Source organism: Streptomyces sp. NPDC015171, from assembly GCF_043079545.1.
Classification (GTDB): Bacteria; Actinomycetota; Actinomycetes; order Streptomycetales; family Streptomycetaceae; genus Streptomyces.
Window position 1 is genome coordinate 229,178 of sequence record NZ_JBIBUO010000008.1, and the last position, 198,032, is coordinate 427,209.

Annotated in this window: 195 protein-coding genes, 13 pseudogenes and 1 riboswitch; of the genes and pseudogenes, 99 read left to right on the forward strand and 109 right to left on the reverse strand. The window is 69.9% G+C overall.

All coding sequences use genetic code 11. The annotated features are described in order from the left end of the window. Window positions 1-328: 328 nt before the first annotated feature. The gene (locus tag ACF073_RS23000; RefSeq protein ID WP_392072792.1) at window positions 329-1,162 is read left to right on the forward strand and encodes a PIG-L family deacetylase; all 834 of its coding nucleotides are present in this window, start codon (window positions 329-331) and stop codon (window positions 1,160-1,162) included. Window positions 1,163-1,490: 328 nt separating this feature from the next. On the opposite strand, the gene ACF073_RS23005 is transcribed toward ACF073_RS23000, so the two are convergent. Further along, complete coding sequence (locus tag ACF073_RS23005; RefSeq protein ID WP_392072794.1) at window positions 1,491-1,868, reverse strand: MerR family transcriptional regulator; 378 nt, start codon at window positions 1,866-1,868, stop codon at window positions 1,491-1,493. A gap of 116 nt (window positions 1,869-1,984) precedes the next feature. On the opposite strand from ACF073_RS23005, the gene ACF073_RS23010 reads away from it, so the two are divergent. Then, complete coding sequence (locus ACF073_RS23010) at window positions 1,985-3,058, forward strand: alkene reductase (protein WP_392072796.1); 1,074 nt, start codon at window positions 1,985-1,987, stop codon at window positions 3,056-3,058. A gap of 355 nt (window positions 3,059-3,413) precedes the next feature. Here ACF073_RS23010 and ACF073_RS23015 read toward each other — a convergent pair whose 3' ends face one another. After that, window positions 3,414-4,430: a hypothetical protein gene (locus ACF073_RS23015; protein WP_392073160.1), complete on the reverse strand. Its 1,017-nt coding sequence runs from the start codon at window positions 4,428-4,430 to the stop codon at window positions 3,414-3,416. A gap of 299 nt (window positions 4,431-4,729) precedes the next feature. Next, complete coding sequence (locus ACF073_RS23020) at window positions 4,730-5,194, reverse strand: DUF3592 domain-containing protein (protein ID WP_392072798.1); 465 nt, start codon at window positions 5,192-5,194, stop codon at window positions 4,730-4,732. A gap of 387 nt (window positions 5,195-5,581) precedes the next feature. On the opposite strand from ACF073_RS23020, the gene ACF073_RS23025 reads away from it, so the two are divergent. Continuing rightward, window positions 5,582-6,664 carry a helix-turn-helix domain-containing protein gene (locus ACF073_RS23025; protein ID WP_392072800.1) on the forward strand — a complete coding sequence of 361 codons (1,083 nt, stop codon included), beginning with the start codon at window positions 5,582-5,584 and terminating at the stop codon, window positions 6,662-6,664. An 89-nt stretch (window positions 6,665-6,753) separates the two neighbouring features. On the opposite strand, the gene ACF073_RS23030 is transcribed toward ACF073_RS23025, so the two are convergent. The 4 genes from ACF073_RS23030 to ACF073_RS23045 all read right to left on the reverse strand — a co-directional run bounded on the left by ACF073_RS23030 (window position 6,754) and on the right by ACF073_RS23045 (window position 11,703). Then, complete coding sequence (locus ACF073_RS23030; RefSeq protein WP_392072802.1) at window positions 6,754-7,776, reverse strand: calcium-binding protein; 1,023 nt, start codon at window positions 7,774-7,776, stop codon at window positions 6,754-6,756. Window positions 7,777-8,172: 396 nt separating this feature from the next. Beyond that, on the reverse strand, window positions 8,173-8,472 hold the full coding sequence (locus ACF073_RS23035; protein ID WP_392072804.1) for a DUF4387 family protein: 300 nt from the start codon (window positions 8,470-8,472) through the stop codon (window positions 8,173-8,175). Beyond that, the gene (locus ACF073_RS23040) at window positions 8,469-9,410 is read right to left on the reverse strand and encodes an NAD-dependent protein deacetylase (RefSeq protein ID WP_392072806.1); all 942 of its coding nucleotides are present in this window, start codon (window positions 9,408-9,410) and stop codon (window positions 8,469-8,471) included. The genes ACF073_RS23035 and ACF073_RS23040 overlap by 4 nt, the downstream gene beginning before the upstream one ends. Window positions 9,411-10,299: 889 nt before the next feature. After that, on the reverse strand, window positions 10,300-11,703 hold the full coding sequence (locus ACF073_RS23045; RefSeq protein ID WP_392072808.1) for a glutamate decarboxylase: 1,404 nt from the start codon (window positions 11,701-11,703) through the stop codon (window positions 10,300-10,302). A gap of 507 nt (window positions 11,704-12,210) precedes the next feature. On the opposite strand from ACF073_RS23045, the pseudogene ACF073_RS23050 reads away from it, so the two are divergent. Next, window positions 12,211-12,549, forward strand: a pseudogene (locus tag ACF073_RS23050) (cytidine deaminase). Window positions 12,550-12,581: 32 nt separating this feature from the next. Here the strand turns inward: ACF073_RS23050 and ACF073_RS23055 are convergent. After that, on the reverse strand, window positions 12,582-12,797 hold the full coding sequence (locus ACF073_RS23055; protein WP_392072810.1) for a hypothetical protein: 216 nt from the start codon (window positions 12,795-12,797) through the stop codon (window positions 12,582-12,584). Window positions 12,798-12,810: 13 nt separating this feature from the next. Then, window positions 12,811-13,092 (reverse strand): annotated as a pseudogene (locus tag ACF073_RS23060) (oxidoreductase); the annotation flags it as partial. Between ACF073_RS23060 and ACF073_RS23065 the strand changes: the two are divergent. After that, entirely contained in the window at window positions 13,085-13,486 is a 402-nt protein-coding gene (locus tag ACF073_RS23065) for a hypothetical protein (protein ID WP_392072812.1), read from the forward strand. The pseudogene ACF073_RS23060 and the gene ACF073_RS23065 overlap by 8 nt on opposite strands. Here the strand turns inward: ACF073_RS23065 and ACF073_RS23070 are convergent. From ACF073_RS23070 to ACF073_RS23090, 5 genes are all read right to left on the reverse strand, one after another. Continuing rightward, window positions 13,443-13,802 (reverse strand): hypothetical protein, encoded by a 360-nt coding sequence (locus ACF073_RS23070; RefSeq protein ID WP_392072814.1) that lies wholly within the window; start codon window positions 13,800-13,802, stop codon window positions 13,443-13,445. The two genes, ACF073_RS23065 and ACF073_RS23070, sit on opposite strands and share 44 nt — an antisense overlap. A gap of 365 nt (window positions 13,803-14,167) precedes the next feature. Beyond that, a complete protein-coding gene (locus ACF073_RS23075) occupies window positions 14,168-15,685 on the reverse strand; it encodes an alpha/beta hydrolase (protein ID WP_392072816.1) in 1,518 nt (505 codons plus the stop codon). A 144-nt stretch (window positions 15,686-15,829) separates the two neighbouring features. After that, window positions 15,830-17,335: an MFS transporter gene (locus tag ACF073_RS23080; RefSeq protein ID WP_392072818.1), complete on the reverse strand. Its 1,506-nt coding sequence runs from the start codon at window positions 17,333-17,335 to the stop codon at window positions 15,830-15,832. A 268-nt stretch (window positions 17,336-17,603) separates the two neighbouring features. Then, window positions 17,604-17,963 carry a nuclear transport factor 2 family protein gene (locus ACF073_RS23085; protein ID WP_392072820.1) on the reverse strand — a complete coding sequence of 120 codons (360 nt, stop codon included), beginning with the start codon at window positions 17,961-17,963 and terminating at the stop codon, window positions 17,604-17,606. A 24-nt stretch (window positions 17,964-17,987) separates the two neighbouring features. Then, on the reverse strand, window positions 17,988-18,782 hold the full coding sequence (locus ACF073_RS23090) for an SDR family oxidoreductase (RefSeq protein ID WP_392072822.1): 795 nt from the start codon (window positions 18,780-18,782) through the stop codon (window positions 17,988-17,990). Between the two features lie 115 nt (window positions 18,783-18,897). On the opposite strand from ACF073_RS23090, the gene ACF073_RS23095 reads away from it, so the two are divergent. Beyond that, window positions 18,898-19,377, forward strand: coding sequence for a winged helix-turn-helix transcriptional regulator (locus ACF073_RS23095; protein WP_392072824.1), 480 nt, complete (start codon window positions 18,898-18,900; stop codon window positions 19,375-19,377). 126 nt (window positions 19,378-19,503) lie between these two features. Beyond that, window positions 19,504-20,184, forward strand: coding sequence for a class I SAM-dependent methyltransferase (locus tag ACF073_RS23100; RefSeq protein ID WP_392072826.1), 681 nt, complete (start codon window positions 19,504-19,506; stop codon window positions 20,182-20,184). 137 nt (window positions 20,185-20,321) lie between these two features. On the opposite strand, the gene ACF073_RS23105 is transcribed toward ACF073_RS23100, so the two are convergent. Beyond that, entirely contained in the window at window positions 20,322-21,851 is a 1,530-nt protein-coding gene (locus ACF073_RS23105; RefSeq protein WP_392072828.1) for an SDR family oxidoreductase, read from the reverse strand. Window positions 21,852-22,384: 533 nt separating this feature from the next. Between ACF073_RS23105 and ACF073_RS23110 the strand changes: the two genes are divergently transcribed. Then, window positions 22,385-24,769 carry a phosphoketolase gene (locus ACF073_RS23110; RefSeq protein WP_392072830.1) on the forward strand — a complete coding sequence of 795 codons (2,385 nt, stop codon included), beginning with the start codon at window positions 22,385-22,387 and terminating at the stop codon, window positions 24,767-24,769. 69 nt (window positions 24,770-24,838) lie between these two features. Here ACF073_RS23110 and ACF073_RS23115 read toward each other — a convergent pair whose 3' ends face one another. Together ACF073_RS23115 and wrbA are read right to left on the reverse strand one after the other, a co-directional pair. Further along, window positions 24,839-25,375 (reverse strand): DUF937 domain-containing protein, encoded by a 537-nt coding sequence (locus ACF073_RS23115; RefSeq protein ID WP_392072832.1) that lies wholly within the window; start codon window positions 25,373-25,375, stop codon window positions 24,839-24,841. Between the two features lie 144 nt (window positions 25,376-25,519). After that, a complete protein-coding gene (gene wrbA, locus ACF073_RS23120; protein WP_392072834.1) occupies window positions 25,520-26,122 on the reverse strand; it encodes an NAD(P)H:quinone oxidoreductase in 603 nt (200 codons plus the stop codon). A gap of 290 nt (window positions 26,123-26,412) precedes the next feature. Between wrbA and ACF073_RS23125 the strand changes: the two genes are divergently transcribed. After that, window positions 26,413-27,270, forward strand: a complete 858-nt coding sequence (locus ACF073_RS23125) for an NmrA/HSCARG family protein (RefSeq protein ID WP_392073162.1) — start codon at window positions 26,413-26,415, stop codon at window positions 27,268-27,270. Window positions 27,271-27,385: 115 nt separating this feature from the next. On the opposite strand, the gene ACF073_RS23130 is transcribed toward ACF073_RS23125, so the two are convergent. Next, complete coding sequence (locus tag ACF073_RS23130; RefSeq protein WP_392072836.1) at window positions 27,386-27,886, reverse strand: GNAT family N-acetyltransferase; 501 nt, start codon at window positions 27,884-27,886, stop codon at window positions 27,386-27,388. 79 nt (window positions 27,887-27,965) lie between these two features. Continuing rightward, window positions 27,966-28,646, reverse strand: a complete 681-nt coding sequence (locus tag ACF073_RS23135) for a TetR family transcriptional regulator (RefSeq protein ID WP_392072838.1) — start codon at window positions 28,644-28,646, stop codon at window positions 27,966-27,968. Between the two features lie 60 nt (window positions 28,647-28,706). Here ACF073_RS23135 and ACF073_RS23140 point away from each other — a divergent pair, with 60 nt between their 5' ends. Continuing rightward, complete coding sequence (locus ACF073_RS23140) at window positions 28,707-29,606, forward strand: SDR family NAD(P)-dependent oxidoreductase (protein ID WP_392072839.1); 900 nt, start codon at window positions 28,707-28,709, stop codon at window positions 29,604-29,606. Between the two features lie 50 nt (window positions 29,607-29,656). On the opposite strand, the gene ACF073_RS23145 is transcribed toward ACF073_RS23140, so the two are convergent. The 5 genes from ACF073_RS23145 to ACF073_RS23165 all read right to left on the reverse strand — a co-directional run bounded on the left by ACF073_RS23145 (window position 29,657) and on the right by ACF073_RS23165 (window position 35,487). Next, entirely contained in the window at window positions 29,657-30,091 is a 435-nt protein-coding gene (locus ACF073_RS23145) for a VOC family protein (protein ID WP_392072841.1), read from the reverse strand. Window positions 30,092-30,198: 107 nt separating this feature from the next. Further along, window positions 30,199-31,716, reverse strand: a complete 1,518-nt coding sequence (locus ACF073_RS23150; protein ID WP_392072843.1) for an FAD-dependent monooxygenase — start codon at window positions 31,714-31,716, stop codon at window positions 30,199-30,201. A 445-nt stretch (window positions 31,717-32,161) separates the two neighbouring features. Beyond that, on the reverse strand, window positions 32,162-33,202 hold the full coding sequence (locus ACF073_RS23155) for a vWA domain-containing protein (protein WP_392072845.1): 1,041 nt from the start codon (window positions 33,200-33,202) through the stop codon (window positions 32,162-32,164). A 151-nt stretch (window positions 33,203-33,353) separates the two neighbouring features. Further along, the gene (locus ACF073_RS23160) at window positions 33,354-34,181 is read right to left on the reverse strand and encodes a maleylpyruvate isomerase family mycothiol-dependent enzyme (RefSeq protein WP_392072847.1); all 828 of its coding nucleotides are present in this window, start codon (window positions 34,179-34,181) and stop codon (window positions 33,354-33,356) included. A gap of 154 nt (window positions 34,182-34,335) precedes the next feature. Continuing rightward, window positions 34,336-35,487 carry an FAD-dependent oxidoreductase gene (locus ACF073_RS23165; protein ID WP_392072849.1) on the reverse strand — a complete coding sequence of 384 codons (1,152 nt, stop codon included), beginning with the start codon at window positions 35,485-35,487 and terminating at the stop codon, window positions 34,336-34,338. Window positions 35,488-35,659: 172 nt separating this feature from the next. Between ACF073_RS23165 and ACF073_RS23170 the strand changes: the two genes are divergently transcribed. After that, the gene (locus ACF073_RS23170; RefSeq protein WP_392072851.1) at window positions 35,660-36,265 is read left to right on the forward strand and encodes a TetR/AcrR family transcriptional regulator; all 606 of its coding nucleotides are present in this window, start codon (window positions 35,660-35,662) and stop codon (window positions 36,263-36,265) included. Between the two features lie 264 nt (window positions 36,266-36,529). On the opposite strand, the gene ACF073_RS23175 is transcribed toward ACF073_RS23170, so the two are convergent. Next, window positions 36,530-37,072: a hypothetical protein gene (locus tag ACF073_RS23175; protein WP_392072853.1), complete on the reverse strand. Its 543-nt coding sequence runs from the start codon at window positions 37,070-37,072 to the stop codon at window positions 36,530-36,532. A 231-nt stretch (window positions 37,073-37,303) separates the two neighbouring features. Between ACF073_RS23175 and ACF073_RS23180 the strand changes: the two genes are divergently transcribed. After that, window positions 37,304-37,927, forward strand: a complete 624-nt coding sequence (locus ACF073_RS23180; RefSeq protein ID WP_392072855.1) for a TetR/AcrR family transcriptional regulator — start codon at window positions 37,304-37,306, stop codon at window positions 37,925-37,927. A gap of 112 nt (window positions 37,928-38,039) precedes the next feature. After that, window positions 38,040-38,204, forward strand: a complete 165-nt coding sequence (locus tag ACF073_RS23185; RefSeq protein WP_392072857.1) for a hypothetical protein — start codon at window positions 38,040-38,042, stop codon at window positions 38,202-38,204. Window positions 38,205-38,220: 16 nt separating this feature from the next. Here ACF073_RS23185 and ACF073_RS23190 read toward each other — a convergent pair whose 3' ends face one another. The 3 genes from ACF073_RS23190 to ACF073_RS23200 form a co-directional block, all read right to left on the reverse strand. Continuing rightward, window positions 38,221-38,946 carry a dienelactone hydrolase family protein gene (locus ACF073_RS23190; RefSeq protein ID WP_392072859.1) on the reverse strand — a complete coding sequence of 242 codons (726 nt, stop codon included), beginning with the start codon at window positions 38,944-38,946 and terminating at the stop codon, window positions 38,221-38,223. A gap of 141 nt (window positions 38,947-39,087) precedes the next feature. Next, window positions 39,088-39,486: a DUF5959 family protein gene (locus ACF073_RS23195; RefSeq protein ID WP_392072861.1), complete on the reverse strand. Its 399-nt coding sequence runs from the start codon at window positions 39,484-39,486 to the stop codon at window positions 39,088-39,090. A gap of 156 nt (window positions 39,487-39,642) precedes the next feature. Further along, window positions 39,643-40,074 carry a MarR family winged helix-turn-helix transcriptional regulator gene (locus ACF073_RS23200; RefSeq protein WP_392072863.1) on the reverse strand — a complete coding sequence of 144 codons (432 nt, stop codon included), beginning with the start codon at window positions 40,072-40,074 and terminating at the stop codon, window positions 39,643-39,645. A 130-nt stretch (window positions 40,075-40,204) separates the two neighbouring features. Between ACF073_RS23200 and ACF073_RS23205 the strand changes: the two genes are divergently transcribed. Further along, window positions 40,205-41,038 (forward strand): SDR family oxidoreductase, encoded by an 834-nt coding sequence (locus tag ACF073_RS23205; protein ID WP_392072865.1) that lies wholly within the window; start codon window positions 40,205-40,207, stop codon window positions 41,036-41,038. 264 nt (window positions 41,039-41,302) lie between these two features. On the opposite strand, the gene ACF073_RS23210 is transcribed toward ACF073_RS23205, so the two are convergent. Beyond that, entirely contained in the window at window positions 41,303-42,007 is a 705-nt protein-coding gene (locus ACF073_RS23210) for a DUF4097 domain-containing protein (protein ID WP_392072866.1), read from the reverse strand. Window positions 42,008-42,236: 229 nt separating this feature from the next. Continuing rightward, window positions 42,237-42,617, reverse strand: a complete 381-nt coding sequence (locus ACF073_RS23215; protein WP_392072868.1) for a winged helix-turn-helix transcriptional regulator — start codon at window positions 42,615-42,617, stop codon at window positions 42,237-42,239. Between the two features lie 74 nt (window positions 42,618-42,691). Between ACF073_RS23215 and ACF073_RS23220 the strand changes: the two genes are divergently transcribed. Further along, window positions 42,692-43,357 (forward strand): NADPH-dependent F420 reductase, encoded by a 666-nt coding sequence (locus tag ACF073_RS23220; RefSeq protein ID WP_392072870.1) that lies wholly within the window; start codon window positions 42,692-42,694, stop codon window positions 43,355-43,357. 46 nt (window positions 43,358-43,403) lie between these two features. Here ACF073_RS23220 and ACF073_RS23225 read toward each other — a convergent pair whose 3' ends face one another. The 3 genes from ACF073_RS23225 to ACF073_RS23235 form a co-directional block, all read right to left on the reverse strand. Next, the gene (locus ACF073_RS23225; protein ID WP_392072872.1) at window positions 43,404-44,510 is read right to left on the reverse strand and encodes a hypothetical protein; all 1,107 of its coding nucleotides are present in this window, start codon (window positions 44,508-44,510) and stop codon (window positions 43,404-43,406) included. Window positions 44,511-44,951: 441 nt separating this feature from the next. Continuing rightward, window positions 44,952-45,446 carry a DUF4265 domain-containing protein gene (locus ACF073_RS23230; protein WP_392072874.1) on the reverse strand — a complete coding sequence of 165 codons (495 nt, stop codon included), beginning with the start codon at window positions 45,444-45,446 and terminating at the stop codon, window positions 44,952-44,954. 313 nt (window positions 45,447-45,759) lie between these two features. Continuing rightward, a complete protein-coding gene (locus ACF073_RS23235; protein WP_392072877.1) occupies window positions 45,760-47,664 on the reverse strand; it encodes a condensation domain-containing protein in 1,905 nt (634 codons plus the stop codon). Window positions 47,665-48,211: 547 nt separating this feature from the next. On the opposite strand from ACF073_RS23235, the gene ACF073_RS23240 reads away from it, so the two are divergent. After that, complete coding sequence (locus ACF073_RS23240) at window positions 48,212-48,685, forward strand: carboxymuconolactone decarboxylase family protein (protein WP_392072879.1); 474 nt, start codon at window positions 48,212-48,214, stop codon at window positions 48,683-48,685. Window positions 48,686-48,814: 129 nt separating this feature from the next. Here the strand turns inward: ACF073_RS23240 and ACF073_RS23245 are convergent, their stop codons facing one another. From ACF073_RS23245 to ACF073_RS23260, 4 genes are all read right to left on the reverse strand, one after another. Next, on the reverse strand, window positions 48,815-50,287 hold the full coding sequence (locus ACF073_RS23245) for a hypothetical protein (RefSeq protein ID WP_392072881.1): 1,473 nt from the start codon (window positions 50,285-50,287) through the stop codon (window positions 48,815-48,817). Then, window positions 50,284-51,198, reverse strand: a complete 915-nt coding sequence (locus ACF073_RS23250) for a hypothetical protein (RefSeq protein WP_392072882.1) — start codon at window positions 51,196-51,198, stop codon at window positions 50,284-50,286. Before ACF073_RS23250 ends, ACF073_RS23245 begins: the two co-directional genes overlap by 4 nt. 514 nt (window positions 51,199-51,712) lie before the next feature. Then, a complete protein-coding gene (locus tag ACF073_RS23255) occupies window positions 51,713-52,615 on the reverse strand; it encodes an NADP-dependent oxidoreductase (RefSeq protein ID WP_392072884.1) in 903 nt (300 codons plus the stop codon). 87 nt (window positions 52,616-52,702) lie between these two features. Further along, window positions 52,703-53,773 (reverse strand): alkene reductase, encoded by a 1,071-nt coding sequence (locus ACF073_RS23260; RefSeq protein ID WP_392072886.1) that lies wholly within the window; start codon window positions 53,771-53,773, stop codon window positions 52,703-52,705. A 249-nt stretch (window positions 53,774-54,022) separates the two neighbouring features. On the opposite strand from ACF073_RS23260, the gene ACF073_RS23265 reads away from it, so the two are divergent. Together ACF073_RS23265 and ACF073_RS23270 are read left to right on the forward strand one after the other, a co-directional pair. After that, entirely contained in the window at window positions 54,023-54,607 is a 585-nt protein-coding gene (locus ACF073_RS23265) for a MarR family winged helix-turn-helix transcriptional regulator (RefSeq protein ID WP_392072888.1), read from the forward strand. Between the two features lie 299 nt (window positions 54,608-54,906). Continuing rightward, on the forward strand, window positions 54,907-55,242 hold the full coding sequence (locus ACF073_RS23270; RefSeq protein WP_392072890.1) for a hypothetical protein: 336 nt from the start codon (window positions 54,907-54,909) through the stop codon (window positions 55,240-55,242). Window positions 55,243-55,307: 65 nt separating this feature from the next. Here ACF073_RS23270 and ACF073_RS23275 read toward each other — a convergent pair whose 3' ends face one another. Beyond that, window positions 55,308-55,898: a GNAT family N-acetyltransferase gene (locus tag ACF073_RS23275; protein WP_392072892.1), complete on the reverse strand. Its 591-nt coding sequence runs from the start codon at window positions 55,896-55,898 to the stop codon at window positions 55,308-55,310. A gap of 234 nt (window positions 55,899-56,132) precedes the next feature. On the opposite strand from ACF073_RS23275, the gene ACF073_RS23280 reads away from it, so the two are divergent. Beyond that, complete coding sequence (locus ACF073_RS23280; protein WP_392072894.1) at window positions 56,133-56,879, forward strand: S1 family peptidase; 747 nt, start codon at window positions 56,133-56,135, stop codon at window positions 56,877-56,879. A gap of 54 nt (window positions 56,880-56,933) precedes the next feature. Here ACF073_RS23280 and ACF073_RS23285 read toward each other — a convergent pair whose 3' ends face one another. Beyond that, a complete protein-coding gene (locus tag ACF073_RS23285) occupies window positions 56,934-57,527 on the reverse strand; it encodes a TetR/AcrR family transcriptional regulator (protein ID WP_392072896.1) in 594 nt (197 codons plus the stop codon). 70 nt (window positions 57,528-57,597) lie between these two features. Here ACF073_RS23285 and ACF073_RS23290 point away from each other — a divergent pair, with 70 nt between their 5' ends. The 3 genes from ACF073_RS23290 (at window position 57,598) to ACF073_RS23300 (ending at window position 59,683) form a co-directional block, all read left to right on the forward strand. Next, window positions 57,598-58,491, forward strand: coding sequence for an NADP-dependent oxidoreductase (locus ACF073_RS23290; RefSeq protein WP_392072898.1), 894 nt, complete (start codon window positions 57,598-57,600; stop codon window positions 58,489-58,491). A 239-nt stretch (window positions 58,492-58,730) separates the two neighbouring features. Beyond that, a complete protein-coding gene (locus ACF073_RS23295; RefSeq protein ID WP_392072900.1) occupies window positions 58,731-59,471 on the forward strand; it encodes a class I SAM-dependent methyltransferase in 741 nt (246 codons plus the stop codon). After that, window positions 59,468-59,683 (forward strand): hypothetical protein, encoded by a 216-nt coding sequence (locus ACF073_RS23300; RefSeq protein ID WP_392073173.1) that lies wholly within the window; start codon window positions 59,468-59,470, stop codon window positions 59,681-59,683. The genes ACF073_RS23295 and ACF073_RS23300 overlap by 4 nt, the downstream gene beginning before the upstream one ends. A gap of 354 nt (window positions 59,684-60,037) precedes the next feature. Here ACF073_RS23300 and ACF073_RS23305 read toward each other — a convergent pair whose 3' ends face one another. Beyond that, window positions 60,038-60,517 (reverse strand): MarR family winged helix-turn-helix transcriptional regulator, encoded by a 480-nt coding sequence (locus ACF073_RS23305; protein ID WP_392072902.1) that lies wholly within the window; start codon window positions 60,515-60,517, stop codon window positions 60,038-60,040. Window positions 60,518-60,620: 103 nt separating this feature from the next. Here ACF073_RS23305 and ACF073_RS23310 point away from each other — a divergent pair, with 103 nt between their 5' ends. Then, complete coding sequence (locus tag ACF073_RS23310; protein ID WP_392072905.1) at window positions 60,621-61,448, forward strand: alpha/beta fold hydrolase; 828 nt, start codon at window positions 60,621-60,623, stop codon at window positions 61,446-61,448. Between the two features lie 68 nt (window positions 61,449-61,516). Here the strand turns inward: ACF073_RS23310 and ACF073_RS23315 are convergent, their stop codons facing one another. Together ACF073_RS23315 and ACF073_RS23320 are read right to left on the reverse strand one after the other, a co-directional pair. Beyond that, entirely contained in the window at window positions 61,517-61,855 is a 339-nt protein-coding gene (locus tag ACF073_RS23315) for a VOC family protein (RefSeq protein WP_392072907.1), read from the reverse strand. A 240-nt stretch (window positions 61,856-62,095) separates the two neighbouring features. After that, window positions 62,096-62,521, reverse strand: coding sequence for a DUF6003 family protein (locus tag ACF073_RS23320; RefSeq protein ID WP_392072909.1), 426 nt, complete (start codon window positions 62,519-62,521; stop codon window positions 62,096-62,098). A 215-nt stretch (window positions 62,522-62,736) separates the two neighbouring features. Here ACF073_RS23320 and glgX point away from each other — a divergent pair, with 215 nt between their 5' ends. Continuing rightward, complete coding sequence (glgX, locus tag ACF073_RS23325; RefSeq protein WP_392072911.1) at window positions 62,737-64,878, forward strand: glycogen debranching protein GlgX; 2,142 nt, start codon at window positions 62,737-62,739, stop codon at window positions 64,876-64,878. Window positions 64,879-64,937: 59 nt separating this feature from the next. Here glgX and ACF073_RS23330 read toward each other — a convergent pair whose 3' ends face one another. Continuing rightward, on the reverse strand, window positions 64,938-65,513 hold the full coding sequence (locus tag ACF073_RS23330; RefSeq protein ID WP_392072913.1) for a GNAT family N-acetyltransferase: 576 nt from the start codon (window positions 65,511-65,513) through the stop codon (window positions 64,938-64,940). A 175-nt stretch (window positions 65,514-65,688) separates the two neighbouring features. Here ACF073_RS23330 and ACF073_RS23335 point away from each other — a divergent pair, with 175 nt between their 5' ends. The 3 genes from ACF073_RS23335 to ACF073_RS23345 all read left to right on the forward strand — a co-directional run bounded on the left by ACF073_RS23335 (window position 65,689) and on the right by ACF073_RS23345 (window position 69,689). Further along, complete coding sequence (locus tag ACF073_RS23335) at window positions 65,689-66,081, forward strand: STAS domain-containing protein (RefSeq protein ID WP_392072915.1); 393 nt, start codon at window positions 65,689-65,691, stop codon at window positions 66,079-66,081. Window positions 66,082-66,088: 7 nt separating this feature from the next. Next, window positions 66,089-68,368, forward strand: a complete 2,280-nt coding sequence (locus ACF073_RS23340) for a SpoIIE family protein phosphatase (RefSeq protein ID WP_392072917.1) — start codon at window positions 66,089-66,091, stop codon at window positions 68,366-68,368. A 244-nt stretch (window positions 68,369-68,612) separates the two neighbouring features. Continuing rightward, the gene (locus tag ACF073_RS23345; protein ID WP_392072919.1) at window positions 68,613-69,689 is read left to right on the forward strand and encodes a glutamate--cysteine ligase; all 1,077 of its coding nucleotides are present in this window, start codon (window positions 68,613-68,615) and stop codon (window positions 69,687-69,689) included. Window positions 69,690-69,777: 88 nt separating this feature from the next. On the opposite strand, the gene ACF073_RS23350 is transcribed toward ACF073_RS23345, so the two are convergent. Beyond that, window positions 69,778-70,245 carry a winged helix-turn-helix transcriptional regulator gene (locus tag ACF073_RS23350; protein WP_392072921.1) on the reverse strand — a complete coding sequence of 156 codons (468 nt, stop codon included), beginning with the start codon at window positions 70,243-70,245 and terminating at the stop codon, window positions 69,778-69,780. 93 nt (window positions 70,246-70,338) lie between these two features. Between ACF073_RS23350 and ACF073_RS23355 the strand changes: the two genes are divergently transcribed. Further along, the gene (locus ACF073_RS23355) at window positions 70,339-70,839 is read left to right on the forward strand and encodes a PaaI family thioesterase (RefSeq protein ID WP_392072923.1); all 501 of its coding nucleotides are present in this window, start codon (window positions 70,339-70,341) and stop codon (window positions 70,837-70,839) included. A gap of 49 nt (window positions 70,840-70,888) precedes the next feature. Beyond that, on the forward strand, window positions 70,889-71,662 hold the full coding sequence (locus tag ACF073_RS23360; RefSeq protein ID WP_392072925.1) for an HAD hydrolase family protein: 774 nt from the start codon (window positions 70,889-70,891) through the stop codon (window positions 71,660-71,662). Between the two features lie 128 nt (window positions 71,663-71,790). Here the strand turns inward: ACF073_RS23360 and ACF073_RS23365 are convergent, their stop codons facing one another. Beyond that, complete coding sequence (locus ACF073_RS23365; RefSeq protein ID WP_392072927.1) at window positions 71,791-72,432, reverse strand: molybdopterin-dependent oxidoreductase; 642 nt, start codon at window positions 72,430-72,432, stop codon at window positions 71,791-71,793. Between the two features lie 450 nt (window positions 72,433-72,882). Continuing rightward, window positions 72,883-73,032: a hypothetical protein gene (locus ACF073_RS23370; protein WP_392072929.1), complete on the reverse strand. Its 150-nt coding sequence runs from the start codon at window positions 73,030-73,032 to the stop codon at window positions 72,883-72,885. A 327-nt stretch (window positions 73,033-73,359) separates the two neighbouring features. Beyond that, window positions 73,360-73,427, forward strand: a riboswitch (guanidine-III (ykkC-III) riboswitch). Between the two features lie 12 nt (window positions 73,428-73,439). On the opposite strand from ACF073_RS23370, the gene ACF073_RS23375 reads away from it, so the two are divergent. From ACF073_RS23375 to ACF073_RS23385, 3 genes are read left to right on the forward strand one after another with little or no spacing between them, the layout of a single operon-like run. Then, complete coding sequence (locus tag ACF073_RS23375; RefSeq protein ID WP_392072931.1) at window positions 73,440-74,330, forward strand: MBL fold metallo-hydrolase; 891 nt, start codon at window positions 73,440-73,442, stop codon at window positions 74,328-74,330. Window positions 74,331-74,388: 58 nt separating this feature from the next. Continuing rightward, entirely contained in the window at window positions 74,389-74,727 is a 339-nt protein-coding gene (locus ACF073_RS23380; RefSeq protein WP_392072933.1) for a metalloregulator ArsR/SmtB family transcription factor, read from the forward strand. Continuing rightward, on the forward strand, window positions 74,724-75,470 hold the full coding sequence (locus ACF073_RS23385; protein ID WP_392072935.1) for a DUF2071 domain-containing protein: 747 nt from the start codon (window positions 74,724-74,726) through the stop codon (window positions 75,468-75,470). Before ACF073_RS23380 ends, ACF073_RS23385 begins: the two co-directional genes overlap by 4 nt. A 74-nt stretch (window positions 75,471-75,544) precedes the next feature. Here ACF073_RS23385 and ACF073_RS23390 read toward each other — a convergent pair whose 3' ends face one another. The 5 genes from ACF073_RS23390 to ACF073_RS23410 form a co-directional block, all read right to left on the reverse strand. Then, window positions 75,545-76,474, reverse strand: a complete 930-nt coding sequence (locus tag ACF073_RS23390; RefSeq protein ID WP_392072937.1) for a tyrosine-protein phosphatase — start codon at window positions 76,472-76,474, stop codon at window positions 75,545-75,547. Window positions 76,475-76,782: 308 nt separating this feature from the next. Then, window positions 76,783-79,002, reverse strand: coding sequence for a PQQ-binding-like beta-propeller repeat protein (locus tag ACF073_RS23395; protein WP_392072939.1), 2,220 nt, complete (start codon window positions 79,000-79,002; stop codon window positions 76,783-76,785). Window positions 79,003-79,125: 123 nt separating this feature from the next. Continuing rightward, entirely contained in the window at window positions 79,126-79,623 is a 498-nt protein-coding gene (locus ACF073_RS23400; protein ID WP_392072940.1) for a nucleoside deaminase, read from the reverse strand. A gap of 88 nt (window positions 79,624-79,711) precedes the next feature. Continuing rightward, complete coding sequence (gene cynS, locus ACF073_RS23405) at window positions 79,712-80,182, reverse strand: cyanase (protein WP_392072942.1); 471 nt, start codon at window positions 80,180-80,182, stop codon at window positions 79,712-79,714. Between the two features lie 132 nt (window positions 80,183-80,314). Continuing rightward, the gene (locus ACF073_RS23410; RefSeq protein ID WP_392072944.1) at window positions 80,315-80,899 is read right to left on the reverse strand and encodes a carbonic anhydrase; all 585 of its coding nucleotides are present in this window, start codon (window positions 80,897-80,899) and stop codon (window positions 80,315-80,317) included. Between the two features lie 125 nt (window positions 80,900-81,024). Here ACF073_RS23410 and cynR point away from each other — a divergent pair, with 125 nt between their 5' ends. After that, window positions 81,025-81,933 carry a transcriptional regulator CynR gene (gene cynR, locus ACF073_RS23415; RefSeq protein WP_392072946.1) on the forward strand — a complete coding sequence of 303 codons (909 nt, stop codon included), beginning with the start codon at window positions 81,025-81,027 and terminating at the stop codon, window positions 81,931-81,933. A gap of 178 nt (window positions 81,934-82,111) precedes the next feature. Then, window positions 82,112-82,279 (forward strand): annotated as a pseudogene (locus ACF073_RS23420) (molybdopterin-binding protein); the annotation flags it as partial. 103 nt (window positions 82,280-82,382) lie between these two features. Here the strand turns inward: ACF073_RS23420 and ACF073_RS23425 are convergent. After that, window positions 82,383-82,817: a hypothetical protein gene (locus ACF073_RS23425; RefSeq protein WP_392073175.1), complete on the reverse strand. Its 435-nt coding sequence runs from the start codon at window positions 82,815-82,817 to the stop codon at window positions 82,383-82,385. 302 nt (window positions 82,818-83,119) lie between these two features. Here ACF073_RS23425 and ACF073_RS23430 point away from each other — a divergent pair, with 302 nt between their 5' ends. The 4 genes from ACF073_RS23430 to dhaK all read left to right on the forward strand — a co-directional run bounded on the left by ACF073_RS23430 (window position 83,120) and on the right by dhaK (window position 86,710). Continuing rightward, window positions 83,120-83,980, forward strand: a complete 861-nt coding sequence (locus ACF073_RS23430; RefSeq protein WP_392072948.1) for a ketose-bisphosphate aldolase — start codon at window positions 83,120-83,122, stop codon at window positions 83,978-83,980. 2 nt (window positions 83,981-83,982) lie between these two features. Next, entirely contained in the window at window positions 83,983-84,960 is a 978-nt protein-coding gene (locus tag ACF073_RS23435; protein ID WP_392072950.1) for an HAD-IA family hydrolase, read from the forward strand. Between the two features lie 22 nt (window positions 84,961-84,982). Next, window positions 84,983-85,639, forward strand: coding sequence for a dihydroxyacetone kinase subunit DhaL (dhaL, locus tag ACF073_RS23440; RefSeq protein ID WP_392072952.1), 657 nt, complete (start codon window positions 84,983-84,985; stop codon window positions 85,637-85,639). A 75-nt stretch (window positions 85,640-85,714) separates the two neighbouring features. Further along, the gene (gene dhaK / locus ACF073_RS23445) at window positions 85,715-86,710 is read left to right on the forward strand and encodes a dihydroxyacetone kinase subunit DhaK (RefSeq protein WP_392072954.1); all 996 of its coding nucleotides are present in this window, start codon (window positions 85,715-85,717) and stop codon (window positions 86,708-86,710) included. Between the two features lie 153 nt (window positions 86,711-86,863). On the opposite strand, the gene ACF073_RS23450 is transcribed toward dhaK, so the two are convergent. Continuing rightward, window positions 86,864-88,549 carry a CocE/NonD family hydrolase gene (locus tag ACF073_RS23450; protein WP_392072956.1) on the reverse strand — a complete coding sequence of 562 codons (1,686 nt, stop codon included), beginning with the start codon at window positions 88,547-88,549 and terminating at the stop codon, window positions 86,864-86,866. Between the two features lie 93 nt (window positions 88,550-88,642). Here ACF073_RS23450 and ACF073_RS23455 point away from each other — a divergent pair, with 93 nt between their 5' ends. Beyond that, window positions 88,643-89,359 carry a TetR/AcrR family transcriptional regulator gene (locus tag ACF073_RS23455; protein ID WP_392072958.1) on the forward strand — a complete coding sequence of 239 codons (717 nt, stop codon included), beginning with the start codon at window positions 88,643-88,645 and terminating at the stop codon, window positions 89,357-89,359. A gap of 68 nt (window positions 89,360-89,427) precedes the next feature. After that, window positions 89,428-89,796 (forward strand): DUF6479 family protein, encoded by a 369-nt coding sequence (locus ACF073_RS23460; protein ID WP_392072960.1) that lies wholly within the window; start codon window positions 89,428-89,430, stop codon window positions 89,794-89,796. A 119-nt stretch (window positions 89,797-89,915) separates the two neighbouring features. On the opposite strand, the gene ACF073_RS23465 is transcribed toward ACF073_RS23460, so the two are convergent. After that, on the reverse strand, window positions 89,916-90,140 hold the full coding sequence (locus tag ACF073_RS23465) for a hypothetical protein (RefSeq protein WP_392072962.1): 225 nt from the start codon (window positions 90,138-90,140) through the stop codon (window positions 89,916-89,918). Between the two features lie 325 nt (window positions 90,141-90,465). Between ACF073_RS23465 and ACF073_RS23470 the strand changes: the two genes are divergently transcribed. Beyond that, entirely contained in the window at window positions 90,466-91,404 is a 939-nt protein-coding gene (locus ACF073_RS23470) for an Ig-like domain-containing protein (protein WP_392073164.1), read from the forward strand. A 152-nt stretch (window positions 91,405-91,556) separates the two neighbouring features. On the opposite strand, the pseudogene ACF073_RS23475 reads toward ACF073_RS23470, so the two are convergent. Continuing rightward, a pseudogene (locus ACF073_RS23475) lies at window positions 91,557-91,874 on the reverse strand (iron chelate uptake ABC transporter family permease subunit); the annotation flags it as partial. A gap of 292 nt (window positions 91,875-92,166) precedes the next feature. On the opposite strand from ACF073_RS23475, the gene ACF073_RS23480 reads away from it, so the two are divergent. The 3 genes from ACF073_RS23480 to gap all read left to right on the forward strand — a co-directional run bounded on the left by ACF073_RS23480 (window position 92,167) and on the right by gap (window position 95,049). Next, a complete protein-coding gene (locus ACF073_RS23480; protein WP_392072963.1) occupies window positions 92,167-92,793 on the forward strand; it encodes a hypothetical protein in 627 nt (208 codons plus the stop codon). A gap of 193 nt (window positions 92,794-92,986) precedes the next feature. Continuing rightward, entirely contained in the window at window positions 92,987-93,943 is a 957-nt protein-coding gene (locus ACF073_RS23485; protein ID WP_392072965.1) for a GlxA family transcriptional regulator, read from the forward strand. 107 nt (window positions 93,944-94,050) lie between these two features. Further along, window positions 94,051-95,049, forward strand: a complete 999-nt coding sequence (gap, locus tag ACF073_RS23490) for a type I glyceraldehyde-3-phosphate dehydrogenase (RefSeq protein ID WP_392072967.1) — start codon at window positions 94,051-94,053, stop codon at window positions 95,047-95,049. Between the two features lie 133 nt (window positions 95,050-95,182). Here the strand turns inward: gap and ACF073_RS23495 are convergent, their stop codons facing one another. The 7 genes and pseudogenes from ACF073_RS23495 to ACF073_RS23525 all read right to left on the reverse strand — a co-directional run bounded on the left by ACF073_RS23495 (window position 95,183) and on the right by ACF073_RS23525 (window position 100,709). Next, a complete protein-coding gene (locus tag ACF073_RS23495; RefSeq protein ID WP_392072968.1) occupies window positions 95,183-95,797 on the reverse strand; it encodes a hypothetical protein in 615 nt (204 codons plus the stop codon). Between the two features lie 75 nt (window positions 95,798-95,872). Next, window positions 95,873-96,356 (reverse strand): annotated as a pseudogene (locus ACF073_RS23500) (transposase family protein); the annotation flags it as partial. 234 nt (window positions 96,357-96,590) lie between these two features. Beyond that, window positions 96,591-97,103 (reverse strand): hypothetical protein, encoded by a 513-nt coding sequence (locus ACF073_RS23505; RefSeq protein WP_392072970.1) that lies wholly within the window; start codon window positions 97,101-97,103, stop codon window positions 96,591-96,593. A 9-nt stretch (window positions 97,104-97,112) separates the two neighbouring features. Further along, entirely contained in the window at window positions 97,113-97,625 is a 513-nt protein-coding gene (locus ACF073_RS23510; RefSeq protein ID WP_392072972.1) for a hypothetical protein, read from the reverse strand. Between the two features lie 54 nt (window positions 97,626-97,679). Beyond that, entirely contained in the window at window positions 97,680-98,978 is a 1,299-nt protein-coding gene (locus ACF073_RS23515) for a hypothetical protein (RefSeq protein ID WP_392072973.1), read from the reverse strand. Window positions 98,979-99,758: 780 nt separating this feature from the next. After that, window positions 99,759-100,196, reverse strand: coding sequence for a hypothetical protein (locus ACF073_RS23520; protein WP_392072975.1), 438 nt, complete (start codon window positions 100,194-100,196; stop codon window positions 99,759-99,761). Between the two features lie 72 nt (window positions 100,197-100,268). Then, window positions 100,269-100,709 carry a DUF4333 domain-containing protein gene (locus ACF073_RS23525; RefSeq protein WP_392072977.1) on the reverse strand — a complete coding sequence of 147 codons (441 nt, stop codon included), beginning with the start codon at window positions 100,707-100,709 and terminating at the stop codon, window positions 100,269-100,271. Between the two features lie 605 nt (window positions 100,710-101,314). Here ACF073_RS23525 and ACF073_RS23530 point away from each other — a divergent pair. Both ACF073_RS23530 and ACF073_RS23535 read left to right on the forward strand, forming a co-directional pair. Beyond that, a complete protein-coding gene (locus tag ACF073_RS23530) occupies window positions 101,315-101,680 on the forward strand; it encodes a hypothetical protein (RefSeq protein WP_392072979.1) in 366 nt (121 codons plus the stop codon). Between the two features lie 277 nt (window positions 101,681-101,957). Beyond that, window positions 101,958-102,596, forward strand: a complete 639-nt coding sequence (locus ACF073_RS23535) for a LysE family translocator (protein WP_392073166.1) — start codon at window positions 101,958-101,960, stop codon at window positions 102,594-102,596. Between the two features lie 7 nt (window positions 102,597-102,603). Here the strand turns inward: ACF073_RS23535 and ACF073_RS23540 are convergent, their stop codons facing one another. Continuing rightward, the gene (locus ACF073_RS23540) at window positions 102,604-102,849 is read right to left on the reverse strand and encodes a hypothetical protein (protein WP_392072981.1); all 246 of its coding nucleotides are present in this window, start codon (window positions 102,847-102,849) and stop codon (window positions 102,604-102,606) included. A 224-nt stretch (window positions 102,850-103,073) separates the two neighbouring features. Here ACF073_RS23540 and ACF073_RS23545 point away from each other — a divergent pair, with 224 nt between their 5' ends. Further along, window positions 103,074-103,619: an EF-hand domain-containing protein gene (locus tag ACF073_RS23545; protein WP_392072983.1), complete on the forward strand. Its 546-nt coding sequence runs from the start codon at window positions 103,074-103,076 to the stop codon at window positions 103,617-103,619. Window positions 103,620-103,936: 317 nt separating this feature from the next. Here the strand turns inward: ACF073_RS23545 and ACF073_RS23550 are convergent, their stop codons facing one another. Further along, window positions 103,937-105,469, reverse strand: coding sequence for a gamma-glutamyltransferase (locus ACF073_RS23550; protein ID WP_392072985.1), 1,533 nt, complete (start codon window positions 105,467-105,469; stop codon window positions 103,937-103,939). A 280-nt stretch (window positions 105,470-105,749) separates the two neighbouring features. Beyond that, on the reverse strand, window positions 105,750-106,739 hold the full coding sequence (locus ACF073_RS23555; protein ID WP_392072986.1) for a translation initiation factor 2: 990 nt from the start codon (window positions 106,737-106,739) through the stop codon (window positions 105,750-105,752). A 55-nt stretch (window positions 106,740-106,794) separates the two neighbouring features. Between ACF073_RS23555 and ACF073_RS23560 the strand changes: the two genes are divergently transcribed. From ACF073_RS23560 to ACF073_RS23570, 3 genes are all read left to right on the forward strand, one after another. After that, window positions 106,795-111,315: a peptidase C14 caspase catalytic subunit p20 gene (locus tag ACF073_RS23560; RefSeq protein ID WP_392072987.1), complete on the forward strand. Its 4,521-nt coding sequence runs from the start codon at window positions 106,795-106,797 to the stop codon at window positions 111,313-111,315. A 57-nt stretch (window positions 111,316-111,372) separates the two neighbouring features. After that, a complete protein-coding gene (locus ACF073_RS23565) occupies window positions 111,373-112,782 on the forward strand; it encodes an esterase/lipase family protein (RefSeq protein WP_392072988.1) in 1,410 nt (469 codons plus the stop codon). Between the two features lie 241 nt (window positions 112,783-113,023). Then, a complete protein-coding gene (locus tag ACF073_RS23570) occupies window positions 113,024-114,790 on the forward strand; it encodes a pentapeptide repeat-containing protein (RefSeq protein ID WP_392072990.1) in 1,767 nt (588 codons plus the stop codon). A gap of 72 nt (window positions 114,791-114,862) precedes the next feature. Here the strand turns inward: ACF073_RS23570 and ACF073_RS23575 are convergent, their stop codons facing one another. From ACF073_RS23575 to ACF073_RS23585, 3 genes are all read right to left on the reverse strand, one after another. Continuing rightward, window positions 114,863-115,210, reverse strand: a complete 348-nt coding sequence (locus ACF073_RS23575) for a hypothetical protein (RefSeq protein ID WP_392072992.1) — start codon at window positions 115,208-115,210, stop codon at window positions 114,863-114,865. 224 nt (window positions 115,211-115,434) lie between these two features. Then, complete coding sequence (locus ACF073_RS23580) at window positions 115,435-115,602, reverse strand: hypothetical protein (protein WP_392072994.1); 168 nt, start codon at window positions 115,600-115,602, stop codon at window positions 115,435-115,437. Beyond that, on the reverse strand, window positions 115,599-116,060 hold the full coding sequence (locus ACF073_RS23585; protein WP_392072996.1) for a MerR family transcriptional regulator: 462 nt from the start codon (window positions 116,058-116,060) through the stop codon (window positions 115,599-115,601). Before ACF073_RS23585 ends, ACF073_RS23580 begins: the two co-directional genes overlap by 4 nt. A gap of 113 nt (window positions 116,061-116,173) precedes the next feature. Here ACF073_RS23585 and ACF073_RS23590 point away from each other — a divergent pair, with 113 nt between their 5' ends. Then, complete coding sequence (locus ACF073_RS23590; RefSeq protein ID WP_392072998.1) at window positions 116,174-116,962, forward strand: amidohydrolase family protein; 789 nt, start codon at window positions 116,174-116,176, stop codon at window positions 116,960-116,962. A gap of 120 nt (window positions 116,963-117,082) precedes the next feature. Here the strand turns inward: ACF073_RS23590 and ACF073_RS23595 are convergent, their stop codons facing one another. The 6 genes and pseudogenes from ACF073_RS23595 to ACF073_RS23620 all read right to left on the reverse strand — a co-directional run bounded on the left by ACF073_RS23595 (window position 117,083) and on the right by ACF073_RS23620 (window position 121,902). Beyond that, window positions 117,083-118,024, reverse strand: a complete 942-nt coding sequence (locus tag ACF073_RS23595; RefSeq protein ID WP_392073000.1) for an ADP-ribosylglycohydrolase family protein — start codon at window positions 118,022-118,024, stop codon at window positions 117,083-117,085. 220 nt (window positions 118,025-118,244) lie between these two features. Further along, window positions 118,245-118,517: a hypothetical protein gene (locus ACF073_RS23600; protein ID WP_392073002.1), complete on the reverse strand. Its 273-nt coding sequence runs from the start codon at window positions 118,515-118,517 to the stop codon at window positions 118,245-118,247. A 111-nt stretch (window positions 118,518-118,628) separates the two neighbouring features. Then, window positions 118,629-119,675 (reverse strand): zinc-binding dehydrogenase, encoded by a 1,047-nt coding sequence (locus ACF073_RS23605; protein ID WP_392073004.1) that lies wholly within the window; start codon window positions 119,673-119,675, stop codon window positions 118,629-118,631. Continuing rightward, window positions 119,675-119,846, reverse strand: a pseudogene (locus ACF073_RS23610) (ATP-binding protein); the annotation flags it as partial. The gene ACF073_RS23605 and the pseudogene ACF073_RS23610, both read right to left, overlap by 1 nt. 152 nt (window positions 119,847-119,998) lie before the next feature. After that, complete coding sequence (locus ACF073_RS23615; RefSeq protein ID WP_392073005.1) at window positions 119,999-120,892, reverse strand: hypothetical protein; 894 nt, start codon at window positions 120,890-120,892, stop codon at window positions 119,999-120,001. Further along, the gene (locus ACF073_RS23620) at window positions 120,889-121,902 is read right to left on the reverse strand and encodes an SPFH domain-containing protein (protein WP_392073007.1); all 1,014 of its coding nucleotides are present in this window, start codon (window positions 121,900-121,902) and stop codon (window positions 120,889-120,891) included. The genes ACF073_RS23615 and ACF073_RS23620 overlap by 4 nt, the downstream gene beginning before the upstream one ends. A gap of 430 nt (window positions 121,903-122,332) precedes the next feature. Between ACF073_RS23620 and ACF073_RS23625 the strand changes: the two genes are divergently transcribed. Further along, window positions 122,333-122,938 carry a dihydrofolate reductase family protein gene (locus ACF073_RS23625; protein WP_392073008.1) on the forward strand — a complete coding sequence of 202 codons (606 nt, stop codon included), beginning with the start codon at window positions 122,333-122,335 and terminating at the stop codon, window positions 122,936-122,938. 116 nt (window positions 122,939-123,054) lie between these two features. Here ACF073_RS23625 and ACF073_RS23630 read toward each other — a convergent pair whose 3' ends face one another. Continuing rightward, the gene (locus tag ACF073_RS23630) at window positions 123,055-123,210 is read right to left on the reverse strand and encodes a hypothetical protein (RefSeq protein ID WP_392073010.1); all 156 of its coding nucleotides are present in this window, start codon (window positions 123,208-123,210) and stop codon (window positions 123,055-123,057) included. Between the two features lie 74 nt (window positions 123,211-123,284). On the opposite strand from ACF073_RS23630, the gene ACF073_RS23635 reads away from it, so the two are divergent. After that, entirely contained in the window at window positions 123,285-124,649 is a 1,365-nt protein-coding gene (locus ACF073_RS23635) for a flavin monoamine oxidase family protein (protein ID WP_392073012.1), read from the forward strand. A 111-nt stretch (window positions 124,650-124,760) separates the two neighbouring features. Here the strand turns inward: ACF073_RS23635 and ACF073_RS23640 are convergent, their stop codons facing one another. Continuing rightward, the gene (locus ACF073_RS23640) at window positions 124,761-125,327 is read right to left on the reverse strand and encodes a TetR/AcrR family transcriptional regulator (RefSeq protein ID WP_392073014.1); all 567 of its coding nucleotides are present in this window, start codon (window positions 125,325-125,327) and stop codon (window positions 124,761-124,763) included. Between the two features lie 146 nt (window positions 125,328-125,473). Here ACF073_RS23640 and ACF073_RS23645 point away from each other — a divergent pair, with 146 nt between their 5' ends. Next, window positions 125,474-126,925, forward strand: a complete 1,452-nt coding sequence (locus tag ACF073_RS23645) for an MFS transporter (RefSeq protein ID WP_392073016.1) — start codon at window positions 125,474-125,476, stop codon at window positions 126,923-126,925. A 26-nt stretch (window positions 126,926-126,951) separates the two neighbouring features. Next, window positions 126,952-127,605 carry a CatB-related O-acetyltransferase gene (locus ACF073_RS23650; protein ID WP_392073018.1) on the forward strand — a complete coding sequence of 218 codons (654 nt, stop codon included), beginning with the start codon at window positions 126,952-126,954 and terminating at the stop codon, window positions 127,603-127,605. A 55-nt stretch (window positions 127,606-127,660) separates the two neighbouring features. Here the strand turns inward: ACF073_RS23650 and ACF073_RS23655 are convergent, their stop codons facing one another. Then, window positions 127,661-128,521, reverse strand: a complete 861-nt coding sequence (locus ACF073_RS23655; protein ID WP_392073020.1) for an SDR family oxidoreductase — start codon at window positions 128,519-128,521, stop codon at window positions 127,661-127,663. Window positions 128,522-128,608: 87 nt separating this feature from the next. Here ACF073_RS23655 and ACF073_RS23660 point away from each other — a divergent pair, with 87 nt between their 5' ends. After that, the gene (locus ACF073_RS23660; RefSeq protein WP_392073022.1) at window positions 128,609-129,337 is read left to right on the forward strand and encodes a TetR/AcrR family transcriptional regulator; all 729 of its coding nucleotides are present in this window, start codon (window positions 128,609-128,611) and stop codon (window positions 129,335-129,337) included. Window positions 129,338-129,644: 307 nt separating this feature from the next. On the opposite strand, the gene ACF073_RS23665 is transcribed toward ACF073_RS23660, so the two are convergent. Further along, entirely contained in the window at window positions 129,645-129,818 is a 174-nt protein-coding gene (locus tag ACF073_RS23665; RefSeq protein WP_392073023.1) for a CsbD family protein, read from the reverse strand. A gap of 415 nt (window positions 129,819-130,233) precedes the next feature. Then, on the reverse strand, window positions 130,234-130,632 hold the full coding sequence (locus tag ACF073_RS23670) for a VOC family protein (protein ID WP_392073026.1): 399 nt from the start codon (window positions 130,630-130,632) through the stop codon (window positions 130,234-130,236). Between the two features lie 94 nt (window positions 130,633-130,726). Between ACF073_RS23670 and ACF073_RS23675 the strand changes: the two genes are divergently transcribed. The 3 genes and pseudogenes from ACF073_RS23675 (at window position 130,727) to ACF073_RS23685 (ending at window position 133,547) form a co-directional block, all read left to right on the forward strand. Then, window positions 130,727-131,728, forward strand: coding sequence for a helix-turn-helix transcriptional regulator (locus tag ACF073_RS23675; protein ID WP_392073028.1), 1,002 nt, complete (start codon window positions 130,727-130,729; stop codon window positions 131,726-131,728). Between the two features lie 62 nt (window positions 131,729-131,790). After that, window positions 131,791-132,397: pseudogene (locus ACF073_RS23680) on the forward strand (SulP family inorganic anion transporter); the annotation flags it as partial. A 277-nt stretch (window positions 132,398-132,674) separates the two neighbouring features. Then, window positions 132,675-133,547 carry a ribosome-inactivating family protein gene (locus ACF073_RS23685; RefSeq protein ID WP_392073029.1) on the forward strand — a complete coding sequence of 291 codons (873 nt, stop codon included), beginning with the start codon at window positions 132,675-132,677 and terminating at the stop codon, window positions 133,545-133,547. A 295-nt stretch (window positions 133,548-133,842) separates the two neighbouring features. Here the strand turns inward: ACF073_RS23685 and ACF073_RS23690 are convergent, their stop codons facing one another. The 3 genes from ACF073_RS23690 to ACF073_RS23700 all read right to left on the reverse strand — a co-directional run bounded on the left by ACF073_RS23690 (window position 133,843) and on the right by ACF073_RS23700 (window position 135,398). Beyond that, complete coding sequence (locus ACF073_RS23690; RefSeq protein ID WP_392073031.1) at window positions 133,843-134,388, reverse strand: hypothetical protein; 546 nt, start codon at window positions 134,386-134,388, stop codon at window positions 133,843-133,845. Window positions 134,389-134,646: 258 nt separating this feature from the next. Further along, window positions 134,647-134,907 carry a helix-turn-helix domain-containing protein gene (locus ACF073_RS23695; protein ID WP_392073032.1) on the reverse strand — a complete coding sequence of 87 codons (261 nt, stop codon included), beginning with the start codon at window positions 134,905-134,907 and terminating at the stop codon, window positions 134,647-134,649. After that, the gene (locus ACF073_RS23700) at window positions 134,907-135,398 is read right to left on the reverse strand and encodes a DUF2975 domain-containing protein (protein ID WP_392073033.1); all 492 of its coding nucleotides are present in this window, start codon (window positions 135,396-135,398) and stop codon (window positions 134,907-134,909) included. The genes ACF073_RS23695 and ACF073_RS23700 overlap by 1 nt, the downstream gene beginning before the upstream one ends. A 327-nt stretch (window positions 135,399-135,725) precedes the next feature. Here ACF073_RS23700 and ACF073_RS23705 point away from each other — a divergent pair, with 327 nt between their 5' ends. Next, window positions 135,726-135,953: a hypothetical protein gene (locus tag ACF073_RS23705; RefSeq protein ID WP_392073035.1), complete on the forward strand. Its 228-nt coding sequence runs from the start codon at window positions 135,726-135,728 to the stop codon at window positions 135,951-135,953. A gap of 1,343 nt (window positions 135,954-137,296) precedes the next feature. Next, window positions 137,297-138,940: a M4 family metallopeptidase gene (locus ACF073_RS23710; protein ID WP_392073036.1), complete on the forward strand. Its 1,644-nt coding sequence runs from the start codon at window positions 137,297-137,299 to the stop codon at window positions 138,938-138,940. Between the two features lie 105 nt (window positions 138,941-139,045). Here the strand turns inward: ACF073_RS23710 and ACF073_RS23715 are convergent, their stop codons facing one another. Next, window positions 139,046-140,773, reverse strand: coding sequence for a serine/threonine-protein kinase (locus ACF073_RS23715; protein WP_392073038.1), 1,728 nt, complete (start codon window positions 140,771-140,773; stop codon window positions 139,046-139,048). A gap of 316 nt (window positions 140,774-141,089) precedes the next feature. On the opposite strand from ACF073_RS23715, the gene ACF073_RS23720 reads away from it, so the two are divergent. Genes ACF073_RS23720 through ACF073_RS23730 form a run of 3 tightly spaced genes read left to right on the forward strand, consistent with a single transcriptional unit; the run spans window position 141,090 to window position 141,760 of the window. After that, window positions 141,090-141,275 carry a hypothetical protein gene (locus tag ACF073_RS23720; RefSeq protein ID WP_392073039.1) on the forward strand — a complete coding sequence of 62 codons (186 nt, stop codon included), beginning with the start codon at window positions 141,090-141,092 and terminating at the stop codon, window positions 141,273-141,275. After that, window positions 141,272-141,541: a hypothetical protein gene (locus tag ACF073_RS23725; RefSeq protein ID WP_392073040.1), complete on the forward strand. Its 270-nt coding sequence runs from the start codon at window positions 141,272-141,274 to the stop codon at window positions 141,539-141,541. The genes ACF073_RS23720 and ACF073_RS23725 overlap by 4 nt, the downstream gene beginning before the upstream one ends. A 36-nt stretch (window positions 141,542-141,577) precedes the next feature. Further along, entirely contained in the window at window positions 141,578-141,760 is a 183-nt protein-coding gene (locus tag ACF073_RS23730; protein WP_392073042.1) for a hypothetical protein, read from the forward strand. On the opposite strand, the gene ACF073_RS23735 is transcribed toward ACF073_RS23730, so the two are convergent. Both ACF073_RS23735 and ACF073_RS23740 read right to left on the reverse strand, forming a co-directional pair. Beyond that, on the reverse strand, window positions 141,738-142,523 hold the full coding sequence (locus tag ACF073_RS23735; RefSeq protein ID WP_392073168.1) for a pentapeptide repeat-containing protein: 786 nt from the start codon (window positions 142,521-142,523) through the stop codon (window positions 141,738-141,740). The two genes, ACF073_RS23730 and ACF073_RS23735, sit on opposite strands and share 23 nt — an antisense overlap. Window positions 142,524-142,956: 433 nt before the next feature. Then, complete coding sequence (locus tag ACF073_RS23740) at window positions 142,957-143,253, reverse strand: hypothetical protein (RefSeq protein WP_392073044.1); 297 nt, start codon at window positions 143,251-143,253, stop codon at window positions 142,957-142,959. Window positions 143,254-143,481: 228 nt separating this feature from the next. On the opposite strand from ACF073_RS23740, the gene ACF073_RS23745 reads away from it, so the two are divergent. Continuing rightward, window positions 143,482-143,772, forward strand: a complete 291-nt coding sequence (locus ACF073_RS23745; RefSeq protein WP_392073046.1) for a hypothetical protein — start codon at window positions 143,482-143,484, stop codon at window positions 143,770-143,772. 317 nt (window positions 143,773-144,089) lie between these two features. Here the strand turns inward: ACF073_RS23745 and ACF073_RS23750 are convergent, their stop codons facing one another. Genes ACF073_RS23750 through ACF073_RS23760 form a run of 3 tightly spaced genes read right to left on the reverse strand, consistent with a single transcriptional unit; the run spans window position 144,090 to window position 148,851 of the window. After that, window positions 144,090-145,478, reverse strand: coding sequence for an MFS transporter (locus ACF073_RS23750; protein WP_392073048.1), 1,389 nt, complete (start codon window positions 145,476-145,478; stop codon window positions 144,090-144,092). Further along, window positions 145,475-147,481: a PEP/pyruvate-binding domain-containing protein gene (locus ACF073_RS23755; RefSeq protein WP_392073050.1), complete on the reverse strand. Its 2,007-nt coding sequence runs from the start codon at window positions 147,479-147,481 to the stop codon at window positions 145,475-145,477. The genes ACF073_RS23750 and ACF073_RS23755 overlap by 4 nt, the downstream gene beginning before the upstream one ends. Continuing rightward, window positions 147,478-148,851 (reverse strand): acetyl-CoA carboxylase biotin carboxylase subunit family protein, encoded by a 1,374-nt coding sequence (locus ACF073_RS23760; RefSeq protein ID WP_392073052.1) that lies wholly within the window; start codon window positions 148,849-148,851, stop codon window positions 147,478-147,480. The genes ACF073_RS23755 and ACF073_RS23760 overlap by 4 nt, the downstream gene beginning before the upstream one ends. 308 nt (window positions 148,852-149,159) lie before the next feature. Here ACF073_RS23760 and ACF073_RS23765 point away from each other — a divergent pair, with 308 nt between their 5' ends. The 4 genes from ACF073_RS23765 to ACF073_RS23780 all read left to right on the forward strand — a co-directional run bounded on the left by ACF073_RS23765 (window position 149,160) and on the right by ACF073_RS23780 (window position 152,107). Next, on the forward strand, window positions 149,160-150,191 hold the full coding sequence (locus ACF073_RS23765) for a helix-turn-helix transcriptional regulator (RefSeq protein ID WP_392073169.1): 1,032 nt from the start codon (window positions 149,160-149,162) through the stop codon (window positions 150,189-150,191). Window positions 150,192-150,568: 377 nt separating this feature from the next. Next, a complete protein-coding gene (locus ACF073_RS23770; RefSeq protein ID WP_392073054.1) occupies window positions 150,569-151,240 on the forward strand; it encodes a helix-turn-helix transcriptional regulator in 672 nt (223 codons plus the stop codon). 47 nt (window positions 151,241-151,287) lie between these two features. Continuing rightward, window positions 151,288-151,797, forward strand: coding sequence for a DUF3291 domain-containing protein (locus ACF073_RS23775; protein WP_392073056.1), 510 nt, complete (start codon window positions 151,288-151,290; stop codon window positions 151,795-151,797). A 7-nt stretch (window positions 151,798-151,804) separates the two neighbouring features. After that, window positions 151,805-152,107 (forward strand): hypothetical protein, encoded by a 303-nt coding sequence (locus tag ACF073_RS23780; RefSeq protein WP_392073058.1) that lies wholly within the window; start codon window positions 151,805-151,807, stop codon window positions 152,105-152,107. Window positions 152,108-152,407: 300 nt separating this feature from the next. On the opposite strand, the gene ACF073_RS23785 is transcribed toward ACF073_RS23780, so the two are convergent. Further along, entirely contained in the window at window positions 152,408-153,301 is an 894-nt protein-coding gene (locus ACF073_RS23785) for a LysR family transcriptional regulator (protein WP_392073060.1), read from the reverse strand. Window positions 153,302-153,400: 99 nt separating this feature from the next. Between ACF073_RS23785 and ACF073_RS23790 the strand changes: the two genes are divergently transcribed. Together ACF073_RS23790 and ACF073_RS23795 are read left to right on the forward strand one after the other, a co-directional pair. Then, a complete protein-coding gene (locus tag ACF073_RS23790; protein ID WP_392073061.1) occupies window positions 153,401-154,147 on the forward strand; it encodes an SDR family oxidoreductase in 747 nt (248 codons plus the stop codon). A gap of 108 nt (window positions 154,148-154,255) precedes the next feature. Next, window positions 154,256-154,444, forward strand: a pseudogene (locus tag ACF073_RS23795) (leucine zipper domain-containing protein); the annotation flags it as partial. Between the two features lie 315 nt (window positions 154,445-154,759). On the opposite strand, the gene ACF073_RS23800 reads toward ACF073_RS23795, so the two are convergent. Beyond that, window positions 154,760-155,593, reverse strand: coding sequence for a hypothetical protein (locus tag ACF073_RS23800; RefSeq protein ID WP_392073063.1), 834 nt, complete (start codon window positions 155,591-155,593; stop codon window positions 154,760-154,762). 210 nt (window positions 155,594-155,803) lie between these two features. On the opposite strand from ACF073_RS23800, the gene ACF073_RS23805 reads away from it, so the two are divergent. Beyond that, window positions 155,804-155,929, forward strand: coding sequence for a hypothetical protein (locus ACF073_RS23805; protein ID WP_392073065.1), 126 nt, complete (start codon window positions 155,804-155,806; stop codon window positions 155,927-155,929). A gap of 826 nt (window positions 155,930-156,755) precedes the next feature. Here ACF073_RS23805 and ACF073_RS23810 read toward each other — a convergent pair. Then, window positions 156,756-158,006, reverse strand: coding sequence for an FAD-dependent monooxygenase (locus ACF073_RS23810; protein ID WP_392073067.1), 1,251 nt, complete (start codon window positions 158,004-158,006; stop codon window positions 156,756-156,758). A 79-nt stretch (window positions 158,007-158,085) separates the two neighbouring features. On the opposite strand from ACF073_RS23810, the gene ACF073_RS23815 reads away from it, so the two are divergent. Next, window positions 158,086-158,685: a TetR/AcrR family transcriptional regulator C-terminal domain-containing protein gene (locus tag ACF073_RS23815; RefSeq protein WP_392073069.1), complete on the forward strand. Its 600-nt coding sequence runs from the start codon at window positions 158,086-158,088 to the stop codon at window positions 158,683-158,685. 507 nt (window positions 158,686-159,192) lie between these two features. Here ACF073_RS23815 and ACF073_RS23820 read toward each other — a convergent pair. The 3 genes from ACF073_RS23820 to ACF073_RS23830 all read right to left on the reverse strand — a co-directional run bounded on the left by ACF073_RS23820 (window position 159,193) and on the right by ACF073_RS23830 (window position 163,802). After that, a complete protein-coding gene (locus ACF073_RS23820) occupies window positions 159,193-160,362 on the reverse strand; it encodes an aromatic acid exporter family protein (RefSeq protein ID WP_392073070.1) in 1,170 nt (389 codons plus the stop codon). Between the two features lie 332 nt (window positions 160,363-160,694). Further along, window positions 160,695-160,865, reverse strand: a complete 171-nt coding sequence (locus tag ACF073_RS23825) for a hypothetical protein (RefSeq protein WP_392073072.1) — start codon at window positions 160,863-160,865, stop codon at window positions 160,695-160,697. Between the two features lie 657 nt (window positions 160,866-161,522). Next, entirely contained in the window at window positions 161,523-163,802 is a 2,280-nt protein-coding gene (locus ACF073_RS23830) for a catalase (RefSeq protein WP_392073074.1), read from the reverse strand. A 447-nt stretch (window positions 163,803-164,249) separates the two neighbouring features. Here ACF073_RS23830 and ACF073_RS23835 point away from each other — a divergent pair, with 447 nt between their 5' ends. Then, on the forward strand, window positions 164,250-164,399 hold the full coding sequence (locus ACF073_RS23835; protein WP_392073076.1) for a hypothetical protein: 150 nt from the start codon (window positions 164,250-164,252) through the stop codon (window positions 164,397-164,399). Between the two features lie 188 nt (window positions 164,400-164,587). Then, window positions 164,588-165,022 (forward strand): ASCH domain-containing protein, encoded by a 435-nt coding sequence (locus tag ACF073_RS23840; RefSeq protein WP_392073078.1) that lies wholly within the window; start codon window positions 164,588-164,590, stop codon window positions 165,020-165,022. A 561-nt stretch (window positions 165,023-165,583) separates the two neighbouring features. On the opposite strand, the gene ACF073_RS23845 is transcribed toward ACF073_RS23840, so the two are convergent. The 4 genes from ACF073_RS23845 to ACF073_RS23860 all read right to left on the reverse strand — a co-directional run bounded on the left by ACF073_RS23845 (window position 165,584) and on the right by ACF073_RS23860 (window position 169,526). Beyond that, window positions 165,584-166,459, reverse strand: a complete 876-nt coding sequence (locus ACF073_RS23845) for a hypothetical protein (RefSeq protein WP_392073080.1) — start codon at window positions 166,457-166,459, stop codon at window positions 165,584-165,586. 57 nt (window positions 166,460-166,516) lie between these two features. Further along, window positions 166,517-167,440, reverse strand: a complete 924-nt coding sequence (locus ACF073_RS23850) for a hypothetical protein (RefSeq protein ID WP_392073082.1) — start codon at window positions 167,438-167,440, stop codon at window positions 166,517-166,519. Window positions 167,441-168,171: 731 nt separating this feature from the next. Continuing rightward, window positions 168,172-168,981 carry a hypothetical protein gene (locus ACF073_RS23855; RefSeq protein WP_392073084.1) on the reverse strand — a complete coding sequence of 270 codons (810 nt, stop codon included), beginning with the start codon at window positions 168,979-168,981 and terminating at the stop codon, window positions 168,172-168,174. Between the two features lie 11 nt (window positions 168,982-168,992). Beyond that, a complete protein-coding gene (locus tag ACF073_RS23860) occupies window positions 168,993-169,526 on the reverse strand; it encodes an RNA polymerase sigma factor (protein ID WP_392073086.1) in 534 nt (177 codons plus the stop codon). 1,326 nt (window positions 169,527-170,852) lie between these two features. Here ACF073_RS23860 and ACF073_RS23865 point away from each other — a divergent pair. Both ACF073_RS23865 and ACF073_RS23870 read left to right on the forward strand, forming a co-directional pair. Continuing rightward, complete coding sequence (locus ACF073_RS23865; protein WP_392073171.1) at window positions 170,853-172,382, forward strand: ISL3 family transposase; 1,530 nt, start codon at window positions 170,853-170,855, stop codon at window positions 172,380-172,382. A 468-nt stretch (window positions 172,383-172,850) separates the two neighbouring features. Then, on the forward strand, window positions 172,851-173,105 hold the full coding sequence (locus tag ACF073_RS23870; RefSeq protein WP_392073088.1) for a hypothetical protein: 255 nt from the start codon (window positions 172,851-172,853) through the stop codon (window positions 173,103-173,105). Window positions 173,106-173,289: 184 nt separating this feature from the next. On the opposite strand, the gene ACF073_RS23875 is transcribed toward ACF073_RS23870, so the two are convergent. Then, window positions 173,290-173,418: a hypothetical protein gene (locus ACF073_RS23875; RefSeq protein WP_392073089.1), complete on the reverse strand. Its 129-nt coding sequence runs from the start codon at window positions 173,416-173,418 to the stop codon at window positions 173,290-173,292. Between the two features lie 236 nt (window positions 173,419-173,654). Here ACF073_RS23875 and ACF073_RS23880 point away from each other — a divergent pair, with 236 nt between their 5' ends. Continuing rightward, on the forward strand, window positions 173,655-173,849 hold the full coding sequence (locus ACF073_RS23880) for a hypothetical protein (RefSeq protein ID WP_392073091.1): 195 nt from the start codon (window positions 173,655-173,657) through the stop codon (window positions 173,847-173,849). Between the two features lie 12 nt (window positions 173,850-173,861). Further along, window positions 173,862-174,371, forward strand: coding sequence for a hypothetical protein (locus ACF073_RS23885; protein ID WP_392073093.1), 510 nt, complete (start codon window positions 173,862-173,864; stop codon window positions 174,369-174,371). A 52-nt stretch (window positions 174,372-174,423) separates the two neighbouring features. Here ACF073_RS23885 and ACF073_RS23890 read toward each other — a convergent pair. Together ACF073_RS23890 and ACF073_RS23895 are read right to left on the reverse strand one after the other, a co-directional pair. Continuing rightward, a pseudogene (locus tag ACF073_RS23890) lies at window positions 174,424-175,063 on the reverse strand (HAD family hydrolase). 88 nt (window positions 175,064-175,151) lie between these two features. Continuing rightward, a pseudogene (locus ACF073_RS23895) lies at window positions 175,152-175,415 on the reverse strand (transposase); the annotation flags it as partial. A gap of 139 nt (window positions 175,416-175,554) precedes the next feature. Between ACF073_RS23895 and ACF073_RS23900 the strand changes: the two are divergent. Continuing rightward, window positions 175,555-176,106 carry a hypothetical protein gene (locus ACF073_RS23900; protein ID WP_392073095.1) on the forward strand — a complete coding sequence of 184 codons (552 nt, stop codon included), beginning with the start codon at window positions 175,555-175,557 and terminating at the stop codon, window positions 176,104-176,106. A 175-nt stretch (window positions 176,107-176,281) separates the two neighbouring features. On the opposite strand, the gene ACF073_RS23905 is transcribed toward ACF073_RS23900, so the two are convergent. Beyond that, the gene (locus tag ACF073_RS23905) at window positions 176,282-176,548 is read right to left on the reverse strand and encodes a hypothetical protein (protein WP_392073097.1); all 267 of its coding nucleotides are present in this window, start codon (window positions 176,546-176,548) and stop codon (window positions 176,282-176,284) included. Between ACF073_RS23905 and ACF073_RS23910 the strand changes: the two genes are divergently transcribed. The 3 genes from ACF073_RS23910 to ACF073_RS23920 all read left to right on the forward strand — a co-directional run bounded on the left by ACF073_RS23910 (window position 176,547) and on the right by ACF073_RS23920 (window position 178,364). Continuing rightward, the gene (locus ACF073_RS23910) at window positions 176,547-177,899 is read left to right on the forward strand and encodes a hypothetical protein (protein ID WP_392073098.1); all 1,353 of its coding nucleotides are present in this window, start codon (window positions 176,547-176,549) and stop codon (window positions 177,897-177,899) included. The two genes, ACF073_RS23905 and ACF073_RS23910, sit on opposite strands and share 2 nt — an antisense overlap. Next, on the forward strand, window positions 177,892-178,158 hold the full coding sequence (locus tag ACF073_RS23915; RefSeq protein ID WP_392073100.1) for a hypothetical protein: 267 nt from the start codon (window positions 177,892-177,894) through the stop codon (window positions 178,156-178,158). Before ACF073_RS23910 ends, ACF073_RS23915 begins: the two co-directional genes overlap by 8 nt. Before the next feature lie 71 nt (window positions 178,159-178,229). After that, window positions 178,230-178,364, forward strand: coding sequence for a hypothetical protein (locus ACF073_RS23920; protein ID WP_392073102.1), 135 nt, complete (start codon window positions 178,230-178,232; stop codon window positions 178,362-178,364). 25 nt (window positions 178,365-178,389) lie between these two features. On the opposite strand, the gene ACF073_RS23925 is transcribed toward ACF073_RS23920, so the two are convergent. Further along, complete coding sequence (locus ACF073_RS23925; RefSeq protein WP_392073104.1) at window positions 178,390-179,001, reverse strand: TetR/AcrR family transcriptional regulator; 612 nt, start codon at window positions 178,999-179,001, stop codon at window positions 178,390-178,392. Between the two features lie 45 nt (window positions 179,002-179,046). On the opposite strand from ACF073_RS23925, the gene ACF073_RS23930 reads away from it, so the two are divergent. The 3 genes from ACF073_RS23930 to ACF073_RS23940 all read left to right on the forward strand — a co-directional run bounded on the left by ACF073_RS23930 (window position 179,047) and on the right by ACF073_RS23940 (window position 181,255). Beyond that, on the forward strand, window positions 179,047-180,357 hold the full coding sequence (locus ACF073_RS23930) for an MFS transporter (protein ID WP_392073106.1): 1,311 nt from the start codon (window positions 179,047-179,049) through the stop codon (window positions 180,355-180,357). 36 nt (window positions 180,358-180,393) lie between these two features. Next, window positions 180,394-180,675: a hypothetical protein gene (locus tag ACF073_RS23935; RefSeq protein ID WP_392073108.1), complete on the forward strand. Its 282-nt coding sequence runs from the start codon at window positions 180,394-180,396 to the stop codon at window positions 180,673-180,675. Between the two features lie 67 nt (window positions 180,676-180,742). After that, entirely contained in the window at window positions 180,743-181,255 is a 513-nt protein-coding gene (locus ACF073_RS23940) for a hypothetical protein (protein ID WP_392073110.1), read from the forward strand. Between the two features lie 287 nt (window positions 181,256-181,542). On the opposite strand, the pseudogene ACF073_RS23945 reads toward ACF073_RS23940, so the two are convergent. After that, a pseudogene (locus ACF073_RS23945) lies at window positions 181,543-181,611 on the reverse strand (hypothetical protein); the annotation flags it as partial. Between the two features lie 179 nt (window positions 181,612-181,790). Continuing rightward, window positions 181,791-182,471, reverse strand: a pseudogene (locus tag ACF073_RS23950) (transposase); the annotation flags it as partial. A gap of 555 nt (window positions 182,472-183,026) precedes the next feature. On the opposite strand from ACF073_RS23950, the gene ACF073_RS23955 reads away from it, so the two are divergent. The 3 genes and pseudogenes from ACF073_RS23955 to ACF073_RS23965 all read left to right on the forward strand — a co-directional run bounded on the left by ACF073_RS23955 (window position 183,027) and on the right by ACF073_RS23965 (window position 184,628). After that, window positions 183,027-183,395, forward strand: a complete 369-nt coding sequence (locus ACF073_RS23955; RefSeq protein WP_392073112.1) for a MarR family transcriptional regulator — start codon at window positions 183,027-183,029, stop codon at window positions 183,393-183,395. After that, window positions 183,392-183,702 (forward strand): annotated as a pseudogene (locus ACF073_RS23960) (replication initiation protein, RepL2). The gene ACF073_RS23955 and the pseudogene ACF073_RS23960 overlap by 4 nt, the downstream one beginning before the upstream one ends. 117 nt (window positions 183,703-183,819) lie before the next feature. After that, a protein-coding gene (locus ACF073_RS23965; protein ID WP_392073114.1) for an IS5 family transposase occupies window positions 183,820-184,628 on the forward strand; the annotation gives its coding sequence in 2 pieces (ribosomal slippage) (window positions 183,820-184,171 and window positions 184,171-184,628; 810 coding nt in all). A 91-nt stretch (window positions 184,629-184,719) separates the two neighbouring features. Here the strand turns inward: ACF073_RS23965 and ACF073_RS23970 are convergent. Both ACF073_RS23970 and ACF073_RS23975 read right to left on the reverse strand, forming a co-directional pair. Continuing rightward, window positions 184,720-186,537: a UvrD-helicase domain-containing protein gene (locus ACF073_RS23970; RefSeq protein WP_392073116.1), complete on the reverse strand. Its 1,818-nt coding sequence runs from the start codon at window positions 186,535-186,537 to the stop codon at window positions 184,720-184,722. 265 nt (window positions 186,538-186,802) lie between these two features. After that, the gene (locus tag ACF073_RS23975) at window positions 186,803-187,873 is read right to left on the reverse strand and encodes an IS701 family transposase (RefSeq protein WP_392073118.1); all 1,071 of its coding nucleotides are present in this window, start codon (window positions 187,871-187,873) and stop codon (window positions 186,803-186,805) included. 100 nt (window positions 187,874-187,973) lie between these two features. Here ACF073_RS23975 and ACF073_RS23980 point away from each other — a divergent pair, with 100 nt between their 5' ends. From ACF073_RS23980 to ACF073_RS23990, 3 genes are all read left to right on the forward strand, one after another. Further along, window positions 187,974-188,294, forward strand: a complete 321-nt coding sequence (locus tag ACF073_RS23980) for a hypothetical protein (RefSeq protein WP_392073119.1) — start codon at window positions 187,974-187,976, stop codon at window positions 188,292-188,294. Continuing rightward, window positions 188,291-188,761 carry a hypothetical protein gene (locus ACF073_RS23985; RefSeq protein WP_392073121.1) on the forward strand — a complete coding sequence of 157 codons (471 nt, stop codon included), beginning with the start codon at window positions 188,291-188,293 and terminating at the stop codon, window positions 188,759-188,761. Before ACF073_RS23980 ends, ACF073_RS23985 begins: the two co-directional genes overlap by 4 nt. Window positions 188,762-188,879: 118 nt before the next feature. Beyond that, entirely contained in the window at window positions 188,880-189,365 is a 486-nt protein-coding gene (locus ACF073_RS23990; RefSeq protein ID WP_392073123.1) for a hypothetical protein, read from the forward strand. A gap of 48 nt (window positions 189,366-189,413) precedes the next feature. Here ACF073_RS23990 and ACF073_RS23995 read toward each other — a convergent pair whose 3' ends face one another. After that, window positions 189,414-190,343, reverse strand: coding sequence for an ADP-ribosylglycohydrolase family protein (locus ACF073_RS23995; RefSeq protein ID WP_392073125.1), 930 nt, complete (start codon window positions 190,341-190,343; stop codon window positions 189,414-189,416). Beyond that, the gene (locus tag ACF073_RS24000; protein ID WP_392073127.1) at window positions 190,340-190,639 is read right to left on the reverse strand and encodes a hypothetical protein; all 300 of its coding nucleotides are present in this window, start codon (window positions 190,637-190,639) and stop codon (window positions 190,340-190,342) included. The genes ACF073_RS23995 and ACF073_RS24000 overlap by 4 nt, the downstream gene beginning before the upstream one ends. A 773-nt stretch (window positions 190,640-191,412) precedes the next feature. On the opposite strand from ACF073_RS24000, the gene ACF073_RS24005 reads away from it, so the two are divergent. From ACF073_RS24005 to ACF073_RS24035, 7 genes are all read left to right on the forward strand, one after another. Further along, window positions 191,413-192,387, forward strand: a complete 975-nt coding sequence (locus ACF073_RS24005; RefSeq protein ID WP_392073129.1) for an ankyrin repeat domain-containing protein — start codon at window positions 191,413-191,415, stop codon at window positions 192,385-192,387. A gap of 584 nt (window positions 192,388-192,971) precedes the next feature. Further along, a complete protein-coding gene (locus tag ACF073_RS24010) occupies window positions 192,972-193,322 on the forward strand; it encodes a hypothetical protein (protein WP_392073131.1) in 351 nt (116 codons plus the stop codon). Beyond that, window positions 193,319-193,855: a DUF4240 domain-containing protein gene (locus ACF073_RS24015; protein ID WP_392073133.1), complete on the forward strand. Its 537-nt coding sequence runs from the start codon at window positions 193,319-193,321 to the stop codon at window positions 193,853-193,855. The genes ACF073_RS24010 and ACF073_RS24015 overlap by 4 nt, the downstream gene beginning before the upstream one ends. A 201-nt stretch (window positions 193,856-194,056) precedes the next feature. Continuing rightward, entirely contained in the window at window positions 194,057-194,398 is a 342-nt protein-coding gene (locus ACF073_RS24020) for an ankyrin repeat domain-containing protein (protein ID WP_392073134.1), read from the forward strand. A 365-nt stretch (window positions 194,399-194,763) separates the two neighbouring features. Beyond that, window positions 194,764-196,119: an FG-GAP and VCBS repeat-containing protein gene (locus ACF073_RS24025; RefSeq protein ID WP_392073136.1), complete on the forward strand. Its 1,356-nt coding sequence runs from the start codon at window positions 194,764-194,766 to the stop codon at window positions 196,117-196,119. 483 nt (window positions 196,120-196,602) lie between these two features. Next, on the forward strand, window positions 196,603-196,989 hold the full coding sequence (locus ACF073_RS24030; protein ID WP_392073138.1) for a hypothetical protein: 387 nt from the start codon (window positions 196,603-196,605) through the stop codon (window positions 196,987-196,989). A 1-nt stretch (window position 196,990) separates the two neighbouring features. Then, window positions 196,991-197,989, forward strand: a complete 999-nt coding sequence (locus tag ACF073_RS24035) for a hypothetical protein (RefSeq protein WP_392073141.1) — start codon at window positions 196,991-196,993, stop codon at window positions 197,987-197,989. Window positions 197,990-198,032 lie beyond the last annotated feature (43 nt).

Sequence of the window (198,032 nt, forward strand, 5' to 3'; positions counted from 1 at the left end):
GCCGCGCACGTCGCCCGGTCGCCGGCCCGCTCGTGGTCCTCGCGGTGGGCGCGAGGGCAAACGCTTCGTCCGTGTCCTGCGCCAGGTCGCGCCCGCGCCCGTGCCCGTACCTCGCTCGAATGGCAACGCCGACGTCCGGAAGGCCGAGCGGCCGCGGCGGGAACAGGCGGTACGGCCGTCACTGTTGCATCGACCGGGGGACCGGCGCCGCATGGGCGGGGAACACGGAGGCCACAAGGTCGTCCGCCCCGGCAGGATCCGGGCCCTGGGGTCGCGGTACGTTCGCCGCGCAATCGAACAAAGACGCCTATCGCAGGAGGACTGTTTCATGACTGACCGGCCGTTGACGCTCATGGCAGTGCATGCCCACCCCGATGACGAGGCCACCAGCACCGGAGGGGTCCTCGCGCAGTACGCGGCGGAAGGCATCCGCACGGTGCTCGTGACGTGTACCGACGGCGGTTGCGGTGACGGTCCGGGGGGGGTCAAGCCGGGCGATCCCGGGCACGATCCGGCGGCCGTCGCCTTGATGCGACGTCAGGAACTCGAGGCGAGTTGTGAGGTCCTGAAGATCAGCGATCTGGAGATGCTGGACTATGCCGACTCCGGGATGATGGGCTGGCCGAGCAACGACGCCCCCGGATCCTTCTGGCAGACCCCCGTGGCGGAAGGCGCCGCCCGGCTCGCGGAACTCATGCGGCACTACCGACCCGACGTGGTCGTCACTTACGACGCGAACGGCTTTTACGGCCACCCCGACCACATCCAGGCCCACCGCATCACGATGGCCGCGCTGGAGATGACGGACCTGACACCGAAGGTGTACTGGACGACGATGCCCCGCTCGATGATGCAGCGGTTCGGCGAGATCATGCGCGAGTTCCAGGAGGACATGCCGGAGCCGGATCCTGCCGAGGCCGCCGCGATGGCCGAGATCGGCCTCCCCGACGATGAGATCACCACGTGGGTGGACACCACCGCGTTCAGCGGCCAGAAGTTCGACGCGCTGGCCGCGCATGCCAGTCAGGGCGAGAACATCTTCTTCCTCAAGATGGGCAAGGAGAAGTTCGCCGAGTTGATGGGCATGGAGACCTTCGTACGAGTCCAGGACGCCACCGGTGCGGCCGTACCCGAGAACGATCTCTTCGCCGGCCTGCGCTGATCCGTCCGTCCGGCTGGGCCCGGGAAAACCCATCGGCCGTCCGGTTCGATCGAGCGCCTCACACACCTGGAGGGCCGTGCACGCGGAATCTGCTCCGGCGGGCCGCGGCCAGGCCCCCAGGCCATGGCGGACGGCGTCGACCACGCCGTTCGGTCGTGAGAGAAGCCGCTTCGGCTGACCACGGGAGCCCGGGGCGGCCCCCCCCCATGGAGGGGACGGCCCGCGGTCACGGGACAGCCTTTGGTGAGGAGCGAGAGCACCACCCCCGCTGAGGCGCCATTCCGCCTGCCGACAGGACGGTCGGCAGGCGGTGCCCGGGACCTGTCCGTCAGCCGGCCGCGCCCGTCCCCAGCCGTTCCCTGTACGCCCGCGCCGAGGCCATCACCCTGTCGAGTGTGTCCCTGGTCCGCACGAGGTCGGCAATGTGCGAGGAGAGCCGCTCGCGCTCCAGCCCCATCCGCTCCAGCGCGGAGTCGGAGTGCTCCTCGCTGGGCGCGTCCACGCAGGGCAGCAGCTCGACGATGGTGCGACTGGACAGGCCCGCGGCGTACAACCGCTGGATGAACGCGACCCGTTCGACCTCGTCGTCCGTGTAGTGCCGCTGCCCGCTGGGGCTGCGGGTGCTGGTGAGCAGCCCCTGCTCCTCGTAGTAGCGCACGGACCGGACACTGACTCCGGCCCGTGACGCGAGCTCCCCGATCCGCACAAAGCCCTCCCGGCCGAGTCCTGCGTCACAGACACTTGCCTCTGACGTCAGCGTGAGGTTTTAGCGTAACCGTCGTGCCCGAGGCGCGGGTACGACGGAACGCAAGGAGTCCTGGCATGACGACGCTCTTCACCAGCTACCGGCTCGGCGGCCTCACGCTGCCCAACCGGATGGTCATGGCCCCGATGGGCCGGGTCCGGGCCGCGGCCGGGGGCCTGGCGACGCCGTCGATGGCGGCCTACTACGCCCAGCGGGCCACAGCCGGGCTGATCGTGAGCGAGGGAGTGCAGCCGAGCGTGATCGGACAGGCCAACCCGGGTACACCGGGGCTGCACACCGACGAGCAGGTCGCGGCGTGGCGCCCCGTGACCGCGGCCGTCCACGCCAACGGCGGACGGATCTTCGCCCAGCTCATGCACGGCGGCCGGGTCTCGCATTCCGACACCACCGGACTGCAGCCGGCCGGACCCTCAGCCGTCCCCGCCGTCGGTGACGTGTTCACCCCGACCGGGCCGCAGCCCGCTCCGATGCCGCGCGCGCTGGACACCGCCGAGGTGCCAGAGCACGCACAGTCCTACGCCCGGGCCGCCCGCCGCGCCGTCGACGCGGGCTTCGACGGCGTGGAACTGCACGGCGCCAACGGCTACCTGATCTCCCAGTTCCTCTCGTCCAACGCCAACCTGCGTACGGACCGCTACGGCGGGCCGATCGCCAACCGGATCAGGTTCGCCGTCGAGGCCGTCGCCGCGACCGTCGAAGCCGTCGGCGGGGACAGGACCGGCATCCGGCTCTCGCCCGGCGGGACGTTCTGGGGCGTCGAGGAGACCGACGTCCGGGAGCTCTACACCGCGCTGCTCACCGAACTGGCCCCCCTCGGACTCGCGTACGTGCACCTGGAAGCCACCGCTGACGAAGAGGTACTCGTCGCCCTGCGGCGGACGTGGCCGGGCACCCTCGTCATGAACCCCGTGCTTCCGCTGGGACCGAAGCAGACCGGCCGGGACGACGCCGAGCACTGGCTCGGCCTTGGCGCCGATCTCATCAGCTTCGGCCGCGCCTTCCTCGCCAACCCCGACCTGGTCGAGCGGCTGCGGGCCGGACTGCCGATCGCCCCCGTCGACGAGGCCACGTACTACCAAGGCGGTGACGCGGGCTACCTGACCTACCCGGCCTACCAGTACGCGGGCTGACTCGAACGCGCAGAGATCGCCGAGGGCGGCTGTCGCGCTGTCACGCCCACCGGTGTCACCGGCCTCGCGGCGGCTGGCGCACCGCTGATCCGGCCTGGAACCACGGCCCCTCCCCCCTGGGGGGGCGAGGCCGCGCGCCGATCAGCGCGGCACGCACACCTGCCAACCCGGCTAAGGTCCGAAACCGACGGGCCGGCGTGCTGCTCCTCGCGTCCTGACCCGGCGGTCGGCTTCGCGTCCACGAAGGAACCGGCCGCGGGCCCCGGACGCACGGTGTGCGCGGGAGCCGCGGCCGGCGGCCCTTCGCCCTTGGGGAACGTGGGCCAGGGCTGCCCAGCGGATCACTCTCGCGCGATCAGAGGTCGTCCGGAGGGGAGTCCTGAGCGTCGAGGCCACTGAGGTCGCTGTCGCCGAACTCGGCGTCGTTCATCCCGGCACCGAAGAAGCCCTGCGCGAGTTCCTTGAGGTCCAGCTCCGTGGCGCCGGCCGGCGCGGTGGGCTTGGTGCCGTCGCTCATCCGCAGCGTCAGGCCCAGCTTCCTGACCTTGGAGTTGTCGGCGAGCTTGGCGAGGTCCACTCCGACCGCGGACAGCTCACCGTTCTTGAGCGTGAAGTCCGCCGTCACCTTGGTGTCGGGAGCGTCCTTCAGGTCCTTGTCGGTCGGCAGCTCCACGCCCGGCGGCAGGTCCTTGGCCAGCGGGCGGATCTCGCCCAGCAGGTCGGTGACCAGCGTGCGGAACGGAGCCGTGGCGGTGATGTGCTCGGTGCCGTCCCCGCCGCCGGCCGTCTTGAAGCGCACCTCACGGGCGATCACCTCGCCAACGGCCTTCACGAGCTTCTTCTGCGTCTTGGCGTCGAGGGACGGTGCCGGTGCGGGACTCTTCTCGGCGCCCGGGCCCCCGGTGGCGTTCCTCCCCATCTCCTTGGTGTTGAACTTCACCCACTTGCCCTCCAGGACGTCCTTGAGCGCCCCGGCCTCCGGAGGCAGGTCCTCGGCGGCAGGCGCGGGGCTGCCCATCAGCTTGCCGATGGCGTCGTGGTCGGCACGGAGGTAGGTGTAGTCGCCGATCACCCGGTACTCGGTGAGGTCGCCGTCCGGACCGCTGATCTTCAGGGCCGTACCGACGAGGTCCTTCTCGCCGGACTCGTTGATCGGCTTCTTCGACTGCACGGTGACCTTGATCTTCGCCCCGCTGAGCATCTCCGCGGCCTCGTCCGGCATCTCCTCGCCGGGCTGGGGATCGGACTCGGCGTCCAGCGCCTTCAAGGACGCGGCGTCGGTGTCCAGGTCGAGCTCGAAGGAGAGTGTCTTCTTCTCGCCGAGCTTCTCGAAGGCTCGGTCGAGCTTCTTGCCGGCGGAGAGCTGCTCCACCGTCCCGCAGGCGGCGGCACCCGTGAGGACGACACCGGTGACGGCGACGGTGGTCAGGGTCTTGTGTATGGCGCTGATGATGGTCTCCTCGTGGATCTGATCACGATGTGATCGATCAGGAGACTCACAACCTGCCCACAAGGTTGCACGCCCGCCTCGCGAAAGCGGGGCGACGCCTGTCCCGGCATCGGTGAGGGGACCCACCCTGCCCGGCGTATGCCACGAATCATCAGATTACGGACCACGTTCCTGCCCGAAGGCATTCCTGCTCGTAGGAAAGGCTGCGTCGTCTCGTCCGGTCAGCGCCCCCTCGACAGGGCTCCGATGAGGAACCCCAGCCCCATCACGGCGAAGAGCGCGCCGAGTGCGAGGAAGAGCCACCACAAGCCGTTGCCCTCGGCCGGGAGCGTCCAGCGCGACGGATTCGCCGGGTCGTAGCGGACCTCGACGCGGGCACCGACGGGAAGGGTCCTGTTCTTGGGGCGGGCTATGTCCGCCCTGGTCTCCATGGCTCGGCCGTCGCCCGTGCTCCAGGCGACGACGGGGTAGTACACGGTCGTCCCGGAGCTGCGGCGGACGCTCGTGGTGTCCGCGGCCGGTGCGATACGGGTCTGCTCATGGCGGGTGACCACACCCCGCGCCGTCGCGCCTTCTCGAAGCAGGCGCCGGACCCGCCGGACCTTGAGCAACGCGACGCCGCCGCCGGCAGCTCCGACGGGCGTGAAGACCGACGCGAAGAGCCAAAGGATCTGGGAAGGAGACACGAGCGAGATCTTCTCGATTCTTGGAGCAGAGAGCCAACGGGTGGGAGGGCGGCCAGATGTAGGCCTCATGATCGCGCACTGCCGGTCCAGGCGGTGGCCCTCACCGCCAGGCCGAAGGACAGCAGGGCGAGGGCCGAGATCACCGGGCGGATCGTGGGCTGCCCGAGCACCCACCGCACGCCCCCGGTGATGTCCCGCCCGAGACCGCCGACTCCTCGGCGGCCCCGGTGAGGTGAGTGCGCGGCTCGCGAGTGCGGATGCGCCAGGCCGCCCCCACCTCCCCGTATCTCCGCTCCGCATCCCCGATCTAGCGGATTCACGCGATGTGTCATCACGGGTACCGCTGGCACGGTATCCACAGAGCACACTGGCTGAAGGGCGGAGATCATGTCGTCGGACGCGTTGACGAAGGGGACGGGGGAGCGGCCCGCGGGCATCTTCTACACCACGGACTCGGTACCCAGGGGGCGAAGACGCGTCTACTGGCGTGAGGCCGTGGCCCGTACCTTCGGAGCCGTGGACATCGAACTCTCCGAGGAGGTGTTCTCCGGCACGATCCATGCGTCACCGATGGGTCGGACACGAGGCGTCACGGTGGACGGCGACGCCATGCAGACCGTCCGCACACGGCGGCTCATCGCGGGGTCCACCGACGACGACCACGTGGTGGTGATGCTGCTGAGCAGCGGGGCGGCCCGGGTCGAGCAGGACTCGCGCGAGGCACACGTGGGTCCGGGGCAGCTCTTCGTCTACGACCGTGCGCGTCCCCTGCGGCTGACCTTCCCCGGAACCTTCCAGACGAAATCCCTCGTCCTGCCACGGAACGTCCTGAGCCTGAAAGAGTCGGACCTGTGCCGGATCACGGCCTCCCCCTTCGACTCGGGTTCGCCCCTCGGGGGACTGCTGTCGCCCTTCCTGTCCCGGTTCGTGGACACCGCCGGCGCGTATCCGCAGCACGTCGGCGAACTGGTCGCCCGTAACGTCCTGGACCTGGTCACGGTGCTGGCCGACGAGCGGCGCGGCGGTGACACCACGGGTACACCGAGCGCCGCCCGCGTGCTGCTGATGCGCGTCGAGGCTTACATCGACCGGCACTTGACGGATCCGGGCCTGACCCCGGAGGCCATAGCCCGGGCTCACCAGATATCCCTGCGCTACCTGCACAAGCTCTTCCAGAACGAGGGCACCACTGTCTGCCGGTGGATCCAGGGCCGCCGGCTGGAGCAGTGCCGACGCGAGCTGGCCCGCTGGGACGCGACGAGCCGGACCATCGCCGCGGTGGGCCGACGGTGGGGCTTCACCAGCGCCGCCCACTTCAGCCGGGCGTTCCGGGCCGCCTACCAGATGTCCCCCGTGGAGTGGCGGGACGCCGCGGCACACGAGCGTCGTACGCACATGTCGCCCTCCGAAGCCCAGAGCCGCCGCACGGTGCCGGACACTCAAGACGGTCACTTCCGGGCAATGCGCTGAGCTGGAGCGGCATCTGGTTGACGAGCCAGCGGCTACGACGTGCGTCATGGCCGGTCCGCAGGGGGGGCGGAGTCGCTTCGGAGTGGCGATCAGCGCTCGCAGCCTTCTTTGATCTCGCCGACGCAGGTGTCGGTGTTGTCACCGCCGCGGAGGTGGTCCAGACCGGCCTCACCGTAGAGGCCGTCGAGGCCGGGTCCGCCCCAGAGATCGTCGTTGCCGTCCCCGGCCATGAGGTCGTCGTTGCCACCACCGCCGTAGAGGTGGTCATCGCCGCCCCCGCCCTCGACGCGATCGTTGCCGACGCCAGCCATCAGAGCGTCGTCGCCGTCCCCGCCGGTGACATAGTCGTCGCCGGCTTCGGCGTAGACGTAGTCGAGACCGGCGCCGCCCGAGAGGTTGTCGTTGTCCTTCCCGCCCTCCAGGCGGTCGTTGCCGTCCTCGCCGTAGAGGTAGTCGAAGCCGTCCCGGCCGTACAGCTGGTCCGCGCCGTCCCCGCCCCAGAGGATGTCGGTGTCGGTCCCGCCGTCGATGCGGTCGTCGCCGATGCCGCCCATAAGGATGTCGCCGCCCGGCAACCCGGAGAGGTCGTCGTTGCCGGACCCACCCTCAAGGCGGTCGGGTTGGGGTCCGCCGGAGAGGAAGTCGTCGCCGTCCCCGCCGAAGAGCTGGTTGCGGTCGAAACCGCCGATGACCGTGTCGTTGCCGGCGTCGCCGGAGAGGAAGGCTTCGCTGGACCCGGCAAGGATCGTGTCAGCGCCGTTCCCTCCGTACACTGCGGTGAACAAGCGGACGTTCCTGTCGATTGCGACATCGTCGTCCCCGTCTCCCGCGTGGACGGCGACACGCAGGATCCCGGCCGCCGGGCAGCGCACCTCGGCAGCCCCCGCACAGCCGGTACCGGCGCTGAGGGTGTCTCCCGCGTCCGTGACGACGAAGTCGGATCCTGATGCGGTCACGTTGATTTTGTCGATCGCCGCACCTGCGGTGATCAGCAGCGTCTCGTTGGCCACGCGCACGCCCGTGGCTGCGTACGCGGTCCCGGCGAAACCCAGCACATGCGTGGGCACCAGGAGCAACGACGCGGCCGCGGCCGCGACCCAGAACCTCTTCATGACACAGGCTCCCGACCCGGCCGCTGTCGGCCGTACTACGCCGGATGCTTCGGCGTACCCGCCCGTCCAGTCATGTTCCTGCTTCAGCCGTTCAGGAACCACAGGTGCTGAGGCCGCAGGCGTCGAGTGACGACACGGGCGCGATCCGCCCTCCCTCTACCTTCAATAGTGCTGCGCATCTCGCCGCGGCGACAACTCGAGAGGAAAACCGCCGGGGAGGGCGCGACTTGCGCTGGTGGCAGGACGCGGCCCAGGTGCGTGCACCGTCGCCACAGCGTGTCGTGGTCCGAGGCCGTGATCGATACCCTCTGCCGCAGTCGGCGGTCGTGCCGCCCGAGCGGTGCAGACCCGCCAACTTCCCACTACGCGCTTCGCCACGCGCGGTGTTGAGGCACGTCATGCCGAGGGGATGTCCATGTCCATGAGCGGGGCGTACTGCTGGCCGGCGTAGCAGTCGGTGTCGTGCAGGTCGCCCTGGACCGTCGGCCGGGGCAGTGAGACCTTGACCGCGAGGGCGCGGGGGTGGTTGACGACCAGAACCTGTTCGGGGGTGGTGTCGTAGAGCGCCGCGAACAGCTCCTCGTTGAGGAAGCCGGTGGCGACTAGGGCGCTGCCGGTGAGGACAGCCCCGTTGCGGTACAGGCGGTAGTCGATGTCGATGTCGGCCGGATGACGGGCGCTATGGCAAACAGTCAATGGTTCGGTTGCGAAGTGGGTTGAGAAGGCGGTCGAGGACTCGGTTGGGAAGTCGTTTCGACAGGGACGTCCAGCCGGCCGGCCACGGTGGCGAGGGCCGCTCCCAGGGGTAGCGCGACCCGGGTGAGGGCGTGCGAGTCGCCCCGGGTCGGGTCGCGGTTCACGATCAGCACCGGCTTTCCGGCCTGTGCCGCCTGGCGGACGAACCGGAGGCCGGACATCACCGTCAGCGAGGAGCCGAGGACCAGCAGTGAGGCCGCCTCGCGGACCAGCCCGCGGCAGTCCTCGACCCGCTGCGGCGGAACGGCCTCGCCGAAGAAGACCACGTCCGGTTTGAGGATGCCGCCGCAGTTCGTGCAGGGCAGGACGTGGAAGTCCGCGACCTGTTCGTCGGTGAGGTCGGCGTCACCGTCCGGGTTGATGCCGGCGGCCACCGGCTCGAAGCCCGGATTGGCCGCCTCCAGCCGCTGGGCGAGTTCGCGGCGCGGGGTGACGGCACCGCAGGACAGGCACAGGACCCGGTCCAGGCTTCCGTGGAGTTCCACGACGCCCTCGCTCCCGGCGGACTGGTGCAGGCCGTCGACGTTCTGGGTGATCACGCCGGCGAGCAGTCCGTGACGCCCGAACGCGGCCACGGCCCGGTGCCCGGCGTTGGGGCGGGCGCGGCCGAACGTGCGCCAGCCGAGGTGGCTGCGCGCCCAGTACCTGCGCCGGGCCTGGGCGCTCGCGGTGAAGTCCTGGTAGGTCATCGGGGTGTGCCGGCTCAGGCTCCCGCCCTCGCCCCGGTAGTCGGGGATGCCCGACTCCGTGGAGATGCCCGCCCCGCTGAGCACCAGCACACCTCCGGTGCTCAGCGCATCGACGACCGGCCCGACATCCGTGGTGCCCGGCGGCAGGTCCTCGGCAGGGGTCCAGCTCAGGGTGGGGCGCATACGCATGCCACCAGGGTACGGAACGGGCTGCCAACACCTGTTCGCACCGGTCAGCGCGCGTTCGAGGTGGCGCGTCGTCACGCCTTGCGCCTGCGGATCCCAGGCCAGGAGCTGATCGAAGACACGCCGGTCGCAGTCGGGCCCAGGTCGGGCTCAGGGAGTCCATCGGGATACGGCCGTACCGGGCCAGGACCAGCTCAGCGGCCGTCCCCCGGAGAGATGGCGTCGGCCGTGCCCGGGCCCGCGTCGGGGCTGGTGCCGAGCGCGGGGGATACGGGAGGCCCGTGCGCCGTCGGCCGAGAGCGAGAGGCATTAGGCCGTACGACCTGACGCGCGGCCGGATCGGGTTCCGGTACCGGAACCAGCGGCGATCGGGCCCCTCCGCGGTAGCTGATCCTGGGGCCCCGGTCACGGTGATTCCGTGACCGGGCCCGATGACGGCTCGCACGGCCGCGGTGGCCGCCGCTCCGGCCGCCGCCGGCAGGTTCCGGCCGCGCCGAACACTGGCCCCCAGGGCAGTAGTTGTCCAGCGGGGCCGTCGTGCGGCACGTACAGGCAGGATGCCCCGTGAGCACAGCCGGTCCGACGCGGGCCGCGGGCCAGGAGCCTCCTCGGGCGAGGGCGGCAGCGGCGGCGCGGTCCGTCCCCTGATCGTCGCCGCCCTCCACGCCCGGATGGTCCGCCGTCCCGAACGGCCGAATCGTCACATCGGGCATGCCGACGCCGCCCAGGAGCAGGGTCGGCTGACGTCCGTCAGCACCGTCGCCGTGCGGATGAAAGAGGGTCGGAGCGGGGCGGAGGGAAGCGGGCGGGCTGCCCCCTGGGGCCGTGAGCGGGCCCCACGGGACGATCCTCGTCCTCCGCGCGGACGGTCAGGGGGCCGTCGGCACCCGGACTAGGTCGCGGGGGAGGGGTGGAGAACCCGTGGGAGCGTGCGCGGACTCTGCGCACGGAGTTGCCTGGTGACCTGGGCCAGGTCGGAGAGGAACAGCCGGGCGAGCTCGGTGGTGAAGCCGGTGCGCACGACCAGGCGCAGGACGGAGACGTCCTGGCACGGGGCGGGGAAGGTGTAGGCGGGCAGCTGCCAGCCTCGCGCCCGCATGGCCTGGGACACGTCGAAGACGGTGAAGTCCGACGTCCCCGGAGCCAGCCGGAACGCGAACGCGGGAAGCTCGGAGCCGTCCGTGATCAGCTCGTACGGCCCCATGCTCTGTACCTGGGCGGACAGCGCGCGGGCGGTCGCACGGCTCCGTTCCGCCAGGTCCCTGAACCCCTCGAAGCCGTACCGCAGGAAGTTGTAGTACTGGGCGACGACGTGGGCGCCGGGGCGGGAGAAGTTGAGGGTGAAGGTGGGCGAGCGGCCACCCAGGTAGTCGACCTCGAAGACCAGATCGTCGGGGAGGGCCTCCGCGTTGCGCCACAGGGCCCAGCCGAGGCCGGGGAAGACGTGGCCGTACTTGTGCCCCGAGGCGTTGATGGACGCGATGCGTTCGAGCTGGAAGTCCCACAGGAGGCCGGGGTCGAGGAACGGGGCCACCAGAGCACCGGAAGCGCCGTCGACGTGCACGGGGATGTCGGTTCCGGTGGCGGCCTGGTATCCGTCCAGGGCCATGCAGATGTCCGCCACCGGATCGTAGGAACCGTCGAGAGTGGAGCCGAGGACGGCTACGACACCGATGGTGTTGTCGTCGCAGTAGGCGGTGAGCGTGTCCGCGGTGAGGTGGTAGCGGCCCGGCTCCATGGGCACGTACCGGGGCTCCACCTCGAAGTAGTTGGCGAACTTCTTCCAGCACACCTGGACGTTCGCGCCCATGACGAGGTTCGGGCGTCCGGTGTCCTTGCCCTGTGCCCGGCGCCGGGCCTGCCAGCGGCGCTTGAGCGCGAGGCCGGCGAGCATGGCCGCCTCGCTCGACCCGGTGGTGGAGCAGCCGCGCGCCTGGTCCGGGTACGGCGCGTGCCACAGCCGGGCCAGCATCCGCACGCAGCGGTCCTCCATCGCGGTGATCTGTGGGTACTCCGCGCGGTCCGCGAGATTCTTCTCGGCGGTCTCGGCCATGAGCTGGCGTGCCTGCGGCTCCATCCAGGTCGTCACGAAGGTGGCGAGGTTGAGTCGTGCGTTGCCGTCCAGCATCAGCTCATCGCGTACCCGGCGGCTGATGACGTCGGGTGATGATGCCGAATGGGGCAGCTCGTCGGTCGGCAGGAGGAGGTCGTCGTCACTCTTGCGGAGGGCGGGGGAGGAGAGGATCGGGGTGTCGTGCTCTGTGTCCGGCAGGACGCCGGTATGCGGGATGGCCATGGGAGCGTGGATGCCTTTCTGGTCCGTGTGCGACCCACGTACATCTCGGACGCTAGATCCTCCGGCGACCCGGCATCGCTGCCGATTACACCGATCCAGCGATCGATTTGCATACTAATGAACTGGATTTTTCCCGTGTCAGTCCTTGTCATGGGTTCGCTGTGGCATTGGCGGCGCGGCCGGCGCGTTCATCGGCCGACGGCAGGGCGGGCCTGCCGCGCGCTCCGCCCGGCGGCCTCTCACCGGGGCGTGAGCAGCGTTTCCGCACCGCTGCCCGGGCGGCAGAAGGGGTGCCCGTCCGCGACATCGCGGACGGACATCGCAGACGACGAGGGGGCAGCGCCTGTCCGGATCACCCGTGGAGGCCCCGTCGCGCACCTGTACGCCATCGCCAACGGCGGGGCCGTACCCGTACCCGAGGACGGCAAGCCCGGCACTGTCGATATCCGCTTGCGCTCCCTCGTCACTCAGGTCAACGTCGCCTGACACCGGACGAAGGCGGAGAAGATGACCACGCGGGCCCAGCCCGTCGACCACGAACTCATCCAGGCCGCGGCACACGTCGCGCGCACTCGCTGCCGGGGCGACAACCACACCATGACGGCCGCGGCCCGCGCCCAGGGCAGCCGCCCAGGGCGCCTATGAGCTGGACACGATCTTCGCCGTGGGTGACCGCGACAGGGGTGTCGTCCCCCCCCGTGCGGCCGATGCCGTCAGGTCCTTCTCGACTGCTTCCCCGCCCTCAAGGCCATCGTCGGCGAACCCGACCGCGTCCGAACCGTCCCCGTCGCCGACTTGCTCCCCGAAAGCTATGTCTGGGCCGACCGCCAGCCCGACGCCGAGTAGACCGTCCCACTCGGCGCCGGCCGGCAGTCCGGCTACACCATCGCGGACACCGTGCCCCGGATACCGAACAGTGACTTGCCGTAGAGCTCGGTGGCCACGTCGGGGTTGAGGACGGCGTGCCGGCTGCCGGTCTCGATGTCACGCCAGATGCGCTGGAGCGGGTTCGACTCGCCGAAGCCCGAAGCCCGAAGCCCGAAGCCCGAAGCCCGAAGCCCCTTGGGCCGAGCACACGAGACGGACCGCCTCACGCGCGTGGACCGCCGCCCTGCCCGCGTCCATCCGCATCCGAGCCCGGGCATCGTAGGAGGGGAACACGCCTGTCCGCGCGGCGTCGTCGATGTCGGCGGCCGCGCGACAGGCATGCAACCGGGCCGAGTCGGAGTGCGACGCAGCCCTTCCGGCGGCGAGTTGGACGGTGGGAGCATCGGCCTGGAGTGCGTAGCTCGTCAGGGCCAGGCCGCGCCGGGGAGCGCCGGCCACGAGGAGGTCGACAGCGGCGGCGGCGGGAGAGCCGAGTCTGCTGCCGGTCTTCGGCTTGTTCATCGTGCGGGCCGCGGTACTGGAGCGCTGTCTTTCGCTGTTCGGCGGACCGGAGACGTACGTACTCTGCGATGACCTCGTGGAGCTGTCCAAACGGCTCGACCGGGAAGCGAGCGTGAACCGGTGGCTCCTGCTGGCCGGTCTCGTGCTGTCCGTGGCAGCACCGGCCCTCTCACGCGTACGCCGCGGAAGGGTCCTTCCCGTGCTCATGCTGTGTTCGGTTCTGGGCCTGGCGGTACTGGCGGACGACCATGCGGCGCGCGCGGATGCCGTCGCCCTGCGGATCTCGACATCCCAGACGTGCGACGAACCCAAGAACCTCAAGACGGAGCCTCGACGCGTCGCGCGGGGCGTCAGCCGGCGGTCTCGCTTCGCGAAGCCCGGTATCTGGCGATGAGCGCCGTGAGCTGCGGGTTGAAGCCTTCCGCTTCCTGGAGAGCTGCATCGGGCAACGGGTTGTCGGCGGAATACCCGAGGGCGGGTCTGCCGGCGATGTGCTCGCACAGCGCGTCCAGACGCTCCAGGAGCGCGGCGTGGCGGGCCTGCTCGGGGGTCAGGGAGCACAGCCAGGAGTGGCGTTCCTCGGCCGTACCGGGGCACGGGGGCAGGGTCCGGCGGATGGCGTCGGCTCGTCCGGAGAGGGTTTTCCACACGGGCAGGCGCAGTGCCGCCCCCAGCGGGTCGGGTGCGGCTTCCGCGGTGGTGGGTGTCATGTCCCTACGGTCGCAGGGGGCACTGACAATGCGGCATACCGCCGTTGCCGGGTGCGCTGTCCGGGTGCATACGGCACGCGATCGGACCAGCCGGTCCCGGTGTGGCAGGGCCCCGTCCGAAGCGGCGTTGCGCGGGACCCGCAGTGTCGCGCCGGTCCTGGACGTGGACCACGAGCAGTTCGACGCCGTCCTGATGACGCTTGGACCGTCCGCACAGCCCCACGGCGTGCGACGCATCGCGGGGCTCATCGGGTGCCACCTACGCAAGGACGGCATGCGACGCACCGACGGGCGAGCCCGACCGCGCTCGCGGCCGGACTCCGCGGGGACCGCACCGGACGATCCCCGCGCCGCCGGAAGGTGACTCACCGGCAGTAACGATCCCGCGCGGGTCGCTCGCCGGTGGCCAGGAACCGGGAGACGATACGGTCGCCGCACGCGGTGCCGTTGTCGAGGTACGCGTCGTGCCCGGCGGAGTCGTTGACGACCATGACGGCCCGGTCGCCGAACGCGGTGCGGAGTTTGCGGGCGCCCGCGAGCGGAGTGGCCACATCACGCTCGTTCTGGATGAGCAGGACGTTGGCGGGCCCCTGGTCGGTGATCCGCACCGGTGCCTGCTTCGGTGCGTAGGGCCAGGCGGCGCACAGCATCGCGTTGCGGGGCATACCCGCCGTCAGCGGGTACCGCGCACGGCTCTTGTCGACCGCCTTCTGGTAGAAGGCCGAGGAGGTGGGCCAGGCGGCGTCGTTGCAGATGGTCGCCGCGCCCACCGCGCTCACGTTCTGCAGTACGGACTCCGGCGGCCCCGCCGGAACCGGCGGCACCTCGCCCTTCTGTGCGGCCAGGATCAGCTGAGCCAGCATCGGGTAGTCGTCCGGGTCGTAGAAGGCGTTCAGCATCGTCTGGCGCAGCACATTGCCGTTCAGCTCCTCGGGGTTGGCGCCCGGCCAGGGCAGCGGATCGCGGTCCAGCCGGGCTGCCAGCCGCAGGACGAGCGGACGCACCTCGGCGGCCGTATCGGCGAGCCGGTACCGGTTGCCGGGCTTGGCGGCCCAGTCGGCGAACACCGGGAAGTTGTCCTCGACGCCCCTCTCGAACGCGCCGAGCCAGGCGCGCTCGACCCGCACCGGGTCGGGGTTGTCATTGCTGTCCAGGACGACGCGGTCGGTGCGCCGCGGGAACAACTGGCTGTAGACGGACCCGACGTACGTCCCGTACGACACCCCCCACACCGACAGCTTGCGCTCGCCGAGCGCGGCCCGGACGCTGTCGATGTCGCGGGCCTCGTCCACGGAACTGATGTGCTTCATCAGCTCGCCGCCGTTGCGCGCGCAGGCTTCGGCGGTGCGCCGCGCGGTGGCGAGGTTCTCCGTCACGGACCCGTCGGGCGCCGGCCACGGCCGCAGCCGCGTCAGCGCCAGGTCGTCGTGGTCGAGCCCGCAGCTGACCGCCGTCGACGGCGCCTGGCCGCGCGGCGCGAAGCCGATCAGGTCGTAGCCGTCGCGGACGTCCTGCGGCAGTTTCTGCCCCTTCCCGGAGGGGTCGGCGAGGCTGTCCCCGCCCGGGCCGCCGGGAATCATCAGCAGCGCGCCACGACGGGCGGACGGCTTCTCGCTCCGGATCCGGGAGATGACGAGGTCGACCGTGCGCCCGTCGCCCGGGTGGGCGTAGTCCATGGGGACGGTGACGGTGGCGCACTGCTGCCGCTCGTCGAGCCCGGGGCGTCCGCAGTCGGCCCACTTGAGCGTTCCCGTAGCACCGGAGGCGGCGGTGGGCACGGCGGATGCGGCGGCCGATGCGGTCGAGGTGGCCGGGGTGCCGAGACCGAGGACGGCGGCGGACGCGGCGATCAGGGTTGCCGTGCTCTTCTTGATCTGCTTCATGTGCAGCAGCCTGCCGGAGCTTGACTGGCCGTCACATCCGGGTGGCGACCCATTGGGCACGGGGGAATACCCCACCCTGTGCGTTCGCCGCCCGTGTCCATAGGGCTGACGGTCGTCGGTGCCTACTGGGTGCCTACTCGGTGCCTACTCGGTGCCGGCATCCGGGGCAGACGACGCAGCCGCGTTGTCGCCGGCGCGGGCACGGGCGATGCCCCAACCGACGAGTGCCGCGGCCACGACGCTCAGCACGAGGCCGGCGCACGTGACCGCCTCGCGGAACTCCGCGGTCTGACGGGTGCTCCAGTCGGGGGCGGCGATGTCGCCGGTGAAGAGCGCGGCGAGGATGGTGCCGCTGACGGCGATGCCGATTCCGGTGGTGACTTCGCCGGCGGTGTCGACCAGAGCCGCTCCGGTGGTGGTGCGGTTCCGCGGGAGGCCGCGCATCACATTGGTCCCGGCGACGACGCCGACCACGCGCATCCCGGCGGCGCCGAGCACGAGCGCGACGGCGACCCACGGGTACCCGTAGCGGCTCAGCAGGCCGTAGACGGCCAGTGCGCACACGACCGCTCCGGCGCTGAGCCAGGCGGCCTTGTCGAGACCGACGCGTTTGACCAGCGGACCGATGGCGGCGCCGCCGAGGATGAGAACAATGACCTGCGGGAGCATCCCGATGGCCGCCCGGGCGGGCGTCCAGCCCCAGTCGAGCTGCAGTTGCAGTGTCACCAGGTAGCCGAGGCCGGCGGTCGCCACTCCGGCAGCGCCTTTGAACGCCAGGCCGCTCGACACCAGGGGGCGCGTGACGAGCTCGACGTCGAGGAGCGGGTGGCGGATCGAGCGCTGGCGCACCACGAAGAGGACGCCCAGCACGGTGGCCGCCGCCGTGGTCAGCCAAGGGAGATACGACTCGGTGCCCGCCTCGACGAAGAGCGTCGGCGCGATCAGCGTGAGCACGATCGCCGCCGTGCCGAGCAGCGCACCCACGGCATCGATCGGCGCACGGTGCAGATCGTCCGCCTGGTCGGCGGGGATACCGTTGCGAACGCCGGCGAACGCGAGCGCGGCGACCGGCACGTTCACCAGCAGCAGGGCCTGCCACGGGGCGAAGGCGAGTACGAAGCCACCCGCCGTAGGTCCGATCGCGAGCCCGGCCAGGCCCACCGTCGATATGAGCGTGGTCGCCCGGACGCGGAGCCCGTCGTCGTCGAACAGGCGGAACGCCAGGGCGAGTGAGCCCGGCGTCGTCATGGCGGCCGCGACGCCCGTCGCCGCCCGGACGGCGATGAGCTGCCCCGCCGTGCTGACGAACGCGGTGGTCAGGCTCGTCACGCCGAGCAGCACCAGCCCGAGCAGCATCATCTTGCGTCGGCCGACCCGGTCGGCGAGTGCGCCGAGGGCCAGCATGAGCCCGCCGAACACGACGGCGTACGCGCTGGTGACCCACTGCAGAGCGGTCGCGGACGCGGACAGCTCGCGTCCGATGGTGGGCAACGCGACGTTGAGGATCGAGTTGTCGAGCATCTCGAACAGGAAGACGGCTGACAGCCCGGTGAGGGCCGGCCACGCCTCGCGGAGGGTCCGCGGCGAGCGAGAAGGTTCTGTGGGTGCTTCGAGGCTCTGGACGACTTCACGCTGTCGACGGGGATTCACTGCGCACTCCTTCGATGGGAAGAAGTGGCGGCTCGTCGGATGCCGCGTGTGCCCGCGAGTCGGCGATGGACCCGCGATTTTACCTCTGGTGGCCTGACGATAACACGCGGCTTGGGTGGGCCTCGCGACGGCGCCGCACACATCGATCTGTACGACAAGGACGAGTACGTCACCCGCGCCGTCACCAGGCTCACCGCATGCTTCGGCGAGCACCTGGCCCGCTGACCGCGCCGTGCCGCACCGGCGCGGTCATGGGTGTGGCCGCCGGTCAGGGTTCGATGACGAGGGCCTCGATGAGGCCGCCGCTGAGGGTGAAGCGGTAGTGCAGGTCCACCGCACCGCCCGGGAAGTCGCCCTCGAGGTGGTGTGTGGCGACGTAATGGTCCGGGTCGGCCTTCCGGGCGCCGGTGAGTTCGGTCGTGTAGGTGTACTCGCCGGCGGAACGGGTCAGCCAGGCCGCGATGGCCGGGGCTCCCCGGTGGGTCCTGCCCTCGTCGGTCACGGTGGCGTCCGGGTGGAAGGCGCCGAGTGCGGTGGCGGTGTCATGGGCGCGGTGGGCGTCCAGATAGCGGGTGATCACCTCGGGCAGGGCGTCGGGAGCGATGTCCTGGGGCTGGTCGATGTGCATGAGGGATTCCTGACGGTGGTGGGTTCACACGGTGGGGATGGTGCCGCCGTCGATGACGTGCTCGGCGCCGACGATGGCCGAGGCCCGGTCGGAGGCGAGGAAGGCGACGAGTTCGGCGACTTCTTCGGGGCGGTTGGGGCGGCCCAGCGGGATACCGCCGAGGGAATCCATCAGCTGCTTCAGCGCCGCCTCCCGGGTGATGCCGGCGGCATCGGCGATGCGGGCGACGAGGTTGTCGGCGGCGGTGGTCCGGACGAAGCCGGGGGCGACGGTGTTGACGCGGACGCCGTGCGGGGCGACCTCGTTGGCCAGGCCCTTGCTGTAGGTGGTCAGCGCGGCCTTGGCGGCGGCGTAGGCGAGGGTGCCGTTCCACAGGGGCATGCGGCGCTGGATCGAGGAGACGTGGATGATGACGCCCCGGCCGGCCTCGATCATGCCGGGCAGCAGGCCGCGGTCCAGGCGGACGGCGGCGAGGAGGTTGACGTTCAGCTCCCTGGCCCAGTCGTGCTCGTCCAGGGCCGCGTATCCACCCGATGGCGCGTCCGATCCGCCCACGTTGTTGACCAGGATGTCGATGCGGCCCGCGCGGCGGAGGGCTTCCTCGACCACGGTCGCGGCCCCCTCGGGGGTGGCCAGGTCCGCGGTGATCATGTCCGGAGCCGCGACGTCGTCGGGCCGGCCGCGCGCGGTCACCAGTACGGTGGCACCGGCCTGGGACAGGCGTCGGGCGACGGCCGCCCCGACCCCCTTCGTACCGCCGGTGACCAGGGCGGACCGGCCTTTCAGGGATTCGCTGACTGCTGTGACGGAGGTGGTCATGGGGGGTGTGTTCCGTTCCTGGGCGGGGACAGGCGAGGTCCCGCTCCTGTCGATACTGCTAAAATAGAAGCTAGTAACTTCGACATTAGCAGTAACTCTCTTGGGGTGGTCCACCGTGGCAAGCCGAATCAGGGCAGAAGACCTCGAATGCCCGCTGTCCACGACCGTGCGACACGTCGGCGAGTGGTGGACGCTGCTGATCCTTCACGACGCCTTCGACGGCTACACCCGCTTCGACCAGTTCCAGGAGAACCTCGGCATCTCCACCAGCATGCTCACCGCACGCCTGAAGACCCTCGTCGCCGACGGCCTGCTGGAACGCCGCCCCTACCAGACCAGTCCGGTCCGCCACGAGTACGTCCTGACCGAACTCGGCCGCTCCCTACGACCGGTGATCATCACACTCGCCGCATGGGGCAACTCCCGCCTCACTCCCCAGCAGCGCAGCATGATCCTCGTCGACGCCGACAGCGGTGAAGAGGTCGAACCCGTGGTCGTCGACGCCAAGACCGGCCGCCGCCTGGACGACAGCCACGCGTACGTGTTCAATGCCGGCCCCGCCGCCAGTCGCGCCATGCGCGCCCGCTACAGCTGAACCACGCGGACCACACGACACGGCCGGACCCACGGGCAGCGCATCGCTCCCCACCGCGTGAGCGACGATTTGCCGGACCGGCAAAAGGAATGGTGTCACCCAAGGGCGATCGGCAACGGTTGCCCCATGACCGACAACATCGCGGCAGGATCGCCGACGTCCGACACCTCCTTTCCCGCCGACGCATATGTCGGAGACCCCGGGGTGCGCGAGGAGTGGGACAACCGCTACGCCGATCGACACCGACTGTGGAGCGGACAGCCCAATGGCGCACTCGTGGCGGAGGTCGCCGGGCTCACTCCCGGACGAGCGCTCGACGTCGGCTGCGGCGAGGGCGCGGACGCCGTCTGGCTCGCGCGCGAGGGCTGGGACGTGACCGCGCTCGAAGTCTCGGGCATCGCGCTGGAACGGGCGGCCGGACACGCACGGGACGCGGGCCTCGCCGTTCGCTGGGTACACGCGGCGCTGACGGAGGCGGCACTCCCGCCGGCCTCGTACGACCTGGTCTCCGCTCAGTACCCGGCCCTGCTGCGCACCCCCGACGGCGCGGCCGAGCGAGCGCTGCTCGCGGCCGTCGCACCCGGCGGCGTACTGCTGCTCGTCCACCATGCGGGGATGGAGACCCGGGAGGCGCACGACAGCGGATTCGACCCGGCCGACTACGTCTGGCCCTCGATGGTCGCGGCTCTGCTCGACGGCGACTGGGAGGTGGAGGTGGACGAGCAGCGGCCCCGGGCGGCCCCTGACGGAGGTGCCGGCGCCCACCATACGGACGACGTGGTCCTGCGCGTGCGCCGCCTGCGCTGAGCCGAGCGGACGTCAGCCGTACGCCGGGTTGGGCCCCTGCCGTGACGGCCGCCCGGCTCCGCCCCGCGCCCGCGAGCACACCGGCTCCGGCGTACTGGGGCACGAGGCCGAGCCCGGTACCGCCCCCGTGCGGGGTGTCAGTGCGCGGATGTCCGTTCCGGCTTGCGGGGGAGCGTGGTCCCGGCGGCGGTGCGGGCGATGTTGCGTGCCATTCCGCCGAACACGATCGCGTGGAAGGGGGAGACGCTCCACCAGTAGGCCTGGCCGAGCAGTCCGCGCGGGTGGAACAGCGCACGCTGCCGGTAGCGGCTGCGCCCGGCTCCGTCGTGCTCCGCGTACATCTCCAGCCAGGCCAGACCGGGCAGCCGCATCTCCGCGCGCAGCCGCAGCAGGTGGCCGGGTTCGATCTCTTCCACGCGCCAGAAGTCGAGTGAGTCGCCGACGCGCAGCCGTTCGGCGTCCCTGCGGCCGCGGCGCAGGCCGACCCCGCCGGTGAGGCGGTCGAGCCAGCCGCGTACCGCCCAGGCCAGGGGGAAGGAGTACCAGCCGTTGTCACCGCCGATGCCCTCGATGACCCGCCACAGGGCCTCGGGCGGTGCGTCGACCTCGGTCTCCCGTAGATCCGTGTACAGGCTGCCGCCCGCCCAGTCGGGGTCGGTGGGCAGCGGGTCGCTGGGGGCTCCGGGCAGCGCCGCCGACGACCAGCGGGTGAGGACCCGGGCCTCGCGGACGCGCTGCAGGGCGAGCCGTACCGCTTCGTCGAACGGGAAGGGGCGGCCGGGCGGGCTGGGCACGTACGTCTCGATGTCGTGCTCGTGACAGACCACCTCGTGGCGCAGCGACTCCGTCAGCGGACGGGCGATCGACGCGGGAACGGGCGTGACCAGGCCCACCCAATGGCTGGACAGGCCCGGGGTGAGGACCGGTACCGACAGGATGACCCGGCGGGGCAGTCCCGCCACCGCCGCGTACCGGACCATCATCTCCCGGTACGTCAGGACGTCCGGCCCGCCGATGTCGAAGGCGCGGCTGACCTCCGGCGGCATCCCGGCGCTGCCGACCAGGATCCGCAGCACGTCTCGTACGGCGATGGGCTGGATACGGGTGTGCACCCAACTGGGGGTGACCATCACGGGCAGGCGCTCGGTGAGATAGCGCAGCATCTCGAAGGAGGCCGAGCCCGATCCGATGATCACCGCCGCGCGCAGCACCGTGGTGGGCACGCCGGAGTCCAGCAGGATGCGGCCGACCTCGGCGCGGGAGCGCAGATGCGGTGACAGTTCGTGCTCGGGTACGCCCCGCGGGGTGAGACCCCCCAGGTAGACGATGCGGCGTACGCCCGCCGCCCGGGCCTGCTCGGCGAAGACACGGGCCGCCGTGCGGTCGGTCTCCTCGAAGTCCTTGCCCGTGCCGAGGGCATGCACCAGGTAGTAGGCCACGTCCACGCCCCGCATGGCGTCACCGAGGGACTCCGCGTCGGTGACGTCTCCGCGCATCACCTCGACATCGCCGGCCCAGGGGTGGTCGCGCAGCTTGCCGGGGGAGCGGGCCAGGCAGCGCACCCGGTGGCCCGCGTCCAGCAGCTCCGGAACGAGCCTGCCGCCGATGTACCCGGTGCCGCCCGTCACGAGGCAGAGCGGGCCGCCCTTGCTGTCGTCACCGTGCATCGGATCGTGTCCTCCGTGTCGCGGGCCGGGGATGTGTGCCGGGTTCCCCCGGGGGATCTCTTCCACACGGGGGCGTCGTCCGGATGCGGGAGTACGGGACGGGCGTCGAGCTGCGTTTCCCCGCCATCACGACCTCGCCGCAGTGGGGGCGTGATGCCGCCGCCCACTCGATCAGCGAACACGAGGGACACGGCCGGCGGGGGAGGCCCCGTCGTCATCGGCCGGCAGTGGTCGTCACCGCCGGCGCCGGCGGGAGCCGCCGCCCCGGATCGGTCCGTGACTCGGCGCTGCCGTCCCCCGTGGAGGTGTTCGTACGCGTCCGTCCGGAGCCGGTCGCCGGGCGCGAGCCGGCCGGAGGAAAGAGGCTCGACCCGGTGGACCCCGAGCCGTGGGAGCGGCCGGTCACGGACTGTCCGGCCCGCGGCGGGGCCGAACGGGCCCTGTCGGGCACCGGCCGGTTCGCCGGAAGGTGGGTCCTGTGCTCTTCGGCACACGTCACGCCCGATCGCCGCCCGAACCGGGAAGGACCACCGATGTCCCTCGACACGCAGCAGGTGCCGGCCGAGCTCACGGACGAGGAGCTGGCAGCCCTGGACGCCCACTGGCGTGCTGCGAACTATCTGTCCGTGGGCCAGATCTACCTCATGGCCAATCCCCTGCTGACCGAACCGCTGCGGCCCGACCACGTCAAGCCGCGTCTGCTCGGCCACTGGGGCACCTCGCCGGGCCTCAACCTGGTGCACACCCACCTCAACCGCGTGATCAAGGCCCGCGGCCTGGACGCCGTATGCGTCTGGGGACCCGGCCACGGGGGCCCGGCCGTGCTGGCGAACTCCTGGCTGGAGGGGTCGTACACCGAGACCTATCCGGACATCACCCGGGACGCGGCCGGCATGGCCCGGCTCTTCAAGCAGTTCTCCTTCCCCGGCGGAGTGCCCAGTCATGTCGCCCCCGAGACCCCGGGCTCGATCCACGAGGGCGGTGAGCTGGGCTACTCCCTGTCCCACGCCTACGGCGCCGCCCTCGACAACCCCGCCCTGCTGGTCGCCTGCGTGATCGGCGACGGTGAGGCGGAGACCGGCCCGCTCGCCGCGTCCTGGCACGCCAACAAGTTCCTGGACCCGGTCTGCGACGGCGCCGTGCTGCCGATCCTGCACCTCAACGGCTACAAGATCGCCAACCCGACGGTGCTGGCCCGGCTGCCCGAGACGGAACTGGACGACCTGCTGAGGGGCTACGGCCACGAGCCGACCCATGTCACCGGCGACGACCCGGCCGCCGTCCACCGTGCGATGGCCGCGGCGATGGACAGCGCCGTGGACCGGATCGCCGCCTTCCAGCGCGCCGCGCGTCAGGACGGGGTCACCGAGCGGCCCCGCTGGCCCGTGATCGTACTGCGCACCCCCAAGGGCTGGACCGGTCCCGCCGAGGTCGACGGTCTGCCGGTGGAGGGCACCTGGCGCTCCCACCAGGTGCCGCTCGCCGCCGTACGGGACAATCCCGAGCATCTGCGGCAGCTGGAGGAGTGGATGCGCTCCTACCGGCCCGAGGAACTCTTCGACGAGGACGGCGCCCCGCGCGCGGGCGTGCTCGCCTGCGTCCCGCGGGGAAGGCGCCGGCTCGGCGCCACCCCGCACGCCAACGGCGGGCTGCTGCTGCGTGAACTGCCCCTGCCGCCGCTGGAACGCCACGCCGTGGCCGTCGACAAACCCGGCGCCACCCTCCACGAACCGACCCGGGTGCTCGGTGACATGCTCCAGGACGTCATGGCGGCCACCGCCGACCGGCGGGACTTCCGGCTCGTCGGGCCCGACGAGACCGCCTCGAACCGGCTCCAGGCGGTCTACGCGGCCAGCGGCAAGGCCTGGCAGGCCGCCACCCTCCCGGTCGACGAACACCTGGACCGGCACGGCCGCGTGATGGAGATCCTCTCCGAACACACCTGCCAGGGCTGGCTCGAAGGCTACCTGCTCACCGGCCGGCACGGGCTGTTCTCCTGCTACGAGGCGTTCGTGCACATCGTCGACTCGATGGTCAACCAGCACATCAAATGGCTGCGCACCACCCGCCGCCTGCCGTGGCGCGCTCCCATCGCCTCCCTCAACTACCTGCTGACCTCCCATGTGTGGCGGCAGGACCACAACGGCTTCTCCCACCAGGACCCCGGCTTCGTCGACCACGTGCTCAACAAGAGCCCGGAGGCGGTACGGGTCTACTTCCCACCGGACGCCAACACCCTGCTGTCCGTGGCCGACCACGTGCTGCGCAGCCGCGACTACGTCAACGTCGTCGTCGCCGGCAAACAGCCCTGCTTCGACTGGCTCTCCATGGAGGAGGCGCGGGCCCACTGTGCCCGCGGTGCCGGAATCTGGGAGTGGGCCGGCACCGAGGACGGCACGCGTGCACCGGACGTGGTGCTGGCCTGCGCGGGTGACGTGCCGACCCAGGAGGTGCTGGCCGCGGCCCAGTTGCTCAGGCGTCAGCTGCCGGAAGTGGCGGTGCGGGTGGTGAACGTCGTGGACATCGCCCGGCTCATGCCCAGCGAGGAACACCCGCACGGCATGAGCGACTTCGAGTTCGACGGACTGTTCTCCGCGGACAAGCCCGTGATCTTCGCCTACCACGGCTACCCCTGGCTGATCCACCGCCTCGCCTACCGACGCGCCAGCCACCACAACCTGCATGTGCGCGGCTACAAGGAGATCGGCACCACGACCACGCCGTTCGACATGGTGGTCCGCAACGACCTGGACCGCTACCGCCTGGTCATGGACGTCATCGACCGCGTGCCCGGACTTGCGGTACGTGCGGCGGCCGTACGCCAGCGCATGGCGGACACCCGGCAGCGCCACCATGTCTGGATCCGCGAGCACGGCATGGACCTGCCGGAGGTGGCGGACTGGACCTGGGACGGCTGAACCTCATCGCCGGCACGCGCCGGCCGCTCCTGCCGCCCGATCCTCACCGCGGTCACTGCTTGTCGCCGGTCACTTCTTGTCGCCGCCGAGGATCTGGGCGAGCAGGTCACTGAATCCGCCCGAGCCCGAGGCCGCGCCGGCTGCCGTGTCCGGGGTCGCGTCGCCCGCGGTGCCGGCCCCGGGGCCTGAGCCCTTGGCGGCGGCCGCACGTCTGGCGAAGACGGCCAGGACCACGGGGATGAGCATCTCGATGACACGCGTGACGGTCGCGGCGGGGATGCCGGTCTTCCTCGACACGGCGTTGGCCAGGGGCTTGCTCATCTTGGTGAGCACCCCGGCCATCATGCCGCCGCCGAGCAGGCCGCCGAAGGCGGCCACGCCCTGGAGCGGAGGGTCGGTCACCTCGGCGACGGCCTGGCGCACCTCCGCGCCGTCGCCGTCGTCGGTGTCGGCCTTCTGGCGCAGGTCACCGCTCATCGCCCCGACGGTCTCGGCGACCACCGAACGCGCGCTGCCCGTGTCGGTGGACAGGAGCGCGGCGATCTCGGCCAGCTTGTCGTCGCCGAGTTCGCCGAGTACCTCGTCCTGGAATGAAGATTCGCTCATGCCGCACACGCTAATGTGGCGATTCGGCGGCCTCCCGCGCCACGCCGCAGACCCCTCCGGTAGCAGGAATGCATGGCTCCGGATGTGTGTGCGCCCCTCGGAGGCCGCTGGCGCGGTCCTGGCCTGTCGGCTGGGGTGGCGCGGTCAAGCGCGGAGCCGCTCGGCGATCTCCACCAGGTGCCTTCCCTGGTAGTCGGCCGCCGCGAGCGTCGCCTGATCAGGGCCTTCCCCGGTGGGGCTCGGCCAGCTGGTGCCGTAGGGGTTACCGCCGGCCGCGTAGAGCAGCGGATCGGTATAGCCGGGCGGCACGATGATGCAGCCCCAATGGTAGAAGACGTTGTTCAAGGACAGCAGGGTCGATTCCTGCCCGCCGTGACGGTTCATGGCCGAGGTGAAGCTCGTGGCGGGCTTGCTGTTGAAGACTCCGGCCTGCCACAAGCGGCCGGTCCTGTCGATGAACTCCTTCAGCTGGGCCGACACGTTGCCGAAGCGGGTCGGTGTGCCGAACGCGTAGGCGGTCGCCCATTCAAGGTCGCCCAAGGCGGCCTCCTGCACGGAGTCCTTGGTGGCGTCGACGTGCGCACGCCAGGCGGGATTCCCGTCGATGGCGGTGTCGGGCGCGAGTTCGGCGACCCGCCGCAGCCGGACCTCCGCTCCCCGGCCCGCGGCACCCTGCGCCACGGCTCGGGCGAGCTGGTGGACGTTGCCGGTAGCGCTGTAATAGATCACCGCAACACGAACGCTCACAGGTGCTCCTGCTTCTGGAGGCCGGAGATGTAATAAGGAAGGCTTTTCCGTTCTACGGGGTCCGGTCACGCGCGTCGACAGGACACTCGCCGTTCCCGACTTCGAATCGCGGCCCGCCCACTCGATTGGCCCACCATCCTCGGGACAGAACGCCGGTCCAGGTGCGGCGGCGGGCGGGGCACCGGTGTGAATGCTTACCTGGGCGTGCACATGTGCTGCTGACCGGACGCGCGGCCCTCGCAGCGCATTTCGAAGTGGTGCGTCGTACGTCGTCGCAGTGGAGGAAATCAATGCAGCCAGTAGCAGTCCTGGGCGCCACGGGGGGACAGGGCGGAGCCGTCGCCGACGCTCTGCTGGCAGCCCGCTTTCCGGTACGAGCCGTGGTCCGCTCGCCTCGTTCGGACCGAGCGGTGCGACTGAGTGAGAAGGGGGCCGAAGTCGTTGCCGGCGACTTGGCCGACGTCTCAAGCCTGACCGCTGCCTTCACGGGAGCGCAGGCGGCGTTCGCCGTGACCACGCCGTTCGAGGAGGGGGTGGACGTGGAGGTCGGACAGGGGCGGAACATCATCGACGCCGCCGGACAAGCGCGCCTTCCCCACCTCGTGTTCTCATCGGTCGCGGGAGCCGACCGGATCACCGGCGTACCGCACTTCGACAGCAAGCACACCGTGGAGCAGGAACTGGGCCGGGCCGGTCTGAACTGGACGGTGGTGGCTCCGACCTATTTCTTCGACAACCTCTTCGGAAGCATCGCCGAACTGCAACAGGGCACACTCTCCCTCCCTCTCTCCAGCAAGAAGAAGCTGCAGCAAACCGCCCGCGACGACCTGGGCGCTTTCGTCGCCGAAGTGGTGAAAAACCCGGAGCGGCACCTCCACCAACGCATCGAGTTGGCTTCCGACGAGCTCGACCTGGAGCAGATGGCCAAGGTCCTCAGCGAAGCGCTGAGATTCGACATCAGGCCGAATCCGGAGCCCGTCGGACCAGAAGTTCCCGCTGACTCGGACATGGGAGCCATGTGGCGATTTCTGGAGGGGCACGGGTATCAGGTCGACATCCGTGCCCTGCACGACTCCTGCCCGGATGTGCCATGGACCAGCTTCGCAGCATGGGTCGAAGCACAGTTCACCCCCGGCCCGCACGCGTAGCCTCGCCGGGCCGCCGCTGCGCCCGAGGCCGCCGCACGGCCTTCGGTCCTCGCACACCAGACGATCAGAGAGGGCTGCGGCCGTCTCGCGGCAGGTCCGCCGGTCGGATCACGCTCTACTGCTGGAGCGCCAGGTTCCGCTCGTACCACGTGCCGGGCTTGCCGCCGACGTCGGCCGGGTCGGCCGGGCCGACCGGCAGGAATCCGGCTTTTGCGAGGACTCTCCGGGACGCGGCATTGTCGAGGGAGGCGGCCGCCCGCAGCGTGCGCAGCCCGTGCCGCGCCGCCGCCAGCCGGCACAGTTCCAGGACGGTCGCGGTCGCCAGGCCGCGGCCGGCGACGTGCTGCGCGACCCGGTAGCCGAGCTCAGCGGTGCCGTCCTCCAAGTCGTAGAGGTTGAACCGGCCCAGAACCGAGTCGTCCTCCGCGACGAGTACGTAGAAGACGCTGATGCCGGCCTCTTGCTCGGCAAGCAAGGCACTGTGCCGGTCCGCGAAGTGCTCGAAGAAGTCGTCACCACGGTCGGAGACCGCCGCAGCGAAGTAGGCGCGGTTCGCCAGCTCGAAGGCCAGGACCGCCGGGGCATGGTCGGCACGCAGCCGCTTCAGCTCGGGCACCGCACGACTCTACGCAGCCGCCGCACGGAGATCACCTGGATTTCCGCCGCGGACCGTTGTGCCGGTGCCCGGCCGCGGGTCAGTGCCGCGGCGCCCCACCCCGGCGCCGTGCCACGACCCCCTCCAGCAGCGCCGCCAGAATCCGCGCCAGCCGCGGCTCCACGTCCACGATCGCGTGCGCCAGCCGCGGATCGCCGCGATACAGCGCTGCGACCTCGGGTCCCGGCGTCGCGATGTTCCAGAACGAGCCGGCCATCGACGTCGCGGCGGCCATCAGGTCCACGCCGTCGGCCTCGGTCAGCTCCGGCAGCCGCGCGCGGACCGCGGTGACGATCGCCTCGACCGCGGCCAGGGTCACCAGCTTGAACTCCCGCACCGCCTCGACGGAGACGTTGCGCTCGAGGTTCATCGGGGCCTGCGCGAGCAGGTCGCAGAACATGCCGCGGGCCGCGAGGGTGCGGGCGAAGGCCGCGGCCACCCCCGCCGCGTCGCCGTCGGCGACACGGCCGATCTCGGCGCACAGGACCGGCGCCCACTCTTGCCAGTCGGCCGCGGTCAGGCGCAGGAAGATCTCCTCGCGCGTCTCGAAGTAGCGCAGCAGCGCGGACTTGTGCATGCCCACGGCCGCGGCGATGTCGGTCAGCGTGACCTGCCGGATGCCCCGCTCGGCGCCCAGAGCGCGCGCGGCGTCCAGGATGGCGGCCTCCCGCTGCTGCTTGGCCTGCGGGGACCGGGCGCGCTGGAAGTCGGTGGTGTCCACGCACCACAGAGTAGCGCAACAAGGTTGCGCTATTAACGAAACGGTGTTTCACTAAGTGGCATGACCGAGAACGAGAACACGACCGAGAACACGCAGCAGACCTGGTTCATCACCGGCTCCTCCCGCGGCTTCGGCCGTGCCCTCGTCCGCGCCGCCCTGGAGGCCGGCGACACCGTGGCGGCGACGGCCCGCCGACCCGAGCAGCTCGAAGACCTGGCCGCGGAGTTCGGTGACCGGATCGCCCCGATCGCGCTCGACGTGACCGACCCCGGTGCCGCGAAGGCGGCGCTGGAGGAGGCCAGGAAGCGCTTCGGGCGGATCGACGTGCTCGTCAACAACGCCGGCTACGCCAACGTCTCCCCGATCGAGACCACCGACGACGATGACTTCCGCGCCCAGTTCGAGACGAACTTCTGGGGTGTCTACAACGTCACCAAGGCGGCGATCCCCCTGCTCCGCGAGCAGGGCGGCGGCCTGGTCGTCCAGTTCTCCTCCATGGGCGGCCGTGTCGGCGGCTCCCCGGGGATCGCCTCCTACCAGGCGGCGAAGTTCGCGATCGACGGCTTCAGCCGGGTGCTGCGCGCGGAGGCCGCGCCGTTCGGGGTCCGGGTTCTGGTCGTCGAACCGAGCGGGTTCCGCACCGACTGGGCCGGCTCCTCGATGACCGTGCACGACGTGCCCGAGGGCTACGAAGACACCGTCGGCGCGATCAACCGACGCATCCGGCAGAGCACCGAGGGCCCGGCCGGCGACCCGGTGCGCGCGGCGGAGATCCTGGTGCGGGTGGCGAAGCGTCGCGACATCCCGACCAACCTCGCGCTCGGCGTGACGGCGTCGGAGGGGTCCATCGCCCAGGACCGGCGGCTGCTGGCCCAGGACGAGAAGTGGAGCGCCGTCGGGCGGTCCGCGGACTTCGCCGAGCCCTACCCCGTGAAGTTCCCCGAGGATGCGGCGGCCTAGCGCCCGACCACCGCGGCCCACCCGCCCGGAAGGGAAAGCACGACGGATCCTCAGTCGAGGCAGAACTCGTTGCCCTCGACGTCCTGCATGGAGATGCACGATTCGTTGTCGTCATCGGCCGGCAGCAGCTGCACGCGCACCGCGCCGAGCGCGATCAGGCGTGTGCACTCGGCCTCAAGCGCGGCCAGGCGCTCGTCCCCCGTGAGTCCGGTGGCCACCCGCACATCGAGATGAACCCGATTCTTGGCGACCTTGCCCTCCGGAACCCGCTGAAAATACAGTCGCGGACCCACACCTGAGGGATCGATGCAGGCGGACCACGAACCCTGTTCCTCGGCCGGCTGCGAGCGACGGAACTCGTCCCAAGTGGCAAACCCCGTCGGTGGCGGCGGTGCGACGTACCCCAACACCTCGCACCAGAAGCGGGCGACGCGCTCAGGTTCCGCACAGTCGAAGGTGACTTGGAACTGCTTGATCGATGACATCGACGCACCATAGCAGGGAGGTCTCTCCTGCTCATCTCCCTTTGACCGTATGCATGTTGACGGGCGGATGACCCATGCGTACCCGACGAAGACGCGGGACCTGGACCTCAGCAGCCCGCCGGGCCGAACCAATGGCCGGCGGTCTGCTCGAAAGCTGCGCGATCAGGGGTGCGATCGCCTGCCCAGGCGACTATGCCGTCGGGTCGGACCAGCAAGGCCCCCAGACCGAGGTCGTTCGTCGCAGGCCCGGCCGCGTACCGTATCTGACCCTCCCAGCGCGTCGCTGAAGCGCGCAGGTCTCGGCCAGCGCTGAAGTCGAGGGCAACGCCCCGCCCGTCCTGCATGAGGTCGCCGAGGCGGGAGCCGTCTTCGAGGCGGAGGTCCGGGGCGCTGCGGCCGATCAGCGGGTGCTCGCCGCCGAGGTCGTAGCGGAACGACGCTCCCGACAGCCTCTGGAACACGTACGTCGTTCCGTCACGGGTCCCGAGCAGGTCACGAACCACCGCTTGGATCGCCTGGGCGTGAGGGTCAGGGTTCATGATCGCCACTTGGGCGCGGGACCAGTCGAGCACCTTCGCGCCGATCGGATGGCGTTCGCGGGTGTAGGTGTCGAGGAGTCCGTCGGGTGCGTTCCCGTGCACGGTCGCCGCGAGCTTCCAGCCCAGGTTCACGGCGTCGCCGATGCCGGTGTTGAGTCCCTGCCCGCCCAGGGGGGAGTGGATGTGAGCGGCGTCGCCCGCGAGCAGGACGCGTCCCTGCCGGTAGGTCGTCGTCTGCCTCGCCCGATCGGTGAAGCTCGAGGCGAGATGGACATCGGACAGCGTAGCGTCGGTGCCGGACACATGACGCAGAACCGTCTGGAGATGCTCGCGCGTCGGCGGCTGCGAACGGTCGTACGCGCCGCCGTCGAAGTCCATCATGCTGATGTGCCCTTCGGAAAGCTGGAGGTACATGCCCGTCCGCGTCAGGTTGAACCCGCGGTTCAGCTTGCCGGGATCGGCGAGTGTGGCGTGCAGGGCGTAGCCGGTGAACCGCGGCTCGGTGCCGACGAAATCGAAGCCCGCGAGCCCGCGCACGACACTGCGTCCGCCGTCGCAGCCGACGAGCCAGCGCGCCGGGTACTCGCGCTCACCGGCTTGAGCGACCACGCTCTCGGCGCCTTGGGCGATGCCTGACACCGTGACACCGCGCCTGACGTCCACGCCGAGCTTGGCTGCCCGCTCGGACAGCAGCGTCTCGACCGCTTCGAGGCTTGTCAGTACGCCCTCCAGCGCCGGGCTGGGAAGCCGGTACGGCAGGGCGGCGACATCGACCTGGGCCGGATCGAGCACCATGCCGGCGAAGTGGCCCACGGCCCGAGGGGGTGACGGCTCGTCGACGTCGGTGTGCGCACCGGCATCGTCGTCGACGCCCGATGCGGTCAGCAGCTGGTGCAGCATCCCGCGACGGTAGAACGCCTCGACCGACGCGGCGGACAGGCCCCGTAACCCGAGCGGCTTCGCCTTGAAGGGCGATGTGGGCCCCGGCTCGCGCTCAAGGACCAGGACAGAGCAGCCCGCGAGGCCAAGCTCGCAGGCGAGGAACAGACCGACCGGGCCGGCGCCCACGATCACTACGTCATGCATGAGAGATCCCTTTCTCAGAACATCCCCTCGGATGGGCATCCGGAGGCTCTCTGGAAAGGTGCCAAACCTCACCGACATCGGACCGACAGCCTCCGACAAATGACCGACACCACGGCTCAGCCGCGCGATTCCTCCGGCCGAAGGGCTGAGCTGCTGGAGGCAGGGTTTGGCACCACCCGCTCTCCGAGGCGCGAACCAGCAACGACCCTTCCGCTCGAAGTAACCTCAGGGCGCATGGCGTCCCTGTGGGGTGTCGAGGAGGAGGCCCTCGCAGCCGGCCCGCTGAGCTGTCATCGGCATCGCGGCGTCGACCGCCGCCCACGGGGCCGGAACCGTGTACGGGCTCGCCTTCACGAACCCGCTTGACGTGTGCGGGTACAAGACCGGCGCCGCGCTTCGCGGGTGGATGCGCGGCACCGGCTCGCCCAGTGGCGATTCCGGGGTGTCAGTGCATCAGCAGTAGCCGTGTGTTCGGGACCAGCTTCCGGTTCACGCTGGTGCTCTGGACGAAGATCGTGAAGTTGTCGTTGTGGTCCGGCTTGATGCGAATTTCCACGTCGGGCAGGCCGAGCAGGGCCCGGGCCTCGGGTCCGGAGTACACCCGGTCCGTCTTCTTCTCCAGTACCGCGATCTGCTTCCGCGCCTGGATCTTCTCCGACTTGCTCAACTGGTAGAACGCGCCACCCGTGCGGTAGGTGTGGCCGGACTCGTTGACCCAGTCCCGGATCACGGCCTCGCGGGTCACCGGAAGCAGCTGGTACTGCGACGGATCCACCGGGGCGAGGCCGGCCGCCTTGATGGTGTCCTTGTTGACCGCGTCCGCACCGGTGGAGAACACGGCCCGCGAACCCCGGATGCCTTGGGTGCGGCCCACCATGAACTTCTCGGTGGCCTGCTGGATGACCTGGCCGGCCTCTTCCAGGCCCTGGGTGCTTGTGGCGTCCCAGATCGCGATGTTGTCCTTCGGGAAGCCGCACTGCATGGCCTCGCGCTTGCCCATCTGGTCCGGCACGAGGACGGCCAGTGTCCAGTTGACCTCCTGTGTCTCGATCATCTCGGCCACGGCCTGGACCAGATCCCGCGGATCCGTGGAAGGAGCGTCGGGGCAGCGGTGACTCGCGTTCTCCTGCCCGTCGGTGAGTATGAACGTCAGGAAGCTGTGGTCGCCGTAGAGCTGAGCGGTCTGCGCCAGTTCCCGCTGTGACTTCAGCGCGGCCGCCAGCAGGGCAGTCATGCCACCGACCCGGTACAGCTGCTTCAGCGACGGCATCCGCAGTACGTCCTTGTCGTAGATGACGCACTCCACCTGGTTGGCGAAGACGTACACCGTGACCCGGGTCTCCTGGTCCAGTTCCCTCGATCGGCGGGCAAGGTAGGCGATCTGCTGGTCGGCGACTTCGACGACCTTGCCGCTCAGACCTGACATGGATGAACTGGCATCCAGCACAAGAGCGACGTGATTGATGTAGTTCTGGCTACCGGACAAGGCGGCTCCCCCTCCTGCGGACTTGATGTTCCTACCGTCTCACCCACCACTGACAATCGACCTTGAACGCGAAGTCGCTGCGGGGACCGGTGAGGGGACCGGTGCGGTCGGTCCGTGGTGGTGACCGGGGTGCTCAGGCCCGCGGTTGGGCTCAGGGAGCGGTGAACAGGTTCGGGAAGCGAGGGGCGAGCCACGGCCGGGCGCCCCAGGCGAGGACCTGTCCCTGAGCGATGGCACGCCAGGGGTTCAGCCGACCCAGCGCGATGAGGAGGAAGGCGACGGGTTCGAGCAGGATGGTGCAGTCCGCGCGCTGTGCAGGTGCCCCGGGTGTCACCTCTACGGAGCCCGCCGCCAGCTGCACGCCGAACGTCTCGCCCCCGCGCAGCCGGATCCGGTAACGGGCCGTGAGCCCGGCCGTGGCCGCGGGGTTCGCGACCCGCGGCATGACCGAGAGCATGAACGGCATACACAGGCCCACCCGCCGCCGGTCGACCATGTGCGCGCGCTTCAGGGCGCGAGCCAGGTCGTAGCCATGGCCGAGCATGTGTGTGAGCAGGTACGACGCGAGAACGGACCGGTTCATCGGGCCCAGAGGTGTGGCGAGTGCCGCGCCGTCGCCCGCGGTGCGCGACACGGCGTCCAGGAATGCCTCCGCCTGATCCACGATCATCGCCGCGAGCGGCTCCGACCGGCGCTCCGCGAAGACGGCGAGAGACTCCGCGTTGGCCCCGGCGAGGCTCTGCGGCGTTCCGTCGCCGTAGGGCCGCTCCCGTCCGGCTGCCAGGTCCGCCATCAGTTCGTTGGCCATGGCCAGGTGGGCGGCCGCCTCACCGATCGTCCACTGCGACCCCGGCACGGCGAGCGCCGTATCGCGCGTGCCCCGCACCAGCGCGGCGATCTCCTCAGCGGTCTCCTGGATCGCCTGCCCCAGCCCGTCGGGCAGGGACCTCGTGCCGTCCCGCCCTGCCGTCGTGTCCACGTCGCTCGCTCCACTCCCCACCCACCAGGCACGCCAGACGTGCCTGCGGCGCTGGTACCCAACCAGACCCGGAGGGCGCACGGCAAGCCCCCGCGCGCCCCCATCCGCATCTCAGTCAGCTGACCGCTCGGTGCCGCCGCCGCTGCCAGTGTTGTCAGTGGACTCGGGACATGTGGGCGAGGGTCTGGGTGGAGCTGTCGGGAGCGAAGGCGCCCGCAATCCCCTCGGCGGCGCCCTCGGCTGCTTCCGCGGAGCGGGGCAGCATCAGGTTCTCGTAGGCGCGGACGGCGTCGTCGATGTCGGTGTCGTTGATGAGGGCGCGGGCGAGATCGGCGCCGTCGAGCATGGCGAGATTGGCGCCCATGCCGGAGAACGGCGACATGAGATGGGCGGCGTCGCCCAGGAGGGTGAGGCCGGGGGTGTGCCGCCAGGTGTGGGGGACGGGCAGCGCGTACAGCGGCCGGTTGACGTACCCGGTGTCGGTGTCGGTGATGTAGCCGAGCAGCTCTCGGCTCCAGCCGGCGAATTCCTTGAGCAGCGCTTCGCGTACGGCGGCGACGTCGGTCAGGTCGAGCCCCGCTCGCTGGTGCCAGTTCTCGTCGGTGCGCATGCCGATGTAGACGCGGATGTGCTGGTGGCTGTTGCGCTGGGCGATGAAGCCCTGGTTGTTGTCGAGGGCCATCATGGTGCCGTCGCCGGTGAGGGAGGCGAGTGCGGGGTGGCGGGTGTCGGCTTTGTCGAGACCGGTTTCGACGAAGGTGACGCCGGTGTAGACGGGCGTCGCGTCGGAGAGCAGCCGCCGGACCTTCGACCAGGCGCCGTCAGCCCCGATGACGAGGTCGGCCTCGGTGGTGGTGCCGTCGGCGAAGTGCATCCGGTGGGCACCGCCGGTGACGGATTCCAGGTGGGTGAGCTTGTGGCCCCAGCGCACCGTGCCGGGTTCGAGGGAGTCCAGCAGGAGATCGCGGAGCCGGCCGCGGTCGATCTCCGGGTTGCCGTCCTCCGGGGCTGCCTCGGGCGGAGCGGCGTCGAACAGGACGCGGGCGTCGCGCCCGACCAGACGCATCTGCTGGCCCTCGGGGCGGGCCAGTGTCAGGAAGTCCTCCAGGAGTCCGGCTTCGCGCAGGGCGTTCTGGCCGGAGTCGGGGTGCATGTCGAGGGTGCCGCCCTGGTCGCGGGCGGTGCGGGAGGCGTCCTGGTCGTGGACGGTGACGGTGATGCCGTGTCGTTGGAGGACGCGGGCGCAGATCAGGCCGCCGGGGCCGGCGCCGATGACCGCGATGCGGGACTGGGCGGAGGTGCTCATGGGTGTGCTCCGTTCCGGGGGACTGGCAGACAGGTGAATTGCCAGGCAGAGAAAGGGAATTGCCGCGGCCGGGCAGTGCCGGGTGGCCGGCCGTTCCAGAAGAGCACGCCCGATCCAAAAGTGCAACAAGCCAACTTTTGTAGTTGCTCAACCAAGGGGGTAGGATCGAGGCATGAGCGAGACGACTGCGCAGGGTGCGCCGATGGGGCGCCGCGAGCGCAAGAAGGCCGCCACGCGGCAGTCCCTGGCCGATGCTGCTCTGCGCCTCTTCCTTGAGCGCGGCTACGACCAGGTGGGTATCCGGGACATCGCCGATGCGGCAGATGTGTCCACGACCACTCTGTTCAAGCACTTCCCCGTGAAGGAGGCGCTCGTCTTCGACGAGGAGGGCGACCAGGAAGCCCGGCTGCTGGACGCCGTGCGGGAGCGGCCCGAGGGGCAGTCCGTCGTCGCGGCCCTGCGTGAGCACGCACTGCGCCACCGGGTCGACGCCGGGGACAGTGGCGCGAACTTCGCCGCTTTCGCCGAACTCGTCGAGAACACCCCCGCCTTGCGTGACTACGCCCAGCGCATGTGGCTGCGCCACGAGTCCGCGCTCGCGCACGCCCTCGCCGAGGCCACCGGAGCTCCCGCCGACGATCCGCACTGTGCGGCGCTGGCCCACTTCGCCTTGGAAGCACCCCGCATCGCCCAGGGACATGCCGACGGCCGCGAAAGGGTTGCCCGCGCCTTCGACCTACTCGAACGAGGTTGGAACGGCGTCGGCCCTGGCGCCTGAGGCTCGTAACGGCGCGACGGTCCCCCCAAGTTCCCGGCCGCGCAAGACAAAGCGGCCTCGGGCGGCTTCAGGGCGGGCACCCAGTGGTGGCTCGGGCACAGCACCGATGGCGTGCCCGCCGCGCTCGCGACCGTCGAGGACCGTGCCGGCCGTATTCGCCCGTACGCCGGGGGAGGGGGGACTTGGCCGCCGGTGCGAAGGTGTCTCGGCGCGGGCAGGTGTGCATCGGGCCCTCCGCAGACCATCGCCTCCGGCAGCGTACGGTCACGGGCCCGTGTTTCCCCCGAAGCCGCCCAGGTTGATCAGGGTCACTCGGTGGTCCCAGGCGTCCCACTTCACATTTTTCTGCGCACCCCAGTAGTAGTTGTCGTAGCCCATGAGTTCGCCGTATGCCTCGTTCTCCTGCGCCCGGTCGGGTCTGCCGAACGCGATCAGGAATTCCTCGTACGAGGTCAGGTGGGCGAAATGAGACGACAGGCGCGGCCCACGGATCGCGAAGCCGACGACCGTCCCGGCGCTCACCTTGTAAGTGAGCTGGTCGGCGCAGTACAGGAAGCCGTCCGACCGGGTCGTGTGGTCGATGACCTCGTCAAGGGTCAACTGCCGCCCGCCGGAGTCGAAATACTCGCTGTCGATGTCGGTCCCGCCCCGGTACCGGGCGACCAGGGAGGACTGGGCCTCGGTGATGCTCCGACGTGGAACGCTGGTGGCCGCTGCTCCCAGGGCTACGCCGCCCAACTCGACAGTCGTGAGGTCGAGCCGTGGCCGGGACAGTATGTCCAGGTTGTCGAGGATCTCTATCATCATCGGAGTCTAGGCTCGTCGTCCTGGGCCAGTGTCGTACACCGCTTGAGCGAAAGTCTCCCTACCGGGCGTACGCCGTGGCGTGCACCCTGAGGTGTGTGGTTCAGCCGGCGGCCGACGGCCCGTAATCTCCGAGATGTCGGAGTGCGGGGTGCTGCGGTACCGGGCCGGAGTGGATCGCTTCCGAGGAGCCCGGCGCTCGTGGCGCGTCCTGCGTCAGAAGGGTGCGTGGTCATGAGGACGTACGGCGGCCTGACCGCGGAACAACGGGTCGCGCTGCGCCGGCAGCGCCTCATGGACAGTGCCTTCGAGCTGTTCTCCACCCAGGGGTACGCCCACACGAGCATCAGGGCGGTCCTGCGCCACTCGGGGCTCCAGGACCGGTACTTCGCGGAGAGTTTCGCCTCCCTGGACCACCTCATGGCGGCCGTCATCGAGAGCATGTGGGACGACCAGCTGGCCCGGATCGGGGCCGGCGTCGGTAGCGGCCGTCCGCGCGACGAGCGGGCCAGGGAGGCCATTCGCATCCTGGTCGACAACATGATGTCCGATCCGCGCAGGGGCAGACTGCAACTGATCGAGGCGCTGGTCGCCGGCCCCGCCACCGCCCGCGTCCGGCAGCAGGGCCTGAAACGGATGAGCGGAATCGTGCAGTCGCTGCTCCAGGCGAGCCCGGCAGATCCGCCGACCGACACACTGGCGAAGTCCATCGCCGTCGTGGGCGGCATGAGCCAGCTGCTGCGCAGCACGATCGACGGCACGCTCGACCTGACCCAGGAAGCCCTGGTCGACGAGGGATGCTTCCTCTTCGAGGCAGTCGCGAACCACATCGCCCCAGGGACCGGCGGCCAGTACTGACCGCCGCCGAAAGGATCTCCATGGGTGGGACTACGAGTCCGTCCTCCCCTACTTCCTCCAGGCCGAGAACCACAGCCGTCTCACCGGTCCGCTGCACGGGACGGCCGCACCGGTGTACGTAGAGGACCGGTTGTTCACCCACGAGCTGTCGCAGACCTCGGCCGAGGCCGCGGTCGCCTGGGGCCTGCCTCCTGCCGACGACTTCAACGGCGCCTCCCTGCTCGGGACAGGCAGCTACCAGGTCACCTGCCACCGCGGCGTGCGGTGGTCGGCCTGATCCGTTGCCGGCCCGGTCACTCCGTCAGGGGCAGGCACTCGGCGAGCAGGCCGACGATGTCGCGCCAGGCTCGCTGTGCGTGGCGTGGGTGGTAGCCGACGCCGGGACGCACGGTGTGCTCGACCGGCGGGTGATGGAAGGCGTGCAAGGCGCCGCCGTAGACCACGAGACGCCAGTCCACGCCCGCGGCCTGCATCTCGGCGGTGAACGCGTCCCGTTGTGCGGGCGGCATGATCGGGTCCTCGGACCCGACCCCGGCCCACACCGGGCAGCGGATGCGGGCCGCCTCGCCCGGTCGGCCGGTGGTCAGCGCGTTGACTGTGCCGATCGCGCGAAGTCGCGCGCCGTCGCGGCCGAGTTCCAGCGCGATCGCGCCTCCGGTGCCGTACCCGACAGCGGCGATCCGGTCGGGGTCGGTGCGTGGTTCGGCGCGCAGCACGTCGAGTGCCGCGTGACCGATGTCCCGCATCCTGCCGGGATCGGCGAGCAGGGGCGTCACATGCGCCAGCATCTCTGCGGGATCGGTGAACCAGCGGCCGCCGTTGATGTCGAAGGCCAGCGCCACGTAACCCAGTTCGGCCAGGAGGTCGGCCCGTCGGCGCTGGAAGTCGTTCAGCCCCGGACCCTCGGGGCCGACCAGGACCGCGGGCCGACGGTCGGCTCCGGCCGGGAGCGCGAGGTGTCCGATCATCGTCAGGCCATCAGCCGGGTACTCGACCGTGCGGGTCGTAACCGTTGTCATGAGACAGGACCGTAGTGCTCGTCGAGCCTGGCCGGCCCGCAATTCTGCCGCCGGCAGAGCAGCGCGAATGCACCTCTGACATGCGGTGATCGATGACATGACCTGTCACGGGCCGCGTTGGTGCTCCCCTGCCGGCGGCGGTCACATCCGGCGGACGCGGTCGAGATGCCCGCGCTGTTCGTCGACCCAGCCGCCCGGCAGCTGCACGGGTACGGCCATGGCGGTGCAGGAGCCTCGGACATCCTCGACCGTGATCAGCGGAATCGAGAACTGGGTGTGGAACTCGATGTTGATCTCGGGGTTGCGCATGTCGGTCATCCAGCAGACGTCCCGTTCGACGGCCAGGTCATCGAGGGCCTTCGCCCAGTCGTCGAGGTCTTTGGACGAGAGGCAGAGGTCGAGCCGTCCGTTGCAGAAGGTGCTCGAGATGACAACCTCGGCGTCGAGCTCGTCCGGTCCGCGCCGGCCCAGCACTCTGACCACAACGCTGTTCTCGCGGTCGGCCAGGTGGATCAGCTCCACCGCTTTGTCTTCGTTCATGTGCGCCCCTCGGATGGAAGATCCTTCCGGCCCATCATCCAGGAATCAGCGGATTCCCCTGGCCAGGTCATTTCGGCAGGGGTTCCCAGGGGCGTCAGACCTCAGGGGGTTCCCAGGGACGTCAGACGTCAGGGGGGTTCCCAGAACGTCAGACCGTCACGGCACCTCGGCGATCAGTGCCAGGAGCCGAGCGAGCGTCTCACGCTGCTCCCGGTCGAGCGCTCCGAGGGGGTCGGAGGCGAAGGGCATTGCCGCACGCAGCTCGGCGATCTTCTGCCGGCCGGCGTCGGTGGCGGCGACCTGCTTGACCCGGCGGTCCTCGATCCCGGGGCGCCGCTCGACCAGGCCGCGCTCCTCCAGCCGGTCGACCAGCGGTGTGAGGTTGGACGGCTCGGCGTGCAGCCGTTGCGCCAAGGCCCGCATCGGCACCGGCTCGGCGCTGTACAGCAGCGCTTTGGCCTGGAGTGGGGTCAGGTCCTGCGCGTTGGCGGCGGCCTCGGACTCACGCGCGTATCTGCGGTTGATGGCGGCGAACAGGCCGACCACGCGCGCGTCGAGCTCGTCTGCCTCGCCTGCGGGGTAGGTCATGCCGCCCAGTCTAGCCAGGTACTTGACAACGGAAAATATTGGGGTACATGACTATGCTGGCATATAGTTATGCTTCATAATGACTGTTCTTCATAAGTATTCCTCGCACCGCCTCAGAGAGGGGCTCCCCATGTCCACCAAGGTCGTCCTCATCACCGGCACCTCCTCCGGTATCGGCCTGGCCGCCGCCGTCTCCGCCTCCCACGCCGGCTTCACCACCGTCGCCACGCTGCGCGACCCGGCGCGCGCCGACGCGCTGCGCAAGGCGGCCGAGGCGGCCGGTGTCGAGCTGGACATCCGACGCCTGGACGTCACCGACGCCGCCTCCGTCGAGGAGTGCGTCGCCGGCGTGATCGCCGACCACGGCCGGCTGGACGCCGTGGTCAACAACGCTGGCGCCGGCCATGTCGGGACGATCGAGAACGAGTCGGTGGACGAGGTCCGCAGGGTGATGGAGGTCAACTTCTTCGGCGTGGTCACCGTCACCAGGGCGGCCCTGCCCCACCTGCGGGCCACCGGCGGACGGCTCCTCACCGTGACCAGCGTCGGCGGCGTGGTCGGCCAGCCGTTCAACGAGGCGTACTGCGCGGCCAAGTTCGCCGCCGAGGGCTTCATGGAGAGCCTGGCCCCGGTCGCCGCCTCGGTGGGCGTGGCAGTCGGGGTCATCGAGCCGGGTGCTGTGGCCAGCGAGTTCGTCGCGAACGTGGGCGTCAAGGAGGACGCGGCGGCCGAGGCCGGCGTCTATGGTCCGGCGCTGGCGAACTACATCAGCCGCACCCGGGGCGCTTTCGCCAACGCCCAGACCTCGGAGGAGGCAGCCGCAACGATCATCGAGGCACTCACCGCCGACCGGCTGCCGTTCCGGATGCAGACCTCGGACGTGGCCCGTGCCTTCGCCGGCGGGAAGCTGGCGGACCTGGACGGCTCCCGGATCCAGACGATGACCTCGGCCTGGGTGGCCTGAGCGGTTCGGTCATACGGCGGCCCGCCCGCGATGAACCTGCCCGGCCCTGGTCGACGGCGACGGCGGCGTTGCCGGCTCAGGCGTCGGGAGCGGGAACGCCAGAAGCCGGCCCGCCATCTCGCCCGCAGCCGGCCCGGCCGCGTAGACGTAGTCGTCGGGGCGGAAGCTGTCACCGGTTGTTCGCGGTGCCGGGCCCGCTGTGTTGGTCCGTGAGCGTTCGCCGGGGGGTGCGGACGGCACATGCCCCCCGGCTCCGGCCCGGGGCTAGCCCGCCGACTTCACCGTCAAGTCGCCGTTCGTCGTCGCCAGGTCCAAGAGGTACTTGCCCGAGGGGTCGTTCTTGAACGCCACGCTCTGGTCGCCGTGGGCGTCTTCGGCCGAGATCCGGTACCGGGCGGGCGGCGCCTTGACCGTGAGGTTGCCGCTGGTCGTGCGGGCCTTGATGTTCTGCGGGACGGCCGTCTGGATCGTCACCTCGCCGTTCGACGTATGGGTGTCGATGCCGCCGTCTTTGACGTCGGTGACATGGACGTCACCGTTGGACGTACGCAGTTTCACGGGACCCGCCGCGCGGGTCACCGCGATCTCGCCATTACTCGTGCGCACGTCGACCGTGCCGGCGTCCGTGAGTGAGAGGTTCCCGTTGGAGGTGCCCCCCGTCACCGGAAGACCGGCAGGCACCTTGACGACGTAGCTGACATCGCAGTCGTCGCCGCAGTCGGAGAGCATCAGGACGCCGTTCTCGACGCGGAAGGAGGTGCCGGTCGGCCTGTCACCGCGATAGTCGACCTTGCGGTGCACGGAGATCGTGGCGGCGTCGGCCGACGCGCTCACCTTCACGTCTCCGTTCTCGTTGGCGAGGCGTATCGAGGTGATTTTCCGGGCCACCTTGGCGTCGTCCTGGAAGGTCTTCTGGTCCAGGGCGGAGCAGGCGGAGAGCCCGCTGACGGTGAGAGCAGCCAGAGCCACTGCGGAAAGAAAGCGCGTGCGTGCGCGTCGCATGAAGGTCCCCCGTACGGAACGAATTGCATCGATGATCATCAGTCACCGCGATTCTACGTAGCCACACTGCCGCCTCCACTGGGGAAAACCCCCCAATGCCAGCACTGGGTCGGCCTGCACGGCGGCGACGATCGCTGCGGGAAGTCACGCCCGTCATCACCCGTTGACGTGCCGTGACCGTGAGGACGGACCAGGTCTATCGGGCCTGAGGAGGGGACTGTGGGGTGAGGGTGCCTTCGGCTTCCTGAGCGGCCATGACCTCGTCGCCGTGCTCGAAGGCCCATGCTCCGACGGCATCGATGGGTGCCAACAAGGTCCGCCCCAGGGGTGTGAGTCGGTACTCGACCCGAGGTGGTGCACCGGGATGTGTGTGTCGTGCCACGAGTCCGTTGAACTGCAGGCGACGCAACGTCTCGGTGAGGACCTTGGAACTGATGCCTCCGATCCGCTCCCGCAGGTCCACCGGGCGCAGGGGGCCGTCGCGCAGCGCCCAAAGCACCACGGGATTCCATGTGTTGGACAGGAGGTCGAAGGCAAGGCGCGCGCGGCAGTCAGCGAGGAAAGGGTCGGTCGTCACGTACCAAATGGTGCCCGACAGGCCCCCTAGCGTTGTCTCGAACGGTCGAAACCGGCATGGAGAGGGAACGCGTGATGAGAATCGGCGTACTGGGAACCGGCAACATGGCGGACGCGCTCGCCACCCACTGGGCGCGAGCCGGTCACGAGGTGACCATCGGCGGACGGGACGCACACAAGGCGGAGCGGCTCGCGAGGCGCATCGGACATGATGCGAAGCCTGCCACTCTGCGTACGGCGGCCGAGTCCGGTCAGGTGGTACTGGCCGCGCTGCCCTTCGGCCCCGGGGCGGAGGTGGTACGGGAGCTGCGGGCGGCCCTGGACGGCAAGGTGCTGCTCGACTGCTCCAATCCGGTCGGGCCGGGCTTCCGACTGCTGACGGAAGGCGGCCCCTCGGCGGCGCGGCAGCTGGCAACGGCGGCCCCTGGAGCCCATGTGGTCAAGGCGTTCAACCTCTGCCACGAGGACGTATGGCGGATGAGGCCACCCGTCTTCGACGGACGGCCCCTGGCCGTTCCGGTCTGCGGAGACGACCAGGCGGCCCTGGCACGCGTACGTGAGCTGGTGCGGGATGCCGGCTGCGATCCCATAGCCGGCGGCGGACTCGAACGAGCCGGACTCCTGGAGGCCACCGCCGCCTTGTTCATCGCATTGTGGGTCGGAGAGGGAGCGGACGCCCAGGCGATCGCCCCTCCGCTCGCCTTTGCGGCCGGGCCGGGGCCCGACCGAGCGGAAGAATGACAGGAAGGCATTCCTGCAAGGAGTTCCAAGGAATGACCGCGCGAGGTCAGCGGCCCAACGTTCGCTTGGCCTGCTGGGCCAGTTGCACCAGGCCGTGGGCCTTCGCCTCCATCACCCTGCGATCAGTGCCACCGAAGTAGTGCAGCTCGACCTTCCCGCCCGAGCGCAGCGTGAACTCCGCCTTGTAGCTGTACGAGTGGAAAACGCTGCTGCCGGACCGCCCTGGGTGGTTCGTGTCGGTGAGCACGTCCTGGACCGCGCTGATGTCCGACCAGGCTATGGCACGGACACCGGCGGGCCGGGCGCGGACGAATCCGCCCTCGTACCGATAGACACTCCCGCCCGATTTCCGTACACCCGCCACCAAGAGGGCGAGCCCGCCGGCCAGGAACAGTGCCGCGATCAGCAGACCGCCCAAGCTGGCCCCTCGGGTCGGCACGAACACCACGACGAGCAGGATGAGCAGCCCGGACAGACCGATACCGGACCCCGCCAGCACCACGGGCCACGCAGGGTCGGCCGCGGCACCGTAGGGGCTGAGTGGGCCCTGGGGCACATCGACCAAGGCGCCGAGCCGCCTGTTCGCCGCGGCCCGGACCACCCTCTCCGGGAGGACGGTCTCATCGGGCAGGGCCCCACGCGTCCCCGGCCGTGCCTGGGAAACCTCGGTGCGCCGGGCCTCCTCGCTCGGAATGTTCCGCAGGGCCCGCAACAGGGCCTCGGATCCTAGGAGATCCTTCACACCCTCGGACAGGGCCGCGTCAACCTCCGCCTTCTGGCCGGAGAACCGGCGCATCAAGCTGTCCGTCTCGGCTCCGGTCAGCGGACGGGGCCAGCCGTCCTCCAGGGGCCCGGCGAGCACCACAGGCCCGGTGACCGGCCCGAGCCCGTAGGCGCGGACGAGACGGTCCGCGAGGGGGTTACGGGATCGCTGGACCTGGTGCCCCGGCGCACCGGCCTTCGGCACCAGCAGCACGAACTCCGCACCGAGCGCGATGAATTCGACGTCCGGTGCTTCCAGCAACTGCGCCGCACGCCCTACCAGGACAGCACCGCCGGCCTGTCCCGCGTCCATGAGGCGGGCCCCCAAGACCGACAGCAGTACGATCCCGCCGCGCCCCGCACTCTCGCCCCTGCCCAACTGGTCAGCCATCACAACCCCCGTCGTTCATCCTCCGGCGGCCGCAGAGCCACGGCCTCGCGAATGGCGGACCGGCATGCCCTCACTGCGGCGCTGTACCCAACTCGCCTACCCGGCCCGTCGCTTACTGCGCTGGTCAGACGCATGCGACGGAGCGGGCCATGCACGTGCAGGGTACAAGGCCCTACTGACACCCCCAGAGGTCCAGCGGGGGTCCGCCAACTCTTTCCGGCCGAAATCCGACGGCAACCGCGAGCGGTGCCCCAGCCCAGGGCGGCCGGCCGGCACCGGCTCTCGTACCGGGAGAGGGGAGGTCGTGGTGGGCGGCTGCACGTTGCACTCGTTCGGCGGTCTCCCTCCCGTCGGTGCGCGACCCGGCGTATCGCTGCGCCCGCGACGGCCGCGAAGGACCCCTTCGGTGCGTGGTGCGGCGACATCGAGGCGTTGGCCGGACTACGCGTTGCGCCACGCATCGGTGACACAACCGACTTCGAAGTGCCACCACCCATCTTCTTGGCCGCGGACGAGCAATGCCTTGATCCCGCCAAGGTCCGCATCGGCCGGCACCGTGACGGCGACCAACGGGAACTCCTCGCTGAAGACCTCACCGCCCAGGCCGAACGGCGACAGCCGCTCGTGCACAGCCCGAGCGCTTCTCCCCAGTGGGCCGGAGGGAACGGGCAACACCCGGACCGTGCAGTTACCTGATGCCTCCACCCGTTCCTTCGCCCAGTGGAGTCCGTCGGCGTCTGTCACGAACCGCACGACATCGCCCTCAGCCACCCCGTCTTGCAAGAAGGGGACGTTCTCCACCCTGGCGGTGTCTCCGCTCAGGCGAGTGGCCCAGAGCCCTTCAGTGTCGTGGGGGATCCAGCCTTCGCGCGGCACAAACCGGTACCACACCTTGATCCGATTGCTCTCAGTAGCGCTGGGCTCGGATGGAGTCATAGAGGTCACGATTCAGATGATCCCGCACTCACCCCGCACACATCGAACGCAGGTCCGGGCTGCCCTTGGTCCGGAAAGGCCGACTGCGCGGGCGCATGGCCACCTCTGCCGTCGCGCCGTGAATACCTCAACATCGTCTACCCGGCTCCCCGACGCTTTACGTCGACGGCCCCACGCTGGTGGGCGCCATCGTTCAACCCCTGGAGCGGTGGGTTCGTGCCGGCGGGTGGCGCGGCCGCCGCCCGAGAGGCGCGCGTCGAAGCCGGACCAGCGGTGCGGCCGGTCGTCCGGTCGACCCCGGCAGGTAGCACGTTCAACTTGATACCCGTTCGCTTCGTCGCTCGGCTGCGAGCATCCTCAGTGAATGGTGCCCGGCCAGGTCCTGGACGCTCAGCCGGCACCATCCCAGTTGACGCAGCCGGGAGACAAGCGCCGGAATGAGCTCCAAGGGCCCCCCGAGCTGCAAGTAGCTCGCGTCGAGCGTCACCGTGTCGAGGCCGGTGATCTGCTTGATGATGTCGGCGAAATCCTGTGGAGTTCCAGCCGTCGGCAGGGGGAGTTCGACGCCCCCTGCTGGGCTGGCCGGAGGTGATGGCGGCGCCGATCGAATCATGGTGATCCGCTGCGGGCAGACGCCGCTCGGGTAGTACTGGAACAGCTCGAGCAAACGCCGGCGAATCTCGATCGTGTCGATCGGCCGAGTGACCCAGACGCTCGCCGAGAGCAGCATCCGGCCGTTCTCATCCACGCAGGAGACCAGCGCTTCCGTGACACCGGGAATTTGGAGCATCAGCTTCCGAACGGCTCGCGGACTCACCCAGGAACCGTCGACGTGAACCAACCCGTCACGGGGAATCTGCTTGATGCCCGCGTTCTTCGCGATCTCCGAGAACCTGAGATCTCCCTCGCTCCGCACATGAAGCAGCACTGCGGCCACTCCATCCAGGAGGTCTGTCAAGTGCGTGGCCCTCGGTCCGGCGTCCTCACTGATCAGCGAAAGGTGGAGAGTCCCTCTTCTTCTCTGCGCTTCGAGTGTTATTTCCCCGCCGAGCTGGACCTTTTGGCGCTCGCGCACAGTTTTGCCCAGGTCCCAGGAGTGGCTCCACAGGTCGGGTCCGTCGCCGGTGTCGTCGACGTAATTGACCTGGACCATGTGCCCACGGCCGCGCCACAGTCGCACGCCCCGCGTGAAGCTCACTTCATGGAGGAGGCGCAGGTGGTCGAAGTGGGAGTACCGGCCGTGCTTCATCGCTTGCATGAGTTCGCGATGAGTGTGCCGCACGATCTCGGTGAAGGTGGGGTCGGTTGTGAAGTCGGTCAACCAGGCTGACTTCTGTGTGACTGACGAGCGAGCCGCCGCGAGGTCGCTGAAGTGGCGATTCGCCAGCTGGACCCCAAGTGGAATCCGTGCGTGTCCAGAATGGATTGACAGGGCTGTGGAGAAAGCCGAAATAAGCACCACGGGATACAGCGTGCGCGTCTGTGACGCTATGCCGCGGATCGCGGAGTCGAGGGAAGAGGATTCCAGTGACCGCACCACCGCCGGATGATCACCGATCGGTGTCCGTGACGGCTCTCTGTGGTAGATCCGCGGTGGCATCTCCGTGGCCAGACGGCGCCAGTGATCAAGGGCCGACTCGTTGACCGCGACCACCGCGGGCGAAGACTCCCGCGAGGCAATGCAGGACGGCGAAGTCGCTGGAATAGGGAAGGAATGTTCTTGCCCGTCGAGCGCGCCCTCGACCAGCGCGTTGAATTCACGCTCGAACGACGCCAGTCCGTACGCGTCCAGAGCGATGTGATGAACGCATGCGATCAGACCGAAAAGGTCGCTGCCCACGGAAACGATGCCGAATTTCGCCGGGAAATCCTGTTCGATGTCGAAGATGTGGTTCCCGAGCTTGTTCCAGAGCGCCGATCCTGCCGCTTGCGCCTGCTGATCGCTCCGCACTGTACGCTCGATCAGATACCGCCTTGAGAATGTTCCGAACGAGCTGGCCGGCGACACATGCTGGGCTGGATGAAAGGTGGTACGAAGGACTTCGTAACGCCGTGTCATCTCTGCGAGTAGCCTCTTGGCCCGACTTGTCTCAATGGTGCGGCTCGGCCTTATCGCCCGGACCAGATTGTATTGAGACCGTCCGGAATGAGGGGTCGAAAAGTGACCCCACCACGATACTTGCTGTCCCCAGGTCAGAAAACTTTCTTTCTCATGCATGGCCTGGTCCCCGTTGCGCGTTCATGTGTGGTGTCGCGCCCTGGCATCTACCCCATCGCGGTGAAACGAGCCCGGCACCGTTCGCAGGGCAGGGCGATTCCGGCCATCTGGGCGGATGACTTCCAGGTCGGCCCGCAGCACGGAGATGAACGGCCCTGCGACGTCGGAGGCGTACGGATGCTGCCGGAAGCCGACCGTCTCCAGCTGCCCGTGGCGCGACGGCTGCGACGCCGCGCACCCGCCCGCGCTCAGAACCCGGATACGTTCCATCGCCGAACCGGCATCGGGAACGCATTCCACCAGCGGCTTCGGCTCGCACCGCCGTTCACCGCAGGCCCGAGGACGTCCTGTGTCAGCGGTCCCACTGGGCGTCGTCCACGACATCGGCCAGGCCGTCGACCTTGGCGTGTTCCGATAGTTGAGGAGTGCTTCGTCGAACGGCGCGTGTCGACGCCGGGGCGGCACAGGTCACATCTGTCCGTGTCACAGGGGAGCGAGCTACCTCGTCTCCGGGATGCAGCCACTGACGACCACGGAGGAGTGCGCCATGGACGCGCGACTGAACTACTTCGCCGGCCCGACCGCCGGGAAGGCCCTGAAGCACTTCATGGCGGCGGGCAGGGCGCTCAAGGACTCGCCGCTGCCGGCCGCGACGCAGGAGCTGGTGGCGCTGCGCGTCAGCCAGATCAACGGCTGCGCCGTCTGCATCGACATGCACACCAAGGAGGCCGCCGCTGCCGGCGAGACGTCGGTGCGGCTGAACCTGGTCGCGGCGTGGCGGGAGGCCACCGTCTTCACCGAGGCCGAACGCGCCGCGCTGGAGCTGGCGGAGCAGGGCACCCGGGTCGCCGACGCGGCCGGTGGTGCCGCCGACGAGGTATGGGCGTACGCCGCCAAGCACTACGACGAGGAGCAGCTGGCCGCCCTGGTGATCCTGGTTTCCTTCATGAACGCGGTGAACCGGCTGAACATCATCACCCGGCAGCCGGCCGGTGACTACGAGGTTGGGCAGTTCCACTGAGGGACGGCGGCAGCGGGACGCCGGTGACCCCGAGGGTGAGGGCTGATCCGCGCTCACTTCCCAGGCAGGCACATCGATACGGGGCCCCGGCAGGCCGCCGTCGCTGGCGGGGCGGGGCGGGGGCATACTTCACCAGTTGGGGTCCAGCGTGAGGGGGATGTCGTCGGGGGTGGCCATCCAGGCGTCGAACTCCTCCGGGGTGAGATGAAGGGGGACACCAGCGTGGTCTGCGGTGAGGGCGGCCAGGGAGGTCAGGGCACGGGCGGGATCGCTGCCGGTGAGGTGGGCGCGGGCGGCCGAGAGGCCGGGCAGAACGGTGGTTCGCGCGTGGGTGCGGGGGCCCAGCGCGGTGGTGGCCGCTGTCAGGAGTCCGGTGGTCAGGGAGGCCGTGAGGAGTTCGTGTTCGAGCGTGTCCGTCCCCGTGCTGCGGGTGCCGCGGGCGATGGCGAGGGCCGCCTGGAGCCCCTGGATGATGACCGTGCCGGCGGCCTGGCCGACGAGCCCGCCGACAAGTGCTCCGACCACGGGGACCGGGATCACGCTCTGGGCGACGGCGCCGCAGGCCCATGTGAGGGAGGCGTTCAGCGCGGCTTCGGCGCTACGCGCGGCGAACTCGCCGCCGTCGATGCGCCCTTGCGCGAGTCGGAGAGCGGCTTCGGCGACGGAGAGGGCGGCGGTCGCGGTGGCGGAAGCGAGGTCGCCCCCGCCGAATGCGGCCGGCAACTGTCCGGCGCGGCCCGCGGTGCGGACCAGGGAGGCCAGGCCGGCCAGGGAGCCGGAGAGGGCCGCACCGCGGGCGGCCGCCGATGCCGCGGTGAGCGCCGCCTGAGCGGGTGAGGTCTCGCCGGCCCGGACCCGGCCCAGCTGCCCGGCGGCCGTGATCGCGGCGGCGACCGCAGCGCCGGCCGCGGTCGCCGCCGCTGCGGCTGCCGCGGCTTCCTGGCCGGCCGATCTGCGTACCTGGCCGCGCACCCACCTCTCCGGGTCGGTGGCATGGCGATGGACGTCGGACAGGTCCACCGGCTGCGAGACGATGTCGCCGTACCGGATGGAGTCGCTGAGGTGGGCGTGCGCGTCGGCGTAGGCGGCGAAGCCGATGCCGTCCGGGTTCATGGACAGGCGTTTGTCCAGGAGCCGCTCCACGGCGGCCACCTTGTCACCGGCCACCAGGCGTGTCATACCCGTGTAGTGCGGGCGGCGGAGCTGATGTGCGGTGCCGGGCACCGAAGTCATCAGTTTGGCCTGCACCTGGCCGACCGTCCGCGCCCGGTCGATCAGGAGGATGTCCGCGGCTGCCGTGTGCGACCCTCCGGCCGTCCACTCCGACACCACGGCCCGCACACCGGCCCCCGCCCGTGCGGCGGCCTGGTTGAACGAGAGCGCGTGCTCCACCTCGAAGAGATGCCCGGCCCGCTGGGCGTTGCCCACGGCCGCGTAGCGGCGGGCGAGGCGCTGCACCGTCTCCCTGGTGTCCAGAGCCTCCATCGTCGCCGCCGCGAACCTGCGGGTCGCCGCATCCGCCGCCAGCCATGCGACCACGAGCGCGGCCGGTGGCGCGGCGGACGCGGCGTTGCCCTCGCCTGCGGACGCATCCGCGTTCACCCCGCGGCCGTCAGAGCAGCCAGCCGTGCCCGGGCGTCGGCGATCACTCGGCCCGAAAGCTCATTGACCCGCCCGTCCTCACCGGCCGGTGGAGCCCCCATCACCGCGACGGTGATCACCGCCAGGTCGAACATGTCCTTCACCAGGGCCCGCGCACCGGGACCGTACGACGCGTAGTCGTCGCAGCGGCCGACCAGTTCGGCGAACACCGGCTGCCGGGCCGCCATGGCGTCCCCCAGATCCTTGAGGACCAGGCGTATCTCCCGGCTGCGCCGGAACACCGCCGAAAGGTCCGTCCGGGCCTTCCTCAGCTCCAGGTCGGCCTCGTCCAGCCGGCGGGCGAACTCCTTCTGGTCCTGCTTCGCCGCACGGCCACGCCACTCCAGCAAGGCCCCCGCCGCCAGCAGCGCGGGCCCGGCGACCAGGGCGGCCATCACCAGCGTGCCCGCCGCGACCCCGCCGCCCCCGGCCGCCAGTGACCCGCCGCCCAGCCAGGCCAGGGTGGCACTCGTGGCCGCCGCACCCGACAGGCCGGAAATCGCCGCACCGGTGGATGCCGTCGCGAAGGCTCCCACCGCTGCGTACGTCACAGCCCCGATGCCCGCGCCGGCCACGGCACCTCCGGCCAGCGAAGCCACCGCCGTGACCGCCACGTGCCGCAGTTCACGCAGCTCGACATCCGACACGGCCGCCCCGGCCGGGTCCACCGGCGCCAACTCCACCAGGTCCACGTGCCTGAGCCGCGCGAAGCTCTCACGGAACGGCGTCAGCGCCCTGTCGTAGACGGTCCGGCGGCGCTCCTCCTGCCACTCGCCCTCCTGCCGGATGTGCCGCTCCAGCTTCCGGCGTCGCCGCTTGAGATCTTCGAACCGCTGCTCGTTCCTGCGCGCGTGCAGAACCGCTGAGACCATCGCCACCGGCACGGCGAGCCATCCCCCCTGCGCGCCCCCCACCGGACGCGCTCAGCACGGCGGGCGAACGTCCTGTCCCGCCTCCGCCGTCATCCCCATACGCCCGCCCGACGAGGCAGCGCGCCATCAAGTTACACAAAACGTGATGGCCGCGCAGGACGATGAAGACGACGAGCGGACCGGGGCGCGGCCGGGGGAGACGTCTTCGCTCAGTGCTCCTTGACGGCACGTAGTGGGATGGTGGCGGGACACGGCCCGCCGTACCAGTGGCCGGGGCCGAGTCCGCGCGGCGAGCCCTGGCCGATGTGCCCCGCGTACCTCCTGGCCATGCGCCGGAGGCCGGCGACGAGCAACCGCCCGCCGGGGCGCAGCATCCGCACGGCCCGCGTCGGCGAGTGCGACGATCGGCCCGTTCACGCCCGCCGTCCAACTCGCCGCGGCCGTCCGTCGCAAGGAGGTGAGTCCGGTCGAGGTGACCGACTTCCCCTGGGGGGCGGGGCGGCGGTTCTGGAGGTCAGGGCAGCAGGACGGCCTTGCCGTGGTTGCGGCGGGCCTCCAGGTCCGTGTGCGCCCGTGCAGCTTCGGCCAGGGGATAAGTGCGCCACATCGGTACGGTGAGCTTGCCGGCGGCGGCCAACTGCACCAGCTCCGGCAGTGACTGGCCGCTCCGGTCGGTGGTACCGGCGCTGAAGCGCACGCCGTGCCGCGCGGCGGACATGTCCGCGATGGTGATGACCTTCCCCGGGTCGCCCGTCAGGGCCACGGAGTCGGCGAGGACGCCGGCACCGGAGGCGTCGAAGACGAAGTCCACCTCGCCCGCAGCGGCCTTCACCCGCTCCGCCCAGCCGTCGCCGTAGCGGACGGTGGTGGCTCCGAGCGCGGTGACGCGCTCGATGTCGTGCCCGCCGACCGTTCCGACGACGGTGATGCCGCGAGCTACCGCCAGCTGGACGGCGAGGAAGCCGACACTGCCGGCGGCACCGTGGACGAGCAGGGTCTGACCCGCCCGCACCCCCAGCTCCCCGAGCACGCGGACCGCGGTCCGGCCGACCGTGACCAGCGAGGCGGCGACCTCCCACGACAGGCTCCCGGGCTTGGCCACCGCCTGGTCGAGCAGGGCGTATTCGCCGTAGCTGCCGCCTACCGTGGCGCCGAGGACCTCGTCGCCCGTGGCCACCTCGGCTCCGTCGCCGACCGAGTCGACGACACCGGCCGCGTCCAGGCCGGGCAGCACCGGAAAGTGGGCGGGGACCGTGCCGGCCATCAGGCCGGACCGGATCTTGATGTCGAGAGGGTTGACCGACGCGGCCCGCACGCGGATCCGGACCTGGCCGGGGCCCGGCTCCGGCGGGCTGACCTCGGACAGCCGCAGCACCTCGGGCGAGCCGTACTCGGAGAAAGTGATCGCTTTGGACATGGGGAACTCCCGGATGAAGGCGGGTGGAGAAGGGGGACGCCGCAGGCGTACCGACTGACCGTGCGGTCACGGCGGCGGCCTCGGCGGTCAGGCGATGAGGGTGGGGTAGTCGGTGTAGCCGCGGTGGTCGCCGCCGTAGAAGGTGGACTGGTCCGGGGTGTTGAAGGGACCGCCGGCGGCAAGGCGGGCCGGGAGGTCGGGGTTGGCCAGGAAAAGCGCACCGTAGGCGACCATGTCCGCCGTGCCGTCCTCGACCAGCTTCAGCGCGTCGGGACCGGTGACGTCCGGATAGGTGAACGGGTTGAGGACGAACGTGCTCGGCCAAGCCGTGCGCAGCCGTGCGGTCAGGTCGCGGTCCGGGCCTTCCATCAGGTGCAGGTAGGCCAGGTCCAGGCCGGCGAGGCGCCGCAGCAGTGCCTCGTAGACCTCGCCCGGGTTGTCCTCGGTCATGTCGTTGTACGGGTTGCCGGGCGAGATCCGCAGACCGACCCGGTTGCCCCCGATCGCCTCGGCCACGGCCGTGACGACCTCCACCGCGAACCGGATCCGGCCCTCGGTGCCGCCGCCCCAGGCGTCGGTGCGGCGGTTGGTGCCGGGGGCGAGGAACTGGTGGATGAGGTAGCCGTTGGCGCCGTGGAGTTCCACGCCGTCGAATCCGGCCTCGACGGCGTTGCGGGCGGCCACGGCGAAGTCGTCGATCGTCTGCCGGATCTCCGCCTCGCTCAGCTCCTTCGGCGCCACGAAGTCCTTCGGCCCCTCGGGGGTGTACACCTGGCCCGTGGCGGTCACCGCCGACGGCGCGACCGGTGACAGGCCCTCGGGCAGCAGGCTGGGGTGGCCGATCCGGCCGGTGTGCATCAACTGGGCGAAGATCGCGCCGCCTTCGCGGTGCACGGCGTCGGTCACCGTCCGCCATGACCGCACCTGTCCGGGCGTGTGCAGGCCGGGGGTGTCGGGGTAGCCCTGGCCGACCGGCGAGGGCTGGATGCCCTCCGTGACGATCAGCCCTGCGCCGGCGCGCTGCGCGTAGTACGTCGCCATCAACTCTGTCGGCTCGGCGCCGGGCCCGAACGCCCGGCTGCGGGTCATCGGAGCCATCGCTATGCGGCTGGTCAGGCGCTTGCCGCCCAGGACGATCGGATCGAAGGCAGTGGTCATGGTCGGTTCCTCCATGTAAGGGGCGCTTCGCGGCACAGGCGTTCTGCGCCCTCTCGGCGGCAGATGCCTGTCCGAACAAGTAAATCACCTGTCCGAACAGGTAAAGCCGATGAGTCATTCCGGTGCGGGGATGTGAAGCAGGTAACACCGCCTTGACCTGGGTAGATCTGCCTGGCCCGCATGGAAGGACGTCCGACGCGCCGGACGGGCAGTAGAGTCAAGCTGACCGAGCAGGAAAGTGAGCGCGTGATGACAGAGTCCACGTCGGAGGCCGGGAACAGCGCCGTGGGCGCGGGGCAGGAGGCCACCGTCCCGGTGCCGGGCACCGCCAGGGGCGGGCCCGTCAGCCATGCGATCTTCCGCCTGGCCCGCCTGCACCGCATGCTCGCGGGACAGCTGCTGCGCCGCATCGGTCTGCACCCCGGCCAGGAGCTGGTGATGATGCACCTGTGGGAACTGGGCCCTCAGCGTCAGGCCGACCTGGTGCGCCTGATGGACTCCGACGCCGCCACCATGACCCGCACCGTCAGGCGCCTGGAACAAGCCGGCTTCGTCCGCCGTCGGCCCTCGCCCACCGACAAGCGCGCCTCGCTCATCGAACCCACGGCCGCCAGCCAGGCCCTGCGCCGCGAGGTGGAGCGGATCTGGAGTCAGCTCGAGGAGATCTCGACGGCGGGCCTGTCGGGCGACGAACGCACCGCGGCCCTGCACACCCTGGAGCACCTGGAGCAGAACCTCGTACGTGCCGCCGCCGAGTCGGTGGGCGAGGAAGCGGAGGGTCAGTCTCGATCCGGCGGGTCGGCAAGGCATGGACCGGGTCCCCGAGTGGGGTGATCTCACAGTTCCGCTACGGCAGTTGGCGGAGGGGGGCGAGCTGGAGGGCTCGCGCGACTCGTCGTACGAGCCCACCGGTCACTCGGTCTCTACGGCACGTTGGCCGTGAGGGCGGTGCGGGACGTCTGTGACGCATCCGGTTTGCCATGCCATCGGCACTTGTGCCGCTGATTACTCAAATATGATCCAAATGAAGTAAAGTTCAGGTCAAGTTCCGCACTGAGCTGGTCGTTCGTGCTGCATGCGGCGCGCACTGGGGTCGACACCGTCGCAGCCCGTTCTGATCGGAGGGGATCATTTTGCTCGTCGATGCCATAGCGACCGCGGTCCTGCTGGCGGAACTCGGCGTCATGATCCGGTACCGGTTCGTCCGGGCCCGCAAGAACCGCCCGGGGGACTGGCCCCGGCCGACCGACTTCCGCAACGGCCACCTCGCCGCGGCGCTGGCCGCGGCCGCCGCCGGCTGGGCTCTGGTCGGAGCCCCCACGGGCTGGGGCGACATCGCGACGATCCTGTTCCTCGGCGTGTTCGTTCCCGGCGTCGCGGCCCTCGCGGCCACCACCCTGTGGCGGCCGTACGCCGGCTGGGCCGTGTGCGTGGCGGGCGGCCTCGCCGCGGGTACGGCTGTCCTGTAGAAGCCGTCCTGTAGCGGGAGGTGCCGCCCGCAGCCGGTGAGGGAGCGCCGCCCCCCCCGGGCGGCTCAGCGGTCGCGTATCCGTACGTGCAGGTGACCGGCGAGGGGGTATGCGGGCGCCGAGGCGGGCAGGAGCGTGGCCAGTTCGTACCGGCTCTTCCGCGCGACGCGGCACGACGCGGCGTTGTCCACTTGGTGCAGCAGTTCCAGGCGCGTCAGCACGGCACCGGGGCAGGCACTGAAGGCCCAGTCCGTCAGCGCATCCAGTGCGCGGGGCGCCACCCCGCGGCCCCGTGCGCGCGCCGCGGTCCAGTAGCCGACCTCCGCGGACGAAGAGCCAGGGGAGACGTTCTTGAGGATCACATGCCCCGCCAACTGCCCCTCGACAGCGGCCCCTTCCCCCTCGGCAGATGGCCTTTGCACCTCGGTGACGGCGAACCCGAATCGGTCTCCCGTCTCCCATCCCCGTTGCTGGTCCTGTATCCACCGTGCCGCGCTCACCTCGTCGTCCAACGCTGAGCTCGTCCAGCGGCGAAGGGTGTCGTCTCGGTACAGCTCGACCAGTTCGGCGGCGTCCGCCGGGCTCCAGGGGCGCAGCAGGAGAGCCGGGGCTGACGGGGTGGCGTCTGCCCCAAGTCGTACGGCGCTCTTGTCCATTGGCCGAGCGTATGTGGCCGCAGTGGCCTTGAGTGTGGGGTGCAGATGGTGCGCCAACGAGCTGTCCGCAGGCGCAGAGGCGCATCACTGGCGCCTGCCTCCGAATTGACGGGACAGTGCGCATGCGCACCGATGGCTGCGGCGCATGTTCCGTCCGCGCCGGGGGAGGAAACGGAAGGAATCGGCCCACCGTGTGGGACCGCGTCAACGCCTTTGGCAGAGGAGTCCGCCTGCATGCTTCGTCGAACCGGTGCTCTCTCGTTGTCCGTGTCCCTGCTGGCGGCAGGTGGCCTGCTGTCGGCCGCGCCCGCTTCCGCCGTGATCGGCGGGTCGGTGAGCACGTACGGCCCATGGGCGGTACGGATGCTGGTCGACGGCAAGCCGGAGTGCACGGGAACGGCCGTCACCCGTGAGTGGATCCTCAGTGCGTCGCACTGCTTCTACGAGACGGCGCAGCCGATCGCCGACCGGCGGATCTCCTTCCGGATCGGCAACCTGGACTACCGCAAGGGCACGACCGTGCGCCCGCTGGCGGGCAAGCGGGTGGGCAGCGCGACATCCGACATGATGCTGGTCAAGGTCTCACCGATGAAGGTTCAGGTGCCGCCGCTCGACGATTCCGGTGTCACCGTCGGCCAGAAGGTGCGCCAGTACGGATGGGGCGCCACCTGTACGGACGACGAGAACAGCTGCCAGTCACCGGTGCTCAAACAGTCGGACCTGCGGGTCGTGCGACAGGACGATCCCCTCTGTGCCGGCTTCACCGCGCCAGGCGGACCGGACTTCTGCATGAAGAAGGTCTCCGGGATCCCTGCCGGTGGTGATTCCGGTGGTCCGGTGATGACCATCGCTCCGCACGGCCGCGAGCGCCTCGTCGGTGTCTTCAACGGGTCCGACCGGGAGAAGTCCGCGGAAGCCGGGGAGGTCTCTCAGCAGCTGAAGTGGATTCGCGATGTGACGTCCGGTCACACGCGCCCCTGACGCCCGGGATGCGGAAGGGCGCCCTGGCGTGCGTGGTTCGGCCGGGGGAAATCCTCACGCACGCGGGGAAGAGGAAGGGCAGGTGGCCTCCCAGGCCGCCTCGATCATGCGGAAGATCTCGTCCACCGCGGCCTCCGGGTCGGCTTCCTCGCGGGCCAGCGAATAGGCGTCGATCACGAACCTCGCGATCGTCCGGCTCGCCGTTGCGGTCTGCGACAGTTCGGGGTCGGCGGCGATGGCCGTTGCCAGCGTTTCCGCGTGGCGCAGCCGCATCGACTCCTCGTACTTCCGCAGGGCGGGTGATGCGTCGATCATCTGCCAGATCGGGGCGGCGGCGTCCGCTGTGCAGTGTCGCACCAGTGCCTGGATCTCACGGCGCAGCGCGGGGATGAGCGGCTCGTGCGGCGCCCGGCCGGTGACCGCCCGCGTGAGGCGCTGCTCGAAGTCTTCGTCCCGCTCGAACACCAGGGCCTCTTTGGAGGCGAAGTGGGAGAAGAGCGTGGTGACGGCCACGTCGGCCTCGGCGGCCACCTCGCGGATCCCCACCGCGTCGTACCCGCGATCCAGGAAGAGCCGCAGAGCGGTGTCGGCGATCTTCTGGCGGGTCGCGGCCTTCTTGCGCTCGCGGCGTCCGGACGGCACGGTCATGCCCGGACACTATCAGGTATGAATCTGTATCCGTTTCAAAACACTAACCGTTAGTGCTACGGTCCACGGCATGAAGAAAGTGAGCTTCGCCGAGTTCGGCGGTCCGGACGTTCTGCGCCTCATAGATGCCGAGGAACCCCACGCGGGCCCCGGCCAGGTACGCGTCGCCGTGCGGGCGGCGGGTGTGAATCCCGTCGACTGGAGGGTCCGTGAAGGCCAGATCCTGAAGGCCCATCCGATCGAGCTGCCCGCGGGAGTCGGGCTCGACGCCGCCGGGGTGGTGGACGAGGTCGGTGAGGGTGTCGAAGGGGTCGCGGCCGGGGACCGCGTGTTCGGCGAAGGCTCCAGCACCTATGCCGAGTTCGCCGTGTTGTCGGCCTGGGCCCGCATGCCCGACGGGCTGACGTTCGAGGAGGCCGCCGGGTACCCCTCCGTGGTGGAGACCGCGCTGCGTGTCATCCGGGAGGTCGGAGTCCAGGCCGGACAGACGCTGCTGGTCAGCGGGGCGTCCGGGGGAGTGGGATCGGCGGTGCTGCAGATCGCCCGCGACCGCGGCATCACGGTGATCGGCACGGCTGGGGCCGCGAACCAGGGCTATCTGCGCAGCCTGGGCGCCCGCGCCACGACGTACGGCGCGGGCTGGGTCGAGCGGGTGCGGCAGCTCGGCCGAGTCGACGCGGCCCTCGATCTGGCCGGCTCGGGCGTGATCCGTGACCTCGTCGAGCTGACCGGGGATCCGCGGAAGGTGGTCTCCATCGCCGACCTCGATGCGCCGAAGCTGGGTGTCCGGTTCTCCGGCGTGGCCGGGAGCGTGCCGGATGCCCTCGCCGAGGCCGCCGACCTCATCTCGCGGGGAAGGCTGCACATCCCGGTCGAGAAGTCGTACACGCTCGCCGAGGCCGCGGCGGCGCACATCGACAGCCAGGCCGGTCACACGCGCGGGCGCCGGGTCATCATCGTCTGAGCCGGTTCACGCGCAGTCGCACGGCGCCTTGGAGGAAGGGACCGGCAGGGGGCGGGCCGGCGGGCTCGCCCTCTCGGCGGCCTTGCGGACCTCCGCACCCCGGAGACCGCGTGGCTCGGCAGGTGGTGCCAGGGCTCGCCCGGCGGATCACGGGCCGAGCCAGGGCCGGACCGGGGCGAGGGCCGGCCAGTGTCCTAATCGTGTTGACCGACCCCAGCAGGCAGTGCTGGAGTCGGCACGTGGACAGCATCCCCGCCAACCGGCGGCTCTGGAACCAGATCAGCAGCGCCTACCAGCACAGGCACGACCCGCAAATCGGCGCCGCACCCCGGCTGTGGGGCATGTACTCCATCCCCGACGCGCACCTGCACGCCCTGGGCGACGTCACCGGCAAGCGCGTCCTCGAACTCGGCTGCGGCGCCGGCCAGTGGTCCAGGGCGCTCGCCGCCGAGGGCGCCACCGTGGTCGGGCTCGACCTGTCCGAAGCCCAACTCGCCGCAGCGGCCGATGCGATGGGAGCGGCCCGCTACCCGCTGGTGCAAGGCGCCGCCGAACAGCTCCCCTTCGCCGCCGACAGCTTCGACCTGGTGTTCTGCGACTTCGGTGGCCTCAGCTGGGCGCCCCCGCACCTGGCTGTCCCGCAGGCCGCACGCGTCTTGCGCCGCGGCGGGCGCCTGGTGTTCAACGTCGCCAGCCCATGGTTCGAAGCCTGCTACGACGAAGCCGCCGGCCGCGTGACCACGACGCTGCAGCAGGACTACTTCGGGCTGAACACCATCGCCGAGGACGACGGCGCGATCAGCTATCAGCTCACCTACGGCGACTGGGTCAAGGTGCTGCGCGGCGCGGGTCTCGTCATCGACGACCTCATCGAGCCGCGGCCCGAACTCGGAACACCCAATGGCTACAACGAAACCGACCCACCCGACTGGGCCCGCCGCTGGCCGGCGGAACTGCTCTGGGTAACCCACAAACCGTGAGTTCCGCCGCACCGAGACACGAAGTCATCCCCTCGCCGGACGCGCTCCGGCTCGCCCGCGACGGCGTGGTGGTCGCCGAGCTACTGGACCCCGACGAGGCCCGCTGGCTCCAGGAGGAGGCCCGCAATGTCCGCCAAGGCTTCATGGATTCGAAGCGGAGGGCGGCGTTCGAGGAGTTCCTCGCCCGGCAGGCATCCCTCGATGGCCAGTGACGCGGCGACTCACGCTCGCGGCTTCAGGGCTGTGCGCCCTGTGGACAGGGGTGCCCCGTCCGGTCATGCCGTGGTGTGAGTGGCGGCAGAGTCCCACATCGCTGGCAGGAGTTGCTCAGGCGTCGCCACCTGGGGCAGGTGTCCCGTGTCGTCCAGCAGGCGGAACGTGACGTCGGGGATCGCTCGTGTGTACGCGCACCCGTAGCCGGCGCGGGCTTCGCCGAGAGGGCAAGCCGCCCTCCTCCATGGAGAGGCCGGCCTGATCGCCCTCCATCCGCCCGCTGCCCCCGGCGTCGCACTGCACCTTGAACCGAGCGGCTCACCTGGGTATTCGTCCCGGTGGGACCGCAACCGTCAGGGCTTTCCATCGAAGCTCTGACCGTCCGCACGTGCCCGGCCGGTAGCCCCGAGTACCGCGGTCAGGAAGCGGCGCACCGTTTCCAGCTCGCCCGCATCGAAGCCTTCCGCGGCCACCACCACCTCACTGATCACCGGCCCGAAGAAGGCCCAGCCGAGTTTCGTGGCCTTCTCCTCCACCTCCAGCAACACGCGCCGCCGGTCAGCCGTGTCCCGGCTGCGCCGGACCAGCCCGAGCCGTTCCAGCCGGTCCACGGCGGCGGTCGTCCCGGCGGAGTTCAAGCGCAGCTGCTCGCCGAGCCAGCCGGGCGTGGCCCGGGTGCCCGACCGTACCGCGTCCAGCAGGTGGATCAGCGCGCGCACATCGGTGGGATGCAGTCCATGACGCGCCGCGAACTCGGCGCCCAGCAGGTCGAACTCCACGGTCACCGCGCGAAGCAGGTGAACCAACGGCATCACGGGGCTTTGCTCGTCCATGCGTGCTTCCTCGAACTCTCGGCCTCGGGGGACCCAGGGGACCCAGGGGATTCCGGGCTATTATCTCGCTGAACAAGATTATCGCTCAGTGAGAGGAGCTGTCGTGTCGCTGTCCGCCTTCGACCTCGCCTATGACGAACTGCGCGCCCGCTGGCCCCAGTCCACCGAAGAGCGCGACGTCGCCACGCCGTACGGCCGGACCCGGGTCCATGTGTACGGTCCGGCGGACGGCCGTCCACTGGTGCTGCTGCCCGGCGGATCCGCCACGGGCCTGGTCTGGTTCGCCAACGCACCGGCATTAGGGGAGCGGTATCGGGTCCACGCGGTTGACCTGCTGGGCGATGCCGGCCGCACCGAGCGCCAGGGAGCACCGCTGAAGAGCGCCGACGACCTGATGGCCTGGCTGGACGCGCTGCTCGACGGGCTCGGGCTCGCCCGCACGCATCTGTGTGGTCATTCGTACGGCGCCTGGCTGGCCGTCAGATACGCCCTGCACGCGCCGCGGCGGATCGACCGCCTCGCCCTCGTCGACCCTACCCAGGTCTTCTCCGGATTCCGCCCCGGCTACCTGCTCCGGGCGCTGCCCATGCTGATCCGTCCGAGCGAGGCCCGCGCCCGCGCCTTCCTGGCCTGGGAGACGGCGGGCACCTGCCCGGACGAGGGGTGGCAGCATCTCTACCGGCTGGCCGCCACCGTGCCAGGCCGCACGTTCGTCGCCGGCGGCCGTCCCAGGACTGCCGGCCTGCGCATACCGGTCCTGGTCCTTCTCGCGGAGCAGAGCCGCGCTCACGACGCCGCGAAGGTCGCCGACCGAGCCCGCCGGACGCTCGCGCGGGGAGAGGTGGCGCTGATCCCCGGAGCCACCCACCACTCCCTGCCGCTCACCACGCCGAAGCAGCTGAACGACCAGGTGATGGACTTCCTGGGCTGACAGGCTGACAGTCCGCACTCCGCGAGGGGAGGGGGAGGGGCGGGACCATCGGGCGGTGGCAGGCCCCCTCAGCGGTGGCTCAGCACATTGATCACCCGGCCGTTGGGATCGCGGACGAAGAACCGCCGCACACCCCATTCCTCGTCCTGCAAGGGATGGACGATCTCCGCACCGCTGTCCCGCACGGCCGCGTAGGCCGCATCCACGTCGTCCACCTCGACACTCATGTCAGGGGTGACCGGGGCGGTCTTGTCGCTGGTCATGAGGCTGACCTGCGCCGCCGGGGAGGCGAGGGTCATGATCCAACCGTGGTTCATGACCTCCTCGAAGCCCAGCAGGCCGTAGAACTCCCGGCTCTCCCGCACAGCCTCTGACTGAATGTTGGGCACGACACGGCGAACGGTCATCGACGACTCCAGGTGAGAGCGGGCATGCCTACGAGACCGTCCACAAGTACTACGACACGCTCCTCGCCGCACGGACTTTCGCATCAGGCTCGGGCAGGGGCTCGCGCCCCCGCCGCGTCCGGCGTCGTCCGTGCGCCAGGCTGCCCGGGGCACGCCGGCCTTTCGGTCGTACGGACCCCGGGGGAGCAGCCAGGTTCGCGAAGTCGGTGGCGGGCGCCGCCGGAGCCGTGTGGGGGTGCCTCAGTCGCCGGCCGCCTGGACGATCTCCCGCGGATCCAGACCGGTGAGCTGCGCGATCCGTGGTGCCGGAATGCCGGCGGTGAGGGCACGCTGGACCAGCGACTGATAGCCCTGGGCGGTGTCCCGGAAATTGAGCAGCTCCGACTCCATGTCCGTCACGGATTTGGGCGCGCAGGCCTGCTCGACTCGCAGGGTCTCCTCTTCGCTCAGGGGAACCGGCAGCCGCTCGGCCTCCTCGGGGATGAGCACCTCGGCCCCCGCCGGGACGATCCTGACGTGCTCGGACGAAGCGGGAGTCCCGTGAGCGTGCAGCCAGCCCCGCACCGCGGGGCTCTCCGCACACTCCAACTCGCCGACCGCGGACAGAGCCGCACCCAGACGTGGATGACGCTCAGGAAGAACGAACAGCAAGGCGTCGTCGGCCATCGCCATAACACCCCTCTCGCAAATGCCGGACGGGGATCCCCTCCCCGTCTCTCATAAGCCGCTCTGCCCACATAGGCCGTGCCCAGTCCCTCAGGACGATGTTGCGCCACCTTCGTGTGAGACACGACGGCGGGCATGCGTGTCGCCCCCCGCGGGCACTAGGGAAACTGTCGGGTGGGGCCGCCCATCCTCCGGGCTCGGGGAGGCGCGTGGTCATGCGTATGTGGCAGGAGAGCACCGAGGTGGGCCCGCGACCGGGGCGGATGTCGCCCCTGGGTGCCACCTTCGACGGAGCGGGGACGAACTTCGCGGTCTTCTCCGAAGTGGCGGAGCGCGTGGAACTGTGTCTCTTCGACGAGGACGGCACCGAGGAGCGCGTCGCGCTGAGGGAGGTGGACGGTTTCGTCCATCACATCCACCTGCCGGACGTCGGTCCGGGCCGGCGCTACGGGTTCCGGGTGCACGGTCCGTACCGCCCCGAGCGGGGCGAGCGCTGCAATCCGAACAAGCTGCTGCTCGATCCCTATGCCAAGGCGATCGAGGGCGAGATCCAGTGGAACGAGTCGCTCTTCCCGTACCACTTCGACGCTCCGGGCCGACGCAATGACCTGGACTCCGCCCCGTACGTGCCGAAGTCGGTGGTGGTGAACCCCTTCTTCGACTGGGGCAGCGACCATCCGCTGCGGACGCCGTATCACGAGACGGTGCTCTACGAGGCCCATGTGAAGGGCATGACGAACACCCATCCGGCGGTACCGGAGGCGATGCGCGGCACGTACGCCGCCCTGGCACACCCCGCCATGGTCGACTACTTCGTGAAACTGGGCGTCACCGCCGTGGAGCTGATGCCGGTTCACCAGTTCGTGCACGACCACGCGCTCACGGAGAAGGGTCTCTCGAACTACTGGGGCTACAACACCATCGGTTTCTTCGCCCCGCACAACGCCTACTGCTCGTCCGGGCAGCGCGGCGAGCAGGTGCAGGAGTTCCGCTCGATGGTCAAGACCCTGCACGAGGCGGGCATCGAGGTCATCCTCGACGTCGTCTACAACCACACCGCCGAAGGCAACCACCTCGGGCCGGTCCTGTCGCTGCGCGGCCTGGACAACGCGGCCTACTACCGGCTGTCCGAGCAGGAGCCGCGTTTCTACTGGGACACCACCGGTACGGGCAACAGCCTGCGGATGAACCACCCGCAGCCCCTCCAGCTGATCATGGATTCGCTGCGGTACTGGGTGACCGAGATGCACGTCGACGGCTTCCGCTTCGACCTGGCAGCCACCCTGGCCCGCCAGTTCCATGAGGTGGACCGGCTCTCGTCGTTCTTCGACCTCGTCCAGCAGGACCCGGTCATCTCGCAGGTGAAGCTCATCGCCGAGCCGTGGGACGTCGGCGAGGGCGGCTACCAGGTCGGCAACTTCCCCCCGCTGTGGACCGAATGGAACGGCAAGTACCGCGACACCGTGCGCGACTTCTGGCGGGGCGAGGGGGGCACCCTGGGCGAGTTCGCCTCCCGCCTGACCGGCTCGTCCGACCTGTACCAGAACGACGGCCGCCGGCCCTACGCGTCGGTCAACTTCGTCACCGCCCACGACGGCTTCACCCTCCGCGACCTGGTCTCGTACAACGACAAGCACAACGAGGCCAACGGTGAGGACGGCCGCGACGGCGAGAGCCACAACCGCTCCTGGAACTGCGGGGCCGAGGGCCCCAGCCGTGACCGCGGCATCCTCGCACTGCGCGCCCGCCAGCAACGCAATCTCCTCGCCACCCTGCTGCTCTCCCAGGGCGTGCCCATGCTGCTGCACGGTGACGAGCTCGGCCGCACCCAGGACGGCAACAACAACGCGTACTGCCAGGACAACGAGCTGACCTGGATCGACTGGCAGCAGGCCACCGAGGGAAGCGAACTGCTCGACTTCGCCCGTGAGCTGATCGCCCTGCGCCGCGATCACCCGGTCTTCCGGCGGCGGCGGTTCTTCAAGGGGCGCACGTCGGTCGGCGACAGCGCGGGGGTGCGGGACGTCACCTGGTTCACCCCCGCCGGACACGAGATGTCCGACGCCGACTGGGAAGCCGGCTTCGCCAGGTCCCTCATGGTCCACCTCAACGGCAAGGCCATCACGGAACCGGACCTACGGGGCCTGCCCGTGGAGGACGACTCCTTCCTCCTCCTCTTCAACGCCCACAGCGAGAGCCTCGCCTTCACCGTTCCGGAGGAGCCCGACCCCTGGTGGGCGGTGGAGGTGGACACGGCCATCCCCTACACCGAGTACCGGCCGCTGATCAAGGGCGGCAGTGAGATCGAAGTCGAAGCACACTCGATGCTCGTGCTCCGCGCCCACCAGGAGGAGTGAGGCCCCCGCCGCGTTGCTAGGCCGCCTCGGGCGGCAGACACCTCGGCCGGGCGTACCGGTCAGCCGCGTCGGCGGAAGTCCAGCATGCAGAAGACCTTGTCGTAGCGGCGTTCGCCGACGGCGACGAAGTCGGGCAGACGGCCGTATTCGGTGAAGCCCAGTGACCGGTAGAGGTGCAGGGCAGCGGTGTTGTCGCCACGGGCGTCCAGGGTGAGGACCTCGACGCCCGCCACCCGCGCGTCCGCGATCAGGGCGGCGGTCAGCGCCCGGCCGACACCGCGGCCGTGAGCGGCGGCATCCACCGCGAGCTTCTCCAGATCGGCGTGCGGGCGATGGGTCGGCCGGGTGTAGCGGAGCCAGTACCCCAGGCCGACCAGCCGGCGGTCGAGGTAGGCGGCGCGCAGGGCCGCATCCCCCGCCCGGACCGCGCAGACCACCTGGTCGAGGAGGTGCGCCACCTCGTCCGCCGACGGCGGCTCGACCCAGCCCAGCGCGGCACCTCCGCTCACCAGGTCCGACAGGATCCGGTGGGCCGACTGCGCGAACGGGGCCGCCAACTCCGGATCGGACATCAGCTCGATGGCGTCGAGGATGGCTGGCTCAGGCGCCGCACCGCTGGTCATGGCCTCGTTCATGACCGGCAGCCTAGTGCCGCGACCGGGAACGATCACCGCGGCGGTGCTGACCGGCCTCCGCACCCGGGGCGGCGCACGAGGGCATCACGGGGGCTGAAACCGGCCCGCGCAAAGCCGTATCTATGATCGTTCATACCGGATCGCAGCGATGGGGAGGCGGCAGAGGGTGTTTTCGGTGGAGCTCCGGCCAACCGGGCGGGCCTGTCTGTGCGTGCTGCGCGGTGAGCTGGACTTCAGCAGCGCCGTACAGCTCCGGGAGGCGGCGGACCAGGTCCTGGCGACGCTTCCCCGGCCCGAGCCGCTCGTGATCGACTGCACCGCGCTCTCCTTCTGCGACTCCTCCGGCATCAGCGCCCTGATCCACGTCTACCAGCGGCTCTCCGCACAGGGCGGCACCCTGCGTCTTGCGGCGGTGCCCGGATCGGTGGCCCGGGTCTTCCGGCTGACGGGCCTTGACCAGGTCATCAGCGTGTACGCCACGGCATCAGACGCCCTCGCCGACCGCGAGGGCGTACAAGCGTCCGTGTCCGGGGGCACGTCGTCCCCGGGCCCGGAGAGTGAGAGGTAGACGGCCGATGACCCGCGTTCCGGAGCAGCAGCCTCGCGAGGCGGCCGACCCTGATTCGGAGGGGGCGCACGACACGGGGGCGGAGCATGACCTCCGCACCCTGTTCGGGCAGTCCACCGCCGTGTTCGCGTCCCTGGCCGGCCCGGCCCACATGGTGGAGGCCGCCAACGCCGCCTTCATCGCCGCCGTCGGCGGCGGCGACCGCGTGCGGACCGGCAAGCCGATCGGACAGCTGCTGCCCGAGCTGGCCGGGCAGGGATTCCTGGAACTGCTGGACCGTGTCTACCGCACCGGCCGGCCGTACACGGGGCAGGACGCCCGCGTACTCCTCGGCACCGGCCCGGACGCCCGGGAGGCCTTCTTCGACTTCATCTACGAGCCCCGGTTCGACGCGGGCGGCAACGTCACCGGCGTACGCGTCATCGGCGTGGAGACCACGCAGGTCAAGCAGGCCCAGCGGCTGACCGCCGAGCACCGCGCCCTGCTGGAGGAGATCGCCCGCCAGGCCCCGCTGGACCAGGTGCTGGAGGGCATGGCCCGCACCATCGAGGACCTGGCCGCGGAAGAGGTCCTGGTCTCGGTCCTGCTCGCCGACACCGACGGCCGGCACCTGCGGCACGGTGCCGCCCCCAGCCTGCCCGACTTCTACAACAAGGCGATCGACGGCATCGCCACCGGCGACGGCGTCGGCTCCTGCGGCACCGCCGCCCACCGGCGCGAGATGGTCGTCGTCAGCGACATCGCCACCGACCCCTACTGGGACGACTTCCGCGACCTGGCCGAGGCCGCAGGCCTCGCGGCATGCTGGTCGGCCCCGATCCTCGGCCGGGACGGTTCCCTGCTCGGCACCTTCGCGATGTATCACCGCGTGCCGAAGGCGCCACAGGAGTCCGACCTCGTCCTGTCCCGCATGTTCGCCGGGACCGCGGCGCTGGCCATCGAGCGGCACCGAGCGGAGGAGGCACGCCTGGCCGCCGAGGCGAAGGAGCGCGCCGCACGGGAGGACCTCGCTTTCCTGCTCAGGGCGAGCACCGAACTGACCGCCGGCCTGGACTACGTGCAGACACTGCAACGACTCGCCGAGTCGTGCGCGCCCGCGCTGGCTCCGCTGTGCACGGTCGACGTCGTGGACGCCGGGCGGGTTCGCCGCGTCGCCACCGCGGCCCCCACCGACGCCGAGGAGCAGCTGCTTGCCTCGCACATCCCGGTCTACGACGCCGAGGACGACACCGTCGCCCGTGTCCTCGCCGCCGGACTGAGCGAGGTCGCCCGGCGCACCCCGTCCGGCCCGGGGCCCTGGCACGAGCTGGGCGTGACCGGCTACTTGTGCGTTCCGCTGCTCGACCGTGGCCGTACCTTCGGGACCGTGACGCTGCTGTCCACCGGCGAGCACGCCTTCGACGGGCACACCGTCGCCCTGGCCGAGGAACTCGCCCGCCGCGCCGCCTCAGCGGCACTCAACGCCCGCCAGTACACCGAGCGCGTCGCCCTGGCCCGCGACCTGCAGGCCGGTCTCCTCCTGCCCAAGGTGCCGACGCTGCCGGGGGCGGAGGTCGCCGTCCACTACCACCCCGCGGGCGAGGGGCTCGAGGTCGGCGGTGACTTCTACGACGTCTTTCCGCTCGCCGACGGCACCTGGGCGTTCATGCTCGGCGACGTGTGCGGACGCGGCGCGATCGCCGCCACCACCACGGCCCTCGTCCGGCACACCGCCCGCGCCGTCGCCCCCCTGCTGCCCGGACCCGACGCGGTCGTCCACGCGATCAACAGGGCCTTGCTCAACCGGCCCGACAGCCACGGCACGGGATTCGTCACGCTCGTCTACGGCCACCTCACACCGGCCGACGGCGGGGGCCTCGACATCGCTCTCGTACGCGCCGGACACACGCTGCCCCTGCTGATCAACGGCGGGGGAACGGTACGTACCGTCGACGTGGACGGCTCCCTCATCGGTATCGCCCCCGACCCGCACCTCCCCACGCATCACCTGCGCCTCAAGCCGTGCGAGAGCCTGCTGCTCTACACCGACGGCATCACCGAGGCCAGGGACGCCACCCGTGACCAGTTCGGCGAAGAACGCCTCGCCGACGCCCTGGGCAGCCGCCTGCGCGGGGCGCACACCGCGCAGGACGTCATCGACAGCCTCACCGGCGCGGTCCACGCCTTCACCGGCGGCAAGGACATCGACGACGACCAGGCCGCTCTCGTCCTCACGGCCGTTTCCGCCCACGGCGCTGACGGCACGAGGCCGGCTGACACGAGGACCTCGGCCGCCGGGGCCGCGTGACCCGCTCCGGCGCTCCGCCTCACCGGCGCGGTACGGCACGGCACGTGTTGTCTCCCTCACCGCCGCGCCGGCCTCACGCCGGGTGGCCAAGTGGCCGCATCCAGCCCTCTCCACGATTCACGTTCCGTGACATCGTGTTCACGTGGACAGTGAAACGCGAGGCCCAGCCCACACGGAAGAGCGCGTTGCCCACTCACGCGGACCCCGTGGCACCGCACCGGAGCCGCATGCGCTCACGGTCGGCGTGGAGGAGGAGTACCTCCTGGTCGACCCGTTGAGCCGCCAGGTGAGCCCGCTCGCCCACAAAGTCGTCGCAGAGGCCGCCGCCCTGGGGCTCGGCGACCGGGCCGGCCCCGAACTGACCGCCTGTCAAGTCGAGGCACGGACCGACCCCCACACCTCGATGGGAGACCTTGGCGAGCAGATCCGCTCGATGCGCACCCAGGTCGCCGAGGCCGCCGGCCGGCACGGCCTGGCCGCCATCTCGTCCGGCAGCCCGGTGCTCTGCCGTCCGGACCCGCCCGTGATCTCGCAGGGGGCACGCTACGCCCGCAGCCTCGCCGCCTTCCGGGCCCTGGACGACGAGCAGATCGCCTGCGCCTGTCACATCCACATCGGAGTGCCCGACCCGGACACGGCACTCCAGGTCAGCAACCACCTGCGCGTCTGGCTTCCCGCGCTCGTCGCGATCGCGGCCAACTCGCCCTACTGGAACGGCCGCGACACCGGCTATGCCAGCTGGCGCACCATGACGCAGGCACGTTGGCCCGTGGCCGGTCCGCCGCCCTACTTCGCCTCGGCTGCACACTTCGACGAACTCGTCACCCGCGCCATCGAGACAGGCGCCGTCCTGGACCGAGGCGGCGTGTACTGGGACATCAGACCCTCCAGTCATGTACCGACCCTGGAATTCCGCGTGGCCGACGCCACCGCCACCGCGGCCGACACCGTCCTCCTCGCGGCGATCACCAGAGCCATGGTCGCCACCGCTCTCACACGGATCACCGCTGGTGAACCGGCACCACGCCCCCAGCGCGAGATCCTGCGGGCGGCCCACTGGCGTGCCGCCCGCGACGGCCTCGCCGGAGCCGGCGTCGACCTGCCCGCCAGCCGGCTGATCCCTGCGGCAGCCCGGATCGAGAGCCTGCTCGCGTGGATCCATTCCGCGCTTGAACGGCTCGGCGACGGTCCCCTGGTCCGGGACGGCTGGTCACGGCTGCGTACCCATGGCACCGGCTCCGACCGGCAACGCGCGGCCTACCGGAGCCGGGGCAGCCTCACTGACGTGGTCGATCACCTCGTCACCACCATGTGCCAGTGACTGCGGCGGAGGCGCGGAGCGGTTGCTGTCGGCGCCGGCGGCCACTGCCGGGGGCCACGACAGCGCCCGCGTCTCCGTCCGTGACGGCTCACGAGCGCGGGCGGGCTCCCGCGCCCAGCCGGGCGGTGACGTCCTTGGGGGTGAGGACGGAGTGCTCCGCGGAACACTGGACGACGACGCGGACCGGAGCGTCACAGTCGGTGTGGCGAACGTCCAGCAAAGGGCCCTCGGGGCCGAGGGCGTACGCCTCGCCCCACTGGCTCAGCGCCATGAGGACGGGCCACAGGTCCCAGCCCTTGCGCGTCAGGCGGTACTCGTTGCGGGCGCGGCTGCCGGGCTCCTGGTAGGGCACGGTTCTCAGGATGCCGGCCGAGGTCAGCTTCCGGAGGCGGTCGCTGAGGACGGCCTCCGACAGACCGATATGGCGGTGGAAGTCGTCGAAGCGGCGGACTCCGTTGACGGCGTCGCGCAGGATCAGCAACGTCCATTTCTCTCCGACCACGTCGAGCGTGCGCTGGACGGGGCAGTTCTCCGTGCTCGCCTCAAGCCACTGCATCCCACCACCCTAAGGGGCTGGCTTCGTCATTGACAGTCAGGTGAGGGGGCGGCTAGCTTCGCTCATGAAAGTCAGACGGGGAGGCGCTGGGCCGTGGGACGAACGCGTACGTATCAATGGGATGACCCCGCACTCCTGGCGGAAGCCGCCGGACGCTCGTCGGGCATCGATTTCCTGCGTGACCTGCAGGCCGGGCGCCTGCCCGGACCGCCCATCTGCCACACCCTCGACTTCACCTTGGACGAGGTGGAGCCGGGCAGAGCGGTCTTCTCTCTGACCCCGGGCGAGGAGCACTACAACCTGATCGGCAGCGTGCACGGCGGCGTCTTCGCCACCCTGCTCGACTCGGCGGCGGGATGTGCCGTCCACTCGACGCTGCCGCGGGGGATGGCGTACACATCCCTCGACCTGACGGTGAAGTTCCTGCGGCCGATCACCGTGGACACGGGCCCGGTGCGCGCCATCGGCACAGTGATCAGCAAGGGGCGCCGGACAGCCCTCTCGCAGGCGCAACTGGTCGACGGGACGGATCGTCTGCTCGCCCACGCCACCAGTAGCTGCATGCTCTTCGAGGTGCCGCCCTCCGAAGGGTGACCGTCGCAGTCTCCGAGTACACGGGTGAGCGTGAAGATATGATCGCGTGATGCTTGATCTCCACGCTCGAACCGCCGTGTTCGACATCGACGGCACGCTCTGTTTCGACGGACGCACCATCGATGACCGGATCCTCGCGGCGATCGACGCGTGCGAACGCGACGGCTGTCAGCTGGTGTTCGCGTCTGCGCGGCCGGTTCGAGACCTTCTGCCCGTGCTCGACGGCGCCTTCCCCACCGCCACGCTGATCGGTGGGAACGGCAGTCTCGTCTCTGTCGACGGCACGGTGCGGGCCAGGGCCGCGTTCGGCCCGGTCGAACTCGGAGCGCTGATGGAGGCGGTCGAGCGGTACGAGGCGACCTACCTCGCCGACGGCCCCTGGGACTACGCCTACACGGGACCCGCGAGCCACCCGATCTTGGGGAGGGTGGATCAGGGCGGACTCGCCCGCAGGGTCGATCTCGCACAGCTCGACCAGGTCGTGAAGCTCCTTGTCGTCGGTGCGTCGGACCTGGCCGGGGTCGCCGACGCCGGCCGAGGACTCGGGCTGATGGTCAACCACCATCTCGAAGAGGCGGTCGTCGACTTCGCACCGGCGGCGACGACGAAGTGGGAAGCCCTGGTCTCGCTGGGCATCAGCGAGTACGTGGCCTTCGGCAACGACATCAACGACGTCGAGCTGCTGCGCGGCGCCGAGCGAGCGGTGCGCGTCGGCGCCCACCCGAGCCTGGTCGACGTCGCCCACGTCACCGTCCCCGCGGACCCGGAGTCGGTGGCGGCAGAGATCTCCCTCCTGACTCGGGCGGGCCGGGCTGCGGCCTGACGGCGACGTGTCCTCTGACGGGGCGCCACCCGGATCAGCGACACCGAGCCGGCCATGGCCGACGCCTACGAGATCGGCGACTGCGCCCGCGTCTTGATGACCCTGTGGTCGGGAGGCCGAGCGTGGGCCTACCTGGAGTGCGCGGGCGGGGTCGGTCCGTCGTCGTCCTCTTCCTGGTAGGAGTAGCGCTGCTGCTGCCAGGGGTCGCCGAGGTTGTGGTAGCCGCGTTCCTCCCAGAAGCCGCGCCGGTCCGCGGTCATGTACTCGATGCCGCGCAGCCATTTCGGGCTCTTGTAACCGAATAGGTGGGGGACCACCAGACGCAGCGGGAAGCCGTGCTCGGCGGTGAGGGGTTCGCCGTTGTGATGGGTGACCATGAGGGTCCGCGGCGAGGTGAAGTCGCTGAGGCGCAGGTTGGCGGAGTATCCGTACTCCGCCCAGGCCATGATGTGCGTGACTCCGGGCGCCGGCGGGACCAGTTCCAGGACCGTGGTGGCGGGGATGCCGTACCACTCGTGCCCGGTGGAGGTGGGGCCGCTCGCGCAGTGCAGATCGGCGACGACCGTGACGTGCGGCAGCTCGGCCAGATGGTCGAAGGTCCACTCGTGCGTCTCGCCCGAGGCGGTGGCGCCGAAGACACGCAGGTTCCAGCGCTCGGGGCGGAACCGGGGAACCGGCCCATAGTGCGAGACGGGCCAGCCGTGCACCAGGCGCTGCCCGGGAGGGGCCAGCCCGGCAGTCCCGGGCCCGGAGGAATGCTGATCTGTCACGATCCGCACCCTGCTCTCTTCCGCTCATCATTTCGGCCTGCTTGCCCCCGCAGGGTAAGCGCTCACTGCCCGTGATGTCGTGGCCGGGGCGCCCGGGCGCGTGCGGGGCCGGCGGTGGTGGAGCCGCCTTTGTGCAGCAGGTTGTAGCCGGTGGTGGGACTGGCATCACACCCGCGCAGCACGGAGCCTCTCCAGGGCCGAAGACGAAGAGGGTGGAAGGCCGGTGCGGTAGACGGGCGGTGACCGACCGGCCCGGGGACGACGGCCGTACCGCGTCGCCCCACTCGGAATGCCGCTCCGGGCGGAGCAGTTGGCGCGGATATTCGGTAGTGGTCGGCAGGGCGGTCAGGAAGAGGGATCCTGCCCCTGTTCCTGACCGCCCTGGGGTGGGTGGGCTTCGTCAACGTGCGCTTACGCGGTTGACGGTGAGGAACTGCAGCCGGTCATGCCTCAGTTGCAGAAGTTGAGGAGGTCGAGGATGCCGTTGCCGCACTGGTTCTCGTCCTCGCCGCCGTGGCCGCCATGGCCGTAAGCCGGAGCGGCCTTGGTGGCGACGTGCGCAGCGGGCGTCGCGGCTACGGCGGATGTGGTGGTCGCCACGCCTGCCGCACATGCGACGCCCACGGCGGCACACACCGCGAGTACTCGCGGAATCCGGGAAACCGTCTTCTTGGGGTGAGGTGTAGTGATCATGAACTCACCATGCACACCCACGTGGCGAGTGTCTCGCCGAGCGCATCCGAGCGGGTGAGTTGCCCCGGAAAGCACGCTCCAACGTCTCGGCGACTACCTCGTGGGCAGCGGCGGGAGGTGTCTCGAAGCTCACGTGGGAGTGCACCCTGCGACACAAGGCGGTGTGGCCGTGGCACGGACCGGCTCGGGCGACACATGATGTCTCGACGTACCGGACGAAGTGGTAGCGTCCCGCCGGAGGCGCGGACGTGCCTGCCCCGGACGAGATGTGCGCCGTACCCGGCCCGCCAAGACGACGCACATGCGGAGGCATCGTGGACAGCGGCACACATCGCATCGACTTCGCCGGCGCCCCTCCCGCGCCGCGTCCGCTGGACGTGCGGTGGATTCACGGCTCACCGTCGGCCAAGCACAACACGGACCCGGACATCCAGGTCCACGCCTACGACGACCACACGTTCATCCTGCGGCAGAACATGGCGGTCCACTACGAGGCGCCGTTCCTGTTCCTGCTGTGCGGCAACGAGCGGGCGGTGCTGATCGACACCGGCGCCACCCGGTCTCCCGAATTCTTCCCCCTGCGCCAGGTGGTCGACGGGCTCCTCGCCGAGTGGCTCGACCGGCATCCCCGGGACGGCGACTACCACCTTCTCGTGCTGCACACCCACGGGCACGGCGACCACGTCGCGGGCGACGGCCAGTTCGCGGACCGCCCCGGCACGACCGTGGTGGACGCCGAGCGCGCCACGGTATGGCGGTACCTCGGGTTCGACGCGGATCCGGACGGTGTCGCCCACGTCGACCTGGGCGGCCGTGTCCTGGAGTGCCTGGCCACCCCGGGCCACCACGAGGCGGCCGTCACCTACTACGACCCGGCCACCGGCCTCCTGCTCACGGGGGACACCGTCTACCCCGGTCGGCTCTACATCCAGGACGTTCCGGCCTTCACCCGCAGCATCGAACGACTGATCGAGTTCGCCGACCGCCGGCCCGTCACCCATGTGCTCGGCTGCCACATCGAGATGACAACCGAGCCGGGTGTCGACTACCCGGTCCGTACCACCTACCAGCCCGACGAGCCCCCGCTCCAGCTGACTCCGGCGCACCTCCGCCGGATCCGGGAGGCGCTCGCCCGACTCGGCGACGACGGCTCCTGGAGCGCCCACCACGACTTCGTCCTCTGCCCGGTCTCGCAGGAGGAGTAAGGGATACCCGTCCGGGAAGCCCTTGTTAGATACTTAGCCAAGATGCTAAATATGTGTCATGGCAGGTACTCAGGACGAGACGGGAGTCTTCCGGGCCCTCGCAGACCCGACGCGGCGTCAGATTCTCGAGGATCTCAGGGGCGGCGAGCTCGCTGCCGGGGAGATCGCGGGCAGGTTCTCGATCAGTGCGCCGTCCATCTCACGCCATCTGGGCGTGCTGAAGGGCGCCGGGCTGGTCACGGAGCGGCGGGAGGGCAACCGGATCCTCTACTCACTGGCCGAGGATCGTCTGGCGACCAGCGTAGGACGGTTCCTCAGCGCCGTCTGCCCTGAGCAGATCGTGCTGCGCCACACCAAGTGGCGCCCCGGGACGGAGACGGCGGGTGAGGGATCATGAGACAGCCACGGCTGTCCAGCGTCATCGAACGACGGATTCTGGTGAACTACCGGGTCGCCCCGGATGCCGCGGCACGTCTGCTACCCGAGCCACTGCGCCCGCAGCTGGTGCGCGGCCACGCGGTCGCGGGCATCTGCCTCCTGCGCCTGGGCCATGTCCGACCCGCCTGGGCACCCGAGGCGTTCGGGCTCCGGAGCGAGAACGCGGCACACCGGATCGCCGTCGAATGGGACGGACCGGACGGCGTCGAGACCGGCGTCTACATCCCCCGCCGCGACACCGCCTCGCGTCTCAACGCCTGGGCCGGAGGCCGGGTCTTCCCCGGTGAACACGGCCGCGCCGACTTCGAGGTGTACGAGACCCCCCGCCGGATGCATGTCGCCATGGCCGCCCGGGACGGTGCCACCCAGGTGGATGTCACCGTCGAGCCGGCCGACGAGCTGCGAGGCAGCGAGTTGTTCGGCGACCTCGCAGAGGCTTCCCGGTTCTTCCGTGAGGGGAAGAAGGGCCTTTCGCCCACCACGTCGGGCCTTCACCTGGACGGCATGGAGCTGAGGACCGACGCCTGGCACGTGGAAGCCGGCAGGGTCCGCTCTGCCGCGTCGTCCTTCTTCGACGACCTGGAGCGCTTCCCGCGGGGGACCGCTGCCCTGGACTGCGCTCTGATCATGCGGAACGTCCCCGCCGACTGGCGGCCACTCCCGAACACCACCGCGCACGGGGACGCTCGACTCGCCGACTGAAGCGCGAGGTCACAGGGGCATGGCAGGAGCCTCCTCGCTGTCTCCCCACGGATTCTGTGTCATCGGTGCGAGCGTCAGCCGACGAGCCGGATCCGCAGTTTCAGCAGGGTGCCCGCGTCCAGGCCGAGGCCCTTGGTCAGGAAGCCGCCGAAGCTGCCGTAGTCCTGCACGGCCTGGGCCCGAAACGCGGCGAGGTAGTCGCCGCTCACCTGCTGGAGGGGGATCAGCAGGTCGGGGTTCTGCATGTAGCCGGCCGCCTTCAGCTGGTCCCGCAGTGCCTTGTCCGAAGCGGCCCGCAGCTGGTTCGACAGGAGATAGTCCTGTTCGGAGGTGCTGGCCGCGACGCCGACCGCGCGGAGGATCGTGTCCGCGAGGACACCGGTGCGGTCCTTGCCCGCCGAGCAGTGGAACAAGACCGGCTTCGAGGAGTCCGCGACGGCCCGGACCGCGGTGCCCAGCGCCGTCCGGTTGGCGGGGTCGGTGACGAAGCCCCGGTACAGGGCGATCATCCGCGCCTGCGCCCTGCCGTCGCCGAGGATCGATTGCTGGTAGACGGGGTCCTTGCTGGCCACCGCCTGCCCGATGAACGCGTACAGGCCCGTGTCGTCCACCGCGTCCGCGACCGGCGTCACCCCGGAGGGCAGTCTGTCGGTTCCGTCCGCCTGGATCTCCGGCGCGGTCCGCAGGTCGATGACGCTGCCGAGTCCGAGCCGGGCCAGGGCGGCCGTCCCGTCGGCCGGTATCCTCGCCAGGCTCTCCGACCGGTACAGCGCTCCCCACCGGGTCGCCCTGCCGTCGTAGGCCAGGTAGCCGCCGAGGTCACGGGCGTTGACGGTGCCGGGTACCGGCAGCACCCGGGCTGCCGACAGGGCCGGAGCGGTACCGGACACGGGCCGTGCGAGGGCGTCGGGCGCGGCAGGGGCGGCCGATGCCGCGGGTGCGAGCGAGCCGGCAAGGGCCAGCGAGAGGAAAATCGTACTGACGGCGCGCGTTCTGGGACGCATGCGGCAGTTCCCTTCTGACGGCGATTCTCACCCCTCGCAGGACGGTGCAAGGCGGACTTCCCCGAAGTGGGGACGCGGGAAGCTAGCACCGGCGATCGAAGATCAGAAGACGCGCAGCTCGACGATCAAAGATGCGGCTCGGCGGGTCCGGCGGCGGTCACGGACCCTGCGGCGGACGACGCCGCCGAGTCGGCGCGGGCCCGGGTCTCCGCTCAGTCAGGTGCGCCGGCCGCTCGGGTCAGGGCCCGACGGGCGGGTTCTCGACCGGCGTGCCGTACTCGACCGCCGACGCTGCCGGTGCGGATCGGTCACGCCGGGACCGGCACCGGCTTCCGCTCAGGGTGCGCCGGGTCGAGGGTGAAAAGGGTGCCGTCGGACGCGGCCAGCACCAGGGCGCCCCTGTTGAACCACACGGTGGGCAGGAGCCCGTTGTCCAGTACCTCGGCGCGCGCCGAGGACTCCCACAGCAGGGTGCCGTGCGCCGCGTCGAGGGCGGCGACCCGGCCGCTCCCGCCCGCGAGGTACACGGTGCGGCCCTTCGGGTCCACCGAGACCTCGCCCGGGGTCTCCAGCGTCGTGTGACTGCGCCACAGCCGGGCCCCCGTCTCCGGCGAGACGGCCGTGACCAGGCCGCTGGAGGTGGTGAAGTAGAGCGTGCCGTGCGCGAGCGCCGGGCTCCCGCCGCGGTAGTGCTCGGGCAGATCCGTCACCGAACGCTCCGCGGTGTGCGGGTCGACGCGCACGATCCGGGTGTAGATCTGGTCGGGGCTGTTGGTCACGGGCCGGTCGTCCGACTCCACGAAGAACAGCTGTCCGTCCAGGACTCCGACGAAGCTTCGCTGCTGGGCGGGCGAGACCAAGGTCCGCGCTGAGCCGTCGGCGGGGTCGACGACGAGGAACCTCGACGAGTGCGAGCCCTCCTGCTGGGCCGCGCACTCCAGGTAGGGAAGGTCGCCGGCGGCGAGCGGTGAGCAGTCGTACCCGGTGGGCAGGGGGATGCCGCGGAGCACCGTGCCGTCGCGCGCCGAGCGGACGGTCACCGCACGGTCGCCGCCCTCCTGTGTCAGCGTCACCCCGGCGGCGTAGGCCGAGCCCAGGCTGTCGGTCCTGACCGGGTGGGACCAGAGCTTCGTGCCGTTCGCGCCGTCGAGCGCGAGGACGGACTGCGCCTGCCCGGTGCCGTCCGCGTGCGTGATCGTCAGCTCCACCAGCACGACACCCTCGTGTGTGCCGAGCACGTTCGTGATGTAGCGGTCGGCCGGGATGCCGGCGGGTGCGATGCCGGAGCGCCACAGGGTGCGGCCGGTGGTGGCGTCGATGCGCTCCGGGAGGATCGCCGTGCCGGCGCAGTACAGGGCGCCGGCGTCCGGCAGGCAGGCCGGTGCCCTGTTTCCCTCGTAGCCCGGCGCCTCGCGTACTCCCCGCTCGGCCCTCGCGGACGCGGTGGTCTGCCACGGTTTCCAGCCGGTGGGGAGCGGGTCCCAGCGGGCCGCGGTCGTGGAGCCGGCCCGCGCCGCGCCGTCATCGTTGCGCAGGCCCAGCAGCCCGTAACCCGTCAGCGCCACGGCCAGCACGCCGGTCGCGGCCAGCAGCTTCCGCGCCCCCGGCAAGCAGGTGCGGGCGCGGGGGCGGGAGCCGGTGGCGGTCGTCAGGCCGCCGGGGGAGGTGTCGCCGGAGTACGGCCGCAGCGGCAGCGTCCCCTGCTCGCCGGGGCGCGGCTCCGGCAGGACCTCGGCGAGCTCCCGTATCAGCTCGTCGGGTCCGGGGCGGTCGGCGGGATCCTTGGCCAGGCAGCGCTCCAGCACCGCGCGCACGCCTCCGGTCACGTCGTCGAGGACGGGGTCGTTGTGGACCACCCGGTAGCCGGTCAGATAGGGGCTGTCGGCGTCGAAGGGGCCGCGGCCGGTGATGCAGTACACCAGGAGCGCGCCGAGCGAGAAGACGTCCGAGGCGGGACCGACGGTGCGGGCGTCGGTGAACTGCTCGGGAGACATGAACGTGGGGGTGCCGATGACCTGTCCGGTCTCGGTGAGGGTGTGGTGGCTCTCGGCCGCGCGGGAGATGCCGAAGTCGATGACGCGGGGGCCGTCCGCCGCCATCATCACATTGGCCGGTTTCAGGTCACGGTGCACCACCCCGGCCCGGTGGATGTCCCGCAGGGCCTCCACCAGGCCCAGCGCCAGCGGCCGTAACTCGGATACGCGGAGCGGGCCGTGGTCGCGGAGGCAGGCGGCGAGCGAGCGGCCGGGCACGTACTGGGTCGCCATCCAGGGCGGCGTGGCCTCGGGATCGGCGTCCACGACCGCCGCGGTGAAGGCGCCGCTCACCCGGCGGGCCGCCTCGACCTCCTGCCGGAACCGGGCCCGGAAGACCTCGTCGTGGGCGTACTGGGCGTGCACGACCTTGACGGCGACCTCGCGCCCGGAGCGCGATCTGCCCCGGTAGACCCGGCCCATGCCGCCCGCGCCGATCCGGTCGAGCAACTTGTAACCGCCGACGGATCTCGGATCGTCCCTGTGCAGCGGCACGCGCGCACCCCCTCAGTCGCCTCGCGGATCGCGGTCCCAGCATACGGAAGCGGGGCGGCCGCGGCGTCGGGCCCCGGGCCCTCGGACGTGTCGGCGGCACTTCCGCGCCTCCGGCCGGCGGCCTCAGGCGGTCGGGGCGCCGGTCACGCGGCGCTCGCCGCCGTTGCGTTCCTGCCAGAAGCGGTAGATCTCCACGGCGTCCGCGCGGGACTCGTAGCGCATGGGCAGGCGGCGGTCCTGCCACGGCTTGGCGAACTCGTCGTAGAAGGTGTCGAGTTCGAAGTACTTGCGGTCGTCCACGTAGTGCGGCTCGTAGGCCTCGCGGGTGGTGAGGAAGACGACTTCGTCCGGCGAGCAGTAGTACAGCGAGCCAAGGCACATCGGGCAGGGGTGGGCCAGCACGTAGATGGTGGTGCCGGTCAGGTGCTCGGTGCGCAGCTTCCTGCACGCCTCGCGGATGGCGAGGATCTCCGCGTGCGCGGTGGGGTCGTTGGTCTGGGCGACCTTGTTCGGGCTCTCGGCGAGGATCTCGCCGTCCTTGACGATGACGGTCGCGAAGGGACGGCCGCCCTCGGCCACGTTCTGCCGGGCGATGTCGATGGTGCGCTGTACGAAGTCCACGGAAACTCCTCGTGAGGCAGTGCGGCGGGAGAGGCGGGGGAGGGGCGGGCCGGTGCGGCCCGCCCCGGTGTCAGGTGTGCCGCGCGGGTCAGAACGGCTTGGTCGGCAGGTACTTGCCGTCCAGGGTGATGACGGCACGCTCGCCGCCCTCGGGGTCGGCGACCTTCTTCACGTCCAGCTTGAAGTTGATCGCGGAGATGATGCCGTCGCCGAACTCCTCGTGCACCAGGGCCTTGAGCGTGGTGCCGTAGACCTGGAGCATCTCGTAGAAGCGGTAGATCGTCGGGTCGGTGGGGACGCGGTCGGGGATCGAGCCGCGGGTCGGGATGGTCTGCAGCAGCAGTGCCGCGTCGTCGTCCAGGCCCAGCAGCTCGGCGACCGCCTGCGCGGCGCCCTCCGGCAGCGGGTGCTGGCCGAGGACGGCGGCGGTGGTGAAGGCCACCGACAGGCCGGAGGCGTCGGCGATCTGCTGCCAGGAGAGGTTCTTGCGGGTCTTGGCGTCGACGGCGGCGGCGGCCAGGGCCTGGCGGGCGGTCGGGTCGAACTGGGCGTGCACCATGATCGGTACGTCCTTCTTTCTCTCAGGGGTGGGCCACTTCACGAGCAAAGAGGGAAATGGCGCGTGGGTGGTGGAGGGGGTTCCCGACACGCTGTCGCGGACGGGAACGGGGATCCGGTCGGCGGGGTTCGGTCAGGCCGCGTGTGCGGGGCAGGCGGTGGACAGTTCCTCGATACGGCCGGTGGCGATGTCGAAGACCCAGCCGTGCAGGGTGACCTCCCGGTGCGCCAGGGCGCGGGCGATGGAGGGGTGGGTGGCCAGATTCGCCAGCTGCGCGAGTACGTTCTGTCGCACCAGGGCGGGAACGTCACCGGCGGCCGTGCGGGCCTTCGAGGCGTCCGCGTGCCGCAGCCAGGCGGCGACCGCCGGGGCATCGCTGAGGTCGTGGCCCTCGGCGAGGGCGGTCATCGCGCCGCACGCGGAGTGGCCGCACACGACGATGTCCTTCACGCCCAGTGCGGCGACGGCGTACTCGATGCTGGCCGCCACCCCGTCGGCTTCGGGGCCGTAGGCGGGTACCAGGTTCCCGGCGGTGCGGATGACGAACAGGTCGCCCGGCTCGGTGCCGGTGATCAGCTCGGGGACGACGCGGGCGTCGGAGCAGCCGATGAACAGTGTGCGTGGCGTGTGATGCGTGGCCAGGTGGGCGAAGAGCTCCGCCTTGGCCGGGAAGACGTCCCGCTGGAAACGGGCGACGCCCTTGGTGAGGTCCTGCATGGCTCACTCCCTTCGGTGGCGGCCGGCCCGTGCGGGCTGGTGAGATCCACCATGCATGACCTGTGTCTATAGTGTCCAAGAGCTGTTATCCATAGCACCTAGTGGTCACATCTATAATTGTCTTCATGGCTGCCCTCGAACTGCGTCACCTGCGCTATCTGCTCGCCGTCGCCGAGCATGGCAACTTCACTCGCGCCGCCGAAGACCTGCATATCTCCCAGCCCACGCTCTCCCAGCAGATCAAGCAGCTGGAACGAACCCTGGGTGTGCAGCTGCTCGACCGCAGCGGCCGTGCGGTACGGCTCACCGACGCCGGGACCGTCTACACCGACCACGCCCGGCGTGCACTGCGCGACCTGGCCGCCGCCGAACGCGCCGTCCACGACGTCCACGACCTCTCGCGCGGCCACCTGCGGCTGGGCGTCACCCCCACCTTCACCGCCTACCTCGTCGGCCCGCTCACCGCTGAGCTCCACACCCGCCACCCCGGCATCAGCCTGGCCCTGGCGGAGATGCCCCAGGACCGCATCGAAGCGGCCCTGCTCGCCGACGATCTCGACCTCGGCATCGCCTTCAGCGGCCCGCACCCGCCCGGGGTCACCGCCGCCCCGCTGTTCACCGAGACCCTCAGCCTCGTCACCGGCACCCAGGGCACCGGCACGACGCCGGAACCCCTACCCGTACGGGCGCTGAAGGACAGACAACTGGCCTTGCTCAGCGGCGACTTCGCCACCCGCGGCCATATCGACGCCTACTTCGCCGACCACCGCATCGCCCCTCGCACCACGGTCGAGGCCAATTCCATCCAGGCCCTCACCGAGATCGTCCGACGCACCCCGCTGGCCACCGTCCTGCCCGACGCCATCACCCACGACCACCCCCACCTCACCCCCGTCCCCCTCGACCCGCCCCTGCCCGCCCGCACCGTCACCCTCCTGCATCGCGAGGGCACCTATCTCAGCGCCGCCGCCCGCGCCTTCACCCGGCTCACCCACGACCTCGTCCGCACCCGCGGCTACACCCCGCCACCGTGATCTGCGCAGGCGGATCACCGGCCGGCGGCACCGTGCTCACCCGCCTCGGTGGGGACGCCCGGGCCGGAACCGGACCCGCGGTCACGGTCGCGCGCCTCCGTCCGGAGCGGGGTGCTGTGCGGCGCGCTCCGCGTGCGCCACACAGCACCCTCCTCGCCGGCGGGTGAGGTGGCACTCCATGAGCTTGAGCATCCGCAACCAGATCCGGGGCGCCGTCGTCTCCGTGACCGCCGGAGAGGCCATGGCGACCGTCAAGGTGCGCCTCCTCAGCGGTCAGGACGTGACCGCGGCGATCACCACCGAGTCCGTGAAGGACCTCGGCCTCGCCGAGGGGGCCGAGGTGAAGGTTTCGGCGGTACGCCCCGAGTGCGGCGGTGAGAAGCCCGATGGAGCGTCCTCGTGTATCCCCGTGACCCGTACGGGCCGTGCAGGTGCCCCTGTCGTCTTGACTAGCTCTGGGGCCCGGGGGTCGGACCGGGGTAGTTCTCCAGGATCGTCTGGGCGCCGGCGGGGTCGTCGTTCAGCGCTTTGTCCACCACCTCGATGGTCTGCTGGACGTGGTGCGTCAGCGCCCGGGCGCGCTCTCGCAGGTCACTCGGCACGTCGTCGCGTTGTGCGATCTCGTCCACGAGGTGCCCGGCCCCCAGGAAGTACTGCTGAGTCGTGTCCGTGACGATGGTCGACAGGTCCCGGTTGGTGCCCCCGACGGTGAGCGCGATGCTCTTGATCTTGTCACCGCCGTTCTTGACCAGGTCCCTCAGCTTCTCGATCTGGAGCTTCTCTCCCGGCCCTGGTACGGAGGCCGGGATTCCCTGCCAGCGAGCGGCCTCTCCGGAGATGTAGCTGTCCCCCAGGGAGACGGAGACCTCGTCCTCACGTGCCATGACCACTTCTCCTGTCGTGTTGCGGCCTTCGGCGACCTGCGAGCCCTCCAGGACTACCCCGCCCGGCGGCCGGGCCATGCGCGCTGCCCGCTCGCGTCGCCCGTCTGTACGCCGGTACGTCTGTCGTCGGCGTCGGCGTCGGCGTCGGTCTCGGTGTCTGCGTCTGCGGCGGGGCCGTCGGACGGCCTGCCCCGCCGCTGCCCTGCCTCCCGGCTCGCTCGGGCCGTCCGTCCAGGTCAAAAGTGGCGGCGTGTGATGCGCTGGCGTGGAATAGAGGAGCGGGGACGAGACGTGGAGGCGTCGTGGGTGTGACACCGCTGACCGAGATCCTCGCGAAGCCCTTCGAGGAGCGCTACGCCGTTCCGGCCATCAACGTGTTCAACGACCTCACGCTGGAGGCCGTGCTCGCGGCCGCGGTGGAGAACGCGTCGCCGCTCATCGTGCAGACCTCGGTGAAGACGGTCAGGTCCATCGGCAGCGATGTGCTCTACGCCATGTGGAAGTCGATGACCGCCGGCATCGAGGTACCTGTCACCCTGCACCTGGATCACTGTCCGGAGCGCGAGGTCATCACCGAGTGCCTGCGGCAGGGATGGAACTCGGTGCTCTTCGACGCCTCCAAGCTGCCGGTCGAGGAGAACATGAGGCAGACCGTCGAGGTCGTCGCGGAGGCTCGTGCGTTCGGCGCCGCGGTCGAGGGCGAGATCGAGTCGATCACCGGGGTGGAGGACGGGGTCGGCAGCGACATCGCCGCCGAGCGGCAGGACCTGGCGGTCGCCCTGGAGTTCCTGAGGACCACACAGGTCGATGTCTTCGCACCGGCGATCGGGAACGCGCACGGGACGTACAAGCAGGCGCCGGTGCTCGACGCGCAGCGCGTGTCCGACATCGTCGCCGCCTACCCCGTGCCCATCGCGCTGCACGGCGGCAGCGGGCTCTCCGACGAGCAGTTCCGCGACCTGATCTCCCGAGGATGCGCGAAGGTCAACATCTCCACCGCCCTCAAGGAGACGTACATGAAGTCGAACCTGGCCTTCCTGCGCTCGGCGGAGGAGCGGCAGAAGTGGGATCCGCCCTCGCTCTTCCGGGCCGTCCGCCAGGACGTCGTCGAGTTGGCCGGTTCGCTGATGAGGCTCTTCGGCAGCGCCGGACGGGCGGGGTAGCCGTGCCCGCGCTCGTCTTCGACTGCGACGGCGTCCTCGCTGACACCGAACGCGACGGCCACCTGCCCGCCTTCAACCAGACGTTCGAGGAGTTCGGCCTGCCGGTGCGGTGGAGCGACGCGGAGTACGCGGAGAAGGTGAAGGTCGGCGGCGGCAAGGAGCGGATGCGGACGCTGCTCACCCCGGAATTCGTCGCCGCCGCCGGACTGCCCGCCGACCGGGCCGCACTCGACGAGCAGGTCGCGGCCTGGCACCGGCGCAAGACCGAGATCTATACGGAGATCATCCGCAGCGGCAGCATTCCGCCCCGGCCCGGAGTACGGCGGATCGCCGCCGAGGCCGACGAGGCCGGGTGGACGCTCGCGGTCGCCTCCACCTCCGCCGAGGCGTCCGTGCGCAGTGTGCTCGAACTCGCCATGGGCCCGGAACTCGCCGCCCGCTTCAGCGTCTTCGCCGGAGATGTGGTCGAGCGCAAGAAGCCCGCCCCGGACATCTACGCCTTCGCCCTGCACCGGCTCGGCCTGGACCCCGCGGACGTCGTCGTGATCGAGGACAGCCGCAACGGGATGCTGGCCGCGCTCGGCGCCGGGCTCGCCTGCGCGGTCACCACCAGCGCCTACACGGGTGAGGAGGACTTCACCGGAGCCTCGCTGGTGGTCACCTCGCTGGGCGATCCGCCGCCGGACGAGGTCGTCAGCCGCGTGCTGAGCGATCCGCTCGGCGTTCACCCGGGCCCCTGTGTGGTCCTCGCGGACCTGGCCGCCTTGCGCGGGGCCGGCGGCGACGCGAAGTCCGCGCCCGCTGGTACGACCGTGGCCGGTGGCGACGCGAAGTCCGCGCCCATGGACGGCGGCGACGCGGACTCCGCTCCCGCCGGTACGTCCGGGGCCGGCGGCGACGCGGACGCCGCCCCCGCCCGTACGCCCGTGGACGGCCCGCTCGACCCCGGCCCGTCCGGTCCCCGTCCTCGACCGCACTGAGCTCGCGGCAGTCAGGAGAGTCATGCCACCGCCATCGACGCCCGCCGACGACCTCGCCTTCGTCGTCCGGACCGTGGCCCGGACCGCGGTCGACAACGAGAGGGCCTTCAGCGACCTCGACGCCGTCGCGGGAGACGGGGACTTCGGATTCTCCCTCGCACGCGGTTTCGAGATCGTACTCGCCGACTGGGACGACCTCGCCGCGGAGCCGCCCGCCGAACTCCTCAAGAAGGTCGCTCTGGTGATCTCCAAGCGGGTGGGCGGCACTTCGGGGCCGCTGTGGGGCACCGCCTTCCTGCGGGCCGCCGGGGCCGTGAAGGACCGGCCGGAACTGAACGCCGCGGACGCGGTGGCCATGCTCCGGGCCGCCGCCGAGGGGATCAAGGCGCGCGGCAAGTCGGACCTCGGTGACAAGACACTGCTGGACGCGCTCATCCCGATGACCGACGCACTGGAACAGCGCCTGACCGGCGGTGAACCGGAGGCCGACGGTGCGGAACTTGCCGCCCTGGCTGCCACGACCGCCCGTGCCGCGGCCGACGCGACGGCACCCATGCAGGCCCGACGAGGCCGCCAGAGCTACACCGGTGAGCGCAGCATCGGCTCGCCGGACCCGGGCGCGGTGGCGGTCGCGGTCATGGCGGAGCGCGTCGCCGCCGAGTGGGACGCACGCGACTGAGCGCGCGGGCACCGGACCGGGCGCCCGGACCGCCTCCCGGCACCCGGGACCGGCAGGACCAGGAGGAGTTAGGGCATGAAGAAGTTCGTCAACGACCCGAAGGACTACGTCGCGGAGATGCTGGAGGGACTGGCCCTGGCCAACCCCGGCACGCTGAAGTACGTGCCTGAGTACAACCTGATCATGCGTGCCGATGCCCCGAACGAGAACAAGGTCTCGATCGTGCAGGGCTCCGGATCCGGTCACGAACCGGCGCATGTGATGACCGTCGGCAAGGGGATGCTGGACGCCGCCTGTCCGGGCGACGTGTTCGCCGCGCCGCCCGCCGACTTCGTCTACGAGACGGTCAAGCTGGTCGCCTCCCCGAAGGGCGTGCTGCTGTTGGTGAACAACTACACCGGGGACCGGATGGCGTTCGAGATGGCCGAGGAACTGTCCGAGGCCGACGGAGTGACCGTGCGTACGCTCTTCATCGACGACGACGTGGCCGTACAGGACTCGACGTACACCGTCGGCCGGCGAGGGGTGGCCGGCAACTTCTTCGTGATGAAGGCCGTCGGCGCCGCCGCCGAACGGGGTGCCGACCTCGACGAGGTGTACCGGATCGGGGAGAAGGTCAACTCCGTCACCCGCACCATGGGCATGGCACTCACCGCCTGCACACCGCCCGCGAAGGGTTCGCCGCTGTTCGACCTGCCCGAGGACGCCGTCGAGATGGGTGTGGGCATCCACGGCGAACCGGGCCGCAAGCGCGAGAAGCTGCAGTCGGCGGACGCGATGGTGCGCGAGCTGGTCAGCGCCGTCGTGGACGACCTGCCGTTCTCCTCGGGCGACCGCGTCGCGCTGATGGTCAACGGCCTTGGCGGCACCCCGATCGGCGAGCTGTACCTGGTGTACGGCCTGGCCCACAAACAGCTGGCCGAGCGCGGCATCGAGGTCGGACGCAGCTACGTGGGCGAGTACTGCACCTCGCTCGACATGGCCGGCGCGTCCGTCACCCTTGTCCGCCTGGACGACGAGATCTTCGATCTGCTCACCGCCCCTGCCGAGATCCCGATCCGGGTCTTCTGAGGGACCGGAGACGCAACTCGCCCGACTTGTCGGTCCCGGCACCGGCGCCCGCGCTCTCGGCCGTCGACGCGCCGTGCCATGCGATCCGAGGAGTGAGCCGGGCCGAATGGCCCGGCTCCTCGGTCGTGGGCCGGTTCCCGGAGGGCCGGCGGCTCAGACGGGTTCGGAACGGGTGGGAAGGGTCAGTGCCGAGTCGGTGTGGAGCGTGATGTGCGCCGGTGTGAAGGTGGTGGCGTCCACGGGCGGCTCACCGGTGCCGGGATTACGGGCGTAGCGCGGATGGGCGCCTGCGCTGATCTGCCAGCGTATGCGGTGGCCGACGGGGAAGCGGTGGGCGGTGGCGCTCATCGGCACACCGATCTGCGAGGGCGTCTGTCCGGTCGTGCGGAGCCGGCCGAACCCGTCACAGATGTTGACGGAGCGGCCTTGCGGGTCCACGTCGCACAGGCGGGTGAAGACATCGGCGTGTCCGGTGTCCGTGGAGACGCTCAGCCGTGCGGAGACGGCGCCCAGGATGTCCATGGGCTCGGTCAGCGGTGGGCCGGTGAAGGTCAGGACGTCGTCACGGGCTTCGAGGGTGGCGTTGTCCCTGGGGCCGGCGGTGCGGGAGAGCAGCTGGCCGCCGAGGGAGGGGGTGGGGTCGGCCGGGTCATAGCGGAACGCCGTCACCGGGGTGCGGTCGGCCGGAGCCTGCCGCGTGAGATGGCCGCCGGTGATGGGGTACCACGAGGTGGCGGCCGCGGGCGGCGGCCAGTCGTCGAGGTCCCGCCAGGTGTTCTCGCCGCCGACGTGCACGCGTACCGCGGTGGGGCGCAGGCCGGAGGGATCGCCGTGCAGGTGGGCGCGCAGCCACGCGAGGCTTTCGCCGAACACCTGGGGCCACCCTTGCTGCAGGGCGGACGTGTGGGTCCAGGGACCGACGAGCAGGGCGGTCTCGCGTCCGGCCGCGCGCAGCCGGGCGTACTGCTCGAAGGTCTGGTCGGCAAGCGCGTCCTGCCATCCGGTGACCAGAGCCGTGGGCACGGCGAGGCGTTCTGCCACTTCCGCGAGCGAGGCGCCGTGCCAGTAGGGGTCCTTGGCGTCAGGATGCGCCATCACGTCGTCGAGCCAGGGCAGTTCGCGCCCCAGGGCCGGCACGTACGCCCGGCGCAGGGGCCGCGCGGCGGTGGCGTCGCGCAGGCGGCGCCGCAGCCGCAGCGTCGCCTTGAGGAACGGGGCCATGCCCTGGTGCTGGTAGGTCATGCCCACGCCGACGGCGAGAAGGTTCTCCAGGCGCAGCGCGCCGTCCGTGTGGAACAGGGCGTGGGGGTCGTGCAGGCCCACTTGCACCACCATGGCCTTCAGCTCCGGCGGCGGTTCCACGGCGAGGGCCCATTGCACATAGCCCAGATAGCTGGGGCCGACGGTCCCCAGCGTTCCGTCGAACCAGGGCTGCTCGCGCAGCCAGGACACCGTGGCCCGGCCGTCAGCGGCCTCGTTGCGCCACAGGTCGAAGTCGCCGCCCGAACCGCCGGTGCCGCGGCAGCTCTGCAGGACCACGTGGAAGCCCTGTTCGGCGAAGAGCAGGCCGTACTGAGGCGACCAGGGCAGGCCGCGGCCGTACGGCGAGCGGACAAGGAGCGTGGGGAAGTCGCCCTGGGCGCGCGGAAAGTAGTGGTCGGTGATCAACGGGCTGCCGTCGGCGGCCGGCACCTCCAGGCCCGGCTCCCAACCGGCCTCGTGCCGTTTCGCGGGCAGACCTCGCCAGGTGGCCCTCAGCATGCGTGCGGACAGCGGCGGTTTTCCGGCGGGCGGCACCCAGGCGGGCCTGGCCACGGCGTCGGGCGTGCGTGATGGCATCGTTCCCCTCCTCTATTCTCGTACGACGTACGAGAATAGAGGATGCTTGGATGACCTTTGCAAGCCGACAACCAGGGGAAGGAGCGCGAGGCCTTGTCGAGCGACGGAAAGACCGGTGCCGCGGGCGTCGATCCCGAACGGCTGTGGCTGCGTCCCGCCGAACGCCGCAAGGGCCGCAGGCCCTCCTTCAGCCGGGAGGCGATCACCGCGGCGGCCGTCACGCTGGCGGACGCGGAAGGCATCGAAGCCGTCACCATGCGGCGCGTGGCCGCCGAGGTCGGAGCGGGCGTCATGTCGCTCTACAGCTACGCCCCCGACAAGGAGACGCTGCTGGAGCTGATGGTCGACCACGTCAGCGGCGAACTCACCGTCACCGACCCGCCCAGCGGCGACTGGCGTGCCGACCTGAAGACCGTGGCCCACCTGCAGCGCGCCCACATGCTGCGCCACCCCTGGCTGCCCGCCGCCTTGACCACCCGCCGCGTTCCGGGACCCAACACGCTGGCCTTCCTGGAACACGTGCTCGCCCTCCTGCGGCCCACCGGGCTGGACGGCGCGGCGAAGCTGGAGGTCTTCGCCCAGCTCACCGCGTTCGTGGCCGGGCACGTCGCCCACGAGATCGCCCAGGCCGCGGTCTCCCGCTCACCGGACCGGGTGTCCGCCGAGGGCCGCTACCTCGCCGCCGTCGCCGCCGACGGCAGCCACCCGGAACTCGCCGAAGCCCTCTCCGCCCCCGGACGTCCGCTCACCCCCGACGCCACCTTCACCCGGTTCCTCAACCGTCTGGTCGACGGCCTCGACACCGACTGATCCCACCCGCCCTGCCATGACGTCCCAGCACCTGGCATTCGATGCCGGGTGGCGGGTACACGCCGTCCATGCACACGACACTCGAGCAATTGGCTGCCGCCGGTTCGACGGCGGGGGCCCTGGTCATCGTCGTCTGCGGCGTGCTGGTAGCGGCCGCACTGGTGGGAGCGGTGGCTCTCGGTATCCGGGTGCGCCGCCGGGAACCGGCGCCGCCGCGGCGCTCCGAACAGCCGACAGTGCCCCCGTCGGGGCCGGTGCGTGAGGAGAGCGGCCTGCGTGAGCCGAACGAGGTGCCCCGGGCGGGGGACGACGGCGACCGCCTCACCCCGCACCAGCTCGGGAACGCCCCGACCAGGCCCGGCCGGGACCAGGCACGCCCGCGCTGGGAGGGCGGCTCCGGTGGCTCGTTCGGCAGCGGGGGCAGCGGCGCGAAGTGAGGGGGGCACCGGCTTCCCGCCTCGTCTCGCCCGGGACGCCGGTGCCGAACGGACCGGGGCCGCGCCGAGCCGAGGGCTGAGCCCCAGCAGTTGGGCATCACGGCTTGGGCCGCCGGAATTCACGCCTGGCGGCGTTGCCGCTCCTGCTCCCGGCGCTTCACCTCGTCCAGACGCGCGAACAGCGCCTTCCACTGCTTGCCTGCCGCGGCCTTTCTCTGCTGCCGGTCCGGCTGCATGGTCCTGGCCGGCCTGCCCCGCTTGTCCTTCGGGCCAGCGTGATCACCACTGGTGAGCTGCGCACGCTTGGCGGATCCATCGCGGCGCTGCCGGTCTCCGCTGTTCATGCCCCACACCGTAAACCGCAGCTCAGCGCGGCGGTAGTAGCGGACGCCGGCCGTTCCGCTTGCTCGGGAACAAACCCCAGGCGCCGGGGCGGCAGACCGCCGGCTCTTGTCCCCCCTGGAGAACCCGGTTCGCCGGGGTGAGGTCGCCCAGGCAGGCCAAACGCCGGGCGAGATTTGAACCATGCTTTGCGTGGCGCGTGCAACTACGACCGCGCCCCGTCCGTCTGACAGGAAGTCGGGCCCGCCAGGGCCGTGGAGCGAGAGATCGGAGCAGGTCGTGGGTCGGCGCAAGGGCAGCATACGGATAGCCCTCGTCACGGGTGCGATGCTGGTGGGCGCGAGTGCCTGCGGCGGAGGCGGAAGTGACAAGGCCGGCGGGGACGACGGAAAGGCACCGGGCAAGCCGGCCCCGAGCGCCTCGCCGTCACCGACGAAGCCTGCGGGCCCGCCGATGCTTCTGGAGACGATCACCCCCCAGACGGGCACCACCGTCGGGGTGGCCATGCCGATCTCGGTGGTCTTCACCAACCCGGTGTCGGCATCAGCACGGGCCACGGTCGAAAAGCACCTGAAGGTAAGCGCCTCGCAGCCGGTGGCCGGCGCCTGGCACTGGTTCGGCGACAAGCGCGCCGACTGGCGGCCGAAGTCGTACTGGCCCTCCGGCACCAAGGTGAAGATCGACGCCGACATGAAGGGCGTCAGCAACGGCAACGGACGCTACGGCGTCCACAGCTACACCCACACCTTCACGATCGGCGACGACGTACGCGCGGATGTCTCGGTCACCGGTCACACCATGAAGGTGACCCGCAACGGCAAGGCGGTGCGCACCCTGTCGATCAACGCGGGCAGCGCCCAGTATCCGACCTGGAACGGCACGATGGCCGTCATCGACAAGCAGGAGAAGGTCCACATGACCTCCTGCAGCGTCGGTATCAGCTGCGACAAGGGCAGCCCCAACTACTACGACCTGACGCTGCCCTGGGACGTGCACCTCACCCAGTCCGGCACGTACGTGCACTACTCGACCGGCGACCCCAATCCGGGGAGCGGCAGCGCTCGCGGCTCACACGGCTGCGTCCACCTGTCCCTGTCGGACGCCAAGTGGTTCTACGGCCAGGTCAAACAGGGCGACCCCATCACCATCACCGGCTCGCCCCGCGCCAAGGCCCCGGCCGACAACGGCTACGCCGCCTTCAACCTGAGCTGGGACCAGTGGCTCGCGGGCGGCGCGTCCGGGGAGGGGACGACCTCGACGCTGTGACGCGCTGCCGCGGCGGCAGTATGGCTCCGGCACCATGCGCCGGCACCAGGCCGCGCTCGCGCCCGGATGAATCGGGGCGGGACCACTTGGTGGTCGTCGGCATGGCGGTCCGAACCGGCCGCGCGGCAACCGGAGGCGGGCGGCGGCCACGGCTACCGCCGGCCGCGGACCAGCAGGTACAGGAAGTACGGCGCCCCGAGCACCGCGGTCATCAGCCCGGCGCGGAGCTCGGCCGGTGCGATCACGGTCCGGCCGAGCGCACACCCGAACGGACCCGAGCAGCACCGCCACCGGGACCCCCGCACGTGCCGGCGACCCACCAGCGCCCGTGCCGCGTGCGGGGCGACCGGACCGGCGAAGCCGATGGTGCCCGCGACGGCGACGGCGGTGGCGCTGAGCAGCACACCCAAGGCGAGGAACCCCAGCCGCCCGTGCGCCGGATCGAGCCCCAGCACCCTCGGGGTGTCCTCGTCGAGCGACGCCGCGGGGCCGCCAGGGCGGCGACCCGCTTCTCCGGCCGTTCGACCTCGCCGACCTCGACCTCGACCTCACCGAGTTCACCGAGTTAGGCGGTCTGGGTGCGATCTTGCTGGTGGCGTGGGCGCTGATGTACTCCGGGCGGCCACGGTCGGCGCCGCGTCCTCGGACCGAACTCGGCCGTGCCGCTTCGGACCGTTGACTCGGAGGGATCCGACCACCATAGTTACCGGCCGGTAGAGGATCGCTGTCGCCGTCGGCGGCCCGACAGGGGGAGCGGAGCACATGACCGACCACGCCCGCGCTGCGCTGGAACTGCTCCGCGAGAACAGCCACTTCCAGTGGTACGTGATCCCGCTCCTGCTCCTCGTGATCTACATCTACGCCGCGGAAGTGGAACGGCGTAACTGGAACGTGTTCTTCGCCGGCCTCGCGTTGTGGGGGATGGACTGGTTCAACGAAACATGGAACGCGCTTGTCTTCCACTTCACCGGACGGGCCCCGGTCTGGGGGGCGTCGGGCAGGACGGCCTACCAGATCCTCATCGGGCTCAACATCGAGATCTGCTTCATGTTCGCCGTCATGGGTGTCGCGGCGGCGAAGCTTCTTCCTCCGCGGGACGCACGTGTTCTTGGGGTCCCCAACCGCCCCGTGCTGATCGCCGTGAACTCGGTCGCGTGCGTGCTGGTCGAGATCTGGCTGCACCACGTGGGAGTGCTCACGTGGGACTGGAGCTGGTGGCAGGCGGACGTTCCCTACCTCATTCTCCTCGTCGGATACGCCCCGTTCTTCCTGGTCGCCTTCCTCGTCCACGACATGCCGCGGGTGCGGGCCAAGGCCATGACGGTGGGCGTCATTCTCGGCATCGACGCCGTCGCCCTGTTGGCGTTCGGCTCGCTTGGCTGGCTCTGATCCCGGCGGCCCCGGCCGGCCCGACCCGCCGGGAGCGGGGCCGCCGCGGCCGGGCACCGGAGGGCCGCCCCGGAGCGGGACGGGCGGTTGGACTGCAAAGCGGAAGACGGGTCCGGACCGCGTGTCATCTGTCCCGGCCCGCGCAGTGGGCGTGCGTGGCGTACCGGAGTCACGCGACACATAACCTCTTCCTGTGTCAACCTTCCGCCGGCATCGCGTTGCCGTCCTTGTGCTCGAGGGTGCGAAACCGCTCGATGTCGGAATTCCCGCGCAGGTGTTCACGACCCGCGCGAGCATGCCGTACGAGGTGCGGGTGTGCGGCGCCGCACCCGGTCTCGTCACGGGCGGCGATGGCCTCGCCTACTACGTCGAGCACGGCCTGGACGCCCTTGAGTGGGCCGACATCGTCTTCGTCCCCGGCTACCGGTTCCCGGACCGTGACGACCCGCCGCAAGCCGTCGTCGACGCGCTGATCGCGGCCCACGGCCGGGGCGCGCGGCTCGCCGCCATCTCGACGGGCGCCTTCGCGCTCGCCGCCACAGGGCTGCTCGACGGCAAGCGCGCCACGACGCACTGGCACTACACGCGGGCACTCATGGCCAGGCACCCGCTCGTCCAGGTCGACGAGAACGTGCTGTTCGTCGACGAGGGCAGCGTGCTCACCTCGGCCGGCGCCGCCTCCGGCATCGACCTGTGCCTGCACATCCTGCGCGGCGACCTCGGAGTGGCCGCGTCCAACCACGCGGCCCGGCGGCTGGTCGCGGCCCCCTACCGCAGCGGCGGCCAGGCCCAGTACGTGCCGCGCAGCGTCCCCGAGCCGCACGGCGAGCGGTTCGCCGACACTCGCGAATGGGCGCTGCACCGGCTCGGCGACCCCCTCACCCTCGACCTGCTGGCGCGGCGGGCGGGGGTCTCGCCGCGCACGTTCTCCCGGCGCTTCGTCGAGGAGACCGGCTACACACCGATGCAGTGGGTGATGCGCGCCCGCATCGACCTTGCCCGCGAACTGCTCGAGCGCTCGCAGCGCAGCATCGAACAGATCGCCGCCGACGTCGGGCTCGGCACCGGCGCGAACCTGCGCCTGCACTTCCAGCGCATCCTCGGCACCACACCGAGCGAGTACCGGCGCACCTTCACCCGGGGCGAGTGACCCGCCCGCCGGGGCATGGCGGGATCCTTTTGAACCGTGGCGATCCCGCCACTGTCGGCGGCGCCGGCCGCGGACGAGCATGGTGGCGAAGGGAAGGGACATCACTCATGACTCGCATCGCCATCAACGGATTCGGCCGCATCGGACGCAATGTGCTGCGCGCACTGCTCGAACGCGACAGCGCCCTCGAGATCGTCGCCGTCAACGATCTGACGGAGCCCGCCACTCTCGCCCGGCTGCTCGCCTACGACAGCACGGCCGGCCGGCTCGGGCGCCCGGTGACCGTCGACGGGGACGCACTCGTCGTCGACGGCCGCCGGATCACGGTGCTGGCCGAGCGTGAACCGGCGCAGCTGCCGTGGGCCGAACTCGGTGTCGACATCGTCCTGGAAGCCACCGGTCGCTTCACCTCGGCGAAGGCCGCCCGCGCCCACCTCGACGCGGGCGCGAAGAAGGTACTCGTCAGCGCGCCCTCGGACGGCGCCGACGTCACGCTCGCGTTCGGGGTCAACACCGACGCCTACGACCCGGCCGTGCACACGATCGTCTCGAACGCCTCCTGCACCACCAACGCGCTCGCGCCGCTGGCCGCGGTCCTCGACGAACTCGCCGGGATCGAACACGGATTCATGACGACGGTGCACGCCTACACGCAGGAGCAGAACCTTCAGGACGGTCCGCACCGCGACGCCCGTCGCGCCCGCGCCGCCGGCGTCAACATCGTGCCGACCACGACCGGCGCCGCCAAGGCGATCGGCCTGGTGCTGCCGAACCTCGACGGCAAGCTGACGGGCGACTCGATCCGCGTACCGGTGCCCGTGGGCTCGATCGTCGAACTCAACACGACCGTCGCCCGCGATGTGACGCGCGACGACGTGCTGGCGGCATACCGCACCGCGGCGGAAGGGCCGCTAGCCGGCATCCTCGAGTACTCGGAGGACCCGCTGGTGTCATCCGACATCACGGGCAATCCCGCCTCGTCGATCTTCGACTCGGCCCTCACCCGCGTCGACGGCCGCCACATCAAGGTGGTCGCCTGGTACGACAACGAGTGGGGCTTCTCGAACCGCGTGATCGACACGCTCGAGCTCCTCGCCACCCGCTGACCTGGCGCCGGGGCGGCACCCCGCCTCCGGCGACCGCGCCGCGCGGCACTTCCTCCGGACGCTCTGGTTGACCAGTGGGGCAACCAGAGCGCCCGGCTGAGGACCGTCCCGGCTTCGAAGGGACGGCCTCGCCCTACTCGCTCAGCCCCACGATGCCCCAGCCTCGGCGGGCGGCCTCGGTGAGGACGCGGCCCCACTCCGCCAGCAGGTCCGTGAACGCGCCGAAGTCGCCGACCCATCCTTCGGGATCGGCGGCATGCTCGGCGAAAGCTTCTTGCATCCCGCCAAGGCGAGGCCGCACCCGCTCCCAGGCCGCGGCCAGCTCCCGCACGCCGTCCGGTGACCGTGCGAGCAGCAGCCCATGAACACCGGGATCGTCGCTGAAGAAGCCAGGATCCGTGTGCTGCGCCTCACCGTCCAGGCCGACCCAGATCAACTCGCGCAACAGCGTGTCCAATTCGGCCCGCACCAGAGGATCAACATGGTCGCGGACGGATTCCCACCGCTGCCCGGCCCAGAAGTGCGCCTTGAACGAGCCGCAGGTGTGCAGGAACTCATACACGGCGAAGAAGGCGCTGTTGGGTCCCCGTGGCCACTCCCAGTCGCCCTCGACCGTCGGCGCGTCGTGATCCCACAGCCCCGTCTCATCGGCATACCAGGCGCTCCTCAGCCGCGGCAGCCGCTCCCGGGGCGGAACCTCCCCCAGCCATGACCAGTCCGCGATCATCACCGTGATGTCCAGCCCCATGGGGCCAGCGTACCGATCGCCCGTACGCCGAGGCGGCGGTCATCGACGGCAGCGTCGGGTACCGCGGGGCCCAGTGCAGATCCGGACGATCTTGTAGGTGCGGGCGACGGTCAGATCGTGGGTGCGGCCCGGCACGGCTGGCGAGATCCACAGCAATGCGCCAGCGGAGTCGGTGACGACCTGGACGTTCCCGGCATGCCGACCGTGCTTGGCGGAGTAGTCGGCACGGCTGTCGCCAACGCAGTCGGACTCGACGAGCGTCCCGTCCAGCAGGACGAAGTCCGGACCGTGCTCGCGCAGCGTTTTGGGAAGGCCCGGTGCGCGATCGGCGAGCCGTCCGGTGGCGGCGGTGACGTAGGCGTGGGCCGTGCCGACGGATATCCCGAAGCCGGCCGCGATGCGGGAGGCGGATTTGGTGGCGCAGATACACGAAAGCGACGAGCGCACGCCGGTGCGGCGGCAGTTTGCACCACCGGTCACCTCCACGGGTGACGATGAGCATCTTGACTGACTCGATCAGGGCATGCGGGAGGTCGAGTGCGGCAGAATGCGGAACCAACAGGGCTCCCGTGCCGATGGGTTGCGACTTCGAACACCACCCTCAACGGCACGGAAGCCCTGTGCGTTGTGCCCCCTCACCCCGGCTCGTCACCCCATCAGCGGCCACGCTGAAAAAGACTCACTGCGTCGGGGCGAACGTGGTGGGACCGGCCTGGTGAGGGTGGCTGCGCGCAGCACCGGGATGATGCCCGGCGCTCTGTCCGCCACTCCGTCAGCCTCGGACCCGCCGATTTCACAGCTTGCCGAGAAGCACTCCACGCCAGGTCCACCCCGACTTGAGAACGGCCTCACGCAGGGGGTCGCGTAGATCCGCGCTGTCGAAACGGAATGTCTCCCTTGCCGAGAGGCGGCCGCTATCGCCACGTCCGATCGTCCATTGGCGAGTGACCGTTCTGTCCGGTCCGCGTGAGTACTCGGAGGCGATTTGAAGCCGCGGCGGATTGCCGACCCGGCTGACCTCGTGCTGCTCCTCGACCGTGCGCACCTCATGATCCCTCTGAACCAGGCGCATCCGGATCCGAACAGTGTGAGTGAGCTGGGACTGGATGAACAAGGTCTGCCAGGCGGGCTCCGTAATCCGCCACTCAGCTACCAGATCGGCTTGATGTGCGGCGCCGTACCGAATGACGTACGGGACCTCAGGCTGATTGAGACCGAGCAAGACCGCACGGACTTCATCGGCTGAACGCGGCGCCACTCCCTCGGACGGGCGCCGGGTTCCGGTCAATTTGTCGAACAGGCCCATGGCGACAACCTACCTTGCCGGGTTGCCACGACGCTGCCCGCCGGCCGGGCGTACAGTGCGCACGAGGTCTTTGAAGTCATCCAAGACATGGGGATGCTGAGACGACGCAGAGGTGAGGACCAGGCGGATCACCACCCTCTTGTGCGGGTCGGTGACGTCCAGCAGAGACAGGTACACCTGGGACTGGACGAGATCGTGGGTCGTTGCCTCGGCGAGAGCTGAGAAGGCTAGCGTCTGTGTCAGACCTGGCGCATCCGTGGAACCTGACTCGGTACGGTCGATGAGCGTGACGGACGTGGAAGCCTGGCGCAGGTGCTCCATCGACTCGTCAGCCATTTCCGCCAGTGTCGCCGAGTCCGGGCGGTATTCGCCGTCAATAGTGATGTTCGCGGTGAATCCGGCAGTGGAGGGCAGATGAATCGCGACGAACGCCGCGCCGGATGCACCGACTTCGTCAGGGGGTGCCGTACGCCAACCTTCCGGTAGGTCGAACTCGATCGGGAGCGGCAGGTTCGTTGGCATTTCGAGTCTTCCTTCCATGTCACTACTTCCATGCAGTGGGTATGAGAGTGCCGATCAGAACACGCTGCCGATGGCGTGGCCAAACGAGCTCACACCATCGCCCACCGCGTCAGCCAGGTCGCCCGCAGTGTGCACGACCTTGTCCGGATCGACAGTGAACTCAAGACCCAATGCGCCGCCGACGGCAGGGGAGAGGCCGACCTTGGTCTTGAACTCCCACGCGCCCTGGCTGTTCTTGCCCATGTCCAGATTTGCCTCTGCGCCCGGACCCGCCCAGCCCTCTGCCGTGAAGCCCGCACCGATTCCACCGACGTCTGCGCCGAGGGTGCCACCCCCCTTGGCGCCCGCGAACACCTCACCCCCCAGGTTCACGCCTTCCAGACCCGCCCCGGCATGCGCATTCGCTTCACCGCCGGTCATAGCCTCGGTACGTCCGTAGACGCCGACCGGACCGAAGTCAGCGCGGCCCGCGGCCGAGGCCTCGCCTCCCCCGAAGGCACCCGCTTCGCCTTCGATACCCTCGTGGGTGATGCCGCCGCTCGCGGAGCCCTTGACCCCGGCGTAGGCTTCAGCCTCCCCGGAGAGTTTCCACGGCCCCTTGGTGAGCGATCCCTCGGCACTCGCACGGCCTAGGTCGGCGTGTATTTCTGCCTCGGCCAGCTTGCCAGCTCCGATGTCAGGTCCCTTCACCTCTCCGCCGACATCGGGTCCGGATGCCTCCGTCTCGCCCTCGGAGACCCAGCCGTCGGGTTTGGTCTGTGTGCGCTTGGCTGCGTCCTCGTACGTCTTGATGTCGCCATGGGCCTGGCCATTGAAGCCAGCGAGAGTGCCATCGCTGGTGTCCATGTCGATCACCACCGACGTGAGGGCGGTTTCGACACCGCTGTCTGCGGCAACTACGTCTTTCACGGCTTTGTCGATATGCGCCTGCCAGGAGGCGACAGCTGTGTTTACGGAGTGCTGATAGTCAGGGTCGTGATGCAGAGCATTCAGCTCGCCGCCACTGAGTTGTGCGGTGTCGTACGCGACAACGCCGGCTTCTGAGACCTTCATGCCCGCTTTGATAGCGTCCGCACGGGCCGATTCCAGCTTCTTACGTAGATCCGTGAACTGGCTGTGGGCGTCACGCAGCAGGGAAGCGATCGCCTTGGCCTCGACCTGAGCGCTCCGGAACTGATTGAGGGTGTAGTCGAACCGTCGGCTGGCAGCATCTGCGCTTATCCCGGACCAGTTTCCGCCGATCGAGATCCCGTGTACATCCCGCTTGTAGGCGGCTTCCTGCTTGTGGAACTCTTTTGCCATCCCGTCCCATCGGTCCGCGGCCGTCGTCAGCACGGACAGGTCGGTCGTCATGATCTCGTGATAGTTAGGCATCGGTTCCCCGTTGTCCACACCTATTGATCTTTTTGGAATGAGATTCGTTGCCCGGCTTGGCAGTTGGGTTGCGTGGCGGCCGAGTACTTCATGTGTAGGACGATCATGTGTCTGATGACCTGTGGGAGCGCGTCGTGCTGCTACTGCCGGGCCGGCTCCGCGGCATCGGCGGCAGCGGGCGGACGACTGTGCACCCCTGCCGACAGCGCCTACATCCTGTGCGAGAGCATGCTGGGGAGGCGGCCCGGCGGAGCAGACAGGATGCGGCGAAGTGATGGCCTGGCGACGGCTGCGGGACTGGACCGACGCCGGTGTCTGCCCCGCCGCCGCGCGGTCCTCCGCGCCAAGCCGCGCAAGGCGGGTTCGTCTCGCGCCGACACGCCATATTGCCCGTGCGCGGACGGGTCGGCCTGCCCTGCAAACGCCCCGACACGTGTTCGCCGACCGCAGCCACGACTTCGGCAAGCACCGCCGTATCCTCAGGGGCCGTGTCCTCACACCTAAGGTCGCCCGAAGCGGTGCCCCGAAGAGCCCGGACTGGACAAGGCTGGTGGGTCGGCGAGAGGGCCGACGCCTGACTCCATCAGTTCAAGCGCCTCCGCATCCGCTACGAGACGCATGTCGGGCTCAATCTCGACTCGATTCAACTCGTGAGACATATCATCTTCATGAGAAAGATCCGAGCCTTATCCTGAAGAGATATGTTGGCGGGTCTGCTGGCTCTAGGCGGCAGCTCAGGCTGAGTAAGCCGGCAGTCGGTCAGTACCCGGAGAGCGCTGACGCAGAGCGCAGATCTGCCCCTGTCTGGATGTCTGTGCTCTGCAGCACGGTGTTAGCGCTCCGCAACGCTTCCTTGTCCGATGCGAGCATGTTCATAAGGTTCTTGACCTGCTTCCCCCACGTCTCGTGGGCCTTCTTCAATGCCCCTGAGGTGTGCCATCCATCGCGGAATTCCTTGACGGCCGTGTTGGATTCGGAATCAGCCCATTCGCCAGCCTTGCGGGTGTCAGGTTCGATGTCCTTCTCGATGGCGTTAGCCGCAGCCTGTTTCTCGGCCGGCGAGGAAGCGAGGTCTTTCTTTCCGCCTGCCAACACCGGAGGCCCATAGGGTCCTCCTGCATCGCCCGGGAGTTGGTTCAATCGCATCCCGATAGAAGATGTCGTCACGTTGCTCCCCGAAGGCGCTGTTTCACTCATGGCCTAGTCTTTTGCTTACCGTATGGCGCAGGCAACTGTCTGAACCGGGCAGTTTCAGCCAAAGGTGGCGGATCAGTTCGCGGGAGGGGAAGCCTTGTCGTCGGCCGCGAAGTCGTATTTGATCTGGCCGTCGTTGACAGAGGTCACCTTGACGGACACGCCCAGAGTGCTGCCGTCGTCTGCTGTGAGCTCGCAACGCATGGTGGTGCCGACTCTCCCGGCAAGGTCCTTCGGGCACCTCACTTTCGGTTTCGGCTGACCCGTTGCTGCGGCAAGCTTCGCGGAGAGTGTCGTTTCCAGCTTGTTCGCAGAAATCTTAGGCGTGGATCTATCCACCTTGGCCGAGACTGAGCAGCCGACGAGCAGGGAACTGAGAGCTATGGCCGAGAAGACCGTATTTAGCGTGGACAACCGGGATGTAGGCACTATGAACTCCGGTTTAGCCGAACGTGACAGGAGGATGCGCAGAGCATACTCGACAGGGATGTGTCCCGGCATGTTGAAGTCGTTCACAGGCGGCAGGGGTGTGCCCGAGCGCACCGGTTCTTGCATAGGTGACACGGGGATGGCCTGCGGCTGACTGGATCTCGGCCGAGGGCAAGTGGTCGACGGCACTTCATGTGCGCCTCGAACCATCTGCCGAGAACCTTCGCACGATCTCCCCTCCGAGACTGCGCCGGTATGTGGATATTCGTGCATTTGCGCCGCTTCCTATCGGCACGTGCTCCGCCGCAGAGATCGCCGTCTTGCCATAAAACCCCATCTGCGGTGCGGTGTGAGGCGATGTCGTGCCTTCTGGGTGTGACATCCCCTATGTCTGGGATGCGTAAATCCCTCAGGCCTCATTGTCGGGCGGCGGACCCTTCTCGAGAGGTGCTGCATCGCAGAGCGAGTCGGACTTCGTCGGCTCGGCTGAGCCTCGCAACGTGGTGCTGGATCAGTGAGTCTTCGCCAACTTGAAGACGCTGGTCAGGGGGCTGGCGTGACCGGTTCTAGGGGTGCTCATGCTGGTCGCGGCCGGTATTCCGCGGAGTAGATCGTCTGGCGAAGTGGTCGGTTCACGCCGCGGCCACCGCGGGTCGCTCACTGTGGCCGGGCAGCCTTCTGCGATCCGGTGCATGGATGCCGATCTGCTGGAACAGATCACCGCGCGGCGCGCGGACTGGACGAAGTCGAGGAACAGCTGGCCGAGCAGCTGGCGGAAGGACGAGGCGGAACTGGACGAACTCGCCGCCGCGGAACGGGTCTTTGAGCGGGTGAGCGAGCAGCTCGCCGACGAGCGCGCCTCGGCCGCGCCACCGCCCGGGCAGGTGGGTGGCCGGGCGGTGATGCTGATCCCGCACCGCGCGCCGGATGTGGAGGAGAACATGCTTCCGCCGGACTACCGCGCGTCCTCGCCGTCGTGCGGCAGGCGGCCGGGCCGGTCATGGCCCGGCAGGTCGGCGAGATGCTGGGGGTGGACGTCAGCGTACGGGCCAAACTGAAGCCGTTGCACGGGAAGCTGGTCAGGCTGGTTGACCGCGGCTGGCCGCAGTCGTCGCGGCGAACTGATATGAGGTCGAACCCGTCATGAAGAAGAACATCGTGAGGGTCGGTTCTCCGGCTCCCCAGGACCGCCTCGCACGCATCTCGCGCCGCATCAGCGACATTTGCTCCTGCCTGCTGCTTCTCGTTGTCTGTAAGAGACGACAGTCAGTAGCCGATATCTCAGTCCGTGGAATTTGGTCGACGTGCGACCGTTCAGTGATCAGCATGGCGGCCATGGTGGACACTTCCCTGTACGCGGCCTTCTTGGTCGCCGCATTCGCTCTGTGCCTCACTCCGGGGCCCGACATGATGTTTGTCGTGGCCATGGGTGGACGCGGAGGGCCGACGACAGGCCTTATGGCGGCTCTGGGGGTGGCATTCGGCGCCCTGACGCATACTGTCGCAGCCGCACTAGGCCTCTCGGCGCTCTTCACGTCACTGCCAACGCTCTACCACGTCCTGCGCTGGATCGGTGCGGCCTATCTTCTGTACCTGGCGGTCAGGGCGTTCCGTGACCGTTCCGGCCTCGGACGCGATGAGGCTGCGGCCTCCAAAAGCCCTGATCCGGGGAGGGTCCGGGCGTTCCGGCAGGGGGCCGTCACCAATCTGCTCAACCCGAAGGTAATCTTCTTCAATGTGGCCTTCCTGCCGCAGTTCGTGAACCCGGCTCTCGGGCACACAGTGGGGCAACTCCTGGTCCTAGGGCTCACGCTGGTACTTGTGGGCCTGGCCGTTGATGCCTCGATGGGTCTGCTCTCCGGCCGGCTCTCGTCGTTGTTGCGGCGCAGTCGCCGCGTGACTCGCGGTCTGAACGTCTTCAGCGGCACAGTCTTCGCTGGACTCGCCACTCGGCTGGCCTTTGGATCCGACTAGAGCTACTTCAGGCGACGTTTGCCCTGTCGACGACGGCGCGTGGGCGCCGGCCGTCGGCATGGCGGTTTCGCCAGATGATGAAGCGGCGGACCATGGTGCTCTGCTCGTCACGCTCGGCGTGGTCCGTGCTGTCGGGGAGGGGGCTGCGCAGGGCCGCCAACTGAGTCTCTATCCGATTCAGCCGGGACGAGTTCGTCGGCGTGTAGGCGATCTGGACGTTGTTCGCTGCCGCCCAGGCCCGACGCGTTGGCATTTTCTTCATGGTCAGGTGCGGGAGAAAGTCGTACAGCGGTGCGCGCCATCGCCCGGGGTCGTGCGTGTTGCCCCTGCGGGTGGCCCCGTGCGGCTCAAACTAGGCGCGCGAGGCATCGGGGGCACGAGTGGGCGCCGGGCACCCCCCTTCCGCACCACCGCACGCTGGTGAGGCGCGACCGGTGTCGGGCAGGAACTTCATGGACCTCGACAGAAGGGCCGACCGTGGCAAGTGAGTTCCAGCGCGTCAAACTCGCCAACATGTTCCGCGCGTTCGACACCGACGACAACGGCTACCTCGACCAGCGAGACTTCCAGGCTCTCGCGGAACGGTGGAGGGGCTTGCCCCGCGTGCGTCCGGGATCCGAACTGGCCGCACGGGTGGACACGGTCATGCTGGGCTGGTGGGACCATCTCGCGGCCCAGGTGGACACGGACAAGGACGGCATGGTCGACCTGGACGCGATTCTCGCCATGGTGGACCGGCTGCCCGCGATGCGCGAGGTCGTTGCCGCGACCGCCGAGACCATTTTCGACGCCGTCGACGAGGACGGCGACGGCCGTATCTCCCCTCCCGAGCACCGGCGGCTGGTCGACACGTGGCACGGCGAGAGTGTCGACATAGCCGACGTCTTCGACCAGCTCGACCAGGACGGGGACGGCTATCTCAGCCGACCTGAGTTCACCGAACTGTGGATTCAGTTCTGGATCAGCGACGACCCGGGCGACCCGGGCAACCAGCTGTGCGGCCCGATACCGACCCGCACGTGACGACCACGGCCTGAGCTCGGCGCAGACCGAGGCGGCTGAGGCCGGGGGCGAGTCGGGGCAGTATGACGGCGTGGGAGCTGAAGGTCCGTGCCGCCGTGCGTCCGCCGCATCCCCCGACCCGACTCGTCCCGTCCCGTCCCGTTCAGGCGCCGTATGGACGGGACGGGACGGCAGCGGGTCCTCAGCAGAAGGACGACGTCGCCAGGACGACGCGGGCAGAACGACGCCGGAGGTCATTCGGGTTGCTCCCGGCTGCCGTGTCTCCGCGTGCCCGAAGAACCGAACACGCGCTCGCGCGGGTGGCCACAAGAGGGCTGTCAGTGCCGGCGATGGAGGATCTCCGTGGCGTCCACGGCCAGATAGGTCTCCGGTGTCGTGGACTCCAATGTGCCCGGCGAGACGGTGAACTCTGGGTTCCCGCCCACCCGCGACGTCCACGGCTGCTCGTCGGCCTCGGTGAACGCGTCCCGCACCTGGCGCTGGAGCCGGGGCCGCGCGTCCTCCTGGCGCTCACGGTACTCACGCCGGGCAGCCGTCACCCTTTGATCGATCTCACCCTCGCGCAGCTCGGCACCCCCCAGGTCCTCGGCGCGCAGACCCGGAGTGCGCGCGGCGATGTCCCGGTCGGCCCAGTACAGCGACTCGCAGGCGGCGTAGAGCCGTCGGGACATGCCGAGGGTGACCTCCGTGCCCGGAATGCGGGCCGTGAGGAACGCCTCCAGCCCCACCTCACGCGCCTGCTCGTCGGAGGGCTCGCCGGACCGTTCGCGCAAGGCGTCGCGGCGTTGGAGGGTCGCTTCGTCGGCCTCCGTCAGGGTGAGCAGGCCCGCTGCACGCCGGCGTTCCGCGCGGTTCCGGGCGACCGGCACGAGACGGAGCCGCGACGAGGAGGCGATCCCTACGGCCCGCAGGGAGAGGAAGAGCAGCATTTGAGAGCGGGCGACGTCCAGGAGGCGGACACCGCTTACGTCCTCGTCGAGGTCGTCCTCCGAGGAGCAGGGCGCGGGGGAGCCCGGCGAGCTGTCGGGCGCCGGGCTGGAGGAACCGGTCTGCGTACCCGGGTGGTGTTCGTGTCGGATCGTGACGAACAGGTCGTTCCTCGGGGTCGTGTGACGCAGGAGACCCGTCCCGCACAGGACCAGGCGGTGGTCGAGATCGTGGGGGTGAAGCACGGTGCAACCCCCCTTCAGTTGATCCCACCCGCGATCCAGCCTGTCTGGTCGGATGTCGCCTCCCTTGGCCTCGATCAGCCAGTGGCGGCCCTCGGCCTCGTGCCGACCCCATAGGTCAGGCCGCGGATTCTTCTTCCCCTTGACCGGCTTCGTGTGCTGCGCGGGGTCGGTGATCCCCAGCGGCCACTTGTCCTCGATGTGCCAGGTCTGGCCCAGGCCCATCAGAGAGCGGCAGGCCCACTCGGCCATGGTCATGCCCATGCGGTAGGAGAAGGCGCCGCGGGCGCTGGACTCGGTGCCTTCTTGCAGGACGACGTTCGAGGTCAGGCGCCGGCCCGAGTTGCCGGAATGGAGCTTCGGGCCATCGTGGAGGTCCAGGTAGGTGTTCATGGGGGCGATCCGCGCGCGGATCTCGCGCGCGGCGTAGTGCGGGCGATCAAGCCACGGGGACAGATCACGGCCCACATCGACGGCGGCCTTGAGGATCTCCCGCCACGTGGTCGTCGGCAGATACCACCCGTCGGCGTCGGGAAACCCGGTGCCCTGCCATGAGGCCAGGTCGTACCGACGCCATTCCTGATTGGTCCGTCCGCCAGGACCGTCACGGAAGAGGACGGGTATGTCGACGGCGTCGGCGGCAAGCGGAGACGGCTGGTCGTGCTTTTTCGTCTGGGACACGAGAGCCTATTCTCGCGCGCTGCGCCACCGTGATGCGAAGGCCCAAGGCGGGGGATCGCCGCAGCACATGAGCCCAGCCGGCCGGTCGGGTCGATACATCAGGGCAGCGGCCTGCGAGGACTCCCGCCTCAGGCGGCCGACCAGGGGACTGGAGTCCGCCAACCACTACCGTGGGCGCACCTGGTGATTTCCATCTGCCACGTCCAGTGCCAGGGCGCGCGCCGCAGCCTCGTGGAGGAGGCACCCGATCTGCCTGCGCACCCGTACCCGGGCCCTCGGCTCAGAGACCTCTGGCCGACATGACGCTCTGTTCGGCCTGCTCCACGTCGAACCGGGCGGCCGGGTCGCCGTTGCCGCGCTCCACGGCACCGCGCACGAGGGCGAGGTAGAAGAGGGTCGGTGCACAGGGCGTCCACCTGTCCTCCGGCTTGTCCGCGATGAAGCCGAGCACCGACTCCGGGTCCGCGTCCACGAATTCGAAGCGGTCGTGTTCCCATTTGTCGGTGACGCCTCGCGTCCAGCGAAGGCGCAGCGCCGCCTCGTCCAGATCGGGCAGGACAGCCCGGAAGAACCCCGCCCACTGGTGGTTGACCAGGTCGAGCCCGAAACCGAGCAGCTCCAGGCGAAGCTTGTCCGTGCTGTGAACGGCGAGTTCCTCGTGCAGAGCGCGACGGGCCACCGCGTGCAGGCTGATCGGGCTGCCGTCCTTGGGCAGATCGTGCTCACGGGCCAGGCCTTCGTTGGCCGAGGAATTCCACCGTGCGCTGTTCGGACCCGCCACCTGCGCACTGCGCCGGGAGAACAGAATTTTGCCGTCCTTGCCCGTCTCCAGGGCCACATTGACACCGAAACTGCAGTTCATCCAGGCCGGTGCCTCGGCCGGATCCTTGTCCTCGAGATACTGCTTGCGCAGCGTGAGGCCGTTTTCCTGCTGCCGCTCCAGATTGAGCGACGTGGTGAGGAAGTCGAAGTAGTCGGCGTCCCGCAGGGAAAGGGAGACCACGGGCTCCTCGGCCAGATGAGTGCGAGTCACCACGAACCGGTCGACCGCGAAGCGCTCGTTGTTCCAGCGATGCGGCAGCCCGCTGGCCTCCTTGCGTTCCTCCTCCGCCTCGATGGAGCGCCGCCAGGCCCCGATCTCCTCCGGGAACTCCACCCGCTCCGGGGTGTATCGGATGCGGACATTCTCCTCGTGGATGGGCCGCGTACCGTCTCCTTCGAAGAGGTGACAGCCTGTTGCCCGGCCGACCATGGTGAATCTGTCACGCATCGTCAACTCCGTTGTGAATAAGGTTGCGTGGGATGATGCGGTTGTCGTCGACTACATGATACGGAGCGACGTGGGCGATCAGCTGACGCTTCTGAAGACCGAGCGGCGCTCCTCTGCCCTGGTGGGCACCATCGCGGTGTCCGACTACACGCATCCCGACGACGGCGCACGACAGCGGCTGTGCCGCCCGCGGCTGGCCCAGGTGCGGCGCCGGTTCACGCGGACCGTGCGCGAGGAACTGGGCTTCGGGGAGAGCCTCCCCGTGGACGGGAGCGGTGCCACCCGGTGGCAACTGCTGTCCGGTCTGGAAGAGTTCCTGGCCGCCAGCGCTGAACGCAAGATCCTCTACTGGACGGGCCACGGCGTCCAGCGCGGAGACGAGGGCTACTTCCTCGCCTGCTCCGATTCCTGGGAGTCAGGAGATTTCCAACCCGAGCGAGCCGTCTCCCTGGTCGAACTCGTGGGCTGCCTCCTGCGGCCCGAGTACGAGACCGACACCCTTCTGATCGTCGACGCATGCTCCTCGCACGGCTACAACTCCCTCAACGAGGCGCTGCGCCACGCCCTGGACCTGGAGCGGAATACGGCGGTGTACAGGGCGAGGCAGACCCGGCGGGCGGGTTTCGCCGTCATCGGCACGTCGGGAGCCGATGCGCAAGTGCCCGAAGGCCGCTGGGTTCAATGGCTGGAGGAAGCACTGGCCAAACCGGACTTCGTGGCACCCGACCACGCGCGCCCGTTCGAACCGTCCGCCCTCTACCTTCCCCTGCCCTACCTGCGGGACGCCGTCGACGCGGAGGCAGGGGCCGCCGGCCTCGACGACCCCGCGCAGCGACCGGGCTACATCGAGGTACGCGCGCTGCCGAACAACTTCCTGGACAACCCGTACTTCCATGCGTCGGACCGCCCGGAGTACAGGCCGGCCGTGATGACGCGACGGAAGCCGTGGATCGAGGCCGAGCAGTTCGGTCTGGAGGAAGGAAGTCATCTCAGCCGCCACTTCGCGGGCAGACGGGACGCCCTGAGCAGGATCGTACGGTGGATGGAAACCCACCCCAAAGGGCTTCTCGCGGTGACCGGCCTGGCCGGGACGGGGAAGACGGCACTGCTCGGCCGGCTGGCCCTCACCTCCCTGCAGAGCTGGCGGGAGACGCTCGGTCCGAAGCTCGATCCCGCGACGCTGCCCCGGGCAGGTACCGTGCACGCTGCGCTGAGTTGCAGAGGGCAGTCTGCCCATTCGCTGGCCGCGTCCCTTCGCGAGGTGCTGGCGCACGTCGACGGAGCGCCCCTCCTGCCGGCGGAACGGGTGGCATCGAAGGCGTACGCCGACGCGTTCAAGGAACTGGTCGACCGGGCCGGGTCGGTGAACCTGCTCTTCGACGCACTGGACGAGGCCCTCCCGGACCAGGCTCACGACATCGCCCGCCACCTGCTCAACCCGCTGTCCGGGCTGCCGGGCGTCCGCGTCATCGTCGGTACACGCGCCCAGCCCCGAAGACGCACCACCGCGCCCACGGAGGAGGAGTCGCTCCTGGACACACTCGAACAGAGCGTCGAACCCGTGGTGCTGGGAGACGACGCGGAGGCCCGCGCGAGCATCACCGGGATGGCGATGTCGGTCCTGGACACGGAACACTCTCCGTACCGGGGCAACGGCCGGCGCACAGAGGACCGTGAGTGGACGGCCGAGACCATCGCGGCGCAGAGCCAGGGATCGTTCCTGGTGGCCCGCCTGGTCGCGACCGAGCTCGCCCGTCGGACCCAGGTCGTCACCGAGGCCGGACTCCTGTCGTGGATGCGCAACGGCGGCATGGACCTGCGTACGCGACTGGCGCAGGAGACAGGGCATCTTGAGGGCCAGCCGGGCGCGAAGCGCGCCCGCGAGGTGCTGCGGGCGCTCGCGGTGATCCAGGGACCCGGGCTGACACCGGATTCGACCTGGCTCACCCTGTCGAACGCGCTGCGCGACGTCGGCACACCCGAGCTGACTCCCGAGGACGTGCGGCAGGTCTGCCGGAACGCCGACGGCGGTATCGTCGCTACGCGGAAGGACGGCGGCGGACGGGAAGCGGCGAACCGTGTACGCCACCAGCTGGCCCATCCCAGTTTCAGCGACTTCTTTCTCACCGATGCCGGACTGAGCACCCGAGAGGCCCACCGCAAGGTGGTCGAAACCCTGCGCGCCCAGGCCGGAAGCGACTGGAGCGAGGCCGACGACTACACCTTCGAGTACCTGGGGGCCCATGCCGCCCAGGCCGGGCCGGCCGCCCTGCGCGAACTCTTCCAGGACGTGCGCTTTCTCATGGGGACGAACCCCGATGTCATGCTGCCGCTCGCGGCGGGCCTCGCCCGGGACTGCGACGGCGCCGCGCTGTACGGCCGGGTCGCGGGCTCGTTCCCCCGCGCGTCCTCGCCGCTGTCGCCGCCTGCCCTGCTCGCACGGAAGGCGCTGACCAGTGCCACGGCCTTTGTCAGCCACCGGGATGCGACCTACCGGGAACTGCAGCACATCGACGGCTTCCTGCCCTGGCAGGAGTACTGGACCGATGTGCGGCCGGCACCTCCGGAATGGCGTCGTGCGGCGCCCCTGGGAGGAGCGAGAGCACTGAGCTGGCGCGCGGCGGCCGGAGCGGCGGCGCTGCCGCCCGCGGACACGCTCACGGCCGGCGGACTGGGTGAGATCCAGGTGCTGCATCCGGAGTCCGGCGCCCGGCTGCTGACCCGCCGCCTTCCCCGGTCCGGCGGCGAACGCGGAAGCATTCTCAGCGAGGTGCGCGAGGTGGGCACCGGACCCCACTGGGCCACCGTCGCCCGTGACGACCAAGCCGTGTACTTCTGGCGCGGCGGTGCCCGCGTCCCTGATCAGGAATACCGGTGGGGCGGCGCCGTACGCGCCCTGGCCACGGCCGAGATGGCCACGCAGACCATCGCGCTGGCGGCCGACGGGTCCCGTATCTGGGTGTGGTTCTGGAAGAGCGGCATGCAGCAGCTGGGCACGCACCTGGCGGACATCCGCACGGTGGACGTACGGCATCTCGCCGCTCTGACCCTGGGGACACGCCTGTTCGTCCTGGCGGCGGGGGAGCGTGCCGAACTGTTCGAGGTGGACCGATCTGTCAACCGAGTCGGCGGTCTCCGTGCCGAGCAGGTGGAACTCGGTGCACTCGACTATCCCGCGCTGGCTGCGGCCGCGGCCCGCACACCACGCCGCGGTACGACCCCGGAGCGAGGCTGGCTCGCCGTGTCCGACGGGCACCAGGTACACGTCTGGTGCTGCGAGAGCGGCGACGCCGTCCACGGCGCTCCACCCGCCGTGCGGCGCGTCGCCCGATTCCGCTCGAAGGCACAGGGACTGGCCTTCGGCCGCCACGGCGACGAACTGCTGCTCGCCGGCTACGAAGAAGTCGTCGTACGGATCTGGTCCGTCGGCGAACCCGGTCGTGAGGCGGCGTTCCAACTGGACGCGCCCCGGCAGGGAGCCATGGCCTTCGAGCCCCGCGGACTCGGTCTGCTCGCGGTGGCCGACGGGCCGGACATCCGTTTCGTGGATGTGGTCGCGGCCCTGGAGGCGGGCCACGAGACGCTCCGGCGGCCGAGCAACGAGCGCCCGGCGATCGCCCTGGCCCCGGCGCCCGGCGGCCCGCCCCTGCTGTGCCGGACCTGGGGCGACCGGGTCCGGGTCTCCCGTCCTGAGCGGGACGCCCCGGCCGGCCACCCTGCCACCGAGCTCACCCACGAAAGAATGGTGACAGCAGTGGATGCCGTACGGGTGGCGGACGGCTGGGCCGTGGCCGTCGCGGCAGGACGGACCGTACGCCTGTGGCGGCTCGACGCGGACTTGTCGGCGGTGGCCCACGAGGACATCACGCTGGGCGGTGACGCGGGGCAGCCGGCCCGCGCGCTGAGCCTCGTCCATGACCCGTCCCGGGCGACACTGCGTGTCTGCGTACCGGACGGCCGGCGCCTGACCCGCTACGAGATCCCGGCCGGGGTGTCGTCTGCCGAGAACACGACGAGCGAGATCCGCACCGACTCCGGCTTCTGCGGCATCGACGCCAGGATCATGAGGGACGGCACGTACTGGCTCGCCGGAGACCTGGGAGACCAGCTGAGGGTGTGGCGGGAGGACGAGGACGGCGTGGAGCAGCGCATCCGCATGGGCGCCACTCCCACCTGTCTCGCCCTGGGGGAGCTGTACGACGAGGAGGACGCCGAATCCCTGCCCCTGCTGGCCTGGGCGGACAGCGGCAGCGTGTATGTGAAGGACTGCTCCGGACAGGGCCTGCACCCGCCGGAACGTCTCGAGGGATTCTTCCCCCAGGTGACCTCGCTCGTGTTCGCGGGTCCCGTGGAGCGGCCCGTGCTCCTGCTGTGTACCGAGCGGACGATCTCACCCGCGTGGGACGTCTGGTCCAGGAGATGGCTGGACGGTCCCTGGATCCCCTCGCGCGGCTACGACGTCCAGGCCGTCGACACCGCTCCTGACCCGGAGGGCCTGGTGGTGGCGCTGCAGGGCAACGACCGATGCGATCTGATCCGGCTGCCGCACACCTTCTTAGCGGCCGACGCGCGATGACCGAGGGCCGGACGGCAGCCGTGCGGCGACAAAGGAACTGGCCAGGGGGAGAGAGCAGTGGAACATGACCTTGTGGTCTTCGTACCGGGATTTCTCGGTACCCGGCTGTGCCGCGACGGCCAGGACGTCTGGGCGAGATGCAGCCGATCCCTGATCCATTCGCCGCCCGCGGCCGGGACGCTGGCCGAGGTGGCCCTGCCACCGGGCCTCGGCGACGCACTGCCCGAGGACCGCTTCCGGCTGGACGCCGGTGACCTGCTCACGTCCCCGGACTCGGTACCCGGGCTGACGTCCTGTATGGGCTATCCCGATATCCGTGCCGCGCTCGGCGACCCGGTCACGGAGCAGTTCGTTCCCTTCACCTATGACTGGCGACTGTCCCACCGGTTGGCCGCCAGGCAGTTGAGGGCACGGCTGGCGAGGGAACTCGACCGGTGGAGCGAGCAGGTCGACGCGCATTACCCGGACCGCCTCGACGATCCCGGAGTCATTCTGGTCTGCCACTCGACGGGCGGCCTGATCGGGCGTCACTACCTGGAGTGCGAGGACGGCCGGAGGACCGCCCGCGCCCTGGTCACGCTCGGCACACCCCAGAAGGGCCTGGTGCAGGCCGCCCGCCTTCTGGCCGGTCACGCGATCCCCGGCACCGGCGGCCCGGGTGCGGACGCACGTGCCAGGCTGAACGAGGTACTGCGCGACTGGGCCCTCGACCTGCCCGCGGTTGCCGAGATGCTGCCGGTGTACGCCGCCGTTCGGGCCGAGGGGAAGAGCCGGCCGCGGACGGTCGCCGACCACCGGTATCCGGTTCCCGGCCTGCCTGCCGCCGCGGTCCGTGATGTCCTGGGCTTCCATGAGAAGTTCAGGTCGGCAACGGACGGGAACCGTCGCGCCGACCCCGAGGGCCGGCTGCCCTACACGGTGCACTGCCTGGGCAGCGGCGACTTTCCGACGCCCGAGGCCATCACGCTGTCCTCCGACGGGTCGTACCTCACCTCCGGCGAGAACAGCGCCCTGGGGCCGGGCGACGGAACCGTGCCACGACTGTCCGCCCTGGCGGACTGGGCCGTCGGGGAGCACAGCCCGATGCTCTGGACCGGTTTCCGGAACGCCGACATGGCGAGCTCCGCCGCTCTGCGGGACGTGCTGATCGCGGTCCGCAGGGGGAGCCCTCCGGGCAGCATGCTCGCCGGCGACGAGGGCATCGCTCTGCACTTTCCCGACTCCGCCGCCGTCGCCGGCCAGCCGTTCGCGGTCGAGCTGCTGGGGCACAACCTGCTGGGGCGCAATCTGCGGACCTTCATGTGGCGGTCGGGCAGGGCGGCCAAGCAGCCCGTCGTCTTCGAGGAACACGGAACCGACCGGTACCGGGCGGAACTGGAAGCGCCACCCGGCCGCTGGTGGGTCGAGGCCGTGGTCGACAGCCCGAAGCGCTTCGACCGCAAGGACGTCACCGTCTTCGCCGCGTGAGACAGGAAGGGAGCAAGCCATCACATCGCTGACCGAGGCCGGCGCGCACGCCGCTCCTGCCTGGCCGCAGTGCGAGCACACCGACGCCGGCACGCGCTGCCGGGGCCGCAGGGTCGGGACGCACACGGCCTGCCTGGCACATCTGGACGCCGAAGAGCGGACCGCGCACCTCGCCGGGCTGGCTCCCGGTGCCGACATCGACCACCGTGGCACTCTCCTCACACAAGGACTTCTGGATGACGTGCTCACCCGGCTCCGGGAGCCGGCGACGGGACGTGCTCTGCTCGGGCAGGCGGAGTTCGACGGGGCCCGGTTCTCCGGTGATGTGACGTTCGAGCAGATCGACTTCTCCGGCTTCTGCTCCTTCGGCACGGCGGTGTTTGACGGCAGCGCCTATTTCCGCGACACGCATTTCCGACAGGACCTCAGGTTCGGGAACACCGAAGTCGCCGACGACCTGTGGCTCGAAGCCACCGTCATCGGCGCCGATGCCTGGTTCTACGGAGCCCGCACCGGGGGCGCGCTCCGATTCTGCGTCGACCGCGTCGGCGGCAGCGCGATGTTCAAAGGCGCCACCGCCGGGGAGGCCCACTTCACGGGGGTGCGCTTCTCGGGCGCCGCGCGCTTCGACGGGATGGTCGTCAACGGCAGGGCGTATTTCGACAGCGCCTACTTCGAGGACGGCGCCGATTTCGAGAAGGCGGTGATCACCGGCCCTGCCTGTTTCGAAGGGGCGCACTTCCACCAGGGCAGAGCCTGCTTCGACGGGGCGGAGCTGGGTGAGGAGGTCCTGTTCTCCGAGGCTCATTTCCAGACAGGCGCCACCTTCGCCGGGATGAAGGTCGGCGGCGATGTGTCGTTCAGCCAGGCCCGCCTGGAAGGGGACATGAACTTTCGGAGAGCGGTATTCCGCGGCACGGCCATGTTCGGCCCCCTGGTCTGCCCGGGCCGGGTGGACCTGTCCGACGCGGTGTTCGAATCTGCTGTGACACTGGAGGTCGCCGCGGACGATCTTCGTTGCCGACGGACACGCTGGGCGTCCACCGCCGCGCTTCGGCTGCGCCACGCCACTGTCGACATCAGCGACGCCGTACTCGAGTTCCCGGTGACCGTCGCGGGGCGCTCCGGCCAGTTCGTCACCCTCCTGGACGAGCGGATCGACGAGCCGGGCCTGACCGACGCCCCCGTGCGCGTGCTGTCGGTGAGCGGTGTGGACGTCGCACACCTGGTGCTGGCCGACGTCGATCTGACGGCCTGTCGCTTCATGGAGACCGTCCACCTGGACCAACTGAGACTCGAAGGCCGGTGCGTTCTGCCGCCGCCGCCCGAACGGATGTCCCGGCGGGGGTGGTTCCCCGTGCGGTGGACACGCCGCCGGACCTTGGCCGAAGAGCACCACTGGCGCGCGACCCGGTACGGCACCGCCGGGTGGACGCCTGCCCCGGAGGGTGTCGAGACGCACCAGCCCGCCGCTCTCGCACCGGTCTACCGGCAACTGCGCAAGGCGCTGGAGGACGGCAAGAACGAGCCTGGCGCGGCCGACTTCTACTACGGCGAGATGGAGATGCGCCGGCACGACCTCGAAGCGCCCCGCGGCGAACGGATGATCCTGGGGCTGTACTGGGCCGTGTCCGGGTACGGCCTGCGGGCCTTCCGTGCTCTGGCATGGCTGGGCCTGGCGATGACGGCCACCGTGCTGGCCATGATGCTGTGGGGCCTGCCGCGGAACGATCCCGACCTGGTGAGCAAGGGCAGCATCGACCGCAGCGAAGTGACCCTGACCACGAAGCAGCCCGACCCCGTCAACCCGGAAGGGCCGTACCATCGGCGCCTGTCGAACGAGCGGTTCGAGAAGTCCCTGAGGGTGGTGGCCAACTCGGTGATCTTCCGCGCCTCCGGACAGAACCTGACCACCACCGGAACCTACGTCGAGATGACCGCCCGCCTCGTCGAGCCGGCTCTGCTCGGGCTCGCCGTACTCGCCGTGCGCAGTCGCGTGAAGAGATGACCAAGTGCCGATCGAGACCCGGGCCGTCATCGGTCAGACCGCCCGGCGAGCCGCGCTCCTCGTCACGGCCCGTCAGCGAGCCAGCAGGACCGCGGCGGCCGTCATGACGATCACGGATGCGCCGCAGAACGCGAGGTGCGCGCGAGGGTAGTCGTATCGCTCGCGTGTCACGCCCTGATTGATCTCGTGCGCCCACTCCGTCAGCAGTTTGCGAGTCGGGTACATGCCGATCGTCAGTCCGATGAGCGCGAACGAGCACACGACGAGCATGTTTTCCAGAGTGAGGCCACGCCACGCGCCGTACGCGACTGCTCCGGTCCCGCACACCACCCAGATGAACGGGTACACCGTCCAGAACCTCTGGATCGGTATCCATTTCGCCATGGCGGAGCAGTGGATCACGAGGGCTGCGATGGCCAACAGCCACAGCCACTCCGTGGCAACCGACGTGAGCAACGGACTCCCCCCTGAGTCATTGGAACCCGCCGAGAGTAGCAGCGAGGGGAGAGGCAGCCCGTACTAGCCCTTCGTCACCGCCGTGTTCGCCCGCCGGAGCGAGCGCAATCAGCCCGCCGAGGACCGTGACGGAGTGGAGAAGGACAACGAGCGTGGGGCATCTCGGTGCCCTGGACGCGGAGGCAGGATCACGCGGTCGGCTGGCTCGCCGGGCCGGCTTGTGTTCGCAAGGTGCGAGCGCGCTCGGACGGGTCGTAGTGCGGACCGACGCCTTCGATCAGCACCAAGTCGCCCTCCACGTGGTCGGTACGCAGACGCAGGATGTCCCGGTAGGCGGGGGAGTCGGACGAGATCACCGGGCTTCCGAGCCGCCGCTCAGCAGGGGGCGCCTGCCGCGCTTCCGTGAGCGCGCTGGGGCAAGAGCGATTCTGCGCGGCGGCGTCAGGGAGTTCGGCTGCCCGGGTGCCTGAGCCTGGTTCGCCGCGTTCTCGGTGGCGGTGATCGTCTGGCGCAGCAGGCGGCGGGCGGTCTCCAGATCGGCGGCGCGCTGGTCGAGGACGCTCAGCTGGTCGCGGAGACTGGTGAGGATGCCGGGGCAGGGACGCAGGCCGGCCGTGTCGTAGGTGCAGGGCAGGACCCGCCGGATGATGCGGATGGGGAGGCCGGCGGCGAGCAGGGCGCGGACGCGGTGCACCGTGTCCACGGTCTGGTCGCTGTACTCGCGGTAGCCGTTGGCGCGGCGTTCGGCGTGGATCAGTTCCGCTTGTTCGTAGTAGCGCAGCAGACGTTCGCTGACTCCTGTTCGGCGTGACAACTCCCCGATGAGCACCGCTTCGCCCTTTCAGCTTGACCTTCCAACGGTGTCAAGGAGCAACAGTGTCCTGACCGGCCGCATTCCGGCCGCGTCCAGTCGGAGGGAACATAGAAGTGATCATCGATGCGCACAGCCACGTCCACGACCCCGTCGAGGCACATGTGGGGCTGCTGGACGAGGCCGGGGTCGACCGTGCCGTCCTGTTCGCCACCCGGCCGCACCCGGAACGGGCCGGTGACCTCGCCGCACTGCGCCGCGAGATGGCCGTCCTGGAGAGGGCCCTGGGAGGTCAGGCCGGCACGGTCGAGGCGTACCGCGGGGCGTGGCGGGAGTTGGACACCGCACTTGCCGCGCATCCGGACCGGTTCATCGGCTTTCTGTCGGTGCCGCTGGGCCTGGGACCGGAGAAGACCGCCGTGATCGTGGAGCAGGAGGTGATCGGGCGCGGACTGCGCGGAATCGGCGAGCTGACGCCGCCACCGGGAGGGGCGGGGCTGGTCGAACCAGTGCTCCAGGCCGTAGCGGACCAGGGCCGCCTGCCCGTGGTCGTGCACGGTTCCGCGCCGACCACGGCGGAGGACCTGGCGACGCTGGCCGCTCTGGCCGGCCGCTATCCCGACGTACCGCTGGTACTCAGCCAGCTGGGCGGACAGCACTGGATGCAGGCCATCGAACTGGTCCGGGACACACCGAACATGTACCTGGAGCTTTCCACGGCCACCATCGTCTTCGCCGTCCGATTGGCCATCAAGGAGATCCCGGACCGGACCCTGTTCGGCTCGGACGCACCATACGGCGACCCGGTCCTCGCGCGGGCCCTGGTGGAGCGGATCACCACTCCGGGAGAGGTACGCGACCGGGTCCTGGGCGGGACGATCGCCGAACTGCTCGGTCTCGGCTGACCTGGCCGCCGACCGACCCGAAGTCCGTTTCCGCCCGCTCCTCCCAGCCAGCCGGATCCCGCGCCGGCGCGGCCCCGCCCCGCCCTCGGATGCGCACGGCTCTGCCGGAGACGCCTGGACTCATCCCGAGAGAGGTTCCTGTAGAGGTTCCTGCTCCGACACGGCTGGTGGCAGCGGTTCACGGGCGGCGTGCCAGGCGGGGGGCAGGGCAGCGACGCCCGTGCGAGCAGCGATCACCCCGCCCGCGATAGCGCAGGTGGTGTCGATGTCGCCGCGCCCGGCGACCGTGAACCACAGGCCCTCGTGCAGGTCGTCGAGGTGCCCCGCCGCGCACCACAGGGCGTACGGGACGGTGTCAGGCCCAGACAACCTGTAGCCGGAGCCCAGGACCTCCGCGGCGTGCCGAACCGAGGTGTGCGCCGGCATCCGGGCCGCGATCCGCACTCCCGACCGGACGTCGCTGTCAGGGAGTCGTTCTGCGACTGCCTGAAGGAAGTCCGGGCGTGCCGGGACAGGCCCGCCCCGGCTGCGTGTCGCCAGGGCTGCGGCAAGGGCTACCGCCACCGCCGCGGCGATCGCCTCCGGGTGGTGGTGCGAGACCACGCTCTGGCGGGCTGCCTGCTCGGCGACGACGTCGAGGTCGAAGGCGTGCCAGGCGCCGAGCGGAGCGACGCGCATGGCCGCGCCGTTGCCCCAGGAGCCCTGGCCGCCGAACTGTTCGGCGGCGACCTCCCGCCAGGGCTCGCCCGCGCCGATCCTGCGCAGCACGTCGTGCATCGAAGGTCCGTAGCCGCGGTGCGTGTCCTCGGCGTAGGCCCTCGCGAGGCCCAGGGCGAGGCGGTCCTGGTCCACGGCGCCGCCCCCCTCGGCGAGTTCCCGGACGAGAACGAGAGCCTGGGCGGTGTCGTCACTCCACCGCCACAGCGGCTCCGGGGGCAGCGTCCGCGCATCGAGGGCGGTCGAACCGTCCCGGCGCAGGATGCCGAACCAGCGGTCACCGAAGGCGTCGCCGAAGGCAAGCCCCTGCAAGGAGTCCAGCGCGGCTGTCGGAAGCTTGATCATCGGAGCAGTATCACAGCGCGACCGCGCTCCGGCACACCGGTTTTGGCGTCATCGCCAGGCCAGTGCAGTAGTCGGCCCGTCAGGCCGACTACAGCGCTCGCCGTGACGGCGCTCGCCGTACGGACGACGCACCTGGCGCACCCCGCCATCCGTGTCAGGCGTTTTGTGGACGGCTGACCCGCGACGAGCTCGTCGCGGCGGTGTCTGCCCTCGACGCGCTTCAGTCCAGAGACTCGGAGACCTCGTCCCAGAACGCTGAGTCGTCCGTGTACGGCTCCCGGCCGATCATGCGCTCGCGCAGTTCGGTGATCGCGGTCGTGCGTACGGCGTCGTCGGTTGATTCCAGGGCGCTGCGCGACTCGGCGATCAGGACGAGGAGGACGGCCAGCGTGAGCAGGTCATCGGCTGCCGGTCCTTTCCACCCGGCCCCGTGGTCCCACCCGTTGGGGTCGGAGTGGGCCGATCGTGAGCAGGAACTCCCTCGACCTCTCATGGGTCAACTCGGCCGGTCTTGTCCTGGGGTGAGGCCGCGCCACTGCTTGATGCGCGTTTGCGGCACGCCACGGTGTCGCACGGCCGCCCGGAGCACCCCGGAACATGGAGGTCAGGGCTTGATGAGGACCTTGAGGCTCCTCCGGTCGGCCATGTCCTGGTAGGCGGCCGGGACGCCGTCGAGGCCGGTGGTGGCGTCGAACACCTTCCCCGGGTCGATGGTGCCGTCGAGGATGTCGGGCATCAGCTCCTCGATGTAGGCGCGGACCGGTGCGGGTCCACCGGCCAGGCGGATGTTGGGGCCGAAGAGGGTGCCGAAGTCGACCGGCGCCTGCTCGTACTGCGGGACGCCGACGCGGCTGATGACGCCGCCGGGGCGCACGACCCCGATGGCCTGTTCGTAAGCGGGCATGTGGCCGACGGCTTCGAGGACCACGTGCGTGCCGTGCCCGCCGGTCAACTCGCGGACCCTTTCGATGCCTTCCTCGCCGCGGGCGGCGACGACGTCGGTGGCGCCGAACTCCCGGCCGAGGTCGGTGCGCTCCCGGTGGCGCCCCATGAGGATGATCTGCTCGGCACCGAGGCGCCTGGCGGAGAGCACCGCGAGCAGACCGACGGCGCCGTCACCGATCACGGTGACGCGGGTGCGTGCGCTCACCCCGCCCATCAGGGCGGCGTGGTAGCCGGTACCGAAGACGTCCGAGAGCGTCAGCAAGGACGGGATGAGGGCGGAGTCCGGGGCGACGGGCAGTTTGACGAGGGTGCCGTCGGCGAGCGGGACGCGGACCGCCTCAGCCTGGCCTCCCTCGTCGGGCTCGCCGTCCCAGAAGTTGGCCTGCGGGTGGGCGCAGGAGGTATGCAGACCCTCGCGGCAGAACTCGCAGGTGCCGTCGGATATGGCGAACGGGGCGACGACCAGGTCGCCGCGCTTGACGGTGGTCACCTCCGAGCCGGTGTCCTCGACGATGCCGATGAACTCGTGCCCCATCCGCCGTGCTGGTCCGTCCTCGGGCTTCATGGAGCCGTAGGGGTGCAGATCGCTTCCGCAGACGCAGGAGGCGGTGACACGGACCAGTGCGTCGGTGGGCTGCCTGATGACGGAGTCGGGAACGCTCTCGACGCGGACGTCGCCGGCGCTGTACATGAGTGTTGCGCGCATCAGTGGTGCTCCGAACTGGCGAGGCGGTAGGAGTCGGGGACGGTCTCGATGGTGGTGCCGTTGGAGGTCAGGCTGTCGACGGTGGCCGCGCAGAGGCGGGGGGCCGGCGAAGGACTTTGTCCAGGCGACGAACGACCCGTTGGAGGCGATGACGACGCTGTTCTTCTCCTCGCCGTGATCGGCGCGTGGCGGTCGCCGGCGAGGCTTGACCGAGCAGGCGGCCGACGCTGCCCTCCACACGGCCTGCCGCATGCTGCGGCTTCGGCGACGGGCGCGACACCTCGCGGGCGCAGTTGGGCGGTGCCAAGGGCGGCCGGGGGTGATCATGTCACCAGGCGCAGTGACGTTGCGGCGATGCCAAGTCGGATGCTCTGTCCCCAGGTCAGCTCCAGGGCGTCGGTCTCCATCCCGTCTCCGAAGACCACCATCCGATCCGACTCCACGGTCAGTCTCAGTTCCTGTCCTCGCTCCAGTTCACCGGCGACCTTCGATGTCCCGGTCGCCGGTGATGGCCAGGCCTCGCGCACGAACCACAGGAGGCGCGGGTCGCACGGCGCGGGCATGGGCAGGGTGCTGCCGCGCTCCACCCACAGGGAGCGGAGCCAGCCGGTCGCGCCGGTGCCGGTGCCGACCAGCACTCCGGAGGAGGCCTGGGCCTCGCCCGGGTCGCTCCCGCCGGTGTCCAGGTGGTAGCGGGCCGTCTGATGGCCGGGTGGGCCGAGGTAGATCTCGTTGAGCGCGAGGAGGCGCTGGGTGTCGTCGGTGACGGCCTCGACCATGGTGAGTTCGTCTGCCCGCTCGGTACCGGTTGCGGTGCGCAGCAGGTGGGCCGTGTCGGCGCTGCGATGACGGACCAAGACCCCTGGATTGCGTCCAGGGTCGGTGTCGATGCCCACCACAGGCTGTCCGGAGAGGTATTTCGCGGTGTTGGCGACCAGGCCGTCCTGGCCGACCACGACCACCACGTCTTCCGGGGCGAACAGGAAGCGGTCCAGGTCCGCCCGCTCCACCCTGGAGCTGCGCCAGGTGAGCGGCACCGCCGACGCGACGTTCCGCAGGGCCTGTTGGGTGTGGTCGTGGCGGCGGGCCACCTCGTCGATCGAGCGGCCCCGGCTGGAGAGGAAGAAGGCGGCCTGTCCGCGCGTTCCATGCCGGGCGAGCAGTTCTTCGTACTCCGTCCTGCGGTGCACGATCACCGCCCGCGGTGCCAGGCTCACGCGTCCGCCTGGCTCTCCGGGCGGCCGAGTTTCGCCAGGAGCCCGGTGAGCACGTCGGGGGAGAGCGTGATGCTCTCGATCCGCGGCAGGTTCTCCGCCAGCCGGGTCGCGGCCAGGACGTGCAGCGTGGCCGGGTCGACCTCGCCGTGCACCCGCAGCCAGGCGGCCTGGGCCTCCGCGCGTGCCGCGCCCGTCGCGCGGGCGGCCTCGGCGTCCGCGCGGGCCAGGCGGACCTTGCGGGCCGCCTCGGCCTCGGTCCGTACGCCGTCGGCCGCTGCCTTCTCCTCGGCCTCACGGCGCGCGTTGGTGCCGCGCTGGTCGACCAACTGCTCCTCGCGCCGGGCCAGTTCGATCTGGCTGGCGAGCTCGTTCTCGGCGATGGCACGCTCACGCTCGACGGCGACGGCCCGACGCTCGTAGGTGGCCCGGTCCGCCTCCTGCTGGATCTGCTCGCGGGCCGGGGTGCGCAGGGCGCGCTCCACCTCGGCCTCGGGCCGGATCGCCACGACGCGCACGGCCACCACGTCGATCCCGGTGGCCGGGAGGCGAGGCTCGGCGGCGAGGCCGGTGGCGACCCGTTCCCGCACGGAGGCGACGCCGTTGACCAGGGCGACGGCCAGCGGGGTGCGGGCCAGTACGTCCAGCGTGTGCTGTTGCGCGGTCTCGGTGAGGAGGGTGGCGATCTGCTCCAGGGGAGTGCCGCGCCAGTTCCCGCTGTCCGGGTCCACGGAGAAGTCGATCCGGTTCGCCGCCTCGGCCGGGTCACTGATCCGGTAGGTGACGGTGGCCTGCACGGTGACGTCCTGGAAGTCGGCGGTGCGGGCGTGGAATGCCATGGCCAGCTCCCTGTCGTCGACCGGCACTTCGGAGAGCGCCGCCGACAGCGACCGGTACCAGAAGCTGAGTCCGCGTCCGTCGTGGGCGAGCTGCCCGCGCTTGTGGTGGCGTATGTGCGCGGTGGGCGCGGAGCGCAGATGGCGCCATCCGAAGCGCCGGGTGATGTCGGCCATGATGGCCCCCCTTGATCTCGTCGATGAGACGGTAGTAGAGGGCAGCCGATATCGTCAATAAGACGAAAACAGGGTTCCGTGGGATCGGGCACCCGCCTGTGGCGCAGGCCCATCGGATTGCCCTCGGCGGTTGCCCGGCCTGCGCAAGCCGGTACGGCTCGTCCAGCCCCCGGTCGGGACGGTCGCCGACGGACGCAACGTCACCGATGCCTCCAAGTGCTGGTCCGAGAACGGCGCCTCCCGTGCCGCGCACCGCCGCTCGTACGGTCGGCCGGCCCGAGCACCCGGCGGATCCCGGGGTGCGCCGTCCACGCGCAGCACGCTCACCCCGGGCGGCAGCACCGGTGACGACACCCTCAGGCGCCCTGGAGGTTCCAGCGATGAGTTTCCGGCGGTGGTGCTGTCTACCTGTCGACGAAAGGAGCGCTCCATGCGCGAGATCATCGTTTGCACGTTCCTGACGCTGGACGGCGTCATGCAGGCCCCGGGCGGACCGGACGAGGACGCTGAGAGCGGCTTCGCGCACGGTGGCTGGCAGAAGCCGGTGGACGACGACGAGGTCGGCCGGGCCATCGCCGGCTGGTACGAGCTGTCCGACGCGATGCTGCTCGGGCGCAAGACGTACGAGATCTTCGCGTCGTACTGGCCGACCGCCGATCCCGGCAACCCGTTCACCGATCGGATGAACAGCATGCACAAGTACGTGGCGTCTCGGACCCTGACGTCCGTCGAGTGGCAGAACTCCACGCTGCTGGAGGGTGACGTCGTCGATGCCGTGCGCCGGCTGAAAGCGACCGACGGCGGCAACATCAACGTCGTCGGCAGCGGCGACCTCGCCCAGACCCTCATGCGGCACGGCCTCGTCGACGAGTACCGGCTGACCATCCATCCGGTGATCATCGGCACCGGCAAGCGGCTGTTCGCCGACGGTGCGGTCCCCACCGCGTTGGAGCCGGTGAGCGTCTCCACGACGAAGGGCGGCACCATCGTCGGCGTCTACCGGCCGAGCGGCAAGCCCAGCTACGACAGCTACTAGTCAGTGGTACTAGTCAGCGGCCGGAGAGGACTTTTCCGTCCCGCGCGTGCCTCGGTGGTGAACTGCGCGAGTTGGTCCCGAACCGGTCGTGATCGGCCGGTTCGGCCGGCGCGGAGTCACCTCGATCGTCTCGCGGTCGCCGGTGCACCCCGCGTCAGCCCGGCGGTACGCACCAGGTCCTCCGCGTCGTCCCAGTCGGTGAAGAGCCGCAGCCTCGTGTCCAGCAGGGTTCGGCGCGTGTTCTCCGCGTACTTCGCGCGCAGTGTTCCCATGCGCCGTGGAAATTACCTACGTTGCGTATGCCAGATGCACTCTGTATGAGCACTCCGTGCGAAGGGTGGGCGCGATGGAGAAGTCGGCGGACGTCGTGATCGTCGGAGCCGGGGTGGCGGGCCTGGTGGCCGCCCGAGACCTCGTGCGGAACGGAGTGGACGTACTGGCCCTGGAGGCGCGCGACCGCGTCGGCGGCCGGCTCCTCAACGGAGCGCTGCCCGGCGGCACCCCCATCGAGGTGGGCGGACAGTGGGTCGGGCCGACGCAGCAGCATGTCATGGAGCTGATCAGGGAACTGGGCCTGCGGACCTACCCGACGTACGGCGACGGCGAGCACATCGGCGAGTTCCGCACGACCCGCTCCCAGTACAGGGGCCGGATCCCCAAGCTGAACCCCCTGGTCCTCGCCGACATCGGGCAGGCCCAGTACCGCCTGGACCGGATCGCCCGCCAGGTCGCCGCGACCGATCCTTGGCGTGCGCCCCAGGCCGAGGCGCTGGACCGCCAGACCTTCTGCACCTGGCTGCACAGGACCGCGCGCACCACGGGCGGCCGGGACTTCTTCCGCCTGATCACCGAAGCGGTCTTCTCCGCCGAGCCCGAGGACATGTCCGCGCTCTGGGCCGCCTTCTACGTCGGCGCCGCCGGCGGCCTCGATCAGCTGATCAACGTCGCCGGCGCGGCCCAGCAGGACCGCGTCGTCGGCGGAACGCAGCGCATCGCGCTCGAACTGGCCGAGGAACTCGGGGACCGGGTCGTCCTCGAAGCCCCCGTCACCGACATCGACTGGCAGCCCGCCGCGACCTCGGGCGTGCGCGTCACCACGCGCAGTGGCCTGACCGTCCGTGCCGGGCGGGCCGTCGTCGCCGTCCCGCCGCCGCTCGCCGCCCGCATCCGCTTCACTCCCGGCCTCCCGGGCGACCGCGACCAGCTCGTCCAGCGGATGCCGATGGGCCGGGTCATCAAGGTCAACGTCGCCTACGACGAGCCGTTCTGGCGTCGTGCGGGCCTGAGCGGCCAGGCGAACAGCACCCACCGCCCCTTCGGCACCGTCTTTGACAACACCCCCCACGACGGCTCGTGCGGCGTACTCGTCGGCTTCCTCGAAGGCCGCCACGCCGACGCCGGCTCACGCATGAATGCCGACGAGCGCCGCGCCCAAGTGATCAACGACCTCGTCGGCTACTTCGGCCCCAAGGCCCGTAATCCCATCGCCTACATCGAACGCGACTGGGCGGAGGAAGAGTACAGCCGCGGCTGCTACGGAGCCTTCGCCATGCCCGGCACCCTCACCCGCTTCGGCCCGGTGCTGCGCCGTCCGGTCGGCCCGCTGCACTGGGCCGGTACCGAGACCGCCACCCGCTGGGCGGGTTACATCGACGGAGCCGCCGAATCCGGCCACCGCGTCGCCGACGAGATCCTCCCCAGGCTCTCCTGACCCCTCGGCACACGTGCGAGGCCCCCACCCGACCCCGCCACGCGGCAGCCGCCACCGGGGCCGTCGCCGACGCATACGCACACCCCTGCTCCCACGGGACCGGGCGCAAGGTCACAGCAACCGCTCGACCAGCCCCTCGACGTACTCCGCTTCGAGCGGCCCCATCCCGAACAGCACCCGGATGTACATCGGCGCCAGCACATGATCCAGCACCTCCAGCGCATCCGGCGCATCCTCACCGCGCTCGCGGGCACGATCGAGCATCGACTCCAGCTGCCGGGCACGCGCGTCCCGGATGGCGTCTCGGGCCTGCACCCCCTGCTCGCCGTGGCCGCTCAGCGCGACAGCCAGGTGCAGCACCGCCGGCCCGTCGGGCCCGGTGATCTCGCGTGCCACCTGGGCCGCGTACGTCCGCAGGTCACCCGCAAGACTCCCGGTGTCGGGCATCGGTGACCGGGTGTTGAGGCGGTTGAGCGCCACCTCGGTGAGGAGGTTCTCCAGGTTGCCCCACCGGCGGTAGACGCTGCTGTCGGCCACGCCCGCGCGGGCGGCGACCTCGCCGACGGTGAAGTTGCCGTAACCGCGCTCGCTGATCAGGTCGGTGACGGCCTGATGCACCGCCACGCCGACGCGGGCGCTGCGTCCTCCGGGCCGGCGGGCCGGCTGCCGCTCGTTCATGTCTCACACCTTAACGCAGTCAGTGCTTGCGTTTGTGGGGCGCACCAGCTTACAGTCCACTAACGCAGTCGCCGACTGCGTTTAGGGTGCTCGGGTGTACCACCGGCCAGGGCCGCCACCGCCAGAGCCGACAGAGGGGAATCCCCATGACTGAACCGCCCGCGGCCGCAGGCAGCCGGCCGCACCGGGCCTTGCTGCTCACGGTGACCTGCCTGGGCCAGTTCATGGTCCTGCTCGACAACACGATCGTCGGGGCCGCACTGCCCGACATGCAGCACCGCCTGCACACCGAACTCACCGGCCTGCAATGGATCGTCGACGCGTACGTTCTGCTCGTCGCCATGCTGCTGCTGTCGGGGGGCATCTTCGCCGACCGCTTCGGCCGCAAACGCGTCTACCTCACGGGCGTGGTCGTGTTCACCGCCGCCTCCGTGCTGTGCGCCCTCGCGCCCACGCTCGGCTGGCTGATCGCCGGCCGGGTGCTGCAGGGCGTCGGCGCCGCGGCGCTGAGCCCCGCCTCGCTGGCGCTGCTCGCCGCGGCCTGTCCCGATCCGCGGGAGCGCGTCAGGGTGATCGGGCTGTGGGCGGGTTTCAGCGGGATCGGCCTGGCCGCGGGTCCCGTGGCCGGCGGTGTGCTGACGGAGGCCTTCGGCTGGGCCGCCATCTTCCTGGTCAATGTGCCGATCGGCGTGGTCCTGCTGCTGCTCGGCCTGCGCCACCTCGCCGAGTCCCGTAACCCGGACGCCCGCGCGATCGATGTCCCCGGCACGGTGCTGTCCGTCCTGGCGGTGGGCGCACTCACCTACGGCCTGATCGAAGGCGGCGCCCGCGGCTGGACGTCACCGCTCATCCTGGGCAGCTTCGCCGCCGCGCTCGTCCTGCTCGCCGCCTTCGTCACCGTCGAGGCACGCCGCGACGCACCGATGCTGCCGCTGCGGCTGTTCCGGGAGCGCCTGTTCACGGTCTCCAACATCGCCATGGTCATGGTCGGATTCGCGCTCATGGGCTCGACGTTCTTCTTCTCCCAGTTCTTCGTCTACGTCCAGGGCAGCTCGATCCTCCGCGCCGGCCTGCAGACCCTCCCTGTCTCCCTCGCCATGGTGATCGTCAGCCCGTTCGCGGGCCGGCTCGCCGCCCGGTACGGCTTCCGCACCGTGGTCACCACGGGCCTGGCCCTCGCCGGACTGGGCCTCCTGGCGCTCGGCACGGTGCACGCCGACACCGGCTACGGCAGCGTGTGGTGGCGCCTCGCCCTCGCCGGCACCGGCTTCGCGCTGACCCTGTCCCCGCTGACGGGAGCCGCCATCCAGGCGGTCAGCCCGCAGGAGGGCGGACTCGCCTCGGGCATCAGCAGCACCACCCGGCAGATCGGCGCCGTACTCGGCGTGGCGGTCCTCGGCGCCGTCGTCCGCACCCGGCAGTCCGGCGGCGCCTCCTTCGAGACCGGCCTCGACGGCGCCTTCCTCACGGCCGGCGCCGTCACCCTGGCCTCCGCCGTCTTCACCGGCCTGTGGCTGGCGAAGTCCGGGCCCGCGAAAGCCCCGGCGCGTCCCGATACGGCCCCCACGCCGAACACGGTGTCCGCCCACAACCGTTAGTCCACCGGAAAGGAACCGCCGCCACGATGCCACCCGTCCCCGCCGACCCCACCGTTCTCCACCCGATGCCCGAACACCCGCGCGTCGTCCTCCTCAAACCCCTGGTCAAGTCGCCGCTCATCGACGTCGGAGACTTCTCCTACTACGACGACCCCGACGATCCGACCGCCTTCGAGACCCGCAACGTCCTCTACCACTACGGCCCCGAGCGCCTCACCATCGGCAAGTACTGCGCCCTGGGCACGGGCACCCGGTTCCTCATGAACGGCGCCAACCACCGCATGGACGGCCCCTCCACCTTCCCGTTCCCCACCATGGGCGGCTCCTGGGCGGACCACTTCGACCTGATCACGGGCCTGCCCGGACGCGGCGACACGGTCGTCGGCAACGACGTCTGGTTCGGCCACGGCGCCACCGTCATGCCCGGTGTCCGCATCGGCCACGGCGCGATCATCGCCTCGGGCGCCGTCGTCACCACCGACGTCCCCGACTACGGCATCGCCGGCGGCAACCCGGCCCGGCTCATCCGTACCCGCTACGAGGACGCCGACATCGCCCGGCTCCTCGCCGTCGCCTGGTGGGACTGGCCCGCGGAACACATCACCCGGCACGTGCGCACGATCATGTCGGGAAGCATCGCCGATCTGGAGGAAGCCGCCGCACAGCGCGACCGGGCCTGACACCGTCCCCCACGGGAGAACTCGAGTGGCATGCCTTCTGTGCGTCGCACCGGGTCTATTCGGCCCAGGCACGCTCCAGCAGGGTGCCGAAGGGGGCGGGCTCTCGCCCGATCAGCTCGGACAGCGTCGAGTCGACGGCAGTGAACTCGCCATTCCGCGCCGCGGCGAAGATGCTCAGCAGCAGATCGGCGATCGGGGCCGGGGCGCCGTGCGCCAGGGCCTGCTCGTGGAAGGCGTCGTCGGGGACGACGGTGCGGGTGAAGGACCGGCCGGTGGCTCGGGACGCGATCCCGGCGATGGTGCCGAAGTCGAGCGCCGCCGGGCCGGTGAGCGGCGGAGTGGGCCCCTCGAAGCGGCCCTCCGCGGTGAGGATTGCGGCTGTGGCATCGGCGAGGTCATCGTGGCCGGTCCAGGCGACGGGGCCGTCGGCGGGGAGGGCGATGTCGCCGGTGTGGCGGGCGGACTCCAGGAACTGCAAGGCGCTGGCCGCGTAGAAGCCGTTGCGCAGTGCGGTCCAGGGCAGGCCGGTGGCGCGGAGCAGGTCCTCGGTCCGGGCGTGGTCACGGCACGCCTGGAAGCGGGAGTCGTGGGCGGCGCCCATCTGACTGGTGTAGAGGATGCGGCCGACGCCTGCTTTCACGGCGGCCTCGATGGCGGTGCGATGGCCGGTGACGCACTCCTCGCCCGTGCGGTCGAGGGAGACGAGGAGCAGCTGCTCGGCCCCCTCGAAGGCGTGCACGAGCGAGGCGGGGTCGTCGAAGCTGCCCTGCCGGACACGGACGCCGCGGTCGGCGAGCTCCTGGGCCTTGCGGGGGTCGCGGACGCTGACGCCGACGCGGTCGGCGGGAACGCGCTCCAGGAGGCGTTCGACGGTGCGACGGCCGAGCTTTCCGGTGGCTCCGGTCACGATGATCATGGAATCTCCCGACGATGTTTCCAGTGGAATCGCTTTGACGTTAACACTGAAATATCGATGGAACCAAGACCTCGATATCATCGGTTCATGGCTACGCGCGAGATCACCGACAGCCCCCGTCGCCGCATCGTCGAGGCGGCCGTCGAGCTACTGGAGAACGGCGGCCCGGACGCGGTGAGCACCCGCGCGGTCGCCGCCGCGGCCGGAATGCAGCCGCCGGCGATCTATCGCCTCTTCGGCGACAAGGAGGGGCTCCTCGAGGCCGTTGCGGAGCACGGCTACGCGCAGTTCCTGGAGAGCAAGCGCGCGCTGCTCGATCCCGAACCGCAGGACGCGGTGGAGGACCTGCGCCGCGGCTGGGACACGGTGGTGGAGTTCGGGATCTCCCGCCCCGAGCTGTTCGCGGTGATGAACAGGGCCACCGGCCGGGGGGCGGACATGGCACACCGCGCGGGCCTGGAGATCCTCCATGGCCGGGTGCGCCGGCTGGCGGCCGGAGGGTGGCTGCGGGTGGACGAGGAGTTGGCCGCCCAGATCATCCAGGCCACCGGCCGAGGCGCGGTCACCACCTGGCACTCCACCCCGGCAGAACGCCGCAATCCGGCGCTGCTGACCGTCCTCCGCGAGGCCATGGTCGCCGCCGTCACTCGCGCCGAACCGACGGTCCCCGCCGCGGAGACCGGCCCCGCCGCGGCGGCCCGCGCGCTGCGCGCCGCTCTCCCCGACGACGCCGACGTCCTGAGCGACGCCGAGCAGCACCTGCTGCGCGAGTGGCTCACTCGCCTGGCAGCGGACGGTGGTGCTCCGCGTTCCTGATCGGGCGTCATAAGCCTTCGTGGAGGGCGGACCTTCCGAGGAGAGATCGTTCGACGAAGCGGCGTCCACCGAGAGGGGCCGCGGGCGGCCACACGGCTCCGGCCGGTTTCCCCTCGTCGGCACAAGTCCCCGCCAACCTCGCCACGGATGCTCCGCCAGACCGCCGCCTCGAGTTGACCGGACCTCCCAGATCGCGGACGTTCCTGCCAAGGGGTTGGCACGCGCATGCCGTAACCGTTCGGGGGTGGGTACAGGTGTGGGGCGGCCCTGGAACCAGGGCCGCCCCACACGCGGCTATTCACCGCCCTCAGGGTCGGCCGGTGTCCTTGAGGGACTCCTTGGCTTCGCGGGCGTTGCCGGCGGCCTCGGCCGCGTGGCCCTTGGCGATCAGTTTCCGGTTGCCAGTGGCTCGTCCGGCTGCCTGGGCGGCCTTGCCGACGGCCTGCTCGGCTTTGGCCCGGGCCTTCTCGCTGGCGGCCATGCTGTTCACCTTCCTCGGTGCCGGTTTCAGATGCTGGCTGTGCGCATGACCCGTCACCGCGCCGGTAAACCAGAGGCCGGTGCCCCACATGGGACGGGTTCCGGGCCGCCGTCTCGGCTGACGCAGAAGTGGTGGTGCTGCGCTCGCGTCGCGGTACCCAGATGGGACCGGCGTTCCCGGAGATCGCCGCCGGGTCGGCACGCTCTCCGGGGAAGGTGGTGTGGCGCGAGGCGGATTCATGGGACTTCACGCAGATCAGCGCCGCTTTCCTCGACGCTGGCACCTGCAACAGGTGGTCCGGTATCGCTGGTTCGCGTGAAGGGCCTTGGGCTTCCCGAACGGATCGCGGCAGACGCCCGAGGATTCGTGAACTGGTGGAGAAGCCGCACTCGGCTGCCCTGCTGCCCTGCTGCCCTCAGCGTGCGAACTTCTCGATGGCGGCCGGGGTGACCGGGGTGAAGAAGTTGACGAGATTGCCGTCGGGGTCGCGGAACAGGAGTGCGCGGTTGCCCCAGGGCATGGTGGTCGGCTCGTTGACGAAGTCCTCCACGAAGCCGCGCAGGTTCATGTACACGCTGTCTACGTCGTCGACGAGGAATTCGAGGATGACGCTGTGATTGTCGGCCGGGCGTGCGGAGCCGGGCGCGAACAGAGGGACAGTGCGGGTGCTGCCGATCGCGAGGGTGGCCGAGGCGGTCCTGAGCTCGGCGAAGTCCTCGTTGGCCCAGGTGGCGGACACCTTGGTGGCGCGCTCGTAGAAGTCGACAAGGCGTGCGACGTCACTCGTGATGATGCGGATGGAGACGAAGTGCATGGGTTTTCTCCCCTGGCGGTTCCGGTGCTGACGACCGCACGCTACGACCAATACCGGGCGGAACTCGCCCGGTATATGCGCGAGACTTCTGGTCATGTCCCGACCTCTTGCGCGCGTCCTCACCCTGCTGGAGCTCCTGCAGTCGGGCGGCGTCCGGAGCGTGCCCGAACTCGCCGACCGGCTGAACGTCGACGAGCGCACCGTACGGCGCTACGCACAGCAGCTCGTCGAGCTCGACATACCCGTCGAGTCGGTGCGCGGCCGATACGGCGGCTACCGGCTCGCTCCCGGTTACCGCATGCCTCCGCTCATGCTGAGCGACGACGAAGCGCTCGCCGTGCTGCTCGGCCTGCTCGCCGGTGGGCGATCGGGCCTGACGGCTATGACGGACACGGCGGCCGAGACGGCGATCGCCAAGATCCGGCGAGTGCTGCCCGAGCGGCTGCGCCGCAGGCTCGACGCTGTGCTCGGCTCGCTCGCCTTCACAGAGCCGCCCGGCAAGGCGGCAGCTGCCCCGGAACCCGCGATCCTTCTCCCGGTTGCCGATGCGGTGCACCACCACCGGCCCCTCTCGATCCGGTACACCTCCGGCGACGGCCGGTGCAGTGAGCGCACCCTGCACCCGTACGGGGTCGTCGCCCACTCGGGCAGGTGGTACGTGACGGCCGCGGATCTTTCGTCAGGTGAGGACCGGATCTTCAGACTGGACCGCATCACCGGTGTGCGCACCCTGTCCGGTTCCTTCGAACCACCCCCCGGAATCGATTCGGCGAAGCGCGTCCTGACAGGGCTCGCCACGGTTCCGTACCGGCATGAGGTGACCCTGCGAATCCAGGGGACGGTCGAGCAGATCCACACCCGGCTGCCCGCCGGCATCGCCACCGTGGCGGAACTGCCTTCCCCGGTCGGCGCGGACCCGGTCACGGAGCGCTGGTGCCGTGTCGAACTGCGTGCGGACCGGCTCGACTGGCTGCCTGCCGTACTCGCTTCATTGGATCGCCCCTTCGTCATCGAACGCCCGGATGAACTCCGCGGCCTCGTAGACGCTTTCGCCGAACGGCTCGCGGACTTCGCCCGGCGTACCCCACCCCCATGAGAGATCGGTTGTGAGCCGGTGCGGGACGTCGTGAGCCTCGTACTGCTCCGGACCGGTGCTCGGCGGACAAGACCCGCGAATCGGTCGGCCAGGGCATCGCCAACATCGTCACCGGTTTCTTCGTGGCATGGGCGGCTGCGCCATGATCAGCCAGACGATGATCAACGCGGAGGTATCCGGCGCCCGCACCCGTGTGTCGACGTTCGACTGGCATTCCATCGCGCCGAAGACCCTCAGGCGGATGCCGGCAGGGGAGATCGCCGTGATGGTGATCACCGTCGCCTGCGTGGTGGCCTCCCCAACCTCGCCATCGGCGTCGTCGTCGGCTCGCTCACCGCCATGGTCGTCCTCGCCAAGCGCGTCGCCCATCTGGCCGAAGTCACGGCAGTGACCGAACCGGACGGCAGCACGGTCGTCTACCGGGTCACCGGCGAGCTGTTCTTCGCCTCCGCCAACGACCTCGTCGGCCGGTTCGACTACGGCTCCGACCCGAAGAGGGTCGTCATCGACCTGAGCGCGGCGCGTGTCTGGGATGCCTCCTCCGTTGCCGCCCTTGACGCCATCGAGACCAAGTACGCCCAGCGTGGCAAGACCGTCGAGATCACCGGCCTCAACCAGCCGAGCGCTGCCATCCACGGCAAGCTCACCGGGGAGCTTGCAAGCCACTGACTCCCTCCGGAACACTTGCCGCAGCACCGCCCGCAGGGTTACTCCCGGGAGAGGTGTGGGGCAGGGCGACAGCGCAGGAGATCAGGGCAGGTGCCAGCGAGGGCGAAGCCCCCCCCGAGTCCGTCCGTCAGAGGACGGTCGATACGGCGCTCGAACGACCTGGGCGCTTTCGAGCACATGGCGATGCACGGACTGCCAACTCCGTCGGTGCGGCGGCTCCTAGCCTCATGGCGCGACAGGACTGATCCACCCTCAATCGGGAGACTCCGGGAAAACCGTGCTGAAAAGAATCTGCTCCGCCTTGCTGACCCTGGCCATCTCCATGGGCCTGGTGACGACACTGAGCGGTACCGCGTCCGCCACCAACTACCAGGTGATCGACTGGCACATCTCGAACATCACCGCCGGCGGAAACACCCACCACCAGAACTACTGGAACCTGATCGACGCCATCCACCGGTACACCTATGGTGATCCGACCGGCGTCAACAGCGTCACCGAGACCACCACCGAACGCGGCCGCCTGATCCAGGTGCGTGTCCTCGACACCAACAACGCCCACCTCGCCTCCGTCTACCTCTGGGCGAACGACCTCTACGTCGCGGGCTTCTATGCCCCGCAGACCAATACCCACTGGGCGTTCCAGGACCGGATCAACGAGTTCCAGACCGCGCTGGGCGTGACGGTGCCCGCGAACCGCCGGATCGCCAGCGGTAACTACAGTGACATCCCAGGCGGCAACGACCGGGGATCCCTCGCCCCCAACCCCGAGAACATCTACAACGCCATGCGCACCCTCGGCCGCGCGGCGACGTACAACGACGCGACGGGGCGCGCGGTGCTGATGGCGACCCAGATCTTCTCGGAGGCGGCGCGCTTCGGTGTGGTCTTCGACGTCGTCCGGGGCAACATCCAGACCCCCACCCGGAACCGGCCGCTGAACTACTTCGACCCACAGCGCGGAAACATCCTCGCAGCCAACGTGGAGAACCAGTGGGGCGCCATCAGCAGGTTCATCCGTGAAGCGCGCGCCAATCCGTCCGGCCAGACCATCTCCATCATGGGCCACACCGTCACCACCATCGCGGCAGTGCTCTACTACATCGGCTTCATCGAGACCAATGGGGGCATCATGCACGGCTCGTCATGAGACGGAGCCCGGATCTGACCTGGCTGAGCACTCCAGTCGGTACCACGTGCCAAGTCCGCCGCTTGGCCGGTAGCGTACTCGTGGGCTGACTATCGCGCTCAGGCAGACTTACGGCGGCCGGACACGTATGCCCGGCCGCCACCGCGTAACAGGCTCCTCGGCCGACGGTTGGTCGGCTGGGCGGCCAGCCTCACGGCCACTTCTTCCCTGCGAAACATCAGAGGCATGACGCGGCACGTGCGGATTTCCTGGACCTGAACCGGACGGCGCCGAGCCCTGAAGATCTCGATGCGAGTCAGCCGCAGCGGCTTTCGCGTTGCTCGACGGAACCCACCTGTTTCATGCGCCGGATCTCGTGCTCTGCCGCTTCCAGGTGCCCGAGGTCGAGGGCCATCGCGGCGCGCCCGGCGACGTAGAAGATGTCCTGGCGGATCCGGCAGTCCAACTCCGGTTGACGGCACAAGGCCAGGAATCGCACTTCGAGACTGAGTTCGATGCGGCCCATCTCGTCCCGAACGCCGACCGGGAGTGTGGCGTGCCGGAGATCCTTGGCGTAGTCGCGCGTCTGTCGGTCGGCCTCGTCAGGCCGGGCTTCTACGGGACGATAGGGGTGATCATTCCACTCCGTGTCAGCCCACCGGACGAGTTGGTCCAGAGACTCCGAGGCGGTCTCCAAATCCGCGGGGGAGGCGGAGAGCGCCGTCTCCGCGTCGGCAACCAACTGGGCGAGACGGCGTCGCGCGTCGTCGTCCCCCGCCACGCACATCGCGACGAAGCCCGACAACACGTCGAGCCTGCGCGACACCTCCGCCAGCTGCCAGATCTCGTACAGGCCCGCCATCCACCATTCCCTCGCTCGCCGACCGCGTCTCCGCGCCCCGAACTCTATGACGCGCCCCCGCCAGCGGGGCCAACGGTTTTCCCGGGCTCAGCGAACGAACCTCATGTCCGTTCGCGGGCACGCAGGTCAGCAGATCACTGGTCCTGCCGCCCCACGGCCGCCATCCTCCGATCGCCGCCGGCGTCACCGTCCGCTTCCCGATCCGCACGGCGGCGAAGAGCAGGGCACCGTCGGCCAGGGCCGCGGCCGGGACTCGGATCACGGGGTGTCGAGAACCCTATGATCCTGGGAGGGCACGTCATCGGCTGCGGCGTCCTCGGCTTCCCAGCGAAGCAGGTCGCCCGGCTGGCACTCGAGCACCTCGCAGAGCGCGGCCAGCGTCGCGAACCGCACCGCCTTGGCGCGGCCGTTCTTGAGTACCGCCAGATTGGCGGGGGTGATCCCTACGCGGTCCGCGAGCTCACCCACGGACATCTTCCGCCTGGCCAGCATCACATCGATGTCGACGGCGATCGGCATCAGATCACCTCGTCCAACTCGGCCTGCATCTGCGCCGCTTCGACGTCGCGCGCGACGGCCTGGGCGAGCAGCATCCGCAGTACGAGCACGATGAGAGCGACCCCCAGGATGGCCACGCCGACCCCGCCCATGATGACGGTGACGCCCGGGTCGTCCCGCTGGCCCGGCGCATTGGTGATCGTGATCGCGAACCACACGAGGGCGGCCGCCACGATCGCGCCGATCACGCCGTCCACGTACCGGAAGGCGGCGTGGGAGAACACGGTTCCGCGTCGCACCATCGTCACCAGCCGCCATACGCAGACCAGGGCGACCTGGACCGACACCATGCCCAGGATCGTGATCACGCGCAGCGCGGTCAGCGGGAGCGACCCGTCCTCCGGGTCGCTCCCGCTGACCAATGTCCAGACCATCAATGCCTGCACGCATACGGTGCCGGTGAGCACCACCACGAGCACGGCGCGCAGCGCACGCACGGTCAGCTTGCCCATCGCCTATCCTTCCATCGAACTACGATGGAAATCTATCGAGATTCGATAGATCAAGCAAGCCGGTATGTGTTTCCGGCCGGCTCGTGGGCTCGTGGGCTGGTCGGCAGGAGCGAGTGGTGATGGCTGCGGAGCGCCGTCCCTGAATCCCGGCCGCAAACGACCGCCGGGCAAGTCGGGGGTCCGCCGACGGCACCACGGATCCCGTCTTCCTGAGAGGACTCAACCTCTGATGTCCGTATGGCCATCCATCGTTGCCGTGCTCGGTACCCTCGCCGGTGCCCTGACCGCCGGACTTCTCCAGCACCGTTCGGCACGCACCGTTCGGCGATGTTCCATCGGGAGTGGCTGGCTCTGTCCGAGGCGGGCACGGAGCACCAACTGGAGGCTCAGGCAGGGTCGCACGACACCCGGGCGTCGATCGCCGCTCCCCAGATACGCCTCCAGGTCCTGGTGCCCGAGCTGGCCGGTCCCGCGCAGCGGGCCGCAGATGCCACGTACGCGCTGCGCAAGGCCACCACTCGCGCCGAACTGGACGCGGGGCGGCATGCGGCCTAGGAAGCGTCCGTGGCCTGCGTCGCCGCGGCCGCTACGCTGCTGGGCCCCGACAGCCGCTGACTGAGGGCGGCCAAGGTCGCCCTCCGGCCCTCCCCGCCCACCGGCTACGGCGCGTCCGTTCGGGCGGAGTGACCGGTGCTCCCTTCGTAGGGGTACGGCAGTGACGGAGTGCGCCCCGGATGCTTGTCCGGGGCGCACTCGCTTCTCGCCGGGTGCCTTGCCTGCCCTGTGAGGGCACGCCCGTCAGCCGGTCCGTGCTCGTGGGGGCTCAGCCGCTCGGCCTCGCCTGATCGCGCGACTCGGGTGCGGGCGCTGTCACGGTCGTTGCCACCGTGCAGCCAGGCGCGGCGACGTCCTCCGGGACCGCCGCACGGACATCGCCGTCACCCGGGCCAGCTGACCCGCTGCGTGCGGAGCGGAACTTGTGTGCACCGCTGCGTCGCAGGGACCAGTCCGTCGCCGCAGATGCCAGGTTGTGGCGGGGTCGTGACCGGCTGGCGTGAGGTGTGGTGGCAGTGACCGTTGGGTGAAGGAGGGGTGGGGGAGTTGTCGTATCTGGCCGTTGCGCGTGGCGCGGCGGGCGGGGAGTGCGGTTTTGTCATGTGCGCATCTCCAACCCCCCACGGTTGACGGAGACTTTCATGTGCCGTTTCCATTCCGGCCTGCCCGCGGCAGGTGTGCTCCTGGTCGGCCCCCCGGCCGCGCCGGCACCCGCGCTCGCAGCCGTGCTCGCGGAACCACCGATGCCGCCGCCCGTCGCGACCGCCCGCACCGGGCCGGCCGCCGCCCTCGCTGTCGCCACTCCCGGTGGACGGCTGCGGCCGGGACGCGTTCGGTATCCGGTCGAAGCGGTCCGGCGGCTGCACGACCCGCCTGGACGCCCCGGCCTGTGACAGCGAGGACGTCCAGATTGGGTCCGGCGGCTGCCGGCCCTCGTCCGGCGCCGTCGATGCCGGACACCTGCACGACCTGACACACACGCGTCCATTCCCTACGGGCAACCGCGGTGACGCCGTACAACCGCCGGCCCCGGCATGCCGGGGCCGGCGGCGCGCACGATTCGCTGACGCGGCACGTGTCGGCCAAGGCAGTGAGGCCGGCTCGCGCAGAGCCGACCGCCTCCGGCCGTGGCGACGCGCGCGGCTCCTTCGGTGTGCCGTTTTCCCTGGTGGGAGTGGTCGGCCGAATCTCAACCAACATCACGCAGCGGGGTAGTGACATGTACATGCCATGCATGGCAGTCTCTGTTCACCCGCTGTTCGAGCACCATCCATTCCGCAGCTGTTCGGGTCGGCCCCATACCGGCCCGGCTGCGTTCCCCCCACAACAAGGAGCCTTTGTTCGTGAGCCTCCTCAACGTGCGCCACAAGCGCACCACTTTGGCCATCGCGACCGCGGTGGCGGCCGGAGCCCTGCTGTCCACGGGTCTGGCCACCAGCGCCACGGCACAGACCCCGGCCGGTTCCGCCGCCAGGACGCCGGCCGCCGCGCCGGCCACGCTCTCCGCCGCTGCCCGCACCACCCTGATCCAGCAGGCCCAGTCCGGCGCCGCCACCACGGCGCGGCGAATAGGTCTGGGTGCCAAGGAGAAGCTGGTCGTCAAGGACGTCGTGAAGGATGCCGACGGCACCGTCCACACCCGCTACGAGCGCACCTACGCCGGCCTGCCGGTGCTCGGCGGCGACCTGATCGTCCACACGGCGAAGTCCGGCAAGACCGAGGGCGTCACCAGAGCGACCACGTCGGCCGTCAAGGTGGCCTCGCTCAAGCCGCAGATCACCGCCGCCAAGGCGGAGAAGCAGGCCGTCTCCGCGGCCAAGACCCTGGGCTCGGCCAAGGCCGTGGCGGACGGGGCCCGCAAGGTGGTCTGGGCCGGCTCCGGCAAGCCCGTCCTCGCCTTCGAGACGGTCGTCGGCGGCCTCCAGGACGACGGCACCCCCAACCAGCTGCACGTCATCACCGACGCCGCCACCGGCAAGAAGCTCTTCCAGTACCAGGGCATCGAGACCGGCGTCGGCAACACCCAGTACAGCGGCAAGGTCGACCTGACCAGCACCCAGTCAGGATCGTCGTACACCCTCACCGACGGCACGCGCGGCGGCCACAAGACCTACAACCTCGACCACGGCTCCGACGGCACCGGCACGCTGTTCTCCCAGGACAGCGACACCTGGGGCGACGGAAAGGTCTCCAACGCGGCCACCGCAGCGGCGGACGCCGCCTACGGTGCCCAGGAGACCTGGGACTTCTACAAGAAGACGTTCAACCGCAGCGGCATCAAGAACGACGGTGTCGGCGCCTACTCCCGTGTCCACTACGGCAACGCCTACGTGAACGCCTTCTGGGACGACAGCTGCTTCTGCATGACCTACGGCGACGGCACCAACGACGCCGCCCCCCTCACCTCACTGGACGTCGCCGGCCACGAGATGAGCCACGGCGTCACCTCCAACACCGCGGGCCTGGAGTACTCCGGCGAGTCCGGCGGCCTCAACGAGGCCACCTCCGACATCTTCGGCACGGGGGTGGAGTTCTACGCGGCCAACTCCACGGACGTCGGCGACTACCTCATCGGCGAGAAGATCGACATCAACGGCGACGGCACCCCGCTGCGTTACATGGACAAGCCCAGCAAGGACGGCGGCTCCGCCGACTACTGGTCGGCGGACGTCGGCAACAAGGACGTGCACTACTCCTCCGGCGTCGCCAACCACTTCTTCTACCTCCTCGCCGAGGGCAGCGGCGCGAAGAAGATCAACGACGTCAGCTACGACTCGCCCACCCAGGACGGCTCCACCGTCACCGGCATCGGCCGCGACAAGGCCCTGCAGATCTGGTACAAGGCGCTGACCACGTACTTCACCTCGACGACCGACTACAAGGCCGCCCGTGAGGGCACCCTGAAGGCGGCAACGGACCTGTACGGCGCGGACAGCACCGAAGCCAAGGCGGTCGCCGCGGCTTGGACCGGGGTCAACGTCAGCTGACCAACGGATCGCACAGGGTGCGCCCCAGGGGCTCCAGCCCCTGGGGCGCACCCGCACTCCTCGCCCGGAGATGCCGCGTGAGCGGCGGGCTCGGTGACGGGACGGTCAGTCCTGAGCCGGCATCAACCGGGTCACCTTGCCCTTGAGGTCGGCGTTCAGATAGCCGGTGACGTGGTCATCGCTGAGATAGACGGCCAGTCCGAGCGTCGTGTCGAACGTGTCGTCGGCAGGGCGAACCAGGATGTACCGCGCGGTCGGCCGTTCCACGTTCAGGTCCTTGTCCGCCCGCTTCAGCAGGGCGGGAAGGACGTTCCAGTCGAAGTCGTCCAGACTGAAAGGGCGCTTGCCGCCGATGATCGCGCCGCTGATGATGCCCTTCTCGACGCCCTGGCCCGGGCGGTAGGTGTAGCTGTCGTACTTGGTGTCGCTGCCCTTGACCATGATTTCCGCGGAGACGTAGTCGGCGTAGACAGTCAGGTCGCACGCGCGGTCCGTTCCGGTCGTGGCTTTGATCTCCTTGATCGCCGTCCGGATTCCTTCCGGGGTGAGCAGGCCGGCCTTCGCATCGGCTTCCTGATCCGGCCCCGACCGGGACGCGCTCGGCGCCGCGGACGTCTGAACGCTCTTCCTGGTCGAGGCCGAGCCAGGCGAATCGACCGCCTTTCCCGCGTCCTTGTGGCCTCCGTCCGGTGCCATGGACCACACCAGGACTCCGATGAGCACGGTCCCGACGACGGGCAGGGCGACCGCGGCGACCCGGCTCTTCGAGCGGCGGCTCGTTCGCGACGGCGCCGGCCCGGTGGGGCCCACGGGATAGGGGGTCGCCGGGCCGGCCGGGCCGGGTACGGCGTCGTGCGAAGACGACGGCCCGAAGCCAGAAGAGGAAGCGGAACCGGCTGCCGTGGCGGGTGGGAACGGAGCCCCGGCCGGGGGCGCCAGCGGGTACGAGGTGACGTCGCCCGCCCCGCCGGGAGGACGTGGAGCCGGGCTCCGGCCCTTGGCCGCGTCCGCGAGCATCCGGTGCGCGCTCTCCACGTCCAACCGGGCGGCCGGGTCCTTGACGAGTACGGCGTTCAGGAAGCCGGTCAGCGTTCCGGCCTGACGAGGCGGCGGAACCTCCTCGCTCAGCAGAGCCGCCAGGGTCGCGAGCGTCGTGTTCCGGCGGAGCGGGTGATGACCCTCGACGGCGACGTACAGCATCATCGCCAGTGACCACAGGTCTGAGCCCGGGCCTCCCTCGGCGCCGGATATGCGCTCCGGCGCCATGTAGTCGGGCGTGCCGATGACCGATCCGGTCGCCGTCAGGGCGGTCGACTCCCTGATGGCCGCGATACCGAAGTCGGTGAGCACCGGGCGCCCGTCGGGCCGCATCAGGACGTTGGCGGGCTTCACGTCCCGGTGCTGAATGCCGGCGTCGTGTGCGGCGCGCAGCGCGGCCAGCACCTCGTGGCCGACGTGGGCGGCCTCGACGGGCGTCAGCGGCCCCGAGGCGAGCCGGTCGTGAAGGGAGCCGCCGGCCACCAACTCCATGACGAGCCACGGGTAGGTGTTCTCCCCGCCGTCCACCACATGGTGGATGGTCACCACATTGGGGTGGTCTACGCGGGCGAGCGCCCGTGCCTCGCGCAGCACACGGGCTCGGAGCAGAGCCGCGCCCTGCGGGTCGTACTCGGCGAGACCTGGATCCGGCGGCCGTACCTCCTTGAGCGCCACCGCTCGGTCCAGGACCAGGTCACGCGCCCGCCACACCATGCCCATACCGCCGCCGCCGAGCCGCGCCTCCAGCTCGAAGCGCCCGTCGATGACCCGTCTGCCGGATTCCCCGTCGTTCATGGCCAGAAGACTACGAGACGCCGGTGACACGGCCCCGCGCAGGTGACTCCGCCAGCACACCGGGCCAGCGCGTTGCACACTTGCCGCCTCGTGCAGCCTCGTTGCCTCGTCGCCTCGCTGGGCCGTGCCGCCTCGTGCAGCCTCGGAACTAGCCGCCCGACGGCCGCGGTTCGCCAGCAGCCTGTCGTCCCCCACGGCCGTCGCCGCCGGCACATCGAGGACCGCGGAACCCGTCGGGCCTTCACGCGCAGCTAAGATCACCGCGGCGTTGCGACCGCATCGCCGTCGGCCGCCCCAACAGAAAGCAGAAGCAGGCGTGTTCCAGGAAAATCCCATCTTCAGCCGCCTCGTCGCCGAGCGCGGCGACGTCCCCGCGCAGGTACGCGGGGACGCCGAACGCATACACCACGACCTTGCCCAGGCCATGCGCTGGGCGCCCGCGCCCCATATGAGCACACCGCGGAACCTGCCCGCCCTGGGGGCCCCTCCGAACACGCTGTGAGGCACTGGGCGCCGCTGTCCGGCTCCGCCGACGGGGTCGAGCTGTTCACTCAGAAGGCCGAAGACGAGGCCGAGGCCGTCGCCGGCGCCGTGGAGAAGCGGCGGCGGGAGTTCGGCCCGGTCCGGCTGTGCGCGCGGCGGGCGCCGGCCCGGCTCGGTGCGGCACCCCGGCCGCTCGCGCCCACCGGGAGCGGACCGGGTTGGGCCCGCCGGGTACCGCGCCGGCCCGAGGGCGTCGTCGGCAGCATGACCCACTGTGCGGAGTAACCGGCGGCCGCCGTCGCGCCCATCGCGGCGCTTGGCGTGGACGGAGAGCCCGACGAACCCGTCTCCGAGGGCGTGCGCGAGCTGATCACGGTGCCCGGGGAACGGCCCGTACTCGACCGGCTCGGCGCCGCTCACCCGGGCGTGCACTGGGACGTCGGGCACGGCCAGGTCGTGACCGCCGTGGTGGTCCCCGCTCCTACCAGTGGGCGGGGCGGCTGAGCGCCGGAGGCAGCACGGTGGCCGCGTCGCCCTTGGCCGCGTTCAGCTGCGCCTGGGTGAGGAAGAGCGCGCCGGAGAGGTCCGCGCCGCGCAGGTCGGCGTCCCGCAGGTCGGCCCCGATCAGGTCGGCGTCCCGCAGATCGGCCCCGCTGAGGTCGGCCGCGACCAGCAGGGCGCCGCGCAGGCTCGCTCCTCTGAGATCGGCGCCGGACAGCTTGGCCCCGATCAGATCGGCTCCGCGGTGGTTCTTCTTGCGGCCCGGGACCTGGGCCCGGGCCAGCTCGCTGGCCCGCAGCAGCAGTGTGTTGACCTCGCCGCGCAGGGCGTTCACGTCCAGCTGGGTGATCGCCTCGGCGCTGCCGCGGGTCAGGTCGTCGATGTCGGCCAGCGCCCTGCGCAGGTCCTTGTGGACGGGGCGGGCCGGTGCGAGGTCGAGAGCTTCGGTGACGTACCAGAGCAGCTCATGCAGCTGCCTCATCACGGGGAAGACCTCGAACATGGAGCGGGCCGTCTTCGGGGCCTGACGCCAGTCGGTGCCACCGAAGGTGATCTGGGAGACCTTCTGCCCGGCGCCGAAGCAGTCGAAGACGGTGCAGCCCGCGTAACTTTTGTCGCGGAGCTGCGCGTGGATGCCGCAGCGGAAGTCCTGCTGGAGGTTCGAGCACGGCTGGCCTGCGGCCTTGTTCACGGCGAAGTCGGCGGAGCGCGCGAAGGGCAGGGCCACGCAGCACAGGCCGAAGCAGTCGGCGCAGTCGGCCCGCAGCTCCTTGCGGTCCTCGGCGGTCCTGCCGCTTCGTGCCGCCGACTGCTCGTCGCGGGGGGTATTGCTGCTCCGGGGCGCCTTGCGGTCGTCCCGGGACGGTCCGCGGTCCCTCTTCTCGGGCTCCGGGCGCTGCTTGCGGGCCGCCCGCTCGTTCCCGCTCTGCCGGCTCGTGCGGTCCTGGCCCGCTGTGCCGCCGTCCCGGTGCTGGCCGGCGGACGGACGCTTGCGCTCGCCGGCCTGCGACGGCCGGCCCTGCCCCCCGGCGGCGGACGACCGGCGCCGGCCCCCGGCGGAGGACGGCTGCTTGCGGCCTTCGCCCGAGGAAGGGCCCTTGCGTCCCCCGGAGGAAGAAGGGACTCCGTGCTGTGGCGACACCGTGCGTGCTCCTGTTGGGCGGCGGGCACCGCATGCCGCGATACCCCGAGATCGGCGTTCATTCTCGCAGACGCGACGCGCTGCCCGGCCGGACCTCGACGGCCCGGAGCCGCCGGGGTGCGGGCGGCGGCGCACGCCCCACGGAGCGCGTCACCCCGTCCTGGACCGCCATCGCCGCCAGCACTTGGAGCGCGGTGAACGCCTCGGTCTCGGCGACCACCACACGCGACCCGGCCTCCAGCGAGGCCGGGTCGGCGCGGCGCCCGCGGAGGACCACGCCGCCCGTCGAGACGACGCTGAGCACGGCCGCCTCGACAACGTCATCGCCCTCGATGTCGGGCCGTGTCTCGGTCACCGCGTGCCCGATCCACTCCAGCACCTTGCCGGCGTTTCACCGCGACCTCGGCGACCCGGGGATCGACCGGGACACCGGACCACGGCGTGGTGGCGAGGGCCACCCGCAGCCGGCCGGGGGCCGCCCCGCCGAACTGGTGCGTCGACTGCTGGACGCCGGGCACATGACCCCCAATCAGGCCGACCTGGCCCGCCAGGTGCCCCGTGCCGTGCCCCTCACCTCCGACCTGTGCGTCGCGGCGACCCCACCGGTCACACCGACGCCGGCAACGCCTACGTGCGGATGCCCGCGATGAGCGAGCTGCGCGACCGCGTCACCCGGGAGGAGGGCTACGCCGAGCCGGTCCCGCCCGGTGCCGCCGGCGGCACCGGCACCCCGCAGGCTGCCCTGGCCGCGTTCGCGCTCCGCGCGGACTTCATCGTGACCGGGTCCGCCAACCAGTGCACGGTCGAGGCGGCGACCAGCGCGAAGCGTCAGGGACCCGCGGGTCCCAGGGGACCGGACCACCGAACGCGGTGAACTGCCCGCCGCCCTCGCCGGGCACAGCCTCGGCGACTACTGGGCGCTGCATGAACGCTGTCCAGCAGGAGTTCGCCGTCCACCCCGCCGGCTTCGACCTCGCGGAACTCACCCTCCCCGTCGAGACCGCCCGGCACCGCGGCGGGCCCCCGCCGCCAGCCGTACCCGCCCCCGCACGGGCAGCCGTCGACCTATCCTTGCCCGCCGTGGACGGGCCGCACGGCCGGTGCCCGGCACGGGCCCGAACACGCTGCCCGCGCCGGGCACGTTGCCGCAGCCGCTGCCTGACGTGTTCCCGGACGGCTCCGGGCCCCGAGTCAGGGCCGCGGAGCGGCTCCCTCGTCGACCGGCAGTGCGACGGGTTCTTCGGCCGGGAGCGCCTGCGCCCGGCCGGCCGCCGTACCCGTGCCGTCCGTCTGCGCCCGCCCGGCTGCCGTATCCGTCCCGTGCGCCTGCGCCGCCCGGTTCGCGCGGCGCAGCGCCAGGTGAAGGACCGGGATCAGCACGCAGGTGACGGCGGCCGACTGCCACAGCAGGGCGTCGAGCCGACCTGCTGCCAGAAAGGCGCCCGCTGCCACCGCGGCCACGGCGCACACACCGCGGTCCACGATGCTCTCCACCGACAGCAGGGTGGCACGCGGAGCGTCCTTCGGGATCGCGTCGTTGATGAGTTTGCGTTGTACGGGGTAGCAGAAGCCGGTGATCGCGGCGAACGCGCAGAGCAGCCCGGCCACCGCCCACGGGCCGCCGACGGTGGTGCCCGCCAGCGTGGCCGCGAGGGCGACGCTCAGCAGTGACACCCAGGCCGTGGGCGACAGCCGTGAGCCCAGCCACTGCGGCCGCGCGGAGGCGACCGCCTCGGCGATCGTCATCGCCGCGAGCACACTGCCGTGGCTGCCCTCGCCGATGCCGTGGTCCAGCAGCACCGGTTGGAAGAGGTTGACCTGGCAGATCCGCGACAGCGTGAACACCGCCACGCCCTGCACCATGAGCAGGACGAGCCTCGGTGACGACCGGAGAGCCCGCAGCGCCGCGCCGGTGTCGCGCAGCGGCGCGGCGTCGCGCCGCCCGGAGGCCCGCGCCCTGCCCGCGTCCCGCGGAGCGAGCCGTGGCAGGGCGAGGGCGCAGCCGAGCGAGCCTGCCGCGCTCACCGCGCTCAGCACGTACGGAGTCTGCGGCGCCAGCACCATCAGCGGTCCGACGAGCGGCCAGCACACGACCTTTGCCGCCAGGCCCAGCGCCCGAGCCGTACCCTCCGCGCGGAGGTAGTGGGCGTCCGCCCCTTCCGCGCGCAACCCGTCGTACAGGCAGGCACTGGCCGCGCCCGACGTCAGGGAGCGCCCGGCGGCGATGGCGAGGAAGTGGAGGAGGAAGCCCGTGTAGGAAGGGGAGAACACCGGCACCAGGTTCGCCGCTGTCATGACCACCGCGCCCGACCACAGGCAGTTGCGTGCGCCGATGCGGTCGGCGACGAGTCCGGTGGGGATCTCGAAGAGGCAGAAGGCGATGTAGTAGATGCTCTGGATGCCGAAGATCTGGCTGTCGGACAGGCCCGCGTCACGCTGGTAGGCGTAGAAGACGGGCATCCACCACAGCAGGTTGAACAGCAGCTGGAACCCGTTGTTGAGGCGGATCACCCGGCGGGCCGCCGGGGTCAGGTCCTCCTGTGGAGCGCGGCGCCACAGAGCGGGCGTACGGCGCCTCATCGGGCGTACGGGCGGACCTGGACCAGCTGGAACGCCCCCTCGTCGGTCATCAGCCACTCGATGTCCAGGGCGTCGTCCGGGTCCTCCTTGCTGAAGTGGGACTGCAGCAGGCGTCCCGCCAGGGCCAGCCCGGCCAGTGCCTCCCTCGTGTCCGCCGGCAGATCCGTGCCCGAGGACCCGACGGCCACCGTACGGCCACCGCCCTCGACCGTGTTGTACAGGTACTGGTGGGGCAGGACCGTGCCGTCCACCACGCGCTCGGGCGAACCGGCCGTGCAGTTGAGGTACACGTTCCGGAAGTCCTCCCGACGCGTCGGGTTGCAGGTGACCAGCACGCCCCCGAGGGCGGCCGGCGTGTACTCCTGGATGATCACCCCCATGTAGGTGTCGTCCAGCGAGATGCCGACCTGGTGCCGCATCCGCACGCTCCGCGGTGACAGGAGCGACGCCCACACCTGGACGACGGCCTCCATCAGCTGATCCGCGCCGCGAACCGTCGTCACCGAGTCGTAGATACCCGCCGCCGAGAACCCCGGCAGGTCCTCGGCGTTGGAGGAGGAACGCACCACCAGCCGGCGGCCGTCGGCCAGCAGCCGCGGCACGGCCGCGGTGATGGCTCGCGCCACCTCGTCGGGCATCGGCGTGCTGCGCATCAGGTGCTGGAGATCCAGCGAGAGCGAGTCGATCATGTCGAGCGCGTCGAGCTCGAGCGCCATCTTCAGCTTGCCGATGCCCTGTTGGAGTGCGGGCGACGAGGTGAGGTAGAGATGATGCAGATGGAACGGCAGCGCCACGCCCCGCGGAGCCAGGACCGTCCGGGCCACGCGTTCGGCGGCCGAGAGCCGGAGCCGCTCCAGGGGTGCTCCGGGCTCGCCGAGCCGCGCGCCGAGATGGGCGAGCAGATCCGGCCGCGGCGGGCGCGGGCGGGCGTGGAAGACGGTCAGGTCCGCGGTGCGGCTGTCCAGCACGTGGTGCAGTTCGCCGAGGTGCGCGGCCTTGGTGCCGTAGCTGTCGCGGTCGTCGAGCCGCAGCCGGTGCAGTTCCAGGATCGGCGCGTCACCGATGAGCGGCGCGTGGATGTGGATGCGCTGGGTGTCCCAGACCGGCCGTTCCAGCGCCGGGGCGCAGGACAGCGGTTCCAGGGTGACGGCATCCTCCTGCACCCGGTAGCGGACCCAGGCGTCGTCCAGGCCGTGCCGCTCCACGAGAGCGTCCAGGTCGCGGACGATCGCGTTCGGGATACCCCAGCCCGAGGCCAGCACGTTGGTGTGCGAAAGCGGTGTGGTGGGGCGGGTGTTGATGAATCCGGCCACCCGTGGCACGTCGTCGGGCAGGCCCGCCATGGCGACGATGTCCGCCCAGCCGAGATCCGCGGCGCCGGCGCGGTACTCCTGCGGACTGCGGAAGTACCGCAGACGCCCCTCCGCCACGCCCGGGTTGAGGCAGGTGCGGGTGCGGTTGCCGAACAGCTCCTGGCTCAGGATGCGCGGGATGCGGGCGTCGCTGACCGGGGCGAGCTCGTGCTCCTGGCCGTGGTTCGCCGGCTTCAGCAGCAAGGGGAGGCGCCCGTCCACGCGGTGGCGGACGTAGTCGTAGAACTCCTGGAGCAGGGCGCCGTGCATGGTGTCCGCCTCGGTCGTCTCCAGGACGAGGAAGGGCCGCTCGGTGCCGTCGGACTCCTCGTCGCTGTGCAAGGAGAGAATTCCCAGCAGGAAGCGGCGGTCGGCGGCCATGTACACCGAGGCGTTGAACGCGTCCAGCTCCGCGTCGAGTTGCTGCGGCGTCATGCCGAGCACGCGCGTGGCGATGTAGTCGACGTGGAAGGGGTGCACCCGGGTGTCGAGCAGGTGCCAGGTGTTCTCGGTCCGGTCCACCACGACCTTCAGGTACGGGTGTCCGGCGAGCACGCCGGACAGCGTGCGGAACAGCGGCAGCGACAGGTTGACGCCGACCGCGGTACGGTCGCCCGCCGCGTCCGGAACCTCGTCCGGTACGGGTGTCATGCGTGTGCCTCCTCGGCGGCGTCCAGCTGCAGGATGTCCGGCAGCGCGTCCACCAGGGCGGTGAAGTCGCGTACCACGGACTGCGGCCGGTCGGCTGACAGCAGGCACAGCCCCGCCATGGTGTTGGCACCGCCCGCGGGGTCGTAGACGGGGACCGGCGAGCCGTCCGGGAGGGAACTCTCCCGCACCACGGACAGTGTGCTGCCGGCACTGACCGGCGCCTTGCGGATCACCGTCGAGGAGTCCCACCGATGCCGCCGCGGCCACGGCGTGCCGTCGCCGTTGACCGCGAGCACCACCAGGGAGCCCGCCGCGCCCTCGGCGTCCGCCGGCGTCAGGGTCCGCGCGGGCCAGGCGGGTGAACGGCCGAGCAGCTGATCGGTGAACATGCCGACCAGGTCGAGGCCGAAGACCTCCTCGATCTGCGGCACGGTCATCGCGCCCCCGAACCGCGCGGCAGTCTCGATGACCCACATCCGGCCGTCCGCGCCGAGTTTGATCTCCGTGTGGGTGCCGCAGTTCTCCAGTCCCAGAGCGTCCACGGCCTGCCGGGCCAGCTCCACGATCCTGCGCTGGGCTCCGCTTTCGACGGCGGCCGGAGTGATTCCGGCGCGCTCGGTGAACGGCCACACCGTCGGCATGCGTCCACTCAGGCAGACCGGCCGGAACTCGCCATCGACGACGACGCCCTCGACGCTGACGTAGTCGCCCCAGCCGTCGCCGTCGAACCACTCCTCGGCCCGTCCGGTGACGATCTCCTCGACGATGAAGTCCTCCGACGCGCCGGGTACATGCATTTCGGCGAAACCCAGCTGTGCCGAATCCGCCATCGCTTGACGCGAGCGGTGCCAGGCGGCCCGCGCCTGCCCGGGCTCCTCGATGATCTGGTGCGCGGTCGAGCCCGCGCTCCAGGCGGCCTTGAGTAGTAATGGGCATGACAATTCGATGGTCGCCCGCTCCAGCTCGGCGAGCCCGGCGACGGAGCGGAAACGGGGCTGCGGAACACCGTGACGGTCCCACGTGGCGCGCATCAGCCGCTTGTCACGGGCGAGTGCGGCGGCCGGCCCGGCACCCCTCAGGCCGAGCCGTCGGCACGCGTCGGCCACCGCGACCACCGCGTACTCCGAGAAGGTGAGGACGGCGTCCGCCCCCACCTGGCGGGCGCGAGTGGCGATCAGCTCGACGAGGTCCCGGTGCTCCGCCCGGGGCGGCGTGACCACCGAGGCGCACAGCCGCGCCGCGTCGTCGGCCACGCCGTCGGGCAGCCCGGTCAGCGCCAGCAGGTGCACCGTGGACCTCCCGGCCACCCGCGTCAGAGCGTGACCCACTGGGGGCCCGCCCTTGGCATGCACGTACAGCACCTGGCTCACGTAGACCCATCTCCTTCGATGTCGCGGCACTTGATGTCGGGAGCACTCACACCCGCCGGTTCTCCTCCTTCAAGCGAACCAGTCCGAACTCGCCTCCCGGCGGCTGCCCCGCGCGATCCACTCAGGCAAATGCCCTATCCCCTCGTGCGATTGGCGTCATGTGAAGGTGTCGTGATGCGCTAGCGCGCGGATGGTGCGGAGCCTGAGCGCGCCCGGTCCTCTCGTCTTCCCTGGGTGCTACGGATTACGCACGGCGTGTCACCCAACGTCATATCGTGCAGTATTGAAGGAGTAGGGCCGTGGACGAGATGGAATACCAAGCGTCACCGGACGAAGCGGCCGGTCCGCCCGGCCGCAACCCGTTCGGAGCCCTCGCCGAACTCACCCCGGCCGCCGCGTTCATGCGCGACGGCACCGGCCGCTATGTGTGGGCCAATCACGCCTACGCCCACCTGTACGGCACGACACGCGACGCGGTGATCGGCCGCCACCTGTCCGACCTTGACGGACCCGCCGACGCCGGCCGCTTCCTCGCCATGGACCGACAGGTCCTGACCGACAGCAAGCCCGTACGGCACGCCCTCACCTACCGCCGCCCTGACGGATCTCCCGCACACGCGGCGGGCTATCGGTTTCCCGTCCGCTGGGGTGGCGAACGCTGCGTCGGGGGCATCTACGTCGACGTCACCGACTACGTCCGGGCGATGGACCAACGACACCGGGCCGAGGCGGACCTGCGCGCACTCCGCGACCACAGCGGACTGGCCTGCGTCCGGCTGACCCCGGACGGACGGGTGACCGAGGCCGGCACCGCCACGGCCGAGATCCTCCGCGTCCGCCTCTCCGACCTGACCGGTCTGCGCGCGGTCTCTCTGCTCGCCGACACACCCGAGCGCGGTGCCCTGTTGCGCGTCTGGGACGACCTGATCGCCGGCCGGCGCAGGAGCGCCCTCGCTTCAGTGATGCTCGTCGACGGGGAGGGCTGGCAGCGCCGGGCCCGGGTCCGGCTGACCACCGTCGGCGCGGCGGCGCCGGGCGTGACCGGCGTGTGGGCCGTGGCCACCCACCTGGGCCGACGCCAGCAGACCCAACCCGCCCTGACCGCGGCCCAGATACGCATCATCGCCCTGCTCGCGGCCGGCCGCAGCAACGCGGACATCGCCGAGGAACTTCATCTGTCGCGGCAGACCCTGGACTACCACCTGAGCCGGCTCCGCGTCCTCCTCGAAGCGCCGACTCGCCCGGCACTGGTCGCCCGGGCCTACGTCCTCGGCATCCTCTCGCCCCAGGCATGGCCGCCCCGCTCGCCCACGGCGGCCCACCCCTCCAGCCCGGTGTGATCGCCCCCGCGACGCGCGCGGCCCGAAGCCGTACGTCCTGGACGAAGGCATCGCCAACGCCGACGGCTCCCCGCGGCCCGATCCGGGCGCCCCGGTCTCCGTACGGCGACGCAGGCCCGACCGGTGCGGGATGTGCTCGACGGGGGTGGGCCGGCACCAGGTCTCCACCCACGGGCCGGGGCGACTGCCACCGCCACGCGGCGACTGCCTGGCGCCGGCCGAGGCGGCCGGCCGCCCGACGCCGTCCTGAGGCCGCCGTTCGCCGCGCCAGGTCCGCGGTCCGCGGGACGTCACGCAGGACCCGGACCCGCCGGGCCGACGGCTTGCCGGCGCCGTGGCCTTCTATCGCCAACCTGCGTCGTTCCTAGAATGGCCGGGTGAAGGACATCGACGCGATCGCGGCGCTGCAGGACCCCGTGCGCCGCCGCCTGTATGAGTATGTTGTGGCCCAGGGCCGTGAAGTCGGGCGCAACGAGGCGGCCGAGGCCGCCGGGGTGGCGCGCACGCTCGCCGCGCACCACCTCGACCGGCTCACCGAGGCCGGTCTGCTGGACAGCGGCAGCCGTCGGCTGACCGGGCGCTCCGGACCGGGAGCCGGACGCCCTGCCAAGGTGTACACGCGGGCCCGGACCGAGAGGTCCGTCTCCCTGCCGGCCCGCGATTACCGCACCGCCGCCGAACTGCTCGCCGAGGCCGCCGAGCAAGCCGGACTGGACGCCGGGCTGTGCGCGGCCGCCCGCCGCCGCGGCGAGGCGCTGCGCGGGGGTGCCGCCCCTTGCGCCGGCCTCGACGAGGCCATGGCCCTGCTGGCCGACCGGGGCTACGAACCGCGCATCGAGGACGGTGACGACGCCGGGGCGGCAACGGCGGCCGCTCCCGTCGTACGCATGCGCAACTGCCCCTTCCACGCCGTCGCCGAGCGTTTCCCGCCGCTCGTGTGCGCCATGAACCTGGCTCTGCTGGAGGGGTTCCTGGGTACGGACGGCCCCCTCCGCGCCCGCATGGACGCCCGGCCCGGAGAGTGCTGCGTGATCGTCGAACACCTCTAAAAACAATATTCGTTGACATAGAAAGCCGCGGCTGCTGGGATGACCCCATGACCTCGACCGCGCCCGCGTTCCACCTCGCCCAGCTCAACGTCGCCACACTCCGCCACCCGCTCGACGATCCGCGCATGGCCCCGTTCGTCGAGATGCTCGACCCCGTCAACGCCGCCGCCGACACCACACCCGGCTTCGTCTGGCGGCTCGTGGAGGAGGGCGAGGGCGACGCCACCGGCCTGCGGCCCGCGGGCGAGGACGTCATCGTCAACATGTCCGTATGGGAGAGCCGCGAGGCGCTGTGGGACTTCACCTACCGCAGCGGCCACCTGGAGTTGATGCGACGCCGGCGTGAGTGGTTCGAACGGCACGTGGAGGCGCACCTGGTGCTGTGGTGGGTGCCCGCGGGACACGTCCCGACCGTCGCCGAGGCCCTGGAACGGCTGGCCGGCCTACGGGCCGACGGTCCGTCACCCCGCGCTTTCACCTTCACCTCGTTCCACGCGGCCGAGGCCGCCCGAACAGCCGCCTCCCCGGCACCGCTGGGCGAGCAGCCGAGCTGGTGACCGCAGAGTGATCCGGCTGGAGGCGCGTGCGCTGAGTCCGGGCGGCGGAGGAAACCCGCCCGGCTCGGCACCGCCCCGGGGCAGTCAGGTGCTCGTCCTGGACGCGGCTCGTGCCGTATGCGCGGAACAGGCTGCTGCCGCCGCCGCCGCCGCCACCGTCACCGCCCCCGCGTCCGCCACCGCCACCGCCACCGCGTCCGCCACCGCGGAGCGGGCGGGTGTCGGTGTGGGCGCCTTCTACGCGCCACAGAGCCGGCGGAGCGGTTCCTCCGCCGTGGCATCGACGACCGGACCGTACGCGAGGACGTGACGACTCTGGACATCACGCACCTTGTCGGAACGCTCCTGCCCCGCCGCCACCCGGCCCTGAGGCGCCCCCCCTCCGCCTCACGGTCCTGCGCATCACCTGGCTCACCGGGCGCCGTACGAGCCTCCTCTGGATCCCCGGGCGCGGGGTCGGGCACTGGGCGACCGGGGCCCCGGCGGCGACCCCGCCAGCCTGTGGGTGCTGGAACCGACGAGGCCGGCGCAGATCGCATCGGTGATGGCCGTCAGGCAGGTGTCTGGCCCTTACCCAGGCGGCGGGAGGCGAGGAACGCGACGGTGAAGGTCACACGCGAGACGACCGGACAGGCCTCCTGGAGCCGAGAAATGTACGTGCGACGTCTTCCAGTGATCCGAGCAGCGGGTTCGGGTCGTCGGCGCGCGTGACGAGTACGACCTCGCAGGGATCGGCGTCGATGACGGGGACCAGGGCGATGTCCTCGCGCACAGCGGCGCGTCGATCGCCGGCAGGGAAGACCGCGACACAGTGGCCGGTGGCGATGAGTTCCAGCTTGTCCTCGTAGCTGTCGTCGATCGCCGGCTCAGGCGGTGCCGGGCGGCCGGCGACCGGCTTGGGCGTGCTCCAGACCACCGGAGTGCTGACGCAGGCCACCAGTTCCTCGGCCGACAGAGCCCGCAGGCTGACTGCTTCCTCGTTCGCCAGAGGATGACTCACCGACGTGACGAGAACCCGCGGTTCCTCATGGATCTTGGTCACCCGGAGGCCGTCCGTGGGAAAGGGCAGGGGCCTGTACGCGACGAGGGCGTCGACCCGCCCCTCGGCCAGTGCGCGCGTGTCCCGCCAGTCGAGGTGCCGGGTCCGGACCTGGCCGTCGGGGTGCCGGCGGCGCAGTTCCTGCACGCAGGCGGTGATGACCAGCCCTTCGGCGTAGCCGAGGGTGACGGTGCGGGGCTGGGCGGCTGCTCTGGCCGTGCGAGCGGCTCGTTCGGCCTCCTGGAGCAGGATCCGGGCCCCGGGCAGGAATGCCTGGCCGGCGTCGGTGAGGCTGGTGCCCTGTGGCGAGCGGTCGAACAGCCGGACGCCCAGCTGAGCCTCGAGTCGCTGGATCTGACGGCTCAGCGACGGCTGCGCCAGGTGCAGTCTGGTGGCGGCCCGGCCGAAGTTGCCGTACTCCGCCACGACCGTGAAATAGCGCACGAGTCGCAGATCGACGTCCATCCGCTCAGCGTACGTCGCGCGCCGCCATACGCCTGGGACATGACGGCATACGGAACAGGTCTTGGACAGAGGGGGCGGGTGGATATTTGGCTGGAGGGCATGACCACTTATGACGGCAAGAAGATCGTGATCACGGGCGGAAGCAGCGGAATCGGCCTGGCAACGGCCCGGTTGTTCGCGGACGGCGGGGCGCACGTACTGATCACCGGCCGCAACCGATCCACCCTGGACGCCGCGCTGGAGCAGTTGGGGAACAAGGCGATCGCCGTCCGGAGCGACGCCGCGTCCCTGAAGGACATCGAGGCGCTCGCCGGCACGGTCAAGGAGCGGCTCGGCGCGGTGGACGCGTTGTTCGTCAACGCCGGAGTCACGGCGTCGGCGCCGTTCGAGTCGACGACGGAGGAGATGTACGACGAGCTGTTCGGCATCAACACCAAGGGCCCCTACTTCACCGTGCAGGCGTTGGCGCCGCTTCTGCGCGAGGGAAGCGGCGTGGTCCTCACCACGTCGGTGGTGAACGTCCTCGGCCTCGACGCGCTCAGCGTCTACTCGGCGAGCAAGGCAGCCTTGCGGTCGATGACGCGCACCCTCGCCCGCGAGCTGCTTCCGCGCAAGGTGCGGGTCAATGCCGTGAGCCCCGGCCCGATCGAATCGGGCATCCTGGACCGCTCCTCGCTGCCCGCCGACGTCATCGAGGCGATGAAGGACACCTACCGGAGCACCAACCCGATGCAGCGGCTGGGGACGCCCAGGGAAGTGGCCGCCGCGGTCGCGTACTTGGCGTTCGACGCGACTTTCTCGACGGGAACGGAGTTCCCTGTCGACGGAGGAGCTTCACAGCTCTAGCTGTGCTGTCCAGGACGTCGGTGACACGCGGGCTGCGCGCCTGAACGAGGTGAGGGCCCTCTGGCTCGGCGGGGATCGCGACATCTACCGCCGATACAGGAGGCCCTCATGATCCACCGCAGCGTCCGGCTGACGCGGGCCGCACGGCCGCGTCCGGCCCGGTGCGTCGTGGAGCACGGCGGGCCACTTCGCCGAGCCGCCGAACGGTTCCAGGTCGGTCACACCACCGCTGCCCGCTGGGCCGGGCGTTGCCGGCAGGCGGGAGCCGCGGGGCTGTACTGCCGTTCCTGCCGCCCCATGCCACCGGCGTCGCCGGTCTGCCGCCACGGTGGGGGACCACGTCGTGCGGCTCCGCTGAGAACACCACATCGGCCCCGTCAGGCTGGCCGCCCGATTCGGTATCGCGCCGTCGACTCGGCGGGGCACGGAGGATCTCCTGAGCTTCGCCGGCGCCCCCGATCGGGCAGAGGGGCTGCGCTGGCAGGGAGTCCGCGTATGGTGGCGGTGCACGTGCCGGCCGAGGCAGGAAGTCCCTACGACGGCTGCCCACAAGCGACTAGATGTGCTGTCCGGACAGGTCGGTGCCGTAGTCAGCTGGTGTGAGACCGTCGATCAGCCGAGCTTCCGCAGCACCTCGGTGATGGTGGACCGGTACGTGCGCAGCGCTCGCAGTCCGGCGGTGTAGCGGTCGCGATGCCGTGCGATGTCCGCGGCCTGTCGCCGTGCCCGTGCGGCGTGCCAGAGTTCGGCCGTGTGGTGGCGGCGCTTGCAGGTGACGTCCGCGACGGCGGTGGCCCGTTCCCGGCGCGTGTGCCGGGTGTTGCCGTCACTGCCGCGTTTCCAGGCGGTGTCCGTGTACGCCGCGACGGGGTCGGGATAGCGCGTGAATCCTTGTGCTGCCACACAGCGGGACCACACGTCCCAGGCCGCGCGCAGGCGTGGGTCGCGCTTGACCGCCTTGTCGACCTCGACCGTCCGAGTGCTTGCGTAGAGCCAGTCGCGCTTGAGGTCGATGCCGCGCAGCAGCCGCTGGTTCGCCTCAGCGTTGCAGGTGGGGAAATCCGCGTACTCGGCATTGGTCATCCGTCGGCCCTTCGGCCGGAGGGCCAGGGACTTGGCCGGGTCCCAGCCGTAGCCCCAGCGGCGGGCGGTGGCGAGATCCAGGGCGCCGTAGTCGGTGCTGACCGCGGAGGCGACGATGGGATCGCTGGGGTAACGGGGGTCGAGCGGGAAGTTGCGGTGACCGTGCTCCGCCATGCACTGCCGGACCAGCAACGCCGACGCCCGCTGCGACCGCTGGTAGTCCTGCGGTGTGTAGTCGTAGCGGTCGGCCGGCAAGGGGCCGGGGTCCGCCGTCGTGCGTATGACCTCCGGGCGCTCCGCACCGGAGACGCAGATCGCCGCCAACACCGCCACGACACCCAGTCGCAACCCCCGCCTCGTCATGTGAAGGGATGCTAGTGGGCGGCGTGTTGCGGGTGGGAGGGGCCCCACAGTTCGGCGTCGACGCCGGCACTCTGGCTGCGAGCCCTGAAGGTGCGGATCCAGCCGTGGTTCCGGCCGTGGTTCCGGAAAGCCAGCCACGCCTGCCTCGGTACCGCGCCACCCTGCAAATCTCTTGCGCTCGCCATCAGAAGACCTGATGTGCCCGGCCCGATGGCCGACCGTGGGGAGAAACTGCCTGAGTCGTCCTTCGCCGGCGCCGACGACTGCCTGCCGCGTGTCCACAGGTGTGCCGGGCACACCGCTGCCGACCTCGCCCCGGACGACGTCATCGAGTAGCAGCATCCACCGCCGATAGGCCGTCAAGGGATCCGGAAGCCCGCCATGGCGCTGCTGTCGGCATGGATGTGCCTCCTGTCTTCGAAGCCTGCGGGAAGGGGCGAAGCGTGATCTACGACCTGCGGGATGCCGGTGCGGCGGAATCGAGTGACCTTGCTGGTCGCAGCCGAGCCTGCCGATGAATACCTCGGCGAAGTCGATGTATCCGGAGTGCCTCGAGTCGCTGAAGTGCTGGACGTGATCGCCGCCGTGGGCCGGTGTGTGTCTGAGCGCGGAGCGGGGCCGGTGCTACCTCTCCCGAACCACGGAAGCAGCCGGATTTCGTCATCGCCCTCTCCTGGAAACGCTCGATCGGTCCTGGTGCGCGAGTAGCCGTAGAGGTCACCGAGTACCCGATCTCCGAGCAGGCAATCTGATGTGTGCCGGGCGGCAGGAGCAGGTGCGGAGAGGGCGCCCGTCGACGCCTTCGGCCGCCCTCGGGAAACGTCCGAACGGAGATCGGCGGTGGCGGAGCGATCTTGGTTCCGGTCGGTGACGTACCTGTTCTGCATGCTCAGCGGGTTCTGCGGTCCGCGGCATGCCTGTTGAGTACTTGGCTGCTGAGCGAGAGAGCCGCTACGGCCGGTTCATAACGGAACCATCCCCCGGGGGAGCAGGAACAGTTCTCGGTGCCGATGTTGTTCGCCAGCTGTGACGACCGCGGGCAGGAGTGAGCGTCAACAGACACGAGGGACAGCAGGACGCTGATCCCTCTGCGGGCCGGTCGGCGCCTTCGTTCTTGCCGTGCCTGCTCGTGACGGCCGTCGGCCGCGATGTCCGGCCGCTCTCAGATGGCGCTGATCGGCGCCGGGTTCTCGGGGAGCTGCCAGCTGCCACCGCGGTCCTCCTTCGAAAAGCGCGCGACGAGGTCGGGAACGTGCAGGAAGGAGGCCAGCGCGGTGGCGGCCTGGAAGGCGTCGATCGCACGCTGGGTCATCGGCATGCCCAGACGTAGGAGGCGCGGATTCACTTCGCCCTGGATCTCGTCGGCGAAGGGCCGCAGCACGCTGTCGTAGTTCGCCAGCGCGGTCGGCAGGTCGCCCGGGTGCCGGTTGATCTCACCGGCGAGGACGTGGGCGCCCACCAGGCCGCCCGAGACGCCCATCCCGCTGTAGGGGGAGGCGCAGTGGGCGGCGTCGCCGGCGAGGACCACACGGCCCTTGGACCAGGTGTCGGTTCGGACCTGGACGATCTCCTGGGAGTAGAAGAAAGGGCTCGTCCGCATGCCGTCGATGAAGCGCTCGGTCTGCCAGCCCGCGTCGCGGAACCTGCTCGCCCAGAACTGCCGCTGGCGCTCGACGGGTTCCCGGTGGATCGCCGAGGCTTCCTCGGACTCCTCCCGCAGCACGAAGTACACCTGGGTCTCGGTCGGGTTGTGGCTGCGGCGCATGATCTGACGACCACCCGGGACCATGTAGGTGTCCCGGATGTTGCTGTCGGACTCCGTGCGCGGGATGAACCAGTAGGCCATGTGGATGCCGACCCGCCAGTACGGGTCGAAGCCCGCGGGGAGGATCGCCCGGCGGATGCGCGATCCCTGCCCGTCCGCGCCGATCAAGAGGTCGAACTCGCCGGAGGAGCCGTCGGAGAAGTGCGCGATGACCTTCTGTTCGTCCTGTTCGAAGCCGTCCACGCTCACACCGAAGACGTACTCCGTGTCGTCCTTCGACGCGTCGTGCAGGATGCGTACCAGGTCGCCGCGCATGATCTCGTACTCGGAGGTGAGGGTCTGGCGGCCGCGGCCCGAGGTGTTGGCCATGATCGTCGCCTTGGCCCGGCCCCGGGCGTCGACGAAGGCGACACCCACCTCATCCACGAGCCTGCCTCGGACTGAGTCGAGAAGCCCCATCCGCTTGATGGCCTCGATGCCCTGCCCCCGGAGGTCGACCTGCGCCCCGGTGGCCCGCAGCGCCGGAAAGCGTTCGGCGACCGTCACGCGGTGGCCGCCCCGCGTGAGCCAGAAAGCCAGCGCCTGGCCTGCTATCCCGCCGCCGGCGACGAGGACCCGTAGGGGGCGTGCTCCCGATCCGTAGGGCATGCCCATCACTACTCCCCAGGAAAATCTATCAGTGAATGATTCCTCTCCAGGGTCATCTATCAGTGATAGATTTGTCAACGTGACCAAGGTGAACCGGGAGATCGTCGTCTCCGAAGCGCTCGACCTGCTCGACGAGGTCGGGCTGGACACGGTCAGTACGCGGCGGTTGGCGAAGCGGCTGGGTGTCGAACAGCCCTCGCTCTACTGGTACTTCCGCACCAAGAAGGACCTCCTCGCAGCCATGGCGGAGGCGGCAATGGCACCGCATGCGGCCGCTCCGCTGCCCACGCCCGGCGACGACTGGCGTGACTGGTTCCTGGACAACACGCGAAGCTTCCGGCGCACCCTGCTCATGCGCCGGGACGGCGCACGCCTCCACGCGGGCAGCACCCCTGCCAGCGACCTCGACCGGATCCGCCGCAAGATGGACTTCCTGGTCGCCTCCGGAGTGCCGGAGCGGGACGCGCAGATGGCGATGCTGGCCGCCGGCCGTTTCACGGTCGGCAGTGTCCTGGAGGAACAGGCGGACGCAGGCCCCGGCGACGGCTCGGGTCCACCGGCGGACATGCCGGTGATCGACCACGAGTCGGCATTCGAGGCCGGCCTGACCCTCATCCTGGACGGCCTGGTGCACCGCACCGCGAGGCAGGCCGCCTCCCTGTCGACAAACGATCTTTGACGACAGGCGGCCGACGCGTCCAATGAACCCGTGCAGTCCGGAGGTCCGGAGGTTCTGGGCGACGCGAATCCAATCAGCTCCGATGGTGGTTGCTGACAGGGTTTGACGGCAGGTGGGGTGCCCAGTCCTCCATACGGAAGGGGCCCCGAGCGCCTCCAGCGCGAGCTGATCTACGACGGATCGCGCGCCGCCGAAGCCAAGGGCGGCAAGGGCGGGCGCCGCCCCGCCGCGGCGGCCGACGCGCCCGAGGCCGTGCGCACCGCGTACCCGGAAGGCCGGTCCATCGCCGCCCCCGCCCGCGAACACGGCGTCAGCCGCGGCGCGATCCGCACGGCCGTCGCGGACCTCCTGTCCCACGATGCCGCCATCGAGGAGGACTCACCGGCATCGGAGCTGCCGGTCACCCTCGACATGCCGGGCAAGGACACCGGCGGTGCACCGCTCCCGCAGCGCCGCGCACAGGAGAAGGCGTTACGCCGATACGCCTCGGCAGGGCAGGGCGGTCCTTCAACGGGGCTGGTCCTGGACGAGCTGATAGGCCAGGCGGCGGGCTTGGGCCAGCAGCTCGCCGTGCGTCGCCAGCGCGCTGGAGTCGTTGCGTACCGTGTCGGACAGCTTTCGGTGGAGTTCGTCGAGGCTGTGCCGCAGTTCCTCGGCCGCCTGTTCCCGGGCAGCTTGGGTGACCGTCTCAGAACCGGTCTCCGGGAACCGGGCCTGGCCGTAGAGGCCGATCGCGCGGCCGACCTGGCGCAGGAAGCCGGCGTACGGGCCGGTGACATGCTGCCCCGGGCGGTCCGTCTCGCCGTGTTGGCCGGCCATCTCCAGCACGGTGCGGGTCACCCCCGCGATGTGCACGGCGACATGGTCGAGGACGGCCAGCGCATCGGCGTACGCCTCATCAGGCAGGGATACGCCACGCGAACCGCGACCGCGGTGGTTGCCCCTCATGCTTTCGCGGCTCCAGCCGATCGCGGAGCGGGCCTGCTCGACCAGGCGCCCCAGGCGCAGTGCGCGTGTGTGCCAGTCCCCGGCCGAAGACTCATCCCATTCCCCCTGAGCGAGGCCCTCGGCCACAGCGGAAAGGATCTCCTGTGCTTCCCAGGCGGCGTCCCGGAGGGCGGCACGGGCGTCACGCAGATACACGGGGGGCCGGATCACCGCGTTGACCGTGATGCCGACCAGCGCGCCGAAAACCGCCTCACCGATGCGCGCGGTCGACGTGACGAAGGTGACCTGGCTGCTGGTCAGCACGAACAACGCTCCGGTGGCGGCGTAGATGCCCTGGCTGCCCAGGCGCTGCCAGTGTGCCAGCAGTAGCACTGCCGGAAGCACGACAGCCATCGCGATCATCGTGCTGTCCAGCGTGAACGCGACGAGCGTCGCCATCACCGTGCCCACCGTGATCGCCGCCAGCTGTTGCAGACCGTGCGTGAGCGAGCGGTACACCGTCGACTCCACCAGCACGACGGCCACCCATGGAGCGACGAACGCCGCGGGGGCCCGCAGCCACCATCCGGCCACCGCCCATGCCAGACAGGCGGCCACGGTCGCTTTGCCGGCCTGTACCGTCAGATCGCGTTCACGCCCTGGCTCGGTCCATGCTCGCCGCACCGCCTGCACAGCGGCTCCGCCCTGTCGGCGGGCCGCCGCCGGTACCGCCCAGCTCAAACACTCCATAAACCAGCCAGTGCCACGTCAAGCCCGCCAGATGCGCCACTGTGGGCACCGTCACGGAGATCAGGCGCCGGCGACGAGCCGACTGACACCGGCTCGCACAGCGCGGCCACGAAGGAGAGCGATCACAGCCGTACGGTCGCCGCGCCGAGCGTTCTGCCCGTCACCCTGCGGCGGCCTCGCCCATCCTCATCGCACGGTGGATGTCCGGGCCGCGAGGAGGAGGTCAGCCGGCTTCCGCCACGACCCGTAGGGTCTCCAGCCGCCGGTTGGCCGCGTCCGGTAGGAACATTTCGGTCCCGACCCCGTGACCAGGTAGTTCGACGCCGGTTCGATCAGACGTTCGCCGGGCAGGACGGCGGGATGCCGGGTGGGTAGGGGGTGATCATCTCGGCAGCGAGCCGGCCCCGGGCCTGGGCCGTGGAGATCTGCTCGCCTCGCGCGAAGTACGCCTCGTGGGGCAGGCAGCCCTGCTCCATCCGCAGATCGGCAGGGGAGGGGACCACGACGTGAGGGCCGTCGCGCAGGTCGGCGGCCTGGTCGGCCAGGTCGCGCAGAGCTGTGCGGAGGCGCGTGGTGGCGTCTTCGTCGTCGGCGTGCGTGAGCTGAGTACTGATGGGGTGGAGACCTCGCCGGTGACCGCCTGTGATCGTGGTCGAGCCGGCTTGGTCTGCGGATCCGCAGGCACCCGGTGGAGCGGTTGAAGTCGTCGAGCCGGATCTCGGCGACCTGTTTGGGGCGGGCGTCGTAGACAGCCATCAGGGCGAGAGCGAGCTTGTCCTTGATGCCGGGAGCTGGTCCAAGAGCCCCTTGAGGCGGTGGTCCGCCGGAATGGGCCGGGGGACCCTGACGGGCGCGGTCAGGTGCACGTTCCTGGCCGGGGCGCGGAGCGGCGCCCACGATCAGCAGGGCCGGTCCAGGTCGGGTGAGTCGGAGAGCGCGAGCAGGGCCCCGAGTCTGGCCCGACGTCGGCCGTCGGCATGTTCATGTTCGGCTCGGAGCCTTGGGCACGACGACCGCGACCGGGGCTGGACCGCGGTGGTGCCGTGCTGGCATGGCGAGCCCGAGTCGACGCGCGACGGCGTCTGCCTGCGTTGACGCCCCCGTCGCAGACGCCCTCGGCACCCGGCGCCTGGCGTCCGGGTGCACGGGTGCCGACGTGTTCAGGCCTCGGACGGGAAGCGTTCCCAGACCCGGTGAGTGCCGAGCAATTCAACGAGGTGACGCAGGGCGTCGGCGGCACCGTCAGCGGTGACGACGCCGGGGGCGTCGAGCGGAATGCCGGCCGCTTCCAGTGCGGCCTCGCCGCCCTCCGTCGCGCCGATGGCCTTGCCGTGCCGGAACGCCTCCGCCAGCAGCAGTCCTACCCGCGGGTCAAGCGCCGCTTGCCCGGAGGCGGGGAGCGCGGCTTTGGCGTCGCGGGCACCAGAGGTGTCGGCGCCGGCTCCGGGGGCGCCCGCCACCAGGATGGCGTCGAACTCCACGGAGCGTGCGGTGGCGTAGGTCCGCTGGACGGCCAGTGCCCGCCCGCCCTCGCCGAGCGTGCCGGCGGCGGGCGCGATGACGAGCGGGACCATGCGGCTATTGAGTACCTCCTGGCGTACGGCTTCCACGCCCTCGAGGTCCCCGTCGGGGCCCGTGATGATTCCGATGTTCCGCCCGTCGGTGGGCCAGGTACGTCCTACCTGGGAGAGGGCAGGGCTGGGCGCGACGTCGGCCAAGGGCACGGTGGGGTCGGGCGCGGGCAGGCCGAGGCCGGCGGCGACACCGGAGCACAGCTTGGGATCGATGTTGGCAAGCACCTGCAAGGCCCGCTCGCGGATCGTCTGTTCGTAGCATTTGGCCAGCTCGAAGGTGTAGGCGCCGATGATGTGGTCGCGCTCCACGGGGCTCATGCTGAGCCAGAACCGTCGCGGTTGGCTGAAGTGGTCGGCGAACGTCTCGGGTGCCTCGCGGACCTTCGTCGCCTCCGGCACTCGGACGGGTGCCTCGATGTACGCCCCCTGGTCCGGGCCGGCCGTGAAGGGACAACCGCCGTCGAGGGAGTTGGGGCGGTACGGGGCCACGCCGCGATGCACGGCCGTCTGGTGCATGCCGTCGCGCAGCATGTCGTTGACGGGGGCGTGGGGCCGGTTGATGGGCAGCTGCGGGAAGTTGGGGCCGCCCAGGCGGGTGATCTGGGTGTCCAGATAGGAGAAGAGCCGGCCCGCCAGCAGGGGGTCGTCGGTGATGTCGATGCCGGGGACGAGATGGCCGACATGGAACGCGACCTGCTCGGTCTCGGCGAAGAAGTTGGAGGGGTTCCGGTCCAGGGTGAGCAGCCCGATCGGTTGTACGGGGGCGAGCTCCTCGGGAACGATGTTCGTCGGGTCGAGGAGGTCGATGCCTTCGAAGGTCTGGTCGGGGGTGTCGGGGAAGGTCTGGATGCCGAACTCCCATTCGGGGTAGGCGCCGGACTCGATGGCGTCGGCCAGGTCGCGGCGGTGGAAGTCCGGGTCGACCCCGCTCGCGATCTGGGCCTCCTCCCACACCAGGGAGTGCACGCCCAGCTTCGGCTTCCAGTGGAACTTCACCAGCGTGGTGCCGCCGTCGGCGTCGACCAGACGGAAGGTGTGGACACCGAAACCTTCCATGGTCCGGTACGAGCGGGGGATGCCCCGGTCGGACATGTTCCACAAGGTGTGGTGAGTGGCCTCGGTGTGCAGGGTGACGAAGTCCCAGAAGGTGTCGTGCGCACTCTGGGCCTGGGGGATCTCGCGGTCGGGGTGCGGTTTGCCGGCGTGGATGACGTCCGGGAACTTGATCGCGTCCTGGATGAAGAAGACCGGGATGTTGTTGCCGACCAGGTCGAAGACGCCCTCGCTGGTGTAGAACTTGGTCGCGAAACCACGGGTGTCCCGGACCGTGTCGGCGGAGCCGCGGGAGCCCAGCACGGTGGAGAAGCGCACGAAGACGGGTGTTTCGACGTCCTCGGCGAGGAAGGCGGCCTTGGTCACGTTCGCCGCCGTGCCGTAGCTGCGGAACACCCCGTGTGCCGCGGCGCCGCGGGCGTGGACCACGCGCTCGGGGATGCGCTCGTGGTCGAAGTGCATGACCTTTTCCCGCAGGTGATGGTCCTGCAGGAGCACGGGTCCGCGGGGGCCGGCCTTGAGGGAGTGGTCGGTGTCGTACAGGCGGGTGCCCTGCGCGTTGGTCAGATAGCTGCCGCTCTGCGCCATCCGGGCTTGGTCCGCGCCGGTGGGCTGGCCGGTCGGCGAGACGGTGGCCGGCCCTGTCTGGTCAGGTTTCGCGGGCAGCGGATCCCGGTACTGGGTCGGTTCCGCCAGTGACGGTGTCTCGGCGCCCGGCTTGCCGGGGATGGCCTCCTGCGGAGCCGGGCCGTCGTTCTGAAGGGCGTCCACTGCTTTGCCCACAGCTCGCTTCAGCGGGTTCGTTTCGCTCATCTGCACAGTCCTTCGCTGGTCACCTAGGGCGAGCCCGGAACGCAGGGGAGGGTAGGGGGAGAGGCCATACGGTGCGTGATCGTTCGGCACGGCACACGACTGGCGCGAACGGCACGACCAAGAGTTCGGAGCGGAGAGCGCGGCCCTCTCCGCATCGCACCGCCAACATAGACGCTGTCACTCGCCCCCGCAGGTCGAAGGGCGGACGGCTGTGCGCTCCATGGCCGGGACGGGGCAGTACCCACCGGTGGCCGGGCCGGTGCGCCGCTGCTGAGCGGGGGTCTACGAGCCTGCCCCCCCGGCTCACTCTGTCCGCCAGCCGGCCGTCCGCCTCTCCCGGGCCGCCGAGCTGGAGCAGTTGTTCACCGTTCGACGGCAACGCTGCCTCACCCATCTCGATGTCTACAAGTCCTACCTCGACCAGCGAGGCAGAGGAACAGCAGCCTGGTGAGCGCCTCGACTGCACTGCTGGCGGCCGCCGGCCTGAGCTGCAACATCGAGGCGGTTCTGACCCGACCGGCCGAGGCCGGCGAGGTGTGCCTCTTCGAACCCGACAACGGCACCATGTCCCAGGGCCTCCCCGCCAAGGAGGCATAGGACTACCGAGGCGCAGAGCACCGCGTCTAGGAAGGAGCAGGTTCTCCTCCTTGCCGCTGCGCCGGCTCCCGCGCCGCGAGCCCTGGTACTGACTCAAGGGCATGTCATGAAGGGGCTTGGTGCGGGTCTCGGGGGCCGGCGGCGCGAGCACCGTTGATCAAGGCGATCGGGCTTCGTACCATCTTCTGATGGGACATACGGACCTTCCTACGCTTGAACTCGCCTTTCCTGGTCCTGAACGCGACCGTGGTGTGGCGGCGATCCTGAGCGGTCAGAAGACCGCGCTCACGGGCCTCCTGGAGATCTATGAGCACGCCGGAGAGGCGGTGCCGCAGACCGGTCAGCGCTTCTCGGTGCTCGATTCCGAGGGTCGTCCGACCGTCACGATCGAGCTCATTGACGTACGGGTCGTTCCCATGAAGGAGATCGACGACGACTTCGCACGCGCCGAGGGGCGCGGCTACGCCGACGTTGCACAGTGGCGGAGGGCCCACGAAGAGTTCTTCCGGAGCGATGGCGTGTGCGAGTTCCTGGGGCGCACCCCCGTCATTGACGATGCCACTCTCGTCGTCGCCGAACGCTTTCGAGTGGTGGCCGAGCCCGACGGCCCGGGTAGTCCGTGACCCGCGTCCGACCCGAAGAGTCCCCGATGAGTCCCCGGAGGATCAGCCGGAGCCGGGAAGAGCGCTGGTCGCCTTGTGATGGAGGGCGAGCTTGTCATACCGCGTGGCCACGGCCCGATGGCGTTTCAGCCGGTTGATCCCGCACTTCACCGCGTGGCGCCCTTCGTAGTCGGCCTTGTCGAACCTGGGTGGTCTGCTCTCGCTTGTGCCGGGGCGTGCGCCTGAGCAGGCCCCGGTGAAACCGCTGATGGCTGGGCGGAGCCGGCTCGGATGCACCCAGATGCCCGCGGCGGACGTGCGTGGACGGCCAGGTTCCGGTGGTATGGCAGTGCACTGAAATCCGACGCCGAATCACCGGCGGGGCGCGGAACACTGGAGGTCCACAGGAGTATCAGCGACCCCACGGGCAAAGGCGGCGACGGTTTCGTGGCCAGCAACACCGCGACCTCGTACGCCGGTGGTGGGGGCCGTGGTGCGGCGGGTTCCGCCGATATGGTGGACGGCCCGGTGGGGGGCGGTGTGCGGGTGGGGTGTGCCCCGGATGCCGCCCCCACCGGGTGGTCAGGCGTCCACTCCGTAGTACTGCGCGAGGAAGCCGGTCACGTCGGCTGTGTGCGGCAGCAGGTCGGGCATGTGGGCGGCGAGGGCGGAGCGGGTGGCCTCGGCCAGTTCGGGCAGGCTGGTGGCGGCGCCCTTCACGTACGGGTCGAGGCGGCGGATGAGTTCGTAGTTGCTCTCCACGTCGATCTGGCGCATGGCCTTCTCCAGCGGCGGCGCACCGGCCGGCGGGACGGCGGGCAGGACGCGGCTGACGAAGGTGACGCGGTGCAGTACCCGCCAGCACGGGGGTTTGCGGTCTGCCTGGCGGGCCTGGCGCAGGGCGGCCGCGTTGGGGTCGTTGCCGTTGGCGAGCCAGACGGGATCGACGACCTTGTGGAAGAAGGTGTCGAAGTGCTCGCTGTCCTCGCCGAGGTAGAAGCTGAGGAAGCGGTAGGCGTCGACCTTTCCGGGGACCCTGACGGGTTGTCTGTCCTGGTCGAAGACGGGCTTGCGGTCCTGGTCGTAGCGCTGGAGGTTGGTGGCGGGGGCGACCTCGACGTCCAGTCCGAACGAGCCGGTGGCCTCCTTGCCGCGGGCCCGGGTGGCGGTCATGCCGCCGCCGGCCGAGGCGTCCAGCTGGGCGCCGATGCCGATGCCGGCGATCTGGAAGGAGGTGCCGAGCGAGGTGCCGACCGAACCGGACAGCGAGTAGGAGCCGGCGGTGGTCTCGCTGACCACGTCGGTGGTCTCGGTGGTCTCGGCGAAGAAGCCGCCGGCGGCCGTCCAGACGTAGGTGTTGACCAGGTCGCGGCGGGAGAAGCCCTGACCGGTGGCGCTGTCCGTGGTCTCCCGCTGCCGCGCGGGAACTGCCTCGGTGCCGAGCGCGCCGCCGAGCACCCGGCCGGCCCGCTGAGCGGTGGGGTCGGGGGCATGGGTCTCGGTGGAGACGGTGTCCTAGAAGCTGTGCAGGCGCTGCCGGTCGCGCTGGATGCGGCGCTTGAGCGCGTACGCCTCGCGGGGCTTGAAGTAGCTGTACTCGCCGCGGTCACGGGCGCCCTGGTAGTCGGGGACGGCGACCGTCCCGCGCTGGTCGAAGCCGACGGTGCCGTCCAGGGTGCCCTGCTTGGTGTAGCGGGGGTTGATCGGGAACGGGATGACGTTCCAGTCCTTGGGGATGTCCGGGTTGGGCTGGATGCGGTACGCCACCAGGGCCCCGCTGTGTGCCAGGCGCAGGGCGAACACGTCGGCGGTCTGCGACTGAACGACGGCGAAGCCGGTGTTGGCCGGGACGTAGCGGCGTCCGGTGGCGGGGTTGAGGAGTCTGGCCGGGTCCTCCCAGTTGCCGGTGAGGACGACCTTGGTGGTGCGGGCGGTGTTCTCGCCCTGGGAGACGGCGGTCTCCTCGGCCCAGCTGTTGGAGAACTCCAGGTTCCCGCGCACGCTCGCGGAGACGCCGCCCTTGGCGATGGCCTTGGCGATGGCCTTGGCGATGCCGAAACCGAGCGGGGCCGTGATCATCCAGACGTCGACATCGACCTCGTTGGAGAGCGCGAAGCCGAAGGCGGCGTCCACGCTGCGCTCCTTGGCGCAGGAGAGCGAGCGGACCACCTCTTCGGCCTCGGTGAGCTGGACACTGGAGGCGCCTTCGAAGGTGCCGCTGCTCGGGTCGGTGAGCCCGGCGGTGAGGTTCTCCGAGGGGACGGGCGGGGCGCCCTCCACATAGCCGACGAGTTGCGGGTCGAACTGGATCTGGCTGACCCACTCGCTGGCGAGCTCGCCGACCTTGTAACCGGTGACCAAGTGCCAGCGCCCGTCGCGCAGGTAGCTGTAGGCGCGCTTGAGGACGCCGAACGCCTCGCCGCGGGCGCCGTACCGCATGTCGGCGTACTCGGCGACCGCCGGGGCCGCTGTCGTCCATCGCGAACGCCACCGTGCTGCCTTGATGCCGCACGGTCGTGGTGTGCAGGTAGGCACGGTCGCTGTAGACCTTCGCCAGATGCTGAATCTCCGTCAACCCTGTGGCCTCACAGGTCAGTGGCGCCGCGCACCCGACGCCCGCGATCATTACCGAGCGTGGCGAAACTCTCGCTGAATGTGACGGACGGCCAGATGCTTTTCCGTCAGCGAAAGCCCGGCACACACTGCACAGGTCGGTCGGCGACTGGGTCCGACCGCAAACGACCGGTCGCGATTGATCCGTACACACTGCTTGAGGGGGAGACCCGCGGCGTGCGCGCCCTTGATGTGCGTCCCGTCAGCCCGCACATCCCCATGACGGGTTCCGCGCGGGCCGGGAGAGGGCGGAGTCCGCGGACCAGGTGGTGACGTCGACCGAGGAGAACCCTGCGGGTGTCTCCCGGTCGGCTCGTTCGTCCTGCGGCGGAGCGGCGTACTTACGACCGTGACGCGCAGGTCGCCGCGTCGCAGCGGCTCCAGGATCCCTCCGCGGCGGGCTTCCAGCGGCCCTCGGTGAGCCGCACGCCCGTAGGATCTCGGCCCGGATTGCCGACGCCCCGGTCGGCACAGCGCACGCAAGTTGCCCGAGCGGTGGAGATCGCACTGCCGGGCGCAGCGCGAGGTGCACTCTGGACACCGGCCCTGAGCCGTGACTATTTCATGAGCGAGTCTGCGTTGACGGTCCGTGTCGTGCCGTCGTCGAGGGTGAGGGTGAGGGTGCCGGTCAACGCGTTGTCGGAGTCGCTGTCCGGCCACCAGGCGGTCCACCGGCCGTAGTACAGCGAGCGGATGTGCCGCACGGTGGCGTGGACGGTGCGCCCGTGGTCGCGCACGGTGATCTCCTTCACGCCGGAGCCCATGGAGCCGACTGCGTAGTGAAACCGAGCCGCGCCGCTGCCCCGGGCGCCCTGCGCGTCCACGGTGATGCCGTCCGCAGGTACCTCGACCGCCGGACCGATGGCCACCGCGACGCCGGAGCCGTCCGAACCGGCCAGGCAGTAGGCCGTGTGGCTGTACCGCGTGACGATCATGGATGCGATGCTTCCGCGGATGTCCACGTTGGTGAGATCGCCGCCCCCTCCTTCCCCGGGCGCCCACTCCCACTTGTCGAGGCACCAGCCCAGAGCGGCGTGACCGGTCCCGTCGGCATCGTTCAAGTCGCCGGCGGTGCCGGTCCAGGTCGCCACTTCCGGTGCCGTCAGCGGTCCGGAGCCTTCCTGCCCGGGCGGATCGGCCGGCACGACCAACAGGGCGGCGCTCGCGGCGAGGGCGCCGGCCATCGTGAACGCAACGCGTCGCACGAGCGGGCGGCGGAACGCGGCGGCGATCGAGCGACCGGGCTGCTCGGTGTCGCTCAGAACGGTCTGCAGCAGCCGCTCCTTGCGGTCCACTTCGGCGGCGGAGAGTTCGGTGCGCGGCGCGGCGTCGGACTCCGCGAGGCGGAGGAGCAGTTCGTGCTTCATGAGGGCTCCTGTCAGTTCGTCAGGGAGAAGGCGGGCGAGGCGGGCGCGGCGGGGTTGAGGAGACGGGCAAGGCGCCGCTTGGCGCGGGTCAGGCGCATGGCGTAAGCGGCGCGGGTGCAGCCGAGTACGGCAGCGGCGTCCCGGGCGTCCAGGCCCTCCCAGACGTGCAGCGCGAGGACTTCCTGGTCGACCGGGATGAGGGACTGCCAGGCGGCGACGAGGTCTATACGGCTGTCCACCTGGTCCGTCGTCTCGCCAGCCGTTCCGTGGCAACCGGCAGACGCGGCTTGCTGGATGTGCACCACGAGTGCGGACTGCCGGCGCATGCCGCGGTCCGCGTTCAGCATCACGTTGCGTGCCGTGCCGAACAGCCACGGGCGTGGGTTCTCGGGAAGCTCACGTCGACGGCGCCACGCAGCGAGGAACGTCTCTCCCACGATGTCGTCGACGTTCATCGGGTGGGCACGACGGCGCACGAACCGCAGTACGTCCTCGTAGTGAGCCCGGTACACGTCCGTGAACTGGGCTTCGGTGTCGATGGGCATGGCTTCCTTCCGTAGCGCCTGCCGTTACATGTCCGTCACCGGCACAAATACAACAGGGCTGACCGGCTGTTCTCTGCCCGCTCGGGTGGTCGGTGGATTCGAGCAGGGTCTGGTTGGGATCGGACGGTGCGGATGTGTGGGAGAGGGGCTTCTTGGTGGCTCGCGGATGTCGTGTCCAGCGAAGGGGAGGAGGCCCTGCTGTCGAAGCTTCGTGTGGTCGCGGTTACCGGGTCCTACCGGTGAACTGTCCGACCAGTCGGGCATCGACGGAGCCGTTCTGGGGCTTCAACGCGACCCTCGACAGCCACGCGTCGCAGCCCGGACGCCCCGGCCAACAGCGTGCTCCTGCGACTGGTCGGCTTCAGGTACACGGCGGAGATTCCCAGCGAGGAGCGAGGTGGCACCGTGACGTTCGAACAGCTCGACACCGACGTCGCTCCGAAGTCCCGCTTGACGCTGATCGAGAAGTTCCCGCCCAAGTACGACTGCTCCCTGTACCTGGACCGCTCCCTGACGATCGAACGGCCCGGCAGCAAGCCGCTCATGTTGATCCCGAAGGACGGGGCGCCGATGCTGATCGGCAAGCTCACCCAGTACCCCCCCCCGAGGGGGGCATGTTCCGGCTCCAGCACCCGGTCGAGTTCATCGACCCGGACAAGCCCGACGACATCGCCGCCGTGCCCGAGAAGCTCCCGGCGAAGGTCGGCGGCCTGCAGTCCCCGGACACGCGAAAGGCAGGGGCCAGGCCGGTCGGATCTGGCCCCTGCATCACCCGAACTCCGGCAGTCCCGTCCAGTGCCCACCAGCCGGGCTCGACCGGAGGAACGGAGCGGCGTCCGGCCAGGGTTGGCGAGACATGGGTCTCGCGCAACGGGTCGATGGGTCGATGAGATCGGAGAACCGTTCCTCCCGGCGGACCCGGGCGGACCCGAGAGGACAGACGCCGGTGCGGGGTGCGGGGCGCGGGATCAGCCTTTCCGGGACGAGCTGGTAGTACGCCTGGCTGAGCGTGCAGCCGCCGACCCGGTCGTAGCCGGTGGCGATGTCGGCCGAACGGGTCACGATGCTCGGCCGCTGGAGTCCGGGCACACATGTACCCATCGGGTCAGGGGCGGCTGCCTCCCGAATTCGGGCTCTGGCTCAACTTCCGTGCAGCGGCCACTCTGAGTGACGTCCGGGCGTCTCTGGACAGCGTCGGAAGTCGCCCGCAAATTAGCCGCCACTAGGGTGGCTGGGCTGAAAGTCCGGGCCGTGGAAGAAGTCGTGCTCCGGCTGAAGGAGCTGTTGTTCCCCTCGGTCGCGGACATCGAGGTGCTGTCGGTAGACGTGAATATCGAGGTAGTGCGCGTTGACGTGCAGTGCACGAGGGTCGGTGCCGCCTGCCCGGGGTGCGGAGCCTGGTCGACCCGGGTGCACAGCTCCTACCTGAGGTTTCCTGCTGACGTACCGAGCGCCGGACGAAGGGTCGTGCTCCGGTTACGGGTTCGGCGGTTCCGCTGCCGCGACACTGTGTGCGCTCGGCGGACCTTCGTGGAACAGATACCCGGCCTCACCCGCAGGTACGGTCAGCGCACCGAGCGGCTGCGCTCCGCTCTGGCCGCGGTCGGTCTTGCCCTGGCCGGACGAGCCGGCGCCCGGCTGGCCGCCGTCCTCGGCATGTCCGTCAGCCGGAGCACGGTAATGCGCCTGGTCGATGCCCTGCCCGAGCCGGAGGTGCCCGCGCCGCGGGTGGTCGGCGTCGATGAGTACGCCACCCGCAAGGGCCGCCACTACGGCACCGTGCTGGTGGACGTCGAAACCCGTCGGCCGATCGATCTGCTACCGGACCGGGAGGCATCAAGTCTGGCCGCCTGGCTAGCCCAGCGACCTGGTGTCGAGGTCGTCTGCCGGGACCGCGCACCGTTCTTCGCCGAAGGCGCCGCTGCCGGAGCACCGCAGGCGGTGCAGGTCGCCGACAGGTGGCATCTCTGGCATAACCTGAGCGAGGCCGCCGAGCGGAGTGTCGCCCAGCACCGCCGCTGCCTGCGTGTCCTGAGGCCCGCAGCGCCTCAGCCCGACCCCGAGACCGCCCCCGCACCGGCCCCGGACCCGTCCGCGTCGCCATGGCCAACAGGTCACCGCTTCGCCGACCGAACCCGGGCCCGGCACGCAGCCGTCCACGCCCTGCTGGAGGCAGGACACAGCCTGCGCTCGGTCCAGCGGCAGCTCGGCATGGCCTGGCACACCGTCAAACGGTTCGCCGACGCCGCGAAGCCGGAAGACCTGTTCACCGGCCAGTGGCAAAACCGGTCCTCGGTCCTCGACGACTACAAGCCCTACCTGGATGACCGCTGGAACGAGGGCTCCACCAACGCGTGGAAGCTGTGGGAGGAGATCGTGCCGCTCGGCTACAAGGGCAGTTACCAGCGCGTTCGCGCCTACCTGCGCGAGAAGCGCACCTCACCACGACCGGTGACCGTCCGGCCACCCTCACCCCGCGCCGTCGCCGGATGGATCCTCCGACACCCGGACACCCTCGCCGAGCCCGAGCAGCTCCAGCTCAAGGCCGTCCGGACCAACTGCCCCGAACTCGACGCTCTCACCCGCCACGTCCGGTCCTTCGCAGTCATGCTCACCGAGCGCCAGGGCGAGCGCCTCCCGGGCTGGCTCGACGCTGTCCGGCAGGACGACCTGCCGAGCCTCCACACCCTCGCCGCCGGCATCGACCGAGACCGCGACGCCGTCATCGCCGGTCTCACCCTGCCCTGGAACTCAGGTGTCATCGAAGGACATGTCAACCGGATCAAGATGCTCAAGCGCCAGATGTTCGGTCGCGCAGGGTTCCAGCTCCTCCGGAAGAGGGTCCTGTTGTCGTGACGAGCAGCTGTGATCCCACGACTGTGATGTGTGCGTATCACTCCGGGGCCCATATGATCGTCGGGCTTGATCGCTTGCCGTAGAGGGGGGAACGTGATGCGCGCCAAAGGGACAGTTCAGGACCTATGCGCGATTGGGGCAATTTCGTTCCTTTTCGGGTGCACGACCGGGACCGGCGCTGAACAGCACAGCCCCACCCAGAGCGATGCGCCTTCGTCTCAAGTCGTCAGAGCCCTGGGCGAAGATCAAGTACAAGCGGTGTTACCGGACTCGGGCGACGTGCCCCCGGGTTGGGAGAAATCTGGCACGCTCCGTCTCCACGGCGCCAACCCCGAAGACGGCGGTACCTTGGCTTACGGCACCCAGGGTTACGCTGCGACTGACCTCGAAGGCACTGTTGGATTCGGTCTCCAATCTTTCCGGACCCGGTCTCAGGCCATCGGCCGGTACACGGAGAGCAAGTCTCAGATGGCAAGCGCCCAAGTTGGGCCCGCGCAGATCCCGGACGTCGACGCTGCGTTCACGGCCTCCTACTGCATCGGCAAGATCCATTGCAGCACTTCGATCACCCTCCGCCTGGGCTCAGTTTTTGCCTACGTGAACATCAACACAGACGGTCCAGCCGCAGCCGATCCCAAGGTTCTTAACTCTGTCACCCGCATGTTTGCCCAGCGCATCCGACAGGCCCAGCAGGGGCAGCCGCCATCGGCAAAGGCAACATGAAACGGCAGGCATCTAACTCTTCGCATTCGTTGCACGGAAGTTGAGCCAGAGCCCGAATTCGTGAACATCGACGGGGCACCTGCCGCGCTCATCGACAAACGACTCCCTTTCTCGCGTACAAGGCCACCCTCCCAGGGTCCATCGCGAAGCGCCGGGCCCCATTCCGCTCCATATGCGGCGAAGATCAGCGGATGTGGGGAAGCGCCTTGTCGGTGTGGGCGGCCTCGACGTAGCGGACCGCGGTTACGGGGCGGATGCCGAAGGGGAACACCAGGTATCCCGGGTCGGCGGTCTGCCGGGCCGCGTCCAACACGCCGTTTTGCTCCACATCTGGAGCGCCGCCCGGTGACTGGAGCCGACCGCTACCCCTGCCATTAGCGGAACGGGGCGAGCCGGCCGGTGCCCGGCCCATGAGGGCTTCAGTTCGGGCGCTCCTGACGTGACGTGAGTTGATGGCTGGATTGGTGGATGCACCCTTCCCGGCTCCTCGGCCAAGCGGTACTCCTTGCCGGGATGCAGGGCGGCCTCAGCCAGGGAAGGGACACTGCGATGGCTCATGCGCGGCACCACGGCCAAGGAAACCTGGAAAGCGCCGCACCGGGAGATTCGGCCGCCGGCGGCCAGACGGACCAGAACCAGAAGGAGATGACGTCATTCGACGAGGTGTACAACCAGCCGGACCCGAGGCACTTCTTCCGCCAGCTGGGCCGCTGGGACTATCAGACACCTCACCATGCGCAATAGGTGTTCCGACGCATGGCCGCCGCCCGCGCCACCGCCCCGGTCCCTGTGCTGGACGTCTGCTGCTCGTACGGGATCAACGCGGTCCTTCTCAACCACGACCTCACCCTGGAGGACCTGTATGCCCACTACACGTCCCTGCAGGCCGCAGCGCTCACGACAGCGGAGCTGATCGAGTGGGACCGTGCCTATTACGCGGCCCATCGACGTCCCGACGGGCACCGGGTGATCGGGCTCGACATCGCTGCGAACGCCATCTCCTACGCTCTCGCCGTCGGTCTGCTGGACGAGGGCTTCGCCGAGAACCTCGAAGCGGCTCCGCCCACCCCCGCTCTCCTGCGCGCAGTGCAGCCGATCCTTCTGGTCACGGTCACGGGTGGAGCGAGCTTCCTGTCCCCGCGCACCTTTCAACCGCTCCTCGCCGCCGCTCGCGAACAGGTGTGGCTCGCGGCGTTCGTTCTGCGTACCGGTTCCTACCGCCCCGCCAGCACACGGGCCCGATCGGAACAGACCGCAGCGGGCTGATCAACCACTTCAACGCCTGGCCGGCAACCGCTGAAGACAGGCCAAGCCGACGTCACGCGAGCGGGACACGATCTGGGGCCAAGGGCCCGGCGTCCAGATGAGCTGCGATGCGCGTGATGGTCCCGGGCGTTGTCCTCGAAGAGGTGTGCTTGCATGCCTGCCGCCCGGGCGGCCTCGACGTTGACCTCGACATCGTCGATGAACAGGCAGTTTTCCGGCCGCACGTGCAAGCTGGCGCATGCGGCCTCGAAGGCACGCAGGTCGGGCTTCTCGATGCCGATCTCGTGGGAGTAGACGATCTGCTCAACCACTTCGTCGAAGTGATACAGCGTCGTCTCTCGCTCGCGGGCGCCGACGAAGCTGTTGCTCAGGATGCCCAGCCTGCAGCGTCCCTGCAGCCCCCGCACATAGTCGATGAGGTCCTCGTTCGGCGTTCCCAGATACTCCGCCCAGAGATCAGCCATGAAGGCTTCACTCTGGGGAGCGTCGAGACCCAAACGGACCGCCACCTGCTCGTGCACCTCTCGCTCGCTGATGCTCCCGACGCTCCCAGCCCGCCACACGTCGCGCATCCGCTCATGGACAGTGCCCAGTGGCAGCTCCAGCCGCTCTTCCCACCGTTGCACCCATCCAGTTTCCGGCGTGATCTCCAGCACGCCGCCGATGTCGAGAATGACGCAGGTCGCGGTCACGCGAACTCCCCCTCTTCGTCCTTGACCAGCGAGCACAGACCGCCCGCTCATGTAATCGACAGAGACACTGTCGTCTCCCCCTCTGGGGCAAGGTCACAAGGAGAACCTCGTGCAGTCGGGACCACACACCGGCCTCGGTCCACTCGGCCAGGCGCCGCCAGCAGGCCATGCCCGACCCAAAGCCCAGTTCCTGCGGCAGGTGCTCCCAGGAGATCCCGGTGTGCAGCACGAACAGGATGCCCTGAAACACCAGCCGGTCCGGATGTCGCGTCCGACGCTCGACCCTGGGCAACAGCGGCTCGATCACCGCCCACAGCTCGTCGTCAACTGCCCACGGCTTCGGCCGAGCCACCCCGCACCCCCAGATCACCGGTCCCGGAGCGATCCAACCACTTCGAAGATTAGTTCGTTAGGAGTTCTAAGGGCTGTCCCGCTACCGCGGACGGACCGGGCGCGAGGGAAGGTCGGTGGGACCTGAGAGACTCTGGTCCGTGCTGATCGAGGGATACGACTTCGGGCCGTTGGTCGAGGGTGAGCGGCTGCTTGAACGCGCCGGGTTCTGGTCCAATCACCTCCTGGCCATGTGCCGGTTCGTCTCGGGCGAGGCCCGGCCGGCACCCGAGTGGTTCGGTGACGACGGCGCGGACACCGACGCCCTGGCCGAGGTTCTTCTGGACGACCAGGCCTGGCCGACGTTCCGCATCCCGTTCGAAGGCGGTCACAGCGCCGTCGTCGTGTACCGGAACCTCGTAGGTGACTTCGGGGTCGACTACCTGCTGACCGGAGCGGGCTGGCTTCGGGCAGAGGAGCTGGCCAGCTTGGACAGCGACTGGTACGGGCCGGGCTTGTCCTGGCGCGACATCATGCACATCGCCGAGACGCCCGACCTGGCCGCCGTCGGCGTGCATGACACCGCGGGCCCGACTCCTGCTCCTGTTGCCGTTGCTCGCCGACGACGAGTTGCCGCTGGCGGCGCCAGCACGCGTGAACGCCGCGCTCACGGCGATCGGAGCACCCGACGACAGTGCCCAGGACACGGCTGACAATCTCCTTGGGAGCAGACGGCCCTGGAGCGGGGCGCCGTGGTGGCGCCGACTCCCCGCTGAGCGGTGGCAGCCACCGGCACGCCGAGCCGGACTCGGACGAACCGACGGTATTGTGGGCGACGGTGCTATCCAGGACGGCTCCGACGCCGTGATCGCACCAGCCACAACAAGATCACAGCATTGGCGTTATCGGGCCCGCGGGCCGGTCCACGGTCAGGACACGGAGGTCACCGCTCCAGCTCTCGCAGCGGACGCTTCCCGATGGGAAGTCCAGCTCAAGCGCCACGTGCCCTGTTGTGGGCTCCCACTCCTGCCGGACGCCGAGCAGAACTTCGCCGAGGTGGGGCGTCAGCGGTGTCTCGTCCCGTACGGGCAGGACGTCGATCCTGCCCCAGTCGCCCATGTCGACGCCGTCATCGGGCCGGGAGGAATCGACCATGAGGCACCAGTCGGTGCCGCTGGCGATGTTGGTTGACCTGCCCCGATCGTCGATCAGCTACATCTCGACTGGGGCATCGCTGGGGCGCCCGTCGTATGTGTGCCAGCACGCCAGGACCTCGACGAGCCGACTGCCGACCAAAGACGAGGGGTCGATGCCGGGTCCGTGCAGCGGGCAGGCGGGGTTCAAGAGCTCCACCAAGGGACCGTACCGCGACCGCCAGCGCCACCTCACCTGCTTAAACGGGACAGCCCTTCGCGAGGGAATAGTGCATGGTCGGAATAACTCCCTCCCGCCAGTAGTCCGGGAACTGGCCCCGGACTGCGCGTTCACCGAGGACGGTCCGGACGGCCGTATCCGCCACAAGCTGCGCGGCAGGGTCTTCAAGGGCCGCAAGCTCACCGGTGAGGAAGCCGAATGGGTCGTGCTCGATGTTGTCCACCAGGCCGTCGCGCTGCTCGCCGCTGTCAACGACGACCCGACCCACCTGTTCGGCCACAAGGGCATGACCAGCAACAGCCTTGTCCTGTTCGGGTCGGTCAACAGGCGCCTGAACGACTTCCGTGACCACCTCAACGAGCTGTTCAGCACCCCGGACACCCCCTACGTGCCGCTTCACATGGCCGCACCGGCGCCAGATAACGACACGTCCGCTCATGACAAATCGCAGGGTGAGGAAGGGGAAGACGAACCTGTTCCGTGGCGGCTGAGCACCCGGCAGTACCGCCGCACCCTGGCCTGGCACATCGCGCACCAGCCGTTCGGCGTTGTCGCGGGGGCCCGGCAGTACCAGCACGCCGAACTCGCCCTTTTCGAAGGTTATGCGGGCACCTCGGCCTCCGGCTTCGCTGCCGAGGTCGCCATCGCCCAGCTGGACTATGTCGAGGACCTCTACCGCGACTGGAACGACGGCCACGGCGCCAGCGGCGGCGCCGCCGGCCGCGTGAACGCCGAGTTCGACCGGATCCGCCGGGAGCTGGGCGATCTGCCGGGCATCATCGCCAGTCCCGCTCGGCTGCGCACCATGCTGCAGCACCTGACGAAGACCCTTCACCCAGGCGTCCTGAACGACTGCTTCTACCAGCCCTCCACCGCTCTGTGCGCGAAGCGGGCCCAGCACACGGGCCGCCTCTTGCCGCTGCTGACCATGTGCCTGACCTGTCCCAACGGCCGCCGATCCAGCGTCCACCTACCCCGTCTGAGCACCGCCCGCGCCCAGGCCCAGCGCCCGCTGGACGCCCCGGCGGGACTGTCCCGCCTCCAGACCGCCGCGCTGACCACCCACATCGCCGAACTCGACCACGCCATCGCAGAACTCCGCACCCCACCGGAAGCCCCGACGCATGAGTGACCCCGCCGCACTGTGGCTGCGGCATGCCCTGGAACACGCCGGCGTTCCTGTACGTCCGGGCGTCGATCAGGCAATCGTGTATGCCTTCGAGCGGATCATGTCCGGAAGTCCCGAGCGCACCAACGGCGGTTTCACCGTCACCGCCCTATGCATTGAGGCTGGTATTTCTCGTGCCACCTGCTACCGCTCGCCTCTGGCCCAGACCCTCACCGGCCTTCTGCAGGCACCGGACACGCCTCGCTCGCAGGACGCACCCTGACCGCCGAGATCACCCGTCTCAAGCGAGCCGATCGTGCCCTGCGCTCCAAGCATGCGGCCGAGCAGCGGGAGATGCGCGCCACCATTGCCGCCTACTCCAACCGCATCGAGGCTCTCAGCCTGCGTAACGCCGAACTCGAAGCGGAAAGTGCCACCCTACGCGAGCACCTCGGCCAGGCCGGTGGCTCGCTCACGTCGCTCTGGTGACAAACCATCGTTGCAGTGGCTGGCCTCAATCCGAGCTGGTTGGTGGGGCGAAGAGGTAGCGATCCATCATGAGTGCCGCGTCGGCAAGAGTCTCCGTGTCCCCCATGGGATCGTCGCGGAAGGCGAGGTCGAGGAGGGTGCTTGCGACCTCGACAGCGAGCCGACCACGTCGGCGTGATTCGTCAGTGTCCGGCATCGCATAGCCGCGGACGAGGGCCCGGTGAACCCGGTCAGCGATCTCCCGATCGGTGTGCTGGGTGTCGGCTCGCAGTGACGCGATGCGCGGTCCGTGGTACCAGATCCGACGGTAGCCGGGCTCTTTGCGGAAGCGGTCCGCGTACGCGGTGATCAGCTTTTCCAACAGGTCCTGTGAGCGTTCAGGGACCGGCTCGGCTGTGACGCGTTCGGCGATCTGCACATCCAGCTGAAGCCAACTGCGCACCAGCGAGGCGACGATCGCCTCTTTGTCGGCGAAGTACCGGTACAGCACGCCGACCGAGACTCCGGCCTCGGCCGCGATCAGCTTGGTGCCCAGATCGTCGTAGGAAGTCGTCTCCAGCAGAGCAGCTGTCACCTCAAGGATGCGGGCGACCTTCTCTCGACTGCGTTGCTGCTGCGGCTCATGCATCTCGGCCATCGAACTCCTTGACACTCCTCCAAAACCTGAACCAGAGTCTAGTTCATGTTTTTGTCCAGAGGCATCAAGCACACGAAGCTCGGGCCGGATTTCCAGCGCGTGTGGGGCTCGGTGACCGTCTCCAGCCTCGGCGACGGGATGCGCTTCGTCGCTTTGCCGCTGCTCGCGGCTCAGCTCACCTCTGATCCTCGCCAGGTCTCCTTCGTCTATGTGGCCGAACAACTGCCCCTGTTGCTGTTCGGCCTCCTCTCGGGCGCCATAGCGGACTGCTTCGACCGTCGCCGCATCCTGTGGGTCGTCGACGCTGCCCGAGCCGTGATCGTCGGGACGCTCGCCGTCGCGGTAGCAGCCGACGCGATGACGGTGCCTCTGCTGGTCGGCATCGGTTTCCTTCTCGGGCTTGGACAGACCCTCTACAACGGAGCCTGGTCAGGCATCGTGCCGACGCTGGTTGCCTCCCCGGAACTGACGCGCGCCAACGCCCGTCTGCAGTCCGGTTCCCTCATCACCGACACCCTCCTCGGCACCCCGCTGGGCGCTTTGCTCTTCGGCGTCTGCGCCACGCTTCCGTTCGCCGTCGATGCGGTGTCGTTCGCAGCTGCTGCCGTACTGGCCCTGACGCTGAGCGGCGACTTCCGTCCACGGCCGCAAACCACACCAAACCCTTGGAGAAGGTTGCTCGACGACACGACTCAGGGGGTGCGCTGGCTCTGGCAGCAGCAGTTGCTCCGTCGCCTCTGCCTGATGTCTGGGATCACCAACGTCGTAGGCGGGGGTCTCATCGCCATTCTGGTGCTCTACGCCCGGCACACTCTGGGCCTGACCAATCTCGGATTCGCCCTTTTGGTCGCCTCCTTCGCGATCGGAGGCGTAGCGGGGGCGATGGCGACCCCTCGCCTGAACGCCCGTTACGGACCCCCTCGAGTTCTGCGGCTGACTGCTGCGATCACTGCAGGTACCGCAGTGGCTGCCGGCGCGGCCTCCTCGGGCCTCATCGCCGGCGCGTGCATCGCTGCGTACGGAGCGGCGAACCTGACATGGAATGTGACCGCAGTGTCCCTCCGCCAGGCACTCGTCCCTGCTTACTTACTGGGACGCGTCGGCATGGCCTACCAGATGGTCATCGGCGGCGGAATCACGCTCGGCGCTGCCCTCGCGGGTCTTGAAGCCGACTTCTTCGGGCTTCGCGCTCCCTTCTACATCGGGGGAGCTCTGCTACTCGCCGCAAGCTTGATCAGCATGCGTCCTGCCAGCAGCGACACTCCAATACCACGTGGCTCAACCGGATCGAGGGTTCATACAGTCCGACGACGCACTGGAGATACACAAGCGACTGAGCCGGAGCGCGACCGATGAACCGCATCGGGAGAGGCGTGCACCCTTGGCGGCCCAGTGCAGCGCAACGGACCATCCGCGACCGCGGGCTACAACGCCGAAACCGGCGAGATAGCCGTCGCTTCGTCCGGCTGCGGATACTGCGCAGAGCGTAACGTCATCAACGCCCTTGGCGGTGATGCGAATCCCGTGATGCTCACGCGGGCCCTCTTCTGGGACCGAGGAGAGGAGATCTGGGATGAGATGCCTATCTGCCGGATCTGTCAGACCTACCTGACTCCAGAGGATGTCGAGCCGGGTGCTTGGTACATGCACCCCGGTGAGTGGGACGACAGATGACGCGTCTGTACGGTGTTCCTGAGCAGCGAGCAGCGAGCAGCGAGCAGAAAGCACGAGAGGTGCAGGCATGACCGTCAGGCCGTCGTTGATCCAGGCTCAGCGTGTGGACTGGGCTTCGTTGCGCTGTGGATGCGGCAATACGGGCACGCATATCCCTGAGACCTTCGCGAGTCTGCTCATGGCCAGTACCCCGCAGGAGTTGGCAGACGCATCCCTGGAAGGTCACGTCCACATTCAGTCGCTCCTTTTTGAAGTGGCGGTGCCGGTGACATCGATGATCGTGGCGGCGCTTGGCGAGGAGACATCGGAGGCGGTGCACATCCGTCTACTCGATGAACTCATTTCCTGCGTCGGAGGAGAGTCTCACTGGAGCGAGGTCGAGGCGGGTGCTCCGGAACTCGAGACCGACTGCCAGATCGCGGCGCGCGAAGGGATCTTGACACTCTATCAGGAGTATGCGACCGGCCGTGCGTCGATGGCTCGGATGATCCTTGACGCGGTGGACACCGACCGCGATCGGTTCGCGTACTTCGACTCCAAGTTGATCGACAGAGTCAGGAAGCGGGCGAAGGGGCGTTGAACTGCAGGTGACAGGTGGCCGAGGACTCCGAACCGTCTTTCCCGGCTTGAGGAGCACGGTTCGCCGACAGCTGTCTTAATGCCGTGGGCGGGCGCCCCCCGGCGTTGCGCGCCGCCTTCATACGGGCATCGCAGGCAGCCTTGGCCTCGGCGGACGTCGTCTTCGTCGTGATGGCGGAAGGTGTTGGCACGTCTGCTGAGACGGCGCAGGCCGTCGGCGATCTCGGCGAGCGCGGCCGCGGCCCGGTCGCGGTGGTTTCCGTCCATCGGGTGCGTGGAGTAGCGGGCCTCGCGGAACAGAGCGGTGAGCGCGGCGGCTGCCCCCGTGGGCAGGCCGCCGGCGACGGCCCGCTCCAGCGTCGCGCCGGTGAACGCGCGCTGCGGCTGGGCATGTTGGCCGTCGTCGCACTGGCCGCCGCACTGGTCACCGGGCGCCCTGGGTACGTGCTCTCGCCGCCGCGCCCCTTGTGCTGCTCGCCCTCGCCCTGCCGAGTGGGCAGTCCGTGAGGCTGGCGATCACGTCCCACCAAGTGGAGTCACTGGTCGAGCTGATTCGGTTCCGGTGAGGGAAGCCGGAGGTCATCCCCAGTCGGTTTGGGGTTGAGAGGTTCGGCCATGGAGGCTTCGGAGAGGTAGCGGCGGTCGAAGACCTGCCGTTCGTCATGGAGCTCGGCCAGGACCGCGGCGGCCAGCCGGTCCAGGGCCGCGGAGTTGGGGAAAACCTGGACAACGTCGGCCCGCCGCTTGATCTCCCGGTTCAGCCGCTCCAGCGGGTTGGTGGACCAGATCTTCTTCCAGTGGGCCGGAGGGCAGTCCGCGAACGCGGTGAGGTCCGTTGCGGCGTCCAGCAGCATGGCCTTGACCCGGGGAAACTGCCGTCCGAGCATGTCAGCCACCACGTCCAGCTGGATGCGGACGGCCTTGGCGGTGGTCTGCGCGAAGATGGTGCGGATGGTCGCCGCCACCATCTCCCCGGGGCCCTTGTCGATCACGCTGAAGACGTCTCGGACGAAGTGAACCCGGCACCTTTGCCAGGCTGCGCCGAGGAAGGCGGTTTGGATGGCGCCCACCAGTCCGCTGTGGCTGTCGGAGATCACCAGCTGGACATTCTCCAGGCCACGGGCCCGCAGCGAGCGCAGGAACTTCGTCCAGAACGGCTTCGACTCACTGTCGCCGACCATCAGCCCGAGGATCTCGCGGTGGCCGGTGGCGGAGACCACGGCCACTGGCGGCCGGTGCGTAGGTCGGGAACGAAGACGTCCAGGATGACGCGGCGAAAGCGTCGGCGCTGGGCGGGGGTGAGGTGCTGGAGGTCGGCGGTGAAGTGGGGGCAGGTCTCGAAGGTGGGCACGGTGGTCTTGGCTTCGTAGGTGAGAACGGAGAGCGTATGTCGCCGGGGTCTGGCAGCGGTTCTTGATCGAGGCGCCCGGCTATGTCGATGAGAACTGGCAGCGCCCAGAGGGCTTGGCTCGGGCGTGTCGGCACGGACGGACATAATGCGGCTGTGGACCTGAGACCGGAGTTGTTGCCCCCGCCCGTGAGTCGGCAGCGGCTGGACGACTTTCGCGGCGCGTCGAGATCCGCCCGCAGCATTGCGTCGATCAACGGCTTGAACGGACCCAGCCGAGTCGCCCTCGGTAGAAGCGGCTTCCGCGGCTCCGGCCAAGCCGACGACAACGTCTTCTGCACCGTCAGGAACCCGACGCCATACTTCCGCTGAAGAGCACAGGCCCTGACGCGCATCACGGCGGATCGCCGCGTACAGATCGACCTTGGACTTCGGCAGCACCCGGCCCCCTCGTTGTGCAGAGCACAGCCATGGTCCCGACGCAAGCATCCAGGTGCTGTGGTGGATCGGTGTCTCTCCCCAGGGCATGGCCCCGTTGAGGGCGACCGGCGCGGACATCGCCAAGAAGGTCGGGATGACCGCCGATGCCGTCGGCAAGATCAACCGGAAACTGCTCAAGCGGCGCATCTTGATCGAACGTGGCCGGATCGGCAACTACAGGCTCTACCGGATCAGCCCGTACATCGCTTTTCACGGGACCGGGATCGAGCAACGGGAAGCGATTAAGTCGTGCAACCCGCCGGATATCCCCGGCTTTGACAACACGTCCCCTTCGTGGTGGGAGGCCCAGTGAACAACGATGACAAGCGGAAGTTCCTGGATGTCCTCCACCGCACCGCTGGCATGACCGCCAACCAGCGCCTGGTCGTCATGCTGTACGCGATGCACCCCACCGACGCGCCGGCGCCGTCGTTGAAACCGGCGCCAACCTTGCCAAGCTCGTCGGCATGTCCCCGACGGTGTTCTCCCGCACCCGGCGCCGGGTTGTGGAGGCCGGATGGCTGGAGGAATCCGAGCGGCTGGCACACATCAGCTACTACCGGCTCAGCGAGAAGAGCACCGGCGAGGACGGTGTCATGCCTCTGCGCCGCGCAACCTGAACGGCTCCAAGAATCAGAACTCATGAACGTGAGGTCAATGAGGACTAACTGATGGTTTCAGAATGAACTTCGCCTAGCAGGTTGTGAGTTGGGTGGTGTGTCGGCAGGATCTGCTGTGTGGCTGCTGATCTCGTGCCTGATGACTTGTGGGAACGTGTTGGTCCACTGTTACCGGTTAGGCCGCCGCGGCGGCACCGGTATCCCGGTCGTTTGCCGGTGGACGACCGTGCCGCGCTTCGTGGGATCGTCTATGTGTTGCTCAAGGGTGTGAGCTGGCGGGACCTTCCCGCGGATCAGGTCGGCTGCAGCGGGGTGACGGCCTGGCGGCGGCTTCGGGACTGGACCGAGGCGGGGGTCTGGCCCCGCCTGCACGAGGTCCTCCTGGTGGAACTCCGCAGGGCCGGCCTGCTGGAGATGGATGACGCCGCGGTCGACGGCTCACACGTACGTGCACTCAAAGGGGGGCACACACGGGACCGTCGCCGGTCGACCGTGCTCGTCCCGGAAGCAAGCACCACATCATCGTCGACCGGCACGGAACCCCCCTCGCTGTCTCGCTGACCAGCGGAAATCGTCACGACGTCACTCAGCTCATGCCGTTGCTCGACGCGATTCCCCACATTCGTGGCCTGCGAGGCCGGCCACGGCACCGGCCCCGGCGGCTGTTCGCCGACCGCGGCTACGACTTCGACAAGTACCGGCGCCTCATCCGCGCCCGGGGAATCACGCCGAAGATCGCCCGCCGAGGCACACCACACGGCTCGGGCCTGGGTAAAACCCGGTGGGTGGTAGAGCGGACTTTCGCCTGGCTCCACCAGTTCAAACGACTCCGCATCCGCTACGAGATACGCGCCGACCTCCACCTCGGACTACTCCAACTCGCCTGCAGCATCATCTGCTTGAGACGACTCAGAACCTCATTCTGAAACGATCAGTAATCCCAGCGCCGGTGCTCATTGACCTCACGTACATGAGCTTCCCGTGTTCGAGCAGCGAGGGAATTAGCCAGGCCCCGGGTCAGGCTTTCTTCGCCGGCATCGAGCGCTGTGCCTGCCGAAGGTGCTCTCGCAGCAGCGTGCGCAGGTGGGGCAGTGGACCGCGAGCGTCCAGAGCTTTGAGGAACTCCGACACATTCCATGTGATCAGAGCGCCCTGACGGGAGAGGTAGAGGCCTACCCGGTCGATGCCGTGTGCGTCGTCGTAGTCGAGGAGCAGATACCCGGCGAGCTGCTGTACCGCAGTGCGGCTGATCGTGTGGGGGCGCGTGGTGGCCTTGCAGTCGATCAGCAGGCCACCGACGATGAAGTCCGCATCGGCCCCGCCGAGGTCGGCGCTGCCGGCGAACACCGGCCCGCACACCCGCTGCCTGTCCGGCAACTGCCTGAACGGTGCGAACGGGCGCTCGGCCAGCTCCATCTGTTCGGCGATGTCCTCCAAGACGTACGACGGCACCGCCGCGGTCAAATGGTCTACGGTGGTGTGCGCGTCCGCGAGGGCGAGCAGGTTCCGGCGCCGGGAGAAGATGCCATTGCGGTAGACGGTCTCGTAGAACCCCGCCACGTGACACAGCCGGGTCAGCTCCTCCTCGTCCAATGCAGGCGCGCCTTCCACGTGCTTGTGGAGACGGGCGAGCAGCTGGGTGCCGGCCGTATGCAGGGCCCTACGCACCTCAGGGGCGGGAGCTCCTTCGATCGGGAGCCGGCTGCCGAGAAGCCGCACGCCCGTCGCGACCGCGTCTCCAGGGCCGCGGCCGAGGCTGAGCCGCAGGCGGTAGTCGATGGTGTGCCCAAGGGCCGCATAGTCGGGGCGCCTCTCATCCATGGGCTGTACCGCAGGGGGAAGTCCGCGCGAGTGCTCCAGGTATGCGCCGACCACCCGCTCGGTGCGCGGCAGGTGCCGGTTCAGGAAGACGGACATCGGCGAGCGGGGGTACTGGAGCTGCCCTGTCAGCGGCAGCGCGGCCAGCGGCACGCCGTCCGGAGTACTCGTCACAGCCGTACGCGAGGCGTGCCGGATCTGAGCTTCAGCCCATTGGATTCCCGTCGTGTCCAGCACCTCGCGAGCCCGCGTCACCGCCTCGTAAATCAGGCGCGCCTCTGCTGGATGCACTCCCTGTGCTTTCGTCTCATCCGCTGGCGGCGTGAATCCGTCGCCGATCCGCACCCGCCTCCACTCCCGACCCTTGGCCTTGTGGACAGTCGAGACCACCACCCGCGCCTGGTCCTCATCGACCATGCGCTTCACCGCGGCGATGATCTGCTGCGGCCCGTAGGTGTCGACCAGTTCCACGATCGCCTTCAGCTCTGCTGCCGAGGAGTCTTGCTCCGCGTACTCCTGCACCTCGCCCCAGGCGGAGAACAAGAACAGCTCATGGTGTGAGGTCCGTCGGCCCGCCTGCAGATCGATCGCCGCCTCGGCGATCTTCAACAACGGACTACCGCCCCCGGCCAGCGCAACCGGCACGCCCTCCTCGATGAAGCGCAGCACCTCAGCGAGCGCGTCGGCGTTTCCACGGCACAACACCGCATCGGGGACCTCGACCCGCGCCAGTCCCGAGGCCCCGACGGCATGCCCGGTCAGCTGCATCGTCGACGCCGCAGCTCGCAACCACCGATTCGCCACCTCAGCGATCGCCGGCCCGAACCTGAACGACTGCGTCAACTCCAGCTGCTGCCCAGGGAAACCGCTCATGATGTCTTTGGCATGCCGCCATTCATAGATCTGCTGTGCCGGATCCCCGACACACACGCGCTGAGCATTCTGCGCCAGGAAGATTTCCTCAAGGACCGGGTTGGTGTCCTGCGCCTCGTCCAGCAGGACGAAGTCTGCTGGCATTCTCGGTCGCGTCAACGCCCACATTTTCAGGTAGTGGTCGTGCTGGAACGGCAACTTCCCCTCGGGTGAGCAGATGTCCTCCCACGCCCACTGCGCCCTCTTTAGTACTGCAACGGTGCTTGCCGTGACTGATGGCCAGGTCAGGGGCTGTGTCCGCGTCGTTTGTAGTGACTGGTGCGGGCTTGGTGTTGTCGTCGTCGGCGCCAGGTCGACCAGTGCAGGATGTGTTCGGCGGGGGTGGGTCGGCGGTCGCTGAGGCGGGTGATCAGGCGTCGGATTTCGGCGAGGCTGAGGTGGATGAGCTGGGAGGATCCGTTTCTGCTTTGTCGGTGTCCAGTTCGCGGGCTCGCAGGATGGTGAGGCAGGCGTGGGCGGCCATGGCGAGGGTCACGTGGCGGTGCCAGCCGGGGTAGCGGCGGACCTGGTAGTCGTCCAGGCCGCATTCCTGTTTCGCGCTCTGGAAGCATTCCTCGATGGCCCACCGGCTGCCCGCGACACGTATCAGCTGGTCCAGGGTGGTTTCTGCGGGGCAGTAGGCGATGTAGTAGCAGATCTCGTCCGGCCTGCTGACGCTGCGGCGGGCGATCACCCAGTGCCGGCGGTCCTCGCGGTGCCAGGGCCGCACCTCGACGCGGGCCCAGTCGTAGACCCGCTGGCCGTGGGCTCCAGCCCCGCAGGAACGACGCTTCCACTTCTGCCGGGCCAGGCCGGTGAACAGGTCGTGGACGGGATGGTCCATCGCCCAGCGGGTGACCACGGTGTCGTGCCGGGTCGTGGCCATGACGTGGAAGACATCGGCCCGTTCGAGTTCCGAACCGGTCTGGTCACTGATGCCGGCCCGGCGGCACCGTTCGCGGTCGTCCGTCCAGGACGTGGGCAGATACAGACGGCGGTCGATCAATGTCCTGCCCCGCTCGGTGGCATAGCCGAGGAAGACGCCGACCTGGCAGTTCTCCGTCCGCCCGGCCGTGCCGGAGTACTGCCGCTGAACGCCGGCCGACCGTGTGCCCTTCTTCAAGAACCCGGTGTCGTCCACGATCAGGACCGCCTCGGGATCCCCGAGCTTCTCCACCACATAGGCACGGACATCGTCCAGGACCCCGTCGGCGTCCCACTCGATGCGGTTCAGCATTCGCTGGATCCGGTCCGGACCGTCATGACCGGCCTGTTCGGCCACAGTCCAGCCGTTCTTGCGCTGCAGCGGAGCGATCAGTCCCCGCATATAGGCCAGCGCCGACTCCCGCGGCTCCGACCTGCTGAAACGATGCACGAACCGCTCATGCACCGCGTCCAGTTCACGCGCCCACAACCTGACATCGGAAAGGTCCCCACCCACAACCAACCAACGACCGACCTGACCATCAGTCACGGCAAGCACCGTTGCAGTACTAGGCGACCTGCCCGGCATCATCGCCAGTCCCGCTCGGCTACGCATCATGCTGCAGCACCTGACGAAGACCCTTCGCCCAGGCATCCTCAACGACTGCTTCTACCAGCCCTCCACCGCTCTGTGCGCAAAGCGAGCCAAGCACGCGGGCCGCCTCTTGCCGCTGCTGACCATGTGCCTGACCTGTCCCAATGGCCGCCGATCCAGCGTCCACCTACCCCGTCTGAGCACCGCCCGCGCCCAGGCCCAGCGCCCGCTCGACGCCCCGGCAGGGCTGTCCCGCCTCCAGACCGCCACGCTGACCACCCACATCGCCGAACTCGACCACGCCATCGCAGAACTCACCGCCACCAGAACCCCCGACGTATGAATGACACTTCGGCACTGCGGCTGCGACACGCCCTGGAACACGCCGGCACTCCCGTGCGGCCGGGCACCGACCAGGCTGTCGTGCACGCCTTCGAGCGGATCGTGACCGGCAGCCCCGAACACACCAGCGGCGCTCTGTCTGTCTCCACGCTGTGCACGGAAGCCGGCATCTCGCGCGCCACCTACTACCGCTCACCCCTGGCGAAGATCATCACCGGACTGCTCCGGACACCGGACGCGCCCCGCCCGCAGACGGACACCCTGACGGCGGACATCGCCCGCCTCAAGAAGGCCGACCGGACGCTGCGTTCGCAACACGCGGCCGAGCAACGGGAGGCGCGCGCAACCATCGCCGCCTACGCCAACCACATCCAGGCTCTGAGCCTGCGAAACGCCGAACTCGAAGCGGAGAATGCCACCTGCGCGAAGCCCTCCACCGCGGCGGCTCCGTGGCCTCCCTCCCCGTGACGCCTCGAATGCTGCCGCCGGAATGACTGCCGCGCCTCTACTTCCTGCGAGGGCTTCTATGCCCTTGATCAGGGAAAATAGGGCTGCCTTGAGGCCGGGTGCCGGGCAGTATGACGGTGTGGCTGATCTCCTGTGGGATGACGTGAGGTGCTTCTTCGATGCGGACCTGATGGGATCGCTACCGGACGTGAGTGTCCCTGATGCCTTGAGGAATGACTGGCAGGAGGTACTGGATCTCGTCGTGGAGAAGGGCTGGAAGTGCCAATACTCCGAAGGAGAGAGGGTGCTTCCCCTGCCCGGGGCGGAGGCTGCACTGTCTCGACCAGCGGATACGGAGTGCCCGAGCCTGCGTGTCTGGCTGAGAGCTGATGTGCTGGCGATCTTCCGCTTCTACTCAGACGAGGAGATCGATTTCGACGTTGATCTGCGCGAGTTGCAGGGGCAGGAGCGACTTGAACTGTTCTGCGGCTTCTTGCGGGAGATCGGGCGGCGGTTGGGTAAGCCGGTGCTGATGCACCCGGAGGGTGCCCATGGTCATCCGGTGCTCGGATTCGATGTCGAAGCAGATCGAGTCGTCCTCCTTGCGGAGCCACTGGTCAAGTGACTGCGGCTGAGGGCCGGAGTTCGTGGAGAGTGCGGAACAGCACCCGGTTCAGCCTCCGAGGCGGTGTGCAAGGTTGAGTAGATCTGGCGCGTGCAGCACCCGTCCGTCGAATCCTGGTAGGGGGACACGGAGCGGTTGGGTCCAGCGGGCGGGGATTGCGTCCAGCCCGTAGTACGCCCCGGCGAGGCCTCCGGTCACCGCGGCGACGGTGTCCGTGTCACCGCCGAGGTCGATCGCCGCGCGTATCGCGTCTTCGAAGCTGGCGGTGGTGCGCAAGGCCCAGACGGCTGAGCCCAGACAGGGCCAGACGGCACCGTTGAACTCGGTCGCCTGATCGGGGTGCCAGTCGGGCGCGAGGACGGTGGCGTAGCGGCCGCGGTGGTCGGGGTGGACAAGAGCCAGGACGTCCGGGAGCGCGGTGAGGGGGTCAATGTCCTCGAACGTGACACGGATGAGCTCGTGGAAGATCGCGGTGCCTTCCCAGGTCGCGCGGTCCCCGTGGGTGAGGGCAGCGATACGGCGGGCCGCCTCCATGGTGGCTTCTTGGCCGGCGGCCGCGAAGTGAACTGCGGAGGTCGACGCCCGCATCAAGGAGCCGTTTCCCGCCGCTCGTTGGTTGACCTGGAAGTGGATCGCGGCGGCGAGGTCCCAGGGCATGCCGTTGGTCAGGACGTCTTCGGTCTGCAAGCCGATGTCCTTCGGCTCTGATGCCGCCCACCGCTGGAAGCGGGCGAAGATGTCCGGCAGATCCAGCCCGGCCCGCTCCAGCAGCGACTCCGCGACCAAGACGGCCATCTGCGTGTCGTCAGTGGCCTCGCCGGGGTCCCAGCCACCACCTCCGCACATCTCGCCACCGGCACCAGGCGCGGGAAACCGCGCAGAGAACGCTCCCTGGGGGCCAAATTCGAAGGGGGCGCCCAGAGCGTCGCCCACCGCTGAGCCGACGACCGCGCCGGCCGCTCGCTGAATCCGCTTCATTCGCGCAGGTTATCCGGGCCGTACCGACGGCCGCACGGCCCGATTGCCTTCCTCGGCTTCCCGAACCAACGGAGCCGAGCGCGCCGGTCCTCGCGGCGCCCTTCACGGCCCGAGCGCCGCCGGGACGCGGCGGCCCGGGCGGTGCGCCGGCGTGCCGCGGCCAGGTCGGCCGCCAGGTCCAGGCCCTCGCGGGCCGCGATGGCTTCAGCGGTGTCGGTCGGTGCGCCGGTGTCGGCGGGGGCGAGGAAGACGTAGATAGCCTGCAGTTCGGGGTCGGTGAATCGGGCACGGGTCATGGCGGATCTCCTGGCAGGGTGCGGGCATGCCGAAGGCCCCGTTGCCGGTGGGCAACGGGGCCTTCGAGGGATGCGGATCGTGGTGGTGTGGGGCAGTCCGTGCCTGTGGCTCTCAGCGGAGCAGGCGGGGCATGAGCGGATTACCCGTTCTGGAGACGCGGGGGTATACCCCGCACGTAAGCGGGCAGCTTAGCCAACAATCACGGCAAGCACACCAGTTCGCGAGAACCGCGCGATCGAGTTTGAACTCCAGCCGCACCGCTGCCGCTTCGTGCCAGCCTGACCTGACAGAACTCGACAAAAAGGGGAGCAGGCGGCTGGCGGCGCTGTATCGCAGCAGCTCGTTGTGCGCACAGGTCATGGCCCCTCAGCAGCCGGACCAGCCGCCCAGCTGATTGTCTTCTCGCGCCGGTCCGTAGTCCGCGCCGCCGCGGCAGCGGTCTATGCGTCACGGTTCAGCGGAGCGACGCTCATGTACGTCACGTTCATCTGGTCAGCGCTGAGACCGGCTGCACGATGAAGGCCCGAGGCGACGGCCTCGGCCGGAATGAGCGCCCCGAGCCCCCGAAGCAGGGGATCCCGCAGCCACAGCCCTTAGAGTTCCTCACCGCCCCGCATCCACCCGTGTCCGGCGAGGGCGCGACCCAGGCAGACCGGTGGCGACGGCGTCCATGGCCCGCCGCGACCCCGTGACGGTGGTGGCGTTGTCGGACCCGTCTGCAAGGGTGGTCGGTGTGCGGCAGGGTGCCGTCGGGCGGGGCGTGGGAGGCGACATGGGGACGGGACCGGGGGACGGCTGGGAGGGCGGCGTCTGCTGGGAGGGCTGGCTTGACCACCGGGACATTAGGCGACGGCTCGACCAGGGCGCCGATCCGGAGGCGCTGCCGTGCGGGGAACGGCCCCTGCACCGGGCGGTGGCGTTCGGCTCGCCCGAGGTCGTCGCGGAGCTGGCCGGGCGCGTCGCCGACGTCGACGCGCTGGAGGACGGTACGACCGCGTTGTGGGAGGCGGTGGTCGGGCACCGGCCTCAGATCGCACGTGTCCTCGTCGCCGCGGGAGCCGACCCGTGGCGGTCGGTGCTGGCCGGCTGGTCACCGGGGCGGCTGAGCCTGGCCGGGCCGACACCGGAGCTGTTTCCGCTGCCCGAGGGTGAACGGGGGCTCAGCGAGGCGGAGTCCGCGGTGGCGCGGGAAGGCCGGCGGCGCATCGCGGCCCTGGCCGACGTCGGCTACTACGACGGCACGGGACTGGCCTGCGTGGCCGGCATCGACGCGCAGGAGGCCGTACGGCGCCTGGCAGCGGTGCCGCCGGACGCCGGGCTGCTCGCCGAGCTCCTGGACGACCCGTACGGCGTCGACACGGACGACAGCCTGCGCATCGTCGGGGTGACGACCGTACCGGGCGGCTGCGTCGTCACCCAGCCCTGGGGGTACGGGCCGCAGATGCCGGGCGTACAGGCCCTGCTCTCCGCCGGCACCGTCTGCTACGGCATGTACGCCAACCCCAAGAGCGGCAACCAGGGCAGCCTCGTGCGCGACGGTGTCGTCGAGGGCTGGGACCTGCACCCCGGCGGGGGCCCGGACACCGGTACGCCTCCCGAGGAGGTCCTCACCGCGTACATCTACGGCTCTCACGCGATCGCCGAGTGCTGCGCCCACGCGGGCCTGTTCCCCGCCGACCCGCGGCCCTTCACCGGGCCTCCCGACCTGTGGGTGGAACTGCCCGAGCGCGACTACTGGCAGCACTGACCGGTGCCCCTTCCGGGGGCGCTCCCGCGTCGGGCCGGCAGGTGCGCGCAAGTCGCTGCCTGCCCGCCGTCCCCGGATGCGGCGGGCGGTGAACGAACCGGGATACGTTCGAGGAGACCGTGCAGCTGCTGGAACTCTTCCTGCACCGCGAGGGCCGCGCTCCCGCCGCCCGGGAGACACGACCTCCGGTGCCCCGCCCCCGGCGCCGTCGGCGGACCCACCATGGGCGTCGACGGCGGTGAGGAGGGGCCGGGAGCCTTCCGCGTGCATGCGGGCCGTACGGGCGTACCCCCCTCGCCCGCCGCAGCGCGGATGGCCTGCTTGCGTGCACGATTACGCGTCATAAGGGGTCTCGTCTCCGGCGCAGCCCCACGTCCCACGCCTGATACGCATCACGTGCAGGCAGAGGGTGTTCACCGTGAGATTCGCAGAACCTTGTCCACCAGGCCGTGGGCCACGCGGGGGCCCGCAGACGGGAGTCGGGGGATCACGGTCGCCGCGACGAGGGCAGCGCGGCGAGTTTCCAGGGCTCAACGCCCTTGGTGACAGGAGCCGTCCCAGCGCTCGAAACCCGAAGCGACCTGATGCTCGGCGCCAAGAACCTCCCTGCCCTGACCCCGAAGGGGGCCTACCTGAGTCGGGTGGCGCACGGCACCATGCTGCGGCGCGGCCTTCACGGCGACGGCACCGAACGCGGCGGCGGCGACGCCGATCACCACGCCGTTCGCGACACTTTCCTGACGGCCTTCCTCCCTCGCCTCAGCCCTGATCTCGTCGAGTTCGGCTTCGGCCGGGTAGAGCACGGCGTGTCCAGCGAGCACGTGAGCGGCGTCCCGCAGGAGGGCGCTGATCCCACCAGGACTGCTCGAATCCGCCTGATCTCCAACGGCCGAGAACTCCTTCTGTCAGTACGAGGTGGCATGCTCCCCGCATGAACAAGGAGCAGTTCTGGGAGCTCATCGCGGAGGCCCGCGACCGGGCGATCAACCCACACGACAGCGAAGCGATCGCCCGCGAAGCAACCTCCCTGCTGGCCGCCCGGCCGGTCGAGGAGATTGTGGCCGCTGAGCAGGTGCTGTGGGACCTGATGGTTGATTCCTACACCAACCCTCTATGGGCCGCTGCCTACACCGCCAACGGCGGATGCTCTGACGACGGCTTCGACTACTTCCGCGGCTGGCTGATCGCTCAGGGCCGTGAAGTCTTCGAGCGCGTCGCCGCTGATCCTGACGCCCTGGCGAGACTGCCCGTAGTCCAAGCCGCCGCAGCCGCCGGCAGCGACCTGGAGGGCGAAGACATGCTGGTCATCGCATGGAACGCGCACGTCACGGCAACCGGTGAACAGCTTCCGCCGGGCACATTCACCATCTGCTACCCGCAGCTGGACCCTGCCTGGAACTTCGACTTCTCGGACTCAGACGAGATGGCTCGCCGACTGCCGCGTCTGGCTGCTCTCTACCTGGAGTAAGTCATGCAGGATCCACACCCACCGAGAAGCTCTGTGAGTGATCGCTGTTCGAATACCGCAACTGGTGGCATGACGAGTCAGCACCATGAGGTGTCTCTGGGCGGTGTGCTCCCGCCGTGCTACGACTCGGCTTATGTCTGACCGGAGTTGGGCTCAAGGCCTGTGGTGGAAGTGCCGGAGCCGACTCGTAGTCTTCCTCAGATGACCGACACTGACACGTCTGACGAATCACAGTGGACGCCTGCGCACAAGGCCGTGGAGACCAGCGAATACGAGACACTCACCGTTCTTCTTGCCTCCGGGACGGATCCGAACGAAAGGTGCTTCGGGCACACGTTGCTCACCCACGCCCTCGATGTCGAGGGCGACAGTCATCTGCAGACGGGATACCCGCGGAACACGGCGGCCACGGCTGTTCTGCTGGCGTACGGTGCAGATCCTCAACTGCCCGCTGACGACAGGCAGACTCCCATGCAGCTCGCTGAATACTACGGTCACGTCATGGCCCAGGCACTGCTCAAGCGTTTCATCTCTCCGCGCTAGCTTGCACAGCCGATGGGTGATCCGGGAGTCCTGCGCTCGCCGGGACACGATCGTGCGCGCGCCGGCCCGTGCTCCGAAAAGGCTGCGCTGATCTATGAGCGCGCACGGACCACGAAAGTTGAGTCACACCCCGTTCTCGCTTGCCGCAGCCAACTGGTCCTGCTGAACGAGCACTTGCGAAGGTTATTCTGCGTCAACGTGCAACCTTTCGGCCCCACTACCTGTCTCCTGTTCGGTGGACCCCACGCGTCACTCGGGAGACTTTCAGCGAGCGACGTGGGGCCCCAGAGAACCAGCGGCCACGCACCCCGTGTGCCCGCCTATTGACCCCCCTGCCTGCGCGATCACAAGGAGCCCCGACACTCATGCCCGTCCGCGCAACGGCTACGCTCGCCACCTTCGTGGTAGCGGGCCTCATCCCCCTCACTCTGCCCACCGCGGCAGCGAGCGCCGCGCCCGCGCGGCACGGCGACGACTTCAACGGCGACGGGTACCGCGACTACGCGTACTCGAGCTTCAGCGCAAGAGGGGGCGGCGGTGTCACCGTGGTCTTCGGCACTGCCACCGGGCCCGGCCCCAAGCAGCAGCGCATCACTCAGGCGAGCCCTGGCGTGCCCGGATCCGACGAGGCCGACGACATGTTCGGCGAGGTGCGGGCCGCCGCGGATTTGGACGGCGACGGTTACGGCGACCTCGCGGTGTCAGCGATCGGCGAGAACCATGCTCAGGGCGCCGTGACGATCCTGTGGGGGTCCCCCTCCGGCCTGTCCACGGGTACGGCCCTGCCGAACAAGAACCCAGGTCGCAACAACTACATGGGCAAGGACCTGGCGACCGGCGACTTCAACGGGGACGGCAAGCAGGACCTGGCCCTGATCAACGAGTCCATGACCTACGTCTATCGCGGCCCCTTCAAGCGCACCGGTACCACCGGTACCGTGACCAAGCTCGACAAGACGTCGTCCTTCTACGCCACCGCGCTGATCTCCGGCAAGGTCAACGGCGACAAGAAAACCGACCTCGCGATCATCGGTGACGTGGTCAGCCGCGAATACATCGCGTCCGACGTCTGGTTCATCAAGGGAGGTGCGAGGTCACTCACCCCGGGCAAGAGCCTTCGCCTGGAGTCGGAATCCGGCAACGGCGGCAGCTCCGAACGCGGCGGCGACGGTGTCATCGCCGACTTCAACAAGGACGGCTACGGCGACATCGCCGTCGGCACCTCCCTCTATTCGAAGCACAAAGGCCGAGTCAGCGTCTGGTACGGGTCGTCCGCCGGCCCGTCCCGGAGCACCCGCCTCACTCAGTCGACCAGTGGCGTCACCGGATCTCCCGGGAACTGGGACGAATTCGGCGCATCCATTTCGGCGGGTGACGTCAACGGCGACGGCTACGCGGATCTCGCAGTCGGCGTGCCGGGCGAGGAGATCGATGACCACGACTACGCGGGCGGCGTGCACATCTTCAAGGGGCGGGCGGGCGGCCTGTCCGGTGCCGGCTCCCAGTGGTTCGCCCGCAACACCCGAGGCGTCCCGGGTGCGTTGACGGCCGACGAGCAGTTCGGTGGCCTGGTACGGCTGCGCGACACCGACGGTGACGGAACGGCCGACCTGTACGTGAGCGGTGCCGGTGCTCTGCGGCTGCCCGGTTCAGCCAGCGGCATCACCACCGCGGGCGCGACGGAATACCACGCGGCACCCATCGACAGCTTCCTGCAGTGATGTGGCGTAGCTGACTCGTGTGACTGCACCAGCTGCTCCCTGGCCTCGCTGATCAACTGCTCGACCCGGGAGCGGTGTTCGGCGTCCACCGTGGCCCGCCACCGGGTGCCCGAGCCGCCCGACTGCTGCTCGGCCGCCGTGACGCGTACCTGGCCGGCCATCGTGGCGGCTGCTGCTCCCGCCTCAGCCGCCACGGATCGCCCCGTCCCGGCGGCCCGGCCTCGGTTCGACTTCTTCGAGACTGTGGCCGACTGGCCGTGCTGTCAGGTCGACGGCTGGTGGTATCCGTGCCCGGTCTGCCGCTGGCCGATGCGGGTCCTCCGGTGCGGGGCGCAGTTCGACGTGCGCTGTGAAGCCCACGCGGCCCGGGGCATGCACTACCGGCATACGCCCAGCGGAGGGCCGGGCCCGGGCGAGCTGACCGGGACCGGGAAGGCGGCGGTGCCGGTCATGCCGCTTCCGGCCAGCTCAGATCATCTGGCCGTGAGCCGGCCGGTGTGGCGCTACGGCACCCTTCCCGTGCTCCTCGAACTCCAGCTGTGCGACGCAGTTGTCGACCTGCCGCACGTCGAGCTGGTGATGTGGCCGGGGGAGCAACGGCCGGACGAGTACGACCTGCACATCACCGTCGCGGTACCGGGCAAGCGGGCGCGGCACTGGAGAGTGGACGCCAAGGCGTGGGAGTCGGTCGTTGCGCTCGGCAAGGCGCTCACGAACCGCCCCGCGCTACGGAAGGGGCTGACGATCGTCCTGCCAGACCACCAACACAGTGAGCAGCACTTTCTCGCCGCCCAGGTGTGCGACCGCGGCGTCAGGGTGACCACGGTGAGCCGACTGGTCAGCGACATCGAGAAGGCATGCGGAGGCTGAGGTGAGGCCGGAGGACTGGGAGCTGCGCCGCCTGGCCGTCTCCGCGGCGCTGGCCGAGGAGTACTTCGGCTTCCGCAACGCCGACGGTCAGGTGGTCGTGCCGCTGGACCAGGCACATGTTTTTGCGGCTGCCCGCGTGGACCTGTGGGAGCGCTGGCCTCAGGTCCCGCGACACGTCAGAGGGCTGGCTGGCCGGTATTGGCATGTGCGGCCGGATGACCTGGCCGGACGCGCCATGTTCGAGGCGCTCGCGCGAACCTTTGCGACTCAGGGAAGAGGCCTCTACCGGCTTCCGGATGATGTACCGCCCCGTGAGGCGACCTATCTGCTGGCCGCGCACGCGCACCAGCCGCTGGAACTGGTCCGGCAGCTGGTGCGTGAAGCCGAGGAGTACCACTACAGCACTCGTGGGCCGCTGCCCGTGGCCGGCCCCGGTCGATGGCAGTTCGGAGGATCGACGCCCTCGGTGGTGACCATCCCCGACACCGAAGAAGACGCCCATGTACGGCCGCTGCGGGTGATTACCGCCCCGTACGCGGCAACGACGACCGTCATGCGCAAGAAGATCCTGCGCCTGGCCCGGCGCCAGGCCGCGGCCGGGCCCGGCCGCCACGGCTGGAAGCCGGGCGTGCTCGTCTCCTTCATGGACCGGCTCCAGGACGCCTCCGGTGACCCCGCCACCCGCCTGAACCTGCCGGCCGGGAAGCACACGGTCGTCAACGCGCCGACAGGTGTGGGCAAGAGCGTGCTGATGAACGCCCGGGCCCCGCTTCTGGCCGACCGGGACCAGGGTCCCGTCGCCATTGTCGTCAGCACGATCCACGACAGCCTGACCAATGCCGAGAAGATCGAGGCGGACGACGAACTCGTCTTCCAGGTCACCGCCCAGCTCGCCCGGGCCACCGCCCGCCAGAAGCTGCGCTGTGTACCGCTGGTCACGACCCGGATGCCGACACCGCCGCACTGGACCGGATGCACGCCACCAACTATCTCGGCGTGATCGCCGTCATCCGGGCCGCCTCCCGAGTGCTGCGCGCGGGCGG

Excerpts from the sequence above, each read along its gene's own strand:
- ACF073_RS23830 (WP_392073074.1), bottom strand. The coding sequence starts at position 163,802 with ATGAGCGAAACGAACCCGCTGAAGCGAGCTGTGGGCAAAGCAGTGGAC.
- ACF073_RS23840 (WP_392073078.1), top strand. The coding sequence starts at position 164,588 with ATGGGACATACGGACCTTCCTACGCTTGAACTCGCCTTTCCTGGTCCT.
- ACF073_RS23305 (WP_392072902.1), bottom strand. The coding sequence starts at position 60,517 with ATGGACGAGCAAAGCCCCGTGATGCCGTTGGTTCACCTGCTTCGCGCG.
- ACF073_RS23940 (WP_392073110.1), top strand. The coding sequence starts at position 180,743 with ATGACCGTCAGGCCGTCGTTGATCCAGGCTCAGCGTGTGGACTGGGCT.
- ACF073_RS23540 (WP_392072981.1), bottom strand. The coding sequence starts at position 102,849 with ATGCCAACGCGTCGGGCCTGGGCGGCAGCGAACAACGTCCAGATCGCC.
- ACF073_RS23315 (WP_392072907.1), bottom strand. The coding sequence starts at position 61,855 with ATGACCGTTCGCCGTGTCGTGCCCAACATTCAGTCAGAGGCTGTGCGG.
- ACF073_RS23275 (WP_392072892.1), bottom strand. The coding sequence starts at position 55,898 with ATGGACAAGAGCGCCGTACGACTTGGGGCAGACGCCACCCCGTCAGCC.
- ACF073_RS23070 (WP_392072814.1), bottom strand. The coding sequence starts at position 13,802 with ATGACACCCACCACCGCGGAAGCCGCACCCGACCCGCTGGGGGCGGCA.
- ACF073_RS23340 (WP_392072917.1), top strand. The coding sequence starts at position 66,089 with ATGACCCGCGTTCCGGAGCAGCAGCCTCGCGAGGCGGCCGACCCTGAT.
- ACF073_RS23705 (WP_392073035.1), top strand. The coding sequence starts at position 135,726 with ATGTTCCATCGGGAGTGGCTGGCTCTGTCCGAGGCGGGCACGGAGCAC.
- ACF073_RS23765 (WP_392073169.1), top strand. The coding sequence starts at position 149,160 with ATGGAATACCAAGCGTCACCGGACGAAGCGGCCGGTCCGCCCGGCCGC.
- ACF073_RS23165 (WP_392072849.1), bottom strand. The coding sequence starts at position 35,487 with ATGAGCACCTCCGCCCAGTCCCGCATCGCGGTCATCGGCGCCGGCCCC.
- ACF073_RS23230 (WP_392072874.1), bottom strand. The coding sequence starts at position 45,446 with ATGACTCCATCCGAGCCCAGCGCTACTGAGAGCAATCGGATCAAGGTG.
- cynR (WP_392072946.1), top strand. The coding sequence starts at position 81,025 with ATGGCTGCCCTCGAACTGCGTCACCTGCGCTATCTGCTCGCCGTCGCC.
- ACF073_RS23670 (WP_392073026.1), bottom strand. The coding sequence starts at position 130,632 with ATGCACTTCGTCTCCATCCGCATCATCACGAGTGACGTCGCACGCCTT.
- dhaL (WP_392072952.1), top strand. The coding sequence starts at position 84,983 with ATGCCACCGCCATCGACGCCCGCCGACGACCTCGCCTTCGTCGTCCGG.
- ACF073_RS23870 (WP_392073088.1), top strand. The coding sequence starts at position 172,851 with ATGGCAAGCGCCCAAGTTGGGCCCGCGCAGATCCCGGACGTCGACGCT.
- ACF073_RS23465 (WP_392072962.1), bottom strand. The coding sequence starts at position 90,140 with ATGAACAGCGGAGACCGGCAGCGCCGCGATGGATCCGCCAAGCGTGCG.
- ACF073_RS23655 (WP_392073020.1), bottom strand. The coding sequence starts at position 128,521 with ATGATCATCGTGACCGGAGCCACCGGAAAGCTCGGCCGTCGCACCGTC.
- ACF073_RS23980 (WP_392073119.1), top strand. The coding sequence starts at position 187,974 with ATGCTGCAGCACCTGACGAAGACCCTTCGCCCAGGCATCCTCAACGAC.
- ACF073_RS23085 (WP_392072820.1), bottom strand. The coding sequence starts at position 17,963 with ATGCACATCGACCAGCCCCAGGACATCGCTCCCGACGCCCTGCCCGAG.
- ACF073_RS24000 (WP_392073127.1), bottom strand. The coding sequence starts at position 190,639 with ATGACCCGTGCCCGATTCACCGACCCCGAACTGCAGGCTATCTACGTC.
- ACF073_RS23635 (WP_392073012.1), top strand. The coding sequence starts at position 123,285 with ATGGAGAAGTCGGCGGACGTCGTGATCGTCGGAGCCGGGGTGGCGGGC.
- ACF073_RS23885 (WP_392073093.1), top strand. The coding sequence starts at position 173,862 with ATGGCCGCCGCCCGCGCCACCGCCCCGGTCCCTGTGCTGGACGTCTGC.
- ACF073_RS23985 (WP_392073121.1), top strand. The coding sequence starts at position 188,291 with ATGAATGACACTTCGGCACTGCGGCTGCGACACGCCCTGGAACACGCC.
- ACF073_RS23140 (WP_392072839.1), top strand. The coding sequence starts at position 28,707 with ATGACCGAGAACGAGAACACGACCGAGAACACGCAGCAGACCTGGTTC.
- ACF073_RS23105 (WP_392072828.1), bottom strand. The coding sequence starts at position 21,851 with ATGCACGGTGACGACAGCAAGGGCGGCCCGCTCTGCCTCGTGACGGGC.
- ACF073_RS23560 (WP_392072987.1), top strand. The coding sequence starts at position 106,795 with ATGATACGGAGCGACGTGGGCGATCAGCTGACGCTTCTGAAGACCGAG.
- glgX (WP_392072911.1), top strand. The coding sequence starts at position 62,737 with ATGCGTATGTGGCAGGAGAGCACCGAGGTGGGCCCGCGACCGGGGCGG.
- ACF073_RS23380 (WP_392072933.1), top strand. The coding sequence starts at position 74,389 with ATGGCAGGTACTCAGGACGAGACGGGAGTCTTCCGGGCCCTCGCAGAC.
- ACF073_RS23290 (WP_392072898.1), top strand. The coding sequence starts at position 57,598 with ATGAAGAAAGTGAGCTTCGCCGAGTTCGGCGGTCCGGACGTTCTGCGC.
- ACF073_RS23040 (WP_392072806.1), bottom strand. The coding sequence starts at position 9,410 with ATGCGTATGCGCCCCACCCTGAGCTGGACCCCTGCCGAGGACCTGCCG.
- ACF073_RS23915 (WP_392073100.1), top strand. The coding sequence starts at position 177,892 with ATGAGTGACCCCGCCGCACTGTGGCTGCGGCATGCCCTGGAACACGCC.
- ACF073_RS23995 (WP_392073125.1), bottom strand. The coding sequence starts at position 190,343 with ATGAAGCGGATTCAGCGAGCGGCCGGCGCGGTCGTCGGCTCAGCGGTG.
- ACF073_RS23910 (WP_392073098.1), top strand. The coding sequence starts at position 176,547 with ATGAGGCACCAGTCGGTGCCGCTGGCGATGTTGGTTGACCTGCCCCGA.
- ACF073_RS23330 (WP_392072913.1), bottom strand. The coding sequence starts at position 65,513 with ATGAACGAGGCCATGACCAGCGGTGCGGCGCCTGAGCCAGCCATCCTC.
- ACF073_RS23225 (WP_392072872.1), bottom strand. The coding sequence starts at position 44,510 with ATGGCTGACCAGTTGGGCAGGGGCGAGAGTGCGGGGCGCGGCGGGATC.
- ACF073_RS23220 (WP_392072870.1), top strand. The coding sequence starts at position 42,692 with ATGAGAATCGGCGTACTGGGAACCGGCAACATGGCGGACGCGCTCGCC.
- ACF073_RS23605 (WP_392073004.1), bottom strand. The coding sequence starts at position 119,675 with ATGCGCGCAACACTCATGTACAGCGCCGGCGACGTCCGCGTCGAGAGC.
- ACF073_RS23645 (WP_392073016.1), top strand. The coding sequence starts at position 125,474 with ATGACTGAACCGCCCGCGGCCGCAGGCAGCCGGCCGCACCGGGCCTTG.
- ACF073_RS23820 (WP_392073070.1), bottom strand. The coding sequence starts at position 160,362 with ATGGAGTGTTTGAGCTGGGCGGTACCGGCGGCGGCCCGCCGACAGGGC.
- ACF073_RS23790 (WP_392073061.1), top strand. The coding sequence starts at position 153,401 with ATGACCACTTATGACGGCAAGAAGATCGTGATCACGGGCGGAAGCAGC.
- ACF073_RS23260 (WP_392072886.1), bottom strand. The coding sequence starts at position 53,773 with ATGACCACTGCCTTCGATCCGATCGTCCTGGGCGGCAAGCGCCTGACC.
- ACF073_RS23700 (WP_392073033.1), bottom strand. The coding sequence starts at position 135,398 with ATGGGCAAGCTGACCGTGCGTGCGCTGCGCGCCGTGCTCGTGGTGGTG.
- ACF073_RS23510 (WP_392072972.1), bottom strand. The coding sequence starts at position 97,625 with ATGCCAACGAACCTGCCGCTCCCGATCGAGTTCGACCTACCGGAAGGT.
- ACF073_RS23100 (WP_392072826.1), top strand. The coding sequence starts at position 19,504 with ATGACCGACAACATCGCGGCAGGATCGCCGACGTCCGACACCTCCTTT.
- ACF073_RS23190 (WP_392072859.1), bottom strand. The coding sequence starts at position 38,946 with ATGACAACGGTTACGACCCGCACGGTCGAGTACCCGGCTGATGGCCTG.
- ACF073_RS23010 (WP_392072796.1), top strand. The coding sequence starts at position 1,985 with ATGACGACGCTCTTCACCAGCTACCGGCTCGGCGGCCTCACGCTGCCC.
- ACF073_RS23320 (WP_392072909.1), bottom strand. The coding sequence starts at position 62,521 with ATGGCCGACGACGCCTTGCTGTTCGTTCTTCCTGAGCGTCATCCACGT.
- ACF073_RS24005 (WP_392073129.1), top strand. The coding sequence starts at position 191,413 with ATGGGGACGGGACCGGGGGACGGCTGGGAGGGCGGCGTCTGCTGGGAG.
- ACF073_RS23125 (WP_392073162.1), top strand. The coding sequence starts at position 26,413 with ATGCAGCCAGTAGCAGTCCTGGGCGCCACGGGGGGACAGGGCGGAGCC.
- ACF073_RS23970 (WP_392073116.1), bottom strand. The coding sequence starts at position 186,537 with ATGCCAGCAGACTTCGTCCTGCTGGACGAGGCGCAGGACACCAACCCG.
- ACF073_RS23880 (WP_392073091.1), top strand. The coding sequence starts at position 173,655 with ATGGCTCATGCGCGGCACCACGGCCAAGGAAACCTGGAAAGCGCCGCA.
- ACF073_RS23755 (WP_392073050.1), bottom strand. The coding sequence starts at position 147,481 with ATGACACCCGTACCGGACGAGGTTCCGGACGCGGCGGGCGACCGTACC.
- ACF073_RS23715 (WP_392073038.1), bottom strand. The coding sequence starts at position 140,773 with ATGAACGACGGGGAATCCGGCAGACGGGTCATCGACGGGCGCTTCGAG.
- ACF073_RS23280 (WP_392072894.1), top strand. The coding sequence starts at position 56,133 with ATGCTTCGTCGAACCGGTGCTCTCTCGTTGTCCGTGTCCCTGCTGGCG.
- ACF073_RS23905 (WP_392073097.1), bottom strand. The coding sequence starts at position 176,548 with ATGGTCGATTCCTCCCGGCCCGATGACGGCGTCGACATGGGCGACTGG.
- ACF073_RS23750 (WP_392073048.1), bottom strand. The coding sequence starts at position 145,478 with ATGAGGCGCCGTACGCCCGCTCTGTGGCGCCGCGCTCCACAGGAGGAC.
- ACF073_RS23030 (WP_392072802.1), bottom strand. The coding sequence starts at position 7,776 with ATGAAGAGGTTCTGGGTCGCGGCCGCGGCCGCGTCGTTGCTCCTGGTG.
- ACF073_RS23425 (WP_392073175.1), bottom strand. The coding sequence starts at position 82,817 with ATGGCACGTGAGGACGAGGTCTCCGTCTCCCTGGGGGACAGCTACATC.
- ACF073_RS23350 (WP_392072921.1), bottom strand. The coding sequence starts at position 70,245 with ATGCAGTGGCTTGAGGCGAGCACGGAGAACTGCCCCGTCCAGCGCACG.
- gap (WP_392072967.1), top strand. The coding sequence starts at position 94,051 with ATGACTCGCATCGCCATCAACGGATTCGGCCGCATCGGACGCAATGTG.
- ACF073_RS23695 (WP_392073032.1), bottom strand. The coding sequence starts at position 134,907 with ATGCCGATCGCCGTCGACATCGATGTGATGCTGGCCAGGCGGAAGATG.
- ACF073_RS23255 (WP_392072884.1), bottom strand. The coding sequence starts at position 52,615 with ATGTCCAAAGCGATCACTTTCTCCGAGTACGGCTCGCCCGAGGTGCTG.
- ACF073_RS23805 (WP_392073065.1), top strand. The coding sequence starts at position 155,804 with ATGGCCGACCGTGGGGAGAAACTGCCTGAGTCGTCCTTCGCCGGCGCC.
- ACF073_RS23495 (WP_392072968.1), bottom strand. The coding sequence starts at position 95,797 with ATGGGGCTGGACATCACGGTGATGATCGCGGACTGGTCATGGCTGGGG.
- ACF073_RS23480 (WP_392072963.1), top strand. The coding sequence starts at position 92,167 with ATGACCGACCACGCCCGCGCTGCGCTGGAACTGCTCCGCGAGAACAGC.
- ACF073_RS23625 (WP_392073008.1), top strand. The coding sequence starts at position 122,333 with ATGCGCGAGATCATCGTTTGCACGTTCCTGACGCTGGACGGCGTCATG.
- ACF073_RS23170 (WP_392072851.1), top strand. The coding sequence starts at position 35,660 with ATGAGCGAGACGACTGCGCAGGGTGCGCCGATGGGGCGCCGCGAGCGC.
- ACF073_RS23235 (WP_392072877.1), bottom strand. The coding sequence starts at position 47,664 with ATGCATGAGAAAGAAAGTTTTCTGACCTGGGGACAGCAAGTATCGTGG.
- ACF073_RS23505 (WP_392072970.1), bottom strand. The coding sequence starts at position 97,103 with ATGGGCCTGTTCGACAAATTGACCGGAACCCGGCGCCCGTCCGAGGGA.
- ACF073_RS23630 (WP_392073010.1), bottom strand. The coding sequence starts at position 123,210 with ATGGGAACACTGCGCGCGAAGTACGCGGAGAACACGCGCCGAACCCTG.
- ACF073_RS23515 (WP_392072973.1), bottom strand. The coding sequence starts at position 98,978 with ATGACGACCGACCTGTCCGTGCTGACGACGGCCGCGGACCGATGGGAC.
- ACF073_RS23650 (WP_392073018.1), top strand. The coding sequence starts at position 126,952 with ATGCCACCCGTCCCCGCCGACCCCACCGTTCTCCACCCGATGCCCGAA.
- ACF073_RS23850 (WP_392073082.1), bottom strand. The coding sequence starts at position 167,440 with ATGCGGTACGGCGCCCGCGGCGAGGCGTTCGGCGTCCTCAAGCGCGCC.
- dhaK (WP_392072954.1), top strand. The coding sequence starts at position 85,715 with ATGAAGAAGTTCGTCAACGACCCGAAGGACTACGTCGCGGAGATGCTG.
- ACF073_RS23660 (WP_392073022.1), top strand. The coding sequence starts at position 128,609 with ATGGCTACGCGCGAGATCACCGACAGCCCCCGTCGCCGCATCGTCGAG.
- ACF073_RS23595 (WP_392073000.1), bottom strand. The coding sequence starts at position 118,024 with ATGATCAAGCTTCCGACAGCCGCGCTGGACTCCTTGCAGGGGCTTGCC.
- ACF073_RS23620 (WP_392073007.1), bottom strand. The coding sequence starts at position 121,902 with ATGGCCGACATCACCCGGCGCTTCGGATGGCGCCATCTGCGCTCCGCG.
- ACF073_RS23025 (WP_392072800.1), top strand. The coding sequence starts at position 5,582 with ATGTCGTCGGACGCGTTGACGAAGGGGACGGGGGAGCGGCCCGCGGGC.
- ACF073_RS23470 (WP_392073164.1), top strand. The coding sequence starts at position 90,466 with ATGCTGGTGGGCGCGAGTGCCTGCGGCGGAGGCGGAAGTGACAAGGCC.
- ACF073_RS23045 (WP_392072808.1), bottom strand. The coding sequence starts at position 11,703 with ATGGCCATCCCGCATACCGGCGTCCTGCCGGACACAGAGCACGACACC.
- ACF073_RS23785 (WP_392073060.1), bottom strand. The coding sequence starts at position 153,301 with ATGGACGTCGATCTGCGACTCGTGCGCTATTTCACGGTCGTGGCGGAG.
- ACF073_RS23195 (WP_392072861.1), bottom strand. The coding sequence starts at position 39,486 with ATGAACGAAGACAAAGCGGTGGAGCTGATCCACCTGGCCGACCGCGAG.
- ACF073_RS23530 (WP_392072979.1), top strand. The coding sequence starts at position 101,315 with ATGGATGCCGATCTGCTGGAACAGATCACCGCGCGGCGCGCGGACTGG.
- cynS (WP_392072942.1), bottom strand. The coding sequence starts at position 80,182 with ATGGTGCACGCCCAGTTCGACCCGACCGCCCGCCAGGCCCTGGCCGCC.
- ACF073_RS23450 (WP_392072956.1), bottom strand. The coding sequence starts at position 88,549 with ATGCCATCACGCACGCCCGACGCCGTGGCCAGGCCCGCCTGGGTGCCG.
- ACF073_RS23390 (WP_392072937.1), bottom strand. The coding sequence starts at position 76,474 with ATGCGTCCCAGAACGCGCGCCGTCAGTACGATTTTCCTCTCGCTGGCC.
- ACF073_RS23690 (WP_392073031.1), bottom strand. The coding sequence starts at position 134,388 with ATGGCGGGCCTGTACGAGATCTGGCAGCTGGCGGAGGTGTCGCGCAGG.
- ACF073_RS23110 (WP_392072830.1), top strand. The coding sequence starts at position 22,385 with ATGTCCCTCGACACGCAGCAGGTGCCGGCCGAGCTCACGGACGAGGAG.
- ACF073_RS23115 (WP_392072832.1), bottom strand. The coding sequence starts at position 25,375 with ATGAGCGAATCTTCATTCCAGGACGAGGTACTCGGCGAACTCGGCGAC.
- ACF073_RS23920 (WP_392073102.1), top strand. The coding sequence starts at position 178,230 with ATGCGCGCCACCATTGCCGCCTACTCCAACCGCATCGAGGCTCTCAGC.
- ACF073_RS23535 (WP_392073166.1), top strand. The coding sequence starts at position 101,958 with ATGGTGGACACTTCCCTGTACGCGGCCTTCTTGGTCGCCGCATTCGCT.
- ACF073_RS23600 (WP_392073002.1), bottom strand. The coding sequence starts at position 118,517 with ATGAGAGGTCGAGGGAGTTCCTGCTCACGATCGGCCCACTCCGACCCC.
- ACF073_RS24010 (WP_392073131.1), top strand. The coding sequence starts at position 192,972 with ATGCTCGGCGCCAAGAACCTCCCTGCCCTGACCCCGAAGGGGGCCTAC.
- ACF073_RS23855 (WP_392073084.1), bottom strand. The coding sequence starts at position 168,981 with ATGAAGCACGAACTGCTCCTCCGCCTCGCGGAGTCCGACGCCGCGCCG.
- ACF073_RS23640 (WP_392073014.1), bottom strand. The coding sequence starts at position 125,327 with ATGAACGAGCGGCAGCCGGCCCGCCGGCCCGGAGGACGCAGCGCCCGC.
- ACF073_RS23360 (WP_392072925.1), top strand. The coding sequence starts at position 70,889 with ATGCTTGATCTCCACGCTCGAACCGCCGTGTTCGACATCGACGGCACG.
- ACF073_RS23175 (WP_392072853.1), bottom strand. The coding sequence starts at position 37,072 with ATGATGATAGAGATCCTCGACAACCTGGACATACTGTCCCGGCCACGG.
- ACF073_RS23200 (WP_392072863.1), bottom strand. The coding sequence starts at position 40,074 with ATGACCTACCCCGCAGGCGAGGCAGACGAGCTCGACGCGCGCGTGGTC.
- ACF073_RS23385 (WP_392072935.1), top strand. The coding sequence starts at position 74,724 with ATGAGACAGCCACGGCTGTCCAGCGTCATCGAACGACGGATTCTGGTG.
- ACF073_RS23800 (WP_392073063.1), bottom strand. The coding sequence starts at position 155,593 with ATGACGAGGCGGGGGTTGCGACTGGGTGTCGTGGCGGTGTTGGCGGCG.
- ACF073_RS23665 (WP_392073023.1), bottom strand. The coding sequence starts at position 129,818 with ATGGCCGCCAGCGAGAAGGCCCGGGCCAAAGCCGAGCAGGCCGTCGGC.
- ACF073_RS23925 (WP_392073104.1), bottom strand. The coding sequence starts at position 179,001 with ATGGCCGAGATGCATGAGCCGCAGCAGCAACGCAGTCGAGAGAAGGTC.
- ACF073_RS23000 (WP_392072792.1), top strand. The coding sequence starts at position 329 with ATGACTGACCGGCCGTTGACGCTCATGGCAGTGCATGCCCACCCCGAT.
- ACF073_RS23265 (WP_392072888.1), top strand. The coding sequence starts at position 54,023 with ATGACAGAGTCCACGTCGGAGGCCGGGAACAGCGCCGTGGGCGCGGGG.
- ACF073_RS24025 (WP_392073136.1), top strand. The coding sequence starts at position 194,764 with ATGCCCGTCCGCGCAACGGCTACGCTCGCCACCTTCGTGGTAGCGGGC.
- ACF073_RS23075 (WP_392072816.1), bottom strand. The coding sequence starts at position 15,685 with ATGAAGCAGATCAAGAAGAGCACGGCAACCCTGATCGCCGCGTCCGCC.
- ACF073_RS23145 (WP_392072841.1), bottom strand. The coding sequence starts at position 30,091 with ATGTCATCGATCAAGCAGTTCCAAGTCACCTTCGACTGTGCGGAACCT.
- ACF073_RS23285 (WP_392072896.1), bottom strand. The coding sequence starts at position 57,527 with ATGACCGTGCCGTCCGGACGCCGCGAGCGCAAGAAGGCCGCGACCCGC.
- ACF073_RS23775 (WP_392073056.1), top strand. The coding sequence starts at position 151,288 with ATGACCTCGACCGCGCCCGCGTTCCACCTCGCCCAGCTCAACGTCGCC.
- ACF073_RS23240 (WP_392072879.1), top strand. The coding sequence starts at position 48,212 with ATGGACGCGCGACTGAACTACTTCGCCGGCCCGACCGCCGGGAAGGCC.
- ACF073_RS23810 (WP_392073067.1), bottom strand. The coding sequence starts at position 158,006 with ATGCCCTACGGATCGGGAGCACGCCCCCTACGGGTCCTCGTCGCCGGC.
- ACF073_RS23460 (WP_392072960.1), top strand. The coding sequence starts at position 89,428 with ATGCACACGACACTCGAGCAATTGGCTGCCGCCGGTTCGACGGCGGGG.
- ACF073_RS24015 (WP_392073133.1), top strand. The coding sequence starts at position 193,319 with ATGAACAAGGAGCAGTTCTGGGAGCTCATCGCGGAGGCCCGCGACCGG.
- ACF073_RS23675 (WP_392073028.1), top strand. The coding sequence starts at position 130,727 with ATGTCCCGACCTCTTGCGCGCGTCCTCACCCTGCTGGAGCTCCTGCAG.
- ACF073_RS23250 (WP_392072882.1), bottom strand. The coding sequence starts at position 51,198 with ATGGTCTCAGCGGTTCTGCACGCGCGCAGGAACGAGCAGCGGTTCGAA.
- ACF073_RS23410 (WP_392072944.1), bottom strand. The coding sequence starts at position 80,899 with ATGCAGGACCTCACCAAGGGCGTCGCCCGTTTCCAGCGGGACGTCTTC.
- ACF073_RS23555 (WP_392072986.1), bottom strand. The coding sequence starts at position 106,739 with ATGCGTGACAGATTCACCATGGTCGGCCGGGCAACAGGCTGTCACCTC.
- ACF073_RS23180 (WP_392072855.1), top strand. The coding sequence starts at position 37,304 with ATGAGGACGTACGGCGGCCTGACCGCGGAACAACGGGTCGCGCTGCGC.
- ACF073_RS23205 (WP_392072865.1), top strand. The coding sequence starts at position 40,205 with ATGTCCACCAAGGTCGTCCTCATCACCGGCACCTCCTCCGGTATCGGC.
- ACF073_RS23090 (WP_392072822.1), bottom strand. The coding sequence starts at position 18,782 with ATGACCACCTCCGTCACAGCAGTCAGCGAATCCCTGAAAGGCCGGTCC.
- ACF073_RS23930 (WP_392073106.1), top strand. The coding sequence starts at position 179,047 with ATGTTTTTGTCCAGAGGCATCAAGCACACGAAGCTCGGGCCGGATTTC.
- ACF073_RS23150 (WP_392072843.1), bottom strand. The coding sequence starts at position 31,716 with ATGCATGACGTAGTGATCGTGGGCGCCGGCCCGGTCGGTCTGTTCCTC.
- ACF073_RS24020 (WP_392073134.1), top strand. The coding sequence starts at position 194,057 with ATGACCGACACTGACACGTCTGACGAATCACAGTGGACGCCTGCGCAC.
- ACF073_RS23860 (WP_392073086.1), bottom strand. The coding sequence starts at position 169,526 with ATGCCCATCGACACCGAAGCCCAGTTCACGGACGTGTACCGGGCTCAC.
- ACF073_RS23520 (WP_392072975.1), bottom strand. The coding sequence starts at position 100,196 with ATGAGTGAAACAGCGCCTTCGGGGAGCAACGTGACGACATCTTCTATC.